The sequence below is a fragment of the Enterobacter pseudoroggenkampii genome (assembly GCF_026420145.1).
Taxonomy (GTDB): Bacteria; Pseudomonadota; Gammaproteobacteria; order Enterobacterales; family Enterobacteriaceae; genus Enterobacter; species Enterobacter pseudoroggenkampii.
The window spans coordinates 115,344-289,438 of sequence record NZ_JAPMLV010000003.1; the positions used below are offsets into that span (position 1 = coordinate 115,344).

153 protein-coding genes, 6 tRNA genes, 2 pseudogenes and 1 riboswitch (1 of these 162 only partly in view) are annotated in these 174,095 nt (G+C 55.8%); of the genes and pseudogenes, 78 read left to right on the forward strand and 83 right to left on the reverse strand.

Annotation, left to right across the window (positions count from 1 at the left end; genetic code table 11):
* The 3 genes from OTG14_RS16090 to OTG14_RS16100 form a co-directional block, all read right to left on the reverse strand.
* Nucleotides 1-264 carry the beginning of a YbgA family protein gene (locus OTG14_RS16090; RefSeq protein ID WP_267215361.1) on the reverse strand. The gene continues 696 nt to the left of window position 1, outside the view, so only the first 264 of its 960 coding nucleotides appear in the window; its start codon is at nucleotides 262-264; its stop codon lies beyond the left edge, outside the window.
* A 102-nt stretch (nucleotides 265-366) separates the two neighbouring features.
* Nucleotides 367-777, reverse strand: a complete 411-nt coding sequence (gene uraH / locus OTG14_RS16095; RefSeq protein WP_024906656.1) for a hydroxyisourate hydrolase — start codon at nucleotides 775-777, stop codon at nucleotides 367-369.
* 99 nt (nucleotides 778-876) lie between these two features.
* Nucleotides 877-1,602, reverse strand: coding sequence for a MerR family transcriptional regulator (locus OTG14_RS16100; protein WP_032650677.1), 726 nt, complete (start codon nucleotides 1,600-1,602; stop codon nucleotides 877-879).
* A gap of 117 nt (nucleotides 1,603-1,719) precedes the next feature.
* On the opposite strand from OTG14_RS16100, the gene OTG14_RS16105 reads away from it, so the two are divergent.
* The 5 genes from OTG14_RS16105 (at nucleotide 1,720) to OTG14_RS16125 (ending at nucleotide 5,467) form a co-directional block, all read left to right on the forward strand.
* Nucleotides 1,720-2,244, forward strand: coding sequence for a lipocalin family protein (locus tag OTG14_RS16105; RefSeq protein WP_024906654.1), 525 nt, complete (start codon nucleotides 1,720-1,722; stop codon nucleotides 2,242-2,244).
* Nucleotides 2,245-2,322: 78 nt separating this feature from the next.
* On the forward strand, nucleotides 2,323-3,369 hold the full coding sequence (locus OTG14_RS16110) for a class I SAM-dependent methyltransferase (protein ID WP_267215362.1): 1,047 nt from the start codon (nucleotides 2,323-2,325) through the stop codon (nucleotides 3,367-3,369).
* 66 nt (nucleotides 3,370-3,435) lie between these two features.
* Nucleotides 3,436-3,879 (forward strand): acetyltransferase, encoded by a 444-nt coding sequence (locus tag OTG14_RS16115; protein WP_024906652.1) that lies wholly within the window; start codon nucleotides 3,436-3,438, stop codon nucleotides 3,877-3,879.
* Nucleotides 3,880-4,118: 239 nt separating this feature from the next.
* Nucleotides 4,119-5,183: a hypothetical protein gene (locus OTG14_RS16120; RefSeq protein ID WP_048992786.1), complete on the forward strand. Its 1,065-nt coding sequence runs from the start codon at nucleotides 4,119-4,121 to the stop codon at nucleotides 5,181-5,183.
* Nucleotides 5,180-5,467: a DUF6966 domain-containing protein gene (locus tag OTG14_RS16125; protein WP_061716225.1), complete on the forward strand. Its 288-nt coding sequence runs from the start codon at nucleotides 5,180-5,182 to the stop codon at nucleotides 5,465-5,467. Before OTG14_RS16120 ends, OTG14_RS16125 begins: the two co-directional genes overlap by 4 nt.
* A gap of 187 nt (nucleotides 5,468-5,654) precedes the next feature.
* Here the strand turns inward: OTG14_RS16125 and rhuM are convergent.
* Nucleotides 5,655-5,866, reverse strand: a pseudogene (gene rhuM, locus OTG14_RS16130) (RhuM family protein); the annotation flags it as partial.
* 134 nt (nucleotides 5,867-6,000) lie between these two features.
* Here rhuM and OTG14_RS16135 point away from each other — a divergent pair.
* Complete coding sequence (locus OTG14_RS16135) at nucleotides 6,001-6,420, forward strand: toll/interleukin-1 receptor domain-containing protein (protein WP_267215363.1); 420 nt, start codon at nucleotides 6,001-6,003, stop codon at nucleotides 6,418-6,420.
* Between the two features lie 3 nt (nucleotides 6,421-6,423).
* On the opposite strand, the gene OTG14_RS16140 is transcribed toward OTG14_RS16135, so the two are convergent.
* Nucleotides 6,424-6,518, reverse strand: a tRNA-Sec gene (locus OTG14_RS16140).
* Between the two features lie 289 nt (nucleotides 6,519-6,807).
* Between OTG14_RS16140 and OTG14_RS16145 the strand changes: the two genes are divergently transcribed.
* Together OTG14_RS16145 and yicI are read left to right on the forward strand one after the other, a co-directional pair.
* Entirely contained in the window at nucleotides 6,808-8,199 is a 1,392-nt protein-coding gene (locus OTG14_RS16145; protein ID WP_058653887.1) for a glycoside-pentoside-hexuronide family transporter, read from the forward strand.
* 12 nt (nucleotides 8,200-8,211) lie between these two features.
* A complete protein-coding gene (yicI, locus tag OTG14_RS16150) occupies nucleotides 8,212-10,530 on the forward strand; it encodes an alpha-xylosidase (RefSeq protein WP_267215364.1) in 2,319 nt (772 codons plus the stop codon).
* 52 nt (nucleotides 10,531-10,582) lie between these two features.
* Here the strand turns inward: yicI and OTG14_RS16155 are convergent, their stop codons facing one another.
* The 3 genes from OTG14_RS16155 to xanP all read right to left on the reverse strand — a co-directional run bounded on the left by OTG14_RS16155 (nucleotide 10,583) and on the right by xanP (nucleotide 19,456).
* Nucleotides 10,583-16,012, reverse strand: coding sequence for an Ig-like domain-containing protein (locus OTG14_RS16155; RefSeq protein ID WP_342453704.1), 5,430 nt, complete (start codon nucleotides 16,010-16,012; stop codon nucleotides 10,583-10,585).
* Between the two features lie 232 nt (nucleotides 16,013-16,244).
* Nucleotides 16,245-17,945, reverse strand: coding sequence for an AsmA family protein (locus tag OTG14_RS16160; protein WP_267215366.1), 1,701 nt, complete (start codon nucleotides 17,943-17,945; stop codon nucleotides 16,245-16,247).
* Between the two features lie 119 nt (nucleotides 17,946-18,064).
* Nucleotides 18,065-19,456, reverse strand: coding sequence for a xanthine/proton symporter XanP (gene xanP / locus OTG14_RS16165; RefSeq protein WP_023309879.1), 1,392 nt, complete (start codon nucleotides 19,454-19,456; stop codon nucleotides 18,065-18,067).
* Nucleotides 19,457-19,682: 226 nt separating this feature from the next.
* Between xanP and gltS the strand changes: the two genes are divergently transcribed.
* Nucleotides 19,683-20,885, forward strand: coding sequence for a sodium/glutamate symporter (gltS, locus tag OTG14_RS16170; protein WP_061716221.1), 1,203 nt, complete (start codon nucleotides 19,683-19,685; stop codon nucleotides 20,883-20,885).
* Between the two features lies 1 nt (nucleotide 20,886).
* On the opposite strand, the gene recG is transcribed toward gltS, so the two are convergent.
* From recG to gmk, 5 genes are read right to left on the reverse strand one after another with little or no spacing between them, the layout of a single operon-like run.
* Nucleotides 20,887-22,968: an ATP-dependent DNA helicase RecG gene (gene recG / locus OTG14_RS16175; RefSeq protein WP_267215367.1), complete on the reverse strand. Its 2,082-nt coding sequence runs from the start codon at nucleotides 22,966-22,968 to the stop codon at nucleotides 20,887-20,889.
* A 3-nt stretch (nucleotides 22,969-22,971) separates the two neighbouring features.
* A complete protein-coding gene (gene trmH / locus OTG14_RS16180; RefSeq protein WP_024906644.1) occupies nucleotides 22,972-23,661 on the reverse strand; it encodes a tRNA (guanosine(18)-2'-O)-methyltransferase TrmH in 690 nt (229 codons plus the stop codon).
* 4 nt (nucleotides 23,662-23,665) lie between these two features.
* Nucleotides 23,666-25,780: a bifunctional GTP diphosphokinase/guanosine-3',5'-bis pyrophosphate 3'-pyrophosphohydrolase gene (spoT, locus tag OTG14_RS16185; RefSeq protein ID WP_024906643.1), complete on the reverse strand. Its 2,115-nt coding sequence runs from the start codon at nucleotides 25,778-25,780 to the stop codon at nucleotides 23,666-23,668.
* A gap of 19 nt (nucleotides 25,781-25,799) precedes the next feature.
* On the reverse strand, nucleotides 25,800-26,075 hold the full coding sequence (gene rpoZ, locus OTG14_RS16190; RefSeq protein WP_000135058.1) for a DNA-directed RNA polymerase subunit omega: 276 nt from the start codon (nucleotides 26,073-26,075) through the stop codon (nucleotides 25,800-25,802).
* 54 nt (nucleotides 26,076-26,129) lie between these two features.
* On the reverse strand, nucleotides 26,130-26,753 hold the full coding sequence (gmk, locus tag OTG14_RS16195; protein WP_008502674.1) for a guanylate kinase: 624 nt from the start codon (nucleotides 26,751-26,753) through the stop codon (nucleotides 26,130-26,132).
* A gap of 251 nt (nucleotides 26,754-27,004) precedes the next feature.
* On the opposite strand from gmk, the gene ligB reads away from it, so the two are divergent.
* Nucleotides 27,005-28,675, forward strand: a complete 1,671-nt coding sequence (gene ligB / locus OTG14_RS16200) for an NAD-dependent DNA ligase LigB (RefSeq protein WP_267215368.1) — start codon at nucleotides 27,005-27,007, stop codon at nucleotides 28,673-28,675.
* Between the two features lie 2 nt (nucleotides 28,676-28,677).
* On the opposite strand, the gene OTG14_RS16205 is transcribed toward ligB, so the two are convergent.
* Complete coding sequence (locus OTG14_RS16205; protein WP_023334014.1) at nucleotides 28,678-29,295, reverse strand: trimeric intracellular cation channel family protein; 618 nt, start codon at nucleotides 29,293-29,295, stop codon at nucleotides 28,678-28,680.
* A gap of 204 nt (nucleotides 29,296-29,499) precedes the next feature.
* Nucleotides 29,500-30,363 (reverse strand): YicC/YloC family endoribonuclease, encoded by an 864-nt coding sequence (locus OTG14_RS16210; protein ID WP_061716219.1) that lies wholly within the window; start codon nucleotides 30,361-30,363, stop codon nucleotides 29,500-29,502.
* Between the two features lie 125 nt (nucleotides 30,364-30,488).
* Here OTG14_RS16210 and rph point away from each other — a divergent pair, with 125 nt between their 5' ends.
* Both rph and pyrE read left to right on the forward strand, forming a co-directional pair.
* The gene (rph, locus tag OTG14_RS16215; protein ID WP_024906632.1) at nucleotides 30,489-31,205 is read left to right on the forward strand and encodes a ribonuclease PH; all 717 of its coding nucleotides are present in this window, start codon (nucleotides 30,489-30,491) and stop codon (nucleotides 31,203-31,205) included.
* Between the two features lie 67 nt (nucleotides 31,206-31,272).
* Entirely contained in the window at nucleotides 31,273-31,914 is a 642-nt protein-coding gene (gene pyrE, locus OTG14_RS16220; RefSeq protein ID WP_048992803.1) for an orotate phosphoribosyltransferase, read from the forward strand.
* Between the two features lie 83 nt (nucleotides 31,915-31,997).
* Here the strand turns inward: pyrE and slmA are convergent, their stop codons facing one another.
* The 3 genes from slmA to coaBC all read right to left on the reverse strand — a co-directional run bounded on the left by slmA (nucleotide 31,998) and on the right by coaBC (nucleotide 34,362).
* Nucleotides 31,998-32,594 carry a nucleoid occlusion factor SlmA gene (gene slmA, locus OTG14_RS16225; RefSeq protein WP_024906630.1) on the reverse strand — a complete coding sequence of 199 codons (597 nt, stop codon included), beginning with the start codon at nucleotides 32,592-32,594 and terminating at the stop codon, nucleotides 31,998-32,000.
* Nucleotides 32,595-32,714: 120 nt separating this feature from the next.
* Nucleotides 32,715-33,173, reverse strand: a complete 459-nt coding sequence (dut, locus tag OTG14_RS16230) for a dUTP diphosphatase (protein ID WP_008502691.1) — start codon at nucleotides 33,171-33,173, stop codon at nucleotides 32,715-32,717.
* A complete protein-coding gene (coaBC, locus tag OTG14_RS16235) occupies nucleotides 33,151-34,362 on the reverse strand; it encodes a bifunctional phosphopantothenoylcysteine decarboxylase/phosphopantothenate--cysteine ligase CoaBC (protein ID WP_024906629.1) in 1,212 nt (403 codons plus the stop codon). Before coaBC ends, dut begins: the two co-directional genes overlap by 23 nt.
* Nucleotides 34,363-34,534: 172 nt before the next feature.
* On the opposite strand from coaBC, the gene radC reads away from it, so the two are divergent.
* From radC to mutM, 4 genes are all read left to right on the forward strand, one after another.
* Nucleotides 34,535-35,203, forward strand: coding sequence for a RadC family protein (gene radC, locus OTG14_RS16240; RefSeq protein ID WP_048992806.1), 669 nt, complete (start codon nucleotides 34,535-34,537; stop codon nucleotides 35,201-35,203).
* A 218-nt stretch (nucleotides 35,204-35,421) separates the two neighbouring features.
* The gene (rpmB, locus tag OTG14_RS16245) at nucleotides 35,422-35,658 is read left to right on the forward strand and encodes a 50S ribosomal protein L28 (protein WP_002436699.1); all 237 of its coding nucleotides are present in this window, start codon (nucleotides 35,422-35,424) and stop codon (nucleotides 35,656-35,658) included.
* A 22-nt stretch (nucleotides 35,659-35,680) separates the two neighbouring features.
* A complete protein-coding gene (gene rpmG / locus OTG14_RS16250; protein WP_003024094.1) occupies nucleotides 35,681-35,848 on the forward strand; it encodes a 50S ribosomal protein L33 in 168 nt (55 codons plus the stop codon).
* Nucleotides 35,849-35,920: 72 nt separating this feature from the next.
* Nucleotides 35,921-36,730: a bifunctional DNA-formamidopyrimidine glycosylase/DNA-(apurinic or apyrimidinic site) lyase gene (gene mutM, locus OTG14_RS16255; protein WP_032643723.1), complete on the forward strand. Its 810-nt coding sequence runs from the start codon at nucleotides 35,921-35,923 to the stop codon at nucleotides 36,728-36,730.
* Between the two features lie 2 nt (nucleotides 36,731-36,732).
* Here mutM and coaD read toward each other — a convergent pair whose 3' ends face one another.
* The 4 genes from coaD to OTG14_RS16275 form a co-directional block, all read right to left on the reverse strand.
* Nucleotides 36,733-37,212, reverse strand: a complete 480-nt coding sequence (gene coaD, locus OTG14_RS16260; protein WP_024906627.1) for a pantetheine-phosphate adenylyltransferase — start codon at nucleotides 37,210-37,212, stop codon at nucleotides 36,733-36,735.
* Between the two features lie 3 nt (nucleotides 37,213-37,215).
* The gene (locus tag OTG14_RS16265; protein WP_048992809.1) at nucleotides 37,216-37,986 is read right to left on the reverse strand and encodes a glycosyltransferase family 2 protein; all 771 of its coding nucleotides are present in this window, start codon (nucleotides 37,984-37,986) and stop codon (nucleotides 37,216-37,218) included.
* Nucleotides 37,986-39,260, reverse strand: coding sequence for a lipid IV(A) 3-deoxy-D-manno-octulosonic acid transferase (gene waaA / locus OTG14_RS16270; protein WP_024906625.1), 1,275 nt, complete (start codon nucleotides 39,258-39,260; stop codon nucleotides 37,986-37,988). Before waaA ends, OTG14_RS16265 begins: the two co-directional genes overlap by 1 nt.
* Nucleotides 39,261-39,326: 66 nt before the next feature.
* A complete protein-coding gene (locus OTG14_RS16275; protein ID WP_024906624.1) occupies nucleotides 39,327-40,310 on the reverse strand; it encodes a glycosyltransferase in 984 nt (327 codons plus the stop codon).
* A 157-nt stretch (nucleotides 40,311-40,467) separates the two neighbouring features.
* Here OTG14_RS16275 and OTG14_RS16280 point away from each other — a divergent pair, with 157 nt between their 5' ends.
* Complete coding sequence (locus OTG14_RS16280) at nucleotides 40,468-41,571, forward strand: glycosyltransferase family 4 protein (protein WP_267215369.1); 1,104 nt, start codon at nucleotides 40,468-40,470, stop codon at nucleotides 41,569-41,571.
* Here the strand turns inward: OTG14_RS16280 and OTG14_RS16285 are convergent.
* Genes OTG14_RS16285 through rfaD form a run of 5 tightly spaced genes read right to left on the reverse strand, consistent with a single transcriptional unit; the run spans nucleotide 41,550 to nucleotide 46,723 of the window.
* Nucleotides 41,550-42,659 (reverse strand): glycosyltransferase family 4 protein, encoded by a 1,110-nt coding sequence (locus OTG14_RS16285; protein ID WP_090420366.1) that lies wholly within the window; start codon nucleotides 42,657-42,659, stop codon nucleotides 41,550-41,552. The genes OTG14_RS16280 and OTG14_RS16285 overlap by 22 nt on opposite strands.
* The gene (gene rfaQ, locus OTG14_RS16290) at nucleotides 42,656-43,759 is read right to left on the reverse strand and encodes a putative lipopolysaccharide heptosyltransferase III (protein WP_267215370.1); all 1,104 of its coding nucleotides are present in this window, start codon (nucleotides 43,757-43,759) and stop codon (nucleotides 42,656-42,658) included. The genes OTG14_RS16285 and rfaQ overlap by 4 nt, the downstream gene beginning before the upstream one ends.
* A complete protein-coding gene (gene rfaC, locus OTG14_RS16295; RefSeq protein ID WP_267215371.1) occupies nucleotides 43,752-44,738 on the reverse strand; it encodes a lipopolysaccharide heptosyltransferase RfaC in 987 nt (328 codons plus the stop codon). The genes rfaQ and rfaC overlap by 8 nt, the downstream gene beginning before the upstream one ends.
* Before the next feature lie 3 nt (nucleotides 44,739-44,741).
* Entirely contained in the window at nucleotides 44,742-45,788 is a 1,047-nt protein-coding gene (rfaF, locus tag OTG14_RS16300; protein ID WP_267215372.1) for an ADP-heptose--LPS heptosyltransferase RfaF, read from the reverse strand.
* Nucleotides 45,789-45,790: 2 nt separating this feature from the next.
* Nucleotides 45,791-46,723 carry an ADP-glyceromanno-heptose 6-epimerase gene (gene rfaD / locus OTG14_RS16305; RefSeq protein WP_024906618.1) on the reverse strand — a complete coding sequence of 311 codons (933 nt, stop codon included), beginning with the start codon at nucleotides 46,721-46,723 and terminating at the stop codon, nucleotides 45,791-45,793.
* 215 nt (nucleotides 46,724-46,938) lie between these two features.
* On the opposite strand from rfaD, the gene kbl reads away from it, so the two are divergent.
* The 6 genes from kbl (at nucleotide 46,939) to OTG14_RS16335 (ending at nucleotide 54,103) form a co-directional block, all read left to right on the forward strand.
* Nucleotides 46,939-48,135 carry a glycine C-acetyltransferase gene (gene kbl / locus OTG14_RS16310; protein ID WP_024906617.1) on the forward strand — a complete coding sequence of 399 codons (1,197 nt, stop codon included), beginning with the start codon at nucleotides 46,939-46,941 and terminating at the stop codon, nucleotides 48,133-48,135.
* Between the two features lie 9 nt (nucleotides 48,136-48,144).
* Entirely contained in the window at nucleotides 48,145-49,170 is a 1,026-nt protein-coding gene (tdh, locus tag OTG14_RS16315) for an L-threonine 3-dehydrogenase (RefSeq protein WP_024906616.1), read from the forward strand.
* Nucleotides 49,171-49,346: 176 nt separating this feature from the next.
* The gene (locus tag OTG14_RS16320; protein ID WP_024906615.1) at nucleotides 49,347-50,927 is read left to right on the forward strand and encodes a phosphoethanolamine transferase family protein; all 1,581 of its coding nucleotides are present in this window, start codon (nucleotides 49,347-49,349) and stop codon (nucleotides 50,925-50,927) included.
* Between the two features lie 66 nt (nucleotides 50,928-50,993).
* Complete coding sequence (locus OTG14_RS16325; protein ID WP_342453705.1) at nucleotides 50,994-52,253, forward strand: O-antigen ligase family protein; 1,260 nt, start codon at nucleotides 50,994-50,996, stop codon at nucleotides 52,251-52,253.
* Nucleotides 52,254-52,324: 71 nt separating this feature from the next.
* Nucleotides 52,325-53,173 carry a glycosyltransferase gene (locus OTG14_RS16330; RefSeq protein ID WP_267215373.1) on the forward strand — a complete coding sequence of 283 codons (849 nt, stop codon included), beginning with the start codon at nucleotides 52,325-52,327 and terminating at the stop codon, nucleotides 53,171-53,173.
* A gap of 15 nt (nucleotides 53,174-53,188) precedes the next feature.
* On the forward strand, nucleotides 53,189-54,103 hold the full coding sequence (locus OTG14_RS16335) for a capsular polysaccharide synthesis protein (protein WP_244319934.1): 915 nt from the start codon (nucleotides 53,189-53,191) through the stop codon (nucleotides 54,101-54,103).
* A 34-nt stretch (nucleotides 54,104-54,137) separates the two neighbouring features.
* Here OTG14_RS16335 and OTG14_RS16340 read toward each other — a convergent pair whose 3' ends face one another.
* From OTG14_RS16340 to gpmM, 3 genes are read right to left on the reverse strand one after another with little or no spacing between them, the layout of a single operon-like run.
* Nucleotides 54,138-55,070, reverse strand: coding sequence for a divergent polysaccharide deacetylase family protein (locus tag OTG14_RS16340; RefSeq protein ID WP_045907903.1), 933 nt, complete (start codon nucleotides 55,068-55,070; stop codon nucleotides 54,138-54,140).
* A gap of 3 nt (nucleotides 55,071-55,073) precedes the next feature.
* Nucleotides 55,074-56,333 carry a murein hydrolase activator EnvC gene (gene envC, locus OTG14_RS16345; RefSeq protein ID WP_024906610.1) on the reverse strand — a complete coding sequence of 420 codons (1,260 nt, stop codon included), beginning with the start codon at nucleotides 56,331-56,333 and terminating at the stop codon, nucleotides 55,074-55,076.
* 33 nt (nucleotides 56,334-56,366) lie between these two features.
* Nucleotides 56,367-57,911, reverse strand: a complete 1,545-nt coding sequence (gene gpmM / locus OTG14_RS16350; RefSeq protein WP_090420381.1) for a 2,3-bisphosphoglycerate-independent phosphoglycerate mutase — start codon at nucleotides 57,909-57,911, stop codon at nucleotides 56,367-56,369.
* A 247-nt stretch (nucleotides 57,912-58,158) separates the two neighbouring features.
* On the opposite strand from gpmM, the gene OTG14_RS16355 reads away from it, so the two are divergent.
* From OTG14_RS16355 to cysE, 5 genes are all read left to right on the forward strand, one after another.
* The gene (locus OTG14_RS16355) at nucleotides 58,159-58,590 is read left to right on the forward strand and encodes a rhodanese-like domain-containing protein (RefSeq protein WP_023309913.1); all 432 of its coding nucleotides are present in this window, start codon (nucleotides 58,159-58,161) and stop codon (nucleotides 58,588-58,590) included.
* Nucleotides 58,591-58,601: 11 nt separating this feature from the next.
* Nucleotides 58,602-58,853 carry a glutaredoxin 3 gene (grxC, locus tag OTG14_RS16360; protein ID WP_008502715.1) on the forward strand — a complete coding sequence of 84 codons (252 nt, stop codon included), beginning with the start codon at nucleotides 58,602-58,604 and terminating at the stop codon, nucleotides 58,851-58,853.
* A gap of 32 nt (nucleotides 58,854-58,885) precedes the next feature.
* Nucleotides 58,886-59,353 (forward strand): protein-export chaperone SecB, encoded by a 468-nt coding sequence (gene secB / locus OTG14_RS16365; protein ID WP_003860835.1) that lies wholly within the window; start codon nucleotides 58,886-58,888, stop codon nucleotides 59,351-59,353.
* Nucleotides 59,353-60,372, forward strand: a complete 1,020-nt coding sequence (gene gpsA / locus OTG14_RS16370; RefSeq protein WP_032650747.1) for an NAD(P)H-dependent glycerol-3-phosphate dehydrogenase — start codon at nucleotides 59,353-59,355, stop codon at nucleotides 60,370-60,372. The genes secB and gpsA overlap by 1 nt, the downstream gene beginning before the upstream one ends.
* Nucleotides 60,373-60,446: 74 nt before the next feature.
* Complete coding sequence (gene cysE / locus OTG14_RS16375) at nucleotides 60,447-61,268, forward strand: serine O-acetyltransferase (RefSeq protein ID WP_008502718.1); 822 nt, start codon at nucleotides 60,447-60,449, stop codon at nucleotides 61,266-61,268.
* On the opposite strand, the gene trmL is transcribed toward cysE, so the two are convergent.
* The 9 genes from trmL to OTG14_RS16420 all read right to left on the reverse strand — a co-directional run bounded on the left by trmL (nucleotide 61,265) and on the right by OTG14_RS16420 (nucleotide 71,419).
* Nucleotides 61,265-61,738 carry a tRNA (uridine(34)/cytosine(34)/5-carboxymethylaminomethyluridine(34)-2'-O)-methyltransferase TrmL gene (gene trmL, locus OTG14_RS16380; RefSeq protein WP_109845874.1) on the reverse strand — a complete coding sequence of 158 codons (474 nt, stop codon included), beginning with the start codon at nucleotides 61,736-61,738 and terminating at the stop codon, nucleotides 61,265-61,267. The genes cysE and trmL overlap by 4 nt on opposite strands.
* 45 nt (nucleotides 61,739-61,783) lie before the next feature.
* Nucleotides 61,784-63,124: an MFS transporter gene (locus tag OTG14_RS16385; RefSeq protein WP_267215374.1), complete on the reverse strand. Its 1,341-nt coding sequence runs from the start codon at nucleotides 63,122-63,124 to the stop codon at nucleotides 61,784-61,786.
* Between the two features lie 182 nt (nucleotides 63,125-63,306).
* A complete protein-coding gene (gene lldD, locus OTG14_RS16390; RefSeq protein ID WP_023334042.1) occupies nucleotides 63,307-64,494 on the reverse strand; it encodes a quinone-dependent L-lactate dehydrogenase in 1,188 nt (395 codons plus the stop codon).
* Entirely contained in the window at nucleotides 64,491-65,264 is a 774-nt protein-coding gene (lldR, locus tag OTG14_RS16395) for a transcriptional regulator LldR (protein ID WP_024906606.1), read from the reverse strand. Before lldR ends, lldD begins: the two co-directional genes overlap by 4 nt.
* Entirely contained in the window at nucleotides 65,261-66,916 is a 1,656-nt protein-coding gene (gene lldP / locus OTG14_RS16400) for an L-lactate permease (protein ID WP_039267048.1), read from the reverse strand. Before lldP ends, lldR begins: the two co-directional genes overlap by 4 nt.
* Before the next feature lie 338 nt (nucleotides 66,917-67,254).
* Entirely contained in the window at nucleotides 67,255-67,617 is a 363-nt protein-coding gene (locus tag OTG14_RS16405; RefSeq protein WP_021242435.1) for a YibL family ribosome-associated protein, read from the reverse strand.
* 58 nt (nucleotides 67,618-67,675) lie between these two features.
* Nucleotides 67,676-68,266, reverse strand: coding sequence for a mannitol operon repressor MtlR (mtlR, locus tag OTG14_RS16410; protein ID WP_267215375.1), 591 nt, complete (start codon nucleotides 68,264-68,266; stop codon nucleotides 67,676-67,678).
* Nucleotides 68,263-69,411: a mannitol-1-phosphate 5-dehydrogenase gene (gene mtlD, locus OTG14_RS16415; RefSeq protein ID WP_483413894.1), complete on the reverse strand. Its 1,149-nt coding sequence runs from the start codon at nucleotides 69,409-69,411 to the stop codon at nucleotides 68,263-68,265. Before mtlD ends, mtlR begins: the two co-directional genes overlap by 4 nt.
* Nucleotides 69,412-69,511: 100 nt before the next feature.
* The gene (locus OTG14_RS16420; protein ID WP_267215377.1) at nucleotides 69,512-71,419 is read right to left on the reverse strand and encodes a PTS mannitol transporter subunit IICBA; all 1,908 of its coding nucleotides are present in this window, start codon (nucleotides 71,417-71,419) and stop codon (nucleotides 69,512-69,514) included.
* A 657-nt stretch (nucleotides 71,420-72,076) separates the two neighbouring features.
* Between OTG14_RS16420 and OTG14_RS16425 the strand changes: the two genes are divergently transcribed.
* The 6 genes from OTG14_RS16425 (at nucleotide 72,077) to aldB (ending at nucleotide 79,229) form a co-directional block, all read left to right on the forward strand.
* Nucleotides 72,077-72,433 carry a DUF3302 domain-containing protein gene (locus OTG14_RS16425; RefSeq protein WP_024906600.1) on the forward strand — a complete coding sequence of 119 codons (357 nt, stop codon included), beginning with the start codon at nucleotides 72,077-72,079 and terminating at the stop codon, nucleotides 72,431-72,433.
* A gap of 2 nt (nucleotides 72,434-72,435) precedes the next feature.
* Nucleotides 72,436-73,572 carry an HlyD family secretion protein gene (locus OTG14_RS16430; RefSeq protein WP_024906599.1) on the forward strand — a complete coding sequence of 379 codons (1,137 nt, stop codon included), beginning with the start codon at nucleotides 72,436-72,438 and terminating at the stop codon, nucleotides 73,570-73,572.
* Between the two features lie 90 nt (nucleotides 73,573-73,662).
* Nucleotides 73,663-74,271, forward strand: a complete 609-nt coding sequence (locus OTG14_RS16435) for a glutathione S-transferase (RefSeq protein ID WP_157188431.1) — start codon at nucleotides 73,663-73,665, stop codon at nucleotides 74,269-74,271.
* 103 nt (nucleotides 74,272-74,374) lie between these two features.
* The gene (selA, locus tag OTG14_RS16440; RefSeq protein WP_267215378.1) at nucleotides 74,375-75,760 is read left to right on the forward strand and encodes an L-seryl-tRNA(Sec) selenium transferase; all 1,386 of its coding nucleotides are present in this window, start codon (nucleotides 74,375-74,377) and stop codon (nucleotides 75,758-75,760) included.
* Nucleotides 75,757-77,604, forward strand: a complete 1,848-nt coding sequence (gene selB, locus OTG14_RS16445) for a selenocysteine-specific translation elongation factor (protein ID WP_267215379.1) — start codon at nucleotides 75,757-75,759, stop codon at nucleotides 77,602-77,604. The genes selA and selB overlap by 4 nt, the downstream gene beginning before the upstream one ends.
* Nucleotides 77,605-77,690: 86 nt before the next feature.
* A complete protein-coding gene (gene aldB, locus OTG14_RS16450) occupies nucleotides 77,691-79,229 on the forward strand; it encodes an aldehyde dehydrogenase AldB (protein WP_267215380.1) in 1,539 nt (512 codons plus the stop codon).
* Here the strand turns inward: aldB and OTG14_RS16455 are convergent.
* The gene (locus OTG14_RS16455; protein ID WP_148770354.1) at nucleotides 79,226-80,191 is read right to left on the reverse strand and encodes a LysR family transcriptional regulator; all 966 of its coding nucleotides are present in this window, start codon (nucleotides 80,189-80,191) and stop codon (nucleotides 79,226-79,228) included. The genes aldB and OTG14_RS16455 overlap by 4 nt on opposite strands.
* 117 nt (nucleotides 80,192-80,308) lie before the next feature.
* On the opposite strand from OTG14_RS16455, the gene OTG14_RS16460 reads away from it, so the two are divergent.
* Nucleotides 80,309-81,049 carry a MipA/OmpV family protein gene (locus OTG14_RS16460; protein ID WP_024906593.1) on the forward strand — a complete coding sequence of 247 codons (741 nt, stop codon included), beginning with the start codon at nucleotides 80,309-80,311 and terminating at the stop codon, nucleotides 81,047-81,049.
* Between the two features lie 69 nt (nucleotides 81,050-81,118).
* Here the strand turns inward: OTG14_RS16460 and OTG14_RS16465 are convergent, their stop codons facing one another.
* On the reverse strand, nucleotides 81,119-83,068 hold the full coding sequence (locus OTG14_RS16465) for a glycoside hydrolase family 127 protein (protein WP_267215381.1): 1,950 nt from the start codon (nucleotides 83,066-83,068) through the stop codon (nucleotides 81,119-81,121).
* A 10-nt stretch (nucleotides 83,069-83,078) separates the two neighbouring features.
* A complete protein-coding gene (locus OTG14_RS16470; protein WP_267215382.1) occupies nucleotides 83,079-84,479 on the reverse strand; it encodes an MFS transporter in 1,401 nt (466 codons plus the stop codon).
* Between the two features lie 225 nt (nucleotides 84,480-84,704).
* Here OTG14_RS16470 and OTG14_RS16475 point away from each other — a divergent pair, with 225 nt between their 5' ends.
* Nucleotides 84,705-85,514, forward strand: coding sequence for an AraC family transcriptional regulator (locus OTG14_RS16475; protein ID WP_267215383.1), 810 nt, complete (start codon nucleotides 84,705-84,707; stop codon nucleotides 85,512-85,514).
* On the opposite strand, the gene araD is transcribed toward OTG14_RS16475, so the two are convergent.
* The 8 genes from araD to yiaK form a co-directional block, all read right to left on the reverse strand.
* Nucleotides 85,515-86,210, reverse strand: coding sequence for an L-ribulose-5-phosphate 4-epimerase (gene araD / locus OTG14_RS16480; RefSeq protein ID WP_267215384.1), 696 nt, complete (start codon nucleotides 86,208-86,210; stop codon nucleotides 85,515-85,517).
* Complete coding sequence (locus OTG14_RS16485; RefSeq protein ID WP_048992848.1) at nucleotides 86,204-87,064, reverse strand: L-ribulose-5-phosphate 3-epimerase; 861 nt, start codon at nucleotides 87,062-87,064, stop codon at nucleotides 86,204-86,206. Before OTG14_RS16485 ends, araD begins: the two co-directional genes overlap by 7 nt.
* 2 nt (nucleotides 87,065-87,066) lie before the next feature.
* On the reverse strand, nucleotides 87,067-87,720 hold the full coding sequence (gene ulaD / locus OTG14_RS16490; protein ID WP_024909050.1) for a 3-keto-L-gulonate-6-phosphate decarboxylase UlaD: 654 nt from the start codon (nucleotides 87,718-87,720) through the stop codon (nucleotides 87,067-87,069).
* On the reverse strand, nucleotides 87,717-89,222 hold the full coding sequence (locus OTG14_RS16495; RefSeq protein ID WP_267215385.1) for an FGGY-family carbohydrate kinase: 1,506 nt from the start codon (nucleotides 89,220-89,222) through the stop codon (nucleotides 87,717-87,719). Before OTG14_RS16495 ends, ulaD begins: the two co-directional genes overlap by 4 nt.
* 95 nt (nucleotides 89,223-89,317) lie before the next feature.
* Nucleotides 89,318-90,637, reverse strand: a complete 1,320-nt coding sequence (locus tag OTG14_RS16500; RefSeq protein ID WP_248166139.1) for an MFS transporter — start codon at nucleotides 90,635-90,637, stop codon at nucleotides 89,318-89,320.
* 44 nt (nucleotides 90,638-90,681) lie between these two features.
* Nucleotides 90,682-91,608, reverse strand: coding sequence for a DUF4862 family protein (locus tag OTG14_RS16505; RefSeq protein WP_248273236.1), 927 nt, complete (start codon nucleotides 91,606-91,608; stop codon nucleotides 90,682-90,684).
* A gap of 26 nt (nucleotides 91,609-91,634) precedes the next feature.
* Nucleotides 91,635-92,102, reverse strand: coding sequence for a YhcH/YjgK/YiaL family protein (locus tag OTG14_RS16510; protein WP_024909054.1), 468 nt, complete (start codon nucleotides 92,100-92,102; stop codon nucleotides 91,635-91,637).
* Nucleotides 92,103-92,112: 10 nt separating this feature from the next.
* Nucleotides 92,113-93,111 (reverse strand): 3-dehydro-L-gulonate 2-dehydrogenase, encoded by a 999-nt coding sequence (gene yiaK / locus OTG14_RS16515; RefSeq protein ID WP_267215386.1) that lies wholly within the window; start codon nucleotides 93,109-93,111, stop codon nucleotides 92,113-92,115.
* Between the two features lie 224 nt (nucleotides 93,112-93,335).
* Here yiaK and yiaJ point away from each other — a divergent pair, with 224 nt between their 5' ends.
* On the forward strand, nucleotides 93,336-94,154 hold the full coding sequence (gene yiaJ, locus OTG14_RS16520) for an IclR family transcriptional regulator YiaJ (protein ID WP_021242452.1): 819 nt from the start codon (nucleotides 93,336-93,338) through the stop codon (nucleotides 94,152-94,154).
* Between the two features lie 3 nt (nucleotides 94,155-94,157).
* Entirely contained in the window at nucleotides 94,158-94,613 is a 456-nt protein-coding gene (locus tag OTG14_RS16525) for a 4Fe-4S dicluster domain-containing protein (protein WP_061716192.1), read from the forward strand.
* Here OTG14_RS16525 and OTG14_RS16530 read toward each other — a convergent pair.
* The 4 genes from OTG14_RS16530 to OTG14_RS16545 form a co-directional block, all read right to left on the reverse strand.
* On the reverse strand, nucleotides 94,597-96,315 hold the full coding sequence (locus tag OTG14_RS16530) for a ShlB/FhaC/HecB family hemolysin secretion/activation protein (protein WP_267215387.1): 1,719 nt from the start codon (nucleotides 96,313-96,315) through the stop codon (nucleotides 94,597-94,599). The two genes, OTG14_RS16525 and OTG14_RS16530, sit on opposite strands and share 17 nt — an antisense overlap.
* A gap of 108 nt (nucleotides 96,316-96,423) precedes the next feature.
* Nucleotides 96,424-97,542: a collagen-like triple helix repeat-containing protein gene (locus OTG14_RS16535; RefSeq protein ID WP_267215388.1), complete on the reverse strand. Its 1,119-nt coding sequence runs from the start codon at nucleotides 97,540-97,542 to the stop codon at nucleotides 96,424-96,426.
* 305 nt (nucleotides 97,543-97,847) lie between these two features.
* The gene (gene avtA / locus OTG14_RS16540) at nucleotides 97,848-99,104 is read right to left on the reverse strand and encodes a valine--pyruvate transaminase (protein WP_267215389.1); all 1,257 of its coding nucleotides are present in this window, start codon (nucleotides 99,102-99,104) and stop codon (nucleotides 97,848-97,850) included.
* A 196-nt stretch (nucleotides 99,105-99,300) separates the two neighbouring features.
* On the reverse strand, nucleotides 99,301-101,331 hold the full coding sequence (locus tag OTG14_RS16545; protein WP_267215390.1) for an alpha-amylase: 2,031 nt from the start codon (nucleotides 101,329-101,331) through the stop codon (nucleotides 99,301-99,303).
* Between the two features lie 314 nt (nucleotides 101,332-101,645).
* On the opposite strand from OTG14_RS16545, the gene OTG14_RS16550 reads away from it, so the two are divergent.
* Nucleotides 101,646-102,470, forward strand: a complete 825-nt coding sequence (locus tag OTG14_RS16550; protein ID WP_032645431.1) for a protein bax — start codon at nucleotides 101,646-101,648, stop codon at nucleotides 102,468-102,470.
* A 39-nt stretch (nucleotides 102,471-102,509) separates the two neighbouring features.
* Here OTG14_RS16550 and xylR read toward each other — a convergent pair whose 3' ends face one another.
* The 4 genes from xylR to xylF all read right to left on the reverse strand — a co-directional run bounded on the left by xylR (nucleotide 102,510) and on the right by xylF (nucleotide 107,487).
* Nucleotides 102,510-103,688, reverse strand: a complete 1,179-nt coding sequence (gene xylR / locus OTG14_RS16555) for a D-xylose utilization transcriptional activator XylR (RefSeq protein ID WP_267215391.1) — start codon at nucleotides 103,686-103,688, stop codon at nucleotides 102,510-102,512.
* Between the two features lie 33 nt (nucleotides 103,689-103,721).
* Nucleotides 103,722-104,903: a xylose ABC transporter permease XylH gene (gene xylH, locus OTG14_RS16560; RefSeq protein ID WP_024909063.1), complete on the reverse strand. Its 1,182-nt coding sequence runs from the start codon at nucleotides 104,901-104,903 to the stop codon at nucleotides 103,722-103,724.
* Nucleotides 104,881-106,422 carry a xylose ABC transporter ATP-binding protein gene (locus tag OTG14_RS16565; protein WP_032643763.1) on the reverse strand — a complete coding sequence of 514 codons (1,542 nt, stop codon included), beginning with the start codon at nucleotides 106,420-106,422 and terminating at the stop codon, nucleotides 104,881-104,883. Before OTG14_RS16565 ends, xylH begins: the two co-directional genes overlap by 23 nt.
* Nucleotides 106,423-106,494: 72 nt before the next feature.
* Entirely contained in the window at nucleotides 106,495-107,487 is a 993-nt protein-coding gene (gene xylF, locus OTG14_RS16570) for a D-xylose ABC transporter substrate-binding protein (RefSeq protein ID WP_267215392.1), read from the reverse strand.
* 371 nt (nucleotides 107,488-107,858) lie between these two features.
* Here xylF and xylA point away from each other — a divergent pair, with 371 nt between their 5' ends.
* From xylA to OTG14_RS16590, 4 genes are all read left to right on the forward strand, one after another.
* On the forward strand, nucleotides 107,859-109,181 hold the full coding sequence (gene xylA, locus OTG14_RS16575) for a xylose isomerase (protein ID WP_267215433.1): 1,323 nt from the start codon (nucleotides 107,859-107,861) through the stop codon (nucleotides 109,179-109,181).
* Between the two features lie 61 nt (nucleotides 109,182-109,242).
* Complete coding sequence (xylB, locus tag OTG14_RS16580) at nucleotides 109,243-110,697, forward strand: xylulokinase (protein WP_267215393.1); 1,455 nt, start codon at nucleotides 109,243-109,245, stop codon at nucleotides 110,695-110,697.
* Between the two features lie 103 nt (nucleotides 110,698-110,800).
* Complete coding sequence (locus OTG14_RS16585; protein WP_267215394.1) at nucleotides 110,801-111,340, forward strand: isochorismatase family protein; 540 nt, start codon at nucleotides 110,801-110,803, stop codon at nucleotides 111,338-111,340.
* Nucleotides 111,340-112,260: a GlxA family transcriptional regulator gene (locus OTG14_RS16590; protein ID WP_267215395.1), complete on the forward strand. Its 921-nt coding sequence runs from the start codon at nucleotides 111,340-111,342 to the stop codon at nucleotides 112,258-112,260. The genes OTG14_RS16585 and OTG14_RS16590 overlap by 1 nt, the downstream gene beginning before the upstream one ends.
* On the opposite strand, the gene OTG14_RS16595 is transcribed toward OTG14_RS16590, so the two are convergent.
* Nucleotides 112,253-113,248 carry an acyltransferase gene (locus tag OTG14_RS16595; protein ID WP_267215396.1) on the reverse strand — a complete coding sequence of 332 codons (996 nt, stop codon included), beginning with the start codon at nucleotides 113,246-113,248 and terminating at the stop codon, nucleotides 112,253-112,255. The two genes, OTG14_RS16590 and OTG14_RS16595, sit on opposite strands and share 8 nt — an antisense overlap.
* Nucleotides 113,249-113,431: 183 nt before the next feature.
* On the opposite strand from OTG14_RS16595, the gene OTG14_RS16600 reads away from it, so the two are divergent.
* The 3 genes from OTG14_RS16600 to glyS all read left to right on the forward strand — a co-directional run bounded on the left by OTG14_RS16600 (nucleotide 113,432) and on the right by glyS (nucleotide 116,888).
* Complete coding sequence (locus OTG14_RS16600; RefSeq protein ID WP_024909071.1) at nucleotides 113,432-113,737, forward strand: YsaB family lipoprotein; 306 nt, start codon at nucleotides 113,432-113,434, stop codon at nucleotides 113,735-113,737.
* 160 nt (nucleotides 113,738-113,897) lie between these two features.
* On the forward strand, nucleotides 113,898-114,809 hold the full coding sequence (glyQ, locus tag OTG14_RS16605; protein WP_003860141.1) for a glycine--tRNA ligase subunit alpha: 912 nt from the start codon (nucleotides 113,898-113,900) through the stop codon (nucleotides 114,807-114,809).
* Between the two features lie 9 nt (nucleotides 114,810-114,818).
* Nucleotides 114,819-116,888, forward strand: a complete 2,070-nt coding sequence (gene glyS, locus OTG14_RS16610; protein WP_024909072.1) for a glycine--tRNA ligase subunit beta — start codon at nucleotides 114,819-114,821, stop codon at nucleotides 116,886-116,888.
* Between the two features lie 93 nt (nucleotides 116,889-116,981).
* On the opposite strand, the gene OTG14_RS16615 is transcribed toward glyS, so the two are convergent.
* Together OTG14_RS16615 and OTG14_RS23755 are read right to left on the reverse strand one after the other, a co-directional pair.
* Complete coding sequence (locus OTG14_RS16615) at nucleotides 116,982-117,359, reverse strand: hypothetical protein (RefSeq protein WP_310572783.1); 378 nt, start codon at nucleotides 117,357-117,359, stop codon at nucleotides 116,982-116,984.
* A pseudogene (locus OTG14_RS23755) lies at nucleotides 117,263-117,496 on the reverse strand (hypothetical protein); the annotation flags it as partial. The pseudogene OTG14_RS23755 and the gene OTG14_RS16615, both read right to left, overlap by 97 nt.
* Nucleotides 117,497-118,341: 845 nt before the next feature.
* Between OTG14_RS23755 and OTG14_RS16620 the strand changes: the two are divergent.
* Entirely contained in the window at nucleotides 118,342-119,961 is a 1,620-nt protein-coding gene (locus OTG14_RS16620) for an ABC-F family ATP-binding cassette domain-containing protein (protein WP_267215397.1), read from the forward strand.
* A 39-nt stretch (nucleotides 119,962-120,000) separates the two neighbouring features.
* On the opposite strand, the gene OTG14_RS16625 is transcribed toward OTG14_RS16620, so the two are convergent.
* Nucleotides 120,001-120,288, reverse strand: a complete 288-nt coding sequence (locus OTG14_RS16625) for an HTH-type transcriptional regulator (RefSeq protein ID WP_008502755.1) — start codon at nucleotides 120,286-120,288, stop codon at nucleotides 120,001-120,003.
* Nucleotides 120,289-120,619: 331 nt separating this feature from the next.
* Here OTG14_RS16625 and OTG14_RS16630 point away from each other — a divergent pair, with 331 nt between their 5' ends.
* Entirely contained in the window at nucleotides 120,620-121,330 is a 711-nt protein-coding gene (locus OTG14_RS16630; RefSeq protein WP_024909075.1) for a DUF3053 domain-containing protein, read from the forward strand.
* A 245-nt stretch (nucleotides 121,331-121,575) separates the two neighbouring features.
* Entirely contained in the window at nucleotides 121,576-121,788 is a 213-nt protein-coding gene (gene cspE / locus OTG14_RS16635) for a transcription antiterminator/RNA stability regulator CspE (RefSeq protein WP_003860775.1), read from the forward strand.
* 58 nt (nucleotides 121,789-121,846) lie between these two features.
* Here cspE and ghrB read toward each other — a convergent pair whose 3' ends face one another.
* The 6 genes from ghrB to OTG14_RS16665 form a co-directional block, all read right to left on the reverse strand.
* Nucleotides 121,847-122,821 (reverse strand): glyoxylate/hydroxypyruvate reductase GhrB, encoded by a 975-nt coding sequence (gene ghrB / locus OTG14_RS16640; RefSeq protein WP_069720483.1) that lies wholly within the window; start codon nucleotides 122,819-122,821, stop codon nucleotides 121,847-121,849.
* Between the two features lie 28 nt (nucleotides 122,822-122,849).
* Nucleotides 122,850-124,130 (reverse strand): MFS transporter, encoded by a 1,281-nt coding sequence (locus OTG14_RS16645; protein WP_045907864.1) that lies wholly within the window; start codon nucleotides 124,128-124,130, stop codon nucleotides 122,850-122,852.
* A gap of 117 nt (nucleotides 124,131-124,247) precedes the next feature.
* Nucleotides 124,248-125,186 (reverse strand): sugar kinase, encoded by a 939-nt coding sequence (locus tag OTG14_RS16650; protein ID WP_267215398.1) that lies wholly within the window; start codon nucleotides 125,184-125,186, stop codon nucleotides 124,248-124,250.
* A gap of 3 nt (nucleotides 125,187-125,189) precedes the next feature.
* Complete coding sequence (locus OTG14_RS16655; protein ID WP_267215399.1) at nucleotides 125,190-125,939, reverse strand: sugar phosphate isomerase/epimerase family protein; 750 nt, start codon at nucleotides 125,937-125,939, stop codon at nucleotides 125,190-125,192.
* 103 nt (nucleotides 125,940-126,042) lie between these two features.
* A complete protein-coding gene (locus OTG14_RS16660; protein ID WP_109845849.1) occupies nucleotides 126,043-127,059 on the reverse strand; it encodes a LacI family DNA-binding transcriptional regulator in 1,017 nt (338 codons plus the stop codon).
* Nucleotides 127,060-127,204: 145 nt separating this feature from the next.
* Complete coding sequence (locus OTG14_RS16665; RefSeq protein WP_024909080.1) at nucleotides 127,205-127,867, reverse strand: OmpA family lipoprotein; 663 nt, start codon at nucleotides 127,865-127,867, stop codon at nucleotides 127,205-127,207.
* 212 nt (nucleotides 127,868-128,079) lie between these two features.
* Here OTG14_RS16665 and OTG14_RS16670 point away from each other — a divergent pair, with 212 nt between their 5' ends.
* A complete protein-coding gene (locus tag OTG14_RS16670) occupies nucleotides 128,080-130,359 on the forward strand; it encodes a molybdopterin guanine dinucleotide-containing S/N-oxide reductase (RefSeq protein WP_267215435.1) in 2,280 nt (759 codons plus the stop codon).
* Here OTG14_RS16670 and OTG14_RS16675 read toward each other — a convergent pair.
* Together OTG14_RS16675 and tag are read right to left on the reverse strand one after the other, a co-directional pair.
* Entirely contained in the window at nucleotides 130,322-130,768 is a 447-nt protein-coding gene (locus tag OTG14_RS16675) for an N-acetyltransferase (protein WP_048028040.1), read from the reverse strand. The genes OTG14_RS16670 and OTG14_RS16675 overlap by 38 nt on opposite strands.
* A complete protein-coding gene (tag, locus tag OTG14_RS16680) occupies nucleotides 130,746-131,327 on the reverse strand; it encodes a DNA-3-methyladenine glycosylase I (protein ID WP_045907859.1) in 582 nt (193 codons plus the stop codon). Before tag ends, OTG14_RS16675 begins: the two co-directional genes overlap by 23 nt.
* A 153-nt stretch (nucleotides 131,328-131,480) precedes the next feature.
* Between tag and OTG14_RS16685 the strand changes: the two genes are divergently transcribed.
* The 9 genes from OTG14_RS16685 (at nucleotide 131,481) to dppF (ending at nucleotide 142,075) form a co-directional block, all read left to right on the forward strand.
* Nucleotides 131,481-132,179 (forward strand): autotransporter domain-containing protein, encoded by a 699-nt coding sequence (locus OTG14_RS16685; RefSeq protein WP_267215400.1) that lies wholly within the window; start codon nucleotides 131,481-131,483, stop codon nucleotides 132,177-132,179.
* A 238-nt stretch (nucleotides 132,180-132,417) separates the two neighbouring features.
* Complete coding sequence (locus tag OTG14_RS16690) at nucleotides 132,418-133,620, forward strand: L-lactate MFS transporter (RefSeq protein WP_008502767.1); 1,203 nt, start codon at nucleotides 132,418-132,420, stop codon at nucleotides 133,618-133,620.
* Nucleotides 133,621-133,874: 254 nt separating this feature from the next.
* Complete coding sequence (eptB, locus tag OTG14_RS16695) at nucleotides 133,875-135,566, forward strand: kdo(2)-lipid A phosphoethanolamine 7''-transferase (protein WP_024909086.1); 1,692 nt, start codon at nucleotides 133,875-133,877, stop codon at nucleotides 135,564-135,566.
* 91 nt (nucleotides 135,567-135,657) lie between these two features.
* Nucleotides 135,658-135,734, forward strand: a tRNA-Pro gene (locus OTG14_RS16700).
* Nucleotides 135,735-136,354: 620 nt separating this feature from the next.
* The gene (gene dppA / locus OTG14_RS16705; protein WP_023334096.1) at nucleotides 136,355-137,962 is read left to right on the forward strand and encodes a dipeptide ABC transporter periplasmic-binding protein DppA; all 1,608 of its coding nucleotides are present in this window, start codon (nucleotides 136,355-136,357) and stop codon (nucleotides 137,960-137,962) included.
* 177 nt (nucleotides 137,963-138,139) lie between these two features.
* On the forward strand, nucleotides 138,140-139,159 hold the full coding sequence (dppB, locus tag OTG14_RS16710; protein WP_024909087.1) for a dipeptide ABC transporter permease DppB: 1,020 nt from the start codon (nucleotides 138,140-138,142) through the stop codon (nucleotides 139,157-139,159).
* A 9-nt stretch (nucleotides 139,160-139,168) separates the two neighbouring features.
* Complete coding sequence (dppC, locus tag OTG14_RS16715; RefSeq protein ID WP_024909088.1) at nucleotides 139,169-140,071, forward strand: dipeptide ABC transporter permease DppC; 903 nt, start codon at nucleotides 139,169-139,171, stop codon at nucleotides 140,069-140,071.
* Between the two features lie 10 nt (nucleotides 140,072-140,081).
* Nucleotides 140,082-141,065, forward strand: coding sequence for a dipeptide ABC transporter ATP-binding protein (gene dppD, locus OTG14_RS16720; RefSeq protein ID WP_008502772.1), 984 nt, complete (start codon nucleotides 140,082-140,084; stop codon nucleotides 141,063-141,065).
* The gene (dppF, locus tag OTG14_RS16725) at nucleotides 141,062-142,075 is read left to right on the forward strand and encodes a dipeptide ABC transporter ATP-binding subunit DppF (RefSeq protein WP_023309965.1); all 1,014 of its coding nucleotides are present in this window, start codon (nucleotides 141,062-141,064) and stop codon (nucleotides 142,073-142,075) included. The genes dppD and dppF overlap by 4 nt, the downstream gene beginning before the upstream one ends.
* 42 nt (nucleotides 142,076-142,117) lie before the next feature.
* On the opposite strand, the gene coaA is transcribed toward dppF, so the two are convergent.
* Nucleotides 142,118-143,068 carry a type I pantothenate kinase gene (coaA, locus tag OTG14_RS16730; protein ID WP_021242480.1) on the reverse strand — a complete coding sequence of 317 codons (951 nt, stop codon included), beginning with the start codon at nucleotides 143,066-143,068 and terminating at the stop codon, nucleotides 142,118-142,120.
* A 317-nt stretch (nucleotides 143,069-143,385) separates the two neighbouring features.
* Here coaA and OTG14_RS16735 point away from each other — a divergent pair.
* From OTG14_RS16735 to rpoC, 13 genes are all read left to right on the forward strand, one after another.
* A tRNA-Thr gene (locus OTG14_RS16735) sits at nucleotides 143,386-143,461 on the forward strand.
* A gap of 8 nt (nucleotides 143,462-143,469) precedes the next feature.
* A tRNA-Tyr gene (locus OTG14_RS16740) sits at nucleotides 143,470-143,554 on the forward strand.
* Between the two features lie 117 nt (nucleotides 143,555-143,671).
* Nucleotides 143,672-143,746, forward strand: a tRNA-Gly gene (locus tag OTG14_RS16745).
* 6 nt (nucleotides 143,747-143,752) lie between these two features.
* Nucleotides 143,753-143,828, forward strand: a tRNA-Thr gene (locus OTG14_RS16750).
* A gap of 118 nt (nucleotides 143,829-143,946) precedes the next feature.
* Entirely contained in the window at nucleotides 143,947-145,131 is a 1,185-nt protein-coding gene (gene tuf / locus OTG14_RS16755; protein WP_023326212.1) for an elongation factor Tu, read from the forward strand.
* A 223-nt stretch (nucleotides 145,132-145,354) separates the two neighbouring features.
* On the forward strand, nucleotides 145,355-145,738 hold the full coding sequence (gene secE, locus OTG14_RS16760; RefSeq protein WP_014068449.1) for a preprotein translocase subunit SecE: 384 nt from the start codon (nucleotides 145,355-145,357) through the stop codon (nucleotides 145,736-145,738).
* A gap of 1 nt (nucleotide 145,739) precedes the next feature.
* Complete coding sequence (nusG, locus tag OTG14_RS16765; RefSeq protein WP_002438628.1) at nucleotides 145,740-146,285, forward strand: transcription termination/antitermination protein NusG; 546 nt, start codon at nucleotides 145,740-145,742, stop codon at nucleotides 146,283-146,285.
* A 156-nt stretch (nucleotides 146,286-146,441) separates the two neighbouring features.
* Nucleotides 146,442-146,870 (forward strand): 50S ribosomal protein L11, encoded by a 429-nt coding sequence (rplK, locus tag OTG14_RS16770; RefSeq protein ID WP_008503452.1) that lies wholly within the window; start codon nucleotides 146,442-146,444, stop codon nucleotides 146,868-146,870.
* A 3-nt stretch (nucleotides 146,871-146,873) separates the two neighbouring features.
* Nucleotides 146,874-147,578, forward strand: coding sequence for a 50S ribosomal protein L1 (rplA, locus tag OTG14_RS16775; protein ID WP_006810530.1), 705 nt, complete (start codon nucleotides 146,874-146,876; stop codon nucleotides 147,576-147,578).
* 291 nt (nucleotides 147,579-147,869) lie between these two features.
* Nucleotides 147,870-148,367, forward strand: coding sequence for a 50S ribosomal protein L10 (rplJ, locus tag OTG14_RS16780; RefSeq protein ID WP_005132895.1), 498 nt, complete (start codon nucleotides 147,870-147,872; stop codon nucleotides 148,365-148,367).
* A 66-nt stretch (nucleotides 148,368-148,433) separates the two neighbouring features.
* Complete coding sequence (gene rplL / locus OTG14_RS16785) at nucleotides 148,434-148,799, forward strand: 50S ribosomal protein L7/L12 (RefSeq protein WP_002445276.1); 366 nt, start codon at nucleotides 148,434-148,436, stop codon at nucleotides 148,797-148,799.
* 319 nt (nucleotides 148,800-149,118) lie between these two features.
* Nucleotides 149,119-153,147, forward strand: a complete 4,029-nt coding sequence (gene rpoB / locus OTG14_RS16790) for a DNA-directed RNA polymerase subunit beta (protein WP_024908260.1) — start codon at nucleotides 149,119-149,121, stop codon at nucleotides 153,145-153,147.
* Between the two features lie 76 nt (nucleotides 153,148-153,223).
* Complete coding sequence (rpoC, locus tag OTG14_RS16795; RefSeq protein ID WP_023309968.1) at nucleotides 153,224-157,447, forward strand: DNA-directed RNA polymerase subunit beta'; 4,224 nt, start codon at nucleotides 153,224-153,226, stop codon at nucleotides 157,445-157,447.
* Between the two features lie 57 nt (nucleotides 157,448-157,504).
* Here the strand turns inward: rpoC and OTG14_RS16800 are convergent, their stop codons facing one another.
* The 10 genes from OTG14_RS16800 to OTG14_RS16845 all read right to left on the reverse strand — a co-directional run bounded on the left by OTG14_RS16800 (nucleotide 157,505) and on the right by OTG14_RS16845 (nucleotide 166,290).
* Complete coding sequence (locus tag OTG14_RS16800) at nucleotides 157,505-157,822, reverse strand: PTS lactose/cellobiose transporter subunit IIA (RefSeq protein WP_008503455.1); 318 nt, start codon at nucleotides 157,820-157,822, stop codon at nucleotides 157,505-157,507.
* The gene (locus OTG14_RS16805; RefSeq protein ID WP_023334100.1) at nucleotides 157,822-158,130 is read right to left on the reverse strand and encodes a PTS sugar transporter subunit IIB; all 309 of its coding nucleotides are present in this window, start codon (nucleotides 158,128-158,130) and stop codon (nucleotides 157,822-157,824) included. Before OTG14_RS16805 ends, OTG14_RS16800 begins: the two co-directional genes overlap by 1 nt.
* 180 nt (nucleotides 158,131-158,310) lie before the next feature.
* Entirely contained in the window at nucleotides 158,311-159,852 is a 1,542-nt protein-coding gene (locus OTG14_RS16810; RefSeq protein WP_267215402.1) for a sensor domain-containing diguanylate cyclase, read from the reverse strand.
* Between the two features lie 336 nt (nucleotides 159,853-160,188).
* Nucleotides 160,189-161,316, reverse strand: coding sequence for a 2-iminoacetate synthase ThiH (gene thiH, locus OTG14_RS16815; RefSeq protein WP_248166160.1), 1,128 nt, complete (start codon nucleotides 161,314-161,316; stop codon nucleotides 160,189-160,191).
* Nucleotides 161,313-162,083 (reverse strand): thiazole synthase, encoded by a 771-nt coding sequence (gene thiG, locus OTG14_RS16820; RefSeq protein WP_267215404.1) that lies wholly within the window; start codon nucleotides 162,081-162,083, stop codon nucleotides 161,313-161,315. The genes thiH and thiG overlap by 4 nt, the downstream gene beginning before the upstream one ends.
* Nucleotide 162,084: 1 nt before the next feature.
* On the reverse strand, nucleotides 162,085-162,285 hold the full coding sequence (gene thiS / locus OTG14_RS16825; RefSeq protein ID WP_024908257.1) for a sulfur carrier protein ThiS: 201 nt from the start codon (nucleotides 162,283-162,285) through the stop codon (nucleotides 162,085-162,087).
* Nucleotides 162,269-163,024 carry a HesA/MoeB/ThiF family protein gene (locus tag OTG14_RS16830; protein ID WP_061716173.1) on the reverse strand — a complete coding sequence of 252 codons (756 nt, stop codon included), beginning with the start codon at nucleotides 163,022-163,024 and terminating at the stop codon, nucleotides 162,269-162,271. Before OTG14_RS16830 ends, thiS begins: the two co-directional genes overlap by 17 nt.
* Nucleotides 163,011-163,652 (reverse strand): thiamine phosphate synthase, encoded by a 642-nt coding sequence (thiE, locus tag OTG14_RS16835; protein ID WP_208763399.1) that lies wholly within the window; start codon nucleotides 163,650-163,652, stop codon nucleotides 163,011-163,013. The genes OTG14_RS16830 and thiE overlap by 14 nt, the downstream gene beginning before the upstream one ends.
* Nucleotides 163,652-165,547 carry a phosphomethylpyrimidine synthase ThiC gene (gene thiC / locus OTG14_RS16840; protein ID WP_267215408.1) on the reverse strand — a complete coding sequence of 632 codons (1,896 nt, stop codon included), beginning with the start codon at nucleotides 165,545-165,547 and terminating at the stop codon, nucleotides 163,652-163,654. The genes thiE and thiC overlap by 1 nt, the downstream gene beginning before the upstream one ends.
* A gap of 79 nt (nucleotides 165,548-165,626) precedes the next feature.
* Nucleotides 165,627-165,738, reverse strand: a riboswitch (TPP riboswitch).
* Nucleotides 165,739-165,792: 54 nt separating this feature from the next.
* Nucleotides 165,793-166,290, reverse strand: coding sequence for an Rsd/AlgQ family anti-sigma factor (locus OTG14_RS16845; RefSeq protein ID WP_023334107.1), 498 nt, complete (start codon nucleotides 166,288-166,290; stop codon nucleotides 165,793-165,795).
* Nucleotides 166,291-166,385: 95 nt separating this feature from the next.
* Between OTG14_RS16845 and nudC the strand changes: the two genes are divergently transcribed.
* The 6 genes from nudC (at nucleotide 166,386) to OTG14_RS16875 (ending at nucleotide 170,738) form a co-directional block, all read left to right on the forward strand.
* Nucleotides 166,386-167,159: an NAD(+) diphosphatase gene (gene nudC, locus OTG14_RS16850; protein ID WP_267215413.1), complete on the forward strand. Its 774-nt coding sequence runs from the start codon at nucleotides 166,386-166,388 to the stop codon at nucleotides 167,157-167,159.
* A 38-nt stretch (nucleotides 167,160-167,197) separates the two neighbouring features.
* A complete protein-coding gene (hemE, locus tag OTG14_RS16855) occupies nucleotides 167,198-168,262 on the forward strand; it encodes a uroporphyrinogen decarboxylase (RefSeq protein WP_024908252.1) in 1,065 nt (354 codons plus the stop codon).
* A 9-nt stretch (nucleotides 168,263-168,271) separates the two neighbouring features.
* On the forward strand, nucleotides 168,272-168,943 hold the full coding sequence (gene nfi / locus OTG14_RS16860) for a deoxyribonuclease V (protein ID WP_032648402.1): 672 nt from the start codon (nucleotides 168,272-168,274) through the stop codon (nucleotides 168,941-168,943).
* Nucleotides 168,944-168,984: 41 nt separating this feature from the next.
* Nucleotides 168,985-169,575, forward strand: a complete 591-nt coding sequence (locus OTG14_RS16865; protein ID WP_008503468.1) for a YjaG family protein — start codon at nucleotides 168,985-168,987, stop codon at nucleotides 169,573-169,575.
* 186 nt (nucleotides 169,576-169,761) lie between these two features.
* Complete coding sequence (hupA, locus tag OTG14_RS16870) at nucleotides 169,762-170,034, forward strand: nucleoid-associated protein HU-alpha (RefSeq protein WP_002445246.1); 273 nt, start codon at nucleotides 169,762-169,764, stop codon at nucleotides 170,032-170,034.
* 11 nt (nucleotides 170,035-170,045) lie between these two features.
* Nucleotides 170,046-170,738, forward strand: coding sequence for a DUF1481 domain-containing protein (locus OTG14_RS16875; RefSeq protein ID WP_024908250.1), 693 nt, complete (start codon nucleotides 170,046-170,048; stop codon nucleotides 170,736-170,738).
* A 46-nt stretch (nucleotides 170,739-170,784) separates the two neighbouring features.
* Here OTG14_RS16875 and purD read toward each other — a convergent pair whose 3' ends face one another.
* Together purD and purH are read right to left on the reverse strand one after the other, a co-directional pair.
* Entirely contained in the window at nucleotides 170,785-172,077 is a 1,293-nt protein-coding gene (purD, locus tag OTG14_RS16880; RefSeq protein WP_048990364.1) for a phosphoribosylamine--glycine ligase, read from the reverse strand.
* Between the two features lie 15 nt (nucleotides 172,078-172,092).
* On the reverse strand, nucleotides 172,093-173,682 hold the full coding sequence (gene purH, locus OTG14_RS16885; RefSeq protein WP_048990362.1) for a bifunctional phosphoribosylaminoimidazolecarboxamide formyltransferase/IMP cyclohydrolase: 1,590 nt from the start codon (nucleotides 173,680-173,682) through the stop codon (nucleotides 172,093-172,095).
* Nucleotides 173,683-174,095 lie beyond the last annotated feature (413 nt).

Here is a 174,095-nt window from a genome sequence, read left to right on the forward strand (position 1 = left end):
CGTAAAGTCCGCCATTTTCTGCGTAACGTCTTCATGAGGCGCATGGCTAAAACGCATCTGCGTTTCACCGTGTTCCGTCACGATCAGACGCAGCGCCGGGCGAGGGGTCGGCAGGCCGATGGCCATTTCCGGGCAGACGGGCCTGAAATTCACCCACTGGGCCAGCTCATCCATGACGAAGCCCATACGCTTGTGTCCGCCGTCAAAGCGAACGGCGGATCCGGTCAAACATCCGCTAATACCGAGCACAGGTTTCGTTGTCATGGTGTTGTCCTCCCGTTCATATAACTAAAACTTACACAACATGACTAATTTGTCCAAGTATTCGCGGAACTATTTTTTATAATCCTTTAAAATCAATGCGTCTTAACTGCCCTTGTAGGTCGAGTAACCGTACTGACTCAGCAGAAGCGGGATGTGCAGTTTCTCGTTTGTGCGGGTCACGGTAAACAGCACCGGGATCTCCGGGAAGAAGGAGTCGAGCTTTTTGCCGTGGAAGTAATCTGCGGTTTTGAAGGTCACTTTATACACGCCAGGCTGCATGTCCTGATCCTGCGGATAGAGCGATTTGATACGGCCGTCGTGGTCGGTTTTGCCGCTGGCAATCGGGGTCCATTTGTCCTGCTGCTGCTTCTCCAGCGTAACGGTCACGTCTGATGGCGGCATCCCGGTTTGCTGGTCGAGGATGTGTACGCTCAGGGTGCCGGCCGGGGCGCTAAAGGCGGCAGGGGCAAAGGCCATCGAGGCCAGGATCAGCAGAGGGGCAGTTTTTTTCATGGTGTTTTCCTGTGGGGTTATTCGTCACTGGAAAACGTTAGCATCTGCGGCGCGGGAAAATATTCAACTTTTCGTGAAGATTCCCGCAGGAGAAAATGATCAGAGGATAATCACTTCAAGCGATACCTGCTGCTGCCACTGCTCCAGCTGCTTTTTCCGCCCGGCGGTGAGTTTGCCGCTGGTGACCAGCAGCCATTTGCGCTCCGGGAAAATTTCCGGTGCCAGCGCGTCAGGCGGAACCGGCAGGATGTCGATCCGGTGGCCCTGTCCGGTGCGCGTTAGGGCTTCGAGCCAGATCTCGCACGGGTCGTTGAGGTGCCAGCCGCTGAGCAGAATATTATCGCCCGGCGCTTTTTTATCGCCTTCGAGGCAAAACGAGGTGTAGGCGATGAGGATGCCGTCGAGGATCGCGCGCAGGGTCATGGCGGCGGCGACGTTGGCCGAAACCTGGCTGCGCAGCGGGCGCAGCACGTTCGCGACCAGCTCCGGCCTTGGGTATTCACGTCCGGCGTCGTAAATCATCTGGCGCAGGGATTCGACTTTGCCGTCCTGCAGGCGTTGCAGCATGTTCTGCTGCAGGGTTTGCCAGTTGTTGGTCCGTCCCGGCGTCGGGCGTTCCAGCAGCGGTTTGACCTGGCCAATCGGAACGCCTTTTTTTACCCAGTCGAGGATTTTGAGCGCCTGCTGGACGTCCTCATCGCTGTACTGGCGGTGTCCGCCTTCCGTGCGCTGTGGCTTGAGTAAACCATAGCGACGCTGCCACGCCCGCAGGGTGGTGGCGGTGATGCCGCTGAGTCGGGCGAATTCGCCGATGGAGTAAGCCATGTCCGTGTCCAGAGTGGAGGAATACTCTCAATATACTACGGATTTTCCCGAACGGGATGAAGCGCCGAAACGGTGCACTACACTTAACGTCCAACCGTGCAAATGAAAGGAATTCTCATGAAGCTATGGCCTGTTGTGACCGGTGTTGCCATTGCGCTGACGCTGGTCGCCTGTAAATCCCCCACGCCGCCGAAGGGCGTGCAGCCGATTTCTGGTTTTGACGCCAGCCGCTATCTCGGCAAATGGTACGAGGTCGCCCGTCTGGAAAACCGCTTTGAACGCGGGCTGGAGCAGGTAACCGCCACCTACGGCAAGCGCAGCGACGGCGGCATCAGCGTGCTCAACCGGGGCTACGATCCGGTGAAGAACAAGTGGAATGAGAGCGAGGGGAAAGCGTACTTTACCGGCGAGCCGACCACGGCCGCGCTCAAGGTGTCGTTCTTCGGCCCGTTCTACGGCGGCTATAACGTGATCAAGCTCGACGATAAGTACCAGTACGCGCTGGTCAGCGGCCCGAACCGCGATTACCTGTGGATCCTGTCGCGCACGCCAACGATCCCGGATGCGGTGAAGCAGGATTACCTGAACATCGCGCGCAGTCTGGGCTTCCGGGTTGACCAGCTGGTGTGGGTGAAGCAATAAAAATCGTGCTTTCTTCCTGGGGCATTACTGGCCCGCCTGGATAGACTTCCGTTAAAAGCCTAACGGAGGGAAGACGACATGAACTGGCAGCCTTTTCGCGGCGATGCGCCGGAAAATATGACGATTTTTAGCGCGTCATTTCCCGACGTCAGCGACCAGTGGCCGATGAAAGACGACGCTGCCCGTGAGATCGCCTCCCTTGACCGCGCCCTGAAAGCCGATCCAGCGCTCCGGCCGCCGCGGGTGGAGTACGACGAAGGGGGGCAGGCCGTGCTTGTCCCGCAGAACCGCTATTCCGAACAGGCCTTTCGCAACCGCCCGGCGCTCACCGCGTGGCGCACCCGGCTGGTGCCCTCCGCGCTGGCGCTGTTTGTGGTGCAAAACCCGCTAGAAGATCGCCTGCCTGACGGCACTAAAATGGACAGCGACAGCCGCCAATGGTTTATCCACGCAAATGATGCTGTTGGCGTGCGTTCCCGCGCCAGGGTGCTGGCCGCGCTGGTGGATAAGTACATTCACAACGAGAGCGAGAACAACTGGGTCAGCCTCGCGAGCGGTGCCGCCATCCCGGTGCTGGAGGCGCTGCGTGAAGCAAAGCTCGACGGCCAGCAGGTCTATCTCACGCTGGTAGACAAAGACCCCGTTGCGCTCAGCTGGGCCGAAACCATGGCGGCGCAGGAAGGCATTGTGGTGGGTGAACAGCTGACGCTGCTCAGGCGCAACCTGCTCCATACGCTGGTGCGTAACGAGGACCTGCTGCTGGAGCTGGGCGAGCATCAGGCCGAACTGGTCGATGCGCTGGGGATCTTCGAATACTTCAATGATACCGATGCGGTGACTTTCCTCCAGCGCGCGCTGCGGCTGGTCAAGCCCGGCGGGGCGGTGATTGTGTCGAACATGCTCACCAGTAGCCCGCACATTGACTTTGTGCTGCGTGGTATCGGCTGGGAGGATATTCACCCGAGGACGCTGCAGCAGCTGCAGGATATCCACCTCGCGGCGGGCGTGCCGGTGGAAAACGTCACCGTGGTCGTGCCTAAGGACGGGGTGTACGCGGTGATGGAGATTAGGGTAGGGGATGAAAAACCGCACGGTCAGTTCCCTCTCCCTGAGGGAGAGGGTTAGGGTGAGGGGGGAACAGACCGCAAAGCGTGACTTGAAATAATTCGGTTTTCCAAACATGATCCCCCCATGAAAATAGAAACCGCACTCCCCTCACACTTCGAACGTCTGGTCGCGATCTGGGAATCCTCCGTCCGCGCCACCCATCATTTTTTGCAGGAAAGCGATATTGCGGCGCTGCGCCCGTTATTGCTTAACGCCTATCTGCCTAACCTCAAGGTCGTGATGGCCCGCGATGATGCAGGCGTTATTCACGGCTTTTTAGGCGTGGATGAAAACCGTATTGAAATGCTGTTTGTTGATGACGCGAGCCGGGGGAAGGGCGTCGGGAAATTTCTGCTGCAACACGCCATCGCAGCGTTCGGCGCGAACGAAGTGGACGTGAATGAGCAGAACCCGCAGGGCGTGGGATTTTATCGCCATATGGGGTTTGAGCAGGTCGGACGCTCGGAACTGGACGGGCAGGGGAATCCGTTTCCGCTGTTGCATATGCGGTTGGGTGGACAGGCTTAACGCCCTTGACCTGCTCCCCATTGATTAATACACAGTAATGCTGGCAATTTCTTCATCGACTTTGAGAGTAACTGCGAACTTCAGTTCCTCGCTCGTAGCGGACGTTTTCTGGTCCATCTCCGGTCAGACATAACCCAGGCAGGGTATGTGGTCAATCAACCGCGGGGCATTAGGGGTCTTTGCCTGTTGCCTGGAATGCGCAATAATTGGGCGTATAACGGCAGCGTAAAAGGGACACTATGCTTCATCACAGTCAGGCAATGTCACTGGACGACATCTACCTTGAGGACATTCCTCACATTATCCATCCGGACACTGCGGCAGGAGATCTCGCAGAAACTGCACTGCCCAACCGCATAATTCAGGAGTGGAATTTACCACAGGGCTACACCCGGTTTGTCAGCCGTTATCAACCGTTTCACTGGCAGCATCCGTGGATGGCATACCGTGACACTCTTGCCGACATCAAATCTGGGAAGCTCGTTCTGCTGAGAAAAGACATAACCGGGCATGCTATTTCGGGAGTGTTGACGACATCCGGTGACCTTCGCAATGATCTGCCGCTGTTCCTTCATACCCGGCTCAGCCATCTCCTGTCCCGGCAACTGAAACGCCCGGGATATCACGTTCGCCCGGCGGCACCTGCGCAACATGCTCAGGCTGCAAAAATCATCAACAGCAAAGCTGCTGGTCGCTTGTTGGCCGCGGGCGGGATCTATAATGGCAATATCGAGGGATTCCATCAGACCGCGCAGCAGCTCGGTGGCGATGCGCCAGCGGGTTACAATCAGGTTATGGACAATAAAGGGCTGGTTATTGCTGGCGCTTCTGTTGCTGCGGGTCTTGGCCTTGGCAGACTGGGGGCGGCGAGTGAGCTTAACAATCTCCATGTTCTGGGAAAAGTCGAGGGTGAATACTCGATGATAAAGCCCGGACCATTAAATGAGCGCTTTGCCGAAACATTCTCAGGCGGAGCTTACAAGGAAATAACATTGTCCCAGGACACCACATTTTTTAGAGGTGGTCAAAGCGGCACAGAGTTGGGTCGATTTTTCAGTTATGAACGACCTTTAGGAGTACTACAGACGCGTGTCGATAAAGCTGTGTTACCAAAATGGCCTGACGGTTCTGAATCTGTGATCGATAGTTTTTATGAGATAAAAATTCCTGCAGGATCGAAGGTATATGTCGGAGAGGTGGGCTACCAGTCTGATATTTTCCCTGGAGGTACTGAGCAAGTCGTAATCCCTGCGCCTTGGAATATTCCAGGCGTAGAGACGGTTAATTTTGGGGGATTGAAATGAAATCAGAAATACATACGTTACTTAATCAAATCATTGAATTACTTGTCTCTTGTGATGAAAGTGTTTGGTCAAAAAGACTAATTTATTATCGTGAGCACCTGGATTCTGATTATGACCAGGTCGTGTTAGGTATTAGGTCTATTTTCAGAGGGGCTGGTTCCTTTAACGACTTAATATTGCAAAATAACGGCAAAATGCTGCAAGCTGAAAACAATACCCTTAATGAGTTATCAGATAAGCTATACAGCTTAATAAAAGCAGAGATCTCAGAGCGTAATATCTGAAAGATTTCGCTGAAAATAACTGTCACAGGGCTGAATATCAGCCCTGTCCTGCTGCCCACCGGCAGTTACACGGAGTTAATCGTCGCGCTCAGCCTTGGATGACGCAGGCGTTATTCACGGCTTTTTAGGCATGGATGAAACCGCATTGAAATGCTGTTTGTGAATGATGCGAGCCGGGGGACCGGGATTAGCGCTTAGCCTGCTTATCCCATTTTAATAAGCCGACGATATCTTTCTCACCCTCGGCTTCTTTCAGCAGGCGCTGCTTTTTTTCAAACTCAATGTATTCTGAGCACGCCTTTTCATCAGCCACTTTCTTGCTGATCTTGCCTGCCCCTTCTAAAACGTCCGGTCGTTAAATTGCAGGAACTGCTCGAGTTTGGTTTGCCTGTCTCGTAATAAATCGTAAAGCTGAACTCACTAAACTGTGCTCTCCATACAATAAAATATCATATAAGAAATTGTGCAGTTATTTTTCAGAATTACATTACATTGAAACTACTCTTCTGGACCAAATTGTGGAGCAGCGCTATATGAATAAACCTAACAGGGCAAAAATTTTCATCTCTCATTCATCATTAGATAAACCGTTTGCAAAAATGTTATGTATGGACCTTGAAGCAAATGGGTATGCTCCTTGGTTGGATGAATGGGACATAAAAGTGGGGGAAAGTATTCCCGAGCTAATTTCAGACGGACTAGAAGAAGCTGATTTTGTAATTGTTATTCTTTCTGAAAATGTGGTTTCATCAAAATGGGTAGAAAGAGAATGGCAAACAAAATATTGGAATGAAATTCAACACAATTGTATTCATGTGCTTCCTTTACTTTTGAAAGATTGCAAAATACCTGAGTTGTTAAAAACAAAAAAATACGCAGATTTTAGAAATGATTTTAACAGTGGATTAAGGGACTTATTGGCAGCACTAGAAAGTTTGTATAAAAAGGAATGATTTTGGCGGAAGATCACAGGAGTCGAACCTGCCCGGGAACGCTGGCGTCCCCAACTGGATTTGAAGTCCAGCCACCTCACCGGAGATGACGATCTTCCGCGCCTCGATTGCTACATGGAGGCGGGGCGCATTATAGCTACTTTCAGGCATTTACCACATACCCCACACCACTTTTTTCACCTCTCTTTTGACCTGTACACCCCTGTTTCAGGTAATTCCTAAGAAAATCCTCATGTTAGCCCTTCTGCTTCCCAACATTTACCGCGATCACAAAAAACAAGAAACGTAATCTGCTAACCAGAAATCGCAATACCCGCCTTTGAAACAATGGTTTAAAACCAATGTAACCGGTCTCAGCGCCCCCTACAGCGTGAAGGATAAAAAAAGATGAGCGAAGTATTGTCAGTAAAAGAGAAGATTGGCTACGGCATGGGTGACGCCGCCAGCCACATCATTTTTGATAACGTTATGTTGTACATGATGTTTTTCTACACCGATATTTTCGGCATTCCCGCCGGGTTTGTCGGCACCATGTTCCTGCTGGCGCGCGCGCTGGATGCGATCTCCGACCCGTGCATGGGGCTGATTGCCGACCGCACCCGCAGCCGCTGGGGCAAGTTCCGACCGTGGATTTTGTTCGGCGCGATCCCGTTCGGCATTGTCTGCGTGCTGGCCTACACCACGCCGGACCTCAGCCTCAACGGTAAAATGGTTTATGCCGCCGTGACCTACACGCTGCTGACCCTGCTCTATACCGTGGTCAATATTCCTTACTGCGCGCTGGGCGGCGTGATCACCAGTGACCCGACGCAGCGTATCTCCCTTCAGTCCTGGCGCTTTGTGCTGGCGACGGCGGGCGGCATGCTCTCCACGGTGCTGATGATGCCGCTGGTGAAGCTGATTGGTGGCGACGATAAGGCGTTCGGCTTCCAGGGCGGCATCGCCGTGCTGTCGGTGGTCGCGTTCCTGATGCTGGCGTTCTGCTTCTTCACCACCAAAGAGCGCATCCAGGTGCCGCCGAGCACCACCTCCATGCGCGAAGACCTGCGCGATATCTGGCAAAACGACCAGTGGCGCATCGTCGGCGTGCTGACCATCCTCAACATCCTTGCCGTCTGCGTGCGCGGCGGTGCGATGATGTACTACTGCACCTGGATCATGGGCTCGCCGGAAGTGTTCGTCGCGTTCCTCACCACCTACTGCGTCGGCAACCTGATTGGCTCCGCGCTGGCGAAACCGCTCACCGACTGGAAGTGCAAGGTCAGCATCTTCTGGTGGACCAACGCCGCGCTGGCGGTGGTCAGCGTGGCGATGTTCTTCGTCCCGATGCATGCCACCGTGCTGATGTTCGCCTTTATCTTCGTCATCGGCGTGCTGCACCAGCTGGTGACGCCGATTCAGTGGGTGATGATGTCAGATACCGTCGACTACGGCGAATGGACCAACGGCAAACGCCTGACCGGCATCAGCTTTGCGGGCACGCTGTTCGTGCTGAAGCTCGGTCTGGCGCTGGGCGGGGCGATGATCGGCTGGATGCTGGCAGGCGGAGGCTACGACGCGGCAGCTAAAACCCAGAACAGCGCGACCATCAGCATCATTATCGGCCTGTTTACCCTGGCCCCGGCGGTCTGCTACGTGCTGAGCGCCATTATCGCCAAACGCTACTACACGCTGAAAACTCCTTTCCTGACCAAAATCCTGGGCGAGCTGGCGCAGGGCGCGCGCCGCAATCAGCAGGAGTTTGAAAACCTGCCGGTCAGCAAAGAATTACAGAACTAAGAGGACGAAAGTATGAAAATCAGTGATGGAAACTGGCTTATTCAACCGGGCCTGAACGTGACCTGTCCGGTTCAGGTGTTCGACGTGGAGCAGCAGGGCAATGACCTGGTGGTGTACGTGGCGCCGCGCGACGTGCGCGAACGCACCTGGCAGCTCGACACGTTGATGTTCACGGTGCGCCTGTTTGCCCCGCAGGAAGGGATTGTCGGGGTGCGCATTGAGCATTTCCAGGGCGCGCTGAACAACGGCCCGCACTATCCGCTGAACGTTCTGAAGGACGTGAAGGTAGAGATTGAAAACAACGCCGAGTTTGCCGAGCTGAAAAGCGGCAGCGTCAGCGTGCGCGTCACCAAAGGCGAGTTCTGGGCGCTGGATTTCCTGCGTAACGGCCAGCGCATTACCGGCAGCCAGCTGAAAAACAACGGCTACGTGCAGGATACCAACGCCGACCGCAATTACATGTTCGAACGTCTGGATCTGGGCGTGGGGGAAACGGTCTACGGCCTGGGTGAGCGCTTTACCGCGCTGGTGCGCAACGGCCAGACGGTCGAAACCTGGAACCGCGACGGCGGCACCAGCACCGAGCAGTCCTACAAAAATATCCCATTCTACCTGACCAACCGCGGCTACGGCGTGCTGGTGAATCATCCGGAAAACGTCTCGTTTGAAGTCGGCTCCGAGAAGGTCTCCAAAGTGCAGTTCAGCGTGGAGGGGGAATATCTTGAGTACTTCGTGATCGACGGCCCGACGCCGAAAGAGGTGCTGAACCGCTATACGCAGTTCACCGGGCGACCGGCGCTGCCGCCTGCGTGGTCATTTGGCCTGTGGCTCACCACCTCGTTCACCACCAACTACGACGAAGCGACGGTTAACAGCTTTATCGACGGCATGGCCGAGCGCAACCTGCCGCTGCACGTGTTCCACTTCGACTGCTTCTGGATGAAGGCCTTCCAGTGGTGCGATTTCGAGTGGGACCCGGTGACCTTCCCGGATCCGGAAGGAATGATCCGCCGCCTGAAGGAGAAAGGGCTGAAGGTCTGCGTGTGGATTAACCCGTACATTGGCCAGAAATCCCCGATCTTCCGTGAGCTGAAAGAGAAGGGCTACCTGCTCAAGCGCCCGGACGGCTCCCTGTGGCAGTGGGACAAATGGCAGCCGGGGCTGGCGATTTATGACTTTACCAACCCGGACGCGTGCCGGTGGTATGCCGACAGGCTGAAAGGCCTGGTGGATATCGGCGTCGACTGCTTCAAGACCGACTTCGGCGAGCGTATCCCGACGGACGTGCAGTGGTTTGACGGGTCCGATCCGCAGAAGATGCACAACCATTACGCCTACATCTATAACGAGCTGGTGTGGAACGTGCTGAAAGAGACGGTGGGGGAAGAAGAAGCGGTGCTGTTTGCCCGCTCCGCGTCCGTCGGGGCGCAGCAGTTCCCGGTGCACTGGGGCGGCGACTGCTACGCCAACTATGAATCTATGGCCGAGAGCCTGCGCGGCGGGCTGTCGACTGGCCTGTCCGGCTTCGGGTTCTGGAGCCACGATATCGGCGGGTTCGAAAACACCGCCCCGGCGCACGTCTACAAACGCTGGTGCGCGTTCGGGCTGTTCTCCAGCCACAGCCGCCTGCACGGCAGTAAATCCTACCGCGTGCCGTGGGCCTACGATGACGAGTCCTGCGACGTGGTGCGCCACTTCACGCAGCTGAAGTGTCAGCTGATGCCGTACCTGTACCGTCAGGCGGCGCTGGCCCGCGAGTTCGGTACGCCGATGCTGCGGGCGATGATGCTGGAGTTCCCGGACGATCCAGCGTGCGATTACCTCGATCGTCAGTACATGCTGGGGGATGCAATGATGGTGGCACCGGTGTTCTCCGAGGCGGGCGACGTGCAGTTCTACCTGCCGGAAGGCCGCTGGACGCACCTGTGGCACAACGACGAAATTCAGGGCAGCCGCTGGCATAAGCAGCAGCACGATTTCATGAGCCTGCCGGTCTATGTGCGCGACAACACGCTGCTGGCGCTGGGTAATAATAACCAGAAGCCGGACTATGCGTGGCACGAGGGGACGGCCTTCCAGCTGTTTAACCTGGACGATGGCGCTACGGCCACATGCGACGTGCCCGCGGCGGACGGTTCGGCGATCTTTACGCTGCAGGCGACGCGCAACGGCAACACCATTACCCTAAAAGGTGAAGGGGAGGCGCGGAACTGGTCGATCTGTCTACGCAATATACAGAAAATCCATGGAGTAAAAGGTGGTTCTCAGGCAGGTAGTGAGTGGGGGGTAGTGTTAAAAGCGCTCCAAAATGAGGTGATTATTCATCTTTAATTGTAGCTAACGTAATAAAAAGCGAGCCTTATGGCTCGCTTTTTGTTGGCGATCAGTTAACGGTTAAATCCATCGTTAATCGATATTCAAACGCCCAGGCGGTGTGCCAGTCTTTTCCGAAGAAATGGATCAATCCAGTGTAATGGCCCGGCGGAATGTCCTGGTTATCACTACGGCTCCACGTAAATTTGGCTCGGTAACCGTCTACGCTACACGTTATTGCTGCGTTAAGAGGGCGCTGTGAACAAGCCGATGTACGATAACCTTTAAGGTAGACTTCATATTGCTTACCGCTGTCGTCGATCAATGTGACGGGTGTTGAGACATCAGCGCTACCGCTTGCCTCCCAAACAAGCTGTGTGGGACCGGTGGTGGGGGAAGCGGTGACAAAGCCTAAACTCGAATAACCTTTAATCTCCGCGGAAGTATAGGTTGATGAATCCGTTGTCACATACCATGTATCTTCAATGGTGTTGATAAACTTCACCTGGCTATTTTCTAATGATGATGCATTGATCGATGCTGTCACCGTAGCCATGCCAATATCATTGCCGCTTAGTTTCACTGTAGCGACGCCTGAGCTGTTGGTATTGGTTGTTGACCCTGACAGCTTGTTCAACGTGGTTTGCCAGTTAATGGCGGCGCCAGGCACGCTGTTATGGTTCACATCCTCAATTTGAGTGGTGTAAGTAACAGAATCCGAGCCGTTAGCGAGCGCAGTGGTTTTGTCCACCGTCAGTGAAAGCAGCGTTGCCGTTTTCGCATCACCAATAAAGGTTACTTTCGCGGCGGACAGCGTTTTGCTATTGCCCGGTACCGTTGCCGTCACCACCGCATCACGTGCTTTAAGCGTATGTCCTGAAATGGACGCGATACCCTGCTCATTCGTGATGCTACTGCTGGCCGTAAGGATCAGATCAGAATCGTCGCTGCTCCAGTTAATCGCCGTTGACGGCAGGATGTTGCCGTTCGCATCCTTCACGGTGACCGACCAGGTCACCGTGTCGGTATTGTCCGCGACGGCCTGGGTTTTATCGGCCTTGATATTTGTGAGCGTGGCGGTTTCAACGTCCCCAATAATGTTCAGCGTTAAGGTTTGCTGAGCACTGTTGATACCTGCCCCGACAACCGTTGTACCGGCTTTGGTGTCTGTGTAAGTCACGCTGGTTAAGCCATTGCTGTCGGTGACGCTGCTGTCGGCTGGCAGGAATGCTCCTCCGTTGCTATCGGTACCCCAGTGTACCGTCGCGTTCGCAACGGGATTGTCGTTCGCGTCAGTGATCGTGGCCTGAAGCGTGACGAGATCTTTTCCTGCCACGATATCCGTTGTTTTGCTGGCAGTGATCTTCGCGACCTTCTCCGTGGTGCTGTCAGCGATAAAACGCATCGTTGCTGAGGATGTATTCACGCCATTAAACGTGGCGATCGCTTTGCACGAGACAATATTCCCTGAAGTTACGGATACAGTCGATTTGCCCTCGGTATTGGTGGGCACTGTGTTGGCAGAGAGGTGCGCAGAATCCGCCGGGTTAAGGCTCCATGCTACCTCGCCCTGGTTGATGAGGTTGCCGTAATCGTCCTTAACTGTAGCCGTTAAGTTAATCGCGTCCTTATCGTCGGCTATGGCATCGTAATCATATCCCGGAGAGGTGATCGAGACCACTTTCGCACTCACCTGGTCCGGCACGATGTCAAGCTGAATGGTTTTCTGGCTGTTATTCACGCTGCTTGCCGTCACGATTGTGGCCTGCGCGAGCGTGCCGCTAAAGGTAACTATCGCCTGTCCTTGGGCATCGGTAGTTGAGGTCGGCTCACTGAAGTTACCCGAGGTATTATTGGATGACCAATTGACTGCTGCGTTAGCAATAGGATGCCCAGATGCATCCTGCACCGTTGCCGTCAGGGTGACATTGTCTCTTCCCGCGGCAATGTCGTCCGTTTTACTTGCCGTAAGCGTCTGAATGGCGGCCAATCCGGTATCGGCGGTAAAGTTCACGGTTTCTGCATTTTCATCCATACCGTTGACTTTGGCGGTGACCACGTACTTTTCTACCAGGGTAGAGGTTAAGGAAACGGTCACCTTACCTGCGCTGTCAGAGGTGCTGCTGGTGGCTGACAGCTTGCCCGTGGTTGGGCTTACCGACCATTCTGCACTTACCCCTGTAACAGGGTTACTGTTGGCGTCGGTCACGGTGCCGGTATAGATTATGCTGTCCATGCCATTGGCGATCGCAGTGGTTTTATTCGTGGTGATGTTTCCTATCTGCGCGGTTGCGGAATCGCCGGTAAAGGTGGTAACCGGCGCATTCCACGCCGCGCCTGTCACCGCCTGAGCAGTCACGTTGACGTCACCAGCTTTCAGGGTTGTCACGGTTACCGTTGCGGTGCCGTTCACGTCCGTTTTGGTCGTTGCGGATGACAGTTTCGCCGTAGTGGGTATTGCCTTCCAGCTAACGTCCTGGCCATTAACCGGGTTACCCTGGGCATCTGTCACGGTGGCGGTGTAGGTGATCTGATCTTTACCATTGGCGATGGCCGTCGACTTATCCACCGTGACGTCCGTAACTTTTGCCGTCGCGGTGTCCGCGGTAAACAGGAGGTCAGGCGAATTAACCGCCCCGCCGGTTGTGGCGCTGGCTGAGACGACCACCTTACCCTGCGCGGACGAGACCAGCGTGACAATGGCATCCCCTTGCGGGTTAGTACTATTTTGCGCGGCGCTCAGCGAACCTTGTCCCTGCACGATTTTCCATTCGATGGCGCCGTTCGCAACAGGGTGCTCACTGGCATCGATAACGTGAGCCGTCAGCGTAATACGATCGTTCTGGTTGGCCACCGCCTGGGTTTTGTCCACGTTCAGCGACTGAACAGACGCCGTGGCGTTATCCGCAAGGAAACTAATGGTGGCGGAGGTTTGCGATTGTTTTCCCAGCACCGCGGTAACCGTCACGTTTTCTACCGCGGTTGATGTCAGATCGACAGTCGCTACACCCTGCGCGTCCGTGTTGGTGGCGCTAGCGGATAAGCTTGCGTCAGTACTGGACGTAGTCCAGTTAACGGGAATGTCCTGAGCCGGATTGTGATTGGCATCTTCAACCTTCACCGTGAAAGTGACGGCATCGTGGCCGTTGGCGAGCGCTGAGGCTTTACTGGACGTTACGCTGCTTAGGGTTGTGGTTTTAGCATCCGGCAGAAAAGTCAGCGTGCCTGATGTTAATGCCTCGCTGTTTCCCGTTGAGGCCGAAACAATGCCCTGCCCGGCTTTTGCTGACGTCAGGGTGACAGTCGCAATTCCATTCTCGTCGGTATTGCTCTTTTTATCCGCCAGGTGAGCGGTACCGCTGGCTGAATCGATCGCCCAGTCTACGGTCTGGTTCGCCAGCGGATGCTGGCTGGCATCGGTGACCATCGCGCTGACGGTGATAGCGTCCTGATTATCGGCACGGGCAACGGTTTTATCGGCATCAATTTGCAGGACCTGCGCGCTGCTGGTGTCGGCCGTAAACTGCAATGGCTGACTGTTCATGGATTCGCCGTTATCAAGCGTCGCGCTCACCGTAGCGCGTATGATTTGGCCGCTGGTGACAGAGGCGACGGCATTTCCCTGGCTATCTGTTGTGCTCACTGGCGCGCTTAGTATTGCGTCGGCGTTGTTGCTTTGCCAGTGCACTGTCATGCCCTGTACAGGATTATTCATCGCGTCTACCACGTGCGCCGTCAGCGAAATCGCGTCCTGACTGTTCGCCAGCGCGGTGGTTTTGGAGACGTCAATGGTGGCGAAATGCGCGTTGTCTTGCACTGCCGTCAGGTTAATGGTGGTGGTGCTGAGCTTCGTGGTTTGATTATAGAGCGGCTGGACGATAACCGCGCCAGGTCGCGTGCCCGCAGTGAAAGTACTCACGTATACGCCCGGATACTGCTCCCTAAACGCGCTGATTTTTTCCGCTACCGTTGAAGTGGAGGATACCTGGTTTTGCGTGTTGCGAATCAGCTCGGCGCTAAGGTTGCTGGCGAGTCCGGTAATTTTTTGCCCGCTGCCTGATGTAACTGTGACGTTCACTTGTGTTGTGCTGACGCTGTCTGCTGGCAGCGTTGTGCTGTCCGCCGTGGTTGTGGTGGCGATATCATTCAGATTAAAACCGCTCACGGCTACGGTCATATGGCTGACGTCAGATTTATTGCCCTGGTTGTCGTAGGCCGTGGCGGCAACAACGTACATATTCTTCTCGGCGCCATTTTGTATGTAATGCGGCATCGTGACCGTCCATGCGCCGTTTTTCTCGGTGATGCTGCCGCCGTTCTGGACCAGATTGTCATCCTGCCAGGAGATATGATCGAGAGGGTATTTGCTCTTCACCATGACGTTGACTGGCAGCTTTTCATCCTCTGTACCGGTTACTTTTTCCGGCACTTTGAGCGATATCAGCTCTTTCTTGCGGTAGTCCAGCACGATGGTGTTGTTGCGATTGACCAAATCGAGGCGACTGCCGAGCAGCGTACGGCGGTTTTTGACGTTATCGGCGTCGAGTTGAGCACTGAGTGGCGAGCCGAGCATCCAGTTAACCGCCATCTCGACCTGGGTATCGTTATGATCGCCTTTCCCCATTTTTTGGTTCACGCCAACGGAAAGGAGCGGAACCGGAGTGTAATTTACGCCCGCGGTCAATGCATAGGGATCGTGCTGGCGGTCATCGTCGCTGTCGCCAAACAGCGCCACGCTGTCGCCATAATATTGCTCCCAAATCAATTGCGCGCCGAGTTGCGGATAGGCCGGTAAATAACCTTCGGCCCGCACGTCATAGCCGCTGGCGACACGCTCTTCGTAATCCGTATGGTCTTTCGAATCTTTCCAGCCAGAAAGACGCTGATAGGCGTTGGCGCTCAGCTTGAGATAATCCCAGCCAAGCTCGCCGCCAATGCCCAGGCGCTGGTGGGTCACGCTTGAGATTTGCTGGTCATAAAAGGCGTTAACGCCCCACATCCAGCGGTCGGCGAAATAACGATAACCTGCCCCAGCGTTGATAATATTGCGATCGTCATCGCGTCTTCCGCCTAATTGCGTAAATAACAGGTTGTGTTTCCGATCATCATAAAGCGGCAGCAGGGCATCCAGACTCGCGCTCTCCAGCGACAGATCGTTATTGAGACCTAAATTTACCTTTGCCGTGCCAAACTGCTGAAGCCAGTTTTGTACTTCATTCGTGGCATAAGCCGATCCGTTATTAAGCGCAGAGTTAATTAACGCATCCGTTTTGTTATCCTGACTCAGCATAGAGCCCGTGCTGGACAGCACATTTGCGAGATTTTTACCTGCCTCATCTTCTTTATCTGTACCTGATGCTGGCCTGGAAACTGGCTCCGATGCTGATGGGATGGGCATTTCTGCTCTGGCGGGGAATGAAAATATAAATGAGTTAATAAACAGAAAGATAAGATGGACGCATATTTGCGTGCAGGCCATAAATCGTGCAGAAAAATGCATTGCTGGAGTCCTTTCCTGAGTAACGATAGAGAGGTGGTAAAGTCACCAGCAGCAGTATATTAAGATTTATCTAAGGTGTGTTTTAGGGTTTCTTATTTTTAATTTTATTTTTTCTAAATTAAAAAATAGTTAACGGTTAGTTAACTTTAAAACTTAAAAATAACTTTATTTATATAACCAGCCTCGTATTTTCAGGAGGCTGGTTATTGATTTAAAAAACAATATAACAATTTTATTCGCTGTTAGAAATATTAATATTTATGGGTGTTCCATTAACTAAATTTTGAGTAACTTGTTTTTTATCCATATTTATTGCGGTAAGCGTTCCATTAACCGAGGATTTAAGTGGCGCGTTAGCCTTTACGCTGCCGCTGGCGGTGAGCTGAATATTGCCGTCGCCCGCAATCGGCAGCGCAGGCCAGCCCCACTGCTGCAGTACGTTGAGCGGCACGCCGCGCCCGTTCAGGCTCACCGTAGTCTGCCGCTGCGGAAGCTGAGAAACCGTCGCCGTTGCTTCCAGAATACCTTTCTCGGTAAACGCGCTCAGGTCGGTAATGTTCACCGTGGCGGCGTTGGCATTCAGCGCCAGCGACGGACGGCGCACGTCCACGCGGTTGAAGGTCGCCGCCGCGCCGTTCAGGGTTGCGCTGCCGCCCCAGACGCCCCACTGGCGATCTTTCACCAGCTGCAGGTTTGCGCCATAGCCATCCAGAGAGGTGATCTGCCACGGGAAGGCGGGATCGATGTCGATCACCAGGTTGCGGCTCAGGCCGAATTTTTGCAGCGTGACGCTGTTCAGCCATTCCGGCAGAGGCTCCATCCACAGCGTCTTCCAGTTCTGCGGCAGGGTGTATTCCAGCCCGGCGATGGCGACATCGTCCAGCACCAGCGCTTTACCGTCGCGCAGCCAGTTGCCGGAGGTGCGCACCATGCCGCCCTCCCAGCGGGAAGTGAACTGACGCAGCGCCATGCCCTGCGGGGAAAACTCTGCATTCAGAATCGGGTCAAACAGATGCAGGGAGCCGTAGATAAACTCGCTGGCGTTCATCGACAGGCGGCCCTCCTGGCTCTGCCAGTCGCCTTTGCTGAGAGTCAGGTTGCGAAGGCTTAAGTCGAGATCGGTCACCGCCCAGTCCGGGCCCTGAAGCCGGGCGTCGGTCACGTCCAGACGACCAATCTGCAGAGAGGGAATGGTGGCCAGCGGCGCGAAGAAAGCCGTCAGCGTTTTATCGCTCTGCAGGCGGATTTCGTTCAGACGCATGGTGTCGATAATCCAGCTCCCGTCGGCGTTGCGCAGGGCGGAGCCGGTGAGTGAGCCGCGGGCCATATCGGCGCCAATCGTGTTCAGCACCACTTCCTTGCCGTTAAGCTGGCCCTCGATCAGCACGTTGGTGGCCGGTACGCCGTTCAGGGTCAGCGAGCCTGCGCTCATCTGAATCTGCGCGTTGTTCCCCAGCACGTTGCCCGCTTCCGGCTGCCACGGGCTGACGCCGCCCGTCACCTTCTGCGCGCTCAGGTCCCATTCGGTATTCGGGCTGTTAAAGGCCATGTTATTCAGCTGCAGGCGATCCGCCTGGAAAGGCAGCGGCGCCGTCTGCGGCGAGAGATTCAGCGTGCCGTCGAACAGGGTGATGGTGTCCATATGCAGCGGATCGGTTACCTGGCGGCTGCTCAGGCCGATATCCACTTTTTTGGCGACCAGCGTGGCGGGTTTACCATCCCGACCAAAGATGACATTTTCCAGAATAATGTGGGAAGGCGACGAAAAGCGGTGATTCATCTTGTCGAAACTGAGTTCGTAATCGGTATTCACCGTCACCCAGCTGCTGACCTGAGACGCGCCCCAGCGGGTCTGGAGCAGAATGTAGAGCGCCAGCATCACAATGAGCAGGGCTACCAGAAGATAGATGAGGAGCTTTCCAATAAATTTCATGGTCTTCCATCCCGCAAAACGCACATAAGGGAGTTATGCACGATTTATGCGCAATCCTCAAGGCGGGAATGGTGTAATTAGATGTCACGGCAGGCATTGACTGCCTGCCGTGAGAGAAATCAATTTTTCTCAGGCGGGAAAACGAGGTTCAGCACGATAGCGGTGATACCGCCTGCGGCAATGCCGGAAGAGAGCAGGTTTTTCACCCAGTCAGGTGCAAACTGCAGGATCAGCGGCTGCTGGGAAACGCCCAGACCGACGGCCAGCGACAGAGCGATAATCATGATCGCGCGGCGGTTCAGCGGCTCGCGGGAGACAATACGTACGCCGGAGGCCGCGATAGTCCCGAACATCACCAGCGTTGCGCCGCCCAGCACAGGCTCAGGGATGTGCTGCACAAAACCGCTCACCGCCGGGAACAGGCCGAGGACGATCAGCATCAGCGCCACCACGAAGCCAACGTAGCGGCTGGCCACGCCGGTCAGCTGGATCACGCCGTTGTTCTGACCGAAGCAGGAGTTCGGGAAGGTGTTGAAGACCGCAGAGACAAACGAGTTCAGGCCATTCGCCAGCACGCCGCCTTTCAGGCGCTTCATGTACAGCGGGCCGGACACCGGCTGCTCGGAGACGTCGGAGGTGGCGGTGATATCACCGATGGTCTCCAGGGAGGTGATCATAAAGACCAGCATCAGCGGCAGGAGCAGACCCCAGTCAATGCCCAGACCGTAGTACAGCGGCGTAGGAACGACGATCAGCGCGCTGTTGGTCGGCGCGGTGTTCTCCGGCAGCATGCCCAGCGCCCACGCCAGCAGGTAACCCGCCGCCATGGCGATCACCAGCGAGGCCACGCGCAGGTAAGGGTTACGCTGACGGTTAAGCAGAATAATGATCGCCAGCACGACGCCCGCCAGCAGCAGGTTTTTCGGCGCGCCGAAGGTGTGGTCGCTCATTGCGGCATAGCCGCCGCCGATGGAGGTAAGGCCCACCTGAATCAGCGACAGGCCGATAATCATCACGACGACGCCGGAAACCAGCGGGGTGATAACGCGGCGAGCCAGATGCAGAACGCGGGAGATCACCATCTCCGTACAGCTGGCCAGCATCAGCGTGCCGAACAGCGCCGCCATCATGGTCGGGACATCCGCACCGCCGGTTTTCAGCGCCGTACCGCCCATGATCAGCGGCGCCACGAAGTTAAAGCTGGTGCCCTGAATCGACAATAATCCCGACCCCACCGGACCCCACGCTTTAATTTGAATAATCGAGGCCACGCCGGAGGCAAAAAGAGACATGCTGATAATGTGCTGCGTGTCCTGCGCCGGTAAACCGAGCGCCTGGCAAATCAGCAGCGCCGGGGTGATCACCGCAACAAACATCGCCAGAAGATGCTGGCAGGCGGCGAACAGCGTTTGCGGCAGCGGCGGGCGGTCTTCAAGGCGGTAAATCAGTTCGCTATTTTGCTTCTGCGCAATCGGTTGCGCATCAGGCGACTCTATGGTGTTAACGGACATCGGCGGCAATCCCACGGTGGAAAAGCGGGCATTTTATCTGACCACATGGTAAAAGCAAACGATTGCCAGCAAAAAAAGGGAAGAAAATCTGCCGCTGTGAGCAGGTTTTCTACAACGTATCGGGAAAAAAAATTACACTTTTTCGCGCCGGGAGCTCATGAAGAGCGCAAACCGGCCCAGGATAACGCCGCGTGTGTATGGAACACGCGCAAAACAGGAGCCTTCTATGATTCATCTCGATACGTTGTCGACACTTGTTGCCGCAACGCTGGTCTTACTGCTTGGCCGTAAGCTGGTACATAGCGTTTCCCTTCTGAAGAAATACACCATTCCTGAACCTGTCGCCGGTGGTCTGCTGGTGGCGCTGGCCCTGCTGATACTGAAAAAAAGCATGGGCTGGGAAATCGATTTTGATATGTCCCTGAAGGACCCGCTGATGCTTGCCTTCTTTGCCACCATCGGCCTGAACGCCAATCTGGCGAGCCTGCGGGCGGGCGGTAAAGTGCTCGGCGTATTCCTGATTGTGGTGGTGGGGCTGCTGCTGATGCAAAACGCTATCGGCATCGGGATGGCGACGCTGCTGGGACTGGATCCGCTGATGGGGCTGCTGGCGGGGTCAATTACCCTTTCGGGCGGCCACGGTACCGGGGCCGCATGGAGCAAGCTGTTCATCGAGCGCTACGGGTTTGAAAACGCGACGGAAGTGGCGATGGCCTGCGCGACCTTTGGTCTGGTGCTGGGTGGCCTGATTGGCGGCCCGGTGGCTCGCTATCTGGTGAAGCACTCCACCACGCCGGACGGCAGGCCGGACGATGAGCTGGTGCCGACCGCGTTTGAAAAGCCGGACGTCGGGCGCAGTATTACCTCGCTGGTGCTGATTGAAACCATCGCGACGATCGCCATCTGCCTGACCGTGGGCAAAGTGGTTGCGCAATGGCTGGCGGGCTCAGCGTTTGAACTGCCGACGTTTGTCTGCGTGCTGTTTATCGGGGTGATCCTGAGCAACGGCCTGGCGCTGATGGGCTTCTATCGCGTGTTTGAACGGGCGGTGTCGGTGCTCGGCAACGTCTGCCTGTCACTGTTCCTGGCGATGGCGCTGATGAGTCTCAAGCTGTGGGAGCTGGCCTCGCTGGCGTTGCCGATGGTGGCGATTCTGGCGGTACAGGCGCTGTTTATGGCGCTGTACGCCATGTTCGTGACCTGGCGCATGATGGGTAAAAACTACGATGCGGCGGTGCTGGCGGCGGGTCACTGCGGGTTTGGTCTGGGGGCTACCCCAACGGCTATCGCCAACATGCAGGCGATCACCGAACGCTTCGGGCCTTCGCACATGGCGTTTCTGGTGGTCCCGATGGTCGGGGCGTTCTTTATTGATATCGTCAACGCGCTGGTGATTAAGCTGTACCTGATGCTGCCGATGTTTGCCTGAATCAGGCGTTGGAATAGCGTTCGGTTTCCGGCATCCAGCGCTCAATTAACGCTGCCGCCTGTTCGGGGTAGCGTTCATGAATATGGCGGGCGAGGCGCTGAACCTCGGGGATCATAGCCTGGTCGCGCAGCAAATCCGCCACTTTGAATTCCGCGTTCCCCGTCTGACGCGTGCCCAGCAGTTCGCCCGGGCCGCGGATCTCCAGGTCTTTTTGCGCAATCACAAAACCGTCGTTGCTGTCGCGCAGCACCTGCAACCGCATCTGGGCTGTTTTTGAGAGCGGGGCTTTGTAGAGCAGGACGCAGTGGGACGCTACCGCGCCACGGCCAACGCGCCCGCGCAGCTGGTGGAGTTGGGCAAGGCCCAGGCGCTCCGGGTTTTCGATGATCATCAGGCTGGAGTTCGGGACGTCCACGCCCACTTCAATGACCGTCGTGGCGACCAGCAAATGCAGCTCGCCCTGCTTAAACGACTGCATCACCGCCTGTTTTTCGGCAGGCTTCATGCGTCCATGAACCAGGCCCACGTTCAGCTCCGGCAGCGCCAGCTTAAGCTCTTCCCACGTGGCTTCGGCAGCCTGCGCTTCCAGCAGTTCCGACTCTTCTATCAGCGTACAAACCCAGTAGGCCTGACGCCCTTCGTGGGTGCAGGCGTTGCGTACGCGGTCGATGATATCACTGCGGCGCGTGTCAGGAATGGCGACCGTTGTGACCGGCGTACGGCCCGGCGGCTGTTCGTCGATGGTGGAGGTATCCAGATCGGCGTAGGCCGTCATCGCCAGGGTGCGCGGGATCGGCGTAGCGGTCATGATCAGCTGATGCGGGTGGAAGCCCTGCTGCAGGCCTTTCTCCCATAATGCCAGACGCTGGTGCACGCCGAAGCGGTGCTGCTCGTCGATAATCACCAGCGCAAGGCCGTTAAACTGCACCTGCTCCTGGAAGATGGCGTGCGTGCCGACAATCATCTGCACCTGCCCGCTGGCAATAGCCTCCTGTTGCGCAAGGCGCGCTTTGCCTTTTTGCTTCCCGGCAAGCCAGCCCACTTCAATGCCCAGCGGCGCGAACCAGGCGCGGAAATTGTTGGCGTGCTGTTCCGCCAGCAGTTCGGTCGGTGCCATCAGCGCGACCTGCTTGCCGTGGGCAATCGCACGCAGGGCGGCCAGCGCGGCAACCAGCGTTTTGCCGGAACCCACGTCGCCCTGCACCAGGCGCATCATCGGCACGTCGAGCGCCATATCGCGTTCGATTTCGGCGGTGACGCGCGCCTGCGCGCCGGTGGGCTTAAACGGCAGCGAGGCCAGCAGCTTATCTTTGAGTTCATCATTCTGGCTTAAGGGCTGGGCGTGGAAACGCTGCGCGCCGGCGCGGAGCGCCAGCATGCTCAGGTTATGGGCCAGTAATTCCTCAAGGATAAGACGCTGTTGAGCGGGGTGTTTGCCGCTTTCTAAGTCGCTGAGCTGCAGCGTTGGCGGCGGGCGGTGCAGGGTGCGCAGCGCCTCGGGCAGGCTCATCATGCCCTGCGCCAGCTCGGGTGGCAGCAGCTCGGTAATGGCGCAGGTATCCAGCAGCTCCAGCGCCTGATCGGTGAGCTTACGCAGCGTCGCCTGCTTGATTCCTTCGGTCGTCGGGTAAACCGGGGTGAGCGTCTCCTGCAGCTCCGGCGTGCTGAGATCGCCCTGCACGCGGTACTCCGGGTGGATCATCTCTGCGCCGTATTTCCCGCGTTTGGCTTCGCCATAGGCCAGCACCCTGCGGCCCGTCGCCAGGCTGTTTTTCATCGCCGCGCTGAAGTTGAAAAAACGCATGGTGAGAATGCCGGTGCCGTCGCTGATCTGGCAGGTCATCATCCGGCGCCCGCCGAAGGTGATGTTGCAGTTCAGGACTTCGCCTTCAACGGTGGCGTAAATGGCAGGAAGGAGATCGCCAATCTTGTATAGCTGGGTGCGGTCTTCGTAACGCAGGGGGAGGTGAAGCAGGAGATCCTGCACCGTGTGCAGGCCAATTTTTGCCAGCTTATTGCTTTGCGCCGCGCCCACGCCCGTCAGGCTGTTAAGCGGGATGGCATCCAGCAGGCGGCCTTTCATCGCTTACCCGGCGTACTGCATGGTGGCCCACCACTCGGCATCGGCTTCAATTTCGCCCTGCGCGTTGACGTGGGGATAAGGCAATTTTTTCTGCTTCGCAACGCGAGCCAGCACCGGATAGCCACCTTCAAACAGCAGGCGCTGCTGTTCCTCTTCCGGCAGCATGCTGTTGCTGCGCTCGTACATCCCGGCGTTCTGACGCTGGCGCTGCGCTTCATACAGAATGAGCGCGGACGCCACGGAGACGTTAAGAGACTGGACCATGCCGATCATCGGAATGATGATGTCCCGATCCGCCAGATCCAGCGCTTCCTGGGTGATCCCGGTTTTCTCCTGACCCATCAAAATGCAGGTCGGGCGGGTGTAGTCGATCTCGCGGAAATCTACGGCTTTAGCGGACAGGTTAGTGGCCAGGATCTGCATCCCGCGCCCTTTCAGGTGCGATACGGCTTCGCCAATGGTGTGATGATTTTTAACAGACACCCAGCTGTTGCTGCCTGCCGCCGCCGAGACCGTATTGCGCATACGGCCATCCGGCCAGACGGCGTGCACTTCATGCACACCGACGGCATCTGCGGTACGAACGATAGCAGAGACGTTATGAGGTTTATGCACCTGCTCCATGCAGACCGTCAGGTCAGGCTGACGCCTGGCGAGCATTTCGCAGATACGTGCATAACGTTGTGAATTCATAAACCTAGTTTCGGTTTCGGGTGACTTTAATCACGTCCGGCATGACGCGGATCTTGCGCATAATATTCGCCAGATGCACGCGGTCGCGAGCGGTCAGACGAATAAAGGCGCTATACACGCGGCCATCTTTCTCTTCCGTATTCAGGCTCTGAATGTTGGACGAAGCCGTGTTGATCGCTGCCGTCAGATTCGCCAGGGCACCCTGGTGGTTGAACATATCCACCTTAATTTCGGTGATAAATTCCTGCGCGGTCTCTTTATCCCACTCGACCGCCATAAACTTCTCGGCTTCTTTCTGATAGCCGCGAATGTTACGACAGGATTCGTGGTGGATAACCAGCCCTTTGCCCGGGCTGACGTGCGCAATAATCGGATCGCCAGGAATTGGACGACAGCATTTTGCGAAGGTGATCAGCACGCCGTCCGCGCCTTTAATCGGCAGGTGTCCGTGGCTTTGCGTGGTTGCCGGCACCGCTGTCGTGTCGCCTTGCTGCAGATTCTTCGCCACCACCACGCTCATGGCGTTGCCGAGGCCAATCTCTGCCAGCAAGTCGTCAAGCGACGTAAGCTTCATGCGCTCCAGCTCACGCTGGACGTTCTCCTGCGGAATTTCAGCCAGCTTACGGCTGCCGCCCAACGCGTGGTTGAGCAGACGACGCCCCAGGCTGACGGAATCATCACGCTTGAGGTTTTTCAGCAACTGACGAATTTTGGCGCGTGCTTTGGAGCTCACGACAAAGTTCAGCCAGGCCGCGTTAGGACGTGCGCCCGGCGCGGTAATAATTTCTACCGTCTGGCCGCTGGAGAGCGGCTGAGACAGTGGATAAGGTTGTCTGTCGACGCGCGCGCCGACGCAGGCATGCCCGATATCGGTATGCACGGCGTAAGCGAAGTCGACCGGCGTTGCGCCCGCAGGCAGTTCGACAATGCGACCTTCTGGGGTGAAAACGTAAATCTCATCCGGGAAGAGATCGGATTTAACGCTCTCGATAAATTCAAACGAGCTGCCCGCACTCTGCTGAAGCTCCAGCAGGCTCTGCATCCAGCGCTGGGCGCGGATTTGTGCGGTCGTGCTGCTTTCGCCACCGTGCTCTTTATACGCCCAGTGTGCGGCAACCCCCATCTCTGCCATCTGGTCCATGTCTTCGGTGCGGATCTGCACCTCAACAGGCACACCGTGCGGACCAATCATCGAGGTGTGCAAAGATTGATAGCCGTTCGCTTTTGGAATGGCGATGTAATCTTTCATGCGACCCGGACGCGGTTTGTAGAGGCTGTGCATCTGCCCCAGCACGCGATAACAGGTGTCCGAGTCATGGACAATGACGCGGAAGGCGTAGATATCCATGATCGAGTGAAAACGCTGCTCTTTGAGCACCATTTTGCAGTAGATGGAGTACAGGTGTTTCTCGCGACCGCTGACGCGGCACGGGATCCCCGCTTCCTGTAAACGCCCTTCGATTTCAGAGAGGATCTTTTGAATCATCTCTTTACGGTTGCCGCGTGCGGCTTTCACCACCTCTTTAATCACGCGATAGCGGTTCGGGTACAACGCTTCAAAACCCAGCTCTTCCAGCTCGGTTTTAATGTGATGAATACCTAAACGGTGCGCCAGCGGACTGTAGATTTCGAGGGTTTCACGGGCAATGCGGCGACGTTTATCCGGGCGAAGTGAGCCCAGCGTGCGCATATTGTGGGTACGGTCAGCGAGTTTGATGAGAATGACGCGGATATCCTGCACCATCGCCATAATCATCTTGCGGAAGTTTTCGGCTTGCGCCTCTTTCTTGTCGCGGAAATTCAGCTTATCAAGCTTAGAGACCCCTTCCACCAGTTCGGCAACGCTTTTGCCAAACAGCTGTTCCATGTCCTGGTAAGTGGCAGGGGTATCTTCAATCACGTCGTGCAGCAGCGCGGCCATCAGCGTTTCGTAGTCGAGTTTCATCTCGGCCAGAATACAGGCCACCGCTACCGGGTGCGTGATGTAGGGTTCACCGCTTGAACGTGTCTGGCCCTCGTGAGCGTCACGTGCAACGAGATACGCCTGCTGAAGACGCTTAATCTGGTCTTCAGGCAGGTAGGTTTGAATCAGTTGATTCAGGCTTTCAAACAGATACAAGGGCGACCCGCAGGTTTAATTAACGACGACCTTCAGCAATAGCGGTTACGGCCTGCAGTTCTGCGGCTTCCTGCTCTTGCTGCTCCTGGCGCTCACGCACGTCGAGGATCTGGTTGTTGATCAGACCTTCTTCGATTTCGCGAAGTGCAATAACGGTGGTTTTATCGTTTTCTTCCGGTACCAGCGGATCTTTACCGCCTACCTGCATCTGACGAGCGCGACGCGCGGCGACCAGCACCAGGTCAAAACGGTTACCAATTTTCTCTACAGCGTCCTGAACAGTTACGCGTGCCATACTTAAAATGCTCCACAGGTGAAGAAATGACTGGGCATGATACTGAAAGTGGGTTCAGTCTGCCAACAGTTTGGTGATTAATGCGTCATGTCGCTGCTTCTGGCGGCTCATACGCAGACGTTCTGCACGAAGAATGGTTTTGAGATCGCTCAGTGCGGCATCAAAATCATCATTCACAATAAGGTAATCATATTCCGCGTAATGGCTCATTTCTGCAACAGCCTGTTCCATACGCTTTGCGATCACTTCTTCGCTGTCCTGACCGCGGCCACGCAGACGGCGATCCAGCTCATCTTTCGATGGCGGTAAAATAAAGATACTGCGCGAGTCAGGCATTTTCTTGCGAATTTGCTGTGCGCCCTGCCAGTCGATATCCAGGAACACATTCACGCCCGTGGCCAGAACCTGCTCAATGGTTTCACGCGAAGTACCGTAGTAATTACCAAATACTTCAGCGTGTTCAAGAAACGCGTCTCTGCCGATCATCGCTCTGAATTCGTCGTGATCCACAAAGAAATAGTGTTCACCGTGCACTTCACCCGGACGCGGCTGGCGCGTGGTGTGAGAAACAGAAACCTGTGTGTCGTACAACGGTTGGGTTTTTAACAGTGCCTGAATAAGGCTGGATTTACCCGCGCCACTAGGGGCAGAAACAATATAAAGCGTGCCTTGAGCCATGAGAGTCTTTTGTATGTGTTAACGAAGAAGTCCTACATACGGGCTTATTATACACGTCACCGCCGTGTGACGTAGCCTTTGTCACACTTTTTCCCCTCGATTATTGAATTTTGCGTGCCGTTTTCAGGTTTTATCTGTGGTTTTCAGCAACCAAAAGAAATACTGGATAGCGTCTCGCAATGCGAAACGTTGCCGTTAGCGTTGTTTCAGGCATCCGGGTATACCTCCTGCAACGCAAAGGAGGGGTAGCGATGTGGCGATGGATAAGCGGGTTAATGCTGTTGTGGTGCGGTTATGGCGCGGCGATGTGTCCGGTGTGGTCGCAGGCAAAAGCAGAGAAAGAGATGGCGTCGTTAAGCGCGCAAATCAAACGCTGGGATGAGGCTTACTGGAAGCAGGGCGTGAGCGAGATCAACGACGAGGTTTACGACCAGCTTCACGGGCGTTTAACGCAGTGGCAGCGCTGTTTTGGCAGTGAGCCTTCAGAAGAGAAACTCCCCGCGCTGACGGGGAGCGTAAAACATCCTGTTGCCCACACGGGCGTGCATAAGGTGGCCAGCAAAGAGGAACTGAGACAGTGGATGCGTGTGCGGCAACATCTGTGGCTGCAGCCGAAAGTTGACGGTGTGGCGGTGACGCTGGTCTATCGTGACGGGAAGTTAACCCAGGCCATCAGTCGTGGTGATGGCCTGAAAGGGGAAGACTGGACCGGGAAGGTGCGTTTAGTCCCGTCTGTTCCGCAAAAGCTCACCGGCAAGCTGGCGAACAGCGTCTTACAGGGCGAACTCTTCTGGTTGCGCGACAACCACATTCAGCAGCAGATGGGCGGAATGAACGCTCGTGCAAAGGTGGCGGGGGCGATGATGCGGCAAAAGGATAACTCGCTATTGAGCAAGATCGGCGTATTCATCTGGGCCTGGCCGGACGGACCGAAAGATATGCAGACCTCTTTAGCTGAACTGTCTCAGGCTGGTTTTACGCTGTCGGCACGGTATACGCTTCCCGCCGAATCTGTTGATGGCGTCGAGAAACAGCGCGCGGCCTGGCACGTGACCGCATTACCCTTTGCCACGGATGGCATTGTGGTGCGTTCGGAGGATGAACCTGCTGGCGAAGATTGGTTACCGGGAGAAGGCAACTGGGTCGTTGCGTGGAAATATGCGCCTACAGCCCAGGTTGCTGAGGTGAGTCATATTCATTTTTCCGTGGGGCGAACGGGCAAAATTTCCGTTGTAGCAACGCTGGAACCCGTGCAACTGGATGATAAACAGGTGCAGCGGGTGAGTCTGGGCTCGGTTGGACGCTGGCAGAGACTGGATATTGCCCCAGGGGATCAGATACAGATCAGCCTGGCCGGGCAGGGTATCCCCCGGTTTGATAAAGTGCTCTGGCGCGGGACGGACAGACATAAACCAGAGCCTCCGGCCTCGCGTTATCATTCGCTTAGCTGTTTCTACGCTTCCCCGGAGTGTATGGAGCAGTTCTTTGCCCGGCTGACCTGGCTCAGTTCAAAGCAGGTACTTGATATTGAAGGATTAGGCGAGTCAGGCTGGCGTACCCTCTGGCAGGCACATCATTTTGAACATCTCTTTTCATGGCTGTTATTAACTCAGGCGCAGTTGCAGTCAACACCGGGGTTTTCCTCAGCACGCGGGCTGGCGCTCTGGCACCGATTTAATCTGGTGCGCGAGAAGCCGTTTATCCGCTGGCTCATGGCATTGGGTGTGCCAATGACGCAGGCTTCGCTGAAGGCGATGGGAGACATATCGTGGCAGAAGATGAGCGGGCGCAACGCAAAGGACTGGCAGGCCCTGCCGGGAACGGGAGAGGAAAAAGCGCGACAAATCGTTAACTGGATGCTCGCGCCTCAGATTGATGTGCTGGCGAAATGGCTCGCTGAACAGCACATCAACGGGTTCTGAAACTAGTGTGCGCTGTGTTTGTAATGAAAAACGGGCAGCCCGAGCTTCAGACGCAGCGCCAGCATGCGGGCCGTAAAGCCAAACAGTAGCGTCGAGATGACCACCACATCATGGTTAGAAACGTAATGCTGCAGGGCGATATAAAGCACTGCTGCTGCAAAGGAGATGCCGGCATACAGTTCTTTTTGAAAGACCAGAGGAATGCGCTTGCAGAACATATCGCGCAGCACACCGCCGAATACGCCCGTGACCACGGCGGCAATGGTGGCGATAACCGGTCCTTCCCCCATATCGAGCGCGATTTGCGCACCGATGATCGAAAAGACGATCAGCCCCAGCGCATCAAGCACCAGGAATAGGCGGCGAAGATGGGGCATAACGGGCGCCACGATGGTGGTTAACACGGCAGCAGTCGCCACAATAATCACGTATTCAGGGTGTTTAACCCAGCCGAGCGGGTAATGGCCAAGCAGGATATCGCGCACGGAACCACCGCCAAGCGCGGTCGCGGTAGCAATAATGATTACGCCGAAGGTGTCCATACGGCGACGTCCGGCGGCAAGCGCGCCGGTCATGGCTTCTGCGGTGATGCCAATGAGATAAAGGATGTGAAGCAGCATAGACCCTCCGGTGTGAACGCGGGGAGGTTAGCGATTTGTGCGCAAGATCACGATTGAGATTTTCTAAGGCGAGTCAGGTTGCCCTAAAAAATTTTATTAATTTATCTTGAGCAGGCTTGATGATAGGCGGTAAAACGTAAAAACGGATGTTGATATGGATTAGAAATAATAATGGGTGGTGCCGTCGACACCACCCGAAAGGCATTACTCGATGTTCTGAATCTGCTCGCGCATCTGCTCAATCAGCACTTTCAACTCAATCGCTGAATTCGTCACGTCAGCATTGATCGACTTAGAAGCCAGGGTGTTCGACTCACGGTTGAACTCCTGCATCATAAAGTCCAGACGGCGGCCCACCGCTTCCTTCTTCTTCAGAATGTTGTAGGTCTCTTTAACGTGCGCTTCCAGACGGTCCAGCTCTTCAGCGACATCGATACGCTGCGCCATCAGCACCAGCTCTTGTTCCAGACGGGTGTTTTCCAGCTGAACTTCTGCTTCTTCCAGTTTGGCGACAAGGCGTTCGCGCTGCCACTGCAGCACTTCCGGCATATGGGTGCGGACTTTCGCCACTTCGGTGCTCACGCCTTCAAGGCGCTGCTCAATCATCGCTTTCAGCGCCTGACCTTCGGTTTCGCGGGCAACGATAAAGTCGTCGAGCGTGCCGTCGAGGGCTGCCAGGATTTCAGCGGCAATGGCATCCAGATCCTGCTCACCGGCGGCCATGACGCCAGGCCAGCGCAGAATATCAACCGGGTTGATTTCACCTTCATCGCTCTGCATTTTGACCCAGTTCGCCGCATTCACGAGCTGTTTCGCCAGTTTTTCGTTGAGGATCAGCTCGCCCTGTGCGCTGGCATCAGGCTCAAAGCGCAGGTTACATTCCACTTTACCGCGCGTCAGACGCGTACGAATACGCTCGCGTACAACAGGCTCAAGGCTGCGGAACTGCTCCGGCATACGGAAATACGTTTCCAGGTAACGCTGGTTTACCGAGCGCATTTCCCATGTGGCGCTACCCCAGCTACCCTTGATTTCACGCCGGGCGTAGGCGGTCATACTGCGGATCATAGACATTCCCGTTTTTAAAGGAGAGATGGGGGGATTATAGCTTTCGGGGGCTTCTCAGGATAGGAATAAGCGTCCTTTATCCGTATAATGCGCAGCCACATTCGTTTCAAGCCGGAGAATCCATCATGCGTCCATCAGGTCGTAGCGCCAACCAGGTGCGTCCCGTCATCCTGACCCGTAACTATACAAAACACGCAGAAGGCTCCGTGCTGGTTGAGTTTGGTGACACTAAAGTGCTGTGCACTGCCTCCATCGAAGAAGGCGTTCCGCGCTTCCTGAAAGGTCAGGGGCAGGGCTGGATCACCGCAGAATACGGCATGCTGCCGCGTGCGACCCATACCCGTAATGCCCGTGAAGCGGCAAAGGGTAAGCAGGGCGGTCGTACCATGGAGATTCAGCGTCTGATCGCGCGCGCGCTTCGCGCCGCCGTTGACCTGAAAATCCTTGGCGAATTCACCATCACTCTCGATTGCGACGTAATTCAGGCAGACGGCGGTACGCGTACCGCATCCATTACCGGTGCCTGCGTGGCGCTGGCGGACGCTCTGAACAAGCTGGTTGCGGCCGGCAAGCTGAAAACCAACCCAATGAAAGGCATGGTTGCGGCGGTTTCAGTTGGTATCGTTAACGGCGAAGCGCTTTGCGATCTGGAATACGTTGAAGATTCCGCAGCCGAAACCGACATGAACGTGGTGATGACCGAAGACGGTCGCATCATTGAAGTACAGGGTACGGCGGAAGGCGAGCCGTTCACTCACGAAGAGCTTCTCTCTCTGCTGGCGTTGGCCCGAGGGGGAATCGAATCTATTGTAACGACGCAGAAAGCGGCGTTAGAAAATTGATTTTAAAGGCGACCAATGAGTCGCCTTTTTTTTGCCTGTAAGACAGAAAAACCAAAGGAGCAAATCCATGAAATCGTATCAGCGCCAGTTTATTGAGTTTGCGCTCAACAAGCAGGTACTCAAGTTTGGCGAATTTACGCTGAAATCCGGGCGTAAGAGTCCCTATTTCTTCAACGCCGGGCTGTTTAATACCGGGCGCGATCTGGCATTGTTAGGCCGTTTCTATGCCGAAGCGCTGGTGGATTCCGGGATTGATTTTGACCTGCTGTTTGGCCCGGCCTATAAAGGTATTCCGATTGCGACCACCACCGCGGTGGCGCTGGCTGAACACCATGACCGCGACGTGCCGTACTGCTTTAACCGCAAAGAGGCTAAAACCCACGGTGAAGGCGGGAATCTGGTCGGCAGCGCGCTGCAGGGCCGCGTCATGCTGGTGGACGACGTGATCACCGCCGGTACGGCGATCCGCGAATCGATGGAGATTATTCAGGCCAACGGTGCGACGCTTGCTGGCGTGCTGATTTCTCTTGATCGTCAGGAGCGTGGTCGCGGGGAAATTTCCGCTATTCAGGAAGTCGAGCGCGATTACAGTTGCAAAGTGACGTCGATTATCACTCTGAAAGACCTGATTGCGTATCTGGAAGAGAAGCCTGAGATGGCGGACCATCTGGCAGCGGTACGTGCGTACCGGGAAGCGTTCGGGGTGTAGTTAAATTGCCCGGTGGCGCTACGCTTAACGGGCCTGCGCATTTCGTAGGCCCGATAAGGCGAAGCCGCCACCCGGCAACGGTGTTACTGCAACTGAGCAGCTACTAACGGCCAGCGGGCGTCAAAATCGTCCGTTGGACAGTATTTGAACTCGCTGCGCACAAAGCGAGAGAGCATCCCTTCACAAAACGCCAGAATCTGGCTTGCCAGCAGCGTTTCATCAATGCTGTAACCTTCGCCTTCGCGCATTTTCTTTTCGCGCAGTACCTGGCGCAGCTGAGCTTCAATGCGTTCGAAAAGCTGGTTAATGCGGCCCTGTAGTCTGTCCTGCTCAAACATCAGCGCGTGGCCGGTGAGGATACGAGTTAAGCCCGGATTGCGTTCACCGAAGCCCAGGATTAACAGCACAATCAGACGCAGACGCGCGGTGGTGTCTTTTTCGTCTTTCAGAATCAGGTTGATGCGCGTGATCAGGCTGTCTTCAATAAACTCGATCAGGCTGTCGAACATCCGGGTCTTGCTCGGAAAATGACGGTACAGCGCCGCCTCAGACACGCCCACAGAGGCGGCCAGTTTAGCGGTGGTGATGCGTTGACTGCCATCGCTGGATTCAAGCATCAGAGCCAGAGATTGAAGTATTTCTTCGCGACGATTCCTTTTCGCGGTTTGTTTTTCTGCCATGTTACAAAATACCCCTGAAAATAAGCACTTGCCAGGCTGGCATCCACACAGCGACCGCAAACGGGCGTTTGCGGTTTGTTATTGCATTATGACGCTGTGAGATACGTGTCTGTCGGGCCGTTATTTGCGCCCGGAATGGCCGAAGCCGCCTTCGCCGCGGTCGGTGGCGTCAAAGTCTGCCACCAGGTTAAATTCTGCCTGTACCACCGGTACAAAGACCATCTGTGCGATACGCTCACCCGGTTCAATGGTGAAGCTGTCCTGACCACGGTTCCAGACGGAGACCATCAGCTGACCCTGGTAGTCGGAGTCGATCAGGCCGACCAGGTTCCCCAGCACAACGCCGTGCTTATGGCCCAGACCAGAACGCGGCAGGATCACCGCCGCCAGCGACGGGTCAGCAATGTGAATGGCCAGGCCAGTTGGAACCAGGGTAGTGGCACCCGGAGCCAGTTCTACGGCGTCATCGAGACAGGCGCGCAGGTCAAGACCGGCAGAGCCGGAGGTGGCATAGGTTGGCAGCGGGAATTGCTCGCCAACACGCGGGTCCAGAATCTTAACGTCGATTTTTTTCATCATAACGGGTAACGATCTCGTCGAGTAATTGTTGGCCCAGGAGTTCCTTGCGCTCAAGCGGTAAGACTTTATCTCCATCCTGCCAGAAAAGGTGCAGTGCGTTGCTGTCGCTGTTAAATCCTTGTGTGGCCAGCGATACGTCGTTCGCGCAAATCAAATCGAGGTTTTTGCGGGTACGTTTTTGCCGGGCATATTCTTCCACATTATTCGTTTCTGCGGCAAACCCAACAACGTATGGACGGTGGCTTTTTAGTGCGGCGACACCGGCAACAATGTCCGGGTTTTTTACCATTTTTAGTGTTAATTCATCGCCTTGCTTTTTAATTTTAGCCTCGGCGATCGTCTCGGCACGATAGTCTGCGACGGCCGCACAGCCGATAAAAATCTGCTGGCTTTGCGCATGAGCCTGTACGGCGGCTTCCATCTCCAGCGCGGTAGTAACGTCAATTCGCTTCACAAACGCAGGGGTAGGCAGTGAGACCGGGCCGCTCACCAGCGTGACGTTCGCGCCACGCTTCGCAGCGGCGGCGGCAATCGCAAAGCCCATTTTACCGGAGCTGTGATTGGTGATGTAGCGCACCGGATCCAGCGGCTCGCGCGTGGGGCCCGCGGTAATCATGATGTTGAGATGTTGCAGATCGTTGACAGGCGAAAAATGGGCTGCGGCCATATCAACAATCGTCAGCGGGTCAAGCATGCGACCCGGGCCAACATCGCCGCAGGCCTGGCTGCCGCTGTCCGGACCCCAGATAAGCAGGCCGCGTGAGGCCAGCGTCTCCAGATTGTGCTGGGTGGCCGCGTTACGGTACATCTGCTGGTTCATGGCAGGAACGACGGCAACAGGGGCAGGCGTGGCCAGACAAATGGTAGAGACCAGATCGTTTGCCATACCGGCCGCCACCCGGGCGATTAAATCAGCCGTGGCGGGGGCAAGGATAACCAGGTCAGCCCATTTACCCAGCTCAATATGGCCCATCGCGGCTTCGGCGGCCGGATCGAGCAGGCTGTCAGATACCGGGTATCCTGAAACGGCCTGCAGGCTCAGAGGAGTGATAAAGGCTTTACCGCCTTCGGTTATCGCGACCCGCACATCTGCCCCGCGCTCGCGCAGACGACGCACCAGCTCTGGCGCTTTGTAGGCAGCAATGCCGCCGCTCACGCCAAGAACGATTTTTTTACCGGCCAGGCTCATCATGATTCTTTCCTGTTGGGTTTCACCAGAGAGCAGGCATTTTATCACAATCCCCAAAGCGGGGTGATTTTGTCCTTCGACCACTTTGCGAGGCGCTACGCAAGAACGCAACGTGGCCGTCGAGCGCCGGATTGGCGTGTGGCAGCATGCGGTTAAAAAAGGGAGAAAGAGCATGGAAGAAGAGGATGAACAGCTGCTGCCGCGTGAAAAACTGCTGCGCTACGACGTCACCCTGTTAAAAGATGACGAACTGCTGGCGCTCTTTTTACGTACCGGAACGCCCGGCAAAACGGTATTTACGCTGGCAAAAGAGCTGATAGCACGTTTCGGTTCGCTGTACAGTTTACTGACCGCCGATCTGGCGCAGTTTACGCACGTTGAGGGGATCGGCGTGGCGAAATATGCCCAGTTGCGGGCCATTGCCGAACTTGCCCGCCGTTTTTACAATGTCCGCATGGAGAAGGACGATCCGATCCTGACGCCCGCAATGACGCGCGAATTCCTGCAAAGCCAGTTAACCGATATTGAACGCGAGATCTTTATGGTGATCTTTGTTGATAACAGAAATCGGGTGCTGAAACATAGCTGTCTCTTTGCGGGCACGTTGAGCCACGTTGAGGTGCATCCGCGTGAAATTGTGCGGGAAGCGATAAAAGTGAATGCAGCGGGCGTGATCCTCGCGCATAATCACCCCTCTGGCTGTGCAGAACCGAGCAGAGCGGACAAAGAAATCACCGAACGCATTATCAAATGCTGTCAATTCATGGACATTCGTGTGCTGGACCATCTGATAATTGGCCGCGGTGAGTACATTTCTTTCGCAGAACATGGCTGGATTTAGGCTATTTCTCGCGATCCATCGGGATCTTTGTCTGTTCGGGACTTGAGCACACCGCCGAGTCAGCGTATACTACGCCACCTTTGAGAATCTCGGGTTTGGCATTTGGGCCTGGCAATCGAGAGTTCACTTAGAACTATGCGATGACCGGGCTGTAAAGCCTGACGAGGCGCCGATACCCCATACGAAGCTCGAGCTAATTTGATTTTTGGAGAATAGACATGTCCCGAGTCTGCCAAGTTACTGGCAAGCGTCCGGTGACCGGTAACAACCGTTCCCACGCACTGAACGCGACTAAACGCCGTTTCCTGCCGAACCTGCACTCTCACCGTTTCTGGGTTGAGAGCGAGAAGCGTTTTGTCACCCTGCGCGTATCTGCTAAAGGTATGCGTGTAATCGATAAGAAAGGCATCGATACAGTTCTGTCCGAACTGCGTGCCCGTGGCGAAAAGTACTAAGTACTTAAAGAGGAAATAAATCATGGCTAAAGGTATTCGCGAGAAAATCAAGCTGGTTTCTTCTGCTGGTACAGGTCACTTCTACACCACCACGAAGAACAAACGTACTAAGCCGGAAAAACTGGAACTGAAAAAGTTCGATCCAGTTGTACGCCAGCACGTACTGTACAAAGAAGCTAAAATCAAATAATTTTAGTCTCCTTGTATCGAAAAACCCCGCAACTGCGGGGTTTTTTGCATTCTGTATCTCAACGGAGGAACCATGCCTGAATTACCTGAGGTAGAAACCAGCCGTCGCGGCATTGAGCCTCATCTGGTCGGCGCGACGATTCTTCACGCGGTTGTCCGTAACGGTCGTCTACGCTGGCCGGTGTCCGATGAGATCCATGCCCTGAGCGATCAACCCGTCCTTAGCGTGCAGCGTCGCGCGAAATACCTGCTGCTGGAACTGCCCGACGGCTGGATCATTATCCACCTGGGGATGTCCGGGAGCCTGCGCATCCTTACCGAAGAACTGCCTGCTGAAAAGCACGACCACGTCGATCTGGTGATGAGCAACGGCAAAGTGCTCCGCTACACTGACCCACGGCGCTTTGGCGCGTGGCTGTGGACGAAGGAGCTGGAAGGACATAACGTGCTGGCGCATCTGGGCCCGGAGCCGCTTTCAGACGCGTTTAACGCGGAATATCTTAAGGCGAAGTGCGCGAAGAAGAAAAGCCCGATTAAGCCCTGGCTAATGGATAACAAGCTGGTGGTCGGCGTGGGGAATATTTATGCCAGCGAATCGCTGTTTGCCGCCGGGATCCATCCCGATCGGCTGGCCTCTTCGCTGTCGGCGCAGGAGTGTGAGCTGCTGGTCCGGGTGATTAAAGCCGTATTACTTCGCTCGATTGAGCAGGGCGGGACAACGCTGAAGGACTTCCTGCAAAGTGACGGTAAGCCGGGCTATTTTGCCCAGGAGCTTCAGGTGTATGGCCGTAAGGGCGAACCGTGCAGAGTCTGCGGCACGCCAGTTATTGCCACGAAGCACGCCCAGCGCGCCACGTTCTACTGCCGTCAGTGCCAGAAGTAGAGCTACTTTAGCTTTTCCATCAACGCCTGGTGGACGTTAACCGGCAGGAAATGGGTAACGTCCCCGTGATGACGCGCCACCTCTTTCACCAGCGTGGAAGAGATAAACGACCACTCTTTGGAGGGCATCAGGAACACGCTCTCCAGCTCCGGCATCAGGTGGCGGTTCATGTGCGCCAGCTGCATCTCATACTCGAAGTCTGCCACCGCGCGTAAACCACGGATCAGAATATTCGCCTGCTGGGCGCGTGCGAAGTTTGCCATCAGGTCGCTAAACCCGACCACCTCAACGTTCGGCAGGTGCGAAATCGCATCGGTGGCAAGCTGCACGCGCTCGTTGAGGTCAAACATCGGCTTTTTGCTGGGGCTGGCGGCTATGGCCAGGATCACCTTGTCGAACATGCATGCCGCACGGGTGATGATATCAAGATGACCGTTGGTGATCGGATCGAAGGTACCCGGATAAATCGCTTTTGTGCTCATGGCTCACGTTTTCTCTGAGTAGCCGCGGCAGAGCGCCCACAGCTCGGTGTATTTGTTGAAAGTATACTGGGCATTCACTACCGCGAGTAACCAGCCCTGCTTACCGTCCAGTACGCCGCCGCGCAGCAGCAGCGTTTTCAGGAACGCGCCCAGCGTGTGGGTAAAGATACCCGTCAGCGAGGCCTTCTTGCCGCGTTGGTGACGCTCCTGCGCCCATGCGGTGGCATAGTTGAGCTGTTTACGCTGGAAGCTGGCGAAATCGCGGCAGGTCAGGTGCAGCAAATCGCCCGTCAGGGGGATCACCTGGGCGTTATCGCAGCTCAGGGATTCATGCACCAGATTATCGTTGTACTGATACCGCTCGCGCTCGTAGAGGCGCATCACGCGGTCAGGATACCAGCCGCTGTGGCGCATAAAACGGCCAAGGAAGTAGTTGCGGCGGGCAATGCTGTATACGGCGCCAGGCTGGGGCGAGGAAAGTACCGCCTGAATGGCCTGCTGAAGTTCTGGCGTAATGCGCTCGTCAGTATCGAGCATCAGGACATACTCACCGGTGGCATACCCCTGCGCGCGCTGGCGCTGGATGCCATAGCCTTGCCAGTCAGCGTCGACAAAGACTTTTGCACCCGCTGCCCGGGCAACGTCCACCGTGTTGTCCGTACTTCCGGAGTCAAGAATGACTATCTCGTCAGCCCAGGCAACGGAGGCCAGGCAGTCCGGAAGCAGGTCGGCGGCGTTTTTGGCGATCATCACGACCGACAGACGCGTTGACATTAATGGCTCCGCTGGGGCAGGTAAGGTTGCAGAAGCTGCAGCAGACGGGTCAGGGCGCCCTGGTTCTGGTGCAGCACTTCGACCGCATGGCGCCCGTACCACAGGCGATAATCTTCGTCAGTCAGAAGGGTCGATACCTCTTTGACTACTGAATCTGCATCGGTCACGGTAATCAAACCATCGGCCTGCTGTAATTTCGCGCAGATATCTTTGAAGTTAAACGTGTGCGGCCCCATCAGCACCGGAATGGCGTGGGCTGCTGGCTCCAGCGGGTTATGTCCGCCACGCTCGACCAGGCTGCCACCGACAAACGCGAGGTCAGCAATGCCGTACAGCAGCATCAGTTCGCCCATTGTATCGCCAATCACCACCTGGGTGCTGCCGGAAGGGATCTCACCGCTGCTGCGCAACGTGAAGCTGAAACCGCCTTTCTGCACCATTTCACGGGCATCTTTGAAACGCTCCGGATGGCGGGGCACGAGGATCAGCAGTAAATCAGGGAAGCTTTCCAGCAGCTTGCGGTGAGCCTGCAGGATGATCTCTTCTTCACCGTCATGGGTACTGGTCGCAATCCAGACCTGACGACGCGGGGCCCACTGGCGACGCAGCGTGATCGCACGGGCAGCGAGCTCAGGGGTAACAGAAATATCGAACTTCAGGCTGCCCGTTACCGCAAGCTGGTTGCGTTTGAGGCCCAGAGAGACAAAGCGTGCCGCATCTTCTTCATTCTGCGCGGCGATCAGCGTGATCTTGCTCAGCAGGCGGCGCATAAATTTACCCAGCTTGCCGTAGCCTTTCGCCGAGCGCTCTGACAGGCGCGCGTTGGCAATCACCAGCGGAATTTTGCGGGCATGCAGGGCGGAAATCATGTTCGGCCACAGTTCGGTTTCCATCACAATCACCAGCTTCGGGCGCACGGTGTTGAGGAAACGATTCATGGCGCAGGGCAGATCGTAAGGGAGATAGACGTGATGGACGTCTTTGCCAAAAGCGGATAACGCGCGCTCCGAGCCGGTTGGCGTCATCGTCGTGACGGTAATTGGCAGCGACGGGTAGCGGTGACGCAGGGCGCGAACCAGCGGGATTGCCGCCAGCGTTTCACCGACAGAAACGGAATGCAGCAAAATACCGTCCGGAGCGACTTTATTGCGGCAGAAGCCATAGCGTTCAGCCCAGCGTTTACGATACGCAGGCGCTTTACGGCTACGAAGCAACAGCCTCAGCCACACCAGTGGCTGAATGATGTAGAGCAGAGCGGTATACAACAATTCCAAGCGATTATCCGTTTTTTTAGTTTCGGCGGGCAAATTCTAAGCATTTAAGCCAGGTAAAGCTATCTCTTATGCCAGATACCGTTTCAAACGGAAATAACGGCGACCCAGCCGCCAGTGCTGGCGCAGTCCACGGGCATTTTTCCAGATGAGTGCCCAGATACCGCGGTCGAACAGTTCACGGATGATTTCGCGTTTTTTGCTGAGATCGCCGATGTTGTTAATAGCGTGCAGAATGCCCAGCCCCTCTTTTGCAATTTGCCACCTGCAGGCCGGCACCCGGCGCACGGCCTCCGGGTAGCGCTGGTTGATAACATCCAGCATTTCCAGGATTTTCATGTAGTGACGGGCGTTACGCATACGCGTGTCATCCGTTCCTGGCGTGTGCGAGACGGAGGCGGAATGAATCAGGTAGTCGTAGAACGTTTCGTCAGTGTACTGCACGCGTTTTGCAGTAAGCAGCACTTCAGTGGTCCACGGGATATCCTGATGACGCAGACCATGCTCAAAGGTGAAACCCTGCTCTTTAATAAACGCGTGGCGATAAATATTCAGCCAGGTAACGTGCAGGAATTTACGCGACGCCAGCGCGCGCTGTAGCCACGTTGGGCCATCCAGCACGTCTGTAGATTGCAGTTTGTCGGACGGGAAGATTTTCTTCGACGGCCTGCCGTCATCGTAGATATACGTGCCGTTGCAGGTAGCCACATCGAGATTGTTATTTTTGGCCATTTCAAGCAGTCGCGGATACATGCCCGGATAAATGACATCGTCGATATCCGGGAACGCGACGTACTCGCCTGTCGCTTGCGCCAGACCCGTATTACGGGCCGCCGAGACGCCCTGGTTCGCCTGGTCAATGACCTTGTAGAACGGGAATTCTCCGGCGTACTGCGCAATGATGGCCGAGGAGTTGTCGCTTGACCCGTCGTTCACAACGACCAGTTCCAGACTGTCCAGATGTTGAGCTTTGATACTGTCGAAAAATGCGCTGAGGAATTTTTCACCGTTATAGACGGCGACTACAAGGCTCAATAAAGGTGTGTCGGACATGCTTTCTCCGTTGTGTTCAGGGCAGGCCACCCAATATGGTGATACCATTCGTGCTGTATTATATCTGGTGGATACTAAAAACATATGCCTGGAGGGACAAAGATCCTGCCAGGCGGCAAATTAGCGTCACGCGGACGAGATTCTTAACAGGAAATGTATGCATATTGTTCACACTGAAGCAGACGGTGGCAAAGGCGGACAGCCTCTGCGCATTATCAACGAATCGCTTGGGATGATTCAGCGTGGCCATCAGGTTACTCTCCTTTGTCCGGAAACCGCGCCGCTGCATGCGCTGGCGCGCAATGCCGGATTGACGGTTGTCACGATGCCGTTGAAGCGCAAGAACCTTAAAAATCTGCGGTTGCTGCGTCGCTGGCTGAAGGATAACCGTCAGTCGATTGACGTTATCAACAGTCACAACTCTGCCGATACATGGCTGGTGGCGCTGGCGAATCTGACGCTCGCCAACCCTGTGCCGCTGGTCCGCACCCGTCATGCGTCAGGCGTACCGCGCAACAACTGGACGACACGCTGGCTGTTCCGCACGGCCTGTGCGCATATCGTGACCACGGGGGAGGCGTTGCGTCATCAGGTGGCAAATATTGGCGTGCCGATGTCCCAGAGTACCTCGGTGCCAAGCGGTGTCGATACTCAGCGTTTTCACCCCGGAGATAAGCACGAAGCCCGCGCGCATTGTGGCCTGTCCGGAGACGATTTCTGGCTGGGCGTGGTGTCGCATTTGCGCCCGAACAAAGGCCATAGCGTACTGTTGCGCGCCCTGGCGAAAATCGACAATCCACACATCAAGCTGGCGATTGTCGGCGAAGGCCCGCACAAGGCGACGCTGGAACAGGAAATCGCCGCGCTGGGATTACAGCAGCGCGTGGTCATGGCGGGACATCAACCCGATCCGGAACGCTGGTTTCCGGCCTTTGATATTGCGCTGAGTCCTTCGCACGATATGGAAGGTGTTCCACAGGGCGTACTGCAATCATTAGCCACCCGTATTGCAACTATTGCGACGGACGCCGGTGGAACGGGAGATGCGGTGATTAACGGGCAGACGGGCATTTTAATCGCGCAGCGCGACGAAAACGCATTGCACGATGCCATAATGAAACTCTATGACGACTCAGCCCTTCGCGAGATGCTCGCGCAACAGGGGTATGACTATCTGAGTACACATTTTACCCGCGAATGTATGCTGGACGCGATGGAGAAGGTCTTCTCCGATGCGGCTCAGCGCAGCAGATCGCGATAAAGTGCCTGCAGCTCTTTCGCCATTCTGTCCAGGGTGAAGGGCTCTGCAGTTGCACGCGCAGCAGCGGAGTAATCGACACCCTGTTCACGGCCTTTCAGCCATTGAGATATGGCCTGCTGGTAGCCTTCGCTGTCCAGCGCATCACGCACCCAGCCGTTTTTACCCTCGTTTATCCACTCCGCCGCACCGCAGCCGTGGCTGGTAAGCAGCGGCAGACCGCAGGCCAGCGCTTCCACGCAGACGTTCGGGAAGGGATCGTAAAGTGTCGGCAGGATCAGAGCATCAGCCGTCCCATAGACTTCGCGCACGTTGGCAACGGGTCCCAGGAACTTCACGCGTGAGGAAACCCCCAGAGCCTGTGCCAGTTTTTCAAACTTCCGCGCATGTTTATCGCGTCCGGCAATTAGCAGCCAGACGTCAGAATGCGGCACAATGGCGCGTAGCGCGGTGGCAACACCTTTACGACTGAAACCTGACCCAACATACGCCAGTACCGGTGCGTTACGGGGAATGCCCAGTGCATCACGCTGCGAAAGGGCGCGGACCTCAGGGCTAAACTGAACGGTGTCTACGCCGTTGTAGATCACCGTCAGCTTGTCTTCCGACAGCCCGAAGCGACGGGCAATATCATCGCGCACCATCTTCGAATTACAGATCACCTTGCGAAGCTGCGGATGGGTAAACATCTGCGTCTCAGCCTGCAGAATGTAGCGGTGATAGCGGCTCAGAGATTGCGCCCAGCGCGCCAGTGGCGAGAGGATGCGGCCATATTGCTCAAGCCAGGCGGCATGAACCCCGTCCCCGGCCCGGAAAATGGTCGCTCCCGGTATGCGCTCGTGACTTTGCACAATATCAAACTGCGCAAAATGCGAAGCGGCTTCGGTGGCAAAGCCGGATTCACGGGCGATACGGTTACGGAACGGCGGATTGACTGTCAGCGTTTTCCAGCCGGTGGCGTCTTCCCACTGGCGGGCAATCAGCGTCACGTCCAGGGACGTGTCCTGCGACAGCACGTTAAGCGCGCGCGAGACGAAACGCTCTGCACCACCGTTGGGGTTGTAGGTTTGTCGGACTATCGCCAGCTTCATGCAGGATTTTCCAGGAGCATCGTGTCGATGGCGCTCAGCACCTGCTGTGGGGTGATGGCTGTGATGCAGTCTGAGACACCGCTGTCTCCGCAGCCCGCTTTACCGCACGGCTGGCAGGTAAACCCGGCAACGATTACGCGATAGTTCACCCCCCACGGTGCCCACTTGATGGCGCCGGTAGGGCCAAAGATGGCGACGGTCGGGGTACCGACGGCGCTTGCAAGGTGCATCGGCATGGAGTCCACACCGAAATAGACCCGCGCGTGCTTCATGAGCGCGCCCAGTTCTTTCAGGTTCAACTGACCGCTCAAATCAAAGACCGGCTGGGTGAGCGCAGCGCGCAGCTCGTCCATGTAGGCCTTCTCTTCTTTTGACGGTGCGGCGGAAAGGATAATTGGCAAGCCGCGCGCCGCCAGGTTATCAATGGTCGCTGCCAGCTTTTTGATATCCCAGGCCTTAAACATCCAGCGCGAGGTCGGGTGAACCAGAATGTAGGATTTACTCGTGAGCCCAAACCCGGTCAGTTTTTCGGCCACAGAGGCTTCTGCCGCGTCACCAGGCACAAAAAGCGTATGCTTGTCTTCGTCGGACTGCGGATGAATACCAATCCGGCGCAGGGCGTCAAGATTGACCTCCACCATATGGCGGCTGTTGTCCTGAATCGCCGGGTAGAGCGTGGTGAACGACTTCACCCAGCGACGACGTGCCAGGCCCCCGCGTTTATCCGGCTTAAAGCCGACGGAGACGCGCGGCTTCAGGCGACGCGCCAGGCGCGCGCCGTGCCAGTGTTCGGTCAGATTAATCAGCACGTCATACTGACGGCCTTTCAGGGTATTCAGCAGGGCGCGGTAAAGGCGGAATTGTTCGAACCACCCCTTTTTGCGCCAGTTGCGCCCAATAGTATGGACCTGGTCGATATGCGGGTGGCTGGTCAGCATCGCCTGCGTGTCGTCATAGACCAGCGCGTCGACCTCCACGTTGGGCCAGTTCTTTTTCAGCACGGTAAAAACCGGCGAGGTAAGCAGAACGTCACCGTGGTGACGCAGCTTAATAATCAGCACGCGCTTTGGCGGGCGCTCCGCTGAGAAAAAATCAGACATAGGCTCTCTCTGCTGCCAGCAAAGGCTCTAATTGCGCAAATACCGCAGCGGCGCTGAGATCGCTCAGCTGCGATGAGTGTTCCGGGCGGCAGATATACTGATTTTTTCCATAGCCGCCGATCAGACCCGGGTCCGTTGGGCCGTAAAGCGTGATGTTAGGACGGTCCAGCGCCGCCGTCAGGTGGCTGAGGCCCGTATCCACGGAGACCACAGCCGTAGCGCCTGCCAGCGCCTGAGCGACGCCGTCAAGTTTCATGCGTGGCAGAACGTCCACGTAATCAAACCCTTCTGCCAGACGTTTGGCCCGAGCCTCTTCGTGCGGTGCGCCCCACGGGAGTTTAATACGCAGCCCCGCGCTTGCCAGCAGGCCGATCAGTTCGCGCCAGTACGCTTCCGGCCAGTGCTTGTCATCGCGGGTTGTCGCGTGAAGGAAAATCAAATAAGGGTCGCTTTTCTGCGATGAGGCGTGCAGGAAATGCCGGGAAATTGCATAGTCGCCCTGGGTTTCCGGTTTCGCATAGCCCAGGCTTTTGGCAAACAGCTCGCGGGTACGTTCCACCGCATGCTGTTGCTTTGCGATGTGATGACGACGGTTATAAAACAGGCTCGCCAGCGGTTCGCGGGCGCTGTGCCAGTCCATCCCGTGCTTTACGCCGTGTGTCAGACGCGTTACCAGCGCGGCGCTTTTCACCAGCCCCTGGGCGTCGATGATGGCGTCGTAACGCTGTGCCTGCACCGCCTCACGGAAGGCTTTGCGTTCGGCTTTAATCGGCGCGGAGAACCACGCTTTGCGCCAGCGGCGAATCGCCACCGGGATCACGCGGTCAACCGCTTCATGCCAGGTGGGGATCTGCGCGAAGCCTTCCTCCACCACCCAGTCAAAACGAATACCGGGAATGGCCCGCATGGCGTCCGTCAGTGACGGCAGCGTATGCAGAACATCGCCCATCGAAGAAGTTTTAACGATCAGTACCCGCATTCGTTATCCTTCTTCGCTCAACAGCAGCTCGTTAAGCTCTTCGAGAACGCGCGCTGGCGTAATGTCGATCAGGCTCTGATGGTAGCCTTCTGCGGCATCACCTTTGCGCACTTTGTGGTAGCCGGTGATCAGGCGGATGACGCGCGCTTTATGAGAAAGCGGGGGCGTGAAGTCCGGGCTACTTGGGCCATACAGCGCCACCAGTGGGCGGTTGAGCGCAGCGGCGACGTGCATCAGGCCAGAGTCGTTAGTGACCACCGCTTTACAGGCGGCAAGCAGGATAACAGCCTGTTCAAGCTGCGTTTCTCCTGCCAGATTGCGGCACCAGGCCTGCTGCTCGTTGCTCAGCGTGGCGAGAATTTCGTTGCCAGCCTCGTGATCTTTTGCCGAACCGAACAGGACAATCTGGTAGCCTTCGTCAATCAGCTGTTTCGCCAGCTCCGCATAGTGATAGTGCGGCCAGCGTTTTGCCGGGCCGAACTCGGCGCCTGGGCAGAAGCCAATCATCGGGCGTTCAGACGAAAGACCAAACGTGCTGCAGGTCTGGGATTTTTCACCGTCGTTAACCTGAAGCTGTGGCCAGAGCAGCGGCTGCGGCAGATCTTTCGCGCTGCGCATCACGCCTTTGTCATAGGCCAGCGCCACATAGCGCTCCACCATCAGCGGCCAGGCTTCTTTATCCAGCACCCGCGCATCGTTCAGCAGACCGTAGCGCATTTCACCGCGCCAGCCGGTGCGATGTGGGATGCCCGCAAAGAAGGGCACCAGGGCGGATTTAAAGGAGTTTGGCAGGACATACGCGCGATCGTAGCGCTTCTCGCGCAGGCTATGACCGAGCTTGCGGCGTTCGCCGATTTCCAGCGCCCCGTGGCCGAGTGGCATCGGGATGGCTTCATTCACTTCCGGCATACGCGATAACAGCGGACGGCACCATGCGGGTGCCATCACGTCGATTATCGCCTGGGGATAACGCGCCTTGAGCGTGCGATAGAGACTTTGCGACATCATCATGTCGCCCACCCATGACGGGCCGATCACCAGAATTCTCATACTTACGCGTCGCGGTTCAGCCAGGCCATATATTCCGTTACGCCTTCGGCAACGGTCTTGAACGGCTTGTCGTAGCCTGCGGCGCGCAGGTTGGTCAGATCGGCCTGCGTGAACGCCTGATAACGGCCTTTCAGTTTTTCCGGGAACGGAATGTACTCGATGCTGCCTTTTTTGTGATACGCCAGCGTGGCGTCAGCCACTGCCTGGAAGGATTCCGCACGGCCGGTACCGAGGTTGAAGATGCCGGACACGCCGTTTTCCCAGAACCACAGGTTTACGGCCGCCACGTCGCCCACGTAAACGAAGTCGCGCTTAAAGCCGTCGCTGCCTTCGAACAGTTTTGGACTTTCACCGTTATTCAGTTGGGTGTTCAGGTGGAACGCCACGCTTGCCATGCTGCCTTTGTGGCCTTCACGCGGTCCGTAGACGTTGAAGTAGCGGAAACCAACGATCTGCGAGTTCGCTTCTGGCAGAACCTGACGCACGTACTCGTCGAACAGGAATTTAGAATAACCGTAGACGTTCAGCGGCTGCTCATATTCGCGGGATTCGATGAAGTCCGAGGTGCGGCCGCCGTAGGTTGCCGCGGAGGAGGCGTACAGGAACGGAATCTCACGCTCCAGGCAGTAGTGCAGGATCTCTTTAGAGTACTGATAGTTGTTGTCCATCATGTACTTACCATCCCACTCGGTGGTGGAAGAACACGCACCTTCGTGGAAGATGGCTTCGATCTCGCCGAACTCTTCGCCTGCCATAATCTGGATAAGGAAGTCTTCTTTATCCATGTAGTCAGCGATGTTCAGATCCACCAGGTTGACGAACTTAGTGCCATCTTTCAGGTTGTCAACCACCAGGATGTCGGTGATGCCTTTGTCATTGAGAGCCTTAACAATATTACTGCCGATAAAGCCTGCGCCGCCGGTAACGATGATCATAACTGTAACCTTTGAAGTGTGGAGCCCGGGGACAATCCCGGACGCTAATGTCTCTATCATATCATTAGTATGGCTGCCCTTCAGCCATTCACCTTCACAGCGCAGGGGTACGCGTGATTTATGCTGCAAAAACGATAAGAGATGACGTGTCATCTCGTCATGAACTATAGGTTTGGGTAATATGTCCCGAAATTTGCCGAGTCTGGAGAATTGCAATGCGTGGTGATTTTTACAAACAGTTAAACAGCGACCTCGACACCGCACGTGCGGAAGGGTTGTTCAAGGAAGAGCGTATTATCACGTCTGCCCAGCAGGCGGACATCACCGTTGCCGACGGCAGCCATGTGATTAACTTTTGTGCGAACAACTACTTAGGTCTTGCGAATCATCCTGAGCTGATTGCCGCTGCAAAAAACGGCATGGACACCCACGGTTTCGGCATGGCCTCCGTACGCTTTATCTGCGGTACCCAGGACAGCCACAAGCAGCTTGAGCAAAAGCTGGCGAGTTTCCTCGGAATGGAAGACGCGATTCTGTACTCCTCCTGCTTCGACGCCAACGGCGGTCTGTTTGAGACCCTGCTCGGCGCAGAAGATGCGATTATCTCCGACGCCCTGAACCACGCCTCCATCATCGACGGCGTACGCCTGTGTAAAGCGAAGCGTTTCCGCTACGCCAACAACGACATGGTTGAGCTGGAAGCACGCCTGAAAGAGGCTCGTGAAGCGGGTGCCCGCCACGTGCTGATCGCCACCGACGGCGTGTTCTCCATGGACGGTGTGATCGCTAACCTGAAGGGCGTGTGCGATCTGGCAGACAAATACGACGCGCTGGTGATGGTCGATGACTCTCACGCGGTCGGCTTTGTCGGCGAAAACGGCCGCGGTTCCCACGAATACTGCGACGTCATGGGCCGCGTGGACATCATCACCGGTACGCTGGGCAAAGCGCTTGGCGGCGCATCAGGCGGCTATACCGCCGCGCGCAAAGAGGTGGTGGAATGGCTGCGTCAGCGCTCTCGCCCGTATCTGTTCTCCAACTCCCTGGCGCCGGCGATTGTTGCCGCCTCCATCAAAGTGCTGGAGATGGTGGAGTCTGGCGCTGAGCTGCGCGACCGTCTGTGGTCCAACGCCCGTCTGTTCCGTGAAAAAATGAGCGCCGCAGGTTTCACCCTGGCCGGTGCTGACCACGCGATCATTCCGGTGATGCTGGGTGATGCGGTCGTCGCGCAGCAATTTGCCCGCGAACTGCAGAAAGAAGGTATTTACGTCACCGGGTTCTTCTTCCCGGTGGTGCCAAAAGGTCAGGCGCGTATCCGCACCCAGATGTCTGCGGCGCATACGCCTGAACAAATTGAACGTGCGGTGGAAGCCTTTACCCGCATCGGCAAACAGCTGGGCGTCATTGCCTGAGGACGTGTGATGAAAGCGTTATCCAAACTGAAAGCGGAAGAAGGGATTTGGATGACCGACGTGCCGGAACCGGAAGTCGGTCATAACGATCTGCTGATCAAAATTCGTAAAACGGCTATCTGCGGTACTGACGTTCACATCTACAACTGGGACCAGTGGTCGCAGAAAACCATTCCGGTACCGATGGTTGTCGGTCACGAATATGTCGGCGAAGTGGTGGGCATCGGCCAGGAAGTAAAAGGTTTTAAAATTGGCGACCGCGTCTCCGGTGAAGGCCATATTACCTGTGGTCACTGCCGTAACTGCCGCGGCGGACGTACGCACCTGTGCCGTAATACCATCGGCGTGGGCGTGAACCGTCCGGGCTGCTTCGCGGAATACCTGGTGATCCCGGCCTTTAACGCCTTCAAAATCCCGGACAATATTTCTGACGATCTGGCCTCCATCTTCGACCCGTTCGGCAACGCGGTACACACCGCGCTCTCCTTCGACCTGGTCGGTGAAGACGTGCTGGTCTCCGGCGCGGGCCCAATCGGCATTATGGCGGCAGCCGTGGCGAAGCACGTGGGTGCGCGCAACGTTGTGATCACCGACGTGAACGAATACCGTCTGTCTCTGGCGCGCAAAATGGGGGTCACCCGCGCGGTGGATGTCTCGAAAGAGAGCCTGACCGACGTGATGGAAGAGCTGGGCATGACCGAGGGCTTTGACGTGGGTCTGGAGATGTCCGGCGCGCCGCCGGCGTTCCGCACCATGCTCGACACCATGAACCACGGCGGCCGTATCGCGATGCTGGGTATTCCGCCGTCAGATATGTCTATCGACTGGAATAAAGTCATCTTCAAAGGGCTGTTCATCAAGGGCATCTATGGCCGCGAGATGTTCGAGACCTGGTACAAGATGGCGGCGCTGATTCAGTCCGGTCTGGATCTGTCCCCAATTATTACTCACCGTTTCTCCATCGATGAGTTCCAGCAGGGCTTCGACGCGATGCGTTCCGGCCAGTCAGGGAAGGTGATCCTGAGCTGGGAGTAACCTGTCTGCTGGCATCGCTTTTACGGGTGCCAGCGCTCTTTCTTAGCGGTTTGACTTTCCAGAAGTTACTTGTTAACTTCTGGCGAAATTTCATCCATTCTGTCTTCTCCGCACGTTCATTCTTGCAATCAAAATGATTTCGTCAGGAAAGATATTGCCAGGCTAATCAGGTCATTATGTCCACACTGTTTTCACAGAAGTTGGTTGAGACACCTTCGCGATTTACCGCTTTCTTTACTGTCGTTATTTCACTGCTAATAGTCATTGGCGTTAATATTATACATGCTAAATATAATGCGGTGATTAACCGTACGTTGGTTTTCGCGCTGATATTGCTGACATTAAAATGTATAAACAATAAATTAATCAGGAATGTACTGGCGATTATTTTATTAATTCCGGTTGCAGCAGATATTACTTTACAGCTATACGCCTGGAGTAATTTCAATTCTGCGTTTAGTTATGGTTTTGCGCTGAGCGTACTCAATACGACACCGGGTGAAGCAAGTTCGATGCTCGGTTTGTACTGGCGCGATTGTCTGATCTTTATCGCCCTGTCCGCGTTGTTCATTTATACCGCGAATACCGGCAAATGGCCTGTCGCGCCGCGTTTTCGTCGCTGGCCCGCCGTTGCGCTTGCCGTCACGCTGCTGGCTTTTTATGGTCAGGCCTTGCAGCATCAACTCAGGAAAAGCAGCGTCGAAAGCCTGGCACAGCGCGTGGTTCAGGCGACGCCTGTTAGCACATCAAAAGTCTTTATGCAGGCCATTGAAGATAATGCCGTGGTGGCCAATATCGGCAAAAATATTCCTGATTATAAAATCACGTTATCCGATACCGGCATCGAAAACTATGTGCTGATCATTGGTGAGTCTGAGCGTACGGCAAATATGAGTATCTATGGTTATCAACGAGATACTACTCCAGAGCTGGAAAAGCAAAAATCGCAGCTCTTACTGTTCCGCAATGCCGTTACGCCTGCACCGGTCACGATTATGGCGGTACCGCTGGCGTTAACCGCGGATACTGTGAATGCACGCGATCCGCGTAAGTATGGCGATAACGTCATCAATATCGCTAATAAAGCGGGATATGATACGTACTGGTTTAGTCGTCAGGGTAAAGGAGGGGCGCATAATAACGTCATTACCGGCATTGCTCTGAACACGAAACAGCATGAATGGATTGACGGGGGCTACGACGAAGACCTTTTGCCGCTGTTGCAGAATGCGCTTAAAGCGCCGGGCAAGAAATTAATTGTTCTGCATTTGTACGGAAGTCACGAACCTTCCTGTCGACGCTTCCCTGCCAGCCAGGCGGTTTTGCACGGTGATAATGAAGCCGATGACTGTTATGACAACTCTGTGCGATATACGGATACGTTGATGGGCAAGGTCTTTAGCCTTCTGGAAAACTCGCGCTCATCCGTCATGTATTTCTCCGATCATGGCCTCATTCGCGATCCGAAACGTGCTGTAGCTTACTCCCACGGTAACGTTAATCCTCCACGAGAGGCACTGCATATCCCGGTGTTTATCTGGTACGGACATCAGGTGGATTCTGGTAAGCAATATACCGGAGATTACAATACCGTATGGTCAGCTGATGATATTAATACGCTGGCAGAGCTGTGGCTTGGGATCCATCGCCAGGGGGAGCCTGTCCAGTCGGTACAGTCCTGGCTTACCGGTTACAATAAGAACGTTTCCGTGCTGGACACGACCGGGAAGTCCTATGACTGGCGTAATATTCGTTAACACTGGTGCGATAAACTTGCATTTAGCAGTGTGCTAGCCTGCTTTGCCTTCTTAGTAAATGGAATAATGATGATTAATGTAGAACGAGATAAGGTCCAGTGTGCGTTGTTGCAATTACTCTTTGGACTGTGTGCTATCGCTTTTGGTTGCGTAGTTGTTTCACCCAATTTATCTGCCAAAATTTTGGGCCTGGCGGGTGTTACCGCATTCGTTATTTTCTTGTTGGATATTAAAAATTTCAGAAAGAATGATGCATTCTGGCTTTGTCTGGTCCTGTTGATCATCGGGATTTGCGATCTGGTCTGGTACCGAATGTATAAGGTTGATAGTGCGGCGATCAACTCATATCGCGCTTATCTTGAAGTCGGGAAAATCTGCCTGTTCGGAGCATTTTCCATCTTCGTGTTTGTGAACCGTAATCAGCTCAAAGTAGGTAGCAATAAGATTCATATGCTGCTGGCTATCGCATTGCAGGTGATGATTATTGTCTACGCCGGGTACCAACACCTGTTTCTTGAAAACCAAAGGGTAACGCTCTCCCTTGCTGGTGGAGCTGATGCAACAGGAGCTGCCTATACCATTGCGTTTATCTCGTTCTATACGATTCTGGTGCTACAACACAGTTCAAGTCGATGGAAAGAGCTGTTTATACTCGCGCACTTCTTTATTACCTTCCTGGTACTGGTGGCGACAGAAACGCGGGCAGCTATTTTGACCTATCCGATTATTTTCTTCGGCTTGATGGTGTTTAAGCTGTACCGGGACAAGCATATTCCGTGGAAGGGGGTGTCTGTTTTTCTGATCGCTTTGCTGGCAGGCGCATTTATGATGAAAGACAGTCTGACACAGCGTTATAATGACTTTAATAATGACATCGCTTCCTATGATAAAGCGAACAGTGCCACTTCTGTTGGGGCTCGTTTTGCTATGTGGAAGGTGGGATTAGCTGCATCTAAAAATAGTTATTTATGGCAGTCTACTGATGAGCGAAACGCAAAGATAATTGATGAAGTTAATAAAGATCCAAGCCTGTCAGGTGCACTGGATCACATTCGTGGTCATCTTCATAATGAAATTGTTGAAACCCTTTCTGTAAAAGGTCCTTCAGGCGTTATTCTCTATATTCTGTTTGTTATATCGCTTGGCTGGTATGCATTACGTATCCGTAAAAGTATTATTCTTTTCGCTTTCCTGGTCTCGATTGTTATGTTCGGAGTAGGTGGCGTGATGTTCTATTCAAAAACAACCCCTGTAGCCTGGATGCTGACGTTGATAATGTCGATTGTTTTCCTTGAACAGAACAAACACCATAAGGTCATTAAGTAATCGTTTTGATTCTCCATCGGGAAAAAGGTATTCTCCCGATGGAGAAATACCTTTTACCAGACGAGCATGCCATGAACGAACTGATTTCAGTAATCATCACCACCTACAACAGAGAGGCGTTGCTGGAGCGCGCAATTCGTTCAGTTATTGCTCAGACATACCCCGCGGTAGAATTGGTTATTGTTGATGATTGTTCTAATGAGCAAACCGCTCAACTTATCGAGCGTATGCGCGCGGAGTGTGAAGCGCGTTTTGTGCATTTCATCTACGAACGTAACGAAAAGAACAGCGGTTCTAACTTCAGCCGTAACCGGGGTTATGTGCTATCGCACGGCGTGTTTGTGACGGGGCTGGATGATGACGATTATTTCCTGCCAGAACGTCTGACGAAACTCGCTGAGCGGTATGATGATAAGTATGCCTTTGTGACGGATACCCCCGCCCGGCTTGATAAGACCCACCGCACTTATCCGGATACTGATGATAAAAGGATAATTGCGCTACAGGATATTTTGTGCGAAAACGTGGTGGGCAATCAGGTCTTGACCACTAAAGAAAAACTATTAGGGGTAGGCGGATTTTCTCCTGAAATTAAACAACAGCAAGATCGCGACGTCTGGATTAAATTAATTCTGAAATATGGTCCAGGTATCAAGTACAGTTTCAGTACTGCGATGGTGGATGCTGAACACGGGAGCGATCGGATTACGTCGCAAGTTAAAAAATACAATGCGTACCGTAAGCTCTATTTTAAATATCGACAGTACATGTCTGAAGTTACTCGCAGTAATAACTTGTTCCAGCTCATGTCTTTTCGTGGGTTTAAATCGACTCGTATGAATTGTTTATTACGAGGGCGTAAAAAAGACGCTAAGTTAAAAATGAAACTGCTTCGCCGTACGCTAAAAGAGCTATTCTGAATTTATTAAGGTGAAATGATGAATCTCAATGCAACGAATAAGCTCATCAAGAAAACCCGACGCTGGCACAAAAAAACGGGTTTTTCTCTTTTTCAGCGTGCGGCCAGCCATTTTGAGCGGAAGAAAAAAGAGACAATTTTTAGCGTTATTGATGATCTGCATGTTCAGCCTGACGCTGCGCAACTAACTGAATCGGAACAATCACGCGTCATCTGGATCTGCTGGTTCCAGGGGCTCGATAGCGCGCCTGAGTTGGTGAAACGATGCATTGCATCTGTTCAAGCAAACACGCCGGATGCGCAGGTCATTATCCTGACGGATGAGAATATCCCTGACTACCTTACTCTCCCTAAACACATCAAAACGAAATACCAGGCGGGGCTGATTAGTAAGGCGCAATACTCTGATATTGTTCGCTGTTCTCTGCTGTATCAATATGGCGGGATCTGGATGGACGCCACGGTGTTCATGACGAAGCCGGTGCCGGAAACATTTTTTGAGAACACCTTCTCATCACTACGTTTTGATTCACCTGAAAACGCATTGAGCCAGGGTTACTGGACGGCCTATTTTCTTGCAGCCCAAAAGGGATGCTCACTGGTAAAGACGGTTCGGGATATTCTGTATCGCTACTGGCAACACCACGATATCCTGATTGAATACTTCCTGATTGATTACAGTTTCTTATATGCGCGCGAGTGCTATCCGCAGTTTCGTCAGATCATGGATCAACAGCCGGTCACCGGGAATAATCGCTTTCTGATTCGCCAGTTCATCTCAGCGAAACCTGATTTGACGACCATGGCGATGCTAAATAATGATCCCGTGGGCATTTATAAGCTCTCGCACAAAGAACAATACCAAACTACAGACAACGGCCAGCCGACGTTGTATAGCCAGATCCTCGACGGTTCTTTCGAACTGAAGTGATAAAAAAGCCACCATGACGGTGGCTTTTTTATCGTCAGGCTTTCTTACCCCATCCCTGCCACTGCTGCTGGACGTATTTCACCAGCGTGCTGTTGCTGATGCTGTCTCCGATAACAGAGAAGAAGCGGGTCGCGTAGACCGGTTCAAGCGGCTGCTTCGGTACACAGCGCTTCACGCCGCGGAACGGATTACGCGGCGCTGTAGGGACGGGCTGCGCAGAATTCGGTGTGGAGGTATCCACCTGCGGCTCGTTCAGCAGATCGCTCGGACGTACAAGCGTGATATCGGAAGGCAAGGTCGGCAGCATTTGCTGCAGGACGCGAACGGTAGACGGGTGCGGGTGACCGATGGCAATGGCCGAGCCATTACGGCGGGCCAGCTGTACCGCGCGATTAAACTGCATGCGGATATCAGCTTCGTTCTGGGTATCATCCAGGAACACCTTACGCTTAATCACCTTTACGCCCGTTCCCTGAGCGGCGCGCATCGCCTGGCTGTTGCCGATGGTCATGCTGTCGAGGAAGTAGAGGTTATAACGCTCCAGCGCCTGCATCACTTTGAGCATCCCGTACAGGCTGGAGGTCATCGCGCTGCCCATGTGATTGTTCAGACCAACGGCATACGGCACTTTGTTGTAGGCGTCGCGGATGATGCGCTCGATCTCCTCGCTGCTCATATCCGGGCGGAGGGTATCTTTTTCCAGCGGCTGCTTGCTGAGCGGTGCCATGGGCAGGTGGATGAGAACCTGATGACCGCTGCTGTGGGCTTTGGTCGCCATCTCACGTGCGTGAGGGGCATTCGGAAGGACGGCGACGGAGATGGCCGACGGCATCGCCAGCACCTGATTTTCATAGTGTGGACGATAACCGAAGTCATCAATCACGATAGCGAGTTTACCTGCGTATACCGGTGCAGCCAGCGCCAGCGCGCTGACGACGGAGAAAACGATTCGACGAAATTGAAGCAAAACTTATCTTCCCAACCACGGCTGTGGATTGACCGCCTGACCCTGACGACGAATTTCGAAATAGAGTGACGGGCGGCCCTGACCGCCACTGCTGCCCACAAGGGCGATGGGTTGGCCGGCGCGCACCTGTGTGCCGACGCTGACCAGCGCGCTCTGGTTGTAGCCGTAAAGACTCATATCACCTTTACCGTGTTCGACCACCACCACCAGTCCGTAACCCTGCAGCCAGTCGGCCAGAATCACGCGGCCATCGGCGATGGCTTTCACTTCGCTACCTTCAGACGCACCGATAACGATCCCTTTCCAACGTAGCTCACCCTGCAGCTGTTCGCCATAGCGATGCAGAATTGAACCACGAACGGGCCAGAAAGCCTGGCCGCGAGGCGAGCCTAAACCGCCGGTACGCGACATCAGGGAACGTTCGCTCTCGCTTGGCTTGTAGGTGGTCCCTTTGCGGGACGCTTCCTGCTGCTTGTCGCGAACGGCCTGCGCCTCGCGCGCCTCTTTTTCGGCGCGCGCTTTCGCCGCCGCTTCCGCCCGGGCGATGCTGTTACGCAGTTTTGATTCGTTGGCGCGCATTTCGCTCAGCTGGCTTTGACCTTCCTGAATGGAGGATTCAAGGCCGGAAAGGGTTTTCTTACGCTCGTTGCGAGCCTGCTCCAGCTTCGCCTGCTGGGCCTGCTGATCGTAGAGCAGCGTCTGCTGCTGGCTCTGCTTCTCTTCCAGCTCGGCTTTTTGCGTGGAGACCTCTTCGCGCGTCTGCTTCAGCTGCGCGATCGTCTCCTGACGCGCCTGGTTGAGATAGCCAAAGTAGGCCTGCAGGCGTTGGCCGCGCTGGCTCTCTTCGCCGCTGAGGATCAGCTGGAGTCCGGTATGTTCACCCTGGCGGAATGCGGCATCAAGCTGTGCGGCAAGATTGCGCTCCTGCGCATCGCGCTGGCGCTCCAGTTTGGCAATTGACGCGTTCATCTCGTCGATCTGTTTATTCAACTGGGCGAGGGTGTTTTGCGTTTCACGGAGTTTACGCGTGGCGGCGGAGATCGCCTCTTCCTGCTGCTTGAGCTGGGCGAGCAGGGTGGAGCGCTGCTGCTGCTGCTGGCGCACCGCACGCTCTTTGGCGGCGATATCGGCCTGAATAGATTTCAGCTGGTCGCGGTCATCCGCATGGGCGGATGCGGCGCACAGCAATACGCCAGCGCTGAGTGCGCTGGCGTAAAACAGAGGTCTGACTGATAACCTAAGCGGCTTCACGACCCATGTGATTGAAAAAATCGCCTTTCCCCTCATGGGGAGCGATTATTCCACGATGAACAGCGGCTTACCAGTCATCTCTTCAGGGATCGGCATCCCCATCAGCGACAACATGGTTGGCGCGATGTCAGAAAGCTTGCCGCCTTCCACTGCTTTCAGTGACTTATCACCCACATAAATCAGCGGAACAGGCAGGTTGGTATGGGCCGTGTGCGCCTGGCCGGTCGCCGGGTCGCGCATCTGTTCAGCGTTACCGTGATCCGCGGTGATCAGCAGCTGGCCGCCAACGGATTCAACCGCTTTCGCAACCTGCTCAACGCAGTGGTCCAGCGCTTCAACCGCTTTCACTGCCGCTTCCATCACCCCGGTATGACCGACCATGTCACCGTTCGGGTAGTTACAGATGATGGTGTCGTACTTACCGCTCTTGATGGCCGCAACCAGTTTTTCAGTCAATTCTGCCGAGCTCATCTCTGGCTGCAGATCGTAGGTGGCCACTTTCGGGGAGTTGATCAGAATGCGGTCTTCGCCTTTGAACGGCTCTTCAACGCCGCCGTTAAAGAAGAAGGTGACGTGCGCGTACTTCTCGGTTTCAGAGATACGCAGCTGCGTTTTGTCGTTCTTCGCCATCCACTCGCCGAAAGTATTGGCCAGCGAGGCGGGCGGATACGCGCATGGGGCCTTGATGTCTGCCGCGTATTCGGTCAACTGGATGAAGTCGAGTTTCACCACTTTCTTGCGGGCAAAACCGTCGAAGTCGCTGTTGACGAACGCACGGGTGATTTCGCGCGCGCGGTCTGCGCGGAAGTTCATGAAGATCAGCGCATCGCCGTCTTCCATCGCGGCATCAGCCTGGCCTTCAGCACGGATCACGGATGCTTTCACGAATTCGTCATTTTCATCACGTGCATAAGCCGCTTCCAGGGCCTCAACGGCGGTCGCGAACTGGAATTCACCTTTTGCCAGGGTCAGCAGGTCATAGGCCTGTTCAACGCGATCCCAGCGGTTGTCGCGGTCCATGGCGTAGTAACGGCCAATGATAGACGCCACGCGGCCTTTGCCCAGCGCGGCGAATTTGTCTTCAAAGGCTTTCAGGGAGCCTTCTGCACTGCGTGGTGGCGTGTCGCGACCGTCCAGGAAGGCGTGCAGATAGATTTTTTCCGCACCGCGTTCAGCGGCCAGCTCAACCATCGCCATGATGTGATCTTCGTGGCTGTGAACGCCGCCTGCAGAGAGCAGGCCCATGATGTGAACGGCCTTGCCAGCGGCAACGGCTTTATCAACCGCGCCAGACAGCGTTGGGTTGGAGAAGAAGGTGCGTTCTTTGATTTCAACATCCAGACGCGTCAGATCCTGATACACAATACGCCCGGCACCCAGGTTAACGTGACCGACTTCGGAGTTGCCCATCTGGCGGTCCGGCAGGCCCACTTCCAGGCCAGACGCGTCAATCAGCGTATGCGGACGTTTTGCCCACAGGGCATCCATGACCGGAGTTTTGGCGTTGAAAATAGCGTTATCCTGGCTGTCTTCACGGTAGCCATAGCCATCCAGAATCACCAGTACCATAGGTTTTTTAGAAACCGACATTGCGACAACCTCATGCTCAAGAGTCAAAATTTGCGTAATTTTACTACAGCTGAATCGATCAAATAGCCGCAGAAGATCAAAGAAAGCGCAGGGGCAAGGTGCTGACCAGACCATTTTGAGGCATTTTTTTAGGTGGCATGCCGCAGAAAATGGATTAGGTTAGGGTCGCTGGCTGTATTTGCCAGAACGCACAGGTATACTCCTGTCCTGGTTTTTTTTATCACTTAGTCGGGAGTAGTTACCCTCCATGCAAGAAATTATGCAATTCGTTAGCCGCCATCCGGTTCTGAGCATCGCGTGGATTGGCCTGCTGGCTGCTGTGCTGTTCACCACATTTAAGAGCCTGACGTCTAAGATTAAGGTTATCACCCGTGGTGAAGCGACGCGTCTGATTAACAAAGAAGATGCCGTCGTTGTCGATCTGCGTCAGCGTGACGATTTCCGCAAAGGTCACATTGCGGGCGCAATCAACCTGTTGCCAGCTGAAATCAAAGCGAACAACGTCGGTGAGCTTGAAAAACACAAAGCCCAGCCGATTATCGTTGTGGATGCGACCGGCATGCAGGCACAGGAATCTGCCAGCGCGCTTCATAAAGCAGGCTTCGAAAACGTAACGGTGCTGAAAGAAGGTATTTCCGGCTGGAGCGGGGAAAATCTTCCTTTGGTGCGCGGTAAATAAGGAGTTCAGTCATGGCCCATATTGAGATCTATACCAAAGCGACGTGCCCGTTCTGCCATCGTGCGAAAGCGCTGCTGAACAGCAAAGGCGTCACGTTCCAGGAACTGCCGATCGACGGTGACGCGATTAAACGCGAAGAGATGATCCAACGTAGTGGTCGTACGACGGTTCCACAGATTTTTATTGATGCGCAGCACATTGGCGGCTGTGATGACTTGTATGCGCTCGACGCCCGTGGTGGACTCGATCCGCTGCTGAGCTAAGAGACTTTAGGACAATTAAAAAGGGTATTTCCATGTCAGAACAAAACAACACCGAAATGACTTTCCAGATCCAGCGTATCTACACCAAGGATGTCTCTTTCGAAGCGCCAAATGCGCCACACGTTTTCCAGAAAGATTGGCAGCCAGAGGTTAAACTTGATCTGGATACCGCATCTACCCAACTGGCAGATGACGTGTATGAAGTCGTGCTGCGTGTGACCGTTACCGCGTCTCTGGGCGAAGAAACTGCATTCCTGTGTGAAGTACAGCAGGGCGGCATCTTCTCTATCGGCGGTATCGAAGGCAACCAGATGGCGCATTGCCTGGGTGCGTACTGCCCGAACATTCTGTTCCCGTATGCGCGTGAATGCATCACCAGCCTGGTTTCTCGCGGTACATTCCCGCAACTGAACCTTGCGCCAGTTAACTTTGATGCGCTGTTCATGAACTATCTGCAGCAGCAGGCTGGCGAAGGTGCTGAACAACATCAGGATGCCTGATGAGCACTGTTAATGCGTCAATGACTGTGATCGGTGCCGGCTCATACGGCACCGCTCTTGCCATTACCCTGGCAAGAAATGGTCACGACGTGGTCCTGTGGGGCCACGACCCAAAACATATCGCTACGCTGCAGCGCGATCGTTGCAACGTTGCGTTTCTCCCGGACGTTCCGTTCCCTGACTCCCTGCACCTCGAAAGCGACCTTGCGACCGCGCTGGCGGCCAGCCGCAACATTCTGATTGTGGTTCCGAGCCATGTATTTGGCGACGTACTGCGTCAGATTAAGCCGCTGATGCGCCCGGATGCGCGCATTGTCTGGGCGACAAAAGGACTGGAGGCCGAAACCGGACGCCTGCTGCAGGACGTTGCCCGCGAAGCGCTGGGTGATGAGATCCCGCTGGCGGTCATCTCCGGCCCGACCTTTGCCAAAGAGCTGGCCGCTGGCCTGCCGACGGCGATTTCGCTGGCTTCCACCGACCAGGCCTTCTCCGACGATCTCCAGCAATTGCTGCACTGCGGCAAGAGCTTCCGCGTCTACAGCAACCCCGATTTTATCGGCGTGCAGCTGGGCGGGGCGGTGAAGAACGTGATTGCGATTGGCGCCGGGATGTCAGACGGCATTGGTTTTGGTGCCAATGCGCGTACGGCGCTGATCACCCGCGGGCTGACCGAAATGTCCCGCCTGGGCGAAGCGCTGGGTGCCGATCCGGCCACCTTTATGGGGATGGCAGGCCTGGGCGACCTGGTGCTGACCTGTACCGACAACCAGTCTCGTAACCGCCGCTTTGGCATGATGCTCGGACAGGGCAGCGATGTAAAAGGCGCGCAGGAGAAGATTGGTCAGGTGGTTGAAGGCTACCGCAATACCAAAGAAGTCCGCGAGTTGGCACACCGTTTCGGTGTCGAAATGCCAATAACCGAGGAAATTTATCAGGTATTGTATTGCGGAAAAAATGCGCGCGAGGCAGCATTGACCTTATTAGGTCGTGCGCGCAAGGACGAGCGCAGCAGTAACTAGTCGGAACCGTTGTCATCTGAATGACCCAGCCAGCGCAGAACTGGCTGGTCATTAACTATCGTCTGGAGTAAGCAATGCCGTGTGAAGAACTGGATATCGTCTGGAACAATATTAAAGCCGAAGCCCGGGCGCTGGCCGACTGTGAGCCTATGCTGGCCAGTTTCTACCACGCAACGCTACTCAAGCACGAAAACCTCGGCAGCGCGCTCAGCTATATGCTTGCCAACAAGCTGGCGTCCTCGATCATGCCTGCTATCGCCATTCGTGAGGTGGTGGAGGAAGCGTACGCCGCAGACCCGGAAATGATCGCCTCTGCCGCATGCGATATCCAGGCCGTGCGCACGCGTGACCCGGCGGTCGATAAATATTCTACGCCACTGCTGTACCTGAAAGGCTTCCACGCCCTGCAGGCTTACCGCATCGGCCACTGGTTGTGGAATGAAGGCCGCCGCGCGCTAGCGATCTTCCTGCAAAACCAGGTTTCCGTGACCTTCCAGGTCGATATTCACCCGGCGGCAAAGATTGGCCGCGGGATCATGCTCGACCACGCTACCGGGATTGTCGTCGGGGAAACGGCGGTGATTGAAGATGACGTCTCGATCCTGCAGTCGGTCACCCTGGGCGGTACCGGTAAAACCAGCGGCGATCGCCATCCAAAAATTCGTGAAGGGGTGATGATTGGCGCGGGCGCCAAGATCCTCGGCAATATCGAAGTCGGGCGCGGCGCGAAGATCGGCGCAGGCTCCGTGGTGCTCCAGCCTGTGCCACCGCATACCACCGCCGCTGGCGTACCGGCGCGCATCGTCGGTAAACCAGACAGCGATAAGCCGTCCATGGACATGGATCAGCACTTCAACGGCATTCACCATACCTTCGAGTATGGTGACGGCATTTAACTTCTGAGAATGGCGCCCGGGTAACCCAGCTGGCGCCAGGCTTCATACACCACGACCGACACCGCGTTCGACAGGTTCATGCTGCGGCTGTCCGGCATCATCGGAATACGGATTTTCTGCTCGGCGGGCAGGGCATCCAGGATCGTGGCCGGCAGGCCGCGGGTTTCCGGGCCAAACATCAGATAGTCACCTGCCTGATAGCTCACGGCGCTGTGTGCTGGCGTGCCTTTGGTGGTCAGGGCGAACATGCGCTGCGGCTGCTCGGCTTCCAGAAACGCGGCGTAATCGTGGTGGCGAACGACGGCGGTAAATTCATGATAATCCAGCCCTGCGCGACGCAGACGTTTGTCGTCCCACGTAAAGCCCATCGGCTCAATGATGTGCAGACGAAAACCGGTGTTGGCACACAGGCGGATGATATTGCCGGTGTTCGGCGGAATTTCTGGTTCGAATAAAACGATGTTAAGCATGCTGCCCCCTTAATTGCGGGGGCAGAATAGCAGAAAAGAGAGGAACTACGCGACGCCGGGTTCCTGCGAGCGGCTGTACAGCATTTTGTAGACGGTTGCCGCAGCGGCCACCAGAGCGGGCACGCTGAGGATCATTAAAATACTGTCTGCCTGCCACTGCATCGAAAGAAGCTGGGCGCTGGTCATGGTACCCGCCACGCCGCCAAAGCGGCCGATCCCCTGCATCCAGGCGATGCCCGTCGCGCGGCACTCGGTGGGGTAAAAGGTGGCGGCCAGAGTCTGCATGCCCGACTGCGCGCCGTTCATCGCGATCCCCATCAGGAAAATCAACCCGCCAAACAGGGCGATATGGTTATGCTCAATGCCGAGCAAAAGAATAAGGCCCATCGTCAGCACGAAACCACACGCAACCACCCTGTGCGCTTCCCAGCGGTCCATCATCCAGCCAGCAAGCAGAATGCCGGCGGTGCCGCCGAATGTGAACAGCGAGGTGAGCCAGGCGGATTCCGCCAGCGCATAACCCATCCCCTGCATCAGCGTCGGCATCCAGCTCAGCAGGACGTAGTAGATGACCAGCCCCATAAAATAGGTCACCCACAGCATCAGGGTGCCGGGCAGCCAGGGCATGGAAAACAGCTGCGACACGCTCCCTTTTTTAGACGCGATTTTCTCCTCGGCCAGGAAAAAGCCCGTGACGCTCTCCAGCGTGCCGCGGGCGAACCGGCTGGCAATGCGGCGGACCTGCATGACGTCTTTCCCGCGCTGCACCAGAAACTTCACCGACTCCGGCAACAGCAACGCCAGCAGCAGCGTTAAAATCAGCGGAGCAATTGCGCCGGTCAACAGCACGCTTCGCCAGCCGTGGTGGGGGATAAGCCAGGAAGAGATCGCGCCGCCGCCCGCCGCACCCAGAGGGAAGCCGCAGTACATGGTATTAATCGCCATGGCGCGACAGCGCTGGGGGGCGAACTCTGAGATCAGCGTAATGGCGTTCGGCATGGCGGCACCTAGCCCCAGGCCCGTCAGAAAGCGCCACAGCGTCAGGGTATTGAGGCTTTGCGCCCAGGCCGTGCCCAGGCTTGCCAGGCCGAAGAACAGACACGAAAAGACCAGCACCCGCTTGCGCCCCATCCGGTCCGATACCGGACCGGCGATCAGCGCGCCCAACGACAGCCCCAGCAGCGCTGCGCTCAGCACCGGCCCCAGATCCTGTTTGTGTATCCCCCATTCTGCCGACAGCGTAGGCGCGATGTAACCCATCGCTGCCGTATCAAAGCCATCGATCGCCAGAACCAGAAAGCCCAGCACAATGAGCAGCCAGTGAAACCCTGAAAAGCGACTGTCGTCGATCACCTGCTGAATATCCACCTTACCTGAATACGCCATACGCTCCACTCCGATCTGATGTTGTTTTTGTGTTCTTGTATTTGCTTGTCTATACAATTGCGTGCGGCAGGTGGATGTCAAATTTTCTTATCCAATATGTTATCTGGATGTTATTTTTGGCATAAAAAAGCGCCCGAGGGGGACTTCGGGCGCATGAGAAAGGGGGGAGTAACCGGAGAAGGTCAGGCCGCGTTTCCCTGAGCAAGGGGAGCCAGCGCTGCCGGTAATTTGCTTAACTCCTGCACCAGGGAATCCTTACTGATTTCGCTAATCGTTTTCGCACCGGTCAGCGTCATCGCCACCTTCATCTCTTTTTCGATCAGGTTAAGCAGATTCGCCACGCCTGCCTGGCCGGCCGTCGCCAGGGCGTACAGATACGCGCGTCCCAGCAGCACGCTGTCGGCGCCCAGCGCAATCATGCGCACCACGTCCAGCCCGTTGCGGATGCCGCTGTCGGCCAGGATGGCGATATCGCCTTTCACCGCATCGGCAATGGCCGGCAGGGCGCGTGCGGAAGAGAGTACTCCGTCAAGCTGGCGTCCGCCGTGGTTAGAGACCACAATCCCGTCTGCGCCAAAGCGTACCGCATCGCGGGCATCTTCCGGGTCGAGGATCCCCTTGATCACCATCGGGCCGTCCCAGAACTCGCGGATCCACTCCAGGTCTTTCCACGAGATCGACGGATCGAAGTTGTTCGCCAGCCAGCCGATGTAATCCTCCAGCCCGGTCGGTTTACCGAGGTAAGCCGAGATATTCCCGAGATCGTGAGGCCGACCGTTCAGGCCGACATCCCACGCCCACTGGGGGTGGGTCACGGCCTGCCAGTAACGACGGAGCGCAGCATTCGGGCCGCTCATGCCGGAGTGGGCATCACGATAGCGTGCGCCGGGGGTCGGCATATCGACGGTAAAGACCAGCGTGGAGCAGCCCGCCGCTTTGGCGCGCTCGAGCGCGTTACGCATAAAGCCGCGATCGCGCAGGACGTACAGCTGGAACCACATAGGGCGCTTGATGGTCGGGGCGACCTCTTCAATCGGACAAACCGAGACGGTAGAGAGGGTAAACGGAATGCCTTTAGCATCTGCGGCGGCGGCGGCCTGCACTTCACCGCGACGGGCGTACATGCCGCATAAACCGACAGGTGCGAGCGCGACCGGCATGGAAAGCGTTTCGTTAAACAGTTTTGTCTCAAGGCTCAGGTCAGACATATTCTTCAGCACGCGCTGGCGCAGAGCCACCTCCGACAGATCTTCCACGTTGCGTCGCAGGGTGTATTCGGCATACGCCCCGCCGTCGATGTAGTGGAACAGGAACGGCGGCAAAATGCGCTGCGCCGCGGCGCGATAGTCACTGGCTGCTGAAATAATCATGCTTTGTTCTCCCTGGAAATATCACTTTCGCCAGGCAGACGGGTAATACGCGCCTGTCGGGCCTGGTCTTCATCGAATCGTTTAATGGTGGTGTGCACGAAACCGAGATGCGCCATCATCGCTTTGCGCGCGGCCTCGGCATCACCGGCCAGAATGGCGTTGAGCACCGCCTCGTGTTGTTCGGTCAGTTGGGCAAACACCGGCGGAACCAGATACATGCGCTGGCGGCTCTGCTTCACGGAGGATTGCAGCAGGTCGAAGAACCCGCGCATGGTCTGGAGCAGCACCACGTTGTGCGACGCCTCGGCAATCGCCAGGTGAAAACGCACGTCCGCCTGGGAGGCGATATCCGGATCGCTGCTTTGCGTGGCCTCAAAGCAGGCGATGAGTTTCTCTTTGTCGGCGTCGGTTGCCCGCATGGCAGCGTGCCAGGCGGTACTGGTTTCGATGGCGTGACGCGCTTCGAGGATGTCGAAGCTGTAGTCCGGATCGTTCTCCATCAGCGTCTTCAGCGGCTGAACGATGTTTTGCTCGGACCAGTCGTCATGCTGCCAGCGCACAAAGGTGCCGCCGCCGCGACGGCTCACCAGTACCCCTTCACTGACCAGCGTCGCCAGCGCCTCACGCAGTGAATTGCGCGACACGCCAAGCTGGGCGGCGAGCTGGCGTTCGGCGGGCAACTTCATGCCCGCTTCCAGCTGTTGTTCTTCAATCAGCGCCCGCACGCGAGAGGCAATCTCGTCGGACAGGCGTCTGGGCATCACTATCATGGGATCATCCAGGTTAAGACATAGGCCTGCAGGGTGGTGATCACCCCGACCATGCAGGTGAATATCAGGCTGTGTTTCACGGTAAAGCGGAACAGGTCCGACTCTTTACCAACCAGTCCCACCGCCGCACAGGCAATGGCGATGGATTGTGGCGAGATCATTTTCCCGGTCACGCCGCCTGTGGTATTCGCGGCCACCAGCAGGACGTCCGATACGCCAATCTGCTGGGCTGCCGTTGCCTGCAGCGCGGCAAACAGGGCGTTCGACGAGGTATCGGAACCGGTCAGGAACACCCCCAGCCAGCCGAGGAACGGCGAGAAGAAGGTGAAGGCGTGGCTGGTATGCGCCAGCGCCAGTGCCAGCGTCGATGACAGGCCGGAGTAGTTCGAGATAAACGCGAACGCCAGCACCATGCCGATGGAGTAGATCGGCAGCATCAGCTCTTTAACGGTCGCCGCAAAGGTCTGCACCGCGGCCGCAGGCTTCATGCGCAGCCATACCACGGAAAGGATAGCGGCAAACAGGATGGCGGTCCCGGTAGCGGAGAACCAGTCGAATTTATAGACCGCGGCATACGGCGTGGCGGCGTGCACCACCGGCGGCATACGGGCGACCATCTTGTCGAGGAACGGCACCGAAACGTTAATCACCATGTCGTACAGCGCGCCGCCCGGGGCGAACAGGGCTTTAAACGGCGGGATACTCCACAGCGTAACCGTGGCGGTCAGGAACAGGAACGGCGACCAGGCGCGAATCACCTGTCCTGCGGTATAACCGGTGCGGGCCAGGGTTTGATCGACCTGCGAGGCACCCATGTCGGCGAAGCGGAAAATACGGACCGGCTGCCAGCGTTTCAGGAACAGCGTCAGACAGACCAGCGAGACCAGTGAAGAGATGATGTCTGGCAGTTCTGGGCCAAGGAAGTTCGAGCTGAGGTACTGGGCAATCGCGAACGAACCGCCCGCCACCATCACCGCAGGCCAGGTCTCCTTCACGCCGCGCCAGCCGTCCATAATCGCCATGATCCAGAACAGGACGATAATGGTCAGGAACGGCAGCTGGCGACCCACCATCTGGCCAATCTCAAAGCTGTCCAGGCCGGTCACCTGGCCCGCAACCAGAATCGGAATACCCATCGCACCAAACGCCACCGGTGCGGTGTTCACAATCAGGCACAGGCCTGCGGCATACAGCGGGTTAAAGCCCAGGCCCACCAGCAGCGCGGCGGTGATCGCCACCGGTGCGCCAAAGCCTGCCGCGCCTTCCAGAAACGCCCCAAAGGAGAAGCCGACAATCAGCATCTGCAGGCGCTGGTCCGGCGTAATGGAGAGAATCGACGAGCGGATAATGTCGAACTGTCCGGTTTTCACCGAGATTTTATAGACAAAGACCGCCGCGATGATGATCCACGCAATCGGCCACAGGCCGTAGAAGAAACCGTAGACGACGGAGGCCAGCGCGCGATCGACCGGCATTTTGTAGAAGAACAGCGCCACCAGCAGGGCGATGGCGACGGTGTACGTCGCGGCAAGGTAGCCCTTCAGCTTGAGCTTAATCAGCGCAAAGAAGAAGAACAGGATCGGAAGCGATGCGATCAGGCTCGACAGCCAGATATTGCCGGCCGGGTCGTAGTTTTGTTGCCAGAGGCTCATGCAGGTCTCCTGGGGACCAGACAGCCTGCGCTGCGGGTGAGTCTCCGCTCATCTCTGCATCACAGTCTGTGTAAAAGTGGTCCTGCCAATGTTGTGTTGTAGGGTTAATGACAATGAATGGTTAACCAGATGTTATGAGCTAGCAATGGTTTTGTGAGCGGAAATAATGGAATTGTGAACCAGGGGAGAAAGAAAAGGGGGATTGGTTGGGCCAATTTGAGGCGGGGGTGGGGCCTGATGCCCTCACCCCGACCCTCTCCCACGGGGAGAGGGAGAAAACCGCACCGTACAGTCCCCTCGCCCCTTTGGGGAGAGGGTTAGGGTGAGGGGGATAAGTATCAGAACGCGGTCTTACAAAAACCCGTCATCTCTTTCAGGCCCATTTCGCGGCCAAGCTCGGTCATCGGGTGTACCACTACCAGACCACGGACGCTTTTCTTCAGCTTGCCCATGTCGGCCTGCTCTTTTTTGGTGATCGCACGGCGGTGCGGCATGTTCATCAGCTTCTGCGCTTCTTTGCTCAGCTTCTGGCCTTTGACCTCGCGCAGGCGCTCGATCTCCGCTTCCAGCTTCGCGGTCTCTTTTTCAAGCTCGGCGTACTTCTCGGCGGACTCGACCAGTGACAGGCCCGCCATCTGGTGGCGGATGAGATCCAGGCGGTCGCTCAGGCGTTTAATTTCGTTCTTTTCGACTTCTTTCATGACAAATAACTCTGAAAACGGGGAATTTACAGGGAAGGATACACCAATGTGAGCAGGCTTACTTCTGAAACGCTTTTTTTAAGCTGATTCGGGAAATCAGCTCAGTCAGTGAGAGAACCATCGTGGAACGGACAACCTGTTGATAACGCAGCTTTTGCATCGCGTAGAGCTCAGGGTCGCTGTTATCAAACTGCGGTGCCGGAGGAAGCGCGGTGACGCAGTGCAGCTCGCCGAACGGCCCCAGGATTTCATCGTCGGTAAAGGTGTACTCGTTACCGTCATGATTGAGTTCTTCGCGCAGCGCCATTAGCAGCTCCGCATCTTCATACTCTTGTCGGTTCAGCACGCCAAGACCATAAATCAGCTTCAGACGCACGGATAAATCGCCCAGCGGTCCGTCTCCGTCCAGTAACGGTTCTACAGCATATTTTACCGCGTAGTCGTCTTTGCGAAACACCTGAAGCACCAGGATATTCACCGCCTCGGTTAACAGCTCGACGGCGGCAATCAGGAAACTTCGTACGGTTTTGCCAACATTCAGACGCTCAAGCACACGATTTTCAAAGGCCTGGGTTTGTTCCATTATTGCCTGCATATCTGACAATCTGTTATCCGGGCGCAGGCTAACCTGCGCCTCACTGTGCATCATTTGGTTGCGTTGTATGCGTTAACCGCCTCCACAACCACGTCGCTGTTGGCGTCCAGACCGGAAATCTGCGCCAGCGCAGCCTGCGCGCCCTGGGTATCAATCAGCTGAGCCAGTTCCTGCGCCTGCGGGTCCTGTTCGCTGCGGTAGTGCATTGCGGCGGCAATCCCTTTCACCAGGTTGGCGTGCGGCAGGCCGTATTCCAGCGTGCCCAGCAGCGGCTTAATCAGGCGATCGCCCGCGCTCAGTTTGCGCAGAGGCTGACGGCCCACGCGCTCAACGTCATCTTTCAGATACGGGTTTTCAAAGCGACCGAGGATTTTCTGGATGTATGCTGCGTGTTTCTCAGCATCAAAACCGTAGCGTTTGATCAGCACCGCGCCGCTCTCTTCCATTGCCCCTTTTACCACCGCGCGGATCTTCTCATCGAGGATCGCGTCACGAATGGTCTGATGACCGGCCAATTTTCCGAGGTACGCGGTTATAGCATGCCCGGTGTTCAGCGTGAAGAGTTTGCGTTCGACAAATGCCATCAGGTTATCGGTTAATTCCATTCCCGGAATAGTCGGCAGGGCGCCTTTAAACTGGGTTTTATCAACGATCCACTCGCTGAAGGTTTCCACGGTCACTTCCAGCGGATCGTGGGTGGCGGATTCGGACGGCGGAACGATGCGATCCACAGCGGAATCCACAAAGCCGACGTGCGCTTCAACCCAGGCTTTATCTTCGTCTGCTACAGCGTTAAGAACGTGGCCTTTCAGCTGCGTGGTGCCGCGCACCATGTTTTCACAGGCGATGATGTTCAGCGGGGTGTCGATGCCCTGCGCTTTACGTTTTGCCAGGCCTTTCGCGACCGCAGGAGCGATGCGCTCAAGCACAACTGGACCTACGGCAGTGGTGACCAGATCGACGCTGGCGATAAGGTCGATAACATCTTCACCGATGCTGCTGACCGCGTTGACGCCAGATACTGTCTCAACCTGCTCGTTTTCACCGACCACATGGACCTGATAGCTATGACGCGCATTCAGGGCATCCAGGACGACCTGATTCACATCGGCGAATGTCAGCGTAATGCCCGCGTCTGCCAGCAGTTTACCGATAAAACCACGACCGATATTACCTGCGCCAAAATGTAATGCTTTCATAGTGTTAACCTTCATCAATGTTTTTACCCGAGAGGGCTGGGGTGAGGAACGTTTTCCCCTCACCCTAGCCCTCTCCCCGGGGGGAGAGGGAGGAGTACCGTTATTTGTTAAGCAGAGCCAGAACTTCGTCAACGCTTTCAGTCTGTGCCAGACGCTCGATGACGGACTCATCATCCAGCGCGTTGGTCAGGCTGGTAATCACCTGAATGTGCTCGTTGTTGCGAGCGGCGATACCAATCACCAGACGGGCGATGTCGTCTTCTTCTTCACCGAAGCGCACGCCCTGCGGATACTGACAGAATACGACGCCAGTTTTCAGGACGCGATCTTTCGCTTCAACCGTACCGTGCGGCACCGCGATGGATTCGCCCAGATAGGTCGGGGTCAGTTTTTCGCGTTCCAGCATCGCGTCGACATATTCAGGCTGAACGTAGCCGCCTTTCACCAGCTGCTCACCGGCAAAGCGAATCGCTTCTTCTTTGGTAGCCGCGGTACGACCGAGGAAGATGTTTTCCGCACCCAGCTTAAACAGGTGGGCGTTGCTCTCGTCAAAACTGTCCTGCAGGCTGGAGCGCACTTTCACTTCGTTGTCTTCGTGACGCTGCGCGGCAACCAGACGTTCGGTCAGGCTGGTATACAGGCCGCTGTCGAGGAAGTTGGTCAGCGAAATGTGCTGTGCCTGTGGTACCTGACGCATGGCGCGTTCGGTCAGATCGCGGTGCGTGATAACCAGGTCAACATCCGGCGGCAGGCTGTTAATGGCGCTGTTGGTCACGGAGATGTTGGTCAGGCCCGCATCCTGCACTTTCTTACGCAGCACGCCTGCACCCATTGCGCTGGAACCCATACCGGCATCACAGGCAACGATGATTTTACGTACGTGGCTCAGGTCGTTAGAGACATCACCTGCTGCCAGTGGCGTCGCGCCTTTGGATTCTGCTTTCATGTCGTGCATACGACGTGTTGCGGCTTCGATGTCATCATCTTCTTTCACTTTGCTGGTTTTCAGCAGGATAGAAGAGACCACGAAGGAGACGGCCATTGCCGCAAAGATAGCCGCAAGGTTCGCGAAGTAAGCGCCTTTTGGCGTCATCGCCAGTACCGCCAGGATAGAACCCGGAGAGGCCGGAGAAACCAGACCGCCGCCCAGCACGCTCAGGGTGAACACACCGGTCATACCGCCGAGGATAACGGCCAGGATCAGACGTGGGTTCATCAGCACGTAAGGGAAGTAAATTTCGTGGATACCGCCCAGGAAGTGGATGATCGCCGCACCGCCAGCAGACTGTTTAGCGCTGCCACGGCCAAAGAAGATGTACGCCAGCAGAACGCCCATACCTGGACCCGGGTTAGCTTCAATCAGGAAGAAGATAGACTTGCCGAGATCGTGAGACTGCTGGATACCCAGCGGCGAGAAGATGCCGTGGTTGATGGCGTTGTTAAGGAACAGGATTTTCGCCGGTTCAACGAAGATAGACGCCAGCGGCAGCATCTCGTGCGCCACCATGAAGTTAACGCCTGCCGCCAGAATTTTGGACAGCACTTCAACCGCAGGGCCAATGCCGAGGAACGCCAGAATGGCGAGGATCATCCCGATGATGCCCGCAGAGAAGTTGTTCACCAGCATTTCGAAGCCGGATTTGATCTTACCATCAACCCAGACGTCGAATTTCTTAATCGCCCAGCCGCCCAGAGGACCGGCAATCATCGCCCCGAGGAACATCGGCATATCCGCACCGACGATAACACCCATGGTTGTGATAGCACCCACGACGCCACCACGGTCACCGCCCACCAGACGACCCCCGGTGAAACCGATGAGCAGCGGCAGGAGATAGGTAATCATTGGGCCAACAAGTTTCGCCAGCGTTTCGTTAGGCAACCACCCTGTCGGAATGAACAATGCGGTGATGATACCCCACGCGATAAACGCGCCGATATTTGGCATCACCATGTTGCTGAGGAAACGACCAAAGCTTTGAACTTTGATCTTGAAATCGGATGACATAAAACACCCCTTCTTCTGTTTACGCTTAGGCTTGCGGCCCGAGGTTTATTGTTAATGAGGCGGCAGAGGTAGCCGGACCCTGTTCTGATGCTGTGAAATCTGGCACTGAATCGTTCAACTGTCCAGACAGCGAAAATTTGTGTGACGCATGTCACGTAAATGTAGGGGGTGTGGACATCAATGAGGTGATCTTAATCACAAAACAGGTGTGCAAAAAAAATACGATGGCGAGAAATACGGCAAAAACCACCCCTTTTCGTGATGTTTGTCACATTTTGATTTCATGTGTTTGTTTCTGGATTGTGACTGATTTCACAAAATATTTTTATGCGGATTTCTCCGGCTGTGATCGGCGGCAAACTCTGATTCGCGATTCAGCGCCAGGATGATATTGCACGACACGATAAGCTAAAAAACCACTTTTGATGTGTGGTATGGCGAAAAGTTAAAAGGTGGATTACGCTCATATTGTAAGGTTAAGTCTATTATTATTCAGGATATATTTTGACACGCTTATAAACTTGCATGGAGATATTATAAAAATACATACTTCCCGGCCCTGGGAATAATGAACACAACCCCGTGTTTATAAAAATTAATTAGGTTGCGTACCGTTTTATTAATTTAATGAGTTGACGTTGTTTAAGTGAGGAGAATATGTTTCTCAACTATTTTGCGCTGGGCGTATTGATTTTTGTATTTCTGGTTCTGTTTTACGGAATCATCGCCATTCATGACATCCCTTACAATATGGCCAAAAAGCGTAACCATCCGCATGCCGATGCAATTCACACGGCAGGGTGGATTAGCCTGTTTACGCTCCATGCCATCTGGCCGTTCCTGTGGATTTGGGCCACCCTGTACCGCGAAGATCGTGGCTGGGGTATGCAAAACCACATTACAAAGCCTGATGAGGTCCCGGGCATGGATGCGCTCGCCAAACGCGTGGCGGAACTCGAACAAAAGCTGGCCGCGGTAAAGCCTGCTGCTGATAAGAACACGCTGGAGCGCTAATCATGGATCTGTTGATTATTTTGACCTACGTGGCATTTGCCTGGGCCATCTTTAAAATATTCCGAATTCCGGTCAACCAGTGGACGCTTGCCACCGCAACATTAGGCGGCGTATTTATTGTTGCCGGACTTATTCTGTTAATGAACTATAACCACCCGTATACCTTTACGGCGCAAAAAGCGGTTATTTCTATTCCAATCACGCCGCAGGTGACCGGTGTGGTCAGCGAAGTGACCGATAAAAATAATCAGCTCATTAAAAAAGGCGAAGTGTTATTTAAACTGGATCCTGGCCGCTACCAGGCACGCGTCGACAGACTTCAGGCCGACCTGGTAACCGCGACGCACAATATCGATAATCTGAAAGCGCAGCTGGCGGAAGCCGTTGCCAATACCACGCGCGTCTCCGCTGAACGCGATCGCCTCTATAAAGATTATCAGCGCTACCTGAAAGGCAGCCAGGCGAAGGTGAATCCGTTCTCTGAAAGCGATATCGACAACGCGCGGCAGAACTATCTCGCGCAGGATGCGCTGGTGAAAGGCTCCGTGGCTGAACAGGTGCAGATCCAAAGCCAGTTAGACAGCATGGTTAACGGTGAACAGTCGCAAATTGCCTCCTTACGCGCCCAGCTTGCCGAAGCCAAATACAATCTGGATCAAACCGTGGTGCGCGCGCCAAGCAATGGTTACATCACCCAGGTGCTGATCCGTCCGGGGACCTATGCCGCCGCGCTGCCTTTGCGCCCGGTGATGGTCTTTATTCCTGAACAGAAGCGTCAGATTGTGGCCCAGTTCCGTCAGAACTCGCTGCTGCGTCTGAAGCCGGGTGATGAAGCGGAAGTGGTGTTTAACGCGCTGCCGGGCCAGGTGTTCTCCGGGAAGCTTACCGCGATTCTGCCGGTGGTGCCGGGGGGGACCTATCAGGCGCAGGGCGCGCTGCAGTCGCTGACGGTCACTCCGGGTAGTGATGGTGTGCAGGCCATCATTGAGCTGAACCCCAATGCGGAGGTCGATGCGCTGCCAGACGGTATTTTTGCCCAGGTGGCGGTCTATTCGGACCACTTCGCCCACGTCTCGGTCATGCGTAAAGTGCTGCTCCGTATGACCAGCTGGATGCACTACCTCTACCTCGATCACTAATCCTTCCAGGGCAGGAATGCGACACGCAGACCTGCCCTTTTTTCATCGCTTGATCCATACTGACTTTTTTGCAGCATCAAGGATCAGGCAATGAAACTCATCGGTAGCTACACCAGTCCCTTCGTGCGAAAGATCTCGATTCTCCTGCTGGAGAAGGGGATTGAATTTGAATTCATTAATGAACAGCCCTACAACGCGGAAAACGGCGTTGCGCAGTACAACCCGCTGGGGAAAGTCCCGGCGCTGGTGACGGACGAGGGCGAATACTGGTTCGATTCCCCGATAATTGCCGAGTATATCGAGCTGCTGGGCGTTGCCCCGGCAATGCTGCCGGCAGACCCAAAAGCGGCGCTGGCAGTGAAGCAAATCGAAGCCCTGGCCGATGGCATTATGGATGCGGCGTTAACCTCCGTACGTGAACAGGCCAGACCCGCCGCCCAGCAGTCGGAAACGGAACTGTTACGCCAGCGGGAAAAAATCAGCCGCAGCCTGGACAGGTGCGAGCAGCTTATCCGGGAGGGTAAGATTCACCCCGACAGCCTGAACCTGGGGACCATCGCCATCGCCTGCGCCATCGGCTATCTCAACTTCCGCCGCGTCTCCCCGGGCTGGTGCGTCGACCGTCCGCTGCTGGTGAAGCTTGCAGACACGCTGTTTAGCCGCGAGAGCTTTGCCCGTACAGAACCGCCAAAGGCTTGACGCGGGTTATAACACTTCGGCGTCGGAGGCGGTACAATCCCTCCACATGTTAACTCCCTCTCCCGTCGGGAGGGGGGAAGATATTTACTCGCCAGGCGCTTTCATGACTACTCATCATTCGCTGTACAGCCAGATCCCCGCTATCGACCGTCTTCTTCGCGAGCCCCGCATTCATGCTGTTGTTGAGCGCTTCGGTCATACCGCGACGGTGGAGATGTTACGCCTGCTCCAGGACGAAGCCCGATGCGCTATTCAGTCAGAAAACGCCTTGCCCGACTGGTGCGCGGCGTGGGAGCAGGAAGTTGAACGCCGGCTGGATGAGAAAGCGCAAAGCGCGTTACGCCCGGTGATTAACCTGACCGGTACCGTACTGCATACCAACCTGGGCCGCGCGCAGCAGGCAGAAGAGGCTGTCGAGGCGGTTGTGCAGGCCATGCGAGCGCCCGTGACGCTGGAGTACGATCTGGACGGCGCCGGACGCGGGCACCGCGACCGGGCGCTGGCGGAGCTGCTGTGCCAGCTGACCGGCGCGGAAGATGCCTGCATTGTGAATAACAACGCCGCCGCGGTGCTGCTGATGCTGGCGGCCACCGCCAGCGGCAAAGAGGTGGTGGTTTCCCGCGGCGAGCTGGTGGAGATTGGCGGAGCGTTTCGTATCCCGGACGTGATGCGCCAGGCAGGCTGCACGCTACATGAAGTGGGCACCACCAATCGCACCCATGCGAAAGATTATCGCGCGGCGGTGAATGAAAATACCGCCCTGCTGATGAAGGTCCACACCAGTAATTACCATATTGAAGGCTTCACCAAAACGGTTGAAGAGGCGGAGCTGGCGGAAATAGGGCGTGAGCTGGATATCCCGGTAATTGCCGATCTTGGCAGCGGCTCGCTGGTGGATCTGAGTCTTTACGGGCTGCCGAAAGAGCCGATGCCGCAGGAGATGATTGCGGCGGGCGTTAGCCTGGTCAGCTTTTCTGGTGACAAGCTGCTTGGCGGGCCGCAGGCCGGGATTATCGTCGGCAAGCGCGAGCTGATTGCGCAGCTGCAGCAGCATCCGCTCAAGCGCGCCCTGCGCGCCGATAAAATGACGCTTGCCGCGCTGGAGGCGACGCTGCGGCTCTATCTCCATCCGGAAAAACTGGCCGACCGCCTGCCCACGCTGCGCCTGTTAAGCCGCGATGCCGCCTCGATTCGCGCCCAGGCCGAACTGCTGCTGCCGCGCATTGCCCCGCACTACCCCGATTTTGACGTTCGCATTGAGCCCTGCCAGTCGCAGATTGGCAGCGGTTCGCTGCCGGTGGACAGGCTGCCGAGTGAAGCGCTCACGTTCACCCCGCGTGACGGGCGCGGCAGCCATCTTGACGCCCTGTCGTCGCGCTGGCGTGGCCTGCCTGCGCCGGTTATCGGGCGGATTTACGACGGCCGAATGTGGCTGGATCTGCGCTGCCTTGAAGATGAAGAGCGATTTCTGGAGATGTTGTTGAAATGATTATTGCCACCGCCGGTCATGTCGACCACGGAAAAACCACGTTGCTGCAGGCGATTACTGGCATTAACGCCGACCGCCTGCCGGAAGAGAAAAAGCGCGGCATGACCATCGATCTGGGTTATGCCTACTGGCTCCAGCCTGATGGCCGCGTGCTGGGCTTTATAGATGTTCCGGGGCATGAAAAGTTTCTGTCCAACATGCTGGCGGGAGTGGGGGGCATCGATCATGCCCTGCTGGTGGTGGCCTGCGATGATGGCGTCATGGCGCAAACCCGTGAGCACCTGGCGATCCTGCAACTGACCGGCAACCCGCAGCTGACCGTGGCGCTGACCAAAGCCGATCGCGTGGATGACGCACGCGTCAGCGAGGTACGCGAAACGGTACAGACGACCTTGCGGGAATATGGTTTTGCCGATGCTCCACTTTTTGTCACCGTGGCGACAGAAGGGCGGGGTATCGATGAACTTCGCCACCACTTACAGCAGCTTTCGTCGCGCAATCACGCCAGCCATCACCGCTTCCGTCTGGCAATTGACCGGGCGTTTACCGTCAAAGGCGCGGGTCTGGTGGTTACCGGTACGGCGCTGAGTGGTGAAGTCAGCGTGGGAGATTCGCTCTGGCTGACGGGCGTGAACAAACCGATGCGCGTGCGCGGGCTGCACGCGCAAAACCAGCCCGCTGAACGTGCCCATGCCGGACAGCGTATCGCACTGAACATTGCCGGGGATGCAGAAAAAGAGCAGCTTAACCGCGGCGACTGGCTGCTGGCCGATGCCCCACCGGAACCGTCTGAACGCGTCATTGTTTCCCTGCAGACACACATGCCGCTGACCCAGTGGCAGCCGCTGCATATTCACCACGCGGCCAGCCATATCACCGGGCGCGTGTCGCTGCTGGAAAACGACCTTGCCGAACTGGTATTCGATTCCCCGCTCTGGCTGGCAGACAACGATCGTCTGGTACTGCGTGATATTTCCGCGCGGGAAACGCTGGCCGGGGCGCGGGTCGTCGCGCTGAATCCACCTCGACGCGGCAAGCGTAAATCTGAATATCTGCAGTGGCTGGCCGCGCTGGCGCAGGCCAGCGATGATAACGCCGCGCTGCGGGTGCATCTCGATCGCGGAGCGGTAAGTCTGCGTGATTTTGCATGGGCACGCCAGCTGAGCGAGGAAGGCCTAATCCAGCTGACCCGGCAGCCGGGCTTTATTCAGGCTGGAAACAGTCTGCTTAATGCCCCGGTTGCGGCACACTGGCAGCGTAAGATACTGAATACGCTGGCGACGTACCATGAACAGCATCAGGACGAGCCAGGCCCGGGCCGTGAGCGTCTGCGACGCATGGCGTTGCCGATGGAAGACGACGCGCTGGTGCTGCTGCTGATTGAAAACATGCGCGAAAGCGGGGTGATTAAAAGCCACCACGGCTGGCTGCATCTGCCGGATCACAAGGCCGGGTTCACCGCAGAGCAAGAGGCGATATGGCAAAAAGTCGCCACGCTGTTTGGTGATGAGCCGTGGTGGGTTCGCGATCTGGCTCGCGAAACCAACACCGATGAACAGGTGATGCGTCAGGTATTGCGCCATGCGGCGCAGCAGGGACTGATAGTCGCGATCGTAAAAGATCGTTATTACCGTAACGATCGTATTGTGGCGTTTGCCAACCTGATCCGCGAGCTGGATCAGGCGCGGGGCTCCACCTGCGCAGCCGATTTCCGCGACCGGCTGAACGTGGGCCGTAAGCTGGCGATTCAGATCCTCGAGTATTTCAACCGCATCGGCTTTACCCGCCGTCGCGGTAACGATCATTTATTGCGAGATTCGTTGTTATTTCCTGAAACTCCGTGACCTCCGTCGTAAACACCGTTACCGGCTGGCGAGAAAATCGCCAGCCGGAACTACCCTTGTTGTACACCAACAGCAAGGAGACGGTCATGACAAACAATCCTCCCTCATCGCGTATCCAGCCCGGCGAGTATGGTTTTCCCCTCAAGCTGAAGCCCCGTTATGACAACTTTATTGGGGGAGACTGGGTCGCTCCCGTCGACGGCGAATACTATTCCAACCTGACCCCGGTTACCGGCCAGCCGCTGTGTGAGATTGCCAGCTCCGGCAAGCGCGATATCGACCTGGCGCTGGATGCGGCGCACAAAGCGAAAGAGAAATGGGCTCATACCTCCGTTCAGGACCGCGCAGCTATTTTGTTCAAAATCGCCGACCGGATGGAGCAGAATCTGGAGCTGCTGGCGACGGCGGAAACCTGGGATAACGGCAAGCCTATCCGGGAAACGATGGCGGCTGACGTGCCGCTGGCCATCGACCACTTCCGCTATTTTGCCTCCTGTATTCGCGCTCAGGAGGGTGGAATAAGCGAGGTAGACAGCGACACCGTGGCGTATCACTTCCACGAGCCGCTGGGCGTCGTCGGGCAAATTATTCCGTGGAACTTCCCGCTACTGATGGCGAGCTGGAAAATGGCGCCCGCACTGGCGGCCGGGAACTGTATTGTGCTGAAACCGGCGCGTCTGACGCCGCTCTCGGTGCTGCTGCTGATGGAAATCGTTGGCGATCTTCTGCCGCCGGGTGTGATTAACGTGGTCAACGGTGCTGGCGGTGAGATAGGGGAATATCTGGCGACCTCGAAACGGATCGCTAAAGTGGCGTTTACCGGGTCGACGGAAGTGGGCCAGCAGATCATGCAGTACGCCACGCAGAACATCATTCCGGTGACCCTGGAGCTGGGCGGGAAATCCCCGAACATCTTCTTCGCGGACGTGATGGAGGAAGAGGATGCCTTCTTCGATAAAGCCCTGGAAGGGTTTGCGCTGTTTGCGTTTAACCAGGGTGAAGTCTGCACCTGCCCAAGCCGCGCGCTGGTGCAGGAGTCCATCTATGAGCGCTTTATGGAGCGGGCCATTCGCCGCGTGGAATCTATCCGCAGCGGTAATCCGCTCGATAACGTCACGCAGATGGGCGCGCAGGTCTCGCAAGGACAGCTGGAGACTATCCTCAACTACATCGACATCGGCAAGAAAGAAGGGGCGGATATTCTGACCGGCGGACGCCGTAAAGTGCTGGGAGGAGATCTGCAGGAAGGGTATTACCTTGAGCCAACGATCTTGTTCGGTCAGAACAACATGCGCGTCTTCCAGGAGGAAATTTTCGGACCGGTGCTGGCCGTGACCACCTTTAAAACGATGGAGGAGGCGCTGGAGATTGCCAACGACACGCCATATGGCCTGGGGGCAGGCGTCTGGAGCCGCAACGGTAATCTGGCCTATAAAATGGGCCGCGGCATTCAGGCCGGGCGCGTCTGGACCAACTGCTACCACGCCTATCCGGCGCACGCGGCCTTTGGCGGTTATAAGCAGTCGGGCATCGGGCGTGAAACCCACAAGATGATGCTGGAGCATTACCAGCAGACGAAATGTTTGCTGGTCAGCTACTCCGATAAACCGCTGGGGCTGTTCTAATCGCCCAGCTCAGGCCGTCCATGGGCGGCCTGAGCAATTTGCTGGCGCAGGCAGTTCAGAACGCCGTCCAGGACGTATTGCACACGCCAGGGCTGGTATTCACGTTTGCGGAAGATGGCCGTCAGATCGAGCCACCACTCCTCCTGATGCGGGAAGCAGGGGACCAGCATCCCCTGCGTTAATTCTTTCTTCAGACTCTCTTTGGGTGCAAAAACAATCCCAAGATTATTTCTTGCCAGCTCCAGGGCCGTCTGCGTATTGTCGCAAATATAATTACCGGTCACCCGGTAGTCGTGCACGTTATCACTGCCATGCACGCGGAAACGCCAGATGTTCGCATCATCGACCAGCATGGAATCAATAAGAATGCAGGAGTGGTTAATTAAATCTTCAGGTCCCGTTAAGGGATGTTTATTTAAATAATCAACGGTTGCGAATGCCGTAACGGAATATTTTGTCAACACGCTGGCGACCAGGCTTTCGTCTTTCGGTTGCGCATAGGTAATTAAAATGTCGCAGTCATCAGGAAAGGAAACGCCTTCTGAAAATTCATTGCGGTCCAGATTGTAGGTTTTCAGGGAGATGCGAATGTCACCGATGTCTTCTATCTGATGGATCACGTGGCGCGCGAGATAGGTCACGATACCTGTGGGGGCATAGATTGTGACCTTTCCGCGCTTTTCATGCTTATAATCAGCAATGAAATTAACGAGTTGACTGTTCTTATCCAGCGTGGCATTAACGTAAGGGAGTAACGCTTCACCAAACTGGGTCAGGGCCAGCTGGCGCGTGGTGCGCTCAAACACCTTCAGTCCAACCCGCGTTTCAAAATCAGACAGATATTTACTGACGTTGGCCTGCGCCATGCCCAGCAGGGCCGCGGCATCACCAATGCTGTGGGTGGCTGCGATGACGGATATAATTTTTAATTCGCGTGGCTTTAGCTGTAATTTATTCATCATGCGCACCCATCTATATGATTTTATATATAATATTATATAAACCGCAGCGTTGCATTGACAAATTTGTAACCATTATTATGCGCCTCGCTTGTTTGGCATTTTAATGGATTACATGTAATGACTATTAAATACAATTTACTCATCGCTGCCACGTTATTTGCAACATCCTCAGCAATGGCCGGTGACTTTTCACTTGGAGCGGGGGCTGTATTTAATGAGTCTCCTTACAAAGGCTATAACGAAAATACTACCGCAGTACCATTAATTAGCTATGAAGGCGATCGTTTCTATGTTCGTCAGACCACTGGCGGATGGATCCTGTGGAAAGACGCAAAAAATGAATTCAGTCTGACCGCGTCGTGGATGCCGCTGCATTTCGATCCTGATGACAACGACGACCATCAGATGAAGCAGCTGGATGAGCGTAAAGCGTCTGCCTTCCTCGGCGGCGCGTACTACCGTCATGAGAGCTGGGGTTCGCTAAAAGTGGCGGTCTCTGGTGATGCCATGGATGAAAGCGGTGGCGTGATCGGCGAGGTATCTTACTTCCGTCCAATCAGGATGGAGCGCCTGACCCTGACGCCTTCTGTTGGTGTGTTCTACAGCGACGAAAGCTATAACGACTACTACTATGGCGTATCCGGCAGCGAGTCTCGCCGCTCAGGACTGGATCAATACACCGCTGGTGACAGCTGGACGCCATACGTTGGGCTGGCGGCTAAATATCAGTTAACCCAGAAGCTGTACCTTAACGCCAGCGCGGTCTACACCGTGTTGCCTGACGACGTGAAGAACAGCCCGATGATTGACCGCGACGACAGCTTCGCGCTGATGACCGGCCTGACCTGGCGTTTCTGATGCGGTAAAGCCTGTTTACTCCCTCTCCCGTGGGAGAGGGTTGGGGTGAGGGCAACAGGCCGCAAATATTCAGCCTTCATCCACCCAGATCCTCATTTCTCCTTCTCCCCGGTTAGCCCAGCTAAACCAGGGAATAAAGGTCAGCGTGCGGGGCTGACGTTGTACCGGCGAGCGATCGTACTGCCACAGCGCATCCGTGTCCTTCACCTGACACCCAATCCCCTCTGCCTGTATTAGCATCTTGTGCGCGAAAATCCCTTTCCCTTCAAAGACCCTGAACTCGCTGTTTTCAGGCAGAGAAAGGTGATGCAGATTGGCGCCGTTATCGGCCTCTTCCAGGCAATAAATCAGAGGTCCGCGCTGCAGGGCGACTTTCCCCGCCTGCTGGCGGACCTGTGGGTTGCCATACACACGGCGAACCGGCATAGGTAACCTTAGCGTAATGACGTCACCCTCCTGCCAGCTGCGGGTGAGATAAAGGTATCCACGGGAGATCTCGCCCGTTACCGCTTCTCCATTCAATGAAACGTCAGGCGCGGCACACCAGTCTGGCAGCCTCAGGGCTAGCGTATGCGTGACGGGAACAGGCGAGGTAATGTCGATTTTTACCTGTTCATGCCACGGATAGTTACCGCTAATTCGCAGCGCCAGGGTTTCGTCGCCAACCGGTATGGCGACATCGTTGCCCACGTAAAGGTTAATAAAAAGCGCATCCTGGCGAACGGTATAAATGTAGTGCCCCAGCGACGTCAGCACGCGGGCGATATTCGGCGGGCAGCAGGCGCAGCCAAACCAGCGCTGGCGGACGGGCTTCACGTGATCGTAGATATGGTTGAACGCCAGGGTTTTCGGATGGACTTCCAGCGGGTTCACATAGAAGAAATGTTTTCCGTCCAGCGCCATTCCGCCCAGTACCGTGTTGTATAGCGCGCGCTCCATCACGTCGGCGTAGTGGCCGTCGGCCTCCATCTCCAGCATACGGCGGGCAAACATCATCAGGCCGATGGAGGCGCAGCTTTCGGCATAGACCGTATCGTTGGGCAGATCGTAATCGCTGCTGAACGCCTCGCCGCTGCTTTGCGCCCCAATCCCGCCGGTAATGTACAGCTGGCGCTGCGCCATATTTTTCCACAGCCGCAGGCAGTCCTGACGTTTACCCTCGTCATGACTCAGGCGCGCCAGATGCGCCATGCCCGCCATCAGATAGACAAAACGCACCGCGTGTCCAGTGGCCGTTTGTTGTTCAGCAAGCGGCTGATGCGCCTGGCTGTAGGCTTTGTCTTTGACCATCCAGGCCGGGCCATAGGTGTTCCAGTACGACGTTCTGCCGCGCTTCTCGTATTCGAGATCGTAGAAGTGAGGCTGAACGCCGCGTTGCTCGATGAAATATTTCACCAGAGTGAGATAGCGGGGCTCCTGCGTGATGTCGTAAAGCCGCATCAGCGCCAGCTCGATTTCCGGATGGCCCGGATAACCGTGTAGCTGGTTCTCGCCGGGGCCAAACACGCCGTCGATATGGTCTGCCAGCCTGCACACCACCTCCAGCAGAAGGCGTTTTCCGGTGCCCTGAAAATACGCTACGCCCGCTTCTATCATATGTCCGGCACAGTACAGCTCGTGACACTCGGCCAGATTCGTCCAGCGTTCGCCCGGTGCCTTTACCGTGAAGTACGTGTTGAGATAGCCATCTTCACACTGCGCCGCCGCGACCAGCTCAATCACCTCGTCGGCGGTTTTCTCCAGTTCAACATCAGGCTTCTGGCACAGCGACCACGCCACGGCTTCCAGCCATTTCGCCACGTCGCTGTCCTGAAATACCATGCCGTAGAATTCACCCTGTTCCAGACCCGCCGCAATGCGGAAGTTGGTGATGGCGTGGCTGGGTTCGGCTTCCGTCACGCGGTCGTTTAGCGCATCCCACTGGTAGGGGATCACCACCTCACGTACCAGACGTTGATACTGCCCGAGAAACGGGTCGTTAATTTTCAGTTTATGCAGATTGGCTTCCATTATGGACATCGTGTTCTCCTCAGGAGGGTACGTGACGCTGGCGCAGGTTGGTAGCAATGCGCGACATCATAGGGTTGTTGAGTCTGCACCAGCGGATAGAGACGGCCAGCAGCAGATGGAAAAGGGCGGGGAGCAGCGTCTCCATGGCGGTGATGCCCTGCAGCGAAGCAGGCGTCTGGTTGCCCGCACCGGGCTGGTAGGCCACGGCGATAAACACCAGGCTGATGATCCCGGCGCTGGAGGCCCACGCGAGCTTGATGAAAAACAGGTTGAAGGCGAAGTTCATGCCCGACGAACGCACCCCGGTTTTCCACTCGCCATAGTCGTCGGCAAAGGCCATCAGCGAGAAGTGCAGCGGCAGGGTAAACCCGAGAATGACGCCGTTGCTCAAAATGACGATTAGCCACAGCGTCTGGTGCGCCGGGCCGCCAGGCAGGAACCACATTCCCACCGCGAGCGCGGCGAGCGCCAGGTTGGTGTAGTAATAGAGTTTGACGGTATCAATACGGCGCGACAGCGGGCTGACGATGACCGCCCCCAGAATGGCCGCAAAGGTCACCATGGTGAAAAACAGCGAGGTATAGGCGGTACTGCCCTGCAGCACATATGTGATGAAGTACATATACCCGCCGCCGCGAATGTTGAAGACGTTAATCAGCAGAAATGACATCACCAGCATCAGCAGCAGCTGATCGTTTTTACGCAGACCGGCCAGATGCTCGCGCAGGGTAAATTTCCCCATCAGCGCCAGCGGAACACGCTCGCGTACCCAGAAGAAGCAGCACAGGAACATCACCACCGCGATGGCGCACAGCACCCCGACGCCAAGCTGATACCCTTTCGCGGCATCTCCCTGGCCTAACTCCGCGACCAGCCACGGCAGGCCCACGGAGACCAAAAACCCCGCCACGCCGCAGAGCACAAAGCGCCATGACTGGCAGGAGATCACCTCATTGTGACGGGTGGTCATGGTGTTAATCAGCGCGCAGTAGGGAACGTTGATGGCGGTATAGCCGACGGACAGCAGCAGATAGGTCCCGAATGCCCAGGCGATTTTCACGCCCATGCTGGCTTCCGGAACGGTGAAGGTCAGCACGCCGATAACTCCGATCGGGAAGGCGACCCACAGCTGCCACGGACGAAAGCGCCCCCAGCGGCTTTGCGTGCGGTCGGCAATAATGCCCATTACCGGGTCGGAAATGGCGTCAAATACGCGCAAGGCAATAAACAACGTGCCCACGAGCGCAGGGGTCAGGCCAAAGACATCAGTATAGAAAAAGGTCAGAAAATTCATGATCAGGCAGGTAATCACCGTCCCGCCCGCGTCGCCCAGGCCGTAGCCAATTTTTTCGCGCACGGACAAGTGGCTATCTGTTGCCCCTTGTGTCACGTCTGATTCTGTAATCGGTGTGGAAGTCATGAAGTAACTCCTCGGTAATCGAATTTATTATCGTATTTGTGCAAGGTACACATTTATTCTGCACCGAACGGAAAGGCCAACAAGGGAAGGGAAAAGTATAAAAAGATGACGATTCCGACCTGATGATAAAAATGTGATTCCGATCGGACAGTTATTCGAATATTGATTAATAATCAAAGCGTAAGTTGAATATCAACGGCAATAAAAGCGGAATGGTGAATATCCATGCTTGAATTATCCATAGCGCTTCCGATTAAGGTCCAAAATGGCGGGTTATTTATCTCCCGGGGCGTGGGCCGCCACCCTGCGCGAAAATTAACGTCGTGGGAGATTATTTTTGTCGAAAAAGGGACATTAACGATCCAGGAAGAAAGCACGTTATTTGAGGTAAAAGCAGGAGAGAGTTTGCTGCTTTGGCCAGACCGACGCCATGTGGGCGTGGGCGACTTTCCGGCCGATCTTAAATTTTACTGGCTGCATTTTGAGGTTGAGCATCATCCGCACCGGTTGCCCAATCTGGCAATCGAACAACACTGCCGCGTGAGGGATGCACAGTATGTAATTTCTCTTTTTCGCCAGTTCCTGAGCGAGCAGGAGAAATTACAGCGAAGCGTGGCGCTGGAAATCATTTTATTACTGATTTTGCAGCAAATTTCTATTTCATCAGGCTATGAAGATAACGCAGATGAAGCCGGTGCGGCAATGGCGTGGAAGGCGAAACAGCTTATTCGCACGCAGTTTCATTTACCGCTTTCTACCTCGCAGCTGGCAAAAGCGTTGCACTGCAATGCCGATTATCTCGGGCGCGTATTTCGCAGGACGTTCCATTTAACCCTGACGGAGGCGATACATCGCCAGCGCGTCAGGGCGGCGGAAAAGCTGTTGCTGGATGGTTCTGCCTCGCTTACCGAAGTGGCAACCCGCTGCGGCTTTAATGACGTGGGCTATTTCCGGCAAATCTTTTCGAAGCATACCGGGCTAACACCCGCCGTCTGGAAACGGCGGTACTGTAAAGAGCATATCAATTCCGGCTGATCACTGGCCGTAATAGGCATTCACCCCGTGCTTGCGCAGATAATGCTTGTCGAGCAACTCCTGTTGCATAACCGGAAGCTGTGGCGCGAGCTGGCGAGAGAACAGGCCCATATAGGCGCACTCTTCCAGCACGACGGCATTGTGGACCGCATCGGCAGCGTCTTTACCCCAGGCGAACGGGCCGTGGGAGTGGACCAGCACCGCCGGGATCTGCATCGGGCTGAGATCGCGCTCCTCGAAGGTTTTGATGATCACTTCACCCGTCTGATATTCGTATTCTCCGGCAATCTCTGCCGCGGTCATCAGGCGCGTGCAGGGGATCGCCCCGTAGAAATAGTCCGCGTGCGTTGTGCCCCAGGCGGGTAAATCCTGTCCCGCCTGTGACCAGATGGTGGCGTGGCGGGAGTGGGTATGCACGATGCCGCCAATCTCCGGATAACGACGGTACAGCGCAAGATGGGTGGGCGTGTCTGAAGAGGGTTTTTTATTTCCCTCGACCACTTCGCCGGTAGCGATATTCACCACCACCATATCCTCCGCCGTCATCACGTCGTACTCCACGCCGGAGGGCTTAATCACCATCATGCCGCTTTCACGGTCAACCGCGCTGACGTTGCCCCAGGTGAACGTCACCAGCTGGTGGGCGGGCAACGCCAGGTTTGCTGCCAGTACCTCGGCTTTGAGTTCGTCTAGCATGTCATGCCTCCTTCCTGCATACGGGCTTCAATCCAGCGGCGCGCCTGGATAATCTCCAGCACCGGCTCTTTTGCTTTTTCAGTCCACATCTCAATCAGAAACGCGCCGCGATAGTTCAGTTGATTCAGCGTGTTAAACACGCCGACAAAATCGACGCAGCCCTCGCCAAACGGCACGTCGCGGAACTGCCCGGGGCTTTGCGCGGTGACGGGCTGGGTGTCTTTTAGGTGAATAGCCGCAATGCGGTCAATGCCCAGCGTCAGCTCGGCGGTGACGTCGTTGCCCCACGCGCTCAGGTTGCCAACGTCCGGATAAACGCTGAACCACGGTGAGGCAAGCATGTCGTCCCACTTTTTCCATTTGCTGATGGAGTTCATAAACGCGGTATCCATGATTTCCACCGCCAGCATCACCTGCGCGGCGGCGGCCTGCTCTACCGCCCACGCCAGCCCGTCGGCAAAGCGCTGCTGCGTGCCTTCGTCGTGCTCTTCGTAGTACACGTCATAACCCGCAAGCTGGATGGTGCGAATGCCTAAGTCACGCGCCAGCCTGATGGCTTTGGTCATGATTTCGCGGGCGCGTAGGCGCACGGTTTCATCGCGGCTGCCAAACGGGAAGCGACGGTGGGCAGACAGGCACATGGACGGGATAGACACCCCGGTTTCCAGCATCGCTTCAACCAGAGAGGCGCGCTGCGCGGTGCGCCAGTCGAGGCGCGATAATCGCTCGTCGGTTTCATCGACCGACATCTCGACAAAATCGAACCCGCAGCTTTTCGCCAGTACCAGCCGCTCGGGCCAGGAGAGATCTTTTGGCAGCGCTTTTTCGTAAATCCCTAACGGATGCTGACGCATGGTTACGCTCCCCAGATGTCGCGAATGTGCGAATGGAATGCCTGCGCCACCTGCGGCGGATTTTCTGCTCCAGCCAGCGCGCGCCCGGCAATAAAGGCTTTAACGTTGATCTGCTTAAACAGCGGCAGGTCGGCGGGGGTGATGCCGCCGGTAATCGAAAGCTGTAAACCGATGTCGGAGAGCGCTTTCATTTTCGCGAGATCCGCTTCGCCCCACTGCTGACCGCTCGCCTGTGCGTCGCGCCCGCGGTGGTAGATTGCCTGTTTCACGCCGACGCGATGCCATGCGCGCGCGTCGTCCAGCGTCCAGTTACCAAAGAGCTCCATCTGGATTTCACCTCCGCAGCGCAGGGCCACCTCGTGGCCTCGTTCAACGGTTGCCAGCGGGGCGGCACAGATGATGGTCATCCAGTTCGCGCCCGCGCCAAACGCCTGTTCTGCCAGCGTTTCTCCGGCGTCGGCCACTTTCCAGTCCGCAACGATGATTTTATCCGGACACTGCTCGCGCAGGGCGCGCACGGCGTTTAGCCCTTCGGTCAGGCACAAAATGGTGCCCGCTTCGACGATATCAACGTGATCGGCAAGCGTCGCGACGTCACGCTGCGCGGCCTGAAGAGAGGTATGGTCGAGCGCCAGCTGCAGTAATGGTCGGCTCATAGGTTGTTCTCCTTAACTCGGGCGTGATAGCCCTGTAGTGCTGAAATCAGTAGCTGATAGCGGTGATATTTGCGCTGATAGGCCGCATGGGCGCGCATGTCGGGCTCGATGACCCGGATGTCATGTTTGAGCGCGCGCTGCGCTGAGTGGAAGTCGGTGAACACACCGGTGCCCACCATCGCCGCCAGCGCCGCGCCGGAGCAGCCTGTCTCTTCCACCTGCGGCAGCTCAATCGCCAGCCCGCTGACGTCCGCGAGCATTTGCATCCACACGTCCGAATGGGTCGGGCCACCCGTCACGCGCAGCGCCTGCACCTGAGAAAAGCGCTCAAGCATGCGGTTGAGGTGGGTCATGTGGCAGAACACCACGCCCTCATAAACCGCCTGTAGCAGGTGCGCGCGGGTGTGTAGCGCCTGCATCCCGTAGAAGCCGCTGGTCATCTCCAGCCCGGCGTTGCTGCCGTAGAGGAACGGCAGGAAGTACACATCGCTTTCGGCTTTCGGCAGGCTGGCGACGGCGTGGTTGATCTCGCTGAACGACATGTCACCCCACTGTGCGGTGAGCCACTCAAGGTTGCCGGACGAGGTGGGGCTGGCTTCGTGAACGATATACTGCTGCGGATGCACGTAGCGGCCATAGACGTACGGGAAGGGTTCGCTGTCGCGAAGCGTACTGGCGATACCGCTGGTGACGGCCCAGGTGCCCATCACGGCGTTCAGCGTGTGCTCGTCCTGCAGTCCGGCGCAGAGCGCGGTGGAAACCACATCAAACAGTCCACCCACGACGGGCGTGCCCGCCGCGAGACCGGTAAGGGTGGCTGCCTGAGCGGTGATTTCCCCGCAGATTTCTGCTGAACCGACAATCGGCGGCAGGGCGCCGTCAATCTCGCTGATACCGAGCCAGCGCGTAAGCTGTGGGTCGTATTTCCCGGTATTCATGTTGTAGAGATTGGACTCGGAGATGTTGCTCTCTTCGCAGCCCTTCACGCCGGTCAGGCACCAGCGCAGATAGTCGTGCGCCATCATTACGCTACCAATCTGCTGATAGCGCTGCGGCTCATTCTCTTTGACCCAGCGCAGAAGCGAGGCCGGGTGCCCGGTCCACAGCGTCTGGCGCGTATGCGGGTAGAGTTTTTCGGGAATGCCATCCTGCTGCCAGCGCTGCACAATCTCCAGCGCACGGCGATCGGAGGAGAGGATGGCGTTACCCAGCGGTTGGTCCTGTTTATCTAGCAGAAACAGTCCCTTGCCTTGAGCAGAAATGCCGACGCCTTTAATCCGGTTGCCGTTTACGCCTGAATGTTTGAGCAACGCGGTGACGGTTGCATGGCAGTGCTGCCACAACTCATGCATATCCCGCTCGGCGTAGCCCGCTCGCGGGCTGAGCGTGGCAACGGAGCGACGTTCGATACAGACTTCCTTGCCCTGGCTGTTGTATAAACCGGCTTTCAGATAAGTACCGCCACAATCGATACCCAGCCAGAAGGGCTCTTTTTCACTCATCTTCATCTCACTTATTCGCCGGGTGACGCTTCGCTTACCCGGCCTACGGTTCGGTTTTCTCCCTCTCCCCGTGGGAGAGGGCTGGGGTGAGGGCATCAGGCCGCACGTTTATGTGGAGTCACCGTGGGATTGGGCTCTGCGCCGGCATCGCATTTCGCCGGTAACAGCAGAGCCAGCAGCGACGCCAGCGCCAGAGAAACGGCCAGGCAGTAAACGCCCGCATCTTTGCTGTACAGGGTGATAAGCACCCCAACCGCATATGGGCCACAGAAGCCACCGAGGTTGCCCAGGGCGTTGATCACGCCTCGCGCGCCGCCCGCCATCTCAGCGCTGAACAGTCGCGCCGGAATGGTCCAGAACACGCCCGCGGCGGATTGCAGGAAGAACCCGCAGCCCACCAGTGCGGCATAGGCCAGCCAGGTACTCTCCTTCAGCGCCACGGAAAGGAACATGCAGAGCGCGAAGCCAATCAACGGCAGGGAGACAAACAGCTTGCGCTTGCCGGTGCGGTCAGAGAGCGTGGAGAACAGGAACATGCCCGCAATGGCCCCGATGTAAGGCAGGATGGCGAGCATGCCCACCTGACCGATGCTGGTGTGCGTCAGCTCTTTCAGGATGGTCGGCAGCCAGAGCGTGTAGCCGTAAATCCCGGTCTGATAGAAGAAGTTCAGGGCGATCAGTTGCCACATGGTTTTGTCGGACAGCACTGCGCTGAGTGACGCGTTTTTCACCTCTTTGCCAGCGATGGCCTGCTGCTCCGCCGCCAGCGTTTGCACCAGATAGTTTTTCTCCGCCTCTGAAATCCAGCGCGCTTCCTGCGGCCGGTCGTACACGGTGAACGCCCACAGCACCAGCACAACGACGGACATTAAACCTTCAATGATGAACAGCCAGCGCCAGTCGAGCGCGGTGATGATCCAGCCCGACAGCGGGGCGGTGATGATCCCGGCGATGGGCACGAACATGATCACAATCGCGTTGGCGCGACCGCGTTCGGCATCCGGGAACCAGTTGCTGATCATGGTGAGCACAACGGGCAGCATCCCGCCTTCCGCCACGCCGAGTAAGAAGCGCAGCACCAGCAGCTGGTACTGATTCGTCACGAGACCCGTAAGCACCGAGATTACCGCCCAGGCGACCAGTGACCAGCCGATAAATTTCTTGCCGCTACCGTGCACCGCAATCTTGCCGCCGGGTACCTGCAGGAACAGATAGCCGATAAAGAAGATCCCGCCCGCCAGGCCTGCCATTGTTGCGGTAATACCTAATTCTTCATCCATACCACCCGGCATCGCAAATGCGATATTCACGCGGTCCATATATGAAATAATGCAGGCGATAAGAATGGGAGGAATGATTCTTAGCCAGCGCTGGCGCGGAATGTCCGCATGTAGAGCATGAGTAGAAATATTCATAGTTAATCTCTCAGTAAGGTAACCGGAATAAAATTTTCTTATTGTTATTGCGTTGCTTTATTCATTGCGCTGATACCGTCGCGTAAAATGGCGATGCGATGGCTGACATCAGCATTAGCATTTATTTCCAGTAATTTAATACCGGAGAATTTCAACGTTGCGGCGCTCGCCGCAGTAAAGAGTGATTTTGCGTGTTCAGTTGTCATCAAACTGTCGGCACAGAATGAGGAAAACGGCGCGTGCAGATCCTGCCATTCTCCGTACTCCCCGTGGGTGGTCGTGCCCGAAAACATCAATGCACCCAGTTTCCCGGCATTGAGCGCGGCCTGAACATGGTCAAGCGGAAGGGTGGTGTTACGGCCTTCGATGGCCGACCGCGCCCAGTTGATGCAGACGCTGATATCCGTCTCTTTCACCACCTCCAGCACCTGCTCTAAGGGCAGGAAACCCTTGCGCGGTGCCGGGCCGTTCATGGCATCGCAGTGTTCCAGCACCAGATCGCAGCCCCAGTCCCAGCCTGTAATTTCACGGATGGAGCGGGAAAACGCCTCGGTGGCCTGTTCGACGGAAACATTGCCCGCCTGCGGGGCTGCCTGCATTTCCAGGGCTATCACTTTGCCCGGATAACGGGCGTTCACGGCGTTAACTTTCTGGTGCAGATGCCGGTAAAAGTCTACACATGCTTTACGCTGCGTTTCGTCGGCTGACGCCAGGCCAAATGCGCTGTTGATACCGCGACGACGCATGGTTTCCATCACTGCCGTGACCACAATTTGCCAGTCACCCGGCGTATGGCGGAACAGCCATTCGTCGCCAAGAGGATGAAGATTTTCAAGGCACGGCTGTTCCAGCCCGCGAATATTCGGCGTGTCGGAAAGTTCCCGCCAGAAGGTTTGTTCTTCTTGTTCCCCTTTCTGGTGAAACGAGGGTGCGCAGGGGTACGCACCAATAATAAAACCGGTGTTGGTCATTTCGCATTCCTGTATTTATCAGAAAATTAATCTAATTCGCTGATTGCCACTTTCACCACAATTTTACGAATTGCAGTTTCCTTGTTTTTAATACAGGCAGGACGGTGTACATCCTGCGGGAAAAATAGGGCATAGCTGCCGGGTATCATTTCGATAAACGATTCATTTTCACTGTCGTGATAAAAAATAATATCGCGCTGTTCCAGCAGTGATTCGCTTATTTCGTTATTGCCGGTATCAATAGCGATACCGATTTTCTCTTCACCCCACGCCAAAAACTGAATATCCAGATAGCGGCGGTGTACTTCCGGGCGGTTCTCGTGCGGTTCCTTTGTCGTCAGGTCGAGAACCTGAGCAAAAATGTTGCGACCTTCAATTTCTACTACGCCTGGCGCCAGGGTGGTGAAATCCGTCGTGCGCAGAAAATTAAGCGCTTTTTCAATCCCCTGTGGCAGGCGACACGGATTTGGCTGGGAAATATGTCCGAATATCATGGCCCACTCCTTACAGAGACTGGATTTTCGCCCACACGCTGTCGTCGATGGTGATGCCGTCGCGGCGGTTCTCTTCCAGCAGGCGCGTGAATTCATGCCCCGGAAGGCGGACGGCAACGTTTTCATCTGACCGCTGCGCGGTGGTAACGAAGTCCATAATGCGCTGCAGTTTGGCATCGCGGGTTGGACCGTCGATCAGGCGATCCACCTCGATGGCGATAAAGATCTGCGATACGCCATACTCGTCGCTGTTGTCCTGGGTCACTTCCGCGACGGAAGCTCCGTTGGAGAGCAGGGTGGCGATCATGTCGAGCACGATGGATAAGCCGGACCCTTTCCAATAGCCCATGGGCAGAATGCGGCGGTTTTTCTCGATCACGCCCGGCTCTCGGGTGAGGTTACCTTCGTCGTCAAAGCCGCCGTCGACCGGCAGCTCGCGCCCGGCCAGGCGATTCACCTCCAGCATGCCGTAGGAGAACATTGACATCGACATGTCGACCATGGTGATCGGGTTAGAGGGAATAGCCACGATCAGCGGATTGGTGCCGATGCAGCATTCTTTTGATCCCCACGCGGGCATCACGGCAATCGAGTTGGTCCAGCAAATGCCGATATAGCCCTTCTCCGCCGCCTGCCAGCCGTAGCTGCCGCCGCGCATCCAGTGGTTCGCGTTACGCAGTGCCACCAGACCAATGCCGTGATCGGACGCCAGCTCGGTGGCGCGATCCATCATCTTTTTCGCCGTCAGGTTGCCGATAGAGCGCTGGGCATCCCACTGTTCGATGGCGCCTAATGTCATCACCCATTTGGGCTGAGCGTCGGGAATGATATCGCCTGCATCAAGCTGCTGAATGAAACGCGGAAAACGGTTAACGCCGTGCGAATAAACGCCGGACTCCGTGGTGCGAGCGAACATGTCGGCGCAGGCGTCTGCGGTTTCCGCTTTCACGCCGCGATCGAGCAGAACCCGATTAAACGCCGCTTTCAACTCTTCGAAGGTCACTTTCATCCCTGTTCTCCTGTTCTTTTAAGGGCAAGTGCGAGTGCTTTTTTATCGCTAAATTTCACTATACGAAATCTGATTTCAAATATAGCGATCAAATTTTGTCAGATCAACGACATTCATGTTTTTCAAAATCGATTAAAATCAACTGGTTGTGTTTTTTCTGTTGAGATCGTGAACTGACCCACACTTTGCGCTACCATCAGGACGCGCTAAACAGGAGCCATGTAATGAGCATGAAAGAGAGCGAAATGACGCAAGAGAAAGAGAGGCCAGCAGGCAGCCAGAGCTTGTTTCGCGGCCTGATGCTGATTGAGATCCTCAGCAACTATCCGAACGGGTGTCCACTTGCGCATTTATCGGAACTGGCGGGGCTGAATAAAAGCACCGTGCACCGCTTGCTGCAGGGGCTACAGTCGTGCGGGTACGTGACCCCGGCACCCGCGGCGGGCAGCTATCGCCTGACCACCAAATTTATCGCCGTCGGGCAAAAGGCGCTGTCGTCGCTGAATATCATTCACGTGGCCGCTCCGCACCTCGAAGCGCTGAACATTGCGACCGGCGAGACGGTGAACTTCTCCAGCCGGGAAGATGACCACGCGATCCTGATTTACAAGCTCGAACCGACAACCGGTATGCTGCGCACGCGCGCCTATATCGGCCAGCATATGCCGCTCTACTGCTCCGCAATGGGCAAGATCTACATGGCGTTTGGTCATCAGGATTACGTGGCGAGCTACTGGGAGAGCCATCAGGAACAGATCCAACCTTTGACGCGCAACACCATCACTGAGCTGAGCGCGATGTATGATGAGCTGGCGGAAATTCGCGATCGCAGCATGGCGATGGACAAAGAAGAGAACGAGCTGGGCGTTTCCTGCATTGCCGTGCCGGTATTTGATATCCACGGCCGCGTCCCGTATGCGATCTCGATCTCGCTGTCGACGTCGCGCATGAAGCAGGTGGGTGAGAAGAACTTGCTCAAGCCGCTGCGCGAAACGGCAGAGGCTATCTCAAAAGAGCTGGGTTTTAACGTGCGCGAGGCGTAACTGATGAACCGATTTATCATGGCGGATGCGGGAAAATGCATCGGATGCCGCACCTGCGAAGTGGCCTGTGCGGTTGCGCATCAGGACGACTTCACCGCACAGACTTTCACCTCCCGCCTTCGGGTGGTGAAGGGGGACGCCTACACTACGGCGGTGGGTTGCCATCAGTGCGAGGACGCGCCCTGTGCTAACGTCTGCCCAACCCATGCCATCAGCCGTACGGCGGGCACCTGGCTCGTTGAGCAGACGCGCTGCATTGGGTGCAAAAGCTGTGTGGTGGCCTGTCCGTTTGGGGCGATGCAGGTTCGTCTGGAGGGAAATAGAGCGCAGGCGCTGAAATGTGATTTATGTGCGCATCGCGAAGGCGGACCGGCCTGCGTGGAGGCCTGTCCAACCCACGCGCTGCGCTGCGTTGATCCTGCCAGTATTCGGGCTGAAAAGCTTACTGCATTTTATTGAAATTCCACGTGAACGTCAGACTGTAGCGCCAGTCTCTGCTGCGACTGTCTGTCGGAACATCCCCGACGGGTCTTGCCGCCTCCACCGTGACGCTATAGTGGCGCGTATCGCCTATCATCACCCCGGTCGCCACTGACCCGAGCCGTTGATGAGGCAAACCGGAGGTGTTAAACCAGGTTTGCGCGGTATCGGCCAGGATGTAGGGCTGGATTGTGGCAAGCCAGGTGCTCTCTTTTCGCATCTGGATATAGCGCAGTTCTACCTGCCCGCCATAGCCGTAATCACCGCTTGCTTCACTGTCCTGGTATCCACGGCCAAAGCGCTGGGCACCGAAGCTAACGCGTTCGGGCTCCGGCAACGTGTTATTTGACCAGTCTCCCTCCCAGGACGTTGATAGCCGCCATTTGTCGGCAAACAGCCAGGCAGCGTCCAGATAGCTTTTTGTGAGCGTAAAATTCATATCGGGTTTAGGGGCTGAGACGATATCCGCACCCATCGCATCAATACCCTGACGGACGTTGAGCCTGCCGCTGATGCTGGCGGTTGTGAATTGATGTGCACCATTAATGCCCACTTCCAGCGCGGGATAACGCGCGTGTTGGTTGACGGAGTTCAGACTATAGGTTTTGCCCTGCAGTCTGGCCTGCAGGGCATAATCATCCTGGCGGTCGGTGTAATCAAAACCGCCGGTCAGATTAATTTGTGATTTTTGCGTCAGCAGCAGGGGATAGCCAAACGTCACGCCCCCGTTGTATTGCGTTGTTTTTTGCTTCGAATCGACTTTGATATTGTTCGGCAAAGAGAGCAGGGGAGAAAAATCTCGCGGATCTTCACGGTAATAGCTGCCTTTTAGCTGCATGGTCAGCCCTTCATCGTTTAAAAACTGCTGCCAGTTGAGACCGACATAGTTTTTTCGCGTGTTGCTATCTAACGGTACAAGCGTGGCCACACCAAGCTGATCGCCATAGCTTGTCATGTTGCTGAGCGTGCCGTTCAGCATCATTAAATCTTGCCCTTTACGGGTATCGATGGTGGAAGCGATATTCCAGCTCCGCTCCTGATTACCGGTTATCTGCATCGCCGCCGCGCCATAGATATTGGTTGGCAGCTGCGCGTTGGCCGTGACCGGAACGTTAGGGGTACGGGTCATCAGCTGGCTATAGCGATCGAACGTATCCTGTGACAGCGGTTTTTCCGCCATGATTTTTTCTGACAATCGTTTAAGACGCTCGGCGATATGAGGGTTATTACTGGTGATGTCGCTGTGAGCGACATACCCTTCAACCAGAACAATTTTAATATTGCCCTGCTGGAAATTATCATCCGGCAGCCAGGCATAGGAGAGCGGAAAACCGTCGGCCTTATAGCGCGCCGTAATATCATTTACCAGCCCGGTGAGCGTTTTTAGCGGCACGGTTTTTCCGGCGTACGGCCTGAAGGGCTGAAGCAATTCCTGCAAGGGATAACGCGTGCCGCCAATAAACTGAATGTGATGAATGGTAATGGGCGTTTCAGGCGTCAGCGTTGACTGCGGTTTTTCTATTTTGACTTTCGGCTGGGGGACAGCCTCAGTTTGTTCTGGGGCAACGTTACGAGAGACTTGCGCCGGGTTATCAGGGTTAATAATAGAGGGCAGTGTATCGGCGCGGGCCATGCTCAGCACAACCAGCCCCGTCAGCGAAAAAAGGAAGTGGTGTTTCATCGCGCTATCCCTGTTCATCATTCCCGGTTAGGGGGAGTGTCGCCGTATAAAGCGCCCCTGAACCAGGGGCGCAGAATGACAATAAGCAGATTACTGTTTGACCGGTGGTTAATGTGTTGTTGCTGTGGCCGTAACGCCTGACGTCAGGGTACTGAGGGTCGTATTGACCGTTGCACCCAAACTGTTGTTCGTGGCCGCCACATTTGCATTGGCTGTGAGAGCGCCTGAACCTCCTCCGGTCGTCGAGGTGGCGGGTTTAACCAGCGTGCCGCTATCCGTCACCGTCTGGCCGACGTTCTGGACGACCTGACCCACGCCGTTAAGCCCGCTATTACTGTTGCTGACGTTGGTCCCCACGCCGCTCACGGTGTTACCCACCTGGGTCAGCAGACCGTTGACCGGTGTGCCGAGACCCGTCGTGGTGCCCACGCTTTGCGTCACGCCCTGTACTCCGCCCAGCGTCTTGTTAGCCACGGTCGTGGTATCGGTTGTTACCTGAGTGACCGCAGGGCTGCTTACCGTGTTGGTGAGACCCGTGCCGGTGTTACTGACCAGTTGCCCGGTACTGTTGACCACGCTGCCCGTCAGGCCAGTTACACCGCTGACCGGTGTTCCGGAAGTGGAGCTCGCCAGGCCCGTGCCTACCGTTGAGACGGTATTGCCAAGGGAGGTGACCGACGTGGTCACGCCTTTGACCGTTGTGCCCACACCGTTCGCGTTGTTTGGATCGCCAACGCCAGTCGTGACGCCTGTCCCCACGGTGGACACAGCACTGCCAACACCGCTGACGGTGGTTGAAACGGTTGACGTGACGGGATTATTTGTCGGCAGCTGGCTTCCAAGACCATCCACCGTAGAGCCGACGCTGGTTACTGTTTTACCGGCATCACCCAGTATGGTATTTGCGCCTGCGGTAGTGGTTCCGCCACCGCCCGTGTTGCCTGTTCCGGTTCCTCCGCTGCCATTGCCTCCTGAGCCCGATCCTGATCCAGAACCCGTTCCGCCACCCGCGCCTGTCCCGGTACCCGAGCCGTTGCTGCCCGAACCGCCATTGCTCGCGGTCGAGCCACTTCCATCACCTGAGCCGCTGCTGCTTCCAGTCGCAGGGTTATTTTTGGCCGTTGAGTGATGAGAGCCGCCACCGCTTCCACTACAGGCAGAAAGAGAGAACGCGAGCAGTACCGCAACAGCAATAGCGCTGATGCGACTAACATTATTAGGTAGCATATGAATACTCCACGCAAAAGAACGCCGAGCGGCGTATTAGTGAGTATATGCAGTATTTTTAAATATGCATGAAAGTGACTTAATAAGGTATTTTGCGGTGTTGCAGGTGGTTATTTCAAAATAACAATAAGTTAAGATCTTTAATTGATGCTTAATTATTGACGGGAAAGTTAGTGAGCGTAAATTAAAGGAATATTCCTAAGGAAACTCAAGAGAGATGATAAATTAAACGCTACAGGATATATCCTTAATATAAGATTCAGATCACGGAAAAATAAGGCTCTTCATTTGAAGAGCCTTATTATTTAACAATTTCCTTCGCGCCAGGCTTTTTCGATCTCTTCGGCGAGAATTTTAACACCCGCTTCGATTTTTTCCGGATCGGGGACGTAGTTCATGCGCATGCACTGATGGGTATGCGGCCACGGCTTATCCAGACCCGGGAAGAAATAATCGCCCGGCACCATCAGTACGCCGCGCTTTTTCAGGCGCTGGTAAAGCAGTTCGGTGGTGATAGGTAAATCCTTAAACCACAGCCAGAGGAAAATCGCCCCTTCCGGTTTGTGGATTAGGCAGCGTTCTTCCGGCAAGTAGCGGCGAATTGTCGCAATCGTCTCCTGAACGCGCTGGTAATAGAAAGGCTTGATCACGTCATTCGACAGACGCAGCAGGTCCTTGCGTTTGATCATTTCGCACATCATTGCCGGGCCAATGCCGCCCGGTGAAAGGCTGATAATGCCGTTCATATTGGTGATGGCGGTGATGATTTTCTCATTGGCAATGATGATGCCGCAGCGGCTGCCCGGCAGACCCAGCTTAGAAAGGCTCATGCACAGGACGATGTTCGGGTTCCACAGCGGGCGTGCTTCGCTGAAGATAATGCCCGGGAACGGTACGCCGTAGGCGTTATCGATCACCAGCGGGATGCCGTGCTGATTTGCCAGTACATCCAGCTTCATCAGTTCGTCGTCGGTGATCACGTTGCCCGTTGGGTTAGTCGGACGCGATACGCAGATCATGCCCGTCTCTTCGCCAATATGCAGGTGTTCAAAATCGACGTGATATTTGAACTGGCCTTCCGGCAGCAGCTCAATATTCGGGCGCGCGGAGATGAACAGATCCTCTTCCAGGCCGGAATCAGCGTAGCCGATATACTCCGGTGCCAGCGGGAAGAGCACTTTTTTGGTGGTGCCGTCGGCGCGACGCCCTGCGAACAGGTTAAACAAGTAGAAAAACGCGCTCTGGCTGCCGTTTGTCAGTGCAATATTCTGTGGTTCGATATCCCAACCCAGCTCGTCACGCAGCATTTCGGCGAGGAGTGCCAGCAGCTCGGTTTTACCCTGCGGGCCGTCGTAATTGCAAAGCGCATCGGTTGCTTTGCCGCTTTCCAGCATCTGAGCGAGCAGCGTCTGGAAATAGGTCGTCATCTCCGGGATTTGAGCCGGGTTTCCGCCGCCGAGCATGATTGCGCCCGGTGTGCGCAGCCCGTCGTTGAGGTCCTCCATCAGGCGAGTAATGCCTGAATGGCGGGTAAATTTGTCGCCGAAAAGTGAAAACGTCATAGCAGGTGATCTGTCGAGCTTATTTTGAAAGTGGGTAACCATAACGCTAGCACCGTGCTGGTGCAAATCGGGTGATGTGGTCGGATTTGTTGTTTTATAGGGCGGGAGTGGATTTGGGTAGTGAATAGTTCTGATGGGATTTCCCCTCACCCCGGCCCTCTCCCCTGCGGGGAGAGGGCCGGGGTGAGGGGGAAAATTACTGATTACCTGCCCATACCACCATCACCTTATCGCCCTTGTGCTCGCGTACGAAGCCGTACCCCTCTTTCAGCGACAGCGTGGTTTGTTTGCCTTCACCGATCGCCGGATGGCGGGCGCGGAACTGCCCCAGCGTTTGCCAGTGGGCGACGGTTAGGGCCTGCTTGCCCGTGACGTCCTGCCAGTTCATATCTGACCGGGTACCCTGCAGCGGGTCGGAGCCTGTAGGCCCGAACGGACGCTCGGATTCATCCCCGTAATAGATTTGTACGCTGCCCGGCGCCAGCAGAAGCAATTCCGCTGCGCGCTGGCCCCCTTCGCGGAACAGGCGCGTATCGTGGGATGAGAGATAGCTCAGCACGTTGAAGCTTTGCAGCTTCTCCGCCATCTGCTGCCAGGTGAGATCCATATCGGCCAGGCAATCCACCGCTTTTGCCGCCTGCTCCTGATAATCAAAGTTGATCATCGCATCAAAACCGTGGCGGTAATAATCGCTTTGCATCACCCCGTGGCCCCAGGATTCCCCGGTCATCCAGAACGGTGCGTTGTCGAGCTTTTTATTCGGGTTCGCGCCTTTCCAGGCGGCCAGCGCCTGGCTTGCCTGGTCTTTCAGCTGTTGCCAGGCCGCAAGCTCAACGTGTTTAGCCGTATCCACCCGGAAACCGTCGATGCCGTAGTCACGGACCCACTGGCTGAGCCAGTGGGTAAGGTAGTCGCGCGGGGTATAGCCCGGAATAGCTTTCGCGTGGGTATCGGGCTTGTGTTGGTAAAAGTTTGGCAATCCAGAAGGCGTCGTGGATTCCGTTTTCAGATCCGGCAGAAATGCCAGCGACATGGTTAAATCATCGAAGCCGGGGTTGTCGTAATCGCCAATATCGGTGCGGATCCACTTTTTACCCCACCATTTTTCCCATGCGGCTTTGTCGCTAAAGTTGATGTAGTCGTTAAAGCTGTGCCAGGTCTGGCCTGCGCCCGGCTTCCAGTCCGTCCAGCGTTCTCCCAGCGTCTTTTTCAGCTCATCACCCTGCAGGTACAGGGCACCAAACTGATATTCCTGCATGTCTGCCAGCGTGGCATAACCAACGTGGTTCATGACGATATCGAAAAGAACGCGGATCCCGCGCTTGTGCGCTTCGTCGACAAGCTGGCGTAAATCATCTTCAGTTCCCATATTGGCGTCGAGCGTTGTCCAGTCCTGGGTGTAGTAGCCGTGATAGGCGTAATGCGGGAAATCACCTTTGGTGCCACCGCCTACCCAGCCGTGGATCTGCTCAAGCGGGGAGCTTATCCAGAGCGCATTGACCCCCAGCTGCTGTATATAATCGAGCTTGCCGGCGAGTCCCTTGAGATCGCCGCCGTGGAACGTACCAATCTCCTGCATGCCGTCTTTATGGCGGCCATAGCTGTTGTCGTTGCTCGGGTCGCCATTCACATAGCGATCGGTCAGTACAAAATAGACGGTGGCATTTTGCCAGCTAAACGGTGCCGGCTTGTCGGTTTCGGCGCGCTCAAGCAGCAGCAGGCCGTTACTGTTGGCGGCTGGCTGCAGGGTGATTTTCCCATCTTGTACGGTCGCCGTCTGTTTACTGTAGTAGTCGCGCACGACGGAGCCTTCCGGGAAGGTATGGCTGACGTCCAGCGTCAGCGGCTTACCGTCCCACTTCGGACACTGGCGGATGACGTTTGCAACCGGCTGTTCTGCGGCACTCTGAATCGTCAGCAGCAGGGTGGGCGTGCCGGAGCGGGTATCAATCCGCATCTGGTAGTCGCCGTCGCGGAAAAGTCGCCACTGCGGCGGTGTGCCGTCACAGGGCTTGAGCGACAGCATCTCATTGAGTTTTATCGCGCCTGTGGGCTGCCAGCACGTCTTGTCAAAACTCAGCGTAAGAGGACGCGTACCCTTCGCAAGCTTTGCCTGGCTGGTGAAGACTCCGGTGCCTTCGGCGCTAAATGCGCTAAACCCCGGCGATGACCAGTCGGCATATGCCAGTGCGGGTAACATCAGAAAGGCTAATGCGGTGCGTTTCATTCCTTTTTCCTGTCGCGGCATTTTTGACCAGTGTGCCAGCAGGCAGAGGGGAAAAACTCATCCCCTGTCGCTTTCTGCCGGGAGGATGCGTGAGGATGAGTGATCTTGCGCAAAATTAGGCAGTTATCTGCGAGAACGCACACATATTTTCAGAAATGATGTTTTTATGAGCAAGTTTCAGGTGACATAGTTTCGGAATTGGACTATTTCTATACGTGCTCTTGAAGTCTATTTTTGATATGATTTGAGATTCCGCTCTCAAATTTGTGAAAAAAATAAGGTGTTGGGATGATTACATCCGACCAGGAGACCTAATGATATCGACTCCCATTCGACGATATGGGGCTGCGATACTCATGTTACTCACCACGGCATTTTCGGGTGAGGTGCTTGCGAAGACGCACACGGATACAACGAGTAAGAAAGCCCACGTAATAAAGACGACAAGTAGTAAGGTTAGCAGTAAACAAGAGTATTCTCGCAATAGTGCAAAGAGTAGTTCACTTCCTGATTTGCGAAAATACCCTTCCGGAACACCAAGGAAAAAAGCGTTTCTCCGGACGGTAATGCCTTACATCACGAGTCAAAATGCCGCGATTACTGCGGATCGTAACTGGCTGATCTCCAAACAGTACGATAGCCGCTGGTCGCCGTCAGAGCGCGCGCGTCTGAAAGATATCACGCAGCGCTACAAGCTGAGCTGGAACGGTAACACCCGTCGTGTGCCGTGGAATGCTCTTCTTGAGCGTGTGGATATCATCCCGGGCAGCATGGTTGCGACCATGGCTGCTGCCGAAAGCGGCTGGGGGACTTCTAAGCTTGCGCGTAGCAACAACAACCTTTTCGGCATGAAGTGCGTGAAAGGTCGTTGTAACAATGCCCCTGGCAAGGTGAAAGGCTATTCGCAGTTTGAATCTGTGAAAGATTCCGTCAGCGCCTACGTAGTGAATCTGAATACGCACCCGGCCTACTCATCGTTCCGTAAATCACGCGCTCAGCTGCGTAAAGCGGACCAGGAAGTGACGGCCAGTACGATGATCCACAAGCTGAAAGGTTATTCGACGAAGGGACAGAGCTATAACAACTATCTGTTCGCCATGTACCAGGATAACCAGCGCTTAATCGCCGCCCATATGTAATCTCAAAAAAACGCCTTCCACTGGAAGGCGTTTTCTTTTCTATATCAGCACCTCGCTGTGGCGATCCCGATACTCCTTCGGCGTGGTGTCATACTCTTTGCGGAACACCGAATAGAAATATTGCAGGGACGGGTAACCGCACATCTGCGAGATTTCGTTGATCGACAGCGACGTGGAGATGAGCAGGCTGCGTGCTTTCTCCAGCTTTTCAGCATGGATAACGGCATGAATAGTTTCGCCCACCTCTTCTTTGAACCGCTTCTCCAGATTCGAACGCGAAATGCCCACCGAATCCAGTACCTGATCGACCTTAATCCCTTTGCAGGCGTGGTTGCGAATATAGTGCATGGCCTGAATGACGGCCGGGTCGCTTAAGGAGCGATAATCGGTCGAGCGACGTTCTACGACGCGAACCGGTGGCACCAGCAGGCGCTGAAGCGGCAGAGATTCTTTATCCAGCAGGCGATGCAGCAGCTTCGCCGCCTGATAGCCCATCTGGCGCGTGCCCTGGGCAACGGAGGAGAGCGCCACGCGGGAAAGGTAGCGGGTCAGTTCTTCGTTATCAATGCCAATCACGCACAGCTTTTCGGGCACCGGAATGTGTAAATGTTCGCAGACCTGCAGCACGTGGCGCGCGCGGGCGTCCGTTACGGCAATAATACCGGTTTGCGGCGGCAGCGTTTGCAGCCAGTCCGCCAGGCGGTTTTGCGCGTGCTGCCAGTTTTCCGGCGCGGTCTCCAGCCCCTGATACACCACGCCGCGATACTTCTCCTGCGCGACCAGCTGGCAAAACGCGTGTTCGCGTTCAACGGCCCAGCGCTTGGCGCTGGTGGCGGGTAAACCATAAAACGCGAAGCGATGGACGCCTTTCTCTTTTAAATGGAGAAAGGCGGCCTCGACCAGGGCATGGTTATCGGTGGCAATATAGTGGACTGGCGGATAGTGTTCGGGCGAATGGTAGGAGCCGCCGACGCCCACTATCGGGACGTCGACGTCGGTCAGCAGCTGCTCGATGACGGGATCGTCATAGTCGGCGATGACGCCATCGCCCAGCCAGTCTTTGATGTTCTCCAGACGGGTGCGAAAATCTTCTTCAATAAAAATATCCCATTCGGATTGCGACGCCTGCAAATATTCACCCACGCCTTCCACCACCTGACGGTCGTAGGCTTTGTTGGCATTGAATAACAACGTAATGCGGTGACGCTTTTCAAACATGGCTCACTTCCCAATTAAGTCACAATACGGTTATCAGGCCCGTCGCTTGGTGGCCGAGTCCATCCAGACTGCCAGTAAAAGAATGGCCCCCTTGACGATATACTGCCAAAACGTCGGGACGTCCATCATACTCATCCCGTTATCCAACGACGCCATGATAAATGCCCCCATGACCGCACCTGCCACGCTACCGATACCCCCTGCGAGGCTGGTGCCGCCAATAACGCAGGCGGCGATAGCATCCAGCTCGGCGATGTTACCGGCGGAGGGAGAGCCGGCTCCGAGACGCGAGCTGAGGATCAATCCGGCGATAGCGACCATCAGGCCGTTAATGGCGAAGACCGCCAGCTTGGTGCGCTCGACATTGATACCCGAGAGGCGGGCCGCTTCAAGGTTGCCGCCAATGGCATAAATACGGCGGCCAAACGCGGTGCGAGTGGCCATAAACATGCCGCCCAGCAGTAAAAGCGCCAGCAGCAGGACAGGGGTCGGGACACCGCGATAGTCGTTTAAAAGCCAGATGGCGCCCAGCACAATGACCGCCGTGAGCGCCTGACGTCCCACTACCGACGTGGATGCTGGCGACGCCAGCCCCAGCGCCTGACGGCGCATACGTCCACGCCACTGCCACGCAACAAAGGCCAGTAACCCAATCACACCGAGGGTAAAACCCACGCTATCTGAGAGATAACTCTGGCCAATCTGCGACATGGCTGCACTGGTCGGGGAGACGGTAGTGCCGTTGGTGATGCCGATTAAGATCCCGCGGAAGGCCAGCATCCCTGCCAGGGTGACGATGAACGACGGCACTTTACGGTAGGCTACCCACCAGCCGTTCCAGGCTCCCAGTACCAGCCCCAATACCAGCGTGACCGCCACGGTCAGCGGCAGCGGCCAGCCGAGCCAGACGTCAAAAATCGCCGCCACGCCGCCGAGGAGCCCCATCATCGAACCAACCGACAGGTCGATTTCCGCGGAGATAATCACGAACACCATGCCCACGGCGAGAATGCCGGTGATGGCGGTCTGGCGGAGCAGGTTGGAGACGTTACGCGCGCTTAAGTACGAGCCATCGGTCATCCAGGTAAAGAACAGCATGATGACGATAATCGCCGCGATCATCACGAAAACCTGCAGGTTAAGCGCTTTTAGCCCCGCGAACGCACCGGGCGTCGGAACGGCGACTTTGATATCAGACGGATTGCTTTTCGACATGACGTTCGCTCCTTAAAGCGGCTTCCATCACCTGCTCCTGCGTCAGGTTCTGGTTAATCAGGTTGGCTTTCAGTTTTCCCTCGTGCATGACCAGCACGCGGTCGCTCAGGCCGAGCACTTCGGGTAACTCAGACGAAATGACAATGACGGCAATCCCTTGCTGTACAAGCTGATTAATCAGTTTGTAGATTTCATATTTGGCACCGATATCAATCCCGCGCGTGGGCTCATCAAGGATTAGAATGCGTGGATTGAGAAGCAGGCAGCGCGCCAGAATCGCCTTCTGCTGGTTGCCGCCGCTCAGACGGCCAATGGCCAGTTCTGGTGAGGAGGTTTTGACCTTCAGCCGGGCAAGTGACTGGAGAATGCACTGCTGCTCGGCGGCATCGTCCAGGCTGCTCAACGCGCCGGAGAACCGATCGAGCGCCGCAAGCGTAATATTTTTCCCCACCGCCATAACCGGCACGATACCGTCTTTTTTGCGGTCTTCCGGCACCATGGCAATGCCGCGGGCAATCGCCTGCTGGCAGTTGTCGATTTTCACCGGCTGGCCGTCGATATAAATCGTGCCCTCCCAGCGTCCCGGCCACACGCCAAACAGACACTGTACGGCCTCCGTGCGCCCGGCGCCGACTAACCCGGCAATACCGAGAATTTCGCCGCTGTGCAGAGAAAACGAGACGTTATTCACACGCTTGATGTGGCGGTTAACGGGATGCCACGCGGTCAGATTTTCCACGCGCAGCACTTCATCACCTGTTGCGTGGGGCTCATTCGGGTAGAGTGCCGTCAGCTCGCGGCCCACCATCATGGTGATGATGTCATCTTCGCTCATCCCGGCGGCTTCACGCGTGCCGATGTGCTGCCCGTCTCGGATTACGCAGATGGTGTCCGAAATGGCTTTAACCTCGTTCAGCTTGTGCGAAATATAGATGCAGGCGATGCCGTGATTTTGCAGATCGCGGATGATATTGAGCAGAACCGCAGTTTCCTGTTCGGTGAGCGAGGCCGTTGGCTCATCAAGGATCAACAGTCTGACCTGTTTATTGAGCGCTTTCGCGATTTCGACCAGCTGCTGTTGCCCGAGGCCCAGATCCCCCACGCGGGTATCCGGTGAAATGTTGAGGCTCACCTGCGCCAGCAGCTTTTCGCAGCGGAGCGTCATGGTGTCGTAATCCAGCACGCCGTGGCGGGAAATTTCGGCCCCGAGGAAAATGTTCTCCAGCACGGTGAGATGCTTCACCAGCGCCAGCTCCTGGTGGATGATGGCGATGCCTTTGCGTTCGGTATCGCGGATGTGTGTCGCCTGGATAACTTCACCGGCAAAGACGATTTCGCCTTCGTAGCTGCCGTGTGGGTAGATCCCGCACAACACTTTCATCAGCGTCGACTTGCCCGAACCGTTCTCACCGCACAGCGAAACCACTTCGCCGGGGTTCAACCGGAGGCTGACGTTGTCGACGGCTTTCACCGTGCCGAAGCGTTTGGTGATGCTTTTCATTTCAAGTAAATAAGGCATAACCGCTCCACATAACCCGAGGGAAGAACAGTACAACGTGATGCGCCCCCGCAGAGCAGGGGCCGCGCCGGATTACAGTTCGCTCTTCTTGTGGAAACCGTCTTTAACCACGGTGGCGTCAATGTTCTCTTTGTTGACTTCAATCGGTGTGAGCAGGCGAGCCGGAACGTCTTTCAGCCCGTTATTCAGCGTTGCGTCTGCTTTAGGCTGTTTGCCATTGCCCAGCTCTACGGCGATTTCCGCCGCCGTATTGGCCAACTGGGTAATCGGTTTGTAGACCGTCATGGTTTGGGTGCCTGCGATAATGCGTTTTACGCCAGCCAGATCGGCATCCTGTCCTGAAATGGCGACTTTACCGGCCAGCCCCTGTGCACTCAGGGCCTGGATAGCACCGCCTGCGGTGGCATCGTTGGAGGCCACAACCGCATCAATTTTGTTGTTGTTGGCCGTCAGCGCGTTTTCCATAATCTTCAGCGCGTTTTCTGGCAGCCAGCCGTCGGCCCACTGATCCCCGACCACTTTAATTTTCCCGTTGTCGATATACGGCTTAAGGACCTTCATTTGTCCTTCGCGGAACAGTTTGGCGTTGTTATCCACCGGAGAGCCGCCCATCAGGAAATAATTGCCCTGAGGTACTTTGTCGATCAGGCTTTGCGCCTGTAATTCCCCGACTTTTTCATTGTCGAACGAAATATAATAATCAATGTCCGCATTATTAATCATGCGGTCATAGGCCAGCACTTTTATGCCTTCCTGTTTGGCTTCTTTCACCACGTTACTTAATACCTGGCCGTTATAGGGGATAATGACCAGCACATCGACGCCACGGTTGATCATATTCTCGATCTGCGACATTTGTGTTTCTTCGTTGCCGTTAGCCGACTGAACAAACACGCTGGCGCCGAGGGATTCTGCTTTTTTAACAAAAATATCGCGATCTTTTTGCCAGCGCTCCAGACGCAGGTCGTCAATCGCCATGCCAATTTTGACCTCTTTGGCATGTCCTGCAAAGCTTGCAAGGAGGAGCATAGAGCAGAGCGTTAGAGTCAGGTTCTTTATCTTCATAATTATTAGGCCTTTTTGTAGGGGTATGTGTTGCTGAGATAAAAGAAACATTCACTGCTGAGACGCAGCAAATTTTTAACGCGGAAAGGCGGGCTGGCAATTACAGATTTTTATCTTCTCATTATGATATTTGGTTTATTTCTGAATTTATGACCGCGATCGGATTTTAAAATACGTAACGTCTTAATTACATGTGATTCTGGAATACGCGCCGAAAAATAGTTTGTCTGCGCATTATTTTGCGAGCCAGCGCACAGTTGTGCATTCTCTCAATAGCAGTGTGAAATAACGTAATTGAGCAACCCAAAATGTCTATTCACTATTACTCCTGTATCAATGACTCGCCGCATACCCTGATTATGGAGCTCAATATGCAAGCTTATTTCGACCAACTCGATCGTGTTCGTTACGAAGGCCCAAAAACGACCAATCCTTTAGCATTTCGTCACTACAATCCGGATGAGCTGGTGCTGGGTAAGCGCATGGAAGATCATCTGCGCTTTGCCGCCTGTTACTGGCATACCTTCTGCTGGAACGGCGCCGATATGTTCGGCGTGGGTTCCTTTGACCGCCCGTGGCAGCAGCCGGGTGAGGCCATTGAACTGGCGAAACGCAAAGCCGATGTCGCGTTTGAGTTCTTCCACAAGCTGAACGTGCCGTACTACTGTTTCCATGACGTGGACGTGTCACCGGAAGGCGCATCGCTGAAAGAGTATCTGAACAACTTTGCGCAGATGGTGGATGTGCTGGCGGCGAAACAGCAGCAAAGCGGCGTGAAGCTGCTGTGGGGCACGGCAAACTGCTTTACTAACCCTCGCTACGGCGCGGGCGCGGCAACCAACCCGGATCCAGAAGTGTTTAGCTGGGCGGCCACACAGGTGGTGACGGCAATGAACGCCACGCATCAGTTGGGCGGTGAAAACTATGTCCTGTGGGGCGGACGTGAAGGCTATGAAACCCTGCTCAACACCGATCTGCGTCAGGAGCGCGAGCAGATTGGCCGCTTTATGCAGATGGTTGTCGACCATAAGCACAAAATCGGCTTCCGCGGCACGCTGCTGATTGAGCCGAAGCCGCAAGAACCGACGAAGCACCAGTATGACTATGACGTGGCGACGGTGTATGGTTTCCTGAAGCAGTTCGGTCTGGAAAAAGAGATCAAAGTTAACATTGAAGCCAACCACGCCACGCTGGCGGGCCACTCTTTCCACCACGAGATCGCGTCTGCGATTGCGCTGGGCATCTTCGGCTCGGTCGATGCTAACCGCGGCGACGCGCAGCTGGGCTGGGACACCGACCAGTTCCCGAACAGCGTGGAAGAGAATGCGCTGGTAATGTACGAAATCATCAAAGCGGGCGGTTTCACTACCGGCGGCCTGAACTTTGATGCCAAAGTGCGTCGCCAGAGCACCGACAAATACGATCTGTTCTACGGCCACATTGGCGCGATGGACACCATGGCGCTGGCGCTGAAAGTGGCGGCACGTATGATTGAAGACGGCGAGCTCGATAAACGCGTGGCGAAGCGTTACAGCGGCTGGAACAGTGAGCTGGGCCAGCAAATTTTGAAAGGTCAGTTATCACTTGCGGAGATCGCGAAGTACGCTGAACAACATCTGCTGGCGCCGCAGCACCAGAGCGGGCATCAGGAACTGCTGGAAAATCTGGTCAATCACTACCTGTTCGATAAATAACAGCACCCAGGCCCGGTAAGCGTTAGCGCCACCGGGCATTTCTGTTAAAGGAGTCACCGTAATGTATATCGGGATCGATCTTGGCACATCGGGTGTGAAAGCCATCCTGTTAAGCGAACAGGGCGACGTGTTAGCAACGCAGACGGAAACGCTGCAGGTTTCACGTCCGCATCCGCTGTGGTCGGAACAGGATCCGGAGCAGTGGTGGCAGGCGACGGATCGCGCAATCAAAACCTTAGGCGAGCAGCACAGCCTGCGCGACGTGAAAGCGCTGGGGATTGCCGGACAAATGCACGGCGCTACGCTGCTGGACAGCGAGCATCGCGTGTTGCGACCCGCCATTCTCTGGAACGATGGCCGCTGTGCAGAAGAGTGCGCGCTTCTTGAGGCGCGTGTACCCACGTCTCGTGAGATTACCGGCAACCTGATGATGCCCGGCTTTACCGCGCCCAAGCTGCTGTGGGTGCAGCGACACGAGCCGGAGATTTTCCGTCAGGTGGCGAAAGTCCTGCTGCCGAAAGACTATCTGCGCTTTCGTATGACGGGCGATTTTGCCTCCGACATGTCCGATGCCGCAGGCACCATGTGGCTCGACGTGGCGAAGCGCGACTGGAGCGAGGCGATGCTGGATGCCTGCCATCTGACCCGTGAACACATGCCCGCGCTGTTCGAAGGCTGTGAGGTGACGGGCGCACTGCTGCCAGACGTTGCAGAACGCTGGAATATGCCTGCCGTACCGGTGGTGGCTGGAGGTGGCGACAATGCCGCGGGTGCTGTCGGTGTCGGCATGGTTGAGGCGGGCCAGGCGATGCTGTCGCTGGGAACGTCTGGCGTCTATTTTGCCGTCAGCGATGGATATCGCAGTAATCCCGAAAGCGCTGTGCACAGTTTCTGTCATGCCCTTCCGGGTAAATGGCATTTGATGTCGGTGATGCTCAGCGCGGCGTCCTGCCTGGACTGGGCGGCAAAACTCACCGGCATGGCCGACGTTCCGGCGCTCATTTCTGCGGCGCAGCAGGCGGATGATGCTGCGGGTACCGTCTGGTTTTTACCGTATCTTTCCGGCGAACGTACGCCGCACAACAACCCGGAAGCGAAAGGGGTGTTCTTTGGCTTAACCCATCAGCATGGCCCGGCAGAACTGGCGCGTGCGGTTCTGGAAGGCGTGGGATATGCCCTGGCCGACGGGATGGACGTGGTGCACGACTGCGGCCTGAAACCGACGAGCGTCACCCTGATTGGCGGCGGTGCGCGAAGCCCTTACTGGCGACAGATGCTCTCGGATATCAGCGGTTTGCAGCTGGATTTCCGCACGGGAGGAGATGTTGGCCCCGCGCTCGGCGCCGCGCGTCTGGCGCAGATAGCCATTCATCCGGAACAACCGCTTTCGCAACTGTTGCCGCAGCTTACGCTTGAACAGGCGCATGTACCTGACGCGGTGCGCCATGCGCGATACGCGGAAAGGCGCGACGTGTTCCGCAAAATCTACCAGCTGCTGCTGCCGCTGATGTCGTAAAAACGCTTGTCCGGGAGAGGCACGAGGATGTCCTTTTTTGGTCTGTGCGTGCCTTTATTTCCTTGCCAGTATGGTGTTACACCCACTGGCAAGGAGATCCATCATGTCACGCATTTCACTCATCAATATTGATACTCAGCAGTCATTTCACCACCGCAATTACTGGCAGGAGGACGACATTCCTGCCTTTCAGCAGGCGATGCTGGGGCTGATTGAAGGCTGCCAGGCGCGCGGTATTCCGGTCGTTGATATTTTTCATGTGGATGAAGACGGTCCCTTTACCCTGGAGAGCGGCTTTGTCAAACCGATGGCCTTTTTACGTCATCAGCCGGATGTGGTTTTCCAGAAACACGTCCATAATGCCTTCACGGATACCGGGCTCGATCGCTGGCTGCGCGAGCGTGATATCAACCAGCTGATTATCTGCGGCATTCGCACTGAGCAATGCTGCGAAACCACCGCCCGGGTGGCATCCGATCTGGGTTATGCTGTGACCTTTGTCAGTGAGGCAACGCTGACGTTTCCGATGACGTACAGGGGCATTACCCTTAGCGCAGCGGAAATTCGCCATCGTACCGAGACGGTACTTTCGGGGCGTTTTGCCGAGATTAAAACGGTAGCGGAGACGCTGGAGTCCCTGTAATGAGCATCGACGTTTGGTTCGTGATGTTGCCCGGTGTGCTGTCATTAGACATGACCGGCCCGGCAGAGACCTTTGTGCTGGCTGGCGACGCGTTTCGTCTGCATTACATCGGCCCGCAACCGGAGGTTCCGACGTCGATAGGCCTGACGATGAGCGGCATCCAGCCGTTACCGGAAAGGCTTCCTGAGGGGAGCCTGCTGGTATTGCCCGGCGTGAGCGACTCCCGCAGTCAGTTTTCGACACCACAGGCGCTACAGATCCAGCACTGGCTGATGCGCCTGCAGCCGGTCATTCAGCGCCGGGATATCACGGTGATGTGCGTCTGTTCAGGCGCGCTGCTGGCTGCGAAATCGGGCCTGCTGAACAACCGGCAGTGTACAACCCACCATGACGTTATCAGCCGTTTACGCACCGCAGCCCCCACGGCGACGATTAAAGAAAACCGCATCTTTGTGCAGGACGAGAACATCTGGACCAGCGCGGGGATCACGTCGGGCATCGATCTGGCGCTGCATATGATTAACCGCCTGTGCGGCCCCGAAAAGGCGCTGACCGTGGCGCGTGAGATGGTGGTCTGGTTCCGCCGTTCCGGTGACGATCCCCAGCTATCTCCGTGGCTACGCTACCGCAATCATCTTCATCCGGCGATTCATCGGGCGCAGGATGCGCTCACCGCCGAGCCGCATAAAACGTGGAGTTTGCCTGACATTGCCGCACTGGCGCACGTTAGCCCGCGTCATCTCACCCGGCTTTTCCAGTCACATTTAGGGATTAGCGTTCGCGATTATCTGGAGCAGCTGCGTCTGGCGGTGGCGGAGCAATGGCTATTGCAGGGGCGCGGCGTGGAGCAGGCTTCACTGGCGGCAGGGTTTTCCTCCCCGCGCCAGTACCATCGCGCCCGGCAGCGAAGCATTAGCTGACGAAGCGGCGAGCGTCGATTTTTTGCAGCAGCATCGACAGCAGCAGGCTGATCGCCAGCGTGGCGGCAAAAATCCAGACGATATCCAGCGCCGGCCAGCTTTTTAGCTCAATGCCTCTCGTGCGCAGCGCGTGGATCACCAGCGCGTGAAAACCGTAAATCCCGAGAGAGTGCTGCGAGATAAGACTCAGCACGGGCACGGGACGCGCGTTCAGGGTGTTTTTGGCGAGCGTGAGCAGCGAGACGGCACAGATAAAGACCATCGGCCCGCAATACAGATACCAGGTATCGGCAAAATTGCCGCGCCACTGCAGCTCGTGCAGCGTCCCGCGTGAAATCACCGCCACCCCAGCGATAAACAGCGCCCCGCAGAGCCAGTTCAGACCGCGTTTTTGCGTATCCATCATCCCGATGGCACGCCCCAGCATGCCGTAAAGCACGTAGTAAAAAGTATCGCCGTTGATATAGAGATTGACCGGCAGCCACTCAAATCCGTCGATTTTCTGTGAGAGCGTATTCGGGTTGGCAATAATGCCAGCCACCACCATCAGGGCCAGCAGCATTTTACCGCTGACGTTTTTTACCTGGATGAGCGGGGAGACCAGATAGATAACGATAATGGCGAAGAAGAACCACAGGTGGTAGAACACCGGTTTTTGCAGCACGTATTTCAGCGATAGTCCGGCGTTTATTGAGGTGAACAGAGTGATATAGAGCAAGGCAACGGCACTGTAGAACCCCAGGCAGGCCGCGATGCGAATGAAGTGCCTCGGCTGCGCGCTGCGTTCGCCAAAAAAGAGAAAGCCGGAAATCATAAAGAACAGCGGCACGCTGACGCGTGACGCAGAGTTGAGAATATTGGCGATATCCCAGTTAACGGGGCTGATGCTGTGCGCATTCGTGACATACCAGGTCGTCGTGTGGATCATGACCACCATCAGACAGGCTATTCCTCGCAGGTTATCAATCCAGTTAATTTTTGACTGCATCAGTTCCTCGTATTCCCTGTAAATTGAGTGTGACTCCCATTGTCCAAATGTCTTCGTTTGGAAAATTCTGAGTTTTATTCCGCAGGCTTGTCGGGAGGCCACGAGATTCGCAGAATGCCGGACCATAATCTATAAAAGCGTTGATACTAAAAATAACAGCCACTGACCAGGGCGGTAATAAAAATGATGATGAAGCGTGTGGCGTCACTCTTTCTGCTGTTGATCCTGGCGGGATGCAGTGCGCCACAGGAAGCCCCTGTGCAAAAAGCGCAGCAGGGTAAAATGAGCCCGGAACGTTCACTGAATATGGAAGCGCTCTGTAAAGATCGGGCCGCTCGACGCTATAACTCGGACGTGCAGAAAATTGACGTTACCGGCTTTGAACGTTTTCAGGGCAGCTATGAGCTGCGGGGCCATACGTCGCGCAAAGAGGGCTTTGTCTGCTCGTTTGATGCGGACGGTCAGTTTTTACACCTCTCCATGCGCTAGCCTGCTCGTATAATCAACAGCCAGACGTCGTCAGCGTTCTGGCTGCAAGGCTTATTTCCCAATTTTCCCTAAACAACCCCGTTTCGTACTGTATATCTTGCAGCCAGCGGGTATACTGGTCCCTTCCATTTAAAACCACACGTATCCAGCACGAAATACTATGCAAAAGTTTGATACCAAGACCTTCCAGGGCCTGATCCTGACCTTACAGGATTACTGGGCTCGTCAGGGCTGTACCATTGTTCAACCTTTGGACATGGAAGTCGGCGCCGGCACTTCACACCCGATGACCAGCTTACGCGCGTTGGGTCCAGAGCCAATGGCGACTGCTTATGTGCAGCCTTCCCGTCGTCCGACCGATGGTCGTTACGGTGAGAACCCGAACCGTCTGCAGCATTACTATCAGTTCCAGGTGGTGATTAAGCCATCACCCGACAACATTCAGGAACTGTACCTCGGGTCGCTGAAAGAGCTGGGTATGGATCCAACCATCCACGACATCCGTTTCGTGGAAGATAACTGGGAAAACCCAACGCTGGGTGCCTGGGGTCTGGGTTGGGAAGTGTGGCTGAACGGCATGGAAGTGACCCAGTTCACCTACTTCCAGCAGGTGGGTGGTCTGGAATGTAAGCCGATCACCGGTGAAATCACCTACGGTCTGGAACGTCTGGCGATGTACATTCAGGGCGTAGACAGCGTTTACGACCTGGTCTGGAGCGACGGCCCGCTGGGTAAAACCACCTACGGCGACGTGTTCCATCAGAACGAAGTGGAGCAATCCACCTATAACTTCGAATACGCGGACGTGGACTTCCTGTTCACCTGCTTCGAGCAGTATGAGAAAGAAGCGCAGCAGCTGCTGGCGCTGGAGACTCCGCTGCCGCTGCCTGCCTACGAGCGTATTCTGAAGGCCGCCCACAGCTTCAACCTGCTGGACGCCCGCAAAGCCATCTCCGTGACTGAACGTCAGCGCTACATCCTGCGTATTCGTACCCTGACCAAAGCCGTTGCAGAAGCTTACTACGCGTCCCGTGAAGCCCTTGGCTTCCCGATGTGCAACCGAAACAAATAAGAGGCGGCCATGTCTGAGAAAACTTTCCTGGTGGAAATCGGCACCGAAGAGCTGCCACCAAAAGCCCTGCGCAGCCTGGCTGAATCTTTCGCTGCGAACGTGACTGCCGAGCTGGATAACGCTGGCCTGGCACACGGTAACATTGAGTGGTTTGCTGCACCGCGCCGTCTGGCGCTGAAAGTGGCAAATCTGGCGGCGTCTCAGCCGGATCGCGAAGTCGAAAAACGTGGCCCGGCGATTGCCCAGGCCTTTGACGCGGAAGGCAAACCGAGCAAAGCGGCTGAAGGCTGGGCGCGCGGCTGCGGCATCACCGTTGATCAGGCCGAGCGTTTGACCACGGATAAAGGCGAGTGGCTGCTGTACCGTGCGCACGTGAAGGGCGAAAGCGCGGAAGCGCTGCTGCCGGACATGATTGCCACGTCTCTGGCGAAGCTGCCGATTCCTAAGCTGATGCGCTGGGGCGCGTCTGACGTGCACTTCGTGCGTCCGGTTCACACCGTGACCCTGCTGCTGGGCGACACCGTTATTCCGGCCACCATTCTGGGCGTGGCGTCCGATCGCGTGATCCGCGGCCACCGCTTTATGGGCGAGCCTGAGTTCACTATCGACAATGCCGACCAGTATCCGCAAATCCTGCTGGAGCGCGGTAAAGTTATTGCCGACTACGAACAGCGTAAAGCCAAAATCAAAGCGGACGCCGAAGAAGCGGCGCGCCAGATTGGCGGTAACGCCGACCTGAGCGAAAGCCTGCTGGAAGAAGTGACCTCTCTGGTTGAATGGCCGGTTGTGCTGACCGCGAAGTTTGAAGAGAAATTCCTGGCCGTACCGGCTGAAGCGCTGGTGTACACCATGAAGGGTGACCAGAAGTATTTCCCGGTCTACGCCAACGACGGCAAGCTGCTGCCGAACTTCATCTTCGTGGCGAACATCGAATCGAAAGATCCGATCCAGATTATCTCCGGTAACGAGAAGGTCGTGCGTCCACGTCTGGCGGATGCCGAGTTCTTCTTCAATACCGACCGTAAAAAACGTCTGGAAGATAACCTGCCGCGCCTGCAGACCGTGCTGTTCCAGCAGCAGCTGGGTACGCTGCGCGACAAGACCGACCGTATCGCGGAGCTGTCCGGCTGGATTGCCCGTGAAATTGGTGCGGACGTTAACCACGCGACGCGTGCGGGTCTGCTGTCCAAGTGCGACCTGATGACCAACATGGTGTTCGAATTTACCGACACCCAGGGCGTGATGGGCATGCACTACGCGCGTCACGATGGCGAAGCGGAAGACGTGGCTGTGGCCCTGAACGAGCAGTATCAGCCGCGCTTTGCGGGTGACGAACTGCCGTCCAACCCGGTTGCCTGTGCCGTAGCGATTGCCGATAAGATGGACACCCTGGCGGGTATCTTTGGTATCGGTCAGCATCCGAAAGGCGACAAAGACCCGTTTGCGCTGCGTCGTGCTGCGCTGGGCGTGCTGCGTATCATCGTTGAAAAGAACCTGAACCTGGATCTGCAGACCCTGACCGAAGAAGCGGTGCGTCTGTACGGCGACAAGCTGACCAACGCGAACGTGGTGGATGACGTCATCGACTTCATGCTCGGTCGTTTCCGCGCCTGGTATCAGGACGAAGGTTACACCGTTGACACAATTCAGGCGGTGCTGGCGCGTCGTCCGACCCGTCCGGCTGATTTCGATGCGCGTATGAAGGCGGTTTCCCACTTCCGTACGCTGGAAGCGGCATCTGCCCTGGCCGCGGCCAACAAGCGTGTATCCAACATTCTGGCGAAATCCGACGAGACGCTGAACGAGCGCGTAAACGCCGCGACGCTGAAAGAGCCGGAAGAGATCGCCTTGGCGATGCAGGTTGTGGTGCTGCGCGACAAGCTCGAGCCGTACTTCGCGGAAGGTCGCTACCAGGAAGCGCTGGTGGAGCTGGCCGAGCTGCGTGACGTTATCGACGCCTTCTTCGAGAAGGTGATGGTAAACGTAGAAGATAAAGAGCTGCGTATTAACCGTCTCTCTATGCTCGAGAAACTGCGTGAGCTGTTCCTGCGCGTGGCGGATATTTCGCTGCTGCAGTAATGTGCCCGTTGTTACAAATGCTAAAAACCCGCTTCGGCGGGTTTTTTTATGGATCTTTTGTAGGCCGGATAAGCGCAGCGTCATCCGGCAGGTTTAGCCGATCGCGACTGTACCTTCATCCGTCTGCAGCCAGCGCGGTGCCTTCAGCGTATCGGCAAAGTAGCTGACCAGTTCACACAGCAAATCTTCCATCACGATTGCAGATTGTCGCGGCAGTGTGCCGTTCATCAGCAACTGCGTAATCTCCTGACAGTAGCGCCCCAGCTGATCGCACTCGGGTTCAAAAGCCGGAACGCGTGACGGGAGTTCCTTCACGGTCAGGCGGGCTTTTAAAGCGTCCGGAACAGGATCCAGAAGCGCGGGTTGCAGAAGATTCAGACAGGCAAAAAGTCTGCCGTAAAGCGCCATTTTTGGGGCGGGTTCTTCGCAATCAACCAGTGCGTCGGTAAAACGTTCGCAGTTATCCGCCAGTTCGGTGAAGTCGGTGGTGTGGTTGAAGGGCAGGGTGAATAAAGAATGAGCGTGGGTTGGGGTAGTAGCCATATTGGCAGCCTCCGATAAGTGATAAAGCTTCCACCACCGGAAATGCTAACTTCGCTGGTGGTGGACTGAACAGAGTTAGCATTACCGGCCTTATCGGATACCGGCGCATCTTTCGATGCCCCTGCTCAGCCCACCATTGAGATGTAGCAAAGCATGCTGCACAAAATGTGCCGCCGATAAGATAAGCTGGGATGCTAAACCCGGCACCTGATTTTGCAGGTGCGAAGAGAACTTACTGCTCATCAAAACAGGCGGCAACAGATTTGAGCTATGCCACTGAGGATATTACCATTTCTGGAAAGAGACTCGCAAAATTACCGCAATGAAAAGCATACTGCGGGCAGAGGTCTTACAGCGACGCTATGGTCCGGCTGTAAATCGCTGAGGCGTTTCCTGTAGGCCGGGGCGAGGCGCATGGATGCGCCGAGAGGGCGGGCTTTACAGGGATGTTACCTCCGCCCGTCCCCGATAAGCCGGAAGGAATAAGCCGAAGGTACCGCGTAGCGGCGATTTACCGCCGGGAGCCCGGGTAGCCAGGGTGGTGGCGACTGAGCCACCCTGGTACGTTCACGGGTATTGTCGTTACAGAGTAGCAAGGAACATAAAGTGAACGGAATGACCACCAGAGCCGTATGCTCCCCCTCACCCTAACCCTCTCCCCAAAGGGGCGAGGGGATTGTTCACTGCTCGCATTAATTTGTGGGGATCCCTCAGCCCAAAGGGAGAGGGAGTATAAGTCGTCCAAAATTTAACCTTGAAACCGTCAACCCATTACCGCTATCCTTATCCCCGTTAACTTTCTCGCGCTGGAGCGCCCCCCAAAAATGAACAAACACGACTGATGAATTTCGATCCTTGCTAAACGCCATCGCGTCGGCAGGGGATGTTTTGATTTCATTCAGGAGTGCTTATGGCTCATTTTGCGCAGTCCCCTTCTTTTATTTTGCATCAGGTCACCTGTCAGTTTCCGACGGGCGATACCCTTTTTGGTCCGCTGAATCTTTCGCTGGAACCCTCCCTGTGCGCGCTGGTTGGCCGCAACGGCAGCGGAAAAACGCGTCTGCTGCGCTTGCTGGCGGGGCTGGACGAACCGGCTACCGGTCATATCGAACGCTTTGGCTCGCATGCCTGGGTGGCGCAGCAGCACGTCATTTTTTCGCAGACGACGCTGGCTGAATTGCTCGGATATGACGCGATTTTTGCGGCGCGTAAGCGCATCGACAGCGGCGATTACCAGCCCGACGATCTGGCGTTGCTCGACGGTTACTGGGATATAGCCGAACGTCTGAGCGAAGCGTTTATCAATGCGAAGCTCCCACCGTTTGATCCGGATAAACCTGCCGGTGAACTCAGCGGCGGCGAGCGCATTCGTGCCCTGCTGTGCGGGGCGTTTACGGCTGATGCGGATTTCATGCTGCTGGACGAGCCTACTAACCACCTGGATCGACAAGGCCGGGCGTGGTTCTACGACCAGTTGAGTCGGTATCAGGGCGGCGTACTGGTGGCCTCCCATGACCGTGAGTTACTGGCTCAGGTACCCCGTATCCTTGAGCTGAGCGCCTCGGGTCTGCGCAGCTACGGCGGAAATTATGCGGATTATCAAGCCCAGCGCGATGCCGAACAGCAGGCGGCCCGCGCTGCGCTGGAACATGCGGCAACCGAGCGCAAACGCACCCGCGCACGCATGCAAAAAGAGCATGATGACAGCCAGCGGCGGTCGGCAAAGACGTTACGCACCGTCGATACCCTGAATATCGCGTCGTTTGAGCGGGTCAAATATAAAGGCGCGGCAAAGGAACGTATCGGCACCTGGAAAAAACAGCACAGCGAGCAGAATGAAGCGCTGAACGCCGCGGTTAACAAGGCGCGTGAGCGGGTTGAAGACGATAACCCGGTGATGTTCACTCTGCCGGGGAGTCAGGTCCCGGAGGGCAAGCAGGTACTGGTGCTGGAGGATCTGGTGCTGCCGCATGTGCCTGTTCCACCGCTTACCTGGCGTATGGACGGACCGATGCGCGTGGCGTTAAAGGGACCGAACGGCTGCGGAAAATCGACGCTGTTAAAAACTATCCTCGGCGAGATGACTCCCCGTTCGGGTACCTGTAAGGTCTCCGTTAGCTGTGCTTATCTCGACCAGCATCTCTCCCGGCTCGATCTCTCGCAGTCGGTCATGACGCATCTCAATTTGAGTCATACCCCTCTGGAAGAGGGGGTATTGCGAACCCGTCTGGCGCAGCTTCAACTGGGAGCTGACAAAGTGATGCTCCCATTGGCGGCGCTCAGCGGCGGTGAGCGTCTTAAGGCTGCCCTGGCCTGCGTGCTGTGGCGCGCGGAGGCCACGCAGCTTCTGCTGCTGGATGAACCGACCAACCATCTGGATCTGGCTTCAGTCCAGGCCATTGAAGCGGCGCTGGCCGGTTTCCCTGGGGCACTGCTGGTGGTATCACACGATGAGGCGTTTTTAAGCGGCTTAACGTTAACGCATGAGCTGGTGTGGGAAGAGGCGGGTTGGCGTTGTGATAGCCTGTAAAACACAAGCCCCCGCAAAGGCGGGGGCATTCAATCTTCACTACGCTATCTGTTTGCTGAGTGCAGGGTTGGCCTGAATCAGGCGCATCAGCCTTAACTCGGTTGGGGTGGGTTTCTCACGTTTTGACTCCCACTCCTGCACCATAGCCACGCTGACACCCATCGCTCTGGCGAATTCTTCGGTTTTCAGTCCTGTCCCTTTGCGCAATTGCTCATATTCTGTAAAGGGATTGGATTTTTGTTGCAGGGTAATCGTCTGCGGTACATCTTTAAAAATGATCTGTTCCAGACTGCTCAGCAGTTCAAACTCAGGATCTTTATATTCCATTGAGGACTCCTCTTAAATCTCACATCGTGATCAAGAACATCAGAGAGCCAATTAAGAATAGTCCCTAATACCAACCCAGGATCGTCACGGGTGTGATTAATCGTGCGGTAACGATCGCTGTATCCGATTCAGCAATATGGAGAGTTATGCTAATTCCCTGATTAGTCATATGTCGGCTTCGCCAGGTATTTTTTTGTAAATGATAAGAAATAAATCGGCAATAGCCGTTTTGCATGAAAAGAGTATCTTGCAAGGCTGACCTGGACTATCCTTGTCAGCGTCGGGCACGCGTGTGCCGGTGTGCGCTTTTTTGGGTGAAAGGAGTAATAAAATGGCGACAGGAAAGTCCTGCTCTCGCTGGTTTGCGCCTATTGCGGCGTTGTTGATGGTTGTTAGCCTGAGTGGGTGTTTTGATAAAGAAGGCGATCAGCGCAAAGCGTTTATCGATTTTCTGCAGAATACAGTGATGCGCAGCGGCGAGCGGTTGCCGACGCTGACTGCGGATCAGAAAAAACAGTTTGGCCCCTTCGTGTCCGATTACGCCATTCTTTATGGTTATTCACAGCAGGTGAGCCAGGCGATGGATTCCGGTATCCGCCCGGTAGTGGATAGCGTGAACGCCATCCGCGTTCCACAGGATTATATGACGCAACGTGAACCGCTGCGCCAGTCCAACGGTGCGCTTGGCGTGCTGAGCCAGCAGTTGCAAAATGCGAAAATGCAGGCTGACGCGTCACGTTCTGCGCTGAAGCAGGGCGACGATCTCAAACCGGTCTTCGACAAAGTGTATGAGAAAGTGGTGACCAAACCGTCTGAAGCACTGCAGCCGTTGATTCCAGCCGCGCAAATCTTCACGCAGCAGCTGGTCCAGGTGGGTGACTTTATCGCCCAGCAGAATACGCAGGTGAGCTTTGTTGCCAACGGTATTCAGTTCCCGACCTCGCAGCAGGCAAGCCAGTACAATACGCTGATTGGGCCGCTGGCCTCCCAGCATCAGGCCTTTAGCCAGGCCTGGAGTGCGGCAGTCACTGCCACAGAATAAGACGAAAAACCCCGCTTCTGGCGGGGTTTTTTATGCGTAGCGAAAATAACGCTTGTCATTCCTCTACCACATCGGTATAACTATCCCCGTCGGTTTGTTACACAGACCTAAAGCAGTTTAGTAAAGCAGTCCAGATTGTTATCCATAGATACCCTTCGTTGTGACCCTTCCTTCATCGCTTAAAAATCTGTAACGCAATCCATCAAGCCGGAAGGCACAATATATTTGTTAATAAGGTAATTTCTATGTCTGCTAAAATGACTGGTCTGGTAAAATGGTTCAACGCTGATAAAGGTTTCGGCTTCATCACTCCTGACGATGGCTCTAAAGACGTGTTCGTACACTTCTCTGCTATCCAGAACGATGGCTACAAATCTCTGGACGAAGGTCAGAAAGTGTCCTTCACCATCGAAAGCGGCGCTAAAGGCCCAGCAGCTGGTAACGTTGTAAGCCTGTAAGCTTCCAACCCAGTAGCAAAGAATTTAAAAACCCGCCTTCTGGCGGGTTTTTTCGTTTCTACCGTTGCACCTGCGGGTTCACGCAGTTTATCTCCACCTTTCCACCTAATGCGGCAATCAGATTATCAACCGCGGTGGCCGCCATGTTGTAGCGCGTCTCATGGGTGGCTGAGCCGATGTGGGGCAGGGCAACCACGTTAGGCAGCGAAAGCAGTGGCGAATCCACCGGCAGCGGCTCCTGCTCAAACACGTCCAGACCTGCGGCATGGATCTCACCGTTTTGCAGGGCCTCAATCAGCGCCTTCTCATCCACCACCGGGCCACGACCCGCGTTGATGAAAATGGCGGACGTCTTCATTTTTTCAAACGCCTCTTTGCCGATCAGATGACGGGTTTCGTTCGTTAGCGGCAGAACCAGGCAGACAAAATCGGCTTCCTGCAGCAGGGTATCCAGCTCGCAGTAACGGGCGTTGAAGCGTTCTTCGGCTTCACTGTGATGGCGACGCGCGTTATATAGAATCGGCATGTTAAAACCAAAATGCGCGCGCTGCGCCAGCGCCAGCCCGATACGTCCCATGCCAACAATGCCCAGCGTTTTGCCGTGAACATCCACACCGAACCAGTCCGGACCAATGCTCTTTGTCCATTCACCCGCTTTGACGCGCTCAGCCACTTCCACCACGCGACGGGCCGTGGTGAGCATGAGCGCCATCAGCGTATCGGCCACGGTTTCCGTCAGGGCATGCGGCGTATGCATCAGCAGGATCTTGCGGGCGTTTAGGGCATCCACGTCGAAGTTGTCGTAACCCACGGAAACGGTTGAGGTAGCACGAAGCTTCGGCATTTTCTCCAGCAGGGCGACATCCACTTTTTCGCTTGAACCCAGCAGGCCTTCGGCGCTGGCGAACGCGTCGGCGTGCTGTGCCACGGTTTCCGGGCGCAGGTTCTTCACCTGCGTAACGGTGAAGTGCTCTTCAAGACGTTTCTGCAGATCTTCCGGCAGGGCTTTATACAAAATGACGGACGGCTTCATGCTAATCTCCGTTGATTTTTTTAAGGATTCAGGCGTGGCGAGCGCCGACAGGGTGTTGTTGATTATTAGCAGGCTTAACAATCAGAGTAAGCCACACCGAGGCGAAAAGCGCCACCCCCATAAAGATGTACGATGCGGACGGACTGCCGGTGGCACCGTTCAGGTAACCCACGAACCAGGAGCCGCAGAACGAACCCAGTGCACCCATACTGTTAATCAGTGCCATCGCGCCACCCGCAACGTTACGCGGCAGCATCTCGGGGATGATGGCGAAGAACGGTCCGTACGGGGCGTACATGGCGGCACCGGCAATCACCAGCAGCGTATAAGAGACCCAGAAGTGGTTTGCGCCCACGGCCCAGGAGCCAATAAAGGCGAAGGCAGCAATCAGCAGCAGCGGCCAGACAAACAGCTTGCGGTTCTGCAGCTTGTCCGACGCCCAGGAGACGATGATCATCGCGATGGTTGCCGCCAGATACGGTACGGATGACAGCCAGCCTACTTCGACCATGCCGAGGTTTTCACCGCCGCTGCGGATAATGGACGGCAGCCACAGCACAAAGCCGTACACGCCAATGCTCCAGGTAAAATACTGTGCGCAAAGCAGGATCACGTTACGCGAGCGGAAGGCTTCACCATAGTTACGTACCGCCTTCAGACCTTGCTGTTCTTTATCCAGCTGCGCCTGCAGCGCTGCTTTTTCATCTTCGGAAAGCCACTTCGCCTGGGCAGGTTTATCTTTCACCAGCACCCACCAGCAGAAGGCCCAGATAATTGCCGGCACCCCTTCAATGATAAACATCTCGCGCCAGCCGAAGGACTGGATCAGGTAGCCCGACACCACCGACATCCACAGTACCGTGACCGGGTTACCGAGGATCAGGAAGGTATTCGCGCGCGAGCGCTCAGATTTGGTAAACCAGTTGCTGATGTAGATCAGCATCGCGGGCATAACCGCCGCCTCAACGACACCGAGGATAAAGCGAATGGCGGCCAGGGCAGGAATATTGTTCACCATGCCGGTCAGTGACGCGCAGGCGCCCCACAGGATCAGACAGATGAAGATCAGCTTACGCACGCTGCGGCGTTCCGCATAAATCGCGCCGGGGATCTGGAAGAAGAAGTAACCCAGGAAGAAAAGGGCACCCAGCAGGGAAGAAATACCTTTGGTGATCCCGAGGTCCTCGGTGATCCCCGCTGCGGACGCGAAGCTGAAGTTGGCACGGTCAAGGTACGCCAGGCTGTACGTGATAAACACGATTGGCATGATGTACCACCAGCGTTTTACTGCATTGGTCGAACTGTTCATAGGCTTGCCTCTGTTGTTGAGGTTGTTACCGCCGTTGTCTGTAGGGTACACGGTGGCTTAATTATCTGGTGCGGCTTGTTGCCCTCACCCTGGCCCTCTCCCACCGGGAGAGGGAATTCATACTCCGAGCTGTGCTCGGGTGGGTAATCCTTCGCTGTCGCCCTGCACCTGAATGGCCAGCGAGCCAATCTTGTTGCCCCGCGCGACGGCCTTCTGCAGCGTTTTGCCTTCCAGCAGGGCGCTAATTACGCCAACGGCAAAACCGTCGCCCGCGCCGACCGTGTCGACAACGTTCTCAACCTTCACCGCCGCGACCGCGCCCTGTTCGCCGTTGGCCGTCTTGAACCATGCGCCATCGGCACCGGTCTTCAGCACTACCGCTTTTACCCCTTTATTCAGATAGAAATCAGCAATGCCTTCCGGCGTATTTTCACCCGTCAGGATCATCCCTTCTTTCAGCCCCGGCAGAACCCAGTCCGCTCTGAACGCCAGACGGTTCAGTTTCTCGACCATTTCCGCTTCGCTTTTCCACAGCACCGGACGCAGGTTAGGATCGAACGAGATCGTTTTTCCCTGGGCTTTCAGAGTGGCTGCCGCATGATCCAGCAGTTCATACGAGCTGGCAGAGAGCGCTGCCGCCACGCCGCTCAGGTGCAGGTGGCGCGCGGAGGCGAAATAGTCGGCGTGGTAATCCGCAACAGAGAGGTGGCTTGCTGCCGATCCTTTGCGGAAATACTCCACAATGGGATCGGTTCCATTTTCGACCTTGGATTTAAGCTGAAACCCGGTAGGGAAGCGTCCGTCAAGGGTGACGCCTGCAGCATCGATACCCTCTTTTTTCAGCGAATCGAGAACGAAATGGCCAAAGCTGTCATCCCCCACGCGGCTGACCCAGCCCACGTTCAGGCCGAGACGCGCCAGGCCGGTCGCGACGTTGAGCTCTGCGCCTGCGACGCGCTTGATAAAGTGCTCTACCGCGCTCAGTTCGCCCGTTTCAGTGGCGACAAACATCGCCATGGCTTCGCCGATCGTGATGACATCCAGCGTCTTGTGCATGATTTACTCCTCGCGCAGCAGGTTGACGTAATGGCGGGTAACGGCGGTTAAATCCGTCCCTTCCAGCGGGAACTCGATCCCGCGTGGGGCATCGGCAGGCAGCTGGCCGAGCAGATCCAGCCAGCGTGCATCGGCGTGGTCCGGTGCCACGGCGCGGAAGTTATCTTTATGCGGCACGGCGGCTTTAACGTGGATATAGCTCACCGCAGGGGCCAGATGACGTGCGGCTTCTTCAGGCGAATCGCCAACCCACAGCCAGTTGCCCATGTCGAAGGTCAGCGTGACGGGGAGCGCCATTTCCCGGCAGGCGGCCTGGAAGCGCTGCATGGGGGCGAGCTGTCCGCAGTCGGTCTGATCGTTCTCCACGACCAGCGCCATGCCGCTTGCGTTCAGCAGGCTACGCAGGGCGTCGAGAGGCTGCGCATCGCGGAAATGGCCCAGGGAAACCTTCAGCCACAGGGCGTTCAGGGTGCTGGCCTCAGAGAGATAGCGGGTCAGGTCCGGGTTGAGGGTGCCGTCTGGCATAAACAGGGCGACGGGGGCGGAGTAGCACGCCAGCAGGCCGAGCAGCTCAATGGATTCTCCCAGCGCCGGCAGCGCCAGCAGCTCGTCGCTGCTGAACAGTTCCCGGCGGATCTCCACGCCGTCTGCCCCTGCGCCTGCAATAACGGGCAGCATCGCCCGCTGACCGCCCGCCTGTCGCACCTGTTCCGCACCGTACGCGGCGGTGACCACCATAATTTTCCTGCCCATCTTCGGACTCCATCGCAACATATCAATACTATTACGCTAGATGGAACCGGTTCCAAAGAAAAGGTCAGGATGTTGAATTTATGATCGCTATCACAAGGGAAATTTAACGCGCGGTGGAGCCGCGAACGATCAGCTCGCCGGAGAAGACCTGCTCGCGAACGGCATCGCTGGTGCCTTCAATACGACGAACCACTTGTTCAACAGCAGCATAGCCAATCTGCCAGGTGGGTTGTTTGAGTGTCGTAATGCCGACGCCGGCCAGCTCCGCCCACTCCAGCTCATCAAACCCCAGCAGACCGATATCGCTGCCCCAGTGCAGGCCAATACGCTTGAGCGAGCGGGCGACCTGGAGCGTCAGCGCTCCGTTGGCTGAGATAACGGCTTTGCGCATCCCGCGATGGCGCGTGTGGAACTGACGCAGGGTGTTGTCGAGCTGCCCCGCCTCGTGAAGCGGCGTTTCGGCATTTTCGGCGATCACGCCGGGATATCGCTCCAGCGTGGTGCGAAATGCGCTCAGGCGCTCGCGACGGGTGTTGACCATCCCCAGCGGTTCACTCAGAAACAGAATGGCCTCGAAGCCCTGCTCAATCAGATGTTCGGTGGCGGTCGTGGCGGCCTGGGTGTTATCCAGCCCGACGACATCGCAGGCAAATTCCGGGATTTTACGGTCGATAAGGACCATCGGCAGGGAGGATTGCTGCAGGCGGTTTAACCCCTCTTCGCGCATGCCCACCGCGTTAACCACGATCCCTTCCACCTGATAGCTGCGCAGCAGGTCGAGGTAATGCAGCTCCTGATCGACTTCGTTGTTGGTATTACAGACCAGCGGCGTGAAACCCTTCTCGCGACAGGCGGCTTCAATACCGCTAAGCACGTTCACGGAATAGGGGTTGGTGATATCGGCGATGATAAGCCCGATAAGGCGGGTGCGACCACGTTTGAGCCCGCGCGCCATGAGGCTGGGACGGTAGTCGAGATCGGCAATGGCTTGTTCAATACGCGCCAGCAGTGCGTCGGACAACAGGTGTTTTTCGCCATTGAGGTAGCGCGAAATGCTGGTTTTACCGGTTTTGGCGGCTTTCGCCACGTCGCTGATGGTGGCCCGGGCTGGTTTGCTCATCGCTGATTTCCCTGAATTTAGTGAGAATACCTTAGCGGGAAAATCGGACGAATCAAGTAATTTGCCCGGTGGCGCTGCGCTTACCTGGGGTGCGGTCTGGTGCCCTCACCCCAACCCTCTCCCACGGGGAGAGGGGGAAATGCGATTACTGAATTGGGCTTAACGTAATCTCAACGCGGCGGTTCTGCGCTTTGCCTTCCGCCGTGCTGTTGCTGGCGATAGGGTTGGCAGGGCCCATGCCGCTGGTGCGGATGCGGTTCGCTTCAACGCCCTGGGTAATCAGCGAGCTGGCCACGGCGTCGGCGCGCTGCTGGGACAGACGCATGTTCAGATCCTGGCTGCCGGTGCTGTCGGTGTAGCCCATCACGTTTACAGCGGTCTTGTTGTACTCTTTCAGCACCATCGCCACGCCGGTCAGGGTATTCGCACCAGCCGGTTTCAGCGTTGCGCTGCTGCTGTCGAAGGTCACGTTGTTCGGCATGTTCAGGATGATGTTATCGCCGCTGCGCGTCACGCTCACGCCGGTTCCCTTCATTTTGTCGCGCAGCTTCGCTTCCTGCACGTCCATGTAATAGCCTACGCCGCCGCCAAGCGCTGCGCCTGCCGCTGCGCCAATCAGCGCGCCTTTGCCGCGGTCTTTCTTGGAGGAGGAGAGCGCCCCAACGCCTGCGCCGACCAGCGAGCCGATACCCGCGCCAATGCCGGATTTACCCGCTTCGCGTTCACCGGTGTAAGGGTTGGTTGTGCAGCCAGAAACAGCCAGGGCACCGCTCACCAGAGCGGCAATAACGAGTACGCGTTTTTTCATCTTCTTTCCTTAATCCTTTTTATTCTTTGCCACGGCGAGCGTGGCAGTTGATTATGACGTCCAGATACGGAGAAAATTCCGGGTATAACTCTGAAATTTGTGACAAACCATAAACTGCCTCAGCAAGAAGGCCGTAAAACCTGCACGCAACCAGGAGCGCACGCTTGAGCACCTCAACGAAAACCATTCTGACCGCCGCCCACTGGGGACCGATGCTGGTCGAAACCGATGGCGAAAATGTTCTGTCGTCTCGCGGAGCATTGCCAACACAACATCCCAACTCTTTACAGACCGTCGTTCGCGATCAGGTGCATAGCAAAACGCGCGTGCGCTGGCCGATGGTGCGTAAAGGTTTTCTGGCCTCGCCGGACAAGCCGCAGGGTATTCGCGGGCAGGATGAGTTTGTTCGCGTGAGCTGGGATGACGCGCTGGCGCTGATCCACACCCAGCACAAGCGCATTCGCGACAGTTACGGTCCGTCGTCGATTTTCGCCGGCTCCTACGGCTGGCGCTCTAACGGGGTGCTGCATAAGGCGTCGACGCTGCTGCAGCGCTATATGAGCCTGGCGGGAGGCTATACCGGTCATCTGGGGGATTACTCCACCGGTGCGGCGCAGGCGATCATGCCGTACGTCGCGGGCGGGAACGAAGTGTATCAGCAGCAGACCAGCTGGCCGCTGGTGCTGGCGCATACCGATGTGGTGGTGCTGTGGAGCGCTAACCCTCTTAACACGTTGAAAATTGCCTGGAATGCCAGCGACGAGCAGGGCATTGGCTATTTCGACGCGCTGCGCAAAAGCGGCAAGCGCATCATCTGCATTGACCCGATGCGTTCTGAAACCCTGGATTTCTTCGGCGACCGCGCCGAGTGGGTTGCCCCGCATATGGGCACCGACGTGGCAATGATGCTGGGTATCGCTCATACGCTGGTGGAAAACGGCTGGCACGATGTCGAATTCCTGTCGCGCTATACCACCGGCTTCGATAAGTTCGCCGACTACCTGACGGGCCAGTCCGATGGGGTGGCGAAAACGGCAGCGTGGGCAGCAGAGATTTGCGGTGTTCCTGCGGAAAAACTCCGCGAACTGGCGGTGTTATTCCATAAAAATGCCACGATGTTAATGTCCGGCTGGGGGATGCAGCGTCAGCAGTTTGGCGAGCAGAAACACTGGATGCTGGTGACCCTTGCCGCGATGCTTGGGCAGATCGGTACGCCGGGCGGCGGTTTTGGTCTCTCCTATCATTTTGCCAATGGCGGCAACCCCACGCGTAAAGCGGCGGTGCTGGCGTCTTTGCAGGGCTCGGTGCAGGGCGGCGTGGATGCGGTGGATAAAATTCCGGTGGCGCGTATTGTTGAAGCCCTGGAAAATCCGGGCGGGTTCTATCAGCACAATGGTCTGGACCGCCACTTCCCGGATATTAAATTTGTCTGGTGGGCGGGCGGGTCAAACTTCACGCACCATCAGGATACCAATCGCCTGATCCGCGCCTGGCAGAAGCCGGAGCTGGTGGTGATTTCAGAGTGCTTCTGGACCGCCTCGGCGAAACACGCCGATATCGTCCTCCCGGCGACCACCTCGTTTGAGCGTAACGATCTCACCATGACCGGCGACTACAGCAATCAGCATATGGTCCCGATGAAGCGCGTTGTCGCCCCGCGTGATGAAGCGCGTGACGATTTTGACGTGTTTGCTGAACTGAGCGAACTGTGGGAAACGGGCGGTCGCACGCGTTTTACTGAAGGGAAAAGCGATCTGCAATGGCTGGAGACGTTCTACCAGATTGCCGGGCAGCGCGGCGCGGCGCAGGGCGTGACGCTTCCGCCATTTGCTGAGTTCTGGGAGGCGAACCAGATTATTGAAATGCCGGAGAGCGAACAGAACGCGCAGTTTGTTCGTTTCGCTGATTTTCGACGCGATCCGGAGAACCATCCGCTGAAAACCGAGAGCGGAAAGATTGTGATCTACAGCGAGCGCATCGCCAGCTTTGGCTATGCTGACTGCCCGCCGCATCCTACGTGGCTCGAGCCGGACGAATGGCACGGCAACGCCCGGCCGGATCAGCTGCAGGTGTTGTCTGCCCATCCTGCGCACCGTCTGCACAGTCAGCTTAACTATACCTCCCTGCGCGAGCAGTATGCGGTCGCCGGGCGAGAGCCGATCACGCTGAATACCCTCGACGCGAAAGCGCGCGGGATTGCGGACGGCGACGTGGTGCGCGTCTGGAACTCGCGTGGACAGGTGCTGGCAGGGGCGGTGGTGAGCGACGGGATTAAGCCGGGCGTGATCTGCATTCATCAGGGCGCATGGCCTGACCTTGAGCTCGCCGAAGGCGGTATCTGCAAAAACGGGGCGGTTAACGTGCTGACCAAAGATCTCCCCAGCTCGAAGCTGGGGAATGGCTGCGCAGGAAACACTGCGCTGGCCTGGGTCGAGAAATATACGGGTCCCGAGCTTACCTTAACGGCGTTTGATCCGCCTGCCAGCTCATGATCCACGTCGGGTGCTGGGTGTCATCCTGCCAGGCGCTGTCTTCTATGCGAAAGCCCTGCGCATGGTAGAAGTTCACTGCCCGGACATTTTTCTGATACACCTCCAGGGTTAAGTGCGGAAAGCGCTGTTGAACATGGTTCAGCAGCGCGCGCCCGATCCCTTTCCCGATGCATGACGGCGCCACAAACAGGGCGCCGACAAACTGAGACTGCATCACGCTGATAAATCCGCAAGTTTCGCCGTCCTGCTCCCAGACCCAGGTTTCAGCGGACGGCAGGTAAACATCCCGCACCATGGCCTCATTCTCTTTCCAGTAATTCGGCGCGATAAACGGATGCGCTTCTGTGGTGCTTTCAAGCCACAGGCTCAGAAGCGGCGCGGTATTTTCACTTTGCCATTTGCGGATCATGATGGCCTCCCGGATGACAGAAGCAGCCGGTAACGTGGTCGTTGACCAGGCCACAGGCCTGCATAAAGGCGTAGCAGATGGTGGAGCCGACAAACTTAAAGCCGCGTTTTTTCAGGGCCTTCGAGAGCGCATCCGAGGCTGGGGTGGAGGCCGGGATGTCCGCGAGTGTGGCGGCCTGCGTGACTTGCGGAGTGTTGTTCACAAACGTCCAGACAAAATCTGAAAATGATTCGCCGTTTTGCTCCATCGCCAGATACGCCCGTGCGTTACCGATGATGGCCTGGATCTTACCGCGATGGCGGATGATGCCGGCATCCTGCACCAGTCGTTCCACGTCCTCATCGGTCATCGCGGCGACGGCGACGGGATCGAACTGATGGAAGGCGTTGCGGTAATTTTCGCGTTTCTTCAGTACCGTAATCCATGACAACCCCGCCTGCTGGCCCTCAAGGCAGATCATCTCAAAGAGCTTTTTACCATCCGTTTCCGGCACGCCCCATTCCCGATCGTGATAGTCGATATAAAGCTGATCCTGGCTTACCCAACCGCAACGTTCCATCCGTCATCTCCCTTATTGATACTGATTTTGCAAAAAATTCGTTCTGACCGGCTTGACGTGTTTACTATAAAGACAATAGTTAATACAGGGCTATAAGCTCTTCCTGAATAACGACAAATATCGCCGAATTCGGCTCTCTCTGGGGTCGCGTTGATGATGATAAAAAAAATCAGTGGTCGCCATGCTGTGTCTGGCCTGGTGGGAATTTCAGCCTGCCTATTTTTTTGTAATACAGCGTCTGCCTGGCAACAGGAATATATCGTTTCAGACGCCCAAAATAATATGGCGGAACGCTATACATGGGACGCGGATCACCAACCGCGCTATGAGGATATTCTCGCTGAGCGTATTCAGTCTTCGCAAAACGCCCCGGGTCTTGCCCTGAATATACCGTCTGGCAGTACGGCAGAGGGGGCGATGAGCGTGGGCTGGAATTTTCCCGTTTCAGCGCGCATCACCACTGGCCCGGTGGTGGCGTGGCGTTATGACGGCACGGCTCCCATGATGATCAACGAGTTTGGGGATAGCGCGTCGACACAGTCAGTCACGGACCCGCTCTGGCATGCCAGCATCAGCACGCTGGGGTGGCGCGTGAATACCCAGTACGGCGATCTCCGGCCCTGGGCGCAGATCAGCTATAACCAGCAGTTTGGTGAAAATCAGTGGAAATCGCAGTTTGGTATGCCACAAACGCCCGCCCCTGCTCAAAACGGTAGCTGGATGGATGTCACCGTAGGAACGGATATTCCCTTTAATACCCACATGGCGGCCTATGCATCGCTGGCTCAGGGGGAGCATACCACTACCGGTGAGGAGTTTTTATACACCCTCGGCGTCAGCGCGAATTTCTAGAGTTGTTACTTTTTTAAACGTTACGATAACATCTCGAATACAACAACCACAGGGTTTACAGCGATAGCAGGTACTAACACGCTATCGCTTTATTCCCGTGCCAGGTCATTCATTCCCGATTCCAGGCATTTCATTCCGTTCCGCCTGCATTTCATGCCGTTTTACCCCAGGCATATTAAGGTTTTGTTTATCGTTGTCCTCAGCGAACTTCCTTAATTTCTCTTGCAGGACAACTGCCATGAACACATCAACTTATAACCGCACGCGCTGGCTCACGCTCTTTGGTACCATCGTCACTCAGTTTGCGCTGGGGTCGGTCTATACCTGGAGCCTGTTTAACAGCGCGCTTTCCGACAAACTCGGCGCCCCGGTCAGTCAGGTCGCGTTCTCCTTTGGTTTGCTGAGTCTGGGTCTGGCGATTTCATCCTCCGTCGCGGGCAAGTTGCAGGAGCGTTTTGGCGTGAAGCGCGTGACCATGGCGTCCGGCATCCTGCTGGGGCTGGGCTTTTTCCTGACCGCGCATTCCAGCAACCTGATGATGTTGTGGCTAAGCGCTGGCGTGCTGGTGGGGCTGGCGGACGGTGCGGGGTATCTGCTGACGCTGTCAAACTGCGTGAAGTGGTTCCCGGAACGTAAAGGCTTAATCTCGGCGTTTGCCATTGGTTCTTACGGTTTGGGCAGCCTCGGGTTCAAATTTATCGACGCCCATCTGCTGGCGTCCGTCGGTCTCGAAAAAACCTTCATGATCTGGGGCGCTATCGTGCTGGTGATGATCCTGTTCGGCGCCACGCTGATGAAAGATGCGCCGCAGCAGGAAGTGAAATCTGTAAACGGCGTGGTGGAGAACGACTTCACCCTCGCGCAGTCCATGCGTAAGCCACAGTACTGGATGCTGGCGGTGATGTTCCTGACGGCCTGCATGAGCGGTCTGTATGTCATCGGCGTGGCGAAAGATATCGCGCAGGGGATGGTGAAACTGGATGCAGCCACGGCGGCCAACGCGGTGACCGTGATTTCCATTGCTAACCTCTCGGGTCGTCTCGTCCTCGGTATTCTGTCTGACAAAATTGCCCGCATCCGCGTGATTACGATTGGGCAGGTGGTTTCGCTGGTCGGTATGGCGGCGCTGCTGTTCGCTCCGCTGAATGAAGCCACCTTCTTCGCGGCGATTGCCTGCGTGGCCTTTAACTTCGGCGGCACCATTACCGTCTTCCCGTCACTGGTGAGCGAGTTCTTTGGCCTGAACAATCTGGCGAAAAACTACGGCGTTATCTATCTGGGCTTCGGGATCGGCAGTATCTGCGGCTCGCTGATTGCCTCCCTGTTCGGCGGGTTCTACGTGACCTTCTGCGTGATATTTGCCTTGCTGATTATCTCCCTGGCGCTCTCGACCACGATTCGTCAGCCGCAGCGCGAAGTGTTCAAAGAGGTGCATGCTTAATGACGATGAAAAAGGCCGGTTATCCGGCCTTTTTCTTGTGTAAAAACTGATGATCTGGCTAAACCGTCTCGTTCTTAATTTTTTGTAAATATCTGTACCGATCACACACTCTGCTGCCACTTTTTCTTTTCCCTGTGGTCTACTTACCACGCGGGTAGACGTTTCCGATAACGACTTCTTAAGCGATTCTTTAACCTATTCATTTTTAAAACAAAAATGATCGGTGATTTCGTCCCTTTTTCCGGGTAGTTTGCATGAAATACATTAAATCGATGGCACAACAAAAGCTCTGCTTTTTGCTGGCGTTGTACATCGGCCTGTTTATGAATGGCGCAGTTTTCATCCGTCGGTTTGACGGTTACGCGCATGATTTTACCGTCTGGAAAGGAATTGCAGCGGTTGTCGAATTGGTCGCTGCTGTACTGGTCACCTTCTTTTTATTCCGTATTCTTACCCTGTTTGGCCGTCGCGTGTGGCGAGTGCTGGCTACGTTTATCGTGCTGTGCTCGGCGGGTGCCAGCTATTACATGACCTTTATGAACGTGGTGATTGGCTACGGCATTATTGCCTCAGTGATGACCACGGATATCGACCTCTCTAAAGAGGTTGTAGGGCTGCACTTTATTCTCTGGCTGGTAGCCGTCAGTGCCTTACCGCTGCTGCTCATCTGGAGCAACCGTTGCCGGTACACGCTAGTGCACCAGATTCGCACGCCAGGCAAACGTTTCAGAAGCGTCGCGATAGTCCTGCTGGCCGGTTTGATGGTCTGGGGACCAATTCGTCTGCTGGAAGTGAAGCAAAAGCATGATGAGCGTACCTCAGGCGTGGATATGCCAAGCTACGGCGGTGTAGTGGCGAACTCGTATTTACCGTCTAACTGGATTTCCGCGCTGGGGCTGTATGCGTGGGCGCAGGTGGATGAATCCTCTGGTAACAAATCGCTGATGAACCCGGTGAAGAAGTTTACCTACGTCGCACCAAAAGATATCGACGATACCTATGTCGTCTTTATTATCGGAGAAACCACGCGCTGGGATCATATGGGTATTCTTGGCTATAACCGTGATACCACGCCGAAACTGGCGCAGGAGAAAAACCTGATTGCCTACCGTGGCTATTCTTGTGATACCGCCACCAAGCTCTCACTGCGCTGTATGTTTGTGCGCGAGGGCGGGGCGAGCGACAACCCGCAGCGTACGCTGAAAGAGCAAAACGTCTTCTCGGTGCTGCATCAGCTTGGGTTCACGTCTGCCCTCTATGCGATGCAGAGCGAAATGTGGTTCTACAGCAATACCATGGCGCAGAACATTGCATACCGTGAGCAGATCGGTGCAGAGCCGCGTAACCGTGGCAAATCTGTCGATGACATGCTGCTGATTGATGAGATGAAACTGTCCCTGAGCGATAATCCTGATGGTAAGCATCTGATTATCCTTCATACCAAAGGGTCGCACTTTAACTACACCCAACGTTACCCACGTAACTTTGCCAAATGGAAGCCTGAGTGCGTCGGGGTGGATAAAGACTGTACCAAAGCGCAGCTGATCAACTCCTACGACAACTCCGTGCTGTATGTGGATCACTTTATTGATTCGGTGATTGACCAGGTACGTGATAAGAAAGCGATTGTGTTCTATGCGGCGGACCACGGTGAATCCATCAATGAGTATGAGCATCTGCACGGTACGCCGCGCAAGATGGCACCGCCGGAGCAGTTCCGTGTACCGATGATGGTGTGGATGTCTGACAAGTATCTGGAAGACCCGGAGAAAGCGAAGATGTTTGCTCAACTGAAGAAAGAGGCGGAGATGAAGGTGCCGCGTCGTCACGTTGAGCTGTACGACACCATTATGGGTTGTCTCGGCTATACCTCACCGAATGGTGGGATTAACGAAAACAACAACTGGTGCAAACTCCCTGATAACACCGCAAAAGCCGCGCAGTAGCTGCTCTGGCGAGAATATCGCCAGTTGAATGGCTTTTTGAAAATAAGGGATTGACGGGGGCGCACCTCAGCAGTAAGATGCGCTCCGCATTCGGCGAGTAGCGCAGCTTGGTAGCGCAACTGGTTTGGGACCAGTGGGTCGGAGGTTCGAATCCTCTCTCGCCGACCACATTCTGAAAAGGGCTAACCGTAAGGTTAGCCCTTTTTGCATTATGACCTTATCTCGTCAGAGTATCCAAAACGCCCCTTAGACCTGCTTCCACCTGCCTGTTAACGATTTTGTGACATAATCCATTGTATTTTTTTATATATAGATTGATCTTTTTTCGCGTTGCTTATGGATAACCTCAGCATTTTTCGCTGTGCGTTTTAACGTTCGCGGTATTTAGTGCTCAGATAATCACCATTCTGCAAGAAAATTTACCCATTCTGAATAAAAGTTAATCACTGATTGTTGAGAAATATGAAGAGGCTTGTGCTGCCAGATGGCGAGTAGCATAAATTTCCCTGCTGAAAACTGGCGTACATAGTTTTTTTAATCTTTGTTTGCGGTTTCTCACACTCAGCGTAAATCCCCGTCACCTGTATTGACGTTTTCACATTCTGTTGACAGATTGTAGGGCATGAGGGGCATTTCAGGGACGATCTGCGCTGCAACTCAAACGCTCTTCTGAAAGGATTCTCCATCCCTTTAAAGCCTTCGGGCATCACCGACCGGACCGGGTAAAAAATAAATAAAGGTCTGGCGGCGTAACACAACAAAGCAAAACATCACATTGGAGCAGAATAATGAGTATTTCCTTGAAGAAGTCAGGGATGCTGAAGCTTGGTCTGAGCCTGGTGGCTATGACCGTGGCAGCAAGCGTACAGGCAAAAACCCTGGTTTACTGTTCTGAAGGCTCGCCGGAAGGCTTTAACCCACAGCTCTTTACCTCTGGTACGACTTACGACGCAAGCTCTGTACCGATCTATAACCGTCTGGTTGAATTCAAAACCGGTACCACGGAAGTGATTCCGGGTCTGGCCGAGAAGTGGGACGTCAGCGAAGACGGTAAAACCTATACCTTCCACCTGCGCCAGGGCGTGAAGTGGCAGGACAGCAAAGAGTTCAAACCAACGCGTGACTTTAACGCCGACGACGTGGTGTTCTCCTTCGACCGTCAGAAAAACGCCCAGAACCCGTACCACAAAGTGTCTGGCGGCAGCTATGAATACTTCGAAGGGATGGGTCTGCCGGACCTAATCTCTGAAGTGAAAAAAGTGGACGATAATACCGTTCAGTTCGTGCTGACGCGTCCGGAAGCACCGTTCCTGGCTGACCTGGCCATGGACTTCGCCTCAATCCTCTCTAAAGAGTATGCGGACAACATGCTCAAAGCCGGTACGCCGGAGAAAGTCGACCTGAACCCAATCGGTACCGGTCCATTCCAACTGCTGCAGTACCAGAAAGATTCCCGCATTCTGTATAAAGCGTTCGAAGGCTACTGGGGCACCAAGCCGAAGATCGACCGCCTGGTCTTCTCCATCACGCCTGATGCGTCAGTGCGTTACGCAAAACTGCAGAAAAATGAATGCCAGGTGATGCCGTACCCGAACCCGGCTGACATCGCCCGCATGAAGCAGGACAAGAACATCAACCTGCTGGAGCAGGCTGGCCTGAACGTGGGCTATCTCTCCTTCAACACCGAGAAGAAACCGTTTGATGACGTGAAAGTGCGTCAGGCGCTGACCTACGCGGTGAACAAAGAAGCGATCATCAAGGCGGTTTACCAGGGGGCAGGCGTTGCAGCCAAAAACCTGATCCCACCAACCATGTGGGGCTATAACGACGACGTTAAAGACTACAGCTACGATCCTGAGAAAGCGAAAGCGCTGCTGAAAGAAGCGGGCCAGGATAAAGGCTTCACCGTTGAGCTGTGGGCGATGCCGGTACAGCGTCCGTACAACCCGAACGCACGCCGTATGGCAGAAATGGTTCAGGCTGACTGGGCTAAGATTGGCGTTCAGGCCAAGATTGTGACCTACGAGTGGGGCGAGTACCTGAAGCGCGCCAAAGCGGGTGAGCACCAGGCAGTCATGATGGGCTGGACCGGTGATAACGGGGATCCGGACAACTTCTTCGCCACCCTGTTCAGCTGCGCGGCGGCAAAAGACGGTTCTAATTACTCTCGCTGGTGCTACAAGCCGTTTGAAGACCTGATCCAGCCAGCGCGTGCGACCGACGATCACAACAAACGTATTGAACTGTACAAGCAGGCACAGGTTGTTATGCACGATCAGGCTCCGGCGCTGATTGTTGCGCACTCCACCGTGTACGAGCCAGTGCGTAAAGAAGTGAAGGGCTACGTGGTTGATCCACTGGGCAAACACCACTTCGAAAACGTATCTGTTGAATAATTAAAAGCAACGCCAGGCGGCGCTGCGCTTGCACTGGCCTACGGTATGTAGGCCGGGTAAGCGTAGCGCCACCCGGCAGCAGTGCTTAATTCTCTCTCTGAAAGGAGAGGGAATAAGATTTGTGAGCAATACAGACGTCACGCCACTGGTCGTGCGTCATCAGAGAGAATCCGGGTTATGTTGCAGTTCATCCTCCGACGTCTGGGACTTGTTATCCCCACGTTTATCGGTATCACCCTTCTCACTTTTGCCTTCGTCCATATGATCCCCGGCGACCCGGTAATGATTATGGCGGGCGAGCGTGGTATTTCCCCTGAGCGCCATGCACAGCTGCTGGCGGAACTCGGTCTCGATAAGCCGATGTGGCAGCAGTACCTCCACTATATATGGGGCGTGTTGCACGGTGATTTAGGGATTTCGCTGAAAAGCCGTCTTCCGGTGTGGGACGAGTTCGTGCCGCGTTTTAAAGCGACACTGGAGCTTGGCGTCTGCGCCATGATTTTCGCCACTGCGGTGGGTATTCCTGTCGGGGTACTGGCTGCCGTCAAGCGTGGCTCTATTTTCGACCATACCGCCGTGGGCCTGGCGCTGACCGGCTACTCCATGCCTATCTTCTGGTGGGGCATGATGCTGATCATGCTGGTCTCGGTGCAGCTTAACCTGACACCGGTCTCCGGGCGCGTCAGCGATATGGTCTTCCTGGATGACACCAACCCGCTCACCGGCTTTATGCTGATTGATACGGCTATCTGGGGTGAAGAGGGCAACTTCATGGATGCCGTCGCGCATATGATCCTGCCTGCCATGGTGCTGGGCACCATTCCTCTGGCGGTGATCGTGCGTATGACCCGTTCATCGATGCTGGAAGTGCTGGGCGAGGATTACATCCGCACCGCCCGCGCCAAGGGCCTGACGCGTATGCGCGTCATTATCGTCCATGCGCTGCGTAACGCCATGCTGCCGGTTGTGACCGTTATCGGTCTCCAGGTGGGGACGTTGCTGGCGGGGGCGATCCTGACCGAAACCATCTTCTCATGGCCGGGCCTGGGACGCTGGCTGATTGACGCGCTGCAGCGCCGTGATTATCCGGTAGTGCAGGGCGGTGTACTGCTGGTCGCGACGATGATTATCCTCGTCAACCTGCTGGTCGATTTGCTGTACGGCGTGGTGAACCCGCGTATTCGTCATAAGAAGTAAGGGGCCATCATGTCACAGGTTTCTGAAAACAAAGTTGTTGCTGCACCGGTTCCGATGACGCCGATGCAGGAGTTCTGGCACTACTTCAAGCGCAACAAAGGCGCGGTGGTAGGGCTGGTGTATGTCGCAATCATGATCCTGATTGCGGTGTTTGCAAACGTGCTTGCGCCGTATAACCCGGCGGATCAGTTCCGCGATGCGCTGCTTGCGCCACCTGCGTGGCAGGATGGCGGCAGCCTGGCGCACCTGCTGGGTACCGATGATGTGGGGCGCGATGTGCTGTCCCGTCTCATGTACGGCGCGCGTCTGTCGCTGCTGGTCGGCTGCCTGGTTGTTGTGCTGTCGCTGATCATGGGCGTCGTACTCGGCCTGGTTGCCGGCTACTTCGGCGGCATCGTTGATAACATCATCATGCGTATCGTCGACATCATGCTGGCGCTGCCAAGCCTGCTGCTGGCGCTGGTGCTGGTGGCGATCTTCGGCCCGTCGATCGGTAACGCCGCGCTGGCGCTGACCTTCGTGGCGCTTCCTCACTACGTGCGTTTAACCCGCGCGGCGGTGCTGGTGGAAGTGAACCGCGATTACGTCACCGCGTCTCGCGTGGCGGGTGCCGGTGCGATGCGCCAGATGTTCGTTAATATCTTCCCTAACTGCCTTGCGCCGCTGATTGTTCAGGCGTCGCTCGGTTTCTCTAACGCCATTCTTGATATGGCCGCTCTTGGCTTCCTGGGCATGGGTGCGCAGCCGCCAACACCGGAGTGGGGCACCATGCTCTCCGACGTGTTGCAGTTCGCACAAAGCGCCTGGTGGGTTGTCACCTTCCCGGGTCTGGCAATCCTGCTGACGGTGCTGGCATTTAACCTGATGGGTGATGGCCTGCGTGATGCGCTTGATCCCAAACTGAAGCAGTAAGAGGCACGAGATGGCGTTATTAAATGTAGATAAATTATCGGTGCACTTTGGCGACGAAGGCACTCCGTTTCGCGCCGTGGACCGCATCAGCTACAGCGTAAATCAGGGCGAAGTGGTTGGTATCGTCGGGGAGTCCGGTTCAGGTAAGTCAGTGAGCTCACTGGCGATCATGGGGCTGATTGATTACCCGGGCCGCGTGATGGCGGAAAACCTGCAGTTCAACGGTCAGGACCTGAAGCGCATTTCTGAAAAACAGCGCCGCCAGCTGGTGGGCGCGGAAGTGGCGATGATTTTCCAGGATCCGATGACCAGCCTGAACCCATGCTACACCGTCGGTTTCCAGATTATGGAAGCGATTAAGGTGCATCAGGGCGGGAATAAGAAAACCCGTCGTCAGCGCGCGATCGATCTGCTCAACCAGGTGGGTATTCCTGACCCGGCTTCGCGTCTGGACGTTTACCCGCACCAGCTCTCAGGCGGGATGAGCCAGCGCGTGATGATCGCGATGGCGATTGCCTGTCGACCAAAACTGCTGATTGCGGATGAACCGACGACGGCGCTGGATGTGACCATCCAGGCACAGATCATCGAACTGCTGCTGGAGCTGCAGCAGAAAGAGAACATGGCGCTGGTGCTGATTACGCACGATCTGGCGCTGGTGGCCGAAGCCGCGCACAAAATCATCGTGATGTATGCCGGCCAGGTGGTCGAGACCGGAAATTCGCACGATATCTTCCGCGCGCCGCGTCACCCGTATACCCAGGCGCTTTTACGCGCGCTGCCGGAGTTTGCTCAGGATAAAGCGCGTCTGGCGTCGCTGCCGGGTGTGGTGCCGGGTAAATATGACCGTCCGCAGGGCTGCCTGCTCAATCCGCGCTGTCCGTATGCGACGGACAAATGCCGGGCGGAAGAGCCAGAGCTGAACCAGCTGGCTGACGGTCGTCAGTCGAAATGCCACTACCCACTCGATGATGCCGGGAGGCCAACACTATGAGTACGCAACAGGCCACCACGCAACAACCGCTGTTGCAGGCCATCGATCTGAAAAAATACTACCCGGTGAAGAAGGGATTGTTTGCCCCTGAACGCCTGGTGAAAGCGCTGGACGGCGTCTCTTTTAACCTCGAACGCGGTAAAACGCTGGCGGTGGTGGGGGAGTCAGGCTGCGGCAAATCCACGCTGGGTCGTCTGCTGACGATGATTGAAGTGCCGACTGGCGGGGAGCTTTATTATCAGGGCCAGGATCTGCTCAAGCACGATCCGCAGGCGCAGAAGCTGCGCCGCCAGAAAATCCAGATTGTGTTCCAGAACCCGTATGGATCTTTGAACCCGCGTAAAAAAGTCGGACAGATTCTGGAAGAGCCGCTGCTGATCAACAGTAATCTGAGCAAGGAGCAGCGTCGCGAAAAAGCGCTGGCGATGATGGCGAAGGTCGGCCTCAAAACCGAGCATTACGATCGCTATCCGCACATGTTCTCCGGCGGCCAGCGTCAGCGTATCGCGATTGCTCGCGGGCTGATGCTCGATCCGGACGTGGTGATTGCCGATGAGCCGGTCTCTGCGCTCGACGTATCCGTACGTGCGCAGGTACTGAACCTGATGATGGATCTCCAGCAGGAGCTGGGGCTGTCTTACGTGTTCATCTCCCACGACCTGTCGGTGGTGGAGCATATTGCCGATGAAGTGATGGTGATGTACCTGGGACGCTGCGTGGAGAAGGGGACCAAAGACCAGATCTTTAATAACCCTCGCCACCCGTACACCCAGGCGCTGCTGTCTGCGACGCCGCGTCTCAACCCGGACGATCGTCGCGAGCGTATTAAGCTGACGGGCGAACTGCCAAGTCCGCTGAATCCACCGCCGGGATGTGCATTCAACGCCCGCTGCAGTCGCCGCTTCGGCCCGTGCACCCAGCTCCAGCCGCAGCTGAAGGATTATGGCGGCCAACTGGTTGCCTGCTTCGCGGTCGATCAGGATGAAAATGGTGAGAAGCCACAGGCATAACGAAAAAACCGGCGTTAAGCCGGTTTTTTTATGTCTGCTGGATTATTTCCGCAGGCGAATCTGGTCTACGGCGTGCTTCTCGCTCTTGGTGAGGATCAGGCTCGCACGCTCGCGCGTCGGCAGGATGTTCTCTTTGAGGTTCACGTAGTTGATCTCATTCCACAGCCCCGTTGCCACATTGATCGCTTCTTCTTCAGAAAGCTGGGCGTAATGGTGGAAATAGGAGTCCGGATCGGTGAACGCCCCTTCGCGGAACTTCAGGAAACGGTTGATGTACCAGTTCTGCAGCAGGTCTTCCGGCGCATCGACATAGATAGAGAAATCGACGAAATCCGAGACGAAGACGTGATGCGGATCGTGAGGATAGTCCATCCCGCTTTGCAGTACGTTCAGACCTTCCAGAATCAGGATGTCCGGCTGGACCACCGTTTTATCCCCACCCGGGATGCGATCGTAGATCAGATGCGAATAGACGGGTGCAGTGACGTGCGGTACGCCGGATTTCAGGTCAGAGACAAATTTCACCAGACGATGCATATCATAAGAAAGCGGGAAGCCCTTCTTCTTCATCAGCCCGCGTTCTTTTAACACTTCGTTCGGGTGCAGGAAGCCGTCGGTGGTGATCAGCTCCACGCTGCGGTGTTCTGGCCAGCGGCTCAACAGCGCCTGCAGGACACGCGCGGTGGTACTTTTACCCACGGCCACGCTGCCTGCGATACTAATGATATAAGGAATGCGTTGACCGTTCGTCCCGAGAAACTGCTCCAGCACGGCCTGGCGGCGCAGGTTCGAGCTGATATAGAAGTTAAGCAAGCGAGAGAGGGGGAGATAAATTTCTGCCACCTCTTCCAGGGACAGATCTTCGTTTATCCCTTTTAACCGTGCGATTTCACCTTCCGTCAGCGTCATAGGGACGGAATCACGCAGGGCAGCCCACTGGCTGCGGTTAAAGTGAAGATAAGGCGTCATTAACGTTTGCTCTTTTTTGCTCATAAGCATGCTTCAGTGAGCCAGCGCTACACTGCCGGATCGTGGCTCATCACACAGTTAATTTTGGACAATGGGCAGGAGGTTAACACCAGATGGCAGGAATAATAAGAAAAAAGATGGATAGCGCTGCGTTACGCGGAAGCCGTCACGCTATGGTGTATACGGTGTAAATCACGCGTGCATGTTGATTATTTGACCCGCAATGACTACTTTTACAGCGCTTAGCGCTTCGTTCGCATAAAATGTGAGCGAAAGAACGTTTTATGCAAATTTTTAGTTGCATGACCGCGCAGGTATCCATAGAATGCGCGCTACTTGATGCCGACTTAGCTCAGTAGGTAGAGCAACTGACTTGTAATCAGTAGGTCACCAGTTCGATTCCGGTAGTCGGCACCATCAAGTCCGGTGGGGTTCCCGAGCGGCCAAAGGGAGCAGACTGTAAATCTGCCGTCACAGACTTCGAAGGTTCGAATCCTTCCCCCACCACCACTTTCTGGCAGCGTAAATGCCGCCGGAGCTGGTTGGAAAAATTAGCCAGCTCAAACTGAAAAAGAGAGAAATCTCTTTTTTTGTTACAGAAAGAACTGGGTAGCCGAGTTTCAGGATGCGGGCATCGTATAATGGCTATTACCTCAGCCTTCCAAGCTGATGATGCGGGTTCGATTCCCGCTGCCCGCTCCAATACGTGCTGATATGGCTCAGTTGGTAGAGCGCACCCTTGGTAAGGGTGAGGTCCCCAGTTCGACTCTGGGTATCAGCACCACTTCACTTCTCCTTCCCGTTTCTCTCTGTTTCAATTTTACTGTATTCAACAATTCAGGCATTTCGCCTGGTTGATGTGGTGATATCACCGATTTATCCGTGTCTTAGAGGGACAATCGATGTCTAAAGAAAAGTTTGAACGTACAAAACCGCACGTTAACGTCGGTACTATCGGCCACGTTGACCATGGTAAAACAACGCTGACCGCTGCAATCACTACCGTTCTGGCAAAAACCTACGGTGGTTCTGCTCGCGCATTCGACCAGATCGATAACGCACCAGAAGAAAAAGCTCGTGGTATCACCATCAACACCTCTCACGTTGAGTACGACACCCCGACTCGCCACTACGCACACGTAGACTGCCCAGGCCACGCCGACTATGTTAAAAACATGATCACCGGTGCTGCGCAGATGGACGGCGCGATCCTGGTTGTTGCTGCGACTGACGGCCCAATGCCTCAGACTCGTGAGCACATCCTGCTGGGTCGTCAGGTAGGCGTTCCTTACATCATCGTGTTCCTGAACAAGTGCGACATGGTTGATGACGAAGAGCTGCTGGAACTGGTAGAGATGGAAGTTCGTGAACTGCTGTCTCAGTACGATTTCCCAGGCGACGATACCCCAATCGTTCGTGGTTCTGCTCTGAAAGCGCTGGAAGGCGAAGCAGAGTGGGAAGCGAAAATCATCGAACTGGCTGGCTTCCTGGATTCTTACATCCCAGAACCAGAGCGTGCGATTGACAAGCCATTCCTGCTGCCAATCGAAGACGTATTCTCCATCTCCGGTCGTGGTACCGTTGTTACCGGTCGTGTAGAGCGCGGTATCATCAAAGTTGGCGAAGAAGTTGAAATCGTTGGTATCAAAGAGACTGCGAAGTCTACCTGTACTGGCGTTGAAATGTTCCGCAAACTGCTGGACGAAGGCCGTGCTGGTGAGAACGTTGGTGTTCTGCTGCGTGGTATCAAACGTGAAGAAATCGAACGTGGTCAGGTTCTGGCGAAGCCAGGCTCAATCAAGCCACACACCAAGTTCGAATCTGAAGTGTACATCCTGTCCAAAGACGAAGGCGGCCGTCATACTCCGTTCTTCAAAGGCTACCGTCCACAGTTCTACTTCCGTACAACTGACGTGACCGGTACCATCGAACTGCCAGAAGGCGTTGAGATGGTAATGCCAGGCGACAACATCAAGATGGTTGTGACTCTGATCCACCCAATCGCGATGGACGACGGTCTGCGTTTCGCAATCCGTGAAGGTGGCCGTACCGTTGGCGCGGGCGTGGTTGCTAAAGTTCTCGGCTAATCGCTGATAACATTTGACGCAATGCGCATGAAAAGGGCATCATTTGATGCCCTTTTTGCACGCTTTCACATCAGAACCTGGCTCATCAGTGATTATTTTTGTCATAATCATTGCTGAGACAGGCTCTGCAGAGAGCGTATAATCCCAAGGGATTATTTCGATTTGGCTCGCCTCGCAATCGCGGGGTGAAATTATTTGTAGAATTCTTCTGACAGGTTGGTTTATGAGTGCGAATACCGAAGCTCAAGGGAGCGGGCGCGGCCTGGAAGCGATGAAGTGGGTCGCTGTTGCCGTGCTGCTGATTGTGGCAATCGTTGGCAACTATCTTTATCGTGACATGATGCTGCCGCTCCGCGCGCTGGCAGTGGTGATTCTGATTGCTGCAGCGGGCGGTGTCGCGCTGTTGACGACTAAAGGTAAAGCAACCGTTGCTTTTGCACGTGAAGCGCGTACCGAAGTCCGTAAGGTCATTTGGCCGACTCGCCAGGAAACATTGCACACCACGCTGATCGTAGCGGCGGTTACCGCTGTAATGTCACTGATCCTGTGGGGACTGGATGGTATTCTGGTTCGCCTGGTTTCCTTTATTACTGGCCTGAGGTTCTAAGATGTCTGAAGCCCCTAAAAAGCGTTGGTACGTCGTTCAGGCGTTTTCCGGTTTTGAAGGCCGCGTAGCAACGTCGCTGCGTGAGCATATCAAATTACACAACATGGAAGAGTTATTTGGCGAAGTTATGGTTCCGACCGAAGAAGTGGTTGAGATCCGTGGCGGCCAACGTCGCAAAAGCGAGCGTAAATTCTTCCCGGGTTACGTGCTGGTTCAGATGGTGATGAACGACGCGAGCTGGCACCTGGTGCGCAGCGTACCGCGCGTGATGGGCTTTATCGGCGGCACGTCTGACCGTCCGGCGCCAATCAGCGACAAAGAAGTTGATGCGATTATGAACCGCCTGCAGCAGGTGGGTGATAAGCCGCGTCCTAAAACGCTGTTTGAACCGGGTGAAATGGTCCGTGTTAGCGACGGTCCGTTTGCTGACTTTAATGGCGTCGTTGAAGAAGTGGACTACGAGAAGTCCCGCCTGAAAGTTTCTGTTTCTATCTTCGGTCGTGCGACCCCGGTAGAGCTGGACTTTGCGCAGGTCGAAAAAGCCTAAGCAGCGATCAAAAAAGCGGCGATTTAATCGTTGCACAGGGCGCGAGATTGGAATACAATTTCGCGCCTTTTGTTTTTATGGGCCCCGGCCCGTAAAACGAATTTTATTCACGGGGAGCCTCCCTGAGGCGCTATCACCCAATCAGAGGATTTTAGAATGGCTAAGAAAGTACAAGCCTACGTCAAGCTGCAGGTTGCAGCTGGTATGGCGAACCCAAGTCCACCAGTTGGTCCAGCTCTGGGTCAGCAGGGTGTGAACATCATGGAATTCTGTAAAGCGTTCAACGCCAAAACCGAATCCCTGGAAAAAGGTCTGCCAATCCCAGTCGTAATCACTGTTTACGCTGACCGTTCTTTCACTTTCGTTACCAAAACCCCTCCAGCAGCAGTTCTGCTGAAGAAAGCGGCTGGTATCAAGTCTGGTTCCGGTAAACCGAACAAAGACAAAGTGGGTAAAATTTCCCGCGCTCAGCTGCAGGAAATCGCGCAGACCAAAGCTGCCGACATGACTGGTGCCGACATTGAAGCGATGACTCGCTCAATCGAAGGTACTGCACGTTCCATGGGCCTGGTAGTGGAGGACTAAGAAATGGCTAAACTGACCAAGCGCATGTCCGTGATCCGTGACAAAGTTGATGCGACCAAACAGTACGACATCAACGAAGCTATCGCTCTGCTGAAAGAACTGGCAACTGCTAAGTTCGTTGAAAGCGTTGACGTTGCCGTTAACCTCGGCATCGACGCGCGTAAATCCGATCAGAACGTTCGTGGCGCAACTGTACTGCCACACGGTACTGGCCGTTCCGTACGTGTAGCTGTATTTGCTCAGGGTGCAAACGCTGAAGCTGCTAAAGCTGCTGGCGCTGAACTGGTAGGTATGGAAGATCTGGCTGATCAGATCAAGAAAGGCGAAATGAACTTTGACGTTGTTATTGCTTCTCCAGATGCAATGCGCGTTGTTGGCCAGCTCGGCCAGGTTCTGGGTCCACGCGGCCTGATGCCAAACCCGAAAGTTGGTACTGTAACTCCTAACGTTGCTGAAGCGGTTAAGAACGCTAAAGCAGGTCAGGTTCGTTATCGTAACGACAAAAACGGCATCATCCACACCACCATCGGTAAAGTGGACTTTGACGCTGACAAACTGAAAGAAAACCTGGAAGCTCTGCTGGTTGCGCTGAAAAAAGCAAAACCAACTCAGGCAAAAGGCGTGTACATCAAGAAAGTTAGCATCTCCACCACCATGGGTGCAGGTGTTGCAGTTGACCAGGCTGGCCTGAGCGCTGCTGCAAACTAATGCCTTTACGTGGGCGGTGATTTTGTCTACAATCTTACCCCCACGTTTGCTAACGAAAGTTAGCGGCTAAAAGATTTGTTCGTTGGAGCCTGGCCTAATCCAGGCCTCCGTCGAAGACCGCAGGTGTTTCGCAAGAGACTTAATCCCCTGCGTAGACGGTGACAGAACGCTAAGATTATTTTTGGATACTCTGGCTTGTTTCTGCTCACCGTATTAAGACGCTCTTTCCGTTGGGAAGAGTGAAGTGAGTTCCGGAACATGAGTTCCGGCAAACATCCAGGAGCAAAGCTAATGGCTTTAAATCTTCAAGACAAACAAGCGATTGTTGCTGAAGTCAGCGAAGTAGCCAAAGGCGCGCTGTCTGCAGTAGTTGCGGATTCCCGTGGCGTTACTGTAGACAAAATGACTGAACTGCGTAAAGCAGGTCGTGAAGCTGGCGTATACATGCGTGTTGTTCGTAACACCCTGCTGCGTCGCGTAGTTGAAGGTACTCAGTTCGAGTGCCTGAAAGACACGTTTGTTGGTCCGACCCTGATTGCATACTCTATGGAACACCCGGGCGCTGCTGCTCGTCTGTTCAAAGAGTTCGCGAAAGCGAATGCAAAATTTGAGGTCAAAGCTGCAGCCTTTGAAGGTGAGTTGATCACGGCATCGAACATCGATCGCCTGGCAACCCTGCCGACCTACGAAGAAGCAATTGCACGCCTGATGGCAACCATGAAAGAAGCTTCGGCTGGCAAACTGGTTCGCACTCTGGCTGCTGTTCGCGATGCGAAAGAAGCTGCTTAATCGCAGTTATCTTTATAAAGCATTTGCTTACGTATAAACTTATTCTGATTTTCAGGAACAATTTAAATGTCTATCACTAAAGATCAAATCATTGAAGCAGTAGCAGCTATGTCCGTAATGGACGTTGTAGAGCTGGTTTCTGCAATGGAAGAAAAATTCGGTGTTTCTGCTGCTGCTGCTGTAGCTGTAGCTGCGGGCCCGGCTGAAGCTGCTGAAGAAAAAACTGAATTCGACGTAATTCTGAAAGCTGCTGGCGCTAACAAAGTTGCTGTTATCAAAGCAGTACGTGGCGCAACTGGCCTGGGTCTGAAAGAAGCTAAAGACCTGGTAGAATCTGCTCCAGCTGCGCTGAAAGAAGGCGTGAGCAAAGACGACGCAGAAGCACTGAAAAAATCTCTGGAAGAAGCTGGCGCTGAAGTTGAAGTTAAATAAGCCAACTTTTCTGGTTGCAGCCTAAGTAATTAGGCTGATGGCTGGTGACTTTTTAGTCACCAGCCTTTTTGCGCTGTAAGGCATCAGTAGCATTTCACACTGTTTGACTGCTGATTGTCCTGACAATGCATGTTTCTATCGACGACTTAATATATTGCGACAGGGTGCTCGCTCTGTGTAAATCGCGACGAAATGATTTAAGCGTGATAGCAACAGGTATTGCGGAAAGTATTCAATTTTCCGGTCCACAAAATGGTGTTGCACAAACTGTCCCTTCGTCGGACAGATGGGTCGACTTGTCAGCGAGCTGAGGAACCCTATGGTTTACTCCTATACCGAGAAAAAACGTATTCGTAAGGATTTTGGTAAACGTCCACAAGTTCTGGACATTCCATATCTCCTTTCTATCCAGCTTGACTCGTTCCAGAAGTTTATCGAGCAAGATCCTGAAGGGCAGTACGGTCTGGAAGCAGCCTTCCGCTCCGTGTTCCCGATTCAGAGCTACAGCGGTAACTCCGAGCTGCAGTACGTCAGCTACCGCCTTGGCGAACCGGTGTTTGACGTTCAGGAATGTCAGATCCGTGGCGTGACCTATTCCGCACCGCTGCGCGTAAAACTGCGTCTGGTGATCTACGAGCGCGAAGCGCCGGAAGGCACCGTAAAAGACATTAAAGAACAAGAAGTCTACATGGGTGAAATTCCACTCATGACTGACAACGGTACTTTCGTTATCAACGGTACTGAGCGTGTTATCGTTTCCCAGCTGCATCGTAGCCCGGGCGTCTTCTTCGACAGCGATAAAGGTAAAACACACTCTTCCGGTAAAGTACTGTATAACGCACGCATCATTCCTTACCGTGGTTCATGGCTGGACTTCGAGTTCGATCCAAAAGACAACCTGTTTGTCCGTATCGACCGTCGTCGTAAACTGCCTGCAACCATCATTCTGCGTGCACTGAACTATACCACTGAGCAGATCCTGGACCTGTTCTTTGAGAAAGTGATCTTTGAAATCCGCGACAACAAGCTGCAGATGGAGCTGGTGCCGGAACGTCTGCGTGGTGAGACCGCGTCGTTCGACATCGAAGCCGACGGCAAAGTGTATGTGGAAAAAGGTCGCCGTATCACCGCGCGCCACATCCGCCAGCTGGAAAAAGATGATATCAAACTCATCGAAGTTCCGGTTGAGTACATTGCAGGAAAAGTAGCCGCGAAAGATTACGTTGACGAGTCAACGGGTGAGCTGATCTGCCCGGCGAACATGGAGCTGAGCCTGGATCTGCTGGCTAAGCTGAGCCAGTCTGGCCACAAACGTATCGAAACGCTGTTCACCAACGATCTGGATCACGGTGCGTATATCTCTGAGACTATTCGCGTCGACCCAACCACCGATCGTCTGAGCGCGCTGGTAGAAATCTACCGCATGATGCGTCCTGGTGAGCCACCAACTCGCGAAGCGGCGGAAAGCCTGTTCGAGAACCTGTTCTTCTCCGAAGACCGCTACGATCTGTCCGCGGTTGGTCGTATGAAGTTCAACCGTTCTCTGCTGCGCGACGAAATCGAAGGTTCCGGTATCCTGAGCAAAGACGACATCATCGAAGTGATGAAGAAGCTCATCGATATCCGTAACGGTAAAGGCGAAGTGGACGATATCGACCACCTCGGCAACCGTCGTATCCGTTCCGTAGGCGAAATGGCGGAAAACCAGTTCCGCGTTGGCCTGGTACGTGTAGAGCGTGCGGTGAAAGAGCGTCTGTCTCTGGGCGATCTGGATACCCTGATGCCTCAGGATATGATCAACGCCAAGCCGATTTCTGCAGCAGTGAAAGAGTTCTTCGGTTCAAGCCAGCTGTCTCAGTTCATGGACCAGAACAACCCGCTGTCTGAGATTACGCACAAACGTCGTATCTCTGCACTCGGCCCAGGCGGTCTGACCCGTGAACGCGCAGGCTTTGAAGTTCGAGACGTACACCCGACGCACTACGGTCGCGTATGTCCAATCGAAACGCCTGAAGGTCCAAACATCGGTCTGATCAACTCCCTGTCCGTGTACGCACAGACGAACGAATACGGTTTCCTTGAGACCCCGTATCGTAAAGTGACCGACGGTGTTGTAACCGACGAAATTCATTACCTGTCTGCTATCGAAGAAGGCAACTACGTTATCGCTCAGGCGAACTCCAACCTGGATGACGAAGGCCACTTTGTAGAAGATCTGGTTACCTGCCGTAGCAAAGGCGAATCCAGCTTGTTCAGCCGCGACCAGGTTGACTACATGGACGTTTCCACCCAGCAGGTGGTATCCGTCGGTGCGTCCCTGATCCCGTTCCTGGAACACGATGACGCCAACCGTGCATTGATGGGTGCGAACATGCAACGTCAGGCCGTTCCAACTCTGCGCGCTGATAAGCCGCTGGTTGGTACCGGTATGGAACGTGCTGTTGCCGTTGACTCCGGTGTTACTGCGGTTGCTAAACGTGGCGGTACCGTTCAGTACGTCGATGCATCCCGTATCGTTATCAAAGTTAACGAAGACGAGATGTATCCGGGCGAAGCAGGTATCGACATCTACAACCTGACCAAATACACCCGTTCTAACCAGAACACCTGTATCAACCAGATGCCTTGCGTATCTCTGGGTGAGCCAGTTGAGCGCGGCGACGTGCTGGCAGACGGTCCGTCCACCGACCTCGGTGAACTGGCGCTCGGTCAGAACATGCGCGTAGCGTTCATGCCGTGGAACGGTTACAACTTCGAAGACTCCATCCTCGTCTCCGAGCGTGTGGTTCAGGAAGATCGTTTCACCACCATCCACATTCAGGAACTGGCATGTGTGTCCCGTGACACCAAGCTGGGGCCAGAAGAGATCACCGCTGACATCCCTAACGTGGGTGAAGCTGCGCTCTCCAAACTGGATGAATCCGGTATCGTTTACATCGGTGCGGAAGTGACTGGCGGCGACATTCTGGTTGGTAAGGTTACGCCTAAAGGTGAAACCCAGCTGACGCCAGAAGAGAAACTGCTGCGTGCAATCTTCGGTGAGAAAGCGTCTGACGTTAAAGACTCTTCTCTGCGCGTACCAAACGGTGTTTCCGGTACGGTTATCGACGTTCAGGTCTTCACCCGTGACGGCGTGGAGAAAGATAAGCGTGCGCTGGAAATCGAAGAGATGCAGCTCAAACAGGCTAAGAAAGACCTGTCTGAAGAACTGCAGATCCTCGAAGCGGGTCTGTTCAGCCGTATCTATGCGGTGCTGGTTGCCGGTGGCGTTGAAGCTGAGAAGCTCGACAAACTGCCACGCGATCGCTGGCTGGAACTGGGCCTGACCGACGAAGAGAAACAAAATCAGCTGGAACAGCTGGCTGAACAGTATGACGAACTGAAACACGAGTTCGAGAAAAAACTCGAAGCGAAACGCCGCAAAATCACTCAGGGCGACGATCTGGCACCAGGCGTGCTGAAGATTGTTAAGGTGTATCTGGCTGTTAAACGTCAGATCCAGCCTGGTGATAAGATGGCAGGTCGTCACGGTAACAAGGGTGTTATCTCTAAGATCAACCCGATCGAAGATATGCCGCACGATGCTAACGGTACGCCGGTAGATATCGTACTGAACCCGCTGGGCGTACCGTCTCGTATGAACATCGGTCAGATCCTGGAAACCCACCTGGGTATGGCTGCGAAAGGTATCGGCGACAAGATTAACGCCATGCTGAAGCAGCAGGAAGAAGTCGCGAAACTGCGCGAATTCATCCAGCGTGCCTACGATCTGGGTACCGACGTGCGTCAGAAAGTCGACCTGAATACCTTCAGCGATGAAGAAGTGCTGCGCCTGGCTGAGAACCTGAAAAAAGGTATGCCAATCGCAACGCCGGTCTTCGACGGTGCGAAAGAAGCTGAAATTAAAGAGCTGCTGCAACTGGGTGGTCTGCCAACGTCTGGTCAGATTACGCTGTTTGACGGCCGTACCGGTGAACAGTTCGAGCGTCCGGTAACCGTAGGTTACATGTACATGCTGAAACTGAACCACCTGGTCGACGACAAGATGCACGCTCGTTCTACCGGTTCTTACAGCCTGGTTACTCAGCAGCCGCTGGGTGGTAAGGCACAGTTCGGTGGTCAGCGCTTCGGGGAGATGGAAGTGTGGGCGCTGGAAGCATACGGCGCGGCATACACCCTGCAGGAAATGCTCACCGTTAAGTCTGATGACGTGAACGGTCGTACCAAGATGTATAAAAACATCGTGGACGGCAACCATCAGATGGAACCGGGCATGCCAGAATCCTTCAACGTACTGTTGAAAGAGATTCGTTCGCTGGGTATCAACATCGAACTGGAAGACGAGTAATTCTCGCTCAAACAGGTCACTGGTGCCGGGTTAACCCCCGGCACCGGATTGTGCTAACTCCGACGGGAGCAAATCCGTGAAAGATTTATTAAAGTTTCTGAAAGCGCAGACTAAAACCGAAGAGTTTGATGCGATCAAAATTGCTCTGGCTTCGCCAGACATGATCCGTTCATGGTCTTTCGGTGAAGTTAAAAAGCCGGAAACCATCAACTACCGTACGTTCAAACCTGAGCGTGACGGCCTTTTCTGTGCGCGTATTTTCGGGCCAGTAAAAGATTACGAGTGCCTGTGCGGTAAGTACAAGCGCCTGAAACACCGTGGTGTGATCTGTGAGAAGTGCGGCGTTGAAGTGACCCAGACCAAAGTGCGTCGTGAGCGCATGGGCCACATCGAGCTGGCGTCTCCGACCGCTCACATCTGGTTCCTGAAATCTCTGCCGTCCCGTATCGGTCTGCTGCTGGATATGCCGCTGCGTGATATCGAACGCGTTCTGTACTTCGAATCTTATGTGGTAATCGAAGGCGGGATGACGAACCTGGAACGTCATCAGATCCTGACTGAAGAGCAGTATCTGGACGCGCTGGAAGAGTTCGGTGACGAATTCGACGCGAAGATGGGTGCGGAAGCTATTCAGGCCCTGCTGAAGAGCATGGATCTGGAGCAAGAGTGCGAGCAGCTGCGTGAAGAGCTGAACGAAACCAACTCCGAAACCAAACGTAAAAAGCTGACCAAGCGTATCAAACTGCTGGAAGCGTTCGTTCAGTCTGGTAACAAACCAGAGTGGATGATCCTGACCGTTCTGCCGGTTCTGCCGCCAGATCTGCGTCCACTGGTTCCGCTGGATGGTGGTCGTTTCGCAACGTCCGATCTGAACGATCTGTATCGTCGCGTTATCAACCGTAACAACCGTCTGAAACGTCTGCTGGATCTGGCTGCGCCGGACATCATCGTACGCAACGAAAAACGTATGCTGCAGGAAGCGGTAGATGCCCTGCTGGATAACGGTCGTCGCGGTCGTGCGATCACCGGTTCTAACAAACGTCCTCTGAAATCTTTGGCCGACATGATCAAAGGTAAACAGGGTCGTTTCCGTCAGAACCTGCTCGGTAAGCGTGTTGACTACTCCGGTCGTTCTGTAATCACCGTAGGTCCATACCTGCGTCTGCATCAGTGCGGTCTGCCGAAGAAAATGGCACTGGAGCTGTTCAAACCATTCATCTACGGCAAGCTGGAGCTGCGTGGCCTGGCCACCACCATCAAAGCCGCGAAGAAAATGGTTGAGCGTGAAGAAGCTGTCGTTTGGGATATCCTGGACGAAGTTATCCGCGAACACCCGGTACTGCTGAACCGTGCACCAACCCTGCACCGTTTGGGTATCCAGGCATTTGAGCCAGTCCTGATCGAAGGTAAAGCTATCCAGCTGCACCCGCTGGTTTGTGCGGCATATAACGCCGACTTCGATGGTGACCAGATGGCTGTTCACGTACCGCTGACGCTGGAAGCCCAGCTCGAAGCGCGTGCGCTGATGATGTCTACCAACAACATCCTGTCTCCAGCGAACGGTGAGCCAATCATCGTTCCTTCTCAGGACGTTGTATTGGGTCTGTACTACATGACCCGTGACTGTGTTAACGCCAAAGGCGAAGGCATGGTGCTGACTGGCCCGAAAGAAGCTGAGCGTATTTACCGCGCTGGCCTGGCCTCTCTGCATGCGCGCGTTAAAGTGCGTATCACCGAATACGAAAAAGATGAAAACGGCGAATTCGTTGCGAAAACCAGCCTGAAAGACACGACCGTTGGCCGTGCGATTCTGTGGATGATCGTACCGAAAGGTCTGCCTTTCTCCATCGTCAACCAGGCGCTGGGCAAGAAAGCGATCTCCAAAATGCTGAACACCTGTTACCGCATTCTGGGTCTGAAGCCGACCGTTATCTTCGCTGACCAGACAATGTATACCGGCTTTGCTTATGCAGCGCGTTCAGGTGCATCTGTTGGTATCGATGACATGGTCATCCCAGAGAAGAAACACGAGATCATCTCTGAAGCGGAAGCCGAAGTTGCTGAGATCCAGGAGCAGTTCCAGTCTGGTCTGGTTACCGCGGGCGAACGCTATAACAAAGTTATCGATATCTGGGCAGCGGCGAACGATCGTGTATCCAAAGCGATGATGGATAACCTGCAGACCGAAACCGTGATTAACCGTGACGGCGTAGAAGAGCAGCAGGTTTCCTTCAACAGCATCTACATGATGGCCGACTCCGGTGCGCGTGGTTCCGCAGCACAGATTCGTCAGCTGGCAGGTATGCGTGGTCTGATGGCGAAGCCAGATGGCTCCATCATCGAAACGCCAATCACCGCGAACTTCCGTGAAGGTCTGAACGTACTCCAGTACTTCATCTCCACGCACGGTGCTCGTAAAGGTCTGGCGGATACCGCACTGAAAACAGCGAACTCCGGTTATCTGACGCGTCGTCTGGTTGACGTTGCGCAGGATCTGGTTGTGACCGAAGACGATTGTGGCACCCTCGAAGGTATCACCATGACCCCGGTTATCGAGGGTGGTGATGTTAAAGAGCCACTGCGCGATCGCGTTCTGGGTCGTGTGACCGCGGAAGACATTCTGAAGCCGGGTACTGCAGACATTCTGGTTCCACGCAACACGCTGCTGCACGAGCACTGGTGTGACCTGCTGGAAGCGAACTCTGTTGACTCAGTGAAAGTGCGTTCCGTTGTATCCTGTGACACCGACTTTGGTGTATGTGCGCACTGCTACGGTCGTGACCTGGCGCGTGGCCACATCATCAACAAAGGTGAAGCAATCGGCGTTATCGCGGCACAGTCCATCGGTGAGCCGGGTACACAGCTGACGATGCGTACGTTCCACATCGGTGGTGCGGCATCTCGTGCGGCTGCTGAATCCAGCATCCAGGTGAAAAACAAAGGTAGCATCAAGCTCAGCAACGCGAAGTCTGTTGTTAACTCTGCAGGCAAGCTGGTTGTGACCTCTCGTAACACCGAGCTGAAACTGATCGACGAATTCGGTCGTACCAAAGAGAGCTATAAAGTGCCTTACGGTGCGGTTATGGCGAAAGGTGATGGCGAGCAGGTTGCTGGCGGTGAAACCGTTGCAAACTGGGATCCACACACCATGCCGGTTATCACCGAAGTAAGTGGTTTCATCCGCTTTACTGACATGATCGACGGCCAGACCATTACTCGTCAGACCGACGAGCTGACCGGTCTGTCTTCTCTGGTGGTTCTGGATTCTGCTGAACGTACTACCGGTGGTAAAGATCTGCGTCCTGCGCTGAAAATCGTTGATGCTCAGGGTAACGACGTTCTGATCCCTGGTACCGACATGCCTGCGCAGTACTTCCTGCCGGGTAAAGCGATCGTTCAGCTGGAAGATGGCATTCAGATCGGTGCGGGTGATGCTCTGGCGCGTATTCCACAGGAATCCAGCGGTACCAAGGACATCACCGGTGGTCTGCCACGCGTTGCGGACCTGTTCGAAGCGCGTCGTCCGAAAGAGCCTGCAATCCTGGCTGAAATCAGCGGTATCATCTCCTTCGGTAAAGAGACCAAAGGGAAACGCCGTCTGGTTATCACTCCAGTAGATGGTAGCGAACCGTACGAAGAGATGATTCCTAAGTGGCGTCAGCTCAACGTGTTCGAAGGTGAACGTGTAGAACGTGGTGACGTGGTTTCCGATGGTCCAGAAGCGCCGCACGACATTCTGCGTCTTCGTGGCGTACACGCGGTAACGCGTTACATCACCAACGAAGTGCAGGACGTTTACCGTCTGCAGGGCGTTAAGATTAACGATAAGCACATCGAAGTTATCGTTCGTCAGATGCTGCGTAAAGCAACCATCGAAAACGCTGGCAGCTCTGAGTTCCTGGAAGGCGAGCAGGTTGAATACTCACGCGTCAAGATCGCTAACCGCGAACTTGAAGCGAACGGCAAAATCGGTGCGACCTTCTCGCGCGATCTGCTGGGTATCACCAAAGCGTCTCTGGCAACCGAGTCCTTCATCTCTGCAGCATCGTTCCAGGAAACGACTCGTGTCCTGACCGAAGCCGCTGTTGCTGGTAAGCGTGATGAACTGCGCGGCCTGAAAGAGAACGTCATCGTGGGTCGTCTGATCCCGGCCGGTACCGGTTATGCGTACCACCAGGATCGTATGCGTCGTCGTGCTGCGGGCGAACTGCCAGCTGCACCGCAGGTGACTGCTGAAGATGCATCCGCGAGTCTGGCAGAACTGCTGAACGCAGGTCTGGGTGGTTCCGACAACGAGTAATCGTTGAGTCGCTAATAAAAAACCCGCCTCGGCGGGTTTTTTTACATCTGCATGTTTTCAATTCACCAGCGGGATCCGACGATAAAGCTCAATCATATCGCCCGCCAGATCCTGAATGACCATCGCGTTCATCAGGTGATCCTGAGAGTGAACGGTGATCAGATTAACCGGAAGCTTCCCGGTTCCCTCATCAAGACCGATAAGCTGCGTCTGGATCGTGTGCGCATGCTTCACATATTCACGCGACTCTTCCATCGCTTTTTCTGCTTCGTCAAACTCACCTTTACGCGCCATCTGTAACGCCGTCAGGGCCGCACTGCGCGCCGCGCCTGCGTTGACCAGCAGTTCCATAATCGTGGTTTCTAAGTCTTCCATTATGACTCCAGAAGTTTGAGCGCTTTTTCCAGTACGGCATCACCTTTCATCATGCCGTAATCCATCATGTCGATCACCGCGACCTTTTTACCTAGCGGCTCGGCCTGTGCCTGGAGTTTGGCCTGCTCGTATTTAACCTGTGGCCCCAGCAATACGATGTCGGCCGTTGCGATGTTGTCTTTAAACTCCGCAACCGGAACGGCTTTAATCGTGACTTCAACCCCTTTTTTCTGCGCGGCGTCTTTCATACGTTGAACCAGCATGCTGGTTGACATTCCCGCTGCACAGCATAAAACGATGTTCTTCATAATCAGCCTCGATCTACATGTGTTTATTGATAATTATCCCGTGCAGACCGCTTCAACAACCGGTTTACCGCGATTGTGTGTCAGGCATCACAAAGAAACCGGCGATTTTCTGAAACCGGTTACAATTTTGCATTGTCGGGTACCCGGCCCGTGGAAGCGGGCAGGGTGAAAGAGGGAGGATTAGCTGATGGACGTTCGGTTGATGCGGTTTTTGCCCTGCTGTTTGGCGCTGTAAAGAGCGTTATCAACGCTTCCGATAAAGTGCTCCAGCGGTTCAAAATGCCACTCCCCAAGACCGCCGCTGAACGTAACCCGCAGGTTTTCTTCCCGCCAGACACGTTTTTCAACAGCGGTACGCCATGCTTCCAGTAATGAGAGCGCAGAAGTCATCTGCTCAGCCTGGAAAATTACCGCAAACTCTTCTCCACCATAACGGTAAAGCGAGACGTGATGTGGCTGCATGATCTGGAGCCCTTCGCGGGCCACGTTACGCAGAACGATATCACCGGTCAGATGGCCCAGCGTGTCGTTAATCGACTTGAAGTTATCAATATCCACCAGCGCCATCGCGAAAGGCTGCTGGGCATTCAGCAGCTCCGCGATATCGCTATCGAACGCGCGGCGGTTTTTACAGCCCGTCAGCGCATCGTGAGTGGCCTGACGCACATAGGCCATCTCACGCTCTTTATTGGACTGAATCGTGTGGCTCAGCATCGCTTCCAGGCGCGGCGCCTCGCTGACGTCGCCGGTTTTGATGGCATTGATAATATGCATCAGCACGCTACGCGAGGCGTGGCGGAGGTATAAGCCGAAGAGGATGATGATGATGGCCGCCAGCGCAAACCCCCAGCCAACGATCGTCGTTTCGTGGCGGGTAATATCGGTGAGCGTTGCATCCGATACCCGGTAAATGACAAACCAGTCCGGGTTGGTAAACGAGTAGTAGTAATACCAGGCGTTGCTTTTCTTGTCGTAAAGGTGGCCTTCACCGCTGGTCATTTTGTCCATCAGCGCTTCGCTCACGTACTGCTTGAAGAGCGCGCCGGTATCCGGATGCAGCACCACAGCACCGTCACGCTCGACGACGAAAAATTCCCCCTGAACGGGCGCCACCATCTGACGCAGGGTGTAGCCCATTGATGTCAAATCGAGATGAAACGCGAGCGTTCCCTTCAGTCTGCCTTCTGGTGAAATCACTGGCTTATAAAGAGTGACCGTGGGATGCCCCGTAAAGTAATCCATATAAGGACGGGTATAGTGGCTGAAGATGCTGGCTTCCGCCTGAGCGACAAACCACGGTCGCGTCCGGGGATCGAAGGTTTTACTCGTCTCCGTGGGGAGCACTTCCGGTGCGCGGAGGTAATGCCCCTGCGTGTCCGCCAGCGAGATGGAGGAGACGGTCGGCATCAGGTTCTGCAAATGCATCATCATCTGCAGCCCCTGCGTCGGATTGACGTTCAGCGTCTCGTTTAGCCTGTCGTCACGTGCAAAGTACATCGCGGAACGGCCCAGGATATAGTCGTTTTCACGCAGGATAGATTCGGTGTAGTTCACCGCCAGGTTGTGCGTGAAATTGCTATTGATCTTATGATAATCCTCAAGAAAATCCTTTCGTTGCGATAGCGTCACCGCGATCGCGATCACCGCAAAACTGCAGAGGATCCCCGCGAAGCTGAGCATGATTGGCCGGGTAAAAGAGAGCTTTTTGCTGTGAAGTGCCATGAGCTGTACATCGTTCCTGATGGTGAATACTGTTCGTCTGCCGATATCCTCTCAGCATAGTCGCTGTCCTGCGGTTAGCGGTGAATTATACGGCACACGATTTCTGACGGGATGATTTATCTTAAGAACCATTAAGAAAATACTTATTCACCTGGCTGGGGCCGTTTGTGCAATGAACCAGAGGCAGGGCGAAACGAGGAAGAAGCTTTTCGCCCTGGTCAGCATCCGTTGCTGACCGTGTGACAATAAAAAACCGGACGATCGCTGACAATCCTCCGGTTTTGCCTTTTCGTCGCGCCTCGACAATTTTTTATGATGTTGCAGAGCGTTTCAACGTCACTGCGAGGCTCTTCCCAGCCAGCTGTCCCAGTCTTTCCAGACAGGCTGAAGACCCTGCGCCGTCAGAGCGGCGGCGACCGCTTCCGGACGTCGTCCATCATGCGGCGCAAACTGCTCGAGCTCCGGATGATCGTCGGCGTAGCCGCCAGGCTGTGTTTTGGAAAACGCGCTGACGTTGTTAATCGCAAGCGGGATAACGCGATCGCGAAACGCCGGGGACTCACGCGTTGAGAGCGATAATTCCACTTCCGGAGCGAGCAGGCGAAACGCGCAGATGGTTTGCACCAGCTGGCGTTCATCCATCAGCGAAGCCGGTTCAATCCCGCCCGCGCAGGGCCTCAGACGCGGGAAGGAGATGGAATAACGGCTCTGCCAGTAGCGCTGCTGAAGCCACAGCAAATGTTCCGCCACCATGTAACAATCCACCCGCCAGCTGTCGGAGAGCCCGATCAGCGCACCCAGACCGATTTTGTCGATGCCGGCGCGACCCAGCCTGTCCGGCGTTTCCAGCCGGAAAAAGAAATCCTGTTTCTTACCCTTCAGGTGGTGCCGGGCGTACGTCGCCTCGTGGTAGGTTTCCTGGTAGACCATGACCCCGTCCAGCCCGAGGGTTTTGAGCTCCGCGTACTCCTCCTGCGCCAGGGGCTGAACTTCCATCTGCAACGACGCAAACTGACGACGAATGGCGGGAAGGTGCTGACGGAAATAGTCCATTCCCACTTTCCCCTGATGCTCGCCCGTGACCAGCAGAAGATGTTCAAAGCCCATTTCACGAATAGCCGCACACTCACGGGCAATCTCACCTTCATCGAGCGTTTTACGTTTGATGCGGTTGCTCATGGAGAAACCGCAATAGGTGCAGTCATTGGCGCACAGGTTTGAGAGATAGAGCGGCACGTAGAAACTCACCGTGTTGCCAAAACGCTGGCGGGTGAGCCGCTGTGCTCGCTGGGCCATCGGTTCGAGGTACGCACTGGCCGCCGGGGAGAGCAGGGCCATCAGATCCTCGCGGGTCAGATGGCGGGCATTCAGCGCACGCTCCACGTCAGCCGCCGTTTTGCTGTTGATGCGCAGGGCAATGTCGTCCCAGTTAAGCTGCCGCCAGCGCTCGGTAAACGTGCTCATGAGATCGCCTCCAGAAAACCGGTCAGCGGGCTGGTGGCCTGCGCCTGGAAACTGCGCGAGCCGGGGCCGGACTCCCTTGCCAGCAACCCAGCCTCTACGGCCATGCGGAACGCACGCGCCATCATGACCGGATCGTCGGCAACCGCGATGGCCGTATTCACCAGCACCGCGTCGGCGCCCATCTCCAGCGCCTGTGCGGCATGGCTGGGCACGCCAATGCCCGCATCAACCACCACCGGCACGGTAGCCTGCTCAATAATGATTTCCAGCATCGCACGGGTCTCCAGCCCCTGGTTGGAGCCAATGGGGGCGCCCAGCGGCATGACGGCGGCGCAGCCGATCTCTTCCAGCCGTTTGCACAGGACAGGGTCGGCGCCGCAGTAAGGCAGGACGGTAAACCCTTGCTGCACCAGCTTTTCAGCCGCTTTCAGCGTTTCGATAGGGTCGGGCAGCAGCCAGCGGGCGTCAGGATGAATTTCCAGCTTCAGCCAGCGGGTGCCGAGCGCCTCGCGGGCCAGCTGCGCGGCGAAAATCGCCTCTTCGGCCGTTTTGGCACCGGAGGTGTTGGGCAGCAGCGTGACGCCTGCCTCCAGTAAAGGCGCCAGAATGGCATCGCTGTGATGACGCAGATCCACGCGCTTGAGCGCCAGCGTCACCAGCTGGCTGCCGCTTTCGCGAATGGCATCCACCATCAGCTGCGGCGAGGCGAATTTTCCGGTTCCGGTAAACAGATGTGAATCAAAGACTTTATCGGCAATACGTAACATCTCAGCCCCCTGCGATAACCTGAAACAGCAGGATCTGGTCGCCGTCATTGACCTGCTGATGTTCCCACTGCTCGCGCGGCAGGATCTGTTGATTGAGCGCCAGCGCCGTTCCCGGCTTGAGTTGACGCAGCTTGTCGAGCAGTACCGCAACGGTGAGCCCGTCTTCGCATCTCATCGGCTCATCGTTAAACAGAATGCGCATCGCGGCCTCCACATACCGGGCAGCGGCTGGCGCGGCGTAACGCCAGCTGGCGCCAGCCGGCTGAGCGGGCATCAAACAGCCGCAGCGTATTGCGTTCTGTCTCCATGCCGCTGAGCAGCTTGATGGCTTCCAGCGCCTGCATGGTGCCCATTACGCCGACCACCGGACCCAGAATGCCCGCCGTCCGGCAGTTGCGCGCTGGCTCGGCATCATCCGGCCACAGACAGCGATAGCAGCCCTGCGTCCACGGTGGCGTCAGAACCATCATCTGCCCGCCGAACCCCACCGCGCTGGCGGTGATAAGCGGCGTATGATTTGCCACGCAGGCGGCGTTAATCGCCTGGCGCGTCGCCATGTTGTCGGTACAGTCCAGCACCACGTCGGCAAGGGCGACTTCACGGTGCAGGCTTTCACCGCTAAGACGCTCCTGTAAGGCAATCAGCTCGATATCCGGGTTAAGCTGGTTCAGCCGCTGCCGGGTGATTTTTGCTTTCGGCTGGTTGATATCCTCGGTGGTAAAGAGGATTTGTCGCTGCAGGTTGCTGAGGTGAACCTCGTCGTCGTCGGCCAGCACCAGCGTACCGATACCTGCACCTGCCAGATAAAGCGCGGCGGGAGCGCCTAATCCGCCCAGACCGACAATCAGCACCCGGCTGGCGAGCAGCTTTTGCTGCCCGTCGATGGCGATATCTTCCAGCAGGATCTGACGGCTGTAGCGCATAAAATCACGATCGTTCATCGCCAGCTCCTGCCAGCTGTAACAGCTGTTCGGTGGCGGACCGCCAGTCTGCAGCCTGGGTGATGGCGCTGACGACGGCGATGCTGCCGACGCCGGTCTCCAGCACCGCCGGGGCGCGTTCAAGGCTGATTCCGCCGATGGCGACGGTGGGGTAATCGGCAAGGCGTTTAACGTGACTCGCCAGCTGCGTCAGACCCTGCGGTGCGGAGGGCATCTGCTTGGTTTGCGTCGGGAAGACGTGGCCCAGCGCGATGTAAGAGGGACGGGCCGCCAGGGCCACGTCGATCTCCATGTCATCGTGCGTTGACACGCCAAGACGCAGCCCGGCTTCACGGATAGCGCTCAGATCCGTTGTTTCGAGGTCTTCCTGACCCAGATGCACGCCGTAAGCCTGATGCTTAACGGCCAGCCGCCAGTAGTCGTTGATAAACAGGCGGGCGTTATACCGACGCCCCAGCGCGATGGCGGCAACCACATCGGCTTCCACCTCGTCATCGCGCTTATCCTTGATGCGTAGCTGGAGGGTGCGAACGCCTGCCTCCAGCAGTCGCTCTATCCACGCCACGCTGTCCACCACCGGATAGAGCCCTAAACGGTAGGGGACGGGTGGGAAATCGGGCTGGTACATTACGCCTCCTCTTTTTTGAGGTAGATTTCGCCGCCTTTGGCGCGGAAGGTTTCAGACATGTCCGCCATGCCCACTTCAATGGTTTGCGCTGCGGCGTAGTCACGCACTTCCTGGCTGATTTTCATCGAGCAGAATTTTGGCCCGCACATAGAGCAGAAGTGCGCGACTTTGCCTGATTCCTGCGGCAGGGTCTCGTCGTGATAGGCGCGGGCGGTGAACGGATCCAGCGCCAGGTTGAACTGGTCTTCCCAGCGGAATTCAAAGCGCGCCTTCGACATGGCGTTATCGCGGATTTGCGCCCCCGGGTGGCCTTTGGCCAGATCCGCCGCGTGGGCGGCAATTTTGTAGGTAATCAGCCCCTGCTTCACGTCCTCTTTGTTTGGCAGGCCGAGGTGCTCTTTCGGCGTCACGTAGCAGAGCATGGCGCAGCCGAACCAGCCGATCATCGCCGCGCCAATGCCTGAGGTGAAGTGGTCATAGCCCGGCGCAATATCGGTGGTCAACGGTCCCAGGGTATAGAACGGGGCCTCATGGCAGTGCTCCAGCTCTTCGGTCATGTTGCGGCGGATCATCTGCATCGGCACGTGTCCCGGGCCTTCAATCATTACCTGCACGTCATACTCCCAGGCGATTTTAGTCAGCTCGCCCAGCGTGTGCAGCTCGGCAAACTGCGCTTCGTCGTTGGCGTCGCGGATGGAGCCCGGACGCAGGCCGTCGCCCAGCGACAGGGAGACGTCATAGGCGGCGCAGATTTCGCAGATCTCGCGGAAGTGTTCGTAGAGGAAGTTTTCCTGGTGATGGGACAGGCACCACTTCGCCATGATGGAACCGCCGCGCGAGACGATACCGGTCAGACGCTTCGCCGTCATCGGCACGTAGCGCAGCAGCACGCCCGCGTGAATGGTGAAGTAGTCCACGCCCTGCTCGGCCTGCTCCAGCAGCGTGTCGCGGAACGCTTCCCAGGTGAGGTCTTCGGCAATGCCGTTGACCTTCTCCAGCGCCTGATAAATCGGGACGGTGCCAATCGGTACCGGGCTGTTACGCAGGATCCATTCGCGGGTTTCGTGAATATAGCGGCCGGTGGAGAGATCCATTACCGTGTCCGCGCCCCAGCGCGTGGACCAGACCAGCTTTTCCACCTCTTCTTCGATGGAGGAGGTGACGGCCGAGTTACCGATGTTCGCGTTGACCTTCACCAGGAAGTTGCGGCCGATAATCATCGGCTCGGATTCCGGGTGGTTAATGTTGGCGGGGATAATCGCGCGCCCGGCGGCCACTTCGTCACGCACAAACTCCGGCGTGATGTTCTCCGGCAGGCGAGCGCCAAAGCCTTCACCCGGATGCTGATAGCGCAGCACTTCGCTACGGATGCGCTCGCGACCCATGTTTTCGCGGATGGCGATGAATTCCATTTCCGGCGTGACGATGCCCTGGCGGGCGTAGTGCAGCTGGGTCACGCATTTGCCCGCTTTAGCGCGTTTTGGCGTCAGCAGGCCGGTAAAGCGCAGCTCGTCCAGACCGTCGTCGGCCAGGCGCTCTTTGGTGTACGCAGAGCTGCGTACGCTGAGTTCTTCGCAGTCGTTACGCGCCTCAATCCACGGCTGGCGCAGCTTAGCCAGACCCTGCTGGACGTTGATGGCAACATCAGGGTCGCCGTACGGACCGGAGGTGTCATACACCGGCACGGCTTCGTTGTCTTCGTACTGCGGGTTATCTTTGCTGCCGCCGATAAGCGTCGGGCTGAGCTGGATTTCGCGCATTGGGACGCGGATATCGGCCTGCGAGCCGGAAATGTAGATGCGTTTCGAGTTCGGGAAAGCGGTGCCTTCCAGGGTGTCGATGAAGTGTTGGGCCTGTGCGCGCTGTTCGCGGCGGGTCAGTTTTGCAGTAGACATAGCTCATTCCAAAAGTGAAGGACATGGCTTGTCAGACGACGGATGAAGCAAGAGAGGATCGCCCGGGGAGCGATACAACAGCAGTGTGACTCTTGTTCCCTTCGCAGGTATTAGCCTGATCAGGTTCCGCGGATCCCGAATTAACGGTCTCAGCCCGCGCTTTCAGGCGCTGGGCACTCCGACAAGAAAAATCCCCCTCGTGAGAGGGGCGAATGGTTGTAAATTACTCGTTAACGGTGAAGAACTCAAGCAGGGCGCGCGACGTTCTCTTCGTTACTGATGTTCAAATCATTGTCCAGCACGAGGGCGATCAGCTTATCTTCCAGCGTGAATCGCTCTTCCAGCGCTTCACCGAGGTCGGATAGCGCCCGCTGAAACTCAAGATAGTTATCGTGATCGATGGCGTTCTCGAGCGCGGAATCATAGTAATCCATGATCTGCTGGGTGTTGGCTTCCAGCAGCGGATAGAGCTTGCTGGCTGCTAAATACGGTGTTGTCCCTTCCATTTCGCGGATAATGCGTTCATAAATATTGAAATGGCCGTCGGACAGATAGTCGACCAGGCCCTGACAAAAATCATCCAGCGCTTTTTCATTCAGTCGCATAAACGATTCTTTGCCAGGCTTAATGCCGACCAGATTGTAATAAGCCACGAGTAGATGCTTGCGCACATGTAGCCAGCGATCCACCAGTTTGTTACTTCCTCTAACGCGCTCAGTCAGGCTTTCCAGCTGGTTTAACATGGTCGACTCCGCAAAATGTAGGATTGAATCTGCTTATCCAGAATGTAACCACAATGCTAACAACATGTCAGTGAAGCGAAGGTAGTGCAATAGATATGGATCGTATTATTGAAAAATCAGATCTTGGTTGGTGGATCGTCAGTCACGAACAAAAATTATGGCTCCCTGCCGGGGAAATCCCCTATGGCGCAGCTGAGACGTTTGATCTTGCTGGCCAGCCAGCGCTACAGATCGGCGAGTGGCAGGGTGAGCCCGTGTGGTTGATCCAACAGCCCCGCCGCCAGGATATGGGATCTGTGCGCCAGGTGCTGGATCTGGATGTCGGGCTGTTCCAGCTGGCGGGGCGCGGCGTGCAGCTGGCGGAGTTTTACCGCTCGCATAAATACTGCGGCTATTGCGGCCATACCATGCGTCCGAGCAAAACCGAATGGGCGATGCTCTGCAACCACTGCCGCGAACGCTACTATCCGCAGATTGCGCCGTGCATCATCGTCGCTATCCGCCGGGAGGATTCCATCCTGCTGGCGCAGCATACCCGTCATCGCAACGGCGTTCATACCGTGCTGGCCGGCTTCGTCGAAGTGGGCGAAACGCTGGAGCAGGCGGTGGCGCGCGAGGTGATGGAGGAGAGCGGGATCAAAGTGAAGAACCTGTGCTACGTCACCTCCCAGCCGTGGCCGTTCCCGCAGTCGCTGATGACGGCCTTTATGGCCGAATATGACAGCGGCGAGATCGTTATCGATCAGAAAGAGCTGCTGGATGCGAACTGGTATCGCTACGACGATTTACCGCTGTTACCTCCGCCGGGCACCGTGGCGCGTCGGCTGATAGAAGATACCGTGGCGATGTGTCGGGCCGAGTATGAGTAGTGTTACACTGAGGCCATGACGCTTAAGGAACTGCAAAAATGACCGAACTGAAGAACGATCGTTATCTGCGTGCGCTGCTGCGCCAGCCCGTTGATGTCACCCCGGTGTGGATGATGCGCCAGGCGGGACGCTATCTGCCAGAGTACAAAGCCACGCGCGCGCAGGCGGGCGATTTTATGTCGCTGTGCAAAAACGCCGAGCTGGCCTGTGAAGTGACGCTCCAGCCGCTGCGCCGCTTCCCGCTGGATGCTGCGATCCTCTTCTCGGATATCCTGACCATTCCGGATGCCATGGGCCTTGGCCTGTACTTCGAAACCGGTGAAGGCCCGCGTTTCACCTCCCCAATTAAAAGCAAAGCCGATGTGGATAAGCTGCCGATCCCCGATCCGGAAGGCGAGCTGGGCTACGTGATGAACGCCGTACGCACCATTCGCCGCGAGCTGAAAGGTGAAGTGCCGCTGATTGGCTTCTCCGGCAGCCCGTGGACGCTGGCAACCTATATGGTGGAAGGGGGCAGCAGCAAAGCCTTCACCCTGATTAAAAAGATGATGTACGCCGAGCCGCTGGCCCTGCATGCGCTGCTCGACAAGCTGGCGAAGAGCGTCACCCTCTATCTGAACGCGCAGATTAAAGCCGGTGCGCAGTCGGTGATGATTTTCGATACCTGGGGCGGTGTGCTGACCGGACGCGATTATCAACAGTTCTCCCTGTATTACATGCACAAAATCGTAGACGGCCTGCTGCGTGAAAACGAAGGTCGCCGCGTGCCGGTGACGCTGTTCACTAAAGGTGGCGGTCAGTGGCTGGAAGCGATGGCGGCAACCGGCTGCGACGCGCTGGGGCTCGACTGGACCACCGATATTGCCGATGCGCGTCGTCGCGTGGGTGACAAAGTGGCGCTGCAGGGCAACATGGACCCGTCCATGCTCTATGCGCCGCCAGCCCGCATTGAAGAAGAAGTGTCGACTATACTGTCTGGTTTCGGCCAGGGGGAAGGCCACGTCTTTAACCTCGGCCACGGTATTCATCAGGATGTACCGCCAGAGCACGCAGGCGTATTTGTGGAGGCGGTGCATCGGCTTTCTGCCCAGTATCACAAGTAAGGAGTCGTTATGGATCTCGCGTCGCTACGCGCTCAACAAATCGAACTGGCCTCATCGGTGATCCGCGAGGATCGTCTGGATAAGGATCCTCCGCAGTACATTGGCGGAGCAGACGTCGGGTTCGAGCAGGGTGGGGAAGTGACGCGAGCGGCGATGGTGGTACTGAAATACCCTTCGCTTGAGCTGGTGGAGTACAAGGTCGCGCGTATCGCGACCACCATGCCGTATATCCCGGGCTTTCTCTCCTTCCGCGAATATCCCGCGCTGCTGGCAGCGTGGGAGCAGCTCTCGCAAAAACCTGACCTGCTGTTTGTCGATGGGCATGGGATCTCACACCCGCGCCGTTTAGGCGTTGCCAGCCACTTTGGGCTGCTGGTGGATGTGCCGACCATTGGCGTTGCCAAGAAACGCCTGTGCGGCGCGTTTGAGCCACTCTCCGCCGAGCCGGGCGCGCTGGCACCGCTTATCCATAAAGGCGAGCAACTGGCGTGGGTCTGGCGCAGCAAGGCTCGCTGTAATCCGCTGTTCATCGCCACCGGCCATCGGGTGAGCATGGACAGCGCTCTGGCGTGGGTACAGCGCTGCATGAACGGCTACCGCTTACCGGAGCCGACGCGCTGGGCAGACGCGGTGGCCTCTTCGCGTCCGGCTTTTGTTCGTTGGCAGGAAATTCAGCGGTGATTCAGGTAAACTGCGCCTAATTTTCGATTCGAGAGATCATCATGCTACAAAACCCGATTCACCTGCGCCTTGAAAAGCTGGAAAGCTGGCAGCACGTCACCTTTATGGCTTGCCTGTGCGAGCGCATGTATCCCAACTATGCCGCGTTCTGTAAGCAGACGGGCTTTGGTGATGGCCATATCTACCGCCGCATTCTGGATCTGATCTGGGAAACGCTGACGGTGAAAGACGCGAAGGTGAATTTCGACTCTCAGCTCGAAAAGCTCGAAGAGGCGATTCCGGTAGCGGATGATTTTGACCTGTACGGCGTCTACCCGGCGATTGATGCCTGCGTGGCGTTAAGCGAACTGCTTCACTCCCGTCTGAGCGGTGAGACGCTGGAGCACGCTATCGAAGTCAGTAAGGCCTCTATCACTACCGTGGCAATGTTGGAAATGACCCAGGAAGGTCGCGAAATGACCGATGAAGAGCTGCGTGCAAACCCGGCCGTGGAGCAAGAATGGGACATTCAGTGGGAAATTTTCCGCCTGCTGGCAGAGTGTGAAGAACGCGATATTGAACTGATAAAAGGGCTGCGCGCGGACTTACGTGAGGCCGGTGAGAGTAATATTGGTATAATTTTTAACCAATGAGATAAGAAAACTTGAGATAACGCCCGTTTTGTCGCTCCTCGACTCTTCCCTTTCGCCCCTTGTCTGGTCTACATTTGGGGGGCGAAAAAAAGTGGCTATCGGTGCGTGTATGCAGGAGAGTGCTTTTTTGGCATTTTCGTCGCACTCGATGCTTAGCAAGCGATAAACACATTGAAAGGATAACTTATGAACAAGACTCAACTGATTGATGTAATTGCGGACAAGGCTGATCTGTCTAAAGTGCAGGCTAAAGCTGCTCTGGAATCTACCCTGGCTGCTATTACTGAGTCTCTGAAAGAAGGCGATGCTGTACAACTGGTTGGTTTCGGTACCTTCAAAGTGAACCACCGCGCTGAGCGTACTGGCCGCAACCCGCAGACCGGTAAAGAAATCAAAATCGCCGCAGCGAACGTGCCGGCATTTGTTTCTGGTAAAGCACTGAAAGACGCAGTTAAGTAAGACGCGTGGCAGTGAACAGTTTTAGCGAAGGGGCGGCAACGCCCCTTTTGTCTTTCTGGCGCGGAACGCTCGCGCTGGCAGGCATGCTGCTGCTGTCCGCCTGCAGCCACGACACCTCCCTGCCGCCGTTTACCGCCAGCGGCTACGCGGACAACCAGGGGGCAGTCAGGATCTGGCGCAAAGATTCCGGCGGCGAAGTGCATCTGCTTTCTGCCTTTAGCCCGTGGCATAACGGCAATACGTCGACGGCGGAATATCGCTGGCAGGGAGATGACCTGTCGCTGATTGAACTGAACGTCTACAGCAAGACCCCCGAACACGTGAAAGTGCGTTTTGACGACCATGGCGAGCTGAGCTTTATGCAGCGCGAAGTCAGCGGTCAAAAACAGCAGCTTTCCAGCGATCAAATCGCCCTCTACCGTTATCGTGCCGAACAAATTCGCCAGACCAGCGATGCGCTTCGTCTGGGACGCGTTGTGCTGCGCCAGGGGCGCTGGCATAACGACGGGACGGTAACCACCTGCGAAGGGCAAACGGTCAAGCCTGAGCTTGAATCCTGGGCGACCGAACACATTCAACGCCGTCAGCGTCATTCCTCAATGGAAGTGAGTGTGGCGTGGCTGGAAGCGCCGGAAGGCTCTCAGCTGCTGCTGGTGGCGAACGAAGACTTCTGTACCTGGCAGCCGACAGAGAAGAGTTTTTGAGGTAAATCCCCTCTCCCTTGAGGGAGAGGGTGAGGGCGAGGAGGAATTACTCCCCCTGCTCGCGCGCAATCGCGCGATAGCCGATATCCTGACGGCTAAAGCTACCGTTCCAGTGAATATCCGCCATCAGCGCATAGGCGCGCTTCTGCGCTTCTGCCACGGTATGACCCAGCGCGGTCGCACACAGCACGCGTCCGCCGTTGGTCAGAACGCGATCGTCTTCAGCCAGCTTCGTACCGGCATGGAACACCTTCGCACCGTCAATCTCTTCCAGCGGCAGACCGTGGATCTCATCCCCGGTGTTGTAATTACCCGGATAACCACCCGCAGCAATCACCACACCCAGAGATGCACGCTCGTCCCACTCTGACGTTTTCTCGTCCAGCTTACCTTCGCAGGCTGCCAGACACAGATCCACCAGATCGGATTTCATGCGCAGCATGATGGGCTGAGTTTCCGGATCGCCAAAGCGGCAGTTGAATTCGATAACCTTAGGGTTACCCTGCTTGTCGATCATCAGGCCCGCGTAGAGGAAACCGGTGTAGGTGTTACCTTCCGCCGCCATCCCTTTCACGGTTGGCCAGATGACGCGATCCATGGTGCGTTGATGAACTTCGTCAGTCACGACCGGAGCAGGGGAGTAGGCGCCCATTCCGCCGGTATTCGGGCCGGTATCGGCATTGCCTACACGCTTGTGGTCCTGGCTGGTGGCCATCGGCAGAACGTGCTCGCCGTCGACCATCACGATAAAGCTGGCTTCTTCACCGTCGAGGAACTCTTCAATCACGATACGGTGGCCCGCATCGCCGAAAGCGTTACCTGCCAGCATGTCCTGAACCGCGGCTTCGGCTTCTTCGAGCGTCATCGCGACGATCACGCCTTTACCGGCGGCCAGACCGTCGGCCTTGATAACAATCGGCGCGCCCTTCTCACGTAAGTAGGCCAGAGCAGGCTCCACTTCAGTGAAATTCTGATATTCCGCCGTCGGGATGTTATGACGCGCGAGGAAATCTTTGGTGAAGGCTTTGGAGCCTTCCAGCTGCGCGGCCCCTTGTGTTGGCCCGAAGATTGTCAGGCCCGCCGCGCGGAACGCGTCAACGACGCCAATCACCAGCGGCGCTTCCGGGCCGACGATGGTCAGGTCGATTTTCTCGCTCTGGGCAAAGCTCAGCAGCGCCGGAATGTCGGTTACGCCAATGGCAACGTTCTGTAGAGTCGGCTCCAGTGCGGTACCGGCGTTACCCGGCGCCACGAAGACCGTTTTCACCAGCGGAGACTGCGCCGCTTTCCACGCCAGCGCGTGCTCGCGTCCGCCGTTACCAATTACTAATACTTTCATTTTCAGCTCCGGGAATTAATGGCGGAAGTGGCGCATGTCGGTGAAGATCATCGCAATGCCGTGTTCGTCGGCGGCGGCAATCACTTCGTCGTCGCGGATTGAGCCGCCAGGCTGGATCACACAGGTGATGCCGACAGCAGCTGCCGCATCGATACCGTCACGGAACGGGAAGAACGCGTCAGAAGCCATGGCGGAGCCTTTCACTTCCAGACCTTCATCGCCTGCTTTAATGCCCGCGATTTTCGCGGAGTAGACGCGGCTCATCTGGCCAGCACCTATTCCGATGGTCATATTCTCTTTCGCGTAGACGATGGCGTTGGATTTGACGAACTTCGCCACTTTCCAGCAGAACAGCGCGTCACGTAGTTCCTGTTCGGTCGGCTGACGTTTGGTCACCACGCGCAGGTCGGCTTCTGTCACCATACCCAGATCGCGATCCTGAACCAGCAGGCCGCCGTTGACGCGTTTGAAGTCCAGGCCCGGCACGCGTTCTGCCCACTGGCCGCAAACCAGTACGCGCACGTTCTGTTTTGCAGCGGTAATTTTGAGCGCCTCTTCGGATGCGGATGGCGCGATGATCACTTCAACGAACTGGCGGGAGATGATGGCCTGAGCCGTTTCAGCATCCAGCTCGCGGTTGAAGGCGATAATGCCGCCGAACGCAGAGGTCGGGTCGGTTTTGTAGGCGCGATCGTAGGCATCCAGAATAGAGGTGCTTACCGCGACGCCGCATGGGTTGGCGTGCTTAACGATAACGCAGGCTGGCTCGCTGAACTCTTTCACGCATTCCAGCGCGGCGTCGGTGTCGGCAATGTTGTTATAGGAGAGCGCTTTGCCCTGAACCTGGTGGGCAGTCGCAACAGAGGCTTCTTTTACCTCTTCTTCTATATAGAAGGCAGCCTGCTGGTGGCTGTTCTCGCCGTAGCGCATATCCTGCTTCTTAATGAAGTTCAGGTTCAGGGTGCGCGGGAAGCGGCCGGAAGGATCTTTGCTTTCACCGTGGTAAGCCGGTACCAGGCTACCGAAGTAGTTGGCGATCATGCTGTCGTACGCGGCGGTGTGTTCGAAGGCTTTGATGGCGAGGTCGAAACGCGTTTCCAGGGTCAGCGACCCTTCGTTGGCATCCATCTCATTAATAATGGTTTCGTAATCGCTGCTCTTTACGACGATGGCGACATCTTTATGGTTCTTGGCCGCGGAGCGCACCATGGTCGGGCCGCCGATATCAATATTCTCTACGGCATCTTCCAGAGAGCAGCCTTCGCGGGCAACGGTCTGGGCAAACGGGTAGAGGTTAACAACCACCATGTCGATTGGTGCGATGTCATGCTGTTCCATAATGGCGTCGTCCTGACCGCGACGGCCAAGAATACCGCCGTGGACTTTTGGATGCAGGGTTTTGACGCGTCCATCCATCATTTCCGGGAAACCGGTGTAATCGGACACTTCGGTTACCGGCAGACCTTTATCTGCTAACAGGCGAGCGGTACCGCCTGTGGAAAGCAGCTCCACACCGCGTGCGGAAAGTGCCTGAGCGAATTCGACGATACCGGCTTTATCAGAAACACTGAGCAGAGCGCGGCGGACTGGACGACGTTGTTGCATGGTAAATCCCCTGGATTTCACGATTACAGAGAGCGTTAGATGAATTTTCCTGTGAAAAACTCATCTAACACACCTGACGAGGCATCCTTGTTAAGCGCGAGCATTTTAACGAAAACGTTTGCGCAACGCTCGCACATTTTCACTTTTTCGTATCATTGTGGATAAGTCTGTGTGTAAAAAGGTATAAGGCGGGGTTTTGCTGTGGAATGCAGCAGTCAGTCATTTTTCTGTCATTTAGCGGTTGCGGCCTGCGGAGAACTCCCTATAATGCGCCTCCATCGACACGGCGGATGTGAATCACTTCACACAACAAGCGGTTCGGTTGAAGAGAAAAAATCCTGAAATAACGGGTTGACTCTGAAAGAGGAAAGCGTAATATACGCCACCTCGCAACGGTGAGCGAAAGCCGCGTT

Bases quoted from the DNA above. Each gene is read 5' to 3' on its own strand.
- tdh (WP_024906616.1), top strand. From the start codon at position 48,145: ATGAAAGCGTTATCCAAACTGAAAGCGGAAGAAGGGATTTGGATGACC.
- OTG14_RS16660 (WP_109845849.1), bottom strand. From the start codon at position 127,059: ATGAGCAAACCAGCCCGGGCCACCATCAGCGACGTGGCGAAAGCCGCC.
- hupA (WP_002445246.1), top strand. From the start codon at position 169,762: ATGAACAAGACTCAACTGATTGATGTAATTGCGGACAAGGCTGATCTG.
- dppF (WP_023309965.1), top strand. From the start codon at position 141,062: ATGAGTACGCAACAGGCCACCACGCAACAACCGCTGTTGCAGGCCATC.
- trmH (WP_024906644.1), bottom strand. From the start codon at position 23,661: ATGAATTCACAACGTTATGCACGTATCTGCGAAATGCTCGCCAGGCGT.
- OTG14_RS16155 (WP_342453704.1), bottom strand. From the start codon at position 16,012: ATGCATTTTTCTGCACGATTTATGGCCTGCACGCAAATATGCGTCCAT.
- rpmB (WP_002436699.1), top strand. From the start codon at position 35,422: ATGTCCCGAGTCTGCCAAGTTACTGGCAAGCGTCCGGTGACCGGTAAC.
- OTG14_RS16665 (WP_024909080.1), bottom strand. From the start codon at position 127,867: ATGAAAAAACGCGTACTCGTTATTGCCGCTCTGGTGAGCGGTGCCCTG.
- yicI (WP_267215364.1), top strand. From the start codon at position 8,212: ATGAAAATCAGTGATGGAAACTGGCTTATTCAACCGGGCCTGAACGTG.
- OTG14_RS16655 (WP_267215399.1), bottom strand. From the start codon at position 125,939: ATGGGCAGGAAAATTATGGTGGTCACCGCCGCGTACGGTGCGGAACAG.
- ghrB (WP_069720483.1), bottom strand. From the start codon at position 122,821: ATGAAGCCGTCCGTCATTTTGTATAAAGCCCTGCCGGAAGATCTGCAG.
- gmk (WP_008502674.1), bottom strand. From the start codon at position 26,753: ATGGCTCAAGGCACGCTTTATATTGTTTCTGCCCCTAGTGGCGCGGGT.
- OTG14_RS16525 (WP_061716192.1), top strand. From the start codon at position 94,158: ATGAACCGATTTATCATGGCGGATGCGGGAAAATGCATCGGATGCCGC.
- thiG (WP_267215404.1), bottom strand. From the start codon at position 162,083: ATGTTACGTATTGCCGATAAAGTCTTTGATTCACATCTGTTTACCGGA.
- OTG14_RS16810 (WP_267215402.1), bottom strand. From the start codon at position 159,852: ATGGCACTTCACAGCAAAAAGCTCTCTTTTACCCGGCCAATCATGCTC.
- lldP (WP_039267048.1), bottom strand. From the start codon at position 66,916: ATGAGCCTCTGGCAACAAAACTACGACCCGGCCGGCAATATCTGGCTG.
- nfi (WP_032648402.1), top strand. From the start codon at position 168,272: ATGGATCTCGCGTCGCTACGCGCTCAACAAATCGAACTGGCCTCATCG.
- rfaF (WP_267215372.1), bottom strand. From the start codon at position 45,788: ATGAGAATTCTGGTGATCGGCCCGTCATGGGTGGGCGACATGATGATG.
- OTG14_RS16585 (WP_267215394.1), top strand. From the start codon at position 110,801: ATGTCACGCATTTCACTCATCAATATTGATACTCAGCAGTCATTTCAC.
- OTG14_RS16550 (WP_032645431.1), top strand. From the start codon at position 101,646: ATGATATCGACTCCCATTCGACGATATGGGGCTGCGATACTCATGTTA.
- recG (WP_267215367.1), bottom strand. From the start codon at position 22,968: ATGAAAGGCCGCCTGCTGGATGCCATCCCGCTTAACAGCCTGACGGGC.
- OTG14_RS16500 (WP_248166139.1), bottom strand. From the start codon at position 90,637: ATGAATATTTCTACTCATGCTCTACATGCGGACATTCCGCGCCAGCGC.
- purD (WP_048990364.1), bottom strand. From the start codon at position 172,077: ATGAAAGTATTAGTAATTGGTAACGGCGGACGCGAGCACGCGCTGGCG.
- OTG14_RS16105 (WP_024906654.1), top strand. From the start codon at position 1,720: ATGAAGCTATGGCCTGTTGTGACCGGTGTTGCCATTGCGCTGACGCTG.
- rpoB (WP_024908260.1), top strand. From the start codon at position 149,119: ATGGTTTACTCCTATACCGAGAAAAAACGTATTCGTAAGGATTTTGGT.
- nusG (WP_002438628.1), top strand. From the start codon at position 145,740: ATGTCTGAAGCCCCTAAAAAGCGTTGGTACGTCGTTCAGGCGTTTTCC.
- gpsA (WP_032650747.1), top strand. From the start codon at position 59,353: ATGAGCACTGTTAATGCGTCAATGACTGTGATCGGTGCCGGCTCATAC.
- xylH (WP_024909063.1), bottom strand. From the start codon at position 104,903: ATGTCGAAAAGCAATCCGTCTGATATCAAAGTCGCCGTTCCGACGCCC.
- OTG14_RS16275 (WP_024906624.1), bottom strand. From the start codon at position 40,310: ATGTCCGACACACCTTTATTGAGCCTTGTAGTCGCCGTCTATAACGGT.
- rpoZ (WP_000135058.1), bottom strand. From the start codon at position 26,075: ATGGCACGCGTAACTGTTCAGGACGCTGTAGAGAAAATTGGTAACCGT.
- OTG14_RS16485 (WP_048992848.1), bottom strand. From the start codon at position 87,064: ATGCGTCAGCATCCGTTAGGGATTTACGAAAAAGCGCTGCCAAAAGAT.
- OTG14_RS16625 (WP_008502755.1), bottom strand. From the start codon at position 120,288: ATGGAATATAAAGATCCTGAGTTTGAACTGCTGAGCAGTCTGGAACAG.
- mtlR (WP_267215375.1), bottom strand. From the start codon at position 68,266: ATGATGCACAGTGAGGCGCAGGTTAGCCTGCGCCCGGATAACAGATTG.
- xylF (WP_267215392.1), bottom strand. From the start codon at position 107,487: ATGAAGATAAAGAACCTGACTCTAACGCTCTGCTCTATGCTCCTCCTT.
- OTG14_RS16320 (WP_024906615.1), top strand. From the start codon at position 49,347: ATGTCCACACTGTTTTCACAGAAGTTGGTTGAGACACCTTCGCGATTT.
- OTG14_RS16455 (WP_148770354.1), bottom strand. From the start codon at position 80,191: ATGATGAATAAATTACAGCTAAAGCCACGCGAATTAAAAATTATATCC.
- glyQ (WP_003860141.1), top strand. From the start codon at position 113,898: ATGCAAAAGTTTGATACCAAGACCTTCCAGGGCCTGATCCTGACCTTA.
- pyrE (WP_048992803.1), top strand. From the start codon at position 31,273: ATGAAATCGTATCAGCGCCAGTTTATTGAGTTTGCGCTCAACAAGCAG.
- OTG14_RS16830 (WP_061716173.1), bottom strand. From the start codon at position 163,024: ATGAACGATCGTGATTTTATGCGCTACAGCCGTCAGATCCTGCTGGAA.
- rplA (WP_006810530.1), top strand. From the start codon at position 146,874: ATGGCTAAACTGACCAAGCGCATGTCCGTGATCCGTGACAAAGTTGAT.
- uraH (WP_024906656.1), bottom strand. From the start codon at position 777: ATGAAAAAAACTGCCCCTCTGCTGATCCTGGCCTCGATGGCCTTTGCC.
- secE (WP_014068449.1), top strand. From the start codon at position 145,355: ATGAGTGCGAATACCGAAGCTCAAGGGAGCGGGCGCGGCCTGGAAGCG.
- grxC (WP_008502715.1), top strand. From the start codon at position 58,602: ATGGCCCATATTGAGATCTATACCAAAGCGACGTGCCCGTTCTGCCAT.
- thiE (WP_208763399.1), bottom strand. From the start codon at position 163,652: ATGTACCAGCCCGATTTCCCACCCGTCCCCTACCGTTTAGGGCTCTAT.
- OTG14_RS16115 (WP_024906652.1), top strand. From the start codon at position 3,436: ATGAAAATAGAAACCGCACTCCCCTCACACTTCGAACGTCTGGTCGCG.
- OTG14_RS16425 (WP_024906600.1), top strand. From the start codon at position 72,077: ATGTTTCTCAACTATTTTGCGCTGGGCGTATTGATTTTTGTATTTCTG.
- kbl (WP_024906617.1), top strand. From the start codon at position 46,939: ATGCGTGGTGATTTTTACAAACAGTTAAACAGCGACCTCGACACCGCA.
- OTG14_RS16505 (WP_248273236.1), bottom strand. From the start codon at position 91,608: ATGACCAACACCGGTTTTATTATTGGTGCGTACCCCTGCGCACCCTCG.
- dppD (WP_008502772.1), top strand. From the start codon at position 140,082: ATGGCGTTATTAAATGTAGATAAATTATCGGTGCACTTTGGCGACGAA.
- aldB (WP_267215380.1), top strand. From the start codon at position 77,691: ATGACAAACAATCCTCCCTCATCGCGTATCCAGCCCGGCGAGTATGGT.
- ligB (WP_267215368.1), top strand. From the start codon at position 27,005: ATGTGGCGATGGATAAGCGGGTTAATGCTGTTGTGGTGCGGTTATGGC.
- OTG14_RS16565 (WP_032643763.1), bottom strand. From the start codon at position 106,422: ATGCCTTATTTACTTGAAATGAAAAGCATCACCAAACGCTTCGGCACG.
- cysE (WP_008502718.1), top strand. From the start codon at position 60,447: ATGCCGTGTGAAGAACTGGATATCGTCTGGAACAATATTAAAGCCGAA.
- OTG14_RS16645 (WP_045907864.1), bottom strand. From the start codon at position 124,130: ATGAACAGTTCGACCAATGCAGTAAAACGCTGGTGGTACATCATGCCA.
- mutM (WP_032643723.1), top strand. From the start codon at position 35,921: ATGCCTGAATTACCTGAGGTAGAAACCAGCCGTCGCGGCATTGAGCCT.
- OTG14_RS16280 (WP_267215369.1), top strand. From the start codon at position 40,468: ATGCATATTGTTCACACTGAAGCAGACGGTGGCAAAGGCGGACAGCCT.
- OTG14_RS16160 (WP_267215366.1), bottom strand. From the start codon at position 17,945: ATGAAATTTATTGGAAAGCTCCTCATCTATCTTCTGGTAGCCCTGCTC.
- OTG14_RS16685 (WP_267215400.1), top strand. From the start codon at position 131,481: ATGATGATAAAAAAAATCAGTGGTCGCCATGCTGTGTCTGGCCTGGTG.
- OTG14_RS16205 (WP_023334014.1), bottom strand. From the start codon at position 29,295: ATGCTGCTTCACATCCTTTATCTCATTGGCATCACCGCAGAAGCCATG.
- OTG14_RS16805 (WP_023334100.1), bottom strand. From the start codon at position 158,130: ATGAAGAACATCGTTTTATGCTGTGCAGCGGGAATGTCAACCAGCATG.
- OTG14_RS16650 (WP_267215398.1), bottom strand. From the start codon at position 125,186: ATGCACAAGACGCTGGATGTCATCACGATCGGCGAAGCCATGGCGATG.
- rph (WP_024906632.1), top strand. From the start codon at position 30,489: ATGCGTCCATCAGGTCGTAGCGCCAACCAGGTGCGTCCCGTCATCCTG.
- thiC (WP_267215408.1), bottom strand. From the start codon at position 165,547: ATGTCTACTGCAAAACTGACCCGCCGCGAACAGCGCGCACAGGCCCAA.
- dut (WP_008502691.1), bottom strand. From the start codon at position 33,173: ATGATGAAAAAAATCGACGTTAAGATTCTGGACCCGCGTGTTGGCGAG.
- OTG14_RS16430 (WP_024906599.1), top strand. From the start codon at position 72,436: ATGGATCTGTTGATTATTTTGACCTACGTGGCATTTGCCTGGGCCATC.
- OTG14_RS16600 (WP_024909071.1), top strand. From the start codon at position 113,432: ATGATGATGAAGCGTGTGGCGTCACTCTTTCTGCTGTTGATCCTGGCG.
- rfaQ (WP_267215370.1), bottom strand. From the start codon at position 43,759: ATGTCTGATTTTTTCTCAGCGGAGCGCCCGCCAAAGCGCGTGCTGATT.
- OTG14_RS16355 (WP_023309913.1), top strand. From the start codon at position 58,159: ATGCAAGAAATTATGCAATTCGTTAGCCGCCATCCGGTTCTGAGCATC.
- eptB (WP_024909086.1), top strand. From the start codon at position 133,875: ATGAAATACATTAAATCGATGGCACAACAAAAGCTCTGCTTTTTGCTG.
- OTG14_RS16210 (WP_061716219.1), bottom strand. From the start codon at position 30,363: ATGATCCGCAGTATGACCGCCTACGCCCGGCGTGAAATCAAGGGTAGC.
- xylR (WP_267215391.1), bottom strand. From the start codon at position 103,688: ATGTTTGAAAAGCGTCACCGCATTACGTTGTTATTCAATGCCAACAAA.
- selA (WP_267215378.1), top strand. From the start codon at position 74,375: ATGACTACTCATCATTCGCTGTACAGCCAGATCCCCGCTATCGACCGT.
- rplL (WP_002445276.1), top strand. From the start codon at position 148,434: ATGTCTATCACTAAAGATCAAATCATTGAAGCAGTAGCAGCTATGTCC.
- yiaJ (WP_021242452.1), top strand. From the start codon at position 93,336: ATGAGCATGAAAGAGAGCGAAATGACGCAAGAGAAAGAGAGGCCAGCA.
- OTG14_RS16405 (WP_021242435.1), bottom strand. From the start codon at position 67,617: ATGAAAGAAGTCGAAAAGAACGAAATTAAACGCCTGAGCGACCGCCTG.
- dppA (WP_023334096.1), top strand. From the start codon at position 136,355: ATGAGTATTTCCTTGAAGAAGTCAGGGATGCTGAAGCTTGGTCTGAGC.
- coaBC (WP_024906629.1), bottom strand. From the start codon at position 34,362: ATGAGCCTGGCCGGTAAAAAAATCGTTCTTGGCGTGAGCGGCGGCATT.
- OTG14_RS16335 (WP_244319934.1), top strand. From the start codon at position 53,189: ATGATGAATCTCAATGCAACGAATAAGCTCATCAAGAAAACCCGACGC.
- cspE (WP_003860775.1), top strand. From the start codon at position 121,576: ATGTCTGCTAAAATGACTGGTCTGGTAAAATGGTTCAACGCTGATAAA.
- OTG14_RS16135 (WP_267215363.1), top strand. From the start codon at position 6,001: ATGAATAAACCTAACAGGGCAAAAATTTTCATCTCTCATTCATCATTA.
- OTG14_RS16595 (WP_267215396.1), bottom strand. From the start codon at position 113,248: ATGCAGTCAAAAATTAACTGGATTGATAACCTGCGAGGAATAGCCTGT.
- xylB (WP_267215393.1), top strand. From the start codon at position 109,243: ATGTATATCGGGATCGATCTTGGCACATCGGGTGTGAAAGCCATCCTG.
- rpmG (WP_003024094.1), top strand. From the start codon at position 35,681: ATGGCTAAAGGTATTCGCGAGAAAATCAAGCTGGTTTCTTCTGCTGGT.
- thiH (WP_248166160.1), bottom strand. From the start codon at position 161,316: ATGAGCACGTTTACCGAGCGCTGGCGGCAGCTTAACTGGGACGACATT.
- OTG14_RS16530 (WP_267215387.1), bottom strand. From the start codon at position 96,315: ATGAAACACCACTTCCTTTTTTCGCTGACGGGGCTGGTTGTGCTGAGC.
- tag (WP_045907859.1), bottom strand. From the start codon at position 131,327: ATGGAACGTTGCGGTTGGGTAAGCCAGGATCAGCTTTATATCGACTAT.
- coaA (WP_021242480.1), bottom strand. From the start codon at position 143,068: ATGAGCAAAAAAGAGCAAACGTTAATGACGCCTTATCTTCACTTTAAC.
- avtA (WP_267215389.1), bottom strand. From the start codon at position 99,104: ATGACGTTTTCACTTTTCGGCGACAAATTTACCCGCCATTCAGGCATT.
- OTG14_RS16465 (WP_267215381.1), bottom strand. From the start codon at position 83,068: ATGTCCATAATGGAAGCCAATCTGCATAAACTGAAAATTAACGACCCG.
- OTG14_RS16110 (WP_267215362.1), top strand. From the start codon at position 2,323: ATGAACTGGCAGCCTTTTCGCGGCGATGCGCCGGAAAATATGACGATT.
- purH (WP_048990362.1), bottom strand. From the start codon at position 173,682: ATGCAACAACGTCGTCCAGTCCGCCGCGCTCTGCTCAGTGTTTCTGAT.
- OTG14_RS16420 (WP_267215377.1), bottom strand. From the start codon at position 71,419: ATGTCATCCGATTTCAAGATCAAAGTTCAAAGCTTTGGTCGTTTCCTC.
- rfaC (WP_267215371.1), bottom strand. From the start codon at position 44,738: ATGCGGGTACTGATCGTTAAAACTTCTTCGATGGGCGATGTTCTGCAT.
- dppC (WP_024909088.1), top strand. From the start codon at position 139,169: ATGTCACAGGTTTCTGAAAACAAAGTTGTTGCTGCACCGGTTCCGATG.
- gpmM (WP_090420381.1), bottom strand. From the start codon at position 57,911: ATGTCGGTTTCTAAAAAACCTATGGTACTGGTGATTCTGGATGGCTAT.
- OTG14_RS16385 (WP_267215374.1), bottom strand. From the start codon at position 63,124: ATGGCGTATTCAGGTAAGGTGGATATTCAGCAGGTGATCGACGACAGT.
- glyS (WP_024909072.1), top strand. From the start codon at position 114,819: ATGTCTGAGAAAACTTTCCTGGTGGAAATCGGCACCGAAGAGCTGCCA.
- thiS (WP_024908257.1), bottom strand. From the start codon at position 162,285: ATGCGCATTCTGTTTAACGATGAGCCGATGAGATGCGAAGACGGGCTC.
- OTG14_RS16510 (WP_024909054.1), bottom strand. From the start codon at position 92,102: ATGATATTCGGACATATTTCCCAGCCAAATCCGTGTCGCCTGCCACAG.
- OTG14_RS16125 (WP_061716225.1), top strand. From the start codon at position 5,180: ATGAAATCAGAAATACATACGTTACTTAATCAAATCATTGAATTACTT.
- OTG14_RS16120 (WP_048992786.1), top strand. From the start codon at position 4,119: ATGCTTCATCACAGTCAGGCAATGTCACTGGACGACATCTACCTTGAG.
- radC (WP_048992806.1), top strand. From the start codon at position 34,535: ATGGAAGAAGAGGATGAACAGCTGCTGCCGCGTGAAAAACTGCTGCGC.
- selB (WP_267215379.1), top strand. From the start codon at position 75,757: ATGATTATTGCCACCGCCGGTCATGTCGACCACGGAAAAACCACGTTG.
- dppB (WP_024909087.1), top strand. From the start codon at position 138,140: ATGTTGCAGTTCATCCTCCGACGTCTGGGACTTGTTATCCCCACGTTT.
- OTG14_RS16800 (WP_008503455.1), bottom strand. From the start codon at position 157,822: ATGGAAGACTTAGAAACCACGATTATGGAACTGCTGGTCAACGCAGGC.
- rplJ (WP_005132895.1), top strand. From the start codon at position 147,870: ATGGCTTTAAATCTTCAAGACAAACAAGCGATTGTTGCTGAAGTCAGC.
- tuf (WP_023326212.1), top strand. From the start codon at position 143,947: ATGTCTAAAGAAAAGTTTGAACGTACAAAACCGCACGTTAACGTCGGT.
- OTG14_RS16330 (WP_267215373.1), top strand. From the start codon at position 52,325: ATGAACGAACTGATTTCAGTAATCATCACCACCTACAACAGAGAGGCG.
- OTG14_RS16545 (WP_267215390.1), bottom strand. From the start codon at position 101,331: ATGAAACGCACCGCATTAGCCTTTCTGATGTTACCCGCACTGGCATAT.
- OTG14_RS16690 (WP_008502767.1), top strand. From the start codon at position 132,418: ATGAACACATCAACTTATAACCGCACGCGCTGGCTCACGCTCTTTGGT.
- OTG14_RS16620 (WP_267215397.1), top strand. From the start codon at position 118,342: ATGGCTCATTTTGCGCAGTCCCCTTCTTTTATTTTGCATCAGGTCACC.
- OTG14_RS16845 (WP_023334107.1), bottom strand. From the start codon at position 166,290: ATGTTAAACCAGCTGGAAAGCCTGACTGAGCGCGTTAGAGGAAGTAAC.
- xylA (WP_267215433.1), top strand. From the start codon at position 107,859: ATGCAAGCTTATTTCGACCAACTCGATCGTGTTCGTTACGAAGGCCCA.
- OTG14_RS16590 (WP_267215395.1), top strand. From the start codon at position 111,340: ATGAGCATCGACGTTTGGTTCGTGATGTTGCCCGGTGTGCTGTCATTA.
- OTG14_RS16675 (WP_048028040.1), bottom strand. From the start codon at position 130,768: ATGATCCGCAAATGGCAAAGTGAAAATACCGCGCCGCTTCTGAGCCTG.
- OTG14_RS16535 (WP_267215388.1), bottom strand. From the start codon at position 97,542: ATGCTACCTAATAATGTTAGTCGCATCAGCGCTATTGCTGTTGCGGTA.
- mtlD (WP_483413894.1), bottom strand. From the start codon at position 69,411: ATGAAAGCATTACATTTTGGCGCAGGTAATATCGGTCGTGGTTTTATC.
- OTG14_RS16285 (WP_090420366.1), bottom strand. From the start codon at position 42,659: ATGAAGCTGGCGATAGTCCGACAAACCTACAACCCCAACGGTGGTGCA.
- lldR (WP_024906606.1), bottom strand. From the start codon at position 65,264: ATGATAGTGATGCCCAGACGCCTGTCCGACGAGATTGCCTCTCGCGTG.
- OTG14_RS16630 (WP_024909075.1), top strand. From the start codon at position 120,620: ATGGCGACAGGAAAGTCCTGCTCTCGCTGGTTTGCGCCTATTGCGGCG.
- OTG14_RS16145 (WP_058653887.1), top strand. From the start codon at position 6,808: ATGAGCGAAGTATTGTCAGTAAAAGAGAAGATTGGCTACGGCATGGGT.
- OTG14_RS16470 (WP_267215382.1), bottom strand. From the start codon at position 84,479: ATGACTTCCACACCGATTACAGAATCAGACGTGACACAAGGGGCAACA.
- coaD (WP_024906627.1), bottom strand. From the start codon at position 37,212: ATGAGCACAAAAGCGATTTATCCGGGTACCTTCGATCCGATCACCAAC.
- slmA (WP_024906630.1), bottom strand. From the start codon at position 32,594: ATGGCAGAAAAACAAACCGCGAAAAGGAATCGTCGCGAAGAAATACTT.
- OTG14_RS16100 (WP_032650677.1), bottom strand. From the start codon at position 1,602: ATGGCTTACTCCATCGGCGAATTCGCCCGACTCAGCGGCATCACCGCC.
- ulaD (WP_024909050.1), bottom strand. From the start codon at position 87,720: ATGAGCCGACCATTACTGCAGCTGGCGCTCGACCATACCTCTCTTCAG.
- rplK (WP_008503452.1), top strand. From the start codon at position 146,442: ATGGCTAAGAAAGTACAAGCCTACGTCAAGCTGCAGGTTGCAGCTGGT.
- OTG14_RS16495 (WP_267215385.1), bottom strand. From the start codon at position 89,222: ATGAGTGAAAAAGAGCCCTTCTGGCTGGGTATCGATTGTGGCGGTACT.
- lldD (WP_023334042.1), bottom strand. From the start codon at position 64,494: ATGATTATTTCAGCAGCCAGTGACTATCGCGCCGCGGCGCAGCGCATT.
- OTG14_RS16670 (WP_267215435.1), top strand. From the start codon at position 128,080: ATGCTGGTCGAAACCGATGGCGAAAATGTTCTGTCGTCTCGCGGAGCA.
- yiaK (WP_267215386.1), bottom strand. From the start codon at position 93,111: ATGAAAGTGACCTTCGAAGAGTTGAAAGCGGCGTTTAATCGGGTTCTG.
- rfaD (WP_024906618.1), bottom strand. From the start codon at position 46,723: ATGATCATCGTTACCGGCGGCGCAGGCTTTATCGGCAGTAATATTGTT.
- OTG14_RS16435 (WP_157188431.1), top strand. From the start codon at position 73,663: ATGAAACTCATCGGTAGCTACACCAGTCCCTTCGTGCGAAAGATCTCG.
- OTG14_RS16865 (WP_008503468.1), top strand. From the start codon at position 168,985: ATGCTACAAAACCCGATTCACCTGCGCCTTGAAAAGCTGGAAAGCTGG.
- nudC (WP_267215413.1), top strand. From the start codon at position 166,386: ATGGATCGTATTATTGAAAAATCAGATCTTGGTTGGTGGATCGTCAGT.
- araD (WP_267215384.1), bottom strand. From the start codon at position 86,210: ATGCTAGACGAACTCAAAGCCGAGGTACTGGCAGCAAACCTGGCGTTG.
- trmL (WP_109845874.1), bottom strand. From the start codon at position 61,738: ATGCTTAACATCGTTTTATTCGAACCAGAAATTCCGCCGAACACCGGC.
- xanP (WP_023309879.1), bottom strand. From the start codon at position 19,456: ATGTCCGTTAACACCATAGAGTCGCCTGATGCGCAACCGATTGCGCAG.
- OTG14_RS16325 (WP_342453705.1), top strand. From the start codon at position 50,994: ATGATGATTAATGTAGAACGAGATAAGGTCCAGTGTGCGTTGTTGCAA.
- hemE (WP_024908252.1), top strand. From the start codon at position 167,198: ATGACCGAACTGAAGAACGATCGTTATCTGCGTGCGCTGCTGCGCCAG.
- secB (WP_003860835.1), top strand. From the start codon at position 58,886: ATGTCAGAACAAAACAACACCGAAATGACTTTCCAGATCCAGCGTATC.
- OTG14_RS16460 (WP_024906593.1), top strand. From the start codon at position 80,309: ATGACTATTAAATACAATTTACTCATCGCTGCCACGTTATTTGCAACA.
- OTG14_RS16475 (WP_267215383.1), top strand. From the start codon at position 84,705: ATGCTTGAATTATCCATAGCGCTTCCGATTAAGGTCCAAAATGGCGGG.
- gltS (WP_061716221.1), top strand. From the start codon at position 19,683: ATGATTCATCTCGATACGTTGTCGACACTTGTTGCCGCAACGCTGGTC.
- OTG14_RS16265 (WP_048992809.1), bottom strand. From the start codon at position 37,986: ATGTCAACGCGTCTGTCGGTCGTGATGATCGCCAAAAACGCCGCCGAC.